154 protein-coding genes, 3 rRNA genes and 4 pseudogenes (2 of these 161 running past the window's edge) are annotated in these 230,686 nt (G+C 46.5%); 45 read left to right on the top strand and 116 right to left on the bottom strand.

Going from position 1 to position 230,686, the window contains the following annotated elements:
* The 5 genes from MKY75_RS11490 to MKY75_RS11470 all read right to left on the bottom strand — a co-directional run.
* Positions 1 to 2,368 carry the 5' portion of a response regulator gene (locus MKY75_RS11490; RefSeq protein WP_340885316.1) on the bottom strand. 197 nt of this gene lie to the left of the window's left edge, so the window shows 2,368 of its 2,565 coding nt (coding positions 1-2,368); its start codon is at positions 2,366 to 2,368; its stop codon lies beyond the left edge, outside the window.
* A gap of 143 nt (positions 2,369 to 2,511) precedes the next feature.
* The gene (locus MKY75_RS11485; RefSeq protein WP_340885314.1) at positions 2,512 to 4,512 is read right to left on the bottom strand and encodes a methyl-accepting chemotaxis protein; all 2,001 of its coding nucleotides are present in this window, start codon (positions 4,510 to 4,512) and stop codon (positions 2,512 to 2,514) included.
* 401 nt (positions 4,513 to 4,913) lie between these two features.
* Positions 4,914 to 6,980 (bottom strand): thioredoxin domain-containing protein, encoded by a 2,067-nt coding sequence (locus tag MKY75_RS11480; protein WP_039275054.1) that lies wholly within the window; start codon positions 6,978 to 6,980, stop codon positions 4,914 to 4,916.
* A gap of 97 nt (positions 6,981 to 7,077) precedes the next feature.
* Positions 7,078 to 8,076, bottom strand: a complete 999-nt coding sequence (locus tag MKY75_RS11475; RefSeq protein WP_069011149.1) for an alpha/beta hydrolase fold domain-containing protein — start codon at positions 8,074 to 8,076, stop codon at positions 7,078 to 7,080.
* A 303-nt stretch (positions 8,077 to 8,379) separates the two neighbouring features.
* The gene (locus tag MKY75_RS11470) at positions 8,380 to 8,649 is read right to left on the bottom strand and encodes a CD3324 family protein (RefSeq protein WP_039275052.1); all 270 of its coding nucleotides are present in this window, start codon (positions 8,647 to 8,649) and stop codon (positions 8,380 to 8,382) included.
* A 699-nt stretch (positions 8,650 to 9,348) separates the two neighbouring features.
* On the opposite strand from MKY75_RS11470, the gene MKY75_RS11465 reads away from it, so the two are divergent.
* Positions 9,349 to 9,867 carry a DUF4303 domain-containing protein gene (locus tag MKY75_RS11465; RefSeq protein WP_340885312.1) on the top strand — a complete coding sequence of 173 codons (519 nt, stop codon included), beginning with the start codon at positions 9,349 to 9,351 and terminating at the stop codon, positions 9,865 to 9,867.
* Positions 9,868 to 10,063: 196 nt separating this feature from the next.
* Here MKY75_RS11465 and MKY75_RS11460 read toward each other — a convergent pair whose 3' ends face one another.
* Positions 10,064 to 10,339, bottom strand: coding sequence for a hypothetical protein (locus MKY75_RS11460; protein ID WP_039275043.1), 276 nt, complete (start codon positions 10,337 to 10,339; stop codon positions 10,064 to 10,066).
* 153 nt (positions 10,340 to 10,492) lie between these two features.
* The gene (locus MKY75_RS11455) at positions 10,493 to 11,218 is read right to left on the bottom strand and encodes an RNA polymerase sigma factor (protein WP_165150168.1); all 726 of its coding nucleotides are present in this window, start codon (positions 11,216 to 11,218) and stop codon (positions 10,493 to 10,495) included.
* 198 nt (positions 11,219 to 11,416) lie between these two features.
* Between MKY75_RS11455 and clpP the strand changes: the two genes are divergently transcribed.
* The 3 genes and pseudogenes from clpP to MKY75_RS11440 form a co-directional block, all read left to right on the top strand.
* Positions 11,417 to 12,001 (top strand): ATP-dependent Clp endopeptidase proteolytic subunit ClpP, encoded by a 585-nt coding sequence (clpP, locus tag MKY75_RS11450; RefSeq protein ID WP_013310269.1) that lies wholly within the window; start codon positions 11,417 to 11,419, stop codon positions 11,999 to 12,001.
* Positions 12,002 to 12,058: 57 nt separating this feature from the next.
* Positions 12,059 to 12,265, top strand: coding sequence for a hypothetical protein (locus MKY75_RS11445; protein WP_039275041.1), 207 nt, complete (start codon positions 12,059 to 12,061; stop codon positions 12,263 to 12,265).
* An 88-nt stretch (positions 12,266 to 12,353) separates the two neighbouring features.
* Positions 12,354 to 12,885: pseudogene (locus tag MKY75_RS11440) on the top strand (MBL fold metallo-hydrolase); the annotation flags it as partial.
* A 53-nt stretch (positions 12,886 to 12,938) separates the two neighbouring features.
* Here the strand turns inward: MKY75_RS11440 and MKY75_RS11435 are convergent.
* From MKY75_RS11435 to MKY75_RS11425, 3 genes and pseudogenes are all read right to left on the bottom strand, one after another.
* Positions 12,939 to 13,718, bottom strand: a pseudogene (locus tag MKY75_RS11435) (glycoside hydrolase family 16 protein); the annotation flags it as partial.
* A gap of 428 nt (positions 13,719 to 14,146) precedes the next feature.
* A complete protein-coding gene (locus MKY75_RS11430; protein ID WP_013371081.1) occupies positions 14,147 to 14,287 on the bottom strand; it encodes a hypothetical protein in 141 nt (46 codons plus the stop codon).
* Positions 14,288 to 14,375: 88 nt separating this feature from the next.
* The gene (locus MKY75_RS11425; protein WP_340885308.1) at positions 14,376 to 15,878 is read right to left on the bottom strand and encodes an alpha/beta hydrolase family protein; all 1,503 of its coding nucleotides are present in this window, start codon (positions 15,876 to 15,878) and stop codon (positions 14,376 to 14,378) included.
* Between the two features lie 417 nt (positions 15,879 to 16,295).
* Here MKY75_RS11425 and MKY75_RS11420 point away from each other — a divergent pair.
* Positions 16,296 to 16,701: pseudogene (locus tag MKY75_RS11420) on the top strand (MBL fold metallo-hydrolase); the annotation flags it as partial.
* 169 nt (positions 16,702 to 16,870) lie between these two features.
* On the opposite strand, the gene MKY75_RS11415 reads toward MKY75_RS11420, so the two are convergent.
* Positions 16,871 to 17,446, bottom strand: coding sequence for a TetR/AcrR family transcriptional regulator (locus tag MKY75_RS11415; protein WP_069011159.1), 576 nt, complete (start codon positions 17,444 to 17,446; stop codon positions 16,871 to 16,873).
* A gap of 146 nt (positions 17,447 to 17,592) precedes the next feature.
* Here MKY75_RS11415 and MKY75_RS11410 point away from each other — a divergent pair, with 146 nt between their 5' ends.
* Positions 17,593 to 18,705 (top strand): alpha/beta fold hydrolase, encoded by a 1,113-nt coding sequence (locus MKY75_RS11410; RefSeq protein ID WP_340885305.1) that lies wholly within the window; start codon positions 17,593 to 17,595, stop codon positions 18,703 to 18,705.
* A gap of 336 nt (positions 18,706 to 19,041) precedes the next feature.
* Here MKY75_RS11410 and MKY75_RS11405 read toward each other — a convergent pair whose 3' ends face one another.
* Positions 19,042 to 21,069, bottom strand: coding sequence for a beta-xylosidase family glycoside hydrolase (locus MKY75_RS11405; protein WP_340885303.1), 2,028 nt, complete (start codon positions 21,067 to 21,069; stop codon positions 19,042 to 19,044).
* 67 nt (positions 21,070 to 21,136) lie between these two features.
* Positions 21,137 to 23,032: a carbohydrate-binding protein gene (locus MKY75_RS11400; RefSeq protein WP_340885301.1), complete on the bottom strand. Its 1,896-nt coding sequence runs from the start codon at positions 23,030 to 23,032 to the stop codon at positions 21,137 to 21,139.
* A 673-nt stretch (positions 23,033 to 23,705) separates the two neighbouring features.
* On the opposite strand from MKY75_RS11400, the gene MKY75_RS11395 reads away from it, so the two are divergent.
* Entirely contained in the window at positions 23,706 to 23,855 is a 150-nt protein-coding gene (locus MKY75_RS11395) for a hypothetical protein (protein WP_340885299.1), read from the top strand.
* A 578-nt stretch (positions 23,856 to 24,433) separates the two neighbouring features.
* Here the strand turns inward: MKY75_RS11395 and MKY75_RS11390 are convergent.
* The 5 genes from MKY75_RS11390 to MKY75_RS11370 form a co-directional block, all read right to left on the bottom strand.
* Positions 24,434 to 24,670 (bottom strand): hypothetical protein, encoded by a 237-nt coding sequence (locus MKY75_RS11390; RefSeq protein WP_340885297.1) that lies wholly within the window; start codon positions 24,668 to 24,670, stop codon positions 24,434 to 24,436.
* Positions 24,671 to 24,792: 122 nt separating this feature from the next.
* Positions 24,793 to 25,113 (bottom strand): hypothetical protein, encoded by a 321-nt coding sequence (locus MKY75_RS11385; protein ID WP_237449070.1) that lies wholly within the window; start codon positions 25,111 to 25,113, stop codon positions 24,793 to 24,795.
* A complete protein-coding gene (locus tag MKY75_RS11380; protein ID WP_340885295.1) occupies positions 25,100 to 26,332 on the bottom strand; it encodes a WXG100 family type VII secretion target in 1,233 nt (410 codons plus the stop codon). Before MKY75_RS11380 ends, MKY75_RS11385 begins: the two co-directional genes overlap by 14 nt.
* Before the next feature lie 210 nt (positions 26,333 to 26,542).
* Entirely contained in the window at positions 26,543 to 26,815 is a 273-nt protein-coding gene (locus MKY75_RS11375; RefSeq protein ID WP_340885293.1) for a DUF6809 family protein, read from the bottom strand.
* Between the two features lie 378 nt (positions 26,816 to 27,193).
* Complete coding sequence (locus MKY75_RS11370) at positions 27,194 to 28,399, bottom strand: MFS transporter (protein WP_340885291.1); 1,206 nt, start codon at positions 28,397 to 28,399, stop codon at positions 27,194 to 27,196.
* Between the two features lie 188 nt (positions 28,400 to 28,587).
* On the opposite strand from MKY75_RS11370, the gene MKY75_RS11365 reads away from it, so the two are divergent.
* Positions 28,588 to 29,190, top strand: coding sequence for a TetR/AcrR family transcriptional regulator (locus MKY75_RS11365; RefSeq protein WP_040101387.1), 603 nt, complete (start codon positions 28,588 to 28,590; stop codon positions 29,188 to 29,190).
* A gap of 139 nt (positions 29,191 to 29,329) precedes the next feature.
* Here MKY75_RS11365 and MKY75_RS11360 read toward each other — a convergent pair whose 3' ends face one another.
* The 3 genes and pseudogenes from MKY75_RS11360 to MKY75_RS11350 all read right to left on the bottom strand — a co-directional run.
* Positions 29,330 to 30,172 carry an alpha/beta fold hydrolase gene (locus MKY75_RS11360; RefSeq protein ID WP_069011176.1) on the bottom strand — a complete coding sequence of 281 codons (843 nt, stop codon included), beginning with the start codon at positions 30,170 to 30,172 and terminating at the stop codon, positions 29,330 to 29,332.
* Between the two features lie 125 nt (positions 30,173 to 30,297).
* Entirely contained in the window at positions 30,298 to 30,666 is a 369-nt protein-coding gene (locus tag MKY75_RS11355) for a hypothetical protein (protein ID WP_029515073.1), read from the bottom strand.
* 163 nt (positions 30,667 to 30,829) lie between these two features.
* A pseudogene (locus tag MKY75_RS11350) lies at positions 30,830 to 30,958 on the bottom strand (LysE family translocator); the annotation flags it as partial.
* A 270-nt stretch (positions 30,959 to 31,228) separates the two neighbouring features.
* Between MKY75_RS11350 and MKY75_RS11345 the strand changes: the two are divergent.
* The 4 genes from MKY75_RS11345 to MKY75_RS11330 are packed head-to-tail and all read left to right on the top strand — an operon-like array spanning position 31,229 to position 35,211.
* Entirely contained in the window at positions 31,229 to 32,656 is a 1,428-nt protein-coding gene (locus tag MKY75_RS11345) for a spore germination protein (protein ID WP_340885289.1), read from the top strand.
* A 14-nt stretch (positions 32,657 to 32,670) separates the two neighbouring features.
* Positions 32,671 to 33,879 (top strand): Ger(x)C family spore germination protein, encoded by a 1,209-nt coding sequence (locus MKY75_RS11340; RefSeq protein ID WP_318628355.1) that lies wholly within the window; start codon positions 32,671 to 32,673, stop codon positions 33,877 to 33,879.
* Between the two features lie 6 nt (positions 33,880 to 33,885).
* Positions 33,886 to 34,113 (top strand): hypothetical protein, encoded by a 228-nt coding sequence (locus MKY75_RS11335; protein WP_029515077.1) that lies wholly within the window; start codon positions 33,886 to 33,888, stop codon positions 34,111 to 34,113.
* Positions 34,114 to 34,125: 12 nt separating this feature from the next.
* Positions 34,126 to 35,211 (top strand): GerAB/ArcD/ProY family transporter, encoded by a 1,086-nt coding sequence (locus MKY75_RS11330; RefSeq protein ID WP_238437983.1) that lies wholly within the window; start codon positions 34,126 to 34,128, stop codon positions 35,209 to 35,211.
* Between the two features lie 72 nt (positions 35,212 to 35,283).
* On the opposite strand, the gene MKY75_RS11325 is transcribed toward MKY75_RS11330, so the two are convergent.
* Positions 35,284 to 35,976: a pseudouridine synthase gene (locus MKY75_RS11325; RefSeq protein WP_318628354.1), complete on the bottom strand. Its 693-nt coding sequence runs from the start codon at positions 35,974 to 35,976 to the stop codon at positions 35,284 to 35,286.
* 115 nt (positions 35,977 to 36,091) lie between these two features.
* Positions 36,092 to 36,289, bottom strand: a complete 198-nt coding sequence (locus MKY75_RS11320) for a DUF3934 family protein (protein ID WP_029515083.1) — start codon at positions 36,287 to 36,289, stop codon at positions 36,092 to 36,094.
* Between the two features lie 210 nt (positions 36,290 to 36,499).
* Here MKY75_RS11320 and MKY75_RS11315 point away from each other — a divergent pair, with 210 nt between their 5' ends.
* Complete coding sequence (locus MKY75_RS11315; protein ID WP_340885287.1) at positions 36,500 to 36,928, top strand: VOC family protein; 429 nt, start codon at positions 36,500 to 36,502, stop codon at positions 36,926 to 36,928.
* A gap of 91 nt (positions 36,929 to 37,019) precedes the next feature.
* Here the strand turns inward: MKY75_RS11315 and MKY75_RS11310 are convergent, their stop codons facing one another.
* On the bottom strand, positions 37,020 to 37,391 hold the full coding sequence (locus tag MKY75_RS11310; protein ID WP_029515086.1) for a winged helix-turn-helix transcriptional regulator: 372 nt from the start codon (positions 37,389 to 37,391) through the stop codon (positions 37,020 to 37,022).
* A 234-nt stretch (positions 37,392 to 37,625) separates the two neighbouring features.
* Here MKY75_RS11310 and MKY75_RS11305 point away from each other — a divergent pair, with 234 nt between their 5' ends.
* Positions 37,626 to 38,201, top strand: coding sequence for an NAD(P)H oxidoreductase (locus MKY75_RS11305; protein WP_340885285.1), 576 nt, complete (start codon positions 37,626 to 37,628; stop codon positions 38,199 to 38,201).
* A 162-nt stretch (positions 38,202 to 38,363) separates the two neighbouring features.
* Here MKY75_RS11305 and MKY75_RS11300 read toward each other — a convergent pair whose 3' ends face one another.
* The 4 genes from MKY75_RS11300 to MKY75_RS11285 form a co-directional block, all read right to left on the bottom strand.
* Entirely contained in the window at positions 38,364 to 39,371 is a 1,008-nt protein-coding gene (locus MKY75_RS11300; protein WP_340885283.1) for a FecCD family ABC transporter permease, read from the bottom strand.
* Positions 39,368 to 40,393 (bottom strand): FecCD family ABC transporter permease, encoded by a 1,026-nt coding sequence (locus MKY75_RS11295; protein ID WP_165150091.1) that lies wholly within the window; start codon positions 40,391 to 40,393, stop codon positions 39,368 to 39,370. The genes MKY75_RS11300 and MKY75_RS11295 overlap by 4 nt, the downstream gene beginning before the upstream one ends.
* A gap of 33 nt (positions 40,394 to 40,426) precedes the next feature.
* The gene (locus tag MKY75_RS11290) at positions 40,427 to 41,410 is read right to left on the bottom strand and encodes an ABC transporter substrate-binding protein (RefSeq protein ID WP_029515092.1); all 984 of its coding nucleotides are present in this window, start codon (positions 41,408 to 41,410) and stop codon (positions 40,427 to 40,429) included.
* Positions 41,411 to 41,544: 134 nt separating this feature from the next.
* Positions 41,545 to 41,994 (bottom strand): Imm63 family immunity protein, encoded by a 450-nt coding sequence (locus MKY75_RS11285; protein ID WP_029515094.1) that lies wholly within the window; start codon positions 41,992 to 41,994, stop codon positions 41,545 to 41,547.
* An 86-nt stretch (positions 41,995 to 42,080) separates the two neighbouring features.
* On the opposite strand from MKY75_RS11285, the gene MKY75_RS11280 reads away from it, so the two are divergent.
* Complete coding sequence (locus MKY75_RS11280) at positions 42,081 to 42,236, top strand: hypothetical protein (RefSeq protein ID WP_245231687.1); 156 nt, start codon at positions 42,081 to 42,083, stop codon at positions 42,234 to 42,236.
* A gap of 103 nt (positions 42,237 to 42,339) precedes the next feature.
* Here the strand turns inward: MKY75_RS11280 and MKY75_RS11275 are convergent, their stop codons facing one another.
* The 10 genes from MKY75_RS11275 to MKY75_RS11230 all read right to left on the bottom strand — a co-directional run bounded on the left by MKY75_RS11275 (position 42,340) and on the right by MKY75_RS11230 (position 53,189).
* On the bottom strand, positions 42,340 to 43,260 hold the full coding sequence (locus MKY75_RS11275; protein WP_029515095.1) for an aminoglycoside phosphotransferase family protein: 921 nt from the start codon (positions 43,258 to 43,260) through the stop codon (positions 42,340 to 42,342).
* Positions 43,261 to 43,456: 196 nt separating this feature from the next.
* The gene (locus MKY75_RS11270) at positions 43,457 to 45,478 is read right to left on the bottom strand and encodes an NAD(P)/FAD-dependent oxidoreductase (protein WP_340885282.1); all 2,022 of its coding nucleotides are present in this window, start codon (positions 45,476 to 45,478) and stop codon (positions 43,457 to 43,459) included.
* Positions 45,479 to 45,766: 288 nt separating this feature from the next.
* The gene (locus tag MKY75_RS11265; protein ID WP_029515099.1) at positions 45,767 to 46,297 is read right to left on the bottom strand and encodes a hypothetical protein; all 531 of its coding nucleotides are present in this window, start codon (positions 46,295 to 46,297) and stop codon (positions 45,767 to 45,769) included.
* Positions 46,298 to 46,438: 141 nt separating this feature from the next.
* The gene (aguB, locus tag MKY75_RS11260) at positions 46,439 to 47,314 is read right to left on the bottom strand and encodes an N-carbamoylputrescine amidase (RefSeq protein WP_029515101.1); all 876 of its coding nucleotides are present in this window, start codon (positions 47,312 to 47,314) and stop codon (positions 46,439 to 46,441) included.
* A 29-nt stretch (positions 47,315 to 47,343) separates the two neighbouring features.
* Entirely contained in the window at positions 47,344 to 48,375 is a 1,032-nt protein-coding gene (locus tag MKY75_RS11255; protein WP_340885280.1) for an agmatine deiminase family protein, read from the bottom strand.
* A gap of 118 nt (positions 48,376 to 48,493) precedes the next feature.
* On the bottom strand, positions 48,494 to 49,045 hold the full coding sequence (yfcE, locus tag MKY75_RS11250; RefSeq protein ID WP_029515104.1) for a phosphodiesterase: 552 nt from the start codon (positions 49,043 to 49,045) through the stop codon (positions 48,494 to 48,496).
* 352 nt (positions 49,046 to 49,397) lie between these two features.
* On the bottom strand, positions 49,398 to 49,778 hold the full coding sequence (locus tag MKY75_RS11245) for a VOC family protein (RefSeq protein ID WP_069011186.1): 381 nt from the start codon (positions 49,776 to 49,778) through the stop codon (positions 49,398 to 49,400).
* A gap of 231 nt (positions 49,779 to 50,009) precedes the next feature.
* A complete protein-coding gene (locus MKY75_RS11240; RefSeq protein WP_029515108.1) occupies positions 50,010 to 51,425 on the bottom strand; it encodes a glycoside hydrolase family 1 protein in 1,416 nt (471 codons plus the stop codon).
* A 211-nt stretch (positions 51,426 to 51,636) separates the two neighbouring features.
* Positions 51,637 to 52,245: a DUF1349 domain-containing protein gene (locus MKY75_RS11235; RefSeq protein ID WP_029515109.1), complete on the bottom strand. Its 609-nt coding sequence runs from the start codon at positions 52,243 to 52,245 to the stop codon at positions 51,637 to 51,639.
* 35 nt (positions 52,246 to 52,280) lie between these two features.
* Entirely contained in the window at positions 52,281 to 53,189 is a 909-nt protein-coding gene (locus MKY75_RS11230) for an ROK family protein (protein WP_080658555.1), read from the bottom strand.
* Positions 53,190 to 53,503: 314 nt separating this feature from the next.
* Here MKY75_RS11230 and MKY75_RS11225 point away from each other — a divergent pair, with 314 nt between their 5' ends.
* The 3 genes from MKY75_RS11225 (at position 53,504) to MKY75_RS11215 (ending at position 55,613) form a co-directional block, all read left to right on the top strand.
* Positions 53,504 to 53,839, top strand: a complete 336-nt coding sequence (locus MKY75_RS11225; protein WP_069011188.1) for a ribosomal protein L7/L12 — start codon at positions 53,504 to 53,506, stop codon at positions 53,837 to 53,839.
* Positions 53,840 to 53,856: 17 nt separating this feature from the next.
* Positions 53,857 to 54,336 (top strand): Cys-tRNA(Pro) deacylase, encoded by a 480-nt coding sequence (gene ybaK / locus MKY75_RS11220; RefSeq protein WP_069011189.1) that lies wholly within the window; start codon positions 53,857 to 53,859, stop codon positions 54,334 to 54,336.
* Positions 54,337 to 54,422: 86 nt separating this feature from the next.
* Positions 54,423 to 55,613 carry an oxalate decarboxylase family bicupin gene (locus MKY75_RS11215; RefSeq protein WP_069011190.1) on the top strand — a complete coding sequence of 397 codons (1,191 nt, stop codon included), beginning with the start codon at positions 54,423 to 54,425 and terminating at the stop codon, positions 55,611 to 55,613.
* A gap of 78 nt (positions 55,614 to 55,691) precedes the next feature.
* Here MKY75_RS11215 and MKY75_RS11210 read toward each other — a convergent pair whose 3' ends face one another.
* Entirely contained in the window at positions 55,692 to 56,411 is a 720-nt protein-coding gene (locus tag MKY75_RS11210; RefSeq protein ID WP_013310214.1) for a YebC/PmpR family DNA-binding transcriptional regulator, read from the bottom strand.
* A gap of 218 nt (positions 56,412 to 56,629) precedes the next feature.
* Between MKY75_RS11210 and MKY75_RS11205 the strand changes: the two genes are divergently transcribed.
* On the top strand, positions 56,630 to 57,394 hold the full coding sequence (locus MKY75_RS11205; RefSeq protein ID WP_340885277.1) for a spermidine synthase: 765 nt from the start codon (positions 56,630 to 56,632) through the stop codon (positions 57,392 to 57,394).
* On the opposite strand, the gene MKY75_RS11200 is transcribed toward MKY75_RS11205, so the two are convergent.
* The 4 genes from MKY75_RS11200 to MKY75_RS11185 all read right to left on the bottom strand — a co-directional run bounded on the left by MKY75_RS11200 (position 57,391) and on the right by MKY75_RS11185 (position 62,225).
* Positions 57,391 to 59,130: a proline--tRNA ligase gene (locus MKY75_RS11200; protein ID WP_340885275.1), complete on the bottom strand. Its 1,740-nt coding sequence runs from the start codon at positions 59,128 to 59,130 to the stop codon at positions 57,391 to 57,393. The two genes, MKY75_RS11205 and MKY75_RS11200, sit on opposite strands and share 4 nt — an antisense overlap.
* On the bottom strand, positions 59,106 to 59,288 hold the full coding sequence (locus tag MKY75_RS11195) for a hypothetical protein (RefSeq protein ID WP_340885274.1): 183 nt from the start codon (positions 59,286 to 59,288) through the stop codon (positions 59,106 to 59,108). The genes MKY75_RS11200 and MKY75_RS11195 overlap by 25 nt, the downstream gene beginning before the upstream one ends.
* Positions 59,289 to 59,635: 347 nt before the next feature.
* Entirely contained in the window at positions 59,636 to 60,679 is a 1,044-nt protein-coding gene (locus MKY75_RS11190) for a carbohydrate kinase family protein (protein WP_029514878.1), read from the bottom strand.
* Positions 60,680 to 60,935: 256 nt separating this feature from the next.
* Entirely contained in the window at positions 60,936 to 62,225 is a 1,290-nt protein-coding gene (locus MKY75_RS11185) for a glycoside hydrolase family 27 protein (protein WP_069011665.1), read from the bottom strand.
* 209 nt (positions 62,226 to 62,434) lie between these two features.
* On the opposite strand from MKY75_RS11185, the gene trhO reads away from it, so the two are divergent.
* Both trhO and MKY75_RS11175 read left to right on the top strand, forming a co-directional pair.
* Positions 62,435 to 63,328, top strand: a complete 894-nt coding sequence (gene trhO, locus MKY75_RS11180) for an oxygen-dependent tRNA uridine(34) hydroxylase TrhO (RefSeq protein WP_209950193.1) — start codon at positions 62,435 to 62,437, stop codon at positions 63,326 to 63,328.
* 209 nt (positions 63,329 to 63,537) lie between these two features.
* On the top strand, positions 63,538 to 64,464 hold the full coding sequence (locus tag MKY75_RS11175; protein ID WP_069011667.1) for an AEC family transporter: 927 nt from the start codon (positions 63,538 to 63,540) through the stop codon (positions 64,462 to 64,464).
* Between the two features lie 17 nt (positions 64,465 to 64,481).
* On the opposite strand, the gene MKY75_RS11170 is transcribed toward MKY75_RS11175, so the two are convergent.
* Together MKY75_RS11170 and MKY75_RS11165 are read right to left on the bottom strand one after the other, a co-directional pair.
* On the bottom strand, positions 64,482 to 65,261 hold the full coding sequence (locus tag MKY75_RS11170) for an ABC transporter ATP-binding protein (protein WP_029514871.1): 780 nt from the start codon (positions 65,259 to 65,261) through the stop codon (positions 64,482 to 64,484).
* Between the two features lie 180 nt (positions 65,262 to 65,441).
* On the bottom strand, positions 65,442 to 66,305 hold the full coding sequence (locus MKY75_RS11165) for a YheC/YheD family protein (RefSeq protein WP_340885272.1): 864 nt from the start codon (positions 66,303 to 66,305) through the stop codon (positions 65,442 to 65,444).
* A 208-nt stretch (positions 66,306 to 66,513) separates the two neighbouring features.
* On the opposite strand from MKY75_RS11165, the gene MKY75_RS11160 reads away from it, so the two are divergent.
* Both MKY75_RS11160 and MKY75_RS11155 read left to right on the top strand, forming a co-directional pair.
* A complete protein-coding gene (locus MKY75_RS11160) occupies positions 66,514 to 67,350 on the top strand; it encodes a DUF6492 family protein (protein ID WP_029514869.1) in 837 nt (278 codons plus the stop codon).
* 62 nt (positions 67,351 to 67,412) lie between these two features.
* Positions 67,413 to 68,756 (top strand): sugar phosphate nucleotidyltransferase, encoded by a 1,344-nt coding sequence (locus MKY75_RS11155; RefSeq protein ID WP_029514867.1) that lies wholly within the window; start codon positions 67,413 to 67,415, stop codon positions 68,754 to 68,756.
* A 229-nt stretch (positions 68,757 to 68,985) separates the two neighbouring features.
* Here the strand turns inward: MKY75_RS11155 and MKY75_RS11150 are convergent, their stop codons facing one another.
* Positions 68,986 to 69,681 carry a succinylglutamate desuccinylase/aspartoacylase family protein gene (locus tag MKY75_RS11150; RefSeq protein WP_165150067.1) on the bottom strand — a complete coding sequence of 232 codons (696 nt, stop codon included), beginning with the start codon at positions 69,679 to 69,681 and terminating at the stop codon, positions 68,986 to 68,988.
* 5 nt (positions 69,682 to 69,686) lie between these two features.
* A complete protein-coding gene (locus MKY75_RS11145) occupies positions 69,687 to 70,721 on the bottom strand; it encodes a glycosyltransferase family 4 protein (protein ID WP_029514864.1) in 1,035 nt (344 codons plus the stop codon).
* A 353-nt stretch (positions 70,722 to 71,074) separates the two neighbouring features.
* On the opposite strand from MKY75_RS11145, the gene MKY75_RS11140 reads away from it, so the two are divergent.
* On the top strand, positions 71,075 to 71,548 hold the full coding sequence (locus MKY75_RS11140) for a C40 family peptidase (protein ID WP_029514862.1): 474 nt from the start codon (positions 71,075 to 71,077) through the stop codon (positions 71,546 to 71,548).
* A gap of 81 nt (positions 71,549 to 71,629) precedes the next feature.
* On the opposite strand, the gene MKY75_RS11135 is transcribed toward MKY75_RS11140, so the two are convergent.
* Complete coding sequence (locus tag MKY75_RS11135; RefSeq protein ID WP_029514860.1) at positions 71,630 to 73,006, bottom strand: sensor histidine kinase; 1,377 nt, start codon at positions 73,004 to 73,006, stop codon at positions 71,630 to 71,632.
* Positions 73,003 to 73,716, bottom strand: a complete 714-nt coding sequence (locus MKY75_RS11130) for a response regulator transcription factor (protein ID WP_165150065.1) — start codon at positions 73,714 to 73,716, stop codon at positions 73,003 to 73,005. Before MKY75_RS11130 ends, MKY75_RS11135 begins: the two co-directional genes overlap by 4 nt.
* A gap of 146 nt (positions 73,717 to 73,862) precedes the next feature.
* Here MKY75_RS11130 and MKY75_RS11125 point away from each other — a divergent pair, with 146 nt between their 5' ends.
* Positions 73,863 to 74,513, top strand: a complete 651-nt coding sequence (locus MKY75_RS11125) for an undecaprenyl-diphosphatase (protein ID WP_029514856.1) — start codon at positions 73,863 to 73,865, stop codon at positions 74,511 to 74,513.
* 26 nt (positions 74,514 to 74,539) lie between these two features.
* Here the strand turns inward: MKY75_RS11125 and MKY75_RS11120 are convergent, their stop codons facing one another.
* The 4 genes from MKY75_RS11120 to nadA form a co-directional block, all read right to left on the bottom strand.
* Positions 74,540 to 75,229 (bottom strand): phosphatase PAP2 family protein, encoded by a 690-nt coding sequence (locus MKY75_RS11120; protein ID WP_165150063.1) that lies wholly within the window; start codon positions 75,227 to 75,229, stop codon positions 74,540 to 74,542.
* Positions 75,230 to 75,571: 342 nt separating this feature from the next.
* Positions 75,572 to 76,405, bottom strand: a complete 834-nt coding sequence (yidC, locus tag MKY75_RS11115; RefSeq protein WP_069011673.1) for a membrane protein insertase YidC — start codon at positions 76,403 to 76,405, stop codon at positions 75,572 to 75,574.
* Positions 76,371 to 76,700: a hypothetical protein gene (locus tag MKY75_RS11110; protein ID WP_223830783.1), complete on the bottom strand. Its 330-nt coding sequence runs from the start codon at positions 76,698 to 76,700 to the stop codon at positions 76,371 to 76,373. Before MKY75_RS11110 ends, yidC begins: the two co-directional genes overlap by 35 nt.
* 160 nt (positions 76,701 to 76,860) lie before the next feature.
* Complete coding sequence (nadA, locus tag MKY75_RS11105) at positions 76,861 to 77,967, bottom strand: quinolinate synthase NadA (protein WP_029514851.1); 1,107 nt, start codon at positions 77,965 to 77,967, stop codon at positions 76,861 to 76,863.
* Between the two features lie 166 nt (positions 77,968 to 78,133).
* Here nadA and MKY75_RS11100 point away from each other — a divergent pair, with 166 nt between their 5' ends.
* Together MKY75_RS11100 and MKY75_RS11095 are read left to right on the top strand one after the other, a co-directional pair.
* Complete coding sequence (locus tag MKY75_RS11100) at positions 78,134 to 79,288, top strand: IscS subfamily cysteine desulfurase (RefSeq protein ID WP_340885269.1); 1,155 nt, start codon at positions 78,134 to 78,136, stop codon at positions 79,286 to 79,288.
* Complete coding sequence (locus tag MKY75_RS11095) at positions 79,285 to 79,824, top strand: transcription repressor NadR (RefSeq protein ID WP_029514848.1); 540 nt, start codon at positions 79,285 to 79,287, stop codon at positions 79,822 to 79,824. Before MKY75_RS11100 ends, MKY75_RS11095 begins: the two co-directional genes overlap by 4 nt.
* 134 nt (positions 79,825 to 79,958) lie before the next feature.
* Here the strand turns inward: MKY75_RS11095 and greA are convergent, their stop codons facing one another.
* Complete coding sequence (gene greA, locus MKY75_RS11090) at positions 79,959 to 80,438, bottom strand: transcription elongation factor GreA (protein WP_013310174.1); 480 nt, start codon at positions 80,436 to 80,438, stop codon at positions 79,959 to 79,961.
* 365 nt (positions 80,439 to 80,803) lie between these two features.
* Between greA and MKY75_RS11085 the strand changes: the two genes are divergently transcribed.
* Positions 80,804 to 81,163: a hypothetical protein gene (locus MKY75_RS11085; RefSeq protein WP_029514846.1), complete on the top strand. Its 360-nt coding sequence runs from the start codon at positions 80,804 to 80,806 to the stop codon at positions 81,161 to 81,163.
* A 220-nt stretch (positions 81,164 to 81,383) separates the two neighbouring features.
* Here the strand turns inward: MKY75_RS11085 and MKY75_RS11080 are convergent, their stop codons facing one another.
* From MKY75_RS11080 to MKY75_RS11050, 7 genes are all read right to left on the bottom strand, one after another.
* A complete protein-coding gene (locus tag MKY75_RS11080; RefSeq protein ID WP_340885266.1) occupies positions 81,384 to 84,440 on the bottom strand; it encodes an endonuclease in 3,057 nt (1,018 codons plus the stop codon).
* Between the two features lie 99 nt (positions 84,441 to 84,539).
* Positions 84,540 to 86,441: a serine hydrolase domain-containing protein gene (locus MKY75_RS11075; protein WP_340885264.1), complete on the bottom strand. Its 1,902-nt coding sequence runs from the start codon at positions 86,439 to 86,441 to the stop codon at positions 84,540 to 84,542.
* Positions 86,442 to 86,707: 266 nt separating this feature from the next.
* Positions 86,708 to 97,927, bottom strand: coding sequence for an amino acid adenylation domain-containing protein (locus MKY75_RS11070; RefSeq protein ID WP_340885262.1), 11,220 nt, complete (start codon positions 97,925 to 97,927; stop codon positions 86,708 to 86,710).
* 164 nt (positions 97,928 to 98,091) lie between these two features.
* Positions 98,092 to 140,412, bottom strand: coding sequence for a non-ribosomal peptide synthase/polyketide synthase (locus MKY75_RS11065; protein WP_340885260.1), 42,321 nt, complete (start codon positions 140,410 to 140,412; stop codon positions 98,092 to 98,094).
* Between the two features lie 51 nt (positions 140,413 to 140,463).
* Positions 140,464 to 142,329 carry an ABC transporter ATP-binding protein gene (locus MKY75_RS11060; protein WP_069012585.1) on the bottom strand — a complete coding sequence of 622 codons (1,866 nt, stop codon included), beginning with the start codon at positions 142,327 to 142,329 and terminating at the stop codon, positions 140,464 to 140,466.
* Complete coding sequence (locus MKY75_RS11055; RefSeq protein ID WP_081317618.1) at positions 142,304 to 144,199, bottom strand: ABC transporter ATP-binding protein; 1,896 nt, start codon at positions 144,197 to 144,199, stop codon at positions 142,304 to 142,306. Before MKY75_RS11055 ends, MKY75_RS11060 begins: the two co-directional genes overlap by 26 nt.
* A gap of 215 nt (positions 144,200 to 144,414) precedes the next feature.
* Positions 144,415 to 145,239 carry a thioesterase II family protein gene (locus MKY75_RS11050; RefSeq protein ID WP_029517088.1) on the bottom strand — a complete coding sequence of 275 codons (825 nt, stop codon included), beginning with the start codon at positions 145,237 to 145,239 and terminating at the stop codon, positions 144,415 to 144,417.
* A 1,064-nt stretch (positions 145,240 to 146,303) separates the two neighbouring features.
* On the opposite strand from MKY75_RS11050, the gene MKY75_RS11045 reads away from it, so the two are divergent.
* Positions 146,304 to 147,664 (top strand): IS1182 family transposase gene (locus MKY75_RS11045; protein WP_340885258.1). Its coding sequence is split into 2 segments (ribosomal slippage): positions 146,304 to 146,871 and positions 146,871 to 147,664, totalling 1,362 coding nucleotides; the frame shifts between segments, so codons are not numbered across the junction.
* Between the two features lie 94 nt (positions 147,665 to 147,758).
* On the opposite strand, the gene rrf is transcribed toward MKY75_RS11045, so the two are convergent.
* The 10 genes from rrf to MKY75_RS10995 form a co-directional block, all read right to left on the bottom strand.
* Positions 147,759 to 147,875: ribosomal RNA gene (gene rrf, locus MKY75_RS11040) — 5S ribosomal RNA — on the bottom strand.
* Positions 147,876 to 148,024: 149 nt separating this feature from the next.
* A 23S ribosomal RNA gene (locus MKY75_RS11035) occupies positions 148,025 to 150,950 on the bottom strand.
* A gap of 395 nt (positions 150,951 to 151,345) precedes the next feature.
* A 16S ribosomal RNA gene (locus MKY75_RS11030) occupies positions 151,346 to 152,901 on the bottom strand.
* Together the 16S, 23S and 5S rRNA genes form the textbook arrangement of a ribosomal RNA operon.
* Positions 152,902 to 153,824: 923 nt before the next feature.
* Positions 153,825 to 154,802, bottom strand: a complete 978-nt coding sequence (gene glpX, locus MKY75_RS11025; protein ID WP_165150815.1) for a class II fructose-bisphosphatase — start codon at positions 154,800 to 154,802, stop codon at positions 153,825 to 153,827.
* Between the two features lie 147 nt (positions 154,803 to 154,949).
* Positions 154,950 to 155,753 carry a pyruvate, water dikinase regulatory protein gene (locus MKY75_RS11020; RefSeq protein WP_165150816.1) on the bottom strand — a complete coding sequence of 268 codons (804 nt, stop codon included), beginning with the start codon at positions 155,751 to 155,753 and terminating at the stop codon, positions 154,950 to 154,952.
* 13 nt (positions 155,754 to 155,766) lie between these two features.
* Positions 155,767 to 156,381: a helix-turn-helix transcriptional regulator gene (locus MKY75_RS11015; RefSeq protein ID WP_238794854.1), complete on the bottom strand. Its 615-nt coding sequence runs from the start codon at positions 156,379 to 156,381 to the stop codon at positions 155,767 to 155,769.
* Positions 156,382 to 156,620: 239 nt separating this feature from the next.
* Positions 156,621 to 157,832, bottom strand: coding sequence for an ABC transporter permease (locus MKY75_RS11010; RefSeq protein WP_029518436.1), 1,212 nt, complete (start codon positions 157,830 to 157,832; stop codon positions 156,621 to 156,623).
* Positions 157,829 to 158,548, bottom strand: coding sequence for an ABC transporter ATP-binding protein (locus MKY75_RS11005; protein WP_029518437.1), 720 nt, complete (start codon positions 158,546 to 158,548; stop codon positions 157,829 to 157,831). Before MKY75_RS11005 ends, MKY75_RS11010 begins: the two co-directional genes overlap by 4 nt.
* A gap of 6 nt (positions 158,549 to 158,554) precedes the next feature.
* A complete protein-coding gene (locus tag MKY75_RS11000) occupies positions 158,555 to 160,015 on the bottom strand; it encodes an efflux RND transporter periplasmic adaptor subunit (RefSeq protein WP_029518438.1) in 1,461 nt (486 codons plus the stop codon).
* Positions 160,016 to 160,028: 13 nt separating this feature from the next.
* Complete coding sequence (locus tag MKY75_RS10995; RefSeq protein WP_318628436.1) at positions 160,029 to 161,192, bottom strand: TolC family protein; 1,164 nt, start codon at positions 161,190 to 161,192, stop codon at positions 160,029 to 160,031.
* Positions 161,193 to 161,511: 319 nt separating this feature from the next.
* On the opposite strand from MKY75_RS10995, the gene MKY75_RS10990 reads away from it, so the two are divergent.
* Positions 161,512 to 161,700, top strand: coding sequence for a hypothetical protein (locus MKY75_RS10990; protein WP_013370989.1), 189 nt, complete (start codon positions 161,512 to 161,514; stop codon positions 161,698 to 161,700).
* Positions 161,701 to 161,855: 155 nt separating this feature from the next.
* Here the strand turns inward: MKY75_RS10990 and MKY75_RS10985 are convergent, their stop codons facing one another.
* The 3 genes from MKY75_RS10985 to MKY75_RS10975 form a co-directional block, all read right to left on the bottom strand.
* Complete coding sequence (locus MKY75_RS10985) at positions 161,856 to 162,179, bottom strand: MGMT family protein (protein WP_069012373.1); 324 nt, start codon at positions 162,177 to 162,179, stop codon at positions 161,856 to 161,858.
* 115 nt (positions 162,180 to 162,294) lie between these two features.
* Positions 162,295 to 163,455: a rhamnogalacturonan acetylesterase gene (locus MKY75_RS10980; protein ID WP_029518441.1), complete on the bottom strand. Its 1,161-nt coding sequence runs from the start codon at positions 163,453 to 163,455 to the stop codon at positions 162,295 to 162,297.
* Between the two features lie 227 nt (positions 163,456 to 163,682).
* Entirely contained in the window at positions 163,683 to 164,105 is a 423-nt protein-coding gene (locus MKY75_RS10975; RefSeq protein ID WP_029518442.1) for a hypothetical protein, read from the bottom strand.
* Between the two features lie 168 nt (positions 164,106 to 164,273).
* Here MKY75_RS10975 and MKY75_RS10970 point away from each other — a divergent pair, with 168 nt between their 5' ends.
* From MKY75_RS10970 to MKY75_RS10955, 4 genes are all read left to right on the top strand, one after another.
* Positions 164,274 to 164,699 carry a CHRD domain-containing protein gene (locus tag MKY75_RS10970; protein WP_023988435.1) on the top strand — a complete coding sequence of 142 codons (426 nt, stop codon included), beginning with the start codon at positions 164,274 to 164,276 and terminating at the stop codon, positions 164,697 to 164,699.
* 223 nt (positions 164,700 to 164,922) lie between these two features.
* Positions 164,923 to 166,113: an acyltransferase gene (locus tag MKY75_RS10965; RefSeq protein ID WP_069012374.1), complete on the top strand. Its 1,191-nt coding sequence runs from the start codon at positions 164,923 to 164,925 to the stop codon at positions 166,111 to 166,113.
* A 110-nt stretch (positions 166,114 to 166,223) separates the two neighbouring features.
* Complete coding sequence (locus MKY75_RS10960) at positions 166,224 to 166,925, top strand: response regulator transcription factor (protein WP_029518444.1); 702 nt, start codon at positions 166,224 to 166,226, stop codon at positions 166,923 to 166,925.
* Positions 166,926 to 166,940: 15 nt separating this feature from the next.
* Positions 166,941 to 168,047: a HAMP domain-containing sensor histidine kinase gene (locus tag MKY75_RS10955; RefSeq protein ID WP_165150818.1), complete on the top strand. Its 1,107-nt coding sequence runs from the start codon at positions 166,941 to 166,943 to the stop codon at positions 168,045 to 168,047.
* A 12-nt stretch (positions 168,048 to 168,059) separates the two neighbouring features.
* Here MKY75_RS10955 and MKY75_RS10950 read toward each other — a convergent pair whose 3' ends face one another.
* The 10 genes from MKY75_RS10950 to MKY75_RS10905 all read right to left on the bottom strand — a co-directional run bounded on the left by MKY75_RS10950 (position 168,060) and on the right by MKY75_RS10905 (position 180,055).
* A complete protein-coding gene (locus tag MKY75_RS10950) occupies positions 168,060 to 168,815 on the bottom strand; it encodes a LutC/YkgG family protein (RefSeq protein WP_340885256.1) in 756 nt (251 codons plus the stop codon).
* On the bottom strand, positions 168,808 to 170,328 hold the full coding sequence (locus tag MKY75_RS10945) for a LutB/LldF family L-lactate oxidation iron-sulfur protein (protein WP_340885254.1): 1,521 nt from the start codon (positions 170,326 to 170,328) through the stop codon (positions 168,808 to 168,810). Before MKY75_RS10945 ends, MKY75_RS10950 begins: the two co-directional genes overlap by 8 nt.
* Positions 170,325 to 171,053 (bottom strand): (Fe-S)-binding protein, encoded by a 729-nt coding sequence (locus tag MKY75_RS10940; protein WP_039275138.1) that lies wholly within the window; start codon positions 171,051 to 171,053, stop codon positions 170,325 to 170,327. The genes MKY75_RS10945 and MKY75_RS10940 overlap by 4 nt, the downstream gene beginning before the upstream one ends.
* A gap of 252 nt (positions 171,054 to 171,305) precedes the next feature.
* The gene (locus MKY75_RS10935) at positions 171,306 to 172,064 is read right to left on the bottom strand and encodes a DeoR/GlpR family DNA-binding transcription regulator (protein ID WP_029518449.1); all 759 of its coding nucleotides are present in this window, start codon (positions 172,062 to 172,064) and stop codon (positions 171,306 to 171,308) included.
* Between the two features lie 20 nt (positions 172,065 to 172,084).
* Positions 172,085 to 173,560: a rhamnulokinase gene (gene rhaB, locus MKY75_RS10930; protein ID WP_340885251.1), complete on the bottom strand. Its 1,476-nt coding sequence runs from the start codon at positions 173,558 to 173,560 to the stop codon at positions 172,085 to 172,087.
* Positions 173,557 to 174,777 carry an L-rhamnose isomerase gene (gene rhaI, locus MKY75_RS10925; protein WP_340885249.1) on the bottom strand — a complete coding sequence of 407 codons (1,221 nt, stop codon included), beginning with the start codon at positions 174,775 to 174,777 and terminating at the stop codon, positions 173,557 to 173,559. Before rhaI ends, rhaB begins: the two co-directional genes overlap by 4 nt.
* Before the next feature lie 241 nt (positions 174,778 to 175,018).
* Positions 175,019 to 177,088 carry a bifunctional aldolase/short-chain dehydrogenase gene (locus MKY75_RS10920; protein WP_340885246.1) on the bottom strand — a complete coding sequence of 690 codons (2,070 nt, stop codon included), beginning with the start codon at positions 177,086 to 177,088 and terminating at the stop codon, positions 175,019 to 175,021.
* Positions 177,089 to 177,376: 288 nt separating this feature from the next.
* A complete protein-coding gene (locus tag MKY75_RS10915) occupies positions 177,377 to 178,018 on the bottom strand; it encodes an acetyltransferase (protein WP_039275128.1) in 642 nt (213 codons plus the stop codon).
* The gene (locus MKY75_RS10910; protein ID WP_029518454.1) at positions 178,015 to 179,154 is read right to left on the bottom strand and encodes a DegT/DnrJ/EryC1/StrS family aminotransferase; all 1,140 of its coding nucleotides are present in this window, start codon (positions 179,152 to 179,154) and stop codon (positions 178,015 to 178,017) included. Before MKY75_RS10910 ends, MKY75_RS10915 begins: the two co-directional genes overlap by 4 nt.
* 34 nt (positions 179,155 to 179,188) lie before the next feature.
* The gene (locus MKY75_RS10905; protein WP_029518455.1) at positions 179,189 to 180,055 is read right to left on the bottom strand and encodes a glycosyltransferase family 2 protein; all 867 of its coding nucleotides are present in this window, start codon (positions 180,053 to 180,055) and stop codon (positions 179,189 to 179,191) included.
* A gap of 236 nt (positions 180,056 to 180,291) precedes the next feature.
* Here MKY75_RS10905 and MKY75_RS10900 point away from each other — a divergent pair, with 236 nt between their 5' ends.
* Entirely contained in the window at positions 180,292 to 181,821 is a 1,530-nt protein-coding gene (locus MKY75_RS10900) for a glycosyltransferase (RefSeq protein WP_340885245.1), read from the top strand.
* Positions 181,822 to 181,951: 130 nt separating this feature from the next.
* Here MKY75_RS10900 and MKY75_RS10895 read toward each other — a convergent pair whose 3' ends face one another.
* From MKY75_RS10895 to MKY75_RS10880, 4 genes are all read right to left on the bottom strand, one after another.
* Positions 181,952 to 185,671 carry a BspA family leucine-rich repeat surface protein gene (locus MKY75_RS10895; RefSeq protein WP_340885244.1) on the bottom strand — a complete coding sequence of 1,240 codons (3,720 nt, stop codon included), beginning with the start codon at positions 185,669 to 185,671 and terminating at the stop codon, positions 181,952 to 181,954.
* A 513-nt stretch (positions 185,672 to 186,184) separates the two neighbouring features.
* Positions 186,185 to 186,538, bottom strand: a complete 354-nt coding sequence (locus MKY75_RS10890; protein WP_029519178.1) for a hypothetical protein — start codon at positions 186,536 to 186,538, stop codon at positions 186,185 to 186,187.
* A gap of 517 nt (positions 186,539 to 187,055) precedes the next feature.
* Positions 187,056 to 188,132, bottom strand: a complete 1,077-nt coding sequence (locus tag MKY75_RS10885) for a glycosyltransferase (RefSeq protein ID WP_340885242.1) — start codon at positions 188,130 to 188,132, stop codon at positions 187,056 to 187,058.
* A gap of 1,000 nt (positions 188,133 to 189,132) precedes the next feature.
* Entirely contained in the window at positions 189,133 to 190,146 is a 1,014-nt protein-coding gene (locus tag MKY75_RS10880) for an LLM class flavin-dependent oxidoreductase (protein WP_029519174.1), read from the bottom strand.
* Positions 190,147 to 190,390: 244 nt separating this feature from the next.
* Between MKY75_RS10880 and MKY75_RS10875 the strand changes: the two genes are divergently transcribed.
* The 5 genes from MKY75_RS10875 (at position 190,391) to MKY75_RS10855 (ending at position 194,258) form a co-directional block, all read left to right on the top strand.
* The gene (locus MKY75_RS10875) at positions 190,391 to 190,867 is read left to right on the top strand and encodes an Rrf2 family transcriptional regulator (RefSeq protein ID WP_080658677.1); all 477 of its coding nucleotides are present in this window, start codon (positions 190,391 to 190,393) and stop codon (positions 190,865 to 190,867) included.
* Positions 190,868 to 190,898: 31 nt separating this feature from the next.
* Positions 190,899 to 191,780: an Hsp33 family molecular chaperone HslO gene (gene hslO / locus MKY75_RS10870; protein WP_165147207.1), complete on the top strand. Its 882-nt coding sequence runs from the start codon at positions 190,899 to 190,901 to the stop codon at positions 191,778 to 191,780.
* 155 nt (positions 191,781 to 191,935) lie between these two features.
* Positions 191,936 to 192,769: a class I SAM-dependent methyltransferase gene (locus MKY75_RS10865; RefSeq protein WP_165147210.1), complete on the top strand. Its 834-nt coding sequence runs from the start codon at positions 191,936 to 191,938 to the stop codon at positions 192,767 to 192,769.
* A gap of 37 nt (positions 192,770 to 192,806) precedes the next feature.
* Positions 192,807 to 193,037, top strand: coding sequence for a hypothetical protein (locus MKY75_RS10860; protein WP_029519170.1), 231 nt, complete (start codon positions 192,807 to 192,809; stop codon positions 193,035 to 193,037).
* A gap of 351 nt (positions 193,038 to 193,388) precedes the next feature.
* Positions 193,389 to 194,258 carry an aminoglycoside 6-adenylyltransferase gene (locus tag MKY75_RS10855; RefSeq protein ID WP_165147213.1) on the top strand — a complete coding sequence of 290 codons (870 nt, stop codon included), beginning with the start codon at positions 193,389 to 193,391 and terminating at the stop codon, positions 194,256 to 194,258.
* A 61-nt stretch (positions 194,259 to 194,319) separates the two neighbouring features.
* Here MKY75_RS10855 and MKY75_RS10850 read toward each other — a convergent pair whose 3' ends face one another.
* From MKY75_RS10850 to MKY75_RS10795, 12 genes are all read right to left on the bottom strand, one after another.
* Positions 194,320 to 194,661 carry a cupin domain-containing protein gene (locus MKY75_RS10850; protein WP_069010190.1) on the bottom strand — a complete coding sequence of 114 codons (342 nt, stop codon included), beginning with the start codon at positions 194,659 to 194,661 and terminating at the stop codon, positions 194,320 to 194,322.
* Positions 194,662 to 194,785: 124 nt separating this feature from the next.
* Positions 194,786 to 195,121, bottom strand: coding sequence for a YolD-like family protein (locus MKY75_RS10845; RefSeq protein WP_029519167.1), 336 nt, complete (start codon positions 195,119 to 195,121; stop codon positions 194,786 to 194,788).
* A gap of 12 nt (positions 195,122 to 195,133) precedes the next feature.
* A complete protein-coding gene (locus tag MKY75_RS10840) occupies positions 195,134 to 195,328 on the bottom strand; it encodes a hypothetical protein (RefSeq protein ID WP_013310131.1) in 195 nt (64 codons plus the stop codon).
* Between the two features lie 104 nt (positions 195,329 to 195,432).
* Positions 195,433 to 195,921 (bottom strand): hypothetical protein, encoded by a 489-nt coding sequence (locus MKY75_RS10835; RefSeq protein WP_029519166.1) that lies wholly within the window; start codon positions 195,919 to 195,921, stop codon positions 195,433 to 195,435.
* Positions 195,922 to 196,006: 85 nt separating this feature from the next.
* The gene (locus MKY75_RS10830; RefSeq protein WP_029519165.1) at positions 196,007 to 196,369 is read right to left on the bottom strand and encodes a response regulator; all 363 of its coding nucleotides are present in this window, start codon (positions 196,367 to 196,369) and stop codon (positions 196,007 to 196,009) included.
* Between the two features lie 332 nt (positions 196,370 to 196,701).
* On the bottom strand, positions 196,702 to 197,691 hold the full coding sequence (locus MKY75_RS10825; RefSeq protein ID WP_029519164.1) for a metal ABC transporter substrate-binding protein: 990 nt from the start codon (positions 197,689 to 197,691) through the stop codon (positions 196,702 to 196,704).
* Between the two features lie 54 nt (positions 197,692 to 197,745).
* The gene (locus tag MKY75_RS10820; protein WP_340885239.1) at positions 197,746 to 198,594 is read right to left on the bottom strand and encodes a metal ABC transporter permease; all 849 of its coding nucleotides are present in this window, start codon (positions 198,592 to 198,594) and stop codon (positions 197,746 to 197,748) included.
* Positions 198,540 to 199,247, bottom strand: coding sequence for a metal ABC transporter ATP-binding protein (locus MKY75_RS10815; protein ID WP_039273487.1), 708 nt, complete (start codon positions 199,245 to 199,247; stop codon positions 198,540 to 198,542). Before MKY75_RS10815 ends, MKY75_RS10820 begins: the two co-directional genes overlap by 55 nt.
* Before the next feature lie 217 nt (positions 199,248 to 199,464).
* On the bottom strand, positions 199,465 to 200,487 hold the full coding sequence (locus MKY75_RS10810) for an ABC transporter substrate-binding protein (protein WP_340885237.1): 1,023 nt from the start codon (positions 200,485 to 200,487) through the stop codon (positions 199,465 to 199,467).
* 64 nt (positions 200,488 to 200,551) lie between these two features.
* Positions 200,552 to 201,340, bottom strand: coding sequence for an ABC transporter ATP-binding protein (locus MKY75_RS10805; RefSeq protein WP_318626564.1), 789 nt, complete (start codon positions 201,338 to 201,340; stop codon positions 200,552 to 200,554).
* The gene (locus MKY75_RS10800; RefSeq protein ID WP_165147225.1) at positions 201,337 to 202,461 is read right to left on the bottom strand and encodes a FecCD family ABC transporter permease; all 1,125 of its coding nucleotides are present in this window, start codon (positions 202,459 to 202,461) and stop codon (positions 201,337 to 201,339) included. The genes MKY75_RS10805 and MKY75_RS10800 overlap by 4 nt, the downstream gene beginning before the upstream one ends.
* Entirely contained in the window at positions 202,458 to 203,528 is a 1,071-nt protein-coding gene (locus MKY75_RS10795) for a CobW family GTP-binding protein (protein WP_029519158.1), read from the bottom strand. Before MKY75_RS10795 ends, MKY75_RS10800 begins: the two co-directional genes overlap by 4 nt.
* A gap of 235 nt (positions 203,529 to 203,763) precedes the next feature.
* Between MKY75_RS10795 and MKY75_RS10790 the strand changes: the two genes are divergently transcribed.
* Genes MKY75_RS10790 through MKY75_RS10780 form a run of 3 tightly spaced genes read left to right on the top strand, consistent with a single transcriptional unit; the run spans position 203,764 to position 206,879 of the window.
* The gene (locus MKY75_RS10790) at positions 203,764 to 204,765 is read left to right on the top strand and encodes a permease (RefSeq protein ID WP_340885235.1); all 1,002 of its coding nucleotides are present in this window, start codon (positions 203,764 to 203,766) and stop codon (positions 204,763 to 204,765) included.
* A gap of 8 nt (positions 204,766 to 204,773) precedes the next feature.
* Entirely contained in the window at positions 204,774 to 205,751 is a 978-nt protein-coding gene (locus tag MKY75_RS10785) for a TIGR03943 family putative permease subunit (RefSeq protein ID WP_340885234.1), read from the top strand.
* Between the two features lie 18 nt (positions 205,752 to 205,769).
* Positions 205,770 to 206,879, top strand: a complete 1,110-nt coding sequence (locus MKY75_RS10780; RefSeq protein ID WP_340885232.1) for a CobW family GTP-binding protein — start codon at positions 205,770 to 205,772, stop codon at positions 206,877 to 206,879.
* Positions 206,880 to 206,992: 113 nt separating this feature from the next.
* On the opposite strand, the gene MKY75_RS10775 is transcribed toward MKY75_RS10780, so the two are convergent.
* The 13 genes from MKY75_RS10775 to MKY75_RS10715 form a co-directional block, all read right to left on the bottom strand.
* Entirely contained in the window at positions 206,993 to 207,238 is a 246-nt protein-coding gene (locus MKY75_RS10775) for a type B 50S ribosomal protein L31 (RefSeq protein WP_013310118.1), read from the bottom strand.
* A 17-nt stretch (positions 207,239 to 207,255) separates the two neighbouring features.
* Positions 207,256 to 207,543, bottom strand: a complete 288-nt coding sequence (locus tag MKY75_RS10770; protein WP_340885230.1) for a hypothetical protein — start codon at positions 207,541 to 207,543, stop codon at positions 207,256 to 207,258.
* Between the two features lie 204 nt (positions 207,544 to 207,747).
* Positions 207,748 to 207,897 (bottom strand): 50S ribosomal protein L33, encoded by a 150-nt coding sequence (rpmG, locus tag MKY75_RS10765; RefSeq protein ID WP_013310116.1) that lies wholly within the window; start codon positions 207,895 to 207,897, stop codon positions 207,748 to 207,750.
* A gap of 68 nt (positions 207,898 to 207,965) precedes the next feature.
* Positions 207,966 to 208,535 carry a hypothetical protein gene (locus MKY75_RS10760; protein ID WP_029519154.1) on the bottom strand — a complete coding sequence of 190 codons (570 nt, stop codon included), beginning with the start codon at positions 208,533 to 208,535 and terminating at the stop codon, positions 207,966 to 207,968.
* 80 nt (positions 208,536 to 208,615) lie between these two features.
* On the bottom strand, positions 208,616 to 209,998 hold the full coding sequence (locus tag MKY75_RS10755) for an MFS transporter (protein WP_069010194.1): 1,383 nt from the start codon (positions 209,996 to 209,998) through the stop codon (positions 208,616 to 208,618).
* 93 nt (positions 209,999 to 210,091) lie between these two features.
* Entirely contained in the window at positions 210,092 to 210,559 is a 468-nt protein-coding gene (locus tag MKY75_RS10750; RefSeq protein WP_340885226.1) for a MarR family winged helix-turn-helix transcriptional regulator, read from the bottom strand.
* A 230-nt stretch (positions 210,560 to 210,789) separates the two neighbouring features.
* Positions 210,790 to 213,807: a GAP1-N2 domain-containing protein gene (locus tag MKY75_RS10745; RefSeq protein ID WP_340885223.1), complete on the bottom strand. Its 3,018-nt coding sequence runs from the start codon at positions 213,805 to 213,807 to the stop codon at positions 210,790 to 210,792.
* Positions 213,804 to 215,069 carry a TRAFAC clade GTPase domain-containing protein gene (locus MKY75_RS10740; protein WP_029519150.1) on the bottom strand — a complete coding sequence of 422 codons (1,266 nt, stop codon included), beginning with the start codon at positions 215,067 to 215,069 and terminating at the stop codon, positions 213,804 to 213,806. Before MKY75_RS10740 ends, MKY75_RS10745 begins: the two co-directional genes overlap by 4 nt.
* Positions 215,070 to 215,085: 16 nt before the next feature.
* Positions 215,086 to 215,739, bottom strand: a complete 654-nt coding sequence (locus MKY75_RS10735; RefSeq protein ID WP_069010195.1) for a beta-mannanase — start codon at positions 215,737 to 215,739, stop codon at positions 215,086 to 215,088.
* 18 nt (positions 215,740 to 215,757) lie between these two features.
* Positions 215,758 to 217,047, bottom strand: a complete 1,290-nt coding sequence (locus tag MKY75_RS10730) for a vWA domain-containing protein (RefSeq protein WP_340885222.1) — start codon at positions 217,045 to 217,047, stop codon at positions 215,758 to 215,760.
* Positions 217,048 to 217,093: 46 nt separating this feature from the next.
* Positions 217,094 to 219,460, bottom strand: coding sequence for a transcription initiation factor TFIID (locus MKY75_RS10725; protein ID WP_340885219.1), 2,367 nt, complete (start codon positions 219,458 to 219,460; stop codon positions 217,094 to 217,096).
* Between the two features lie 3 nt (positions 219,461 to 219,463).
* Positions 219,464 to 222,853: a tubulin-like doman-containing protein gene (locus MKY75_RS10720; protein WP_322252067.1), complete on the bottom strand. Its 3,390-nt coding sequence runs from the start codon at positions 222,851 to 222,853 to the stop codon at positions 219,464 to 219,466.
* 24 nt (positions 222,854 to 222,877) lie between these two features.
* Entirely contained in the window at positions 222,878 to 224,680 is a 1,803-nt protein-coding gene (locus MKY75_RS10715) for a vWA domain-containing protein (protein ID WP_029519145.1), read from the bottom strand.
* A 300-nt stretch (positions 224,681 to 224,980) separates the two neighbouring features.
* Here MKY75_RS10715 and MKY75_RS10710 point away from each other — a divergent pair, with 300 nt between their 5' ends.
* A complete protein-coding gene (locus tag MKY75_RS10710; protein WP_165147246.1) occupies positions 224,981 to 225,133 on the top strand; it encodes a hypothetical protein in 153 nt (50 codons plus the stop codon).
* The gene (locus MKY75_RS10705) at positions 225,126 to 226,043 is read left to right on the top strand and encodes a hypothetical protein (RefSeq protein ID WP_340885217.1); all 918 of its coding nucleotides are present in this window, start codon (positions 225,126 to 225,128) and stop codon (positions 226,041 to 226,043) included. The genes MKY75_RS10710 and MKY75_RS10705 overlap by 8 nt, the downstream gene beginning before the upstream one ends.
* 145 nt (positions 226,044 to 226,188) lie before the next feature.
* Here MKY75_RS10705 and MKY75_RS10700 read toward each other — a convergent pair whose 3' ends face one another.
* The 3 genes from MKY75_RS10700 to MKY75_RS10690 all read right to left on the bottom strand — a co-directional run.
* The gene (locus MKY75_RS10700) at positions 226,189 to 228,945 is read right to left on the bottom strand and encodes a PHB depolymerase family esterase (RefSeq protein WP_340885214.1); all 2,757 of its coding nucleotides are present in this window, start codon (positions 228,943 to 228,945) and stop codon (positions 226,189 to 226,191) included.
* 195 nt (positions 228,946 to 229,140) lie between these two features.
* Positions 229,141 to 230,271, bottom strand: a complete 1,131-nt coding sequence (locus tag MKY75_RS10695) for a bifunctional cystathionine gamma-lyase/homocysteine desulfhydrase (protein ID WP_069291805.1) — start codon at positions 230,269 to 230,271, stop codon at positions 229,141 to 229,143.
* 1 nt (position 230,272) lies between these two features.
* Positions 230,273 to 230,686: the 3' portion of a PLP-dependent cysteine synthase family protein gene (locus MKY75_RS10690; protein ID WP_029519141.1), read on the bottom strand. Its footprint extends 510 nt past the window's final position; only the last 414 of its 924 coding nucleotides appear in the window; the start codon falls outside the window, past its right edge — the gene reads right to left on this strand; the stop codon is at positions 230,273 to 230,275.

The raw sequence follows: 230,686 nt of genomic DNA, 5'->3' as shown, positions 1-230,686 counted from the left end.
GAAGAGCAGAAGATAACTGTCCATTGTCCATTTTTCTCACAACTCTTTTATCGAGATACTGGTATTCCTGTATCCATTTGTAAAGGGCAAATTGAAAAATATACACCTTGCCATCCATACCTGCTATCGACTGCTCAGCGTGAATACCATGTAAATCTTGCAGCCACGCTAAATTAATCCAGCTAGTTAACACTCTAGCAGCGGTCAGTTCATGGACAGGCTTGAGCAACACGGCATTAATACCGGCACGAAGACAAACTTCCTGTTCATGCTGCACAGCATCAGCGGTAAAAGCGATAATGGGAAGCCTGTTAAAAGCTTTGTTTCTCCGAATATGTCTCGCCGTCTCAAAACCATCCATCTCTGGCATATGCAAATCAAGCAGCACCATATCCCAGTAACGCAGTTCAAGTAACGCTATTAGTTCCCTTCCGTTTGTGACCATCGTTACCTCAAAGTTACGCTCTGCTAAAAACTCGGTAATCACCACCTGGTTAATTTCGTTATCCTCTGCTATGAGAATTTGATACTTTTGTGTTGTATCCCCTATCTCATTGCGGGAACTCATCGTCGCATGAGTCTCCAGAGTATTACCATCTGCAGGCACTGAATCTTCCTTCTTCCAGCAGAGAACCTCCAGCAGAGCGTTCCGGGTAACGGGCTTGGACAAAAAGGCATCCACACTATGATCCATGTCCCCTGCAGCTATTTTTTCCATCTGAAACACGGTTGTAAGTCCAATGATCTGAGTTATCTGCTTATCCAGCATTTGAAGCCACTGCCTCCGGGAGTCCAGTTCTCTCAAACCTTCCATCCCCATATCAATGATAACATAATCAAAATGCTCACCCTTTTGAAAAGCATCCACACTTTCTTGGAAGGATGAAATAGTGAAAGGTTTTAATCCCAAGTCTTGCAGTAGTTCGTTCAAGCTGTATCTCACCAGTTCATGCTGCGCAACAATTAAGGCTTTGCCTTTGATTTGTTTTTCTATTCGTGTGCTTCCTGCATTCAATTCCCCAGTTTCCAGCTCGACATTAAAGTGAAATTGACTGTACTCTCCTAATCGGCTTTTCACCTCTACTTTCCCCCCCATAGCTTCAGCCAAATGCTTGCTAATGGCCAAACCCAGCCCAGAGCCCCCATATCTGCGGCTGGTTGCTGTACTCGCCTGGATAAAAGGGACGAATAGCTTGTCCATACACGTCTCGGAAATTCCTATGCCCGTATCTTCTACCATAAAAGAAACGCCTACTCGCCCTTCCTGCTGACTTAGCATTTTTACCTGTAACAATACATGTCCCTGATCCGTAAACTTGATGGCGTTGGTCAGAAGATTTGAAAGCACCTGCTCGATTCGAAGCGGGTCTCCCTTCAAGCTTTTCGGTAACGCCGGGTCCATTATAAATAGAACCTCTATTTCCTTATCTTCTAGCAAAGTTCCAACGGTATCTGCGAGATGCTGAAGCATTTTTTCCGGCTCGAATTCTACCTTTTCCAGTTCCAGACTGCCGGCTTCCATTTTGGAAAAGTCCAATACGTTACTGAGCATGGATGAAAGGGTACGAGAGGAAGCGAGAAGCTTGTGGAGGTAATCTCTTTGAACGGCAGTCAGTTCAGTCTTATTTAACAGCTTTGACAGACCGATGATTCCATTCAGCGGGGTGCGGATTTCGTGACTCATATGAGCCAAAAAAATGCTTTTCGCACGGTTAGCCTCGTCCACTTCCTTTCTCTTCTGCTCTGAGGCTTTACACTCCGTAATATCCAATGCGTGACCGATAACAGAGCTAGTAGTAACCCCGTCCTCCATAACCGGATGTAAGGTAATGAGAGCCGAATATTCCCAAAACTCCAATTCAAATACGGTCCGATCACCGAACCAGGCCTGTTTGTAGTATTGGCAAAGCTGCTCCATCGTTTCAGAGGAAAGCTCCAAAATGTCCCCAAGACGCTTCACATGCTCCCTTTTATTGTAGTTGACTTGCATATTCAGACCCACGCGCTCCAGCAATTCACCTTCAAGCAGCCTATAATAAAATTCATTACCGCTTTTCTCCAGCTTGAAGGTAAAGCCAGGTTGAACACCTAGTAAATTCAGCAGATCACGGTCTTTGTTTAACAAACGTTGTCCATATGTATACTTAGCGGTGGTTAAAGTGTGCACAAACAGAGTCATGAACATTAGACCCATCCCTAACTCTAGCACGCAGGTCAACGGTGTTTTATCGCTTATGCCAAAACATAAGAACAAAATTCCCGCTCCTCCATAAAATACACCTGTGATCGCCTGACGAACAAGTTGACGCTGAAAAACCAAAACTAACAATAAAATCACGATAGCACATAGCACTAAATCTCGAACCAAGTGTTCACCACTCCTATAATCTTCCATTTTTAGAATATATCAAAAATACAAAAAAACTCAGGACAGATTCCTTATGCCATAAGGCTTAAAGAACTGTCCCGAGCATTCATTGTACTATAGATTCCATAAGGTTCAAGCTCGTTTTAATATTTGAAACGACTGATCATCATCTTCAAATCAGCAGCCATCGTCGAAAGCAACTGTGCTGAAGCTGATATTTCCTCCATGGAAGCCAGTTGCTCTTGTGAGGAGGCAGCAACTTCCTCAGATGTGGCGGCATTACCGGTTGCAATCGTCGCCAGCTCGTTGGCTGTCGCTGCGATTTCTTGTACACTGGCTGATATTTGCTCTGCAATCGCAGCGACCTCCTCTACCTGAGGTGTTGTCTCTCGAATGCCTTCCATCGCATAACCCAGCTTGACAATGGTTGCTTTGGAAATCTGTAGTCCATCCTGCACCTCAGTCGTGACCCTGTCCATCGTCTTCACTGTTGTTTCGGTTTCATGCTGAATTTCGGCAATCAAGGTGGCAATCTGTGTGGCGGATGTCTGAGACTGCTCTGCCAGCTTACGCACCTCATCAGCAACGACGGCAAAGCCTTTTCCATGATCGCCCGCTCTGGCTGCCTCAATAGCTGCATTCAATGCCAGCAGGTTTGTCTGATTGGAGATATCGCCGATAACCTTCGTAATTTCACCGATTTCATGAGAGCGGGCTTGCAAGGTTTGAATCATCTGGTTGGAACGCTCTACTGATTGATGAATGGAGTTCATTTGCTCGCCTGTCTGCTCAACAGACTTTCGTCCTTCCTCGGCTTGCAAGGCAGATCGTTTGGCCAAATCAGCTACCGAAATCGATCGTTCAGCAATTTGGGTGATCCCTTGTGCAATTTCATTCAGGGCCACCGAATTACTTTCCAGCCCTGTAGTCTGCTTCTCTGCACCACTGGCAATTTCTTGTACAGCCTGAGACACCTGCTCACTTGCAGCACTGGTTTGTTCCGCGCTTATTGTCAGTTCATTGGAAGAAATTGCGACATGATCTGCACTGTTCCCTACGTTCTGAATGACAGATCGCAAGTTATTCTGCATATTTTGAAAAGCCACTCCTAATTCTCCGATCTCGTCCTCGCTCTTTACTTGAATGTCCTGTGTGAGATCTCCGGCGCTCACATTTACCGCTTGTTCTTTTAACTTTAAAATCGGTTTGATGATGGAACGGATCAGGAAATAAACAATGATAATACCAATCACAAGACAACCGACAATGGTTAGTAAAGTGCTGATCAAAATCGGTCCTGCTGCATCATCGACTTCAGACAAATACAGCGTTCCGCCTATCTTCCAGCCAGTCAGCTTGTTAGTCGCATAGTTCATATATTTGAGCTGGCCCTCATACTCATACTCGTATTCACCAGTATCACTCTGAAACATGCGTGATTCAATATCTGTAATTTTGGTACCTGGTTCCTTCGTCGGATGAACAATGTAAGTATGGTTGTTGTCCAGCAATATGGCATAACCCTCATGACCTACTTTAATATTGTTCAACGTCTCTTTAATACCACTCATTTTCAGGTCAATGCCAATAACACCCGATCCATCTGACGTTGCCTTGGACACAGTAACCGTCATTTGCTTCGAGCTTGCCGAAAGATAAGGAGAACTAATTGCTGCCTTCGCTTGTTCCTTTATCGCTTTATCGTACCAAGGTCTGACTCGTGGATCATAATTATCTGGTAATTGCTTTGGTGGATAGGTTGTAACTTTGCCGTCCTTCGTACCATAATAAATGGATTCTGTTTCAGGATGGAGTACAATATATTGCTTAAAGAATTCTTCCAAATTCGCCGCTTGTTCCTCCGTCTCTACCCGATTGCCTTTTAGTCTTTCTGCAAAATAGTCTGCGTCATGTACCTTGGGTTCAATAGTACTATCAATAATAAAATTAGTGCGGACAATAGCCTGCTCGGCACTTTCTTCAATCTGGTTTCGAATCTGCTGACTCGCGCTTATAAACGACAAAGCCCCCACGATCATGGACGGTAAAATCAAAAATGCAATAAAGGCGACCATTAGCTTCGTTTTAAAATTTTTGCTGAGCTTCCTTGCGACTAGCCACTTTTTCCCCGATAACTTCTTCATTAATAAACATCTCCATTTCATTACCTGTATTTCCCAACCTATAGCGAACCTCTTCGTCTTGCCGATGACGACAATCACCCGACAGACTCTCTTTCACATTTTTCACATCTGCTGCTAAAACGCTTGGACATAAAAGATATAAACACGCTAGTTAAATAGGTATATGTACTTATTTTCGAAAACAGCAAGGCTGGTCGGAACCGGTTCTTTGATATAATATACCTAAAAAATATTAAAAAAAATGCAGTATAGATGTTAAGAAAGTGTTAGTTTCATCTCACTATACCTACCACTTAACATGAAAATAATCCCCCTGAAGGTAGCAAACATAGGGTCATTTTTGAAAATCGCCATATATTTTCTACTCCCAAGGGGATTAGGTTCGATCGCTTTATTCAGTTCTAATCCAACAACACCTTCAGATCTTCGAGCCTGGTAACAGGTGCCTGACAGGTAAAATGCTCACACACATATACGGCTGATTTGCCTTCCACAAGATCATAATCACGGATATAAGGAGCCGTCTCTGCAATCTCCGACTGTCCTTCATCCTTCAAAATAACGACCGTATTCGGCCTGAACCCAGCTCGAACCGCCTGAATGAACTGTACGGTCTGCGGATCATCCCTGTGACCCACAATCACAATCTCCTTCGTCGTTCCCGTCGCATACAACAACGCGCTGAGCAACGCGGAGTGGCCTGACGGGTAATGAGCAACCATACCGCCAAAAGCCTTAAACTGCTTGGCTGCATAGTTCTCCAATCCAGATTCACCCGTTAGCCGCGCAAGCCGCACAAAATTATAGGCCGCAATGCTGTTACCTGACGGAATGGCTCCGTCATCAATTTCTTTAGGCTTGGCAATGAGCTGCTCACTATCTGACCCATAAAAGAATAATCCGTCCCGTTCCTCATCCCAGAACAAATCGATCATATTTTGATTGAGCGTCAATGCCCGTTGCAGATATTGTACATCGAAGGTCGCCTGATATAGCTCGATCAAGCCCCACACATAAAAAGCATAATCATCCACATAACCGGGATAAGCTGCCTCGCCGTCCCGATAACGCGCCAACAGCCGTCCGTCCTCCTGTCTCAAATGGTTCCACAAAAACGTCTCCGCTTTCTGAGCTTGCTCTGTATATCTCGTGTCTCCAAAAGCTTGTCCTGCCTTCGCCAGTGCAGCAATCATCAATCCGTTCCACGAGGTCAAAATCTTGTCATCTTTGTGAGGATGAACCCGTTGTTCTCTGGCAGCAAACAGCTTGGCCCGTAGCTCACTAACCCGCTGCTCCAGTTCCTGCTCAGTCAAGTCATGCTTGATCCTATAGGCTTCCAGATTGATATCAATCAGGTTTGGAATGTTGTGACCTTCAAAATTGCCGTAAGGTGTAATCCCATACAAATCGTTGAAAAAGGCGGCATCCTTATCGCCTAGTACAGCCTTTACCTCAGAGTCGTCCCAGACATAGAATCTCCCCTCTTCTCCTTCGGAATCCGCATCCTCCGCCGAATAAAAGGCACCACCTGCATCCGTCATGTCCCTTGCGATATATGTAAAGATTTGTTCTGTAATCCGTCGGTACAGTTCCTTGCCTGTCACCTGCCAAGCCTCTGTATACGCGATGGCCAACAGAGCATTGTCATATAGCATTTTTTCAAAATGCGGCACCAACCACTTCTCATCCACGGAGTATCGTGAGAACCCCATGCCTATATGGTCGTAGATTCCGCCCCGGGACATCGCATCCAGCGTCTTCTCTGCCATTTCCAGTGCCTGTTGATTCCCCGTATGCTGTGCATATCGCAGCAAAAAAGACAGGTTATGCGGAGAAGGAAACTTGGGTGCTTCCCCGAAGCCGCCATATTCCTTATCGAAGGTGTGGCTGTATTCATGGAAAGCTTTAGTCAAGCTCTGTTCATCCAGTTCACCCCGATAACCCGCAAGCAAGTCCTGCCGCTCATGCTCGATCAGTACCTGCTCACTCAACTCCACCAGCTCTTCCGGCTGTTCTTTCCACCGGGTACCCACCTTGCCAAGCAGCTCCAACAGTCCGACACGGCCAAACTTCTGCTCCTTGGGCAAATACGTCCCCGCAAAAAAAGGTTTCTGATCCGGTGTCATCAATATCGTCAGTGGCCAGCCTCCATGCCCCGTCATCGTCTGGCAGATGGACATATAGATATGATCCACATCTGGACGTTCTTCACGATCCACCTTAATGGATACATAATCCCGGTTTAATACCTCAGCCACTTCTTCATCCTCGAAAGATTCTCTCCCCATTACATGGCACCAATGGCAAGTGGAATAGCCAACAGATAGGAAAATAGGCTTGTTATCACGTTTAGCCATTTCAAAAGCCTCATCTGACCAAGGGAACCAATTTACCGGATTGTGAGCATGCTGTAGCAAATACGGTGATTTTTCCTTGGATAGTCTATTCGGTTTGCTGCTCGTTGTCATGGGACATCACCACTTCCGTAGTTGAATTTTATACTTGGTACTATTTTACCCTAAATGGGTGGTAAAAGTCGGAAGAGATGAAAAAAGATAATGACTCTCAAGCATTATACTCATTAGAATTTATATCAAAGATCTCGAGAGCTTTCAGTAAGGCGTATTCACTTGTTCTGGCCCCTTCTTTGGAAAAATGTGCATCCGGAAACGCGGGCGACATATGATGGTACCCGGGAAAGACATGTAATTCGACTAAGACTCCATCAAAGGCCAATTGTTTTGCAAAAAACAAGGATTCATCAATGAATAAATCAATGGTACCTATATTTATATAAGTCGGTGGTAATCCGGCCAATGACTTAGCACGAGCCGGCACATAATACTCACATACCTCCTCCTGACCCGGTTCATCCCCCAATACAGATTTCCAGCCAAAATAATTACTTTGTTTTGTCCAAATAAACTCTCCTGCGTATGGGTGCTCTGGTGCGGTACTTGTGCGATCATCTAGCATTGGCCTCATTAATCTTAGATGATGGATTTCGAATTCCTTCTGATCACGAATGTACAAGGCTAGGCCAGCCGCCAAACCGCCGCCAGCGCTGCTGCCCCCTACGGCAACTTTCTGAGTATCTATCCCTAACTCTTCCGCATGTTCAATGCACCATTTTAGGCCCGAATAACAATCCTGTAACTGACTTGGCTGTACATGCTCTGGTGCTAGGCGATAGTACACGGATACGCAACAGAAACCATGTTGTGCCGCAAGAGATGCATTAGCAGGACGATCCACGACTGGACTTCCTAATACCATCCCGCCTCCGTGTATCGAATAATATAGAGGCATCTTATGATGCTTTGATTGTTTGGGCTTAATGATTTCGATTTGAATATCTGGACCACTAAAATAACTTGGCACAGCCTTTTTTTCTAATGTAATAGGGAACATCTGCGTTACATCTATTTGTTGCATCATTTGAGATTGATTTTTACGTGCTTCCCTTAGTGTAGATTCGGTAAGATCGGTTGTTGGTATTAAATCAACTGCACTGATAATTTCTGGATCAATCAGATGTCTACTTCTACTTTTTTGCTCCCTCATAGTAATCTTTTCCTCACTTTCTTGTTTTAAAGACAATGAATCAATACATATTTCCCTTCAATTGTTGTTGTCGTTTATATTTATATTTTAAGTTTAAAATCAGCTTTATAAATGAAAACAACGAGTTAGAATCATTCTTGACATAAAAATTATAAAAAAATGGAATGCCAAAAAAGTATTTCGGAATCTGGCTGTGGGAATGCGAAGGCACATCAAACCTTTTACCAAACAAAAAGACGCGACCGGATTGGTCGTTCATAGCGATTATCCGGTCGCGTCTTAAGCTTATCACGTTATGTCCATCTACTTTTTATGTGAATAAACAATTTTCTTAATGGTTTCGGTAGAGAGGAAAAACTCATTAGCTAATTGCTCGATACTGCTTCTATTTTGAAAAGCATTTCTGATTGCGGCATTTCGCTGTTCTAGCAACCATCTCCCGCCACTCAAGCTTCCCCAATCCATATATTCCGTTTTTGGCTTAGGAATATACAGAGTCTCTCCTTGAACATATTTTTGGATTTCTATAATTAATTCTTGAGGTAAAACTTTGGAAGCATTCGTATATCTCAATTTTACTCGCCCCTTATTTTGATTTTTTAAAATAAGGTGCAAAGCCAAAAATATTAAAAAGCTTATTCAGCGTTAAAAATTGTTTCGCCCCATACAAAGTAACGCTTTCTTAATAATTGGCTTTGCATGAGTGTAAGAAGTCACAGACAATCCTAACAGATTCTCCATCAGTAGGCACCCCCTTTTACCTCGCAAGTATAGCATAACTTCTGCTCACCTGGGACCAGCTAAATGATATCAGCAAAAAGCAAGCGATTAAAAATTGAGCCGTTAGATAGCTGATTTTAAATACTAACCATGAATACGAACCACATAAATCCGTAGATTAAAGCAACTAGACCTACAATGCCCAACAAGCAAAAAAGTAAAAGCATAAAAACAAATTTTTTACCATCCATAACCGACTCCCCAATACTTTTTTCAGAGTGTGAGACACACTTTCTAACTTAGCTTCCGAATAAAAATTTGAAATTAAGTGCATTTATCCAGCTGAACAGGAGTCCTCGTTAGCCTAGGAGCGGCTTCTAGATGTTACGGATTTACACTTTCTGCTTGGCTAGCCTGTCTTGCGTTTATTTTTTTCATTGCAAATCTTGCTATTGGCTAAGCATGGTAGGCTACACGAGTCGTGCCAATATTGATAATGTATAATCAAGCATAAGACTCATAAAGGAGCATATGAACCAGATGAACAATTTTTTGAATGAATTTGAGGAAAGATTTAGGGCAGGATTTTTGGATGATCTTAAAAGCATACTGGAAGAAGTGAAGAATGAGAAGGTTTACGCCTGTGCTTTTGGCACAGACAGCGATTTTGTCACCTTGTTTCTAGCTGTTAATACAGAGGAATCCCTTGTTAGACATATCACAAACATGAAAGCCGAAGGCCTGTGCGACAGCAAGGAAGATGAAAATTATTATAGATGGGGATTTTGCGAATATCAATATGGCGATGCAACACACTTGAATCATATGAGCAAATTTCTATATGCAACCGAAAATGTGTTTGATTATAAAGATGAAATGATAAAAATTATGACCAAGGTAGTTAAGGAAACAGACGACGTGCTTTTCAATCAATTTGGTCAAGCCAAAGAAGATATTATTTTTTTCGTGTCCATGACGGATGATGATATGGCCGAGGAACTCGAAGATCGGTCTGTAATTCAGATGACAAACGCCAAACTAGTTGATGGCCTCTTGCATCGTTATCAATAGAAATACAGTTTGAAATATTACACTCATTTCGTTCAGGTAGTTGCTTTAATTCGCAATGTGCTTGTCCCATGCATCGATTGATTACGTATCCTTTTCATTTGGTTTATCCCCATTAGATACGAATAAACCTATTTCTCCTCATGGTTCGAGTTGAAATAAGTTTATTTAAAGCTTTCATCCAGATGAACAGGAATTCTTACCATTCAACTTCTTCAAATAATCGGAAAACCATCTTTTTTTCAAATTCATCTAAAGTTCTAAATCCAGATATTTCTTCTTTCTTTTCTCCAAGTTTTATCAAAGTCGCTATTGCTAGGTCTCCCACCTTATAATAACCTAATAGTTTATCTTGGGGTTCCCTTTTTAATGATAATTCACTTAATTTTTTTATCATTTTCTCTGTACGGAAGCCTTCTTTTCCTATCTGTGTCATTGCATGATATAAGACTATGGGGTTATTATCTTCTAACAAATTTTCTAATTCACCTATTTGAACCTTCCCCTTCCGCTATCTTCTTTAATATACTTCATTTTAATCCCAGCTAAGAGCTATAAATTGGAATGACCGGGAAAATGTTTTATCAGAAATAACCACTATGATGAGTTCCACATTTCTCTTCGCAAACTACGCCGCTATCATACTCATGGTATGGGAATCCGTTTGTTTTACTGAAGCGAGACTCCGGTGCAGCTTATGATTAACGATTCCGATTACCACGTCCGGCTCCATTACATCCTGATGGGAGAGCATAACCAATGTTGCAATATCCCCCCTATGATATGCCGCTGTCAACGTTCTCAGAAAAGTTTTCGAGTTTTCACTTTCCGGTAAGGATAACTCTCCTTTGAGGAGATCCTCCTTGACTGCTTCAAGCGATTTTCGTGCCCGGTGGAGTGCAACTTTTACCGCTCCCTCCGTTGTTTTGAGCATGTCGGATGTTTCACTAATCGAAAATGCGAACACATCTCGCAGCAAAAAGACAGTTCTCTGAAGCGGTGATAGATGATTCATTAAGGACTGCAACGCTATCTCAATTTCAAAAGTTCCATGATCCGGCACAGTTACTTTCGCTTGTTCTCTATTCAATACCCGACTGTAGACTGCTTTTCTCCGTATCTCGTCAATCCAGGTGTTCTTCGCAATCCGCAGCAAAAGCGCTTTGGGGTTTGTATGTTCGAAATTGTTTAACTTTCCTAATGCTTTTACCCAAGTATCCTGAGCCAATTCTTCCGCATCCCAATTTGATTTGGTAAGCGACAGACAGTAACGCTTCAGGACTGCCTGTAATTCCTCCAAGTTCTCGATGTTTATTGTATTATCTGTCATTTGTATAGAATCATCTATGCGCATAGGTCCTCTCCTCCACGGTCTTATTCTGCCCTTTCCTAGAGCAAAGCCTTTGTTACCTCCAATGTAAACGAACAAGTGGTTGTAAAAGTTACACCATTTACGCAAATCGTTTTCCCATTGAAACCTCCGTATCTTTTTACGGCCTCGGTTCGTTTACAAGGAGAAATCAACTGAACCAAGAAAATGGGGGTATCACAAATGAGTGTTTATGTTCCATATGTTGTTGAGCAAACTGCTCAAGGTGAAAGATCGTACGATATCTATTCCAGACTATTAAAGGATCGTATTGTGTTTGTCGGGGCAGCCATCGATGATCATTTGGCTAACAGTATTATTGCTCAATTATTGTTCCTGGCGGCAGAAGATCCGGAAAAAGAAATTTACATGTATATCAACAGCCCGGGTGGCTCTACTTCCGCAGGATTTGCCATTTATGATACGATGCAGTACATCAAACCTGATGTACACACGATATGTACGGGATTCGCTGCTTCGTTTGGCGCGATCCTGTTGCTAGCGGGCGCCAAAGGGAAACGTTCGGCGTTGCCGAACAGTGAAATCATGATCCATCAGCCGCACGGCGGCGCACAAGGTCAGGCCAGCGATATTGCGATCAGCGCAAAACGAATTTTATGGACTCGTGAAAAGGCAACCCGTATCACAGCTGAACGGACCGGACAATCTTTTGAAAAAGTCGAAAAAGATATGGACCGGGATTTTTACATGTCCGCTCAGGAGGCACTGGAATATGGTGTTATTGATCAGGTGATCACTTCTTTATAGAGTATGCTCAAACCCTAATGATCCGCAAGAAACTTTAAGAAAATATGAGGTGATATCATGTTAGCAAGTTTACAAGGTAAGGAAGTAACTATTCATTTTATAGATGGGGCAAATGTATGCGACGGGATATTGGATCAGATTGACGACAAGTTCGTTAAATATCTTACGCAATATCAAACGCTTGTTATTCCTATCACATCTATTCGCACCGTATCCATTGACATTAAGGAACGGCAACGCCATAGAGTTGGATTCGCCCCTTGAACCTATTTTAGTATGGGTGTCAATTACATTGTACGGAGGCCCTATATTATGTAAATTTTACATGGAGTAGAAATGCTTCAGCTAAGACGTGTCGTTCGACAAACTAAAAGCTGTGATTTTGATGCATCATGATGTCGATCATATAGGTTGTCTTCCTGAGATTTTGCAGGAGTGTGGCGATCATATTAAAGTCTATGCACACGAACTGGATAAGCCGTATATTCAAGGGGAGATCCCACTTTTAAAAGATAGTCACCTTGTGCATCGCCCGAAGGGCAAAGTGGACGATACCTTAATAGATGGTCAGGAACTGCCGTTTTGCGGCAGGATTCACGTCATCCATACGCCTGGGCATACACCTGGTCATATCATTAAGGCAAAGTAAGACTCTTATAGCCGGGGATTCGATGTACAGTGTAAGCGGGGTTCTCGGGGGAATTCATGTTCCGACCACACCGGATATGGATGCAGCTCGTCTTTCATTGAAAAAGTATTTAGATCTCGATATTGCATCCGTAGTTTGTTATCACGGGGGATTAAGTAATGTACATGTGAATGATCAGATATTAGGACTTAGTGGCGAGTTAATTTATAGCGAATTGAAGCAACCCCGTAAATGACCGGGGTTGCTTTTATAATGTTCATATGAATTGTATCTAATGCCCACACTTTATTGATAGACACGCACGTAATCGACTAGCATTTGGGACGGGAACTGCGTCGAGTTATTGGGAGCACCAGGCCAGTTTCCGCCGACCGCTAGGTTCAGGAGAATAAAGAACGGCTGCTGAAATTCTTCGGTGTTCCCGGTTCCGTTCTCTATATAAAATTCATTGAACTGCTGTCCGTCGACAAACCAGCGGATATACTTGGAGTCCCACTCGATGCTATACACATGGTATTGGGAAAAATCCAGATTGCCCGATACCCGCCCAAAGTCAGCGTGGCCTCCCGCATCCCAATGCACAGTACCGTTCACAGAAGGATTGTTGTTTACACGTTCCATAATGTCGATTTCTCCGCATTTCGGCCAACCTACCGAGCTGATGTTGCTGCCTAACATCCAGAAAGCTGGCCATATCCCTTGACCGGACGGTAACTTGATGCGCGCTTCTACTTTCCCATAAGTAAATTTTTTCAAGTCTTGAGTTTTGATCCGGGCAGAGGTGTAATTCATTCCGCCATAAGCTTCTTTTTGTGCCGTAATCACCAGATTGCCTCCGGTAACCTGCAAATTCTGCGTACGGTTGGTATAGTACTGCAGTTCATTGTTTCCCCATCCGCCGCTTCCGGTACCGATTTCAGGGGTCCAATTGGACCGGTTTAACGAAGTTCCATTAAATTCGTCGCTCCACACAAGATTCGAGTTCGGTGCTGCGCTTGTATGCATTTCTGGAAGCAGAACGATTAGGAGACTGAGCAGCGCAACCGCACATAATCCTTTTCTTAGCATTAGTTCCCTCCTCAATAATAATAATCCAGGTTCTTAGACACTTCAGAAAAATAAGCCTTCAAGCGGTATTGACCATTGAAACGGGGATCACCTCTCTTTATATTTTTCTTCTTGGACAGCTCATAAGTTAGAATCGTAGATAGACGATTGAAAAAATATACCGCTCAAGCAGGAGTATAATGGAAACAAAATCCATATTCAACCTATATTTAAGTTTTTTTCACAAAAATTACTTCCCCATCTAGATAAAGTCGGTCTTTATAAATCAATAAGAAATTTAACAGCCATTAAAACAAACGTAGTAGCACGTATCGCACCGGACACGGTGTAGCGCTGGCGGTCATCTACGATTACCAGAAGACACGTGGCGGCGAGCATCCACAAATCTTCTTATCCGGAGGAAACCTTCCCCCTCAATTCCGTACAACTCATAGCGATGTCGCCACTTCACTAAGGTGGTAACGCTGTGTTATGTTTTTTGCTACTCCCACACGGCTGCTCTGCCCTGCTTTTAACTCCTGTATGATGGCTAGTTTCTCAATCGCATTGTATTCGTTCTTCTTAGACAAAGGAAAACTCCCCTTCAAGTAGCGGTTTATTTATTAAACCTGTCTACTTGAAGGGGAGCATATCAAAATCGGTACTCTGTTCCGTAATTTATAATAGCGAGGTTACGAACTTCACCTCCGGAAAGCGGTTATCCGGTCCTTTCATTAAGATTCCGCCTTGATTTTTCAGATACATATCGAAGAAATCCAGCATATAGGCATTGATAACGGAGTTCGCTCTTTCGGGCGCAATCTTTCCTGTAATGCCCAACATTTTGAAAATCGGAGAAATGAACTGTACGTCGGCAAAATTCAAATGCTCCGTATTTTCGATATAGAGGACCTGTCCCCCTTCGTCGACCGTTTCGCGCATCCGTTTAAGCTCCAACTTTTTATCTTCCGTTACTTGGTCCTCCCACTCTCTTGTTGATCCCATACGGTTAAGCTCTGCATCCGTGTAGACCCGGTTATCCATCACCATTTTTAATTTTTCGAAATAGCTTTCCGAGTTGATGAACAAAAACGGCTTTCGCAGACCCTCTCTGTCACGCAGTCGATAAAGCCCTCCATCTAAGTCTATTCCAACCGCGATTCGCGGATCGTAAGAAGCGTCATATGCCGTCGCTCCGCCGATGGAATGACCGAACACCCCGACATGACCGAGATCAATCCTCCCTTTTAGATGGCTTGGAATCTGCCCCGATTGGATGAACTCGAATTGGTCCAACGCAAACGCCACATCGCCGGTTAAAACTTTTCCCAACTTGTCGCGATTTCCTCTACTCGTCTGGTAATCATGGTCGGGCGAGAATAAGTCGTTGGTTGTGCTGGTCGTGATTCGACCGTCCGGAAACTCGGTTGCAAATGTATTGTAGGTGTGGTCGATCACTGCCACGATATATCCATGACTCGCGAGATTTTCGGCTTGCGACGTGTGGAGGAACCTAGAAGAGCCGTTGCCGGGATTCGCAAGGATCAGCGGGTATGAAGTCTGTACCGAGGAGACTTCGGCCCCCGAATAAGCATGACTGGATACGTACTTCAGGTGTTGAAACGTAAACTCGGGAAGGCCATAGTCTGCGGCCATATAACGTAAAATCTGGGTATCGGGAATAAAGGGAGCGTACTTGCCGGTGCTAGCTTGAGCCGGATACCAGACCTGAACCATCAATTCTCTCTTACCCTCTCTGGCTTCGTCGAAAATCTCTTCCCTATTTGTATCCACGAAATGAAAAGTTTGTGTTCCTACCTTAAATTCGCCTGTCGGTTCAGGTAGTTTAAATACAGGAAAAGCATACATGAGGCCCGCTGTTGCGACCAGCATTATTGCTATAGCGGTATAAGCTGAACCCAACATGAATCGTGGAATTTTTTTGGGGCCGGTTTTTTTAAAAGAGCTATAACCTGAAATGGCTAAAAAAATGATCGTTATGCAATATGGGAAAAATAGCTGAACTCTGTATCCTTCCACCGTCCAATGAATGACCAGTAAAAGTGTGGCAACCCCGCTTGCAACGAATACTGGAATTCTACGCCGTCCTTTTTTTAATAGTACGGTTAATGCAAATAAGCCGATGTTTGACAATAAAAGCAACAGTTCAAACAGCCTCATCTCGATTCTCCTTTCAAAAAATTTCTATTTTCGTTTGTTCTAATCTTATCCTGCCAGGCTGGCCTAAGCTATCGATTTGCCTTACATCAACCTAACAATTTTGTAATTCGATCTTGCGGTATTGGAAGACTCGTAAAACCAAGGATGAATCAGGAAATACCAATAAGTATGTGGTTAATACATCACAGACTCATAACGACTATGGTAGTATCACAAGCGCTGTTGACGTGTTGGGTGTACCAACATGATGCAACGTCGCATTTACTTGTTGGTGGCTCGAAACCAATTTCTGCGACTCAAACACAATATACGGAATATGTACGTGATGCAGTTCACGGCAATGTGACAAAAATTCGTGTTCGTGAAGTCCGATATTATGGAAATTTCACAGGAAGTAGAAAATGCTTCAGCTAAGACGTGTCGTTCGACAAACTAAAAGCTGTGATTTTGACGCATCAAGATGTGGATCTTATAGGAAGTCTTCCTGAGATTTTGCAGGAGTGTGGCAATCATATCAAAGTCTATGCACACGAACTGGATAAGCCGTATATTCAAGGGGAGATCCCACTTTTAAAAGATAGTCACCTTGGGATCCCCCCGAAGGGCAAAGTAAGACTCTTATTGCCGGGGATTCGATGTACAGTGTAAACGGGATTCTGGGGGGGGGGGGATTCATGTCCCGACCACACCGGATGTGGGTGCAGCTCGTCTCTCATTGAAAAAGTATTTAGATCTCGACATTACATCCGTAGTTTGTTATCACGGGGGATTAAGTAATGTACATGTGAATGATCAGATATTAGGACTTACCCAAGGATTATAAAGTTAAAGTTCCAGCAAGCTACCTTTTCGTGAAACGATGTTGTTAGCGTAGAAGAATTGAACCAGTGCTTCAATTCTCCTACTGTTTCCTCCCTTCAACCCCTTCTTTAAAGTTTATTTCTACAACCCATTGATGATTTATCAGTCATAAAAACATCACTCCACGCGTGCTAACTTGTATATAGATCAGACTTTAACTGATTAAAAATGTATTCTTGCATTTGATCTAAAAGAAGAATGATGTTAGTATCTTTGCCATTTTTCAAAACCCACTGAATAGACGTCATTGAGTTAGCAGCATATAGTTCAGCTAAATACTCCAATGCGATCGAAGTTGAAGAATTCTGTTGCTTTAAATAATCTAAACAAGTCCGAAACAAAATTTGTTCAAATTCTTTACGTAAATCGGCGGATATTTCATGAACGGTTAACAATGTTGAAATTTCCATCTTATTTTTAATCATTTGATCGGTTACAAGTTCTATGGCGTTTGCCACCTTGCCATCTTCCATGGAATCAAAACGCTGCTCAATTTCAACTTTAAAATCAGAAGCATACTGTTTAACTATCTTTTCTAGCAAGTCGTACTTATCCAAATAATGACTATAAAACGTAGAACGTCCGATAAGGGATTGATCACAAATTTTTTTGATCGTAATATCTTTAAAATCATGTTGTTGGAGTAATTCAATGAAAGCTCGCTCAATAGCTATTTTTGTTTTATAAATTCTGATATCTTCATTCATTTAACCACTTGCTCCTTATGTGTAAGTTTTCGAACACTTCATATATACCGTGTAAGATATCTTACAGATTATGCGATACTAATTATTTTTTATGTAGTAACTATACTCTATAGTAAGCACATACCCAAATTGAAGGAGGACAATATATGTTTAAATCCTATGTCCATAACGAACAGTTCAATCTTCAAATTAATCGTTTTATCAATGATTATTATCAAGAAGATGATCGAGCACAAGCTGACTTAGAAAAAATGATTCCGAAATTAAAAGACACCCATAGCTGGTATGAAGCTTGGCTCAATTTTGCAAGGGAACGCGAAGACAGCAAGGACTATGACTTAGCCTCAGTCTACTATCAAGCTGCAGAATTTTATCTTGCAACCACAGACCCCAATAAAGAAAAAATGTATCGAAAATATAGAGATACCTTCTATAAAGGCTTTCATGATTTTGATTATGAATCCTACCAAATTCCATATGAAGATTCCTATCTTCCTGCTGTAAAATTGTTGACGCCTGGAGCTACGAAAACATTACTTGTCTTTGGTGGGTATGATTCTTACATGGAAGAGATGCTTAAAATGATGAAATTCATGAAGGGAATTAATTACAATATTATTGTATTTGATGGTCCAGGCCAAGGAACTGCATTAAAAAACGGCCTAAAATTCATTCACAACTGGGAAAAGCCCATATCAACGGTGATTGATTATTTCAAACTAGATCGTGCAAGTCTCGTAGGTGCTTCTTGGGGAGGATATTTAGCTATGCGTGCGACAGCCTTCGAAAAGAGAATCGATAAAGTAGTTGCTTTTAACATTTTCTATTGTGGTTTAGATGCCTTAAAAATGGGAATGCCAGAAGAAACTTACCAAAGCATAGTGCAGCTAGTCGAACGTAATGAAGTAGATCAAGTGAATTCATTATTCGAACAGATGATGACTCACAATATTGATTTGCATTGGAAGATTACCAAAGGGATGGAAAACACCGGTGAAGCAACGCCTTTTGATCTCATTAAAAATTTCGAAAAGCACACGATGCACGGCATTGGGGCATTCATTAATCAAGATGTTCTTTTACTAGCTGGAGAAGATGATCAATACGTACCTATTAGCCGACTCGCACAAATCCAACAAGAATTAATCAATGCTGCGTCCATTACAACCAAAGTATTTACTAAAGAAACAGGTGGCGAGCAACACTGCCAAGCAGGTCACAGGGAGTTAGCATTTAATGAAATGAAGAAGTTCCTATAACAACTGTAAATATATATTTTTTTTATACGCAACATGCCCATCAAAAAATCGTAGTTCCATAGCTTCAATCGTTGTTATCCCATTGGCAAGTAAAAACCGACTCCAATTATGGAGTCGGTTTAGTCCATTCATTTCCCCCTGTTATCTCAATGGAGAAGTCCGTAATTTCCTCTGAGCTTTTCAATTCATGCGGCCTAGCATGGTTAGATTTTCGAACCGAAGAACCTTGAAGGAGCGCAAGAAACGAACTTAGATGTCTATCAGCCCTTAATTTCCATTATTTAACATCTGATAGATCCAGGGAGTTAAGTCCACAGCTTCAAACCCTCTTGTTTGTCACTGCAAGTTTAAATAATCAAAATCAACAAAACCACCCGTTGATTTAGTAGCATAATTGAACAAAGCAAAACGGTATCCCATAAAGTGAGGGATTGTATATGACATCGGAAGTGTGTTGCCTATAGCCGTCCAATTTGTGCCGTTAAGACTGTAGTAGAAATATGCTTTATCCATCTGATTTGTAAAATCACATATAAGCTTAAGATATACTCTGTTCTGGGTGAAAGGGACACTTGCCACTTCAGTCATTGCTCCAGAGCTGGCATTCACCATAACAATGGATTTGGAGGTCCCGTTCATCTTTATGCCTACAAATCCATAATTAGCCTGAAAAGCTGCAAGACCGGAATAGTCTCCGTCCTTCATCCCGCTTGTTTCCATTGCAATGATTCCTGTACTTTTCGGTCCAAATGTCCTTTGGGTAAGCGTATTTCTGGCATCCAGAATACTTTTACTCACTTTCCCTGTAGTCATTCTCATAAATCCAGGACGCTGTGTAAGGGACCAATGAGTATTGTCAGGATTGTGGTTCCATTGCCACTCCTTTTTAAGAGTCGCTTCAGAAGACGAGGTTCCTGTAAACGAAACATCGTCCACATAGAAATTCATCAAATCACTTGTTGGGTCTGGGGTTGAACTGTAGGGTGTCTCAATGAAAATAAACGTTTGTGAGAGGTCGGCATCTGCCGGAAGTGTATATGTTCCTTGAATTGTGCCCCATTGGCCCTTGGTTAGCGTGGTGGACCCAAGAATCGATATACCTGTGTAACTTGGACCATTCTGAATACCAAAATTAAATTGCTTAGTGGCAGGACCTTCAGTGTATTTAACCTTTGCAGAAAAATTATACATTCCGCCGGCTGTTACTTTTCCGGTAATTACTTGTCTTGGACCAGCAGCTGTTTGTTGTCTACCGCTGACAAACAAGCTTTTTGAGCCGATGTAATAGTCTGTAGTGGTTGCTGCAACAAATGCAGTGTTATTATTCGTCCACGGGCTTATGGTGGCATTTTCAAATCCACCGTTTGCAATAAGCTGACTGGAGGCTTGAGAAGATGAAAACTCATCAGACGCATAGACCTTCTTTTCGGGATAACCTTCAACAGGAACATCCATCGTAAGAGGAACCTTACCGTTAACACCGAATACCGGCCAATTATTTAACCATGTAACCGGAACAAGATACGGCATACGTCCAATTGCTCCGCTGTCTTTAAACAGCATAGCATACCAGGAGCCAGAAGGAGTATCAACAATTCCCCCCTGTGCAATACCTGAATCATTCAATGACACCTGACCTGTATAGGGTCCTGTCAAGCTACTTGCACGATAGGTTAATTGTGTGCGGTTGCCTCCCGATGGCCAGCATATAAGAAATATATAGTACATTCCCTTGATCTTTTGTATGTGCGCGCCTTCAGCCTTGACTATGAAGCTGGAACCGGCAATATTACTGGCAGCGGAAATAATCACCTGATTAAGTCCCCCTGGCTTGATAGCCTTTGCATCTGCAGTAAGCTCAATAATGCTGATATTATCACTGCCATAAACCAAGAATACACGTCCATTATCAAACAGCAGCGATGCGTCATGATAATAATTGTCAAGCACTGATGATGTCCATGGACCAGTTTCTATATTGCTGGTTTGATAGATGTATGTTTTGCCGGTAGAATTGGAGCCAAAGGACACATAGTAGATGCCGTTATAATATCTAAGGCTGCTTGCCCACGAGCCTTTTCCATATTCGTTCTGCCCGTTGTTAAGATTTTGTGCGTCATTGTTGGCATACGTATCGTAAACATAATTTACGATTTCCCAATTGACGAGATCATAAGATTTCATGATCGGAACTCCAGGATTCATGTGCATGGTCGTGCTAGTCATATAAAAAGTATTACCTACCCTGATAACATCGTTGTCTGGAGAATCAGCATGTATAAACGGGTTTGTAAAAGTAGTAGCTGCAAATACAGAAGTATTGGACATCATACTCATGAATAATGGTAAAACTAATAAAAGCACACTTATCCTCCTATACATATTAGAATCGCCCCTAATCTTTGATAGGTTCAAAAGCTTTTAGTTTTAGTTAATTAAATTGTAAATAATCCACATAGGCATCCCAAGTCCCGTTATCGGTGGTTACGATCAGTCTGACCTCTTGATTTCCGGTTACATGGGTGATATTAGACAAGGTTTGGACCGTCGGCGTAGTTCCCGTAAAATAAAAGGAGCCAACTGTGGTTCCTCCTATTTGCAAGTCTACTCTGGCGGTACTGGAGTTATTCGAAGCACCCCTGACTGAAATACTATGAATAGAGTTGGCAAAATACTGAGTGTATGCACTATAATCATCATTGGCGTATAAAGCGACCCCATTGAAAGGAGAACTGATCTTCCCAGCGTAAGTACCACCGAGAGTCATATCCTCAGCTTCAACCCTTGTTCCAGTAGTATTGGGTGTAAACTGCCAGTAATCAATATTAAATAAGTTACCAGTCCCTGTTCCGGTAAACACTAAGAAAACCTTGTGGACTCCTGTTGCATTGCTTACAGTGGTTTCGACTTCCTTCCAGGTCTGTGTTCCTCCAGTAGAACTGACATTAAGAGTTCCAACCAGAGGACCCGTTGCACTGTCCAGACGTATTTCTATTTTACCGCCTGCATTGGACGCTATGTTTGCTTTAAACGTCTTGGCTCCACCGCTACCAAAGTCGGCATTTCCTACAGCGATCCAATCTCCATTGTGTACGTTTGTCACATTCAGATTACTAATGGGACCGCCGCTGGCTTGAGTAGGCTCGGTTGTGACTCCCGCTTGCCACGCCATGGACTCTGCTTCCACTCTGGTATACGGATTCAGATTGGAGAACTGAGCGATTCCTGTCATATTCCCCTGCACTTCAGCGATACTTCCATCTCCATTATGCGTCAGCTTATTAATATGCGGGGAGCGATAGCCTTTCCCAGCTCCAATTTGAGCCTTGCTGACCGTCTGGGCATGGTACACCACATACCATTCATTCTTAAAGTTAAATACAGCGTGATGGTTGTTGCCGCCCACACCGAAGAACGTATACGGATTTTTCAGGAAATGCCCTTTATAAGTAAAGGGACCCATCGGGCTGTCGCTGACCATGTAGCCAATTTCACCTGCAGGGTACTGTGGCGGGTGTGTCCCGGCAAAGTTGATACAGTAGGAATAGTAGTACTTTCCGTTATACTTATGAAGGCCCGAATCTTCAAACAGGTACGGGGCATCAATGGTGGTAGCGCTCCCAATAACGCTGGTCATATCTGCGCCCAATTTGATGACTCTGGCAGTTTTCGGATTCGCAATGGAGGCCGGATCGGATTCGTTCGGAATGCCGCCGCCGCTATACAAGTACCCTGTGCCATCATCATCCACCAGCACAGCCGGATCAAAAAGCCAGGTTGCACCAGCCATTCCCGGCGTATTATGTGTCACAAGAGCTCTGCCCAGGGGGTCTGTCCAAGGGCCGATCGGCGTGTCTGCGGTCAGAACGCCAATGCCGGCTCCACCATTGGCAAAATAGAGAAAGAATTTATCTTTGCCATTGATTTTTTTTTGCGCAATGGCCGGAGCCCAGGAGTTGCCGGCCCACTTGGCAATGCCTCTGCCGTTGTTCTTGTTGTTCGCACCGGCAACCGGAATGGCACCGTGATCCGTCCAGTTCACCATGTCAGCGGAAGAGATGACCTGGATGCGATCCAGTCCGCTGAAGTCATTGTCTTTAATCGAGCCGTCATTGTTATACACATACGTATCACTGGACATATAGATATAGACTCTTCCATCATAGACCAACGCATAGGGATCAGCGCCCAATTTATGGTCCATAAGAGGATTCGAATTCCCTGGAAGCTTTGCAATTGCATTGTTAGCAGCATATACAGGTACCATTGGTAAACAACTCAGCAATAATGTAAAAGCTAATAAAAACACCGAAAATTTTTTAATCATAAACATATTCCTCCATTTTTATATATTATGTCTATTAAAAGTTTACAAATTGCCTATACATAGATTTAATTAGTAATTTTGTATCCTATTTGAAGGTTGGTGCTCCGAAACTTGGACTTGTAACATTTTCAGCAGATATTATAGCCTCCCCTCTAAATTTGTAATCGCTTTCATTTTACGGTGGAGACTCGAATCAAGCCGAATTAGCCAGTTCATCATTTTTATTTTCGCCCAATAAATTTCAGTTAATAGCTTTTTATAATTACCTTGGTTACGATACATACAGCAAACTGCGTTGCACGGGTTCCAGGCATTCTTTTGGATATCAGCGCCTTAATTCACCGATGGCAAGCCATAACAGTCGTCTTCATGCAAGATGGTGCTCTTCGAGCTGTTTGTGCACAAATGTCAATCCCCAAAGTTCAAGGTGCTCAAATATAGTGTCTGGTTCATAGGCAACCCTGTATATTAACGAACTACCGATCGTATTCCCAAATTCCCCTCCCTTCTTTTTCATTACACGTACCGATTGAAAACTTTAACTTTAGAGTTGAACTTGAAAGCTTTTACACAATTACAAAGGAATATTATGTCGTTAGTAAGCGTTGAAGCGAATTTTAGGCTACACAGTCGGGAAAACGATACCCAGGAATATAATACCATAAACGCCACTTTGGAACAAGTGATCGATACTATTGGGCATCATTCCTGCATGGTTCGCCAAGGCTTTATCCTTCCGGGGAGAGCAAAGCATGCGATTCTAATCGTTGCCGGGGAGAAATGCCAAGATCGACAACAAGAAGTGTCGGCTTCTGTCCTTTAACAGACCGTTCAAATTGGGCGACAGCTTTGCAACTTGTGGAGTATGCTAATAATTCCAGGCTGTTGCGAAGCTTATATTCATGCCATTTTATGCGACTAGTTCTAACCAGAATAGCCATCAACCATGAGTTATCTTACAATTCAAACTTCAATCTATAAATAACATTTATCCCCTCTCATTAATGCCCGATCCTTTTCTTTTAGTCGCGGATATGCGTAACAGTAACCATATTCAACGATCCAAGCCAAACTGTTTTCACTAACATTTTTAGATCAAGGATATTTAGGTGTTCAATGAAATTGGGTTTAATATTAAACGGATTGTTACGGAGTCCAAGCGCACTAGCATCGATAACGATTGTCTTTACCTGTCTAAACCTACGATGTTTGCTTTTTGCCTTCTGGACCTCAACAACACACCTAAACTTTCAAAATGAATTGAATACAAACGCTCTACAGCTTGAATAAGTATTCTATTCATTTGGTCCACCTCCATTAGATATGAAAAAAACTTATTTCTCCTCATGGTTCGAGGTGAAATAAGTTTTGAATTAAGTGCATTCAGACGAACAGGAGGCATTACCATTCGATTTCTTCACATAAACGGAAAACCATCTTTTTTTCAAATTCGTCTAATATCTTAAACCCAGTCATCTCATCTTCTTTTTCTCCAAGTTTTATCATAGTAGCTATTGCTAAGTCTCCTACTTTATAATGACCTATCAGCTTATCTTGATGTTCCCTTTTTAAAGATAATCCATTTAATTTTTTAAATATTTCCTCTGTACGAATACCTTCTTTTCCGATATGTGTCATTGCATGATATAAAACTATGGGGTTCTTTTCTTCTAGCAAATTTTCTAACTCATCTATTGAACATTTTCCTTCTTCAATTTTTTAAATATATTCATTTTATTCCACCTTTAAACTGATATTAATTAATGTTCCAAACTGTAAATACTCGCCCCAACTTGAACAAGATCAGGAGATGCTAACTTGCCAATGCATATTCCAATATTTTTCCTTTCAGCCATTGAAGTTGAAATTTGAACAGAGCTAACGCTTAATACCGTCTCAATTTGATTTGCATTTTTAATAAGAATTTTATCACCTATGATTTTTTTTATTTCTGGGTAGGTTAAATGGTCTAATCCTTTGTTTGTTCCTACTATAATTGTACCTTCATCTTTTGACTCAAAAGTTAAACTAACATCCATTATTTTTTCCATTTTAAACGTTACCCCTTTATCGTTCTTCAATATAAAGTTCTCCCTTAACATCACCTATACGCAAATCAGCACTTTTTAATCGGGTTATGGCATCCCTCAGTAGCGTCATCCTTTCTATTGATGTTAAATCGGGAGCGAACCTTGCAGCTCTTATACTAGCTTGGGCTTCATCTAGAGCAAAATTTCTTTTAAATGCATCTGGAGCAACATCATATAATTCAAATGCTCTCCCTGCCTTATATGCCTCATAGTGTCCCACAATTTCATGTGCAATCGTTGCCTTGGCTGACACACGTGAGTTAGCACTTAAGGTTCCAACTCCTGTATGCTCTGCTGGTAATACATCTGTATTTATAATAAATCTATCGTACATCATACCTGTATTCCACTCATCATAAAAACCAGGTCTACTCATTATTATATTATCTTCGGGAAAATCCAACGATTTAGTATACTGAATAATCTCCGTTTTCTGGACATCTGTTAATGGCAATTCATTACGCAAACCGTCCGAAGAAATTTGTCGTAAGTCCACTGCGCCCTCATACTTAACCGATGATTTCAAACTAATCTTAGGTTTGATTACTGAACTAACTCCTCCAAATAATCCTGCTGTACCGATCATATTAGCCCAGTGTTCTTTTGACCATGCATTTGTGGGATTAAATGCTCCCTGAATCATGCCCGTTACACCAAATGTACCGAAATTGAGCATATCATTCCATGAATCGTTTTGTTTAGCTGCCCGTTCCATGTACCCTTGATACATTCCCTTCGGAATGCCGTACGACATATAATCTAGGAAGCTCCATACTGAATCAAATTTTTTCTCATATCGTTCTGAATTAGCTGCTACAAAATCCTGACCAAGCTCCGTTAAGCTATCCGCCGATTTCTGGAGCGCATTTCGTGTATCTGCAACAGGAACTGCGCAAGTATTCGGTGGAGGTGGCAAGCAACCTGGGTCTAGATTCCCATCCTCCATCATATCTGCTAATCTAAATTTATTTGCATGCTGCCGTAGTTCTCTAGCAATCGAATCTGTTAGTGTAACAAAGTCAGCCATATTCTTCTGAGATGTTTGGAAACTATAATAGAATTGCTCCTTTGTTATCCCCTCCCAAAATCGTTCCATAAACGAAATTTGCTGCGATAACTGACTATTCATTTGCATCGCCGTTTGCTGCGCAAGCTCAAATTTCTTAGAGACAGTTATAAGTTGTTCAGGTGTCACTTTAATTGTTGTCATAATTTACCTCGGTTGAGTTCATTAAGACATAATAACATTATTCAAATTTATGGAAAACCATCTTTATTACTAATTGTTATATGAATTAGAAGACTTAATCCCTATGACCTATGACTTATATTTATTAAACGTTGGTGCCTCTTAATCACAATAAAAAGCCTTTTAACTATACACTTTTTTTAAATTTAAAGTACTAGTATCTATCTTAATTTAAATGATTTTTCTATCAAATATTTCAACCATCGTCAGAGCTCCTGCTTTGTATCCAGAAATATAATCTGAGGAAGATAATATAGAAATCAGTACATCATTTAAATCAGATAGTTCTTCAATTAATTCGTAATCTTGTTCCGACAATCTTGTTTTTAATGCTTTCATAGAAGCGGATATTTTCTGATGGACTAGTTCAAGCTCAGGGTTTTTAGGTTTGGTTCGTTCGCTTGGGTACCATTTTCCGTAATATAAATCCTCCAAGATACTCATATTCATCTTCTCCTTCGTGATATAGATAGGGTTTTGAGTTCGAACACAGAGTGCATTTTGTTCCTCAAAAACAAGAATATCTCAGTAAAAAATCAATACTGATTTTTAGCGAATATTTCACTAAAGTAATTGAGGACTAATGCCGAGTATCTGAAATGTGACCAGAGGATTTACAGCGATTGTGAACGCGGTGAAAAAGAATCACGACACATAGTGGATAACACTGTATGGTCGCCAGATTCGATCCGGTTACCTATGGGCAAGTGCTGGACGAAGTCAGCCTTTCTTGGAAAATAAGCTGGACTTCATATCTTCTACTCATTAACGTTAGAAGTCATAACAAGAAAATTTTAAAAAAAATCTTCACTAATTACTAGGTTAGTTTGGAGGGAACGAATACTTTTTGCCACCCCAAGCCACGAGAAGCGCAAGGAATAAGAGTATGAATAACGCCCATGAAAATGATCCCGCACCAAAAGTTTCAAGTAAAATACCCCCAGCCATCCCACCGCCAGCGATAGCCAGATTCCATACGGTCGTGTTAATCGGCATAACCATATCCACTTTGCTCTCCCCTGCAGCCTGAGCAAGCGCCGTTTGCAACAGCGTTGCTGCGCCACCGAAAGTTAAACCCCATACCGTAACAATGATATAGATCATAAGGACATTGGAGTTGCTAAAGCTCATGGCAATAGAAATTAAGACGAAGGAAATAAGACTAATCAAAACAAGCTTACGCAGCCAACGGTCGATGAATACGCCAGTTATCCATATACCTACGAGAGCAGCAATGCCAAAGAAAGCCAGCGCCAGACCCACTCTCTCACCCATCCCATTGGAGGCAAGGAATGGAGCAATATAAGTATAGAGAATATTATGGGCTGTCATCCAGGTCAGAACAACTAATAGTATGGGCCGAATCCCCGGTGTAAGGAAGACTGCATAGATCGAAGTTTGCTTATCGGAGGACTGTCCCGGATAGTCCGGCACCTTCCAAAGCACCCACACAATCAGTATAACTGTCAGTAGTGACATAATTCCAAAAACAGAACGCCAACCCATAAGGTTCCCCAGAAACGTCCCCGCTGGGACACCAATAGCCAAGGCGATCGGCGTTCCAACCATGGCAACGGCCATCCCCCTCCCCTTCAATGTAGCAGATACCATGCGGAGAGCGTAACCGCCGATCATCCCCCATAGAACTCCAGCCGAAACTCCTGCCAGTAGACGGGCAGCCAGCGTCAGTATGTAGCTGGAAGAAATCGCGGTGACACTGTTAAAAACCAGGAACCCGCAAATAGCCAGAAGTAACAGCGGACGCCTCCGCCATTGGCGGGTAACTATAGCTACAGGGATGGCAGCCACTAGGGAACCGATGGCATAGACAGTGACCAGTTGACCCGCCATTGCCTCTGAAATATAAAGTCCCTTGCTTATTTGCGGAAGCAAACCAGCCGGAATCGTTTCCGTCATAATACAGATGAATCCTGTCATAGCCAAAGCAAGCAGACCAAGCCAGGGAAAGCGCTCAGAGGAGGCGGAAGAAGCAATCTTTACAGTAGTAGAAGAGTTATTGCTGGACATTAGCGCAGCTCCTTAAAATCGATTTCAAAACAAGTTCAAGCGAAAAATCAAGCATATATGCCAATGATTTGCTCTCCTTTTATTTTACTTATGGATCGATCAATCCACATTTTAAAGATACCTCTCTGTCTTGTCAATTACTTTTGGATCGATTAGTATATAAGTACAAGATATAAGGAGGCGACTCCATGGTTAGAACCGGAAGACCACGTAAATTCTGTCGCGACGAAGCGATCTCCCAAGCTATGATGTTGTTTTGGGAGCATGGATTTGAATCAACCTCTTTGGCTCAACTCAAAAAGGCGATGGGCGGCATCTCCTCAGCCAGCTTTTATGCAGCTTTTGAATCAAAAGACGCATTATTCAAAGAAGCGCTGGACCGGTATTTGGCTACATACGGACAAGTATCGACAAGCCTTACAAACTATTCACTTTCATCGCGCACAGCTATTGAATTAGCCTTAAGAAGTTCAGCAATCATGCAGACTGAGCAGACCCATCCCTTGGGTTGTTTAGTCATATTCTCTGCAAATACATGTTCCCCAGAAAACACTCATATTCGAGAACTATTGATCAGGCAAAGAGCAGTGACTAGGAACAAGTTCTATGCTCGTATTGAGCGAGCTACCAAGAATGGAGAACTTCAAGAATCCACAAATGTTAGCATGTTAACCACACTATTCGTTACCTTTCTGGAAGGTATATCTACGGAAGCCAGAGATGGTGTGTCCCTAGACAACATTGATGCAGCCATTACTAAATTGATGGAGCTTTGGGATACTTGTGCCTGAGACTTGCCCAGTCTTCATGAAAATAAGGGCATACAAATAGCAAAAGGCAATCCCCTTAAAAAAGGAGATTGCCTTTTTATTCAGGAAGATTGCTTCTCTCGTAAACGGCTTTATTCAGCTATCCTACACATCAGCTGACCTAATTGAGTATCGAAGTGTGTTTTGAGATAGAATCGATTATTAAATCCCAGTCGTCATAGTGAAGCTCATGCCCGGCACCTTCCAATGTCAGTAAAACCGCACGCGGAATTGCGTTAGCAAGATTTATTCCGTGTTCATAAGGGATAATCGAATCTTCAGTACCGTGTATAACCAGTGTAGGAACGTTTATTTCCCCTGTTCTAGCCAAATAGGATTCCCCGCCTGACAGCATAGCGTGATTATTCATACTGGCCATATTGTTGCTTCTTTTCCATTCTTCTTTTGCTAATTGATAAACCTTTTTCTCATTGAAAGGATGCTTTGAACCGACTAAAATTCTTGATCTACCCACCACAAAATCGACCACCGATTGTTCGTTCGACCAATCTATTGCTCCCATATTCGAGAAATAGTCCATAACCTTTTTCTCCATCGGTGGAAGATCGGAAGCAAAATTTGACGTTGCTAAAAGAGTCACGGTTAATACTCTGTCTGGATGTCGTAGAGCTATCAACTGAGTCAGCATACCGCCCATAGACATCCCTACGATATGCGCTTGCTCAATCTTATAAGCATCTAATACTCGAATCGCATCATCTGCCATGTCTTCGAAGGTATAGTCCGGTTGACCAGGTTCATAGGTTGTAGAACGTCCAACATCTCGGTTATCATAGCGAATGACAAAGCGACCTGTCTCAGCTAAACGCTGACAAAATTCTTGCTCCCACCAGACCAATGAGGATTGAGCCCCCATAATCAGTAATATTGCCGGGTTAACTTGCTCGCCGAAACTCTCACTACAGATTTCTATTCCATCGCTTTTTATGAGTTGTTCGTTCATGTAGAATTCCTCCCCTCAATGATATATAACAAAAAAACACCGAATATTACCTTCATCACTTATCCCCATAAAGTACTTACGGTGCCCCGCCTTAGGCAGACAGAAATTACCGATCTACTCGGTCGCTAGTTTAAATTATTTTGTTGCAAGAAATTCAGAAAATCTCTTTGCATAGAGCCAAGAGTAAGAATTTTTTTGATTATCCTAAACCTACAATGCTGGCCTTTGATTTTAAATGACCATATTGCAGAAGACAGGTGTCCAGAATGATATTTTTGTTCTTGTAAATCAGCAACTTCATATTCAACTTTTTGTACTACTTTTGTGGAAAATAGATTGAGGAAAAGGATAATAATCCTATCATTATTTAAGAGTAATATGGCTCGACTTGTATAAGCCGAAAAGCTCTGTGGAGTTGAATAGCAGACAAGCATGTCAGATTCTCTATAAGGTTCTGCTAGCTTATTGATTGTTTTTTTTGTAATAAATAGCATGATCAAATACCTCTCTATTTGGATGTTTAAATGAATTGATAGAAAAGAATATCCTTCAAAGATATTATACTACACAAGTAAACTATTCCAAAAAAGGATAGCCATCTGTAGCCTATTTAAACATACTCCCTCCTCCTCACTTTAGATGTGACATATACTCAAATGCTCCAAACGTATATTTCATTGCCTTTTTTGCTCCAAAATGATGCACTGTGGATAATATGACGATATTGGTAGGGCCTGGTGTGAAGGTAGCAATAAAACAATAAATTAAAACTGATGTAATATTCATAAGGAAAACTCCTTTTAGCGTATTCTCATGAAATATTACATCTGAAGATAAATAGCATATAGTATGTTATTGCAGGTATTGTATCCTTCGTAGTCACGTTCTCCCATCATTTTTGCTTTTCCTCATCATACCAAGCCTTCAAAGAAAGAGAATAGCCTTTATCCTCCACCGTTGAAGATGTCATTGACCTTACCGACAACAACGCAATTATGGATTATTGTGGTATTATTTTGGATTATTGTTAATACTACGTATCTGAGGAGGGTGAAAATGAAGTTACATACCAAATTTTCAAGACAATTATGCCAGAATATTGATCTCATTTGTGACTTCATGGGAAACAGTTCGGATTTTGTTGTTCGTGAGATCACGACTGGCCATAAACACGCTGCTCTTTTTTATTTGGACGGCATGACTGACATGCAAAAGGTACAGGATAACGTGATCCGTCCGTTGCATGATCGTGTCTCCTCTGACGAGATCACTTTACCGTTATTGAAAAACGCAATTTTGGACATTGGTGAAGCAAGCTTCACTCAAAACTTTGAAGATGCCTTGGAACAGATCCTCTCCGGTGGTCTTCTCCTACTCCTGAACGATATGGATGAAGGATTGGTCATTTCTTTGCCTGGATGGGAAGAACGCAGCATTTCGGACTCGAAGACACAGCCAGTGGTCAGAGGTCCGCAAGAAGCGTTTACAGAAACTTTACGTACGAATACGACTATGGTTCGTCGAAGGGTGAAGGATACAAGAGTACGTCTAACTACCCTAAAAGTTGGCAAAAAAACTAAGACCGATATATCGGTCATGTATTTACATGGGATCGCTGACCCAAAAAAGGTGCAGGACATGATATCCAAGTTAAAGAACATGCATGTGGAAGGCGTGCTTGAAAGCGAATATTTGGAAGAATGTCTCCATGAAGATAAACAATTCACGATATTTCCGCTCTTTTATAATTCTGATCGCCCAGACTCTATTGCAGCAGGAATTATGGAGGGGAAAATAGCGATATTTGTGGATGGATCTCCCTTCGCCATCCTTGCACCTGCGGTGTTTGCAGATTTCCTTCAATCCGCAGAAGACTATTATCAATCCTTTGTTTACAGTAGTATCATTCGAATATTAAGGTACATTTGCCTGGCAATCTGTATGTTGGCTCCGGCCATTTATGTCGCATTAACGACATTCCATCAGGATATGATTCCAACCGTTTTGTTATTAAGCTTATCCGCGCAACGTGAAGGAGTACCGTTTCCAGCATTTATTGAGGCGATGATCATGGAAGTGGTTTTTGAAATTCTGAGGGAGGCAGGTCTTCGTATGCCACGGACGGTCGGTCAAGCCGTTTCTATTGTCGGGTCAATAGTGATCGGCCAAGCAGCTGTAGAAGCAAACATCGTTTCGGCTGTTATGGTCATTGTTGTTGCAATAACTGCCATTTCGAGCTTTGTCATTCCCTCGTACACTTTTGCTATTCCAATCCGGATATTACGTTTCGCTTTCATAGGCATAGCCGCTATGTTTGGTGTGTACGGATTGACTGTTGGTATTCTCATGCTCTTTGTACATCTGAATGGGCTTCATTCATTCGGTGTACCGTATTTGAGCCCCTTTGCCAATTACAAATCGTCGGAGCAGAGGGACGCCATATTGCGTTTTCCATATAGAACTAAAAAACATCGTAAAAACTAAAGGAGTAAACCATCATGAACTCGTATCGATCCACCATTTTATTACTGTTTATGTGCATCTGGCTAATGGTGTTTCTTACGGGTTGCTGGAACAGTAAGGAATTGAGTGCAATTTCCGTCGTGATGGCTCTGGGCATTGATGCCGTTGATGACCAATATGAAGTCAGTTTACAAGTGGTTGACCCATCGAAAATGTCGCAGAATTCCCCCATGGAACGGACGCCAACGATCGTTTTTTCCAAGCGCGCCGATACCATATTTGAAGCTATTCGAAAATTAACAACGGAATCGTCCCGAAAAATGTATATGTCTCACTTAAAGTTTGTCATTTTTGATGAGAAAACGGCAAAAAAAGGAATCAAGGAGCCGCTGGACTTTCTGTTCCGTGATCATGAAGTTCGACCTGATTTCTATTTGGCCGTTGTCAGAGGAAACTCGGCAAAGGAGGCCGTTACTTTTGTAGCTCCAACCGAGATCTTGCCTGCAATGGATATGTATAAGGCATTAAGGCTTTCTGAAAAAGCATGGGCTCCAACTTCCGCGGTCAATGTGAAAGATATTTTAGAGAAATTTACAGAGGATGGCATTGAACCGGTTCTCACCGGTATTCGACTGACAAACGTAGAAAAAGGTCTAACTATTGATAATGTGACAAAGTCGCCCCAACATGTTAAATATTTTTTTACTGGAGTTGGTGTTTTCAAGGGCGACCGACTTATCAATTGGATGGATGATTCACAAAGTAAAGCCTTTACATATATATCCAACCGTGTTTCCAGCACCGTAGCTTCCATCGATTGTCCGAATTCCAAAGGGAAATTTGTTGTTGAAGTAATCCGTTCCAAAGTAAAGATGCGTCCAGAAATAATAGACCATGAGCCGCACATTTCTCTTATTGTGGATACAGAATCCAATATCGGAACGATCTCGTGCAATGCCAACCCTAAGAATGAAGAGACATTTAGAGATCTTCAAGAATCAGCTAAAGAGCATCTGCAACAGTCTTTGAAGAAAGGCATTTCGCACGCACAACAAATCGGTTCCGATATATTCGGGTTTGGAGAAGCTTTTCACCGCAAGTTCCCACGTGAATGGCATAGATGGAAAGAGGATTGGCCACAAAAATTTCAAACGCTTAAAGTGGATATTCAGCTCAACTATCGTTTAGTCCGGTTCGGAGACATTACCAGTCCAATTGATATGGGAATACACAATCAGGAGTGAATGCATATGCTTTATGTGATTCTCGTAACTTCCATTTTAACATCGTTGTATGAGTTTAAAAAATTTAAGGCGAAACAATATGTGCGTGAAATTGTATTCAGCTCGATATTGTTGATTATAGGCGTTATATTGATTATCCTACGGATCGCCAATATTAAACTGCCGACTCCACTGACGGGCATCCAAATCCTATTTCAACCGATAAGCCGGTTACTTACTGAAATATTATCTTAAGGAGGCATTGGGATGAATTCCAACCTGACCGTTCGACAAGCTATTATGTGGTTTGCATTATATCAAATAGGAAGCGCATATCTGGTACTCCCAGCGGCAATTACCGCTGTCGCTAAACAAGATGCCTGGCTCTCCATTCCAGTCTCCTTAGGTTTCCATCTGTTATTGATACCTTTATATGCCTCCATCGCTAGGCAAATACAGGGGAAATCTTTTGTAGAGCATCTCCGTTGCCTCTTCGGTCCCTTGGGCGGGACGATCAGCATCGTTTTCATTTTTTTCTTTCCCTTTCTTGTGTTCATTATGACACTTCGAAATCTGGGCGACTTTATCACGATAGCTATTATGCCGGAAACTCCCTCCGAAGCGATATATTTCATCATGCTAATAGTCATTTATTTCGCCGTTCGATCAGGCCCTGCTGTAATTGGCCGTTGCGCGGAAATCCTGTTTTTCTTCCTTCTTGCTCTGTATCTTTTGGTCAGGATTACCCTCCTTCCTGATACCAACATAGATAATGTGCTCCCTATTTTCGAGTATGGTTTGAACCCTATCGTTCTCGCTTCGTTCAATTTGTTTGCCTTTCCCTACCTTGAAGCAATTCTGTATCTTTTTTTTGCACAGTACATCCCCGATCCAAAAAAGTGGAGAAAGACAGTGATTACCTCTGCATTGATTAGCGGCGGCATGTATTTTTTCATGGTTTTACAAATAATTGCCGTGATGAGTGAAGGTGTTGTATCTAATTTGACATTTCCCACTTATTTTATTAGCCGAACAATCAGTAACGGGGAGTTTCTTCAACGGTTTGAAATTGTTGTTGCAGTGTTCTGGTTTGTCACCATATTTTTTCGACTCACACTACTTTTATATGTTTCAGCGCAGGGGCTTGCAGATGCTTTTCGTCTTCGAAGCGCTAACTCTCTCTTAGTTCCTCTGATCCTAATCGCATTGGCAATGGTTCACTCTATTTGGCCAAATATGCAATTTTTAATCAAGTTTTTTTCAGTATGGCCTTTTTACGCCATGATTTTCGGTATCGTGTTTCCTATTGTGCTATGGCTGGTGGGTAAGAGGCGGCTCGCTAAAATTTCGTAAAAAGTATCACTAAAGTTGCGTTGGCCGTATGAACATACTGTCCTTCAAATAAACTTTTGTTGTACTTACTCATTATTGCAATTTAGCAAGAAGCAACTCCAGTTCCTCCCTCTCAAGATGTCTCCATTGCCCACGCTCCAGATGATCTAAGCTAATATTCATAATTCGAACACGTTCCAACTTGAGCACCCTGTACCCCAAGGCCTTACACATTCTGCGAATTTGCAAGTTCAGACCCTGCGTCAAAATAATGCGGAACTCGTATTTGCTTGTACGATCAACCTTGCACGGTTTGGTAATAACGTTCAATATTTCAACGCCACAAGACATAGCCTGCGTAAACTCGTTTGTAACAGGTTTGTCTACAGTTACTACATATTCCTTTTCATGACCATGCTCGGAACGCATCATTTGATTGACAATGCTTCCATCGTTGGTTAATAGAATGAGTCCCTCTGACGCTTTGTCCAGCCTGCCAATGGCAAAAATCCGCGAAGGGTAGTTAACATAACTAATAATATTACCAGCAACCTGTTCTGCTGCGGTACAAACAATGCCTATAGGCTTATTCAGAGCCAAATATACAGGTTCACTGGAATTATACGGAATAACTTCCCCATCAATCAGCACGATATCCTGTGGCTCTACTTCCGCGCCCGCTTCACAGACAATGCCATTAATCGTAATTCGTCCTGCTGCAATCAGTCTGTTGGTTTCCCGACGTGAGCAGAATCCTGTCTCACTGATGTACTTGTTAATTCTCACGATTCACCTGCTTCTGATTATAATATGTGAGTTTAAATAAAATAATTAAAAAAACACCTGATTGTTCTTGCTTAATCAGATGTTCGCCGTTTACGACAACTTATACTTTCCCGGCTTATTTGCTACTGTTACCGCCGTTTTTATTCCTTGTTGGTTTGGCAGTGCCGCCTTTTGTGCCACCTGCCGCTTTGCTTCCCGGTGCGCTTGTAGAAGCGCTTTTTGTCCTTACTGGCTTCGCAGTTTTGTTCCAGCGTGTCCATCCCTTACTACCTGTGCCTCTGCCGGTCCCGCCGCCCTTGCTTTTTCCACCCATATGATCACTCCATTACTAGTCGTTCAGATTTAACTAAGCTATCATACCATTACTTTGAATATAATGCCCATTTGTTTTAAAAATTGAACATGTTAAGCCGCAAATACTTTCGCAAAACGGATCTTACTGTATTTTTGTTAGTTTGCAGGTTAATAATGAAATAAGGCCATATAGTATGGAAAAATAATGATCCTTAAAGGAGTAAAACACATGTCTGTTGATGTTTATCTTAACTTTAATGGAAACTGTCGTAAAGCAGCGGAGTTTTACGCAGAGGCATTTGGGACTGAGAAACCACAAATTATGACGTTCGGTGAAGCACCGCCCAATCCCGATTATCCTCTACCAGAAGAAGCCAAAAATCTGGTCATGCACACGCGGCTTCAAATTGATGGTAGTAATGTCATGTTTTCAGACGTTTTTCCTGGTATGCCATTCGTAGCCGGAAACAACATCAGCCTCGCCATCGTCAATAAGGACGAAGAGAAAATTCGATCGTACTTTCATAAATTAAAAGAAGGAGGAACCGTAAACATGGAACCTCAAGAAACATTCTGGAGCAAATGTTACGGTAGCCTTAAAGATAAGTATGGAATTGAGTGGCAATTGAGCTATGACAACGGAATGACCGATAGTTAGTCTGTTATATTACCCTGCGATAGTGAAGCCCTCGCAAGCTAATACTTTGTGAGGGCTTAATATCAGCTTAAAGTTACTCTATACAGCAGCCTTAGAATTCTTCCAAAACCTTGAATTTGTCTCCATGAATCTTATCCAGGTGATCCTCTCCCCAGTAGCATAAATGGTCTAGCGCGGGTTTTAATCCCCAGCCGTAGTCCGTTAACTCATACTCTACTTTAGGAGGGATTTCATTATAAACCTTTCGTGTAACGATCTCATCCTTTTCTAGGCCTCTGAGCTGAGTGGTCAGCATTTTTTGTGTAATGCCGGGTATTAACCGACGAAACTCAGACGTTCGTTTCCGTCCTGTCATCAGATGGTAGATAATTAAAGGCTTCCATTTCCCTCCCATCACCTCTAAAGCGGCTTCCACTCCAACTTGATACTTCTTTTGAACCCTATTTTTTGTCTGTTCAGTCATTTCTTAATCCTCCTTTAGAAGGCTTCGTTTGCTCAGAACAACCCATCACTTCAATTCATTACTCAGATCAGTTTCTAGGGAATCTACCTAGGGCACTTCCATGTTCCTATGGCACCTGTATCATCCTATAGAACTTAGAAGTGCGTACTTCCAGATTATTTTTCTACTGTATATAATAGCATCAAGCATTGAGCATTCCTAGAAGTAAGCTATTGAGAAAGGTAGTGAAGAAGCATGAAAGTATTAACCGTTGTTTCACACCCGAGAAAAGATTCCTTGACCTTTAAGGTTGCTGATCGTTTCGTACAGGGTCTTGCCGATGCAGGCCACGATTATGAGATATTAGATTTGCATGGGATTAGTTTTGATCCTATTTTAAAAGGAGTAGATGAACCGGATTTGACAGTTGCGGAACAGTCCTTTTCCCCTGAAGTAGAAATGGAAATAAGGCGGATGAAGGAGCATGATGCATTGGCATTTATTTTTCCACTTTGGTGGTGGAATTTGCCAGCTATGCTGAAGGGTTATATTGACCGTGTATGGAACAATGGGTTTGCGTACGGTTCGAATCACCTGCATCATCAGCATATCTTGTGGCTTGGCTTGGCCGGCGTTTCGAAAGAACAGTTGAAAAAGCGTAACTATGATGAAATGATTACTCATTTGCTGAATGTGGGAATTGCAGATTATTGCGGAGTTTCCAATTCCAAGGTTGAATTCTTAGATGAGACCCTGAGTTCAAATTCCGGTCATTTTGTAATGCTGCTGGACCAAGCTTATCACTTTGGTTTGAATTATGGCAAGGATTAGGCTTTATTTACAATCCCCTCCGACACGAAGGCCGGAAATCCTAACAGAATGCGAGAAAGAATTATCTTTCCGCAAGGAGACCTAAGTAGTAACGCGAAAAAAGACGTTAACCCAGCCATATTTTGCATGGACATGGGTTAGCGTCTTTTCATTATTCTGCATTTAACTAGCTTTCGACAGCAAGTAAAGGAAATAAGGGGTAACCAGTATGGTGATAATAATTCCGGTTGGAATATCTGCACCAAAGCTGATCGTCCGAGTAAGTGTGTCAGCAATCAAAATGACGAGTGCACCAACTAATGCTGTCGTAGGTAGCAATAGCTTATGATTGGGCCCTACTAGCTTGCGCGCTAGATGGGGACTGACCATGCCTACAAAAAAGAAATTCCCTCCAAGTGCCACGCTACCAGAAGCGAGCGCAACGGCAGCAATCGTCAAGCCGATAAACTCCCTTTTAATTGCTACACCGAGGCCCGATGCTGTCTGATTCCCCAAATTCAACGTATTGAGTGTGTTAGACCTGTAAAAAACGTAAAAACAGATGATAAACACCCACGGGAGCAGCACCATAATATAGCTCCAGTCGTCCCCCCACAGGTCTCCAGCCTGCCATCTCAGAGCAAAGTCATACTGTTGCTTGTCTAGCCGGAGTGTCAACATCAGAGATAATGCGCTGTAGCCACTCCCCATAGCGACACCGGTTAAAATTAGGCCTGTAGGCGAGATGTCTCTTCCCCGCCTGAAAGCAAACATAAAAATCAAGAAAGCTGCCGTGAGGCCGCCTGCAAAAGCTAACCCTGGAAGAAGAATCGGCGATAGCAATCCTTCACTAGCGAACAACGTAATATACATAAGTACAAATAGCCCCGAGCCTGAGCTGATGCCGAGTGTCCCGGGACTGGCCATGTCGTTTTTGAGCAAGCTTTGCATGATACAGCCTGATATCCCCATGCCAATACCTACCAATATAGAAAGCACAATACGTGGCAGTCGAAAGTCAAACACGATCAGGTTCTGTTTGCTCGTTCCTTCGCCCATGATGATCTTGAAAACTTCGAGTGGAGAAAGGTTCATTTTCCCAACGTTCATACTGAGTATAGCCACTAACAGCGTCAGCACTACTAACAGTAAAATAATGCTAATACCCCTGCTATTGCGGGACAGCTTCAACTAAACTCCCTCCTTTGCTTGCGCACAAGGTAGAGAAAATAGGGTACGCCCACCAAGGCAAAAATAATGCCAAGGGGTGTTTCATGAGGGCGATTGATCAGTCGTCCAAGTAAATCCGCCCCCAACAGAAAGACTGCTCCATACAAAGCTGAGGCCGGGATAATATACCGATAATCCGTTCCGACCAGATGGCGCATAATGTGTGGCACGATCAAACCCACGAAGCCAACAGGACCGACGACAATAACCGATAACCCCGTCAGAATTAATACAATTAGGGTTGAAAACAACTTAATCCTATTGGCACGAATACCCAAGCCTGATGCTACATCCTCCCCGAAGCTCAAAATCGTAATTGAGGGAGAAAGCGCGATGGCACAGACCAAACCCACTACAAACAGTGGCGCAATGAAAGCTAATTCACCCCACTTGGCACTGGCTGTACCACCAGCAGACCAGTAATCAAGGGCTTGGCCAATCTCATACTTAATAGCGATAAACGTACTAAATGCACCAAAAAGCATGGAGATGGACATTCCTGCCAGTACCAGTCGCTGAGGCGTCATGCCTCGCTTGCCTATAGATGCGATGTAATACGTAATGCCCGTAGTGATTGCTGCACCTAGGCAAGAATACAGCATGGTTTCTCCGTAGGTGCGACCAGGCAAAAAGGCCATACATAACGCAATAGCAAATGTCGAGCCTGAGCTTATGCCAATGAGTCCCGAATCCGCTAGTGGATTACGAGTGGTTCCCTGCATAATCGCCCCACACACAGCCAAGCTACACCCTACAATGATATCTGCCACGGTGCGTGGAAACCGCAAGGTGTGAATAATCTGATGTTCCGTAATGTTGGGATCAAACTGAAATATAGCCCCCCACGCCAGCTTCAAGCTCATTTCCGCAGCACCAAAGGTAATGGATGCTGCGGTAACCACCAGAAGCAGGAACACGCCCACGATCATGCAGCCTATAAAATGAAATATTCCTTTTTTATTTGGTTCTTTGTGAGTAGACATCGATTACACCCTTAGTTGGTCAATTATGCATCGTTACTTCGTCTGTTCCAGCAATTTGCTAATCATATAATCTAGCTGTCCCGTCATACTAGCAACGTCCGAATAATAGAACAGTCCTGCATATTTCGCTGGAATTTCGATGATATGTCCGTTTTTAACGGCTGGAATGCTGCTCCAGATTTTTGTCTTCGCATATTCGGATTCCTTGCCTTCCTGCTTAAACCAAAGGACATAATCTCCAAAGTATTCAGCAGCTACCTCGTAGGATAAAGAACCACGATTCTCTCCGGAGTTTTTAACCAATGTGTTGAGCTTTTCCGGTTTGTGAAGTCCAAGATAATTGTAAAGCAACGTTCCTCCGCGTGAGCCTGTTTCATAATAAATTCCGTAGGAGCCACTGCCCCAGTCCTCGAAAATGCTAAACGTTTTGTCCTTGAATATGTCGGAATTTAGTTTTTCTTTGGCCTGACTCAGCTTGCTTTCAAACAGTGAAATCACTTTGTCCGCTTCTGCTTCATGTCCTGTGGCCTGACCAAGAAATTTCAAACGTTCTAGGGAGGTCATTTTATCCTCAGGTATCACAAGAACAGGCGCAATTTTAGACAGCTTATCATAATCCTTTGTATCATATGTAATGATGAGATCAGGATCATACTTCATAATTTCCTCAGTTTCCCACTTTTCAATATTGGGGACGTCGTTAAACTTATCGTAAAAAGGCATCGTTTCTTGTTTCCACCCCATGACTGCGGCCGGCTTAATCCCTAGTGTAAATACATCGCCAACATACCAGTTCACGACTACCCGTTGAGGATTAGCGGGCACCTTCACATCTCCTTTTACCGTAGAGACTGTACGTGTATCAGAATCACTGCTTACCTCTTCCTTCGTGGACGACGCGGATTTAGCAGATGAATCAGAGGAGCTGCCAGCATTCCCACAACCTGAAATAACGAAAATCACTACGAATAGTGCACATAAAATCATGTGAAACTTCTTGTTCATCATACGATGCATGTTGTAAATCTCCTTTGAAATATGGTAAGTGCAAAGCATACTTAAAATTAATAATAATGATATTGATAATCATTATCACTAATATAAAATTGTAAATTTTACCTCACTGATTGTCAACTGTTTCTTGTTTTGTTTTACTTTAATGGGTTCTCCAGTGTGGCTCTTCTATTCGCTTCATGCCATTCCTGATAGATTCCTCCAATTTCATAAAATGCTTTGTTCATTGAAGTTGTCAGCTCCTTCATGATCTCCTTTGTATATTTTAAATGAGTATTTATGTTATCCACTTTATATTTGCGAAGCAGATTCAGATGGGCAATGATGTGAATTGTATCTTCGATGATCCAATAAATCACATCCTCTTCCTCTTTCGTAAGCTTGTTCAGCATCTGTATGCCTCTTTCATACATTTGGAGCGTATAACCCCGCTTGCTCACTTGCACATACGGACTCAGATCATCATAAAAATCCGTACAGAAAGGTCGTCTTACATATTGCTCATACTGCTCTTCATATATTGAAGTTTGTTCAAGCAGTTTAATCGTCATATCTATGAGTTCTTGTTCGCTATATATTTTTTTCATCAGATTTTCCCTTCCCTCTCTCTACTAAATAAATTCAAGTCATATGGACGAAAGCATCGGCTATTCTATGGGTAGTGGTATCCCTGATGTTCAATGGAACGTACGCGCTCGCAGCTTCAGCAACATCAACGTTTATCGTTACGTTTCAACAAGCAACCTTGGTATACAACGATCACGTAGGCACGATTAGGCCATTGCTGTCCAGGTGGCAGGTCAATCCATTAGTGAAGGTAACAGCGTAAAGGCCTCCTCCGTTTCTGCCAAAGGTTCTACCGTTAAGTTAAGAGTGACGATAATAGAATGCTAAAAATAGACCGTCACTCCCAGGAGCAGCGGTCTTCATATTTACAAGTCGCGGTAACTGGGCAGGTACCATTTCGGTATATAGGATTGAAAGTCATCATATGCCTCCAATACCTCTTCAGCTCGTTGCACCATATCGTCTACCTCTTCTTTGCCAAATGGAATGGCCCAGTGGATCGATGAAAGCTGATTGCTTGCAATATACAGAGCCATTAATCTAAAAAATAAATCAGGTACATTGTTATTAAAATAACCGTGGATTCGGCCCGAAGCGAATAAAGGACTTAATGCTGCACACCAGGTAATTCTATTGAATTCTTCCCAAGGATCACCATAGTCCATTCTATTAAAATCGATGATACCCAGTTCACCAGATGGGGTAACCACCATATTGCCCACATGATAATCCCCATGCTGAAATGTTTGAGGACGATTTTCTAATAGATGACGGTTTTGCTCAATAAAGCTTATGGCTTGATCTGCTCCCTTTAAGAAAATACCGCATGACTTATAGTTTGTAATATACCTGTTGATTTTGCCATTATAATGCTCAGCCCATGGGGCTCGATCTGGCTCTGCATGAATCTCATGCATTTTTTTCAATGCATCTCCCGCTTGAACTCCAAGTTGATACTGTTGTGCTGCAGCTAACGTGGGGATCATCTCTTCAGCATCTTTCCCTTCGATCCAGGTGAACAAGGAATATACAGATTGACCCTCATTACAAAACCCAAATTCAAGCGGCCGGGACATGAACAGATTCTCCACGTGATTCAGCTTTTTTACAGCTTCAAACTCGCGTTTCTTTTTATCATAATGAACCATATCCGCCATTCTTAGCAGCAAGTCTCTACCATCAGTGGTTCGAATATAATATTTTTTGTCACTGGACCAGCCTCTATGAATCTCTTCCACGTTGCTCCACTTGCTGGCACCCGGTATTTCACTAAAGAGTTGATTCACGCTCATCCCCCCACGTTAAAATAGCCTTACTTACTAACTTACTATATGCTTTCCATAGTTTACCTTTGAAATGACAGAGGAATCAATCTTCTTCCAGAAAAAACTCAAATAAAAAAGGCTGAAAAGACAAGCTGTCTCTTCAACCTCAATATTCACTGAGTTGCCATCGTGAACACCCATCACTTATATTATAAAATCAGTAAGAATACGAAAACTCATGTTTAAATTCGTCTACCCGTTGAATGGTTTTGAGAATATTGCGACCTTCACGTGTACCATCAATAATACGACGAGCTTGTTTACTATCCCCAATATTAATAACTTCTACTTGATGTTTTTTACCATATTCGAGCAAGCTGTCCATCAGCGGACTGTATGAACGCATACCCAAGCATACGAATCCAAGATCAAAAGGAATCTCAAACTCCTGTTCTCCATGCTTTACTTTGAAACGGTCGCTACACACTTCTGTCAAAGCTGTTTCCGTATGGACGTTCACTTCCCGCTCCTCTACCATTTTCATCATGGAGATTCGGGTAATCATATCCAGATCTTTACCGAGTAGCGGCATCATCTCAATAATGGAAACCTCTTGTGCTCCACGCTCTGCGTAATATTCGACGACATCCAGTCCCACAGCCCCGCCACCAACTACAGCAATGCGTTTACCTTCAAACTCCTGGAATTTCTCCATGTTGTGCAAAAGATCAAAGATGGAGAACACTTTTGTCCCCGGTTTGCCCAGTTGCTCATGCAAACCTGCAATAGGCGGAAGAAGTGGTATGGCCCCCGTCGCATTGACAATAATATCAGGATTCAGGGCACTAATCATCGCCAAATCGGCTCGGCTCCCTGTTACAATGTTCAGATTGGTTAACTGTTTGGTGCGTTGAATCAGATAATCAGGGAAATCATTGATGCGTGTTTTGTCTGGCAAGCGGGCAATATCACGGGCCAAACCGCCCAACTCTGGTTTCTCCTCAAAGAGGGTTACTTTGCAGCCTACTTCGGCTGCCGTACATGCTGCTTCCATCCCAGCGGTACCCCCACCGATCACAACAACCTGAACATTGTTTTTAACACGTTGTTTCCGGTATTCAGCTTCCTTGAACAGATCCGGATTTACCGTACAGCAAATCGGTTTACTTTTGGAGATACGATGATCGGCACAACCAATGTTGCAAGAGATACATTTTCTAAGCAAATGTTCGTAGCCGTTTTGCACTTTAAGCACCCAGTTCGGTTCTGCAATCAAGCCTCTACCCATTGCCAGAAGATCCGCGTCACCTCTCACCAAAATATCCTGCGCAGCCTGTGGGCTCCGAATATTACCTGAGGTCATCGTTACCTTCCCGAATTTTTCTTTTACCGCTTTGGCCATATATGAGCGCCAACCATCTGGCAGGTTCATCCCGTCAATCTGGAACTGGATGGAATCATTCAGAGCAGCAGAAACATTCAAAATATCTACCTCATCATTAAGATACTCCAATAACTCGAGTGTATCTTCCAGTGTGTTCCCACCTTCTGTGAACTCTTCCGCGCTAAAACGTAAGCAAATAGGGAAGAATGGGCCTACCACTGAACGAATTTCATCAATGACTAATCTGGCAAAACGGGTACGGTTTTCTGCACTGCCGCCAAATTCATCCGTGCGTTTATTATACATCGGCGAAAGAAACTGACTCAGCAAGTAGGAGTGTCCCGCATGAATTTCAACACAGTCAAATCCTGCTCGTTGCGCTCTTCCCGCTGCTTCTCCGTATTTGCGCACAACGGCGTAAATTTCTTCTTTTTGCAAAGGTCTTGGAATCGCTCCGCCCTTTTTAGAAGGAATATTGGAAGAAGATACAGGCTGAATTCCGTTCAGTCGTCCCGCATAAGCTGAAGCACCCGCATGGTTAATTTGTACAGAAACACAAGCTCCATAAGAGTGTAGGGCTTCTGTTAATCTAAACAGTCCGGGAATAAACTGATCGTTATCCATACGCAGCTGGGTTGTTCCGTTCGTACCCATTGGGAAATCCAGACAAACATTTTCTACTGTTATCAAGCCGGTACCACCTTTGGCCCGTTGCACGTAATAGTCAATATGATCCTGAACAAAGCTTCCGTCCATGGCAGCAAAGTTAGTTCCCATTGGGGGCATAACAATCCGATTTTTCAAGGTCATGCGTCGTATGGTTAGAGGTTCAAAGATAGCAGGATAGTGGTTCATTGTTCTTCCTCCTTGCGAGTGTACAAATTTCATGTTCAAGCTTCCATTAAAGTATTCTCATATGTGATTTATTTCACTTTTGGGAATATCGAGATGTTATTGAGTACGATCATTCCTTATGACTTGATTTTATATCATCTAATCCATAAATTCTAATGCTATTTTATGTACTAAATCATAGTTTCAATCTATAGATTAACTGGAGTTATAAATAAAATAAAAAAGGAACAATCCTGTGAGGAATGTCCCTTTGGTGTGGAAAAATCATGCTTATATTCTGGTATCCATCTACCGAGCTGTTCTTTTAAAACCGTTGGGTACACGTACCAAAATCCCTTCCCTAACGTATCTGTCCAGCAGTCCACACATTGTGGTATATCCATTTACTTCGAATAAAGGTGCGTAGGCTGAGGCTTTAGGAGAGGTATTCAGATATTTAAGGAAAAATCCTTCGTCGATGACCTGGGTATCGTAAATATAAGCCTCAATAGATGTATGCCGTTCTGGGTGATGCTCCCCAATATTCATAAACAGACAATGATCACCATGCAAATCAGCTGACCATATTCCATCAATAATCAAGTCTGTTTCTTTCTGTTCCAGCCATTCAAACTGAGTTGGGAACGGGTCGAACTCAGAAGGTCTGAATTGGTGGGTTTCGGTAGCCATTCGTTCACATAAACGCTGAGCAGATAGTGTGTATTCGTCCCACAAGCCCAGAATAGCCATATCTCTTTCATTCGAGTATTCCCACTCTTGATCCTCTTCTGTCGAAGTTGAGAACTGTGCGAGTGATTGGTCTATCCCCTTATGTCTCATTGCTGTTTTCTTTCCTCCTATCCATCACTAGAAGTGCTCCATTCAGAAACCAAAAATCCCCTGCCCGAAAAGCCGGGTGAGTCCAATGAAAGGAAACACCCCGGCTTGACGTCAAGGGAGACTTGTCTATCCGTATCAAGATTATACTTTTAAATCACCATCATAGGTGGCAATCATATTGTACAGTTCAGGACGACGGTCACGGAAAATGCCCCATTCAATCCGTCCTACTTCCAGCTCATCCAGGTCAAATTCAGCAGTAAGCACTTCTTCATCGGTACGACCCGCTTCTGCGATCTTGTTACCTTGATGTCCGGCAATAAAGGATGAACCGTAGAATGTAATACTGGAGTCTTCGTCCGTTTCAGTTCCGATCCGATTGGAAGCTATGACTGGAATCAGGTTGGAAGCCGCATGACCCAGCATGCAAGTCTGCCAGTGATCCTTGGAATCAATGGCAGAATCCTGCGGTTCCGAGCCAATAGCTGTCGGATAGAACAAAAGTTCTGCGCCCATGAGCGCCATACAGCGGGCCGCCTCAGGATACCATTGGTCCCAGCACACGCCTACCCCAATTTTGGCATAACGTGTATTCCATACTTTAAAACCGGTATCGCCCGGATTAAAATAAAATTTTTCCTCATACCCAGGACCGTCCGGGATGTGGCTTTTGCGGTATTTACCTAACACTTCACCGTCTGCGTCAATGACGGCAAGACTGTTGTAGCGCGCGTAGTTTTTCTTTTCATAGAAGCTGATTGGCAGCACAACCTGTAATTCTTTGGCGATTTTCCTAAAATGGTTAACCGCTTTGTTGTGCTCCAGCTCAGTGGCATATGAATAATAATCAGACTTTTCCTTCTGGCAGAAATATGGAGTCTCGAACAACTCCTGTAGCAAAATAATTTGTGCGCCCTGCGCAGCCGCTTCACGTACTAACTTTTCTGCTTTACTAATATTTTCTTCGATATTGGTAGAACAGCTCATTTGAGTTGCTGCAACTTTTACTTTTCTCACTTTAGTCCTCCTTTTAGATGTTGTATCGTTCAACGCTTTACAGCAGGCATCTGCTGGGTCGTACAGTGCACGTTACCGCCTTCACGGATGACCGCCATACCGTCTACAGTACGAATGGTGCGATCTGGAAATACATTTGCCAGCACTTGCTCAGCTGCAAGATCACTCTCAGCGGCAGTGCCGCCAAACACTGGCAAAATAATACCGCCATTCACAAAATAGAAGTTAATATAACTCAGTGTCAATCGGCTGTCTTCATAATCCACACGCGGCGGCTGACCGATTCGAATCACTTCCAGCTTACGGCCTTTGGCATCCGTTGCTTGCTCCAGAATACGCAGGTTTTCCTGCGTGATTTCGTAATTTTCATCCTCAGGATCATCACACACTTGCATAATGACCTTCCCAGGAGCTGCAAAACAAGCAATATTGTCCACATGACCGTCTGTTTCGTCGCCACTAAGACCACGTTTTAGCCATATTATCTTCTCGGCACCTGTATACTCACATACATGCCGTTCAATTTCTTCTCTGCTTAATTCCGGATTTCGGTTGGAATTGAGCAAACACTCTTCGGTTGTAATCAGTGTGCCTTCGCCATCTACGTGCAGTGAGCCGCCTTCCATCACAACCGGTGCATCAAACCGTGGAACTCCAAGTTTGTCCAAAATTTGCGGTGCAACCTGGTCATCCAGGTCCCATGGGGCGTATTTGCCACCCCAGGCGTTAAACTTCCAGTTAACACCTGCCAACTGACCATGCTCGTCTGTGAGAAAAGTAGGGCCGTTATCACGCAGCCACGCATCGCTGTGCTCAATCGACAGCAGTTCTACCCGTTCCCCAAGTTCAAGCACCTTAACGCTCTCCAGATCTTCCGGATTTACGACCACAGTAACTGGTTCAAATTCCGCCATGGCGCGTACAATTCCGGCATAGCCCTTGCATACATCAGCATGCATATCCGGGTAAACCATTGAAGATTTTACAGGCCAAGAAATATACGTGCGTTCATGTGGCGCCCATTCAGGCGGCATCTTATAATGTGAATCCTTAATTTGCATGTATTGAAGCTCTCTTTCTTTTTCATAATGTAGACTCCGCTCCTATCATACAATAATATGATCTTTGTCTCAATCGAAGCGGAAAACTTTCAATAATTTACATTCACATTGGAGTAAATTACTTTGAAAATGTGATTGCTTTCACTGTATTCCCATCAAAATCCTTCACAGTGAATTGTGCACCCTCCAACACACCGTAAGAGGATGGATAGTTTTCTTTTGGCAGCGAGATCGAACCGGGGTTCAGTATAAAGATCCCATTTTCCACATCTGCTACCGGAATATGAGTATGTCCCTGGATAAACACATCTCCCGCTTCTAGTGGTGGTAAATTTCCGATACTAAAGCCATGTCCGTGCGTGACATAGATTCTCCGTCCTTCATGGTATAGCAAAGCATAATCACCCATCATAGGAAACTCCAGTAGCATCTGATCCACCTCTGCATCGCAATTCCCACGCACAGAAACGGCAATGTGGGACTTGTGCTTATTTAACAGTGCGGCCACTTCTGCGGGATTATACCCTTCTGGTAACGGATTACGTGGTCCGTGGTACATATAATCTCCGAGCAGGACAAGACGATCGGCTTTCTCCTCCCTGAACTTTTCCAGTGCCAATTGCAACCAGTGCAGTGAGCCGTGAATATCTGATATAAACATCAATTTCATAATTATTCTTTCCTTTCTGAATAGGCTGAAAATATTCCACTTAAGCACATTATTGCATTATTCCCTAAACAAATCTGTGCAAAAATGTTCTTTCGTTTGGTCATACTCTTTTTAAGACAATAAACTACAGCTCCGAGTGAGCTGTAGTTTATTGTTATTCCTTTTATATTTGTACTTATCATCTTCGGTGATTTTACGGGTGACCTTGCAAGGGTTTTCAACCGCAATCACACCAGAAGGCACATTACCACCGATCCATCCTCGCTTCGCTTATTTAGATACAGAAGTCAGATTTCTTTTAAAGCTTCATTGTAGGATTCCACATGCTCACTCTTCAGAACTGAAAAGCTACTCACATTGAAATTTCCACTAAATTACCTTCTGGATCTTTAATTACGCTTTCATAATAGCCGTCACCTGTCAATCTTGGCTGACCCACTACTTCATATCCTGCAAGCATGAGCTGCTCTGTCTTTTCATTCACCAGTGCTTTACTTCCAACGGAAAATGCCACATGAGCCCAGCCCGTAATATTGATCTGTGGAGAATGATCTACTCCCGTTTTGCGCATAACTTCTAACCTTGCTCCATCCTCAAAGGTGATAAAATAGGACTCAAACCCTTTTGTCGCATTATAATATTTATCATTAGATTTCCCATCAAAGTATTGCTCGTAAAAACTCTTCATCTTTTCTAAGTCTCTCACCCAGATCGCTACATGCTCAATCTTCATTATTTTCCTCCTTCTGTAGCCCTCATCATTAAAAATCATTAATTTATACTGGACTCTATTTTCTGTATAGTTATTATTATCGTTTTAATAAGTCTTAATATATATTAGTAATTAATTTTTGTCCAATTCTAACACCCCTAAAAAATTAGCAACCGCTTCGTAAAAGAAAAAAAGCGGTCGCTATCTATAAGCCTTCATTTATATATAATTAATCACTGGATTATTTATAAATTAACGTTTCAAGCTTTCACCATTCGTAGCAATAACTTCTTTATACCAATGGAACGATTTCTTCGGATATCTTTCAAGTGTACCGCTGCCATCATCGTGACGATCTACGTAAATGTAGCCATAACGTTTCTTAAGCTGAGCGGTCGATGCGCTGACAAGGTCAATACATCCCCAAGACGTATAGCCCAAAACCTCTACTCCGTCCTCAATAGCTTCTCCAACTTGAACCAAATGATCATTCAGGTAGTTGATCCGGTAGTCATCTTCAACCGTTTTTTCGCCTTTTTCATTTGTAATCAGTTCATCAACGGCGCCCAGACCATTTTCAACGATGAATAGTGGTTTTTGGAAGCGATCATAGAACGTGTTCAGGACATAACGTAAACCTTGCGGATCAATTTGCCAGCCCCACTCACTTGCCTCAAGATGCGGATTGATGACACCACCAAGGATATTACCTTCACCTTTGACTTTTTTAGCTTCGTCAGCTGTCTCACAAGTACTCATATAATAGCTGAACGAGATAAAATCAACGGTATGTTTCAAATCTTCGGCATCACTTGGTTCAAAGTGAATAGTAATTCCGTTTTCTTTAAAGAAACGTTTCATGTAACCTGGGTATTGACCTCTTGCGTGAATATCGGCAAATGCCATGTTTCTGTGATCAAATTCCATCGCAGCAATGACATCGTCTGGATTTGGTGTCAGCGGATAAGTAGGCATACTCAGCACCATACAGCCAATTTTGAAATCAGGGTTGATCTGATGACCGATTTTTACCGCTCTTGCACTCGCTACAAGCTCATGGTGAATAGCTTGATAAAGATCTTGCTCACTAAGTTGATCTTTTGGTGTGCTAATTCCTCCACTCATGAATGGTGCTTCAAGAATGGAGTTGATTTCATTGAAAGTCAACCAGTATTTAACTTTATCTTTGTAGCGATTAAATACAGTTGTAGCATAGCGCTCATAAAAATCAACAAGCTTACGGTTTACCCAACCATCGTATTCTCTGGACAAATGTAAAGGTGTTTCATAGTGAGATAGTGTAACGAGTGGCTCAATTCCATATTTGTGAAGTTCATCAAACAAATCATCATAAAATTGCAAGCCTTTTTCGTTAGGCTCCAGTTCGTCACCTTTAGGGAAAATACGTGACCATGCGATAGAAGTACGGAATACTTTGAAACCCATTTCCGCGAAGAGTTTGATATCTTCTTTATAGTGATGATAAAAATCAATACCGATCAATTTCATGTTATCTTCTGTGGGTACATCCGTAACGGGCCCCCAACCACCACGAGGAGTTACATCCTGAATGGACCAGCCTTTTCCATCTTCTTGATAAGCGCCTTCGAGCTGATTAGCAGCAACTGCTCCGCCCCACAGGAAATCTTTTGGAAACTGTGTACTCATATTTTCTCCGCCTTTGCTGATGTTTTTTATTAACTAGGATAGAAACACGTTACCCTTATGCAAATGTGTTATAAAGTACTTCTAATTGAATCTTAAGGTTTGTAACGCGTTTCATGTCAAGTTTTATTTTAAAAACATCCAGAACTTATCACAGTATTATCTCCAATAATTACTCCCATATTTATAACTCTTCTATTATTGAGTAAAATGACTATTCTTCAAATGGCGGATCTACATGAATATCTCTATCTGGTTCAGTACTTACCCAGCGTGTAAAGATAACCTGAAAGCCGGCTCGAGTCGGCGCGCAGGCAAAAGGACCTGCCTGTTGTCCCGTTTCATAAGGAAAACGTGCTACACGTACAGTGCGCCAGCTTTGATTTTCGGTTCGGGCTCTAATGATAACCGCGTCCTGTAGTTGTGAAGCACGGATCGTGACATTTTTCCCTACCCAATCGGGTACAGGAGCTAATGACCAATCGGAATAGCCATCTGTGACTACGACTGCCAGTTGAGGAATTCCGTCATTTAATTCGATTCCGGCTTTAATCCACTTTTGTTGTCCTTGATACAGCATTATACCGGCCTGATCGTAAAGCTCCGTAAATGAGCCTAATTGAAACGTGACTTCGATGGCAGAGCCTTCTTCCCAGTCTGTAAGCAGGGAATGTCCGCTACTGCGTTCAAACCCATACAAAGTTTTTTCCCAGTAGTCGCTTCCTTCTCTGGTTTCAACTTTAAGGAACTGGTCTTCTTCTATGGATGATACAGGATGATTAGTCCATGTCCCTGTAGTCCATGCAATCGATTTTTGATTCATTAATCTCATCCTCTCATGCTTTATTGAACGATGCCCTATTTCCTTTTCTCCACCAATTGCAAATTGTACGTCAGACTTTCAAGGGTCACTGAAATCAACCCAAACATGTATTCATCATGAGTATCGTTTTTCACAAAAATTTCGGGCATATGTTCTTTGGGTACATCTTTTAGACAGCCGTTATAAATATCGTCCAACAGATTCGGCTTGGATAACTCTCCAGTCAAAGCGATAGATACAGGGTCTATAATCGCAATAATGGAAGTTATCGTTTGGATCGCCAGAGGAACAAATCCCTCTGTGCTATTTAACTGTTTAAGCTGTTCCTCTCTTGTTAAATCAAAAGGTAAGAAGGAAACTTCCCCCGCAAATTTGGTATTTCCTTTTAACAAATGTCCATCGACAATAAAACCCGCTCCGGGGAAATTGTCTTTTGGAAACGTAACAATAGCAAAGGTTTTATCCTCATCATAATTCTGCATGTTATAAAATCCGTAGACTGTTAAATGCATATCATTTTCAATGGTAACTTCTAATCCGTATTTATCTTGAAGCTGTGGACCTACAGGGACTCCTATGAGCAGGTCGAGATCACAAACATCGATAATTCCTTGATGAACAACCCCGGGGATGCCAATTCCAATGGCTTTGACGTTTCCATAGTTATTAATCAGCTCTCCAATTTTGGTTTCTATGACCTCATAATCAATATGAGGCACAATGGAAGTATTCTCGATGATGATATCACCAAGCAAATTAGCAACAGCATAAGTAAGAGAATGTATACCGCCTTCCGTTTTCACATTTAAACAGATAATATAAGAATAATCAGCGTTATATTTGTAACGTCTAGCCGGACGTCCGCCGTTCGACTCTTCCAATTCCGTCTCTAATACTTCCCCGGTTTGAAGAAGCTCATTCAGAATATTTCCGCAGGTTGCCACACTAAGACCTGTGATACTGGCTATCGATGACTTGGTTGCATATTCCTTGGATTTCAGTGTGTTTTTAACTAACTCTACATTAATTTGTTTAACCCGAATGGTGTTATTGGAGACTGGTTGTATTTGAATACACTCCTTTTCCAGTATTTATTAAAAGGTTTATAATAAGTTGTAATATAACGCTCTGCCTGTAAAAAGTCAATTTGTACGCCTTTTCCTCTTCTCCTCTATCATCATGCTATACTATAAATAAGAAATGAATTTTTAGTGCAGCATTTCTGCGTTGAAAGTCACTTAAATAGGGGGGAATTCTGTTGTCAGCTATTGAGTATATAGCAATCATCGCATTGCTCCTCTCCGTCATACTTTTAATTAAGGTCTACAGCCTTCAATCTCGGCTTAATGACTTGAAATCCGACGTGGAGCGTCTAGAAAATCGTTCAGGAATACAAGGAACATCGCTGTCAGGCACCATCCCTGCCTCTCCTCCACATATTCTAGATGCAGGAGCTTCAGAAGATATCAATGAAAGGTTGCTCCTGCTCATTAGGGAAGGAAAAAAGATTCAAGCCATAAAAGAACTGAGAACGGCTAAGGATCTTTCCCTTAAGGATGCAAAGGATTATGTGGATCACTTGGAAAAACTCTAAAGAAAGGAAGAAATAAGATGAGTGCCAGCAAAACAAACGCCATGCGCATATTGGACGGGCAACATATACAATACAATATTTTGAGTTATGATCATCAAGATGGAAAAATAGACGGTATGAATGTGGCTGAGAAAATCGATAGAGCCCCGGAGATAGTTTTCAAAACTTTGGTTGCACACAGCAAACAAAATCTGTTTGTTTTTGTAATTCCTGTACATAAAGAGCTTGATCTCAAAAAAGCAGCCAAATCCGCGGGAGAGAAAAAAATTGAAATGCTTCCAGTTAAGGATTTGCAAAAGTTTACGGGATATATTCGCGGTGGCTGCTCCCCCATTGGAATGAAAAAGCTCTACCCCACTTTTATCGACCAGCCTGCATTGGAACTGGAAGCCATCGTTGTAAGCGGTGGGAAAATTGGGACCCAACTGGAGTTAAGTCCGCACGATTTAGCTCAAATCATTCAGGCTCAGTTTACAGATCTAACGCATACAGCATAAAACTCACTACATGATCATAAAATCTTTATGCGTATTTTCTTATCCCATACTTCATCAAGCTTCAACCTGGAGAGGAAGATTTAATGATGCATAATGATTGCCCTAAAAATGCAAGAATCCCCCAACCCATCAGATGTGATGGTGCTGGGGGCATCGACAAGGGTCCACGTGATGTGATGAGGGATCTACAGAATCCCGATATGCTGGTTCCCCCCGTAACGGACAATGGTCTCATTCCAAATATGAGATTTTCTTTTTCTGATGCCCATATGCAGCTTAATCACGGTGGGTGGTCAAGAGAAGTAACGGTAAGGGAATTACCTATTGCTACAACCCTTGCCGGGGTGAATATGAGTTTGACACCGGGTGGTGTACGTGAGCTTCACTGGCATCAGCAAGCGGAATGGTCATATATGCTGTTGGGAAGTGCTCGCATTACGGCAGTAGACCAAAATGGACGTAATTTTATTGCTGATGTGGGTCCCGGAGATCTCTGGTATTTCCCTCCTGGCATTCCGCACTCTATACAGGGACTTGAGGATGGGTGCGAATTTTTGCTGGTTTTTGATGATGGTAGTTTCTCCGATCTGAACACCCTATCCATCTCCGATTGGTTCGCACATACTCCCAAAGACGTACTTTCTGCAAATTTTGGTGTACCAGAAGCTGATTTTGCAGCAATTCCTCAAGACCAAGTATATATCTATCAGGATTCCGTTCCCGGTTCTCTTCAAAGCCAAGCGGTTTCCTCTCCCTATGGTACGATACCTCAGTCCTTCAAGCATGAATTACTAGCCCAGCCCCCAATCAAAACGCCGGGCGGAAGCGTACGAATCGTCGACTCCTCCAATTTTCCGATTTCCAAAACCATTGCAGCTGCTCTTGTTGAGATTGAGCCCGGCGCCATGCGAGAAATGCACTGGCATCCTAATAATGACGAATGGCAATACTATCTTGCCGGGCAAGGACGGATGACTGTCTTTGGCGGTAATGGTGCAGCCCGTACGTTTGATTTTAGAGCCGGAGATGTTGGATATGTGCCTTTTGCTTACGGTCATTACATTCAAAATACAGGCTCCAGCACACTTTGGTTTCTTGAAATGTTTAAAAGTGACCGTTTTGCAGATGTTTCCTTGAATCAATGGATGGCCCTTACGCCTACAGAACTGATTCAGAGTAATTTACATGTAGGTACTGATGTGATCTCAAATTTACGAAAGGTAAAATGGCCCGTTGTCAAATATCCCAGTTATTCTTATGACCCTAAAAAGAAATAACCATAAGAGGTCCGATGATTACTATACAAAAAAACACCGTATCTAAATACGGTGTTCTTACAAACTAATTAACAAAGACTATTCCTCAGAGTCTACATTGTGGTAAACCTGCTGAACATCCTCCAAATCTTCTAATGCATCAATCAGTTTATCGAATTGAACCTGTGCATCTTCTGGAAGAGAAATATCATTTTGGGCAAGCATGGTGAGCTCCGCAACGGTAAACTCAGTTACTCCTGCTTGTTTGAAAGCTTCCTGCACAGCATGGAATTGATCAGGCTCTGCATATACGATGACGGCTTCATCTTCTTCAATGATGTCACGTACCTCTACATCTGCCTCCATCAGTAGCTCCAGCACTTCATCTGCGGTTTTACCCACCAGACCAATAACTGCTGTTGAATCAAACATGTAGGCTACAGATCCGCTCACACCCAGGCTACCACCATTTTTAGTAAAAGCAGAACGAACATCCGATGCTGTACGGTTAACGTTATTGGTCAGCGCATCTACAATGACCATGGAACCGTTCGGTCCGAAACCTTCATAACGAAGCTCTACGTAGTTTTCATCGCCAGCACCTTTTGCTTTTTCAATAGCACGGTCAATGATTGCTTTGGGTACATTGTACGTTTTTGCACGTTCTAGAACTACTCTTAGTACCCGATTGGATTCAGGATCAGGTTCGCCTTGTTTGGCTGCCACATAAATTTCCACGCCAAATTTAGCATATATACGACTCGTATTAGCATCCTTGGATGCCTTCTTTTCTTTAATGTTATTCCACTTACGTCCCATAATATCCCGCTCTCTTCCTATATGAATATACACAACGAACTTCATTATATCCTTGTATATTATATCTCCTAAAGGACATACGAACAAGTTTAAACAACTCTGTTATGGAAAAATAAACAATTCTACCTAATTAGGGATGCTTGAAAATGTGTACTTTCATTTCTCCTCATCTATGGACAATTCCCCTATCCATGTCTAAGATGAGGAGGAAGTCTGACTTGAAGGAGATCATTCACTTGGATGTCTTGTACAAAAAGTTGAGCCATAATCATGAAATCACAGTATACGAAACCACCGAGCTGTATGGTGAAAAGGGATTATTTCGGGTGATGCAGTTTTCAAATACAGCCGTCCAAGGCGCGGTGGACTTGAATCATCCACAACGCATTTTGTTCGAATATCCGAGAGCAATTATCCATCTTATGGAGCTGAACGATCCATCATTTGAAGATGTATTTGTTATCGGGCACGGTATAGGTACAATAGCGGGTCATTTTACAGATAAACGTTTTAAGATTGCCGAGCTGGATGCACAAGTTGTAGAGTTCAGCCGAACATTCTTTGGATACGATCAGGATAATGTGACTGTTGGCGATGGACGACGCCTTCTGGAGAAGGAAGCGCCGGATGCTTATGACTATGTTATTTTGGACGCCTTCACGGAGCTGGGTACGCCCTTGCATTTAGTATCCTGGGAATTTTTCAAGATGGCCAAAGAAAAGCTGGATTCCGAAGGCTCCCTGATCATGAATTTAATGGGCAAAAGTGAACACGACCATTTGATCCATGCCATTCATACAACGTTGCGTGAAGAATTTGCCTATGTCTCAACTTTCTCGCTCCCCTCGGAAGGCGCTGCCGACGTTCAAAATATCATTATGATAGGTCGGGACAAGCCAATCCGCTTTCAGGGACGTCAGATGGCGGACTTTCATGAGATTACACTCGGAGAAGGCCATATTCTACGGGATATAGATGCTTAGTGTAGTTCCAATATTCGTCTCTCTACATCTTCAATACGAATCGTCTCTTTGTTGCAGCTTTTTCGTTCCACTAACTCTACTTTCCCGTGTTCGGCATCTTTACCTACGATGATGCGCACGGGAATACCTACTAAATCGGAGTCTTTGAATTTAACCCCAGGCCGTTCCTCCCGATCATCCAGCAGCACCTCCACACCGCGATCCTGCAGCTGGTTGTATAATTTCTCGGCTATTTGCATCTGAAGCCTGTCTTTCACAGAAATCGGAATAATATGAACTTGAAACGGGGCTAGTGCATAAGGCCATATCATTCCGTTCTGATCGTGATTTTGCTCTACAATGGCAGAAAGGATCCGGGATAAGCCAATGCCATAGCAGCCCATAATCATCGCTTGCTCAGCTCCAGACGCATCCAGAAAGGTCGCACCCAGCTTCTCACTATATTTGGTGCCCAATTTAAATACGTGTCCGATCTCAATTCCACGATGAAGTTTCAATTCCCCTTCGTCACATCGAGGACATCTATCCCCTTCTATGACATTGCGCAAGTCAGCCACATGCCGAAGATCTATATCGCGCCTTGGGTTCACATGTCGATAATGGTAATCCAGCTCGTTCGCGCCTGCGATACCGCTGGACATTTGGACAACGGCGTAATCCACCCACACAGGGATTGTCAATCCGTATGGGCCTATGAACCCCGAGGGGGTTCCAGTCGCCTTTGACACGATGTCTGTACTTGCTATTTCGAATTTTTCACTACCTAAAATATGTTTAATTTTCACTTCGTTAACCTCATGATCCCCCCTAATAACTACAGCAATAGGTTGATCGTCAGCCATATAAATCAGTGTTTTGATGATTTCTTTGGGCTCTATGTGAAGCGATTCAACCAGTTGATCTATTGTACACAGGCCTGGAGTATGGAATTTTTCCATTTTAGCTGTATCAAAAGAAGGAGGGCTGACTTGTTCATTTTTATATGAGACAGGAGATATTTCTATTTTTCCCGTCGACCGCGCCACGGATTTTTCAAGATTAGCTGCATATTCACAGCAGGTACATGCTACAATGGTGTCCTCTCCAATATCAGCTAGAGCCATAAATTCATGGGTTTCACCTTCGCCACCAATGGCACCCGCATCTGCTTCTACTGCACGAAAGTTTAGACCACAGCGAGTGAAAATGCGATGATATGCCTGGAACATGGTCGAATAGGTATGATCTAGTCCTTCCCAATGTGCATCAAACGAATAGGCATCCTTCATCAAAAATTCTCTACTGCGAAGCAGGCCAAATCGCGGACGTCGTTCATCCCGAAATTTGGTTTGAATTTGATACAACGTTACAGGCAATTTGCGATAAGAATTCACTTCATTTCGTATTAAAGACGTAATGACCTCTTCATGTGTAGGCCCCAAAGCAAACTCCCGACCATGCCGATCTTGCAAACGCATCAACTCAGGACCATAAACATCGTATCTTCCTGATTCTTGCCACAGCTCCGTTGGCTGCAATACAGGCATCAGCAGCTCCCCCGCCCCTACGCGATCCATTTCATCCCGTACGATTTGCTCTACTTTTCTGAGCACCCGTCTGCCCAGGGGCATATAGGTGTACATTCCAGCCGCCAGTTGGCGGATAAATCCTCCCCGCAGCATAAGCTGATGACTGATCACTTCAGCTTCTGCGGGTGCTTCACGCAAGGTTGTCAGTAATAATTGGCTTTGGCGCATGTGTAGCTTCCTCCTTGTTGGACGATAAAATGTACGCAAAAAGACACATCCGTCAGGGACGAATGTGTCGTGGTACCACCCTTCATTTGACCGTAGCCATACACGGAACGGTCCTTCATTAGATTACGGCGTCTAGCCGGTAACGGTTTATCATACAAACCGCTACAGCTCGCAAGGCAGGGAAACGTTCATTCGCGGCGAGAAACCTTTCAGCCCATGAGTTTCTTCTCTGTACAGCGAGTATTGAACCTTTGATCCTTGGTCTACACTATTCCTATATATTACAATTTTCACCACTTTACACGAAATGTAATTTCTAGTCAAGGAGATAATCTTCTGCTACACAGCAAGAAACTCGTTACCCTGCTCTGCCTGTAAGGGCCGCATAGAATAGATCAGTCTGTCCATCATACAACATGCTCCTTTTACAAATTCAATAATTGAGGCCATTACATACGTGAAGCTCCAAATATGCGCTGTTGTAGGTTAGAGTTCTCTTGATTAATTATGTATCATTCTTTTTAAAATACACGCCCTTGAAAAACACAAAATTTTGCGTATGTGTGCCATACAGCTCCTGAAACCTAGAATGAAGTTTATTCATAGAAAGAGTCTCTGAGACCGTCCGATCCGTTTGCAGGGTCAAGTCGACACAGCTAATTCCAAATTGGCACACTTGCTCCATAGGATAACCTTGGGTAATTCCATATATCATCCCGGCAATAAAAGCATCATCTGCGCCTGTGACATCAATGACCTCTTGAACGGGATGAATGGGAATTTGGCCATGAGTTCCATCCTGAGAGGCGTACAAAACACGATCAGCACCGCAGATAAAAATGACATTCTGAACTCCAAGTTTGTGAAAAATTCGGGTGGCATCCAACATATGCTGATCATCTGTAAGTTCTAGCTCCAAATAGGCTTCAGCCTCCACCGGTTTACATACCAGCCACTCCACTCCATGCAAATTTCGGGGAAGCTTTCTCATCTTCGAGGCCGATACCGAAGAAACGACAATCGGAATCCGATGCTCATGACAGACATGTATGGTGGCTGCAATTACGTTCATAGAGAAATTAGTGTCCAGCAGAACGAGTCGGGATGAGGCAATTAAAGGAGCATTTTCAAAAATTACTGAAGGACGAATCTGATCATAAATCTCCATTTCTGCTGTCGCTACAATCAGTTCACCACGCTCGTTCAGCAAGGCAGTATAAACCCCAGTTGACGGTTCACCTTGGACTTGCAGAGGAACCACGTGCATGTAACGGCTGGACTGTTCGATAATAAATTCACCTTCCGCATCGTCCCCAACTGCGGTCAGCAAGCTGACCCGCTGGCTCAACCTCCCTAAATTTTCGGCTACATTTCGTGCTACCCCACCGCAAGATTGCAGTCTTGTACTGCTCGGATTGGAGGTATGAAGCTGAAATGTACCTTTAATCATGATTTTACGATCCAAATTGGCCCCCCCGATACATAGTATTGGTTTGCTAGAGGGCCAAGGCTCGTCCTGTTCATTTTGGTGGATTTTTTTTAATTTCATCATTTGACTCCTTTCTCGAGTCTATTCGTTAAAATGATTTAAATTTGTACAGAAATAGGCACTATATAAAATTAACACGTTCCAAATGTCATATTCCCAAGAATAATGTCGAGTTCGTTAAAATATCCTAAAGTTACACATGCAAAAAAACACCCTATTGTAAAGATATCTTTCACTTTTACGATAGGGTGATTGGGTTGGAACTACAGCATAGTTCTTCCTTACATTATGTTATTCAGGATTTTTGCAAAATCCTCTATTTCAAAATAAATAGAGCTGCTCCGTGAGGAGGTAAATCTGTGGACAGCTCTTGTGCTAAAACACCTAAATCTACATGGTTCCATAAATCTCTGGCATTTGCCTGACCTTCAATACCAAGGTCTTTTAAGGATACACGCACCTTTGAAGATTCATCCCCAGCATTAAACAAAGCTGCATATACATGCCCTTTCCCGTTATGTGAAGTCCAAACGATATGTTCATCCTTTCTATACACCTGCCGTGCATTCAAACCGTTGCGATGAGCATTTAACACTTCTTCATTAGTCAGCAAAGAAAGAGTCCATGCATCATTATCCCGCAGTTCGCCCCCGAACATCAGGGGAGACCGGAAAATGCTCCACAAGGTCATCATCGTTAGCTGCTCATCCTTAGTAAAGCGTGTCCATCTGTCATGGCTGCCGGAATCTACCGAATCTACCGAACGAATACCCAGATGACCCAGTGGTAGCATGTCGCAATCCGGCCAGTGACCCGGACCTACATGTTCCGCCCATTTCTCGCAGCGCTCAAACATACCATACAGTAAAGGCCATACATCCCAGAAGTCATCAGTCATACGCCACATATTCACGTTTGCGATTAAATCAGATGCATGCTCCAGCGGTGCAGGACCAGGCGATAGACTCAACACCATCGGACGTCCGCATTGGGCGATAGCCCGCCTAATCAATTCAATTTCCGCCAAATGAATACCATAGAGACGTGATGCAGCAATGTCATCTACTTTGACAAAATCCACACCCCATTCCGCATACAGATCAAACAACGAATTATAGTACTCCTGTGCGCCTTCCTTGGATGCATCTACCCCATACATATCTGTGTTCCAGGGACAAATAGAGTTGGGATGCGCAATTTGTCTCGCCGTGGCTGTGGTTCCCAAAATCGGGGTATCCTGATGCACCGCCTGACGGGAGATGCCTCTCATAATATGTATACCAAATTTCAATCCCAGACCGTGTACATATTCCGCAAGAGCTTGGAAGCCTCGTCCATCTGCTGCCGAAGGAAACCGATTCACTGCTGGAATAAGACGTGAAAATGAATCCATTTCCAATGGGACAAACGGGCGATACTGTGAAGATACTGCTCCTGACTCATACCACTGAATATCTACCACGACATATTCCCAACCATATTCCTTCAGATGCTCCGCCATATATTGAGCATTTCCCCGTACTTCCTCTTCCCGTACTGCTGCACCGTAGCAATCCCAGCTATTCCACCCCATAGGTGGTGTATGCGCTGTCAAATGATGCTTCATTTCATTCATCCTTTCATCCAGTAGATCTCATCCTGCTACCAAAAATCCCCTCATCAGTACGTAACTATTATAATGTAAACCCTTACTTTTGTCGCTCGTCTCCTTTTTCATTTCCACTTTTTATACATTTAAGTTGACTAACTAAAAGAATGTGGTACATTTAAAATTGCTTTTAAAAAACTTTGACTTGAATCAGAGGGTGATTTTACATGTGTGAACATACTTATCGAATTTTGTTGTTTTACAAATATGTCAACATTGAAGATCCTGCCACCTTTACGGCAGAGCATCTGGCTTACTGCAAGGAGCTGGGCGTCAAGGGAAGAATCTTGATTGCTGCGGAAGGAATCAACGGAACACTGTCTGGTACAGTAGAGCAAACGGAGCAATATATGCGTGATTTGCGCGCCAATCCGAAATTCCACGATATCGTTATTAAAATAGATGAGTCTGACGGTCATGCGTTCAAGAAAATATTTGTACGCCATCGTCAGGAGCTTGTTACGCTGCGTCATGAAGATGAGCTGGACCCTAATGAAATTAGCGGTAAGCGTCTGTCACCAAAGGAGTTTTATGAACAGCTTCAAGATGAAGATGTAGTTGTTCTGGACGGACGTAATGACTATGAATATGACATCGGTCATTTCCGCGGGGCTATTCGCCCCGAAGTCGAATCGTTCCGTGAATTTCCACAATGGATTCGCAACAATATGACTCAGTTCAAAGACAAGAAAATTCTGACGTACTGCACCGGAGGTATCCGTTGCGAAAAGTTATCGGGTCTTCTGATCAAAGAAGGATTTAACGATGTAGGCCAGTTGGATGGCGGCATTGTGACTTACAGCAAGGACCCAGAAGTACAAGGACGTTTGTTTGACGGTAAATGCTACGTATTTGACGAACGAATCTCGATTCCGATCAATCATACGGATGAGGACGTCATTGTCGGCAAGTGCTTCCATTGTGAAACGCCGAGCGATCATTATATCAACTGCCCAGTGTGCAATCTCCAGCATATTGCATGTCCAGATTGCGAAGAACAGCATCAGCACTATTGCTCTGACGATTGCCGAACCAAAGCGGAAACCGTAGCTACTGCATAAATTGGCAGTATCATTGGTTCATTATAATAAAAGGGATGCCCTATTAGCCGTTCATCATGGCTGTGGGCATCCCTTTTATTGTTTTCACAATAAGTGTCGTAGGCTTCATAGTATATACCTATGGCCTTGATTGTATTTTCATCTTGGACGGGCTCGAAAGTAGCGTCTTATAATGGAAAATGTCATTACAGAAAGGATGGGTGGAATTCATGATTCAAATCGTACTTTCAACTCTATTATCGGTTATCGTTCCGCTGTCCATTCCGGTGATCGCCGGATTTTTACTTGGAAAATTCATGAAGCTGGAAACGAAACCGCTCTCGACTTTGTATTTATATTTTTTAAGCCCCGCCATGATTCTGGACACGCTACTCAAAGCACAGCTTACCTGGCATGATGTGGCGCAGACTGCCGCTTTTTCAATATTAAACCTGCTGCTGTTGTGGGGAATTGCACAATTAGCAGGGAAAATCTTTAGACTGAGCACTCCGGAAACGGCTGGACTTACCTTAATCTCCACACTCACCAATAGTGCAAATTATGGCCTGCCCCTAATTTTACTTGCCTTTGGGCAGCTCGGTCTGGATAAAGCCTCCGTGTATGTCGTCATCCAGATAATTATAGTCAATACCATTGGCGTTTATTTTGCAGCCCGCTCTGAATTTTCTGTTCAAAGTGCTGTTAAGTCGGTGTTTTCACTTCCTGCGATCTATGCAGCTCTACTCGCCATGGGACTGCGGCTACTGGACTGGCATCTTCCCTCAGGGATTCAATCAGGCGTCTCGATGATTGCTGCTGCCTATTCTCCGGTCGTGCTGGCGATTCTGGGTACCCAGATGGCTTATGTAAAAATATTTAAGTTGGAGTCGTCTATTAAAAAAGCCAGCTACGCCGGACTAACAATTCGGCTTCTACTCTCCCCACTTGCGGCTTGTCTTGCTATGCTGATACTGGGAATTTCAGGTCTTTTGTTCTCCGTTCTCTTCATTCTGGCCTCAATGCCGGTTGCTGTAAATGCTGTCATTTTAGCAGAAAAATTTAATGCATCGCCAAAACTGGTTTCCACCTGCATCCTGTGGAGCACGCTTGCCTCATTCCTGATATTGCCTATTCTGATTATGTTGGTGGCAGGTTAGCGAGAAAAAAAGACTCTCTACACCATAGAGAGCCATGCGCGATTCTGTCTCCATTCTACTTGCACAGGCGTTTCAAAAAAAGCACTAAGCGTTTCACTGCTTAGAATATCAGTCGTTTTACCTTTAGCAAATACCGTGCCCCGGCGGATTAAAATCGTATGCGTGTACATCGGTAGAATTTCTTCGATATGATGTGTAACATACAGTAAATTCGGCGAAGCCGGCGACTCCGATAACTGGCGAATGCTATCCAGCAATGCTTCCCGGGAAAAAAAGTCCAAACCATTACACGCCTCGTCCAAAATCAGTAGCTTGGGCGAGGCCATTAATGCGCGGGCGATAAGCACTTTCTGCTTTTCTCCCTGTGAGCATCCCTGATACAACCGATCCACGAGATGAGCACACCCCAGTTGCGTCATAAGCTGAACGGCCTGTTCATAATCTGTATCCGTCGTCTGATCATAAAGTCCAATGGAGGCAAATTTGCCACTAATAACAACATCCTGCGTACGCTGACTCCCATTAATTCTTTCCTGTAAAGAGGAACTGACCCAACCAATAGATTTGCGCAGCTCCCTCAGATCCACATCCCCAAAGGTATGGCCCAATACACCAACACTACCTGTGGTTGGCCATATGTAACCGTTAATCATATTGAGCATCGTTGTTTTACCTGACCCATTCAAGCCGAGTACAGCCCAGTGCTCTCCCTCAGCTACCTGCCAATTGATTTGATCTAGTATGGTGCGGTTATCTCTCTTCCAGCTTACATTGTTAAGTTCAATGACAGAATTCATGGCTGTACATCCTTTCTATTCGTCGTATCATCAGATGTTTATACGCATAGTAAAGATCATCATTAGTACGTCTAGCTTCTCTTTCATGTAAGCATAGCACAGGGTCACAGGTTGTTCAATTTTAAATAACCCACTCCATTGTTCATATAGGAGTGGGCTGGCAATGTAGTAATCTACTGGTCAAGATATTTTTTCTTTTTTAGGATCTTTAACTACTTTCTTATCTTTATCTTTATTTTTATCTTTATTTTTATCTTTATTTTTATCTTTGCTTGGGACGGTGACTTTCCTTTTTTCATTAGCCAGCCGCCAATAGCTTAATACTTTACGGTACATGGACTTATCTGATAATTGGTTAAAAATATATGGGTCTGGCTTCGTATTCACCTCAATAATCCATGGGGTAAAGCGATGATCCAGTCCAATATCCACACCAATTTGCCGGAAATTTGGATATGTTTTTTGCAGTTGTTTGGCGATGGTAAGACCCAGTTCATTTAGTTTCTTGACCAGCTCCGCCTGTTTGCTTTGCGATAAATGGGATTTTAGTAACTGCTCCAAGGCCATCGGCTTGCCACCACTATGATAGTTAGTCACGATTTTACGGGGATGACCCAGACGTCCAATAATTCCAGTAGACTCCCATAGCCCTTTTTCATTACGCTGCACCATGACCCGAATATCAAAATAACGCATTTGATGGCGTAGTAAATGGATTCCCTTTTGAATAAGATAACTTTTCTTCCCCGTATGTTTCGATAGGCTGGTATATAGTGCATCCAAATGTTTAAATTCTTGACGCGCTTCCTCAAATTGATAGGCGAAACGCTGGCCAGCCTCCTGCTCTACTCTCATTACACCTTTACCAAAGGTACCTCGCTCGGGTTTTACATAGACCATACCGTACTTCTCCAGCATTGACTTCAAATTTGCTTTGTTATATTTCCGAGTTTCAGGTACATAAGGTTTGATGCTGCCATGCTGGAGCAACAATTGGGTTTTATGCCATTTGCTGCGCAACGCCTGCGCTTGTGAAGAATTCACTTGCCCCTCTCCTCTCTACTCTCAGGTAGAACGCTCCTGTTAAAAAAGATCAATCTATCGTATGCGCTAACTCCCCATTCGAAGCTTCATCAGCCCTGTCCTGCATAGAAATGGACGTTTGACCTTGCCCGGTCGAAAGCGCCTGTCCAAGCATACGATATTGGGAGACGCTGGGAGCGTATATTTGCACATATAGGGAGTGAATAACATGTCAGCGCAATCGGATGGTCCACGGAAGGGTTCCCTTACGATCGATGTTCTGATTCCCGCAATTGATAAAGATATTGCCACACTACCGCTGGTAATTGACAGTCTGCGCCGTCACGTGCAGCACCGAATTGGAAATATTTATATCGTTTCACCGCAAAGCACCGGGATTCGCCGTCTGTGCGTAAACAAGAAATGTACATTTATAGACGAAAAAACGGTGCTGCCCATTACCAAAAAACATATCCATTACGGAACAACGCGCTGGGACCGTTCAGGCTGGCTGTATCAACAATTGCTCAAAATGAATGGCGACAAAATCAGTAAAGCCTCTTTTTTCCTCGTCATTGACGCGGACACGGTTTTGATTCGTCCACATACGTTCCGTAAAGACGGAAAAACGATTTTTTACTACCGCAGCTGGAGCCAGCCTGAGTATTTTCGCACCCATCACAAGCTGATGGGCGTTAAAGCTCCCTCACCAAAGTCCTTTGTTACTCATTATATGCTTTTTGAAAAAGCGCGGCTTACCCAGCTCAAGCAAGTTATCGAGGCCCGTCATGGAAAACCTTGGTACAACGCAATTATCCACAGTATAGACCGGACAAAACAGTTTGGGTTTTCCGAATATGAAACGTATGCCAACTATTTATACAGTAATCAGCCCTCTCGGATGATTTTGCGCAAGTCATTGAATAAAGCGCTTCATCGTCGGGCTTCTTCCCTGTCGCAAAAACAATTGGATGTCTTGGCCAAGAGCTATCGCTCCTTATCTTTTCATCAACGCAAGGTGTACCAGCTTACTCCAAAAACAAAGATTGAATCATCGCTAAAATAGTTTTTAAAATCCTGCAAAATGATGCAGTCCAAAATAGATCTGCATTGAAGGAGGAAACGTCCGTGCGCATCGTATTATTATGCGGTGGTGCCGGAAAACGGCTATGGCCACTATCCAACGAAATCCGGTCGAAGCTGTTTCTCCGGTTGTTGTCCGCTCCTGACGGGCATAAGGAATCTATGCTCGGTCGGGTGTACCGTCAGCTTACCTTAACCGGGCTGGATTCCTCTGCCCTGCTTCTGGCTCATCGGAGTCAGGTAAATCTAGCCTTTCGCCATACAGAAGGTCGTCTGCCCGTTCTGGGCGAGCCTGCCAAACGTGGAACCTTCACCGCTGCTGCACTGGCAGCTGCTTATTTTCACACCAGAGGCACAGGGCTGGATGAAGTTCTCTGCATTGCCCCAGCGGACATGTTTGCAGGAGAGGATTTCTTCCATAGCATAGCAGCGCTCTCCGGCATATTGTTTGAGAGCGGAGCCGATCTGGCTATGCTTGGGACAAGGCCCACTCATCCCTCCGACCAATACGGCTACGTCGTTCCGGGTCTGCAAATGATACGGGAAGGGAAAACTTCCTATGCGCAAGTTGCTCGCTTCACAGAAAAGCCGGATCTCCCCGGAGCACAACAGCTTATTCATCAGGGCGCGCTCTGGAACTGTGGTGTTTACGCTTTTACATTACGGTATATGTTGTCCTGTATGGAGCGAAGTGATCTGCCGCTGAACGATAAAGCATTATGCGCGATGTATGATAGCCTCCCCGTTCGCAGTTTCGACGAAGAGATTGCAGAGCGTGCCGAACATGCCATCGTCCTGCCCTACGATGGCGAATGGCACGACATCGGCAACTGGCAGGCTCTAACAGAGCAGCTAAACAGTCAAGTAATCGGGCGTGGACAGATTAGTGGGCAGACTCACGGCACGCATATCGTTAATGAGCTGCCCTATCCACTTCATGTCATTGGTGTGGAAGATATTATTGCTGCCGCGAGTCCCGATGGCATTCTCATTGCGTCCAAGAGCCATGCCCACGTAATCAAGGAGCAGCTAGGTAAACTTCAACTTCACCCCATGCATGGTGAAACCTCTTGGGGCAGTTACCGAGTGCTGGACGAATTTGATCATCGGAGTCTGAGCGATATACTGGCCATACGGCTGACGGTACTGCCAGATCAACGTTTGAATGGCCGTATTCACGGCAGTGGACTTAAAGTATGGACGATCGTGTCCGGCCGGGGAGAGGTCATGCTGAACGGAGAACGTTTTGCTGCGGCAAGCGGTTCTGTATTTAGCATTCCGGTCGATACGCATCACACAATCCGTGCCGATCTGGATACACCACTGGAGCTAATTGAGGTACGTCTGGGAAACAGCTTGGTGAACGCCTTCTATAAATCCGAGTCCTGACAACACATAGATCAGGATTTTGCAAAATTTGATTCCAGTCGCTCCAAAGTGCAATATATAGACGAACTAGACCATTTCGATCTATATATTGTTCATTGGAAGTCGCTTATTGGATTTTTGCAAAATCCTCAGATATAATGCACGCTACGGATTCTGAACGAAGGTCGCAGGTCGCACATAAAAAATCGCTCCTGAGCAAGGTGAAAAAGTCCTTGCTCCAGAAGCGATTTTATTTTGTGATGCAGTTACCTTTGACTATTCCGGCTTCTTTTAAAAAATGCTGAACGATCTCCAACTGATAGTGTATGCGTACTTTCTTGGGCAGGCTCCAACCCGTTTCCACGGTAACCGCGCGTGCACCTAAAATACGGGCTACAGCGGTGCGGGAGGAACCTGGAAGCTCATGCAGCCGAATGTTGAAATGTCGGTCGCTCACCTGGATGGAGCGATTCATTCGCTTAATAATCCGACGAACCGTAGGAACCACCGGATTACCCTTGTTGGAGATCAGCGTTTGACCAAGCACCTTGGCATCCTTTTGTGACAATCCGTTAGCCTCATGCAAGTCGAGGTACCATTCAGGTTGATGCTTTTGTGTTAATTTGAATAGAGCAGCGGAAAGCGGTTGTGTTGCTAGCTGCTTTTTTTTGCGCGGAAAGGTTCGATTAAGATCAGGTATTCCTCTAATCCGTTTGCGGTAAGCCTCTTGATTTACAATCGGTACAATTATAAGCTTACCCTGGCTAATTCGCAGCTTTTGCTGATTCAAAAGCTTCACCAATTTCTCAGCAGCTCGTATGCTTGCTATTTCCTTACCATGTATCCCCGCGACCACCATCACACACGGACCTTTCTGCCCCCCTGTGACTATATAATAAGGAGTTGCCCAAGAGCCATTTCCGAGCATATATCGTTTGACCTGCATCCCCTTCACCTCCGTATAGGCTGTCGTTGTCCTCTCTTCTGTTCTCGCCGACGGATGATTTCACGGTATAGTCTTAAGTAGTTACTGGTCATCTGTTTGTTGGTAAATCTTTGGTTGACATATGAACGAAGCTGCGCTGGTGACGGATAATTTTTTTGCTGTGCCTTTCCTGCCATTTGGCTAACTGATTTGCAAATCAACTGTGGAAAGCCCAAGAGTACCTCGGGAACGGAGCCATTTTTTAATGCCAGCACCGGTGTTCCACAAGCCATGGCCTCGACCATTACGAGTCCAAATGGCTCTTCCCACAGTGTCGGAAACAGCAGACACTCTGCATGTTTCAGCAGCTTCTGTTTCTGAGCACCTCCAACTGCACCTACATAGCGTATATTCGGATTACGCTGAATTCGTTTCTGAATCTCTTTACGGAAAAATTCTGGAGCTTTGATAGGACCTGCAATAAGCAGTTTTTTTCCTGTTCGTTCTGCAACCTGAATGGCCTGCAATACACCTTTATCTCGTATGATTCTGCCCATAAACAGCAAGTAGCCACGCTTCTCACTGCTGAACTCGTATTCATGGGTGTTGATACCATTATAGATATAAAAACCTTTGCCCCTGCCCATCAGCTGACGCGCTCGTTTACTGACATATACCGGGTTTTTACCGTGTCTCTTCACTGGAAGATGAACGGTGCATACTGATGGACAAGGCAGCTTCCTACGTCCCACAGAAGAACGAAAAGTATGATCATGAATGATATGTGTGTTGGAAGGCATATGCCGGAGTACATATTGGGGGATCTGACTTTGTTTCAAACCCTTGGGGTAGGTAATCAACCGCGCACTGCTCCTGCTCCCACGGGCGGCAAACAGCGATACATGATGCCCTCGTCTCACCAATTCCTCAGTTAATTCATGCACGACCTTTTCCGTTCCGCCTTTGTTAGAGGGTACCGGCTGTGCATCGGGATAGTTGGAAATGACCTGAACAATGGTTAGACGCCGTTTTTTGAGTGCTTTATTCTGCCTTGAAGCCATACGAATTCCCCTTCCTGACCGGAAATACGGTGTGATCCTTACGATGTCAACGGGAATCAGAGCATACTCCCGTACAAGTTATAAATTGTAGTATATAGGTATGTATATTTTGCGTGATTGCTTGTGCCAATCGTCTGCAAGTCGTTTTTTGCCATACGAGCCTATCTATAAGGGGAGTCTATACAATTTGTCAAGCTAAAATTAAGGAGAAAATTCTCATCGTTTTCTAATAAATGAGGACAAAGCGTTGGGGTAACAGGTTTGTAACCATGAGTGGTAAATTCCGGACATTTTATTTGTGTTATTGTCATTTCAGGACATCAACACAATACGAATAACGGAGGAATTTATATATGAAACGTACTTCTAAAAAATTGTGGATGGGTATTTGCTTTACTATGACTTTGGCATTGAGCGCAGGGAGCTTCGTCGTTGGGCCAGCCACCACTCATGCCGCTTCGGCAAGTAAAGCTGATCAGATTATTTCTAAAGGTTCCCAGTTTATGGGTGTGCGTTATGAGCATGGAGCCCCAGCAGGCAATACAAGATCTTTTGACTGCTCTTCGTTCACTCAATATGTATTTGCACAAAATGGCATCAAGCTTCCACGTTCGTCCAGACAGCAATCAACTGTTGGCACTTTCGTACCGCGTAGTCAGCTGAAAAAAGGCGATTTGGTCTTTTTCTATGCGCCAATTCATCATGTAGCCATTTACATGGGGAACGGCAAAATTCTGCATACGTATGGTAAAGGCGGCGTAACGGTTACAGATCTAAATTCGGGCTGGTGGAGCCGCAATTACACAACAGCACGTCGTGTCCTCTAGGATAAATTTTAGTTGATTCCCATCCACCGAATGCTTAACTTACAAATAACAATAAAAGGGCTGTTCCGCGAGTAGATATTTCTACTGGAGGGACAGCCTTTCCTTTTGTCTTTGGGGCAGCGTGACGATGACTACCGTTCCTTCTCCTTCTACGCTCTCCATACGTATCGTACCCTGATGAGCATCTGTAATTGCCTTGGCAATCGGCAACCCCAGCCCGGTCCCTCCAGTTTTACGATGCCTGGAGCTATCTACCCGATAAAATCGTTCGAAGACCCGCTTGATCTCGCCCTCAGGTATTCCGATCCCATAATCCTTAACCCGGATATAGACATCCTTTTTATCTTTAGATAACCCTATTTCAATCTCATCCGAGCTGTATTTTAATGCATTATCCAGTAGGATCACTAGCAATTGCTTCATTTTTGTCAGGTTGGCATCCAGCCAAATTTCTTTCTCTTCGGTTAAAATAGAAATTTGACGATCATGTACAGGCTTGAGATGCGCTACTACCTGTTGACAACAACCGATCATTTCTATCCGCTCATGCGGCTCAGGGTCTTTCTGCTGTGAGGAGGCAAGAGTCAGCAACTGCTGTGTCATCGTACGCATTCGCTGAGTTTCTTCATAGATCGATTCAATGGATTCCTTATGAATGTCCTCATCACGCGTGCCCCACCGCCGCAGCATGTTGGCATAGCCCTCAATAATCATAAGTGTGGTATTCAGTTCATGTGAGGCATCTGAAACAAACTGCTGCTGGCTCTGAAAGCTTTCTTCTAATCTCTCCATCATTCGGTTAAAAGTAGCGGTCATTTGGGACAATTCATCTTGATTATGACTGCCAGCGGGGATTTTTTTAAATTTTAAGCTTCTCTCAATTTCCTGCATCGTTTGAATACTACTGGAAATCGGCAGCAATATGGCATTCGCCAAAATCGTGCTCCCTACCAAACTTAGCATCATTGCTCCTACAGTCGAAGTGATGAGAATCGTATTTAAAATATCGAGATTGGTTTCGAGTGCATCCCATTTTTCCACGATCTCCAGCGTTCCCTTCTGATTGCCCTCCGGAGAAAGCACGGGGAGATGGATTACCAGAATTTTATGACCCTGTACATCAGTCAATTGAGAGCTTTGAGAAGTGTTAAAACGAATATCGCCCAGCTTAAAGCGTGACTGGCGACTTACTTCATACAGAAGTCGGGATTGCTGATCAAACACCCTCAGAATAGTATCTCCGGAAAGCTCATCTTTCAATTTTGGACTCCATGCATTCTTCAGAATCATGGTATGTCCGGTTTCGGCAATGATTTCAGTCCACTTATTTTGCAGCACTTCTCTTTCATTTCGCGTAGCGATTTTGACGAACAACAAATGAACCGTGACATCCACAAACAGGAGTATTATCATCACTAAAATAGAACTGAGCAGGGTGATTTTGGTCCGCAGCTTCAATGTTCTTCCTCCCTGATGCAGTACCCCACACCACGTACGGTTTTAATTAATTTCTTTTTGTATCCATGATCAATTTTTTTGCGAACATACCGGATATACACATCTACGACATTCGTATCACCAACAAAATCAAACCCCCACACGTTCTGAATCAATTCATCCCGCTGCAATACCTGATTTTTGTGCTCCATCAGATAGAGAAGCAGATCATATTCTTTGGGCGTCAGTTCGATTCGGTTTCCTTCCCGCACCACTGACCTAGTCTTGCGTTCCAACACCAAGCTATCCACTTGGAGCCTGGACGACAACTTGTCCTCTTTTTGTGAAGCGGTAGCTGTTGACCCCATTTGATGCCTCATACTGGCCCGCATCCGCGCTAATAACTCCTCGATCTCAAAAGGCTTCGTAATGTAATCATTGGCACCTTCATCCAGACCTGAAACCTTATCAGGAGTCGTGTTACGTGCAGTGACCATAATTACTGGTGTATGATTGTCCACTTTTCGAATCTGCTTCAGCACCTCGACCCCGTTCATCTCCGGCAGCATGACATCCAGAATGATGATATCCCATTTACCAGTTAGAGCTTTTTCCAATCCTTCTCTGCCCGTTTGTGCGATTTCAACTGCATATCCTTCATGGGATAACTCTAACTGAAGCAATCTGGATATCTTCTCTTCATCATCAATGACCAGCACCGACTTTTCCATCGCAAAACCACCTATTTCTATAGAAAAAACAAATGAGTAACGGAAATGACATTCATTTTTTATTTGATTTTAAGCTTTTATCCGTGTAGTCGCTCTATAATATAACTTTGTTATTCAATTTTTTGATGTTAAGGAGTAATTTATTCATGTTAATTAATGTAGACTATGCTTTATTTCACTGGATCAATGAACTCGCTAATTCCCTCGCCTTTTTGAATGGAACCATGCGTTTCTTGGCGCAATATGCACCGTATTTATTCGGAGTGGCTTTGCTGATTTACTGGTTCACCTTTAAAATGCCGCATCGAATGATGGTTTTAGAAGCCGTTATAACGGTTTGTATCGGCTTTGTAATTAGTTGGGGTCTTGGACATTTGTTTTACAGAGATCGGCCTTTTGTCGGACATTCAGTCATTCAGCTTATTCATCATGATCCCAATGCTTCATTCCCGAGTAACCATGCACTTGGAGCGTTTTCTCTGGCTGCCATTTTATGGCTTCATCATCAAAAATTTCGTGTTCTCTGGGTTATTTTAGCTGTACTCATCGCAGTATCCCGCGTATGGACCGGAGTGCATTATCCCTCGGATATTTTGGCAGGTGCGCTTATTGGTGCAGGTTGTGCCATCGGCGTTCATCAATTCATTCGAAGTCGGAAGCTACCTGGCATCTTTATGCAGGCGGCTATTATATTTTATGAAAAATGGGAGCAGAAGCTGGGGCTCAAGCCTGGTGAACAGGCCAGAACCAAGATGACTGAACACACTTCCTCTGTCCAAATGAAAAGCAGACGCTAAAGCGTCTGCTTTATTTAGAAACTTCATTATTTATGCAACCCGTTATGCTGTGATTTAGAGCGAAGTGACAACATTCGTCGTTCTTCGTACCGCTGATAAAACCAAATACAAGCCGCCATCCAGCAGCCACTCATAAAATAGCCACCCACAACGTCGCTCGGATAATGTACGCCCAAATAAATGCGGCTCGTGCCGATTGCTACAATCAGCAGGCTGCTGAGTACAATAAGAAGGATACGCCCCAGCCTAGAAGGAACATGCTTCCACACTAAAAATGTCAGCGCCGCATACATGCTGAAAGCTGTCATGGAATGTCCGCTCGGAAAACTGTATCCATTCTCTTCAATAATACGGTTAATCTCCGGTCTCGCACGCTGAAAAAGCAATTTTAGTATCGTGTTCAGCATTACCGATCCCAATACACCCGCCGCCAAAAAAAGCAGTTCTCTGCGGTGTCCCAATACTCTATAGAGCACGAACATGGCAATTAAAATGATGATCACAACTGGAATACCACTGCCGATCATGGTAAAAAATTTCATTAGACGGGTCATGGCGGGCGACTCCAGTTGTCCAATAGCCGAAATAATTTCCTGGTCAAAATGCCGAACTTGATGGTCACTCACCCATAATGCGACTAAGCCAAAACCGAATGCACATACTATACATGTGAGCAGAGCCAAGGAAATGGGCAGCTTTGTTGATGTTTGCTTCATTTTCTGTAGTTCCTCCATAATATTCATTGCGTGATAAAACAAAGTGCAGCATTAGCTTAGATATAGGTCTTACTTTGCCCACTTTTCCCTTATCATTTCATTAAAAGAATTAGTTGCATCCTCCACATAATGAAACCCGTTTTCAAAAAATATCACTTTCAGAATCATTTTATAATATAAGAAATTCATATTGACTACAAAATCGCAAGCGGACTGTAGCGAAAAAAGCAACAACAAAAAAGGACGCCATTCAAGCCTTATAAACGGCTCGAATGACATCCTATGATTACACGTGGCATACTACAAACGTAATTCCCAAGTTAAACAAGCATCATCTACTAATTAGGTTGGTGTGACTTCTCCAAGTTTAACCTTACTCTCTGCTTCCTCTATTGGATAGCGTCTGCGGAACCACAGCGACTGAAGCAGCAAGAAGGTGCCGCTTACTGTCCAATATAATGGCATGGCAGCAGGGGCATTGAAGGAAAAGACCGCCATCATAATCGGTGAAAGATAGCCCATGATCGCAAATTGCTTGCGCTGGTCAGGCGTCATCTGAAACTGAGAAAGCTTGGCCTGTGCCAAGTATACAATTGCGACGACGATTGACAAAATCCAGTCCGGCTGTCCGAGCCGGAACCATAGGAAAGAGTGAGATGCGAGCTCCGGGGTTAAGCGGATTGCTGTATACATACCGCTCAAGATCGGGAGCTGAATGAGAATAGGCAGACAACCGATATTAAGCGGATTGAATTGATGTTCTTTGTAAAGCGACATCATTTCCTGCTGCATACTCTGCTGGCTGGTGGTATCTTTCTTGTTTTCATACTTCTTCTTAATTCGGTCCAAGTCGGGCTGCATAGCGCTCATCTTGCGCTTCATACCCTGCTGGGCACGCGTTTGACGCATCATAAGAGGCAGTAAGGCCAGACGGACAATGAATGTCAATGTCATAATCGCCAGCCCAAAGCTTCCACCAAACCATTGCGCCAATTGCTGAATAAGCCAAGAAAGCGGGAACACCACGTAATGATTAAAAAATCCGGGTGTCTGTGCATTTATCTCCGCAGCATTCGCACCACAACCAGACAGTAGCATGACCACCGCCAACGCTACCATTAATCCAAATATCCGTTCTTTTTTACCCCAAAAGGTGAATCCCTTGAATCGTTTCATATGTTCCTCCTCGTTGATTGGCTGTGCCATCGTTCAACGAGGGAGAACAATCGGATGCATCTTCATCCGGCGCTTCTTTACGCCGGATATGTCGGGCCAGCCGGACAGGCATGTCCTGTCCACGGGCAGACATCGGCATCTGCGGAGAGGCATGAGACCTCACGGGCCCACCTTCGACCCAGCATTCGGGTACATTGCCGTGCAAATGAGCGAGATACGTATAAGTCACTGTGCACAGCAAGCCGATTGTAAATAAATAAGGGAGTAGGTCTTGAAGCTCAAACAAGGGATTCACCTCCTTCGGTTTGTTGCTACAATTATAGCACGAAACCGGACAAGCGACTAATCTTTAATTAGAGATACGGGTTGGATCACAAGCAACTGAAATAATTATTTCTGCTCCTTCGGTCTAATGCTCAAATCCGGTGGAAGGACGCTCTATATTACGGTAAAACTTAACGGATAGCAAGCATACGATTCAATGCTAGTACAGCATCCTGTCTGATCTGAGCATCCACACGAATCACACCCACAGGCTCACCCCGGTCAAACTGTTCCATTGCCCACAGCAAATGGGGAAGATCGATCCGGTTCATGGTTAGGCAGGGACACATATCGGGATTGAGCGATTCAATCTGCTGTTCAGGGTACTGCTGCTTGATTCGTTGCACGAGATTCATTTCTGTGCCAACAGCCCATTGGGTCCCTGGCTCTGCCGCACGGATGGTATCGATGATGAATTTTGTGGAGCCCGCGCAATCTGCGAGCTGTACGACTTCATAAGAGCATTCGGGGTGAACGATGACCCGGACGTTCTTATCACGCTCGCGAACGTTGCGAATATGATCTACTGTAAACTTTTCATGAACAGAGCAATGCCCTTTCCATAAAATAATTTTTACGGTTGCTGGGTCCTGTTCAGTCTCAAGCTGATCTGCCAGCGGATTCCACACGGCCATTTCATTTAGCGGAATTCCAAGATCGTAAGCTGTATTGCGACCTAAGTGCTGATCCGGCAAAAACAAAATACGTTCCTTTTGCTTCAGCGCCCACTCCAGCACTTGCTTAGCATTCGAAGAAGTCACGGTAGCCCCACCATGCCGTCCTACAAAGGCTTTGATCTCTGCTGTGGAATTTACATATGTTAACGGAATGATCGTATCTCCTACCAACTCCTGTAAATGCTTCCATGCTCGTTCTGTCTGTTCCACATTCGCCATATCTGCCATCGAGCAACCTGCACGCATATCCGGCAGGACAACAGTCTGTCGATCGGTAGTTAGCATATCCGCTGTCTCCGCCATAAAATGGACCCCACAAAATACAATGAACTCCGCTTCCTGATTTTGTGCAGCCATTTGAGCAAGCTGTAGAGAATCTCCTGTTATATCAGCAAACTGAATAACCTCGTCCTTCTGATAGTGGTGGCCCGGTATAAGCAGCTTGGGTCCCCATTTTTGTTTCAGTTCGGCCACTCGCTGCTCCATTTCAGCAACCGTCAGTGTCTTATAATGCTCTGGCATAAGCCCTCGATTTCCTTGTAAAACGTCAAGCATAGACATTAGAATCCCTCCATATCGATGCGGCTGATCGTTCCGCTCTCAGCGAACAGATAACCGCTTTGTGTACATTCATATTTACAAGTGTCTTGACACTTATATTTACACATGCCTACAATAATCTCAAGAGTTTTTGAATGGAATTATTTTTAAGCAGGGAGGATTTGGTGTGATTTATCTCGACTATGCCGCTTCTACACCTATGTGTGGTGAAGCTTTAAATATGTTTAACGTATTAAATAAGGAAATGTTCGGAAATGCCAGCAGCCTTCATGATGCGGGCGGTCAAGCAGCCTACACGCTGGATTACAGCAGGCAACGAATAGCAAATATGATTGGCGGGCAAAAGGAAGGCATCTATTTTACAACAGGGGGAACAGAATCCAATATGTTGATTGTGCAATCGATCCTGAACGGGTTGCCGCAGCATAAAAAGCATTGGATCATGAGCGCTTTGGAGCATCACTCGATGTACAATCTTGCTACTTTGCTGGAACGTCAGGGCTATGAACTGACCATTGTGCAACCGGATCGGGAAGGACGAATGTCTCGCGAAGCTCTTTTACCTCACCTGAGAGAAAACACCGGACTTGTCTCCGTACAACACGCCAATTCGGAAACGGGACTAGTTCAGGACCTTGCTGCCTTATCTCCCCTGCTACGCGAACGGGGTATTTTGCTGCACAGTGATGCGGTACAGACATTTGGGAATATTCTCGTAGATGTAGAAGCCATGGGAGTAGATGCACTCTCTGTATCGAGCCATAAAGTGTATGGCCCCAAAGGCGTCGGTGCTGCATATCTCAAACCCGGAACCCCATGGCGTCCCGTGTACCTTGATACACTACATGAAAACGGATTTCGTCCTGGAACGGTTAATGTTCCCGGGATTGCAGCCTTTGTCGCGGCGGCAGAAATGATGACCGAACAGATGGAGTCGCATCAGGAGCGATATGCTACCCTGAGAAGACACTTTATTACAAAAATTCAGGAAAGATCCATTCCGTTACGTTGGGTGGTACAGGAAAGCGAGAATAAAGCAGCGCTTCATCATATAGTAGGCTGTTTTTTTCACGGTTACGAGGGACAATATGTTATGCTGGAATGTAATCGCAGAGGTGTCTGTATATCCACTGGAAGCGCATGTGCTGCCGGACACCACGATCCTTCGCCTGCCTTACAGGCGCTTGGAGCATCCGGCCGTGAAGCGTTACAATTTATCCGTGTTTCTTTCGGAAGAACGACCACCATCGAGGAATTGAATGTATTGGTAGATATTTTGACAGACCTGACGCATCGAAAAGAAAGGAGCTTATCCCGTTGACTGAATCTTTAAAACGGTCAGGTACGGATCGCCGCGAACAGCTACTATTGTGGCTCAAGAGCGAATCACCACTGACCGGGAGCGAACTGGCGCGCAGATCCTCCGTCTCCCGACAAGTAATTGTACAGGATATTTCCCTGTTAAAAGCAAGCCAAGAGCCTATCCTTGCAACGAGTCAAGGATACATTTATATGGAGCCTGCGGGTCAGGCAACTCCCTTAGCCTCACGTATTATTGTGTGTAAACATCGACCTGAACAGACAGAAGAGGAACTAAAGCTGATTGTGGACTACGGTGTAAGTGTGCAGGATGTTATTGTTGAGCATCCGGTATACGGGGATCTGACTGCTCCGATACGGGTTGGAACTCGCAAGGAAGTGGACGATTTTATCCGTAAAATCAGCTCCACCCAGGCCACTTATTTGTCCCAGCTGACGGGAGGCATCCACCTGCACACCTTGAATGCCTCGGATGAAGATAAAATTAATGATGCCTGCGCTGCATTGGAGCAAGCAGGCTTCCTAATGACGGACTAACTTAGTGCGCTTAGCGGAGTAAAGAAAATCCTGTCCAGTGTATGTGGAGTGCAACTGTGCTCCACATGGACGGTATGTAAGCAGCGAGAAATAAAAAAATCCCGGCCCCCTCATATAAGGGAATCGGGAATGAACTATGTGAGCTTAATTTCAAGCAGCTCATATTTAATTACAGCCATGGGTGCATCCACATGAATGATACTGCCCACTTCTTTTCCCAAAAGTGCCTTGCCTAAAGGACTCTCATAGGAAATTTTGTTATCAAGAACATCCGCCTCAGCAGGACTTACAATTTTGTATTCCATCTTCTCCGAAAATTCGATGTCATTCAGAATGACAGTCGATCCGATACTAACGGTTCTAAGGTCTAAATTACTCTCGTCCACGACCCGGGCTTTGGTCAGCATCTTCTCCAATATGAGAATGCGGGTTTCCATAAACGCTTGATCGTCCTTGGCTGAGTGATACTCACTATTTTCTTTCAAATCACCGTAGCTGATAGCCAACTTAAGGCGTTCGGCTAGCTCCTTGCGTTTTACGGTCTTCAGTTCCTTAAGTTCATCCTCCAGCTTGGCCAATCCCTCTTTAGTTAACAATACTTCTTCATTCGACATATTTTATCTACAACTCCTATTTCAGCATTTTGCTTAATTCCAATTCAACGCTCAAAAATACAATAAACGAACTAAACCGTTTCGGTCTAATCATTGCTGATTGGAAACGCTCTTGGGATGTATGCAAATGCTCATTTGGCTTGCTTTATTGTAGTTTACTCTAAATCGGACCAACATGCGAAATAAATTACTGGATAATAGTAGCCAACTAACCTCAGCCAACGTGATTCTTATAGTAACCAATGCTCTCTTATTCGCATATCGTATGATCATAACGTATATTGATGAGCACATGCAGTGCCGCTGCCCTTGTCCCAAATTTCAGGAAACCAGACAGGAGCAGTATATGGCGGGAGGAAGATTCAATGGCTTCCTTAGGAAAGAACGGCAATGGGAATGGCAATGGAAACGGGAATCGTAAATCCAAATCCCCACCTAACGGTCAAAAGAAAAATGGATTAAACAGTAATTCGGCTATCTTTTCCGCGCTTCAAGGAAAAAATGTGGAGGTCCTTGTGGCAGCCCTCCTACTAACAGGAAAACTAAACGTCGATTCGGTGACTTTATACAGACAAGCAACATTGTTTTTAGGACTCACAGGAAAATACAAAACACTAGCATCCACTCCATCCAATGTCGATAATATGGTGAAATTTTTAAATGATAACGGGAATATGACACTGGACCAGGTGATACAAGCCTTTTCACAGAAAATAAATAATTAACAAGTGGCGAAAGGAGAGTTATGTGGTGAGTGAGTTTGATGGAGAATATTTTGCAGAGGTTGTCATTATTGTGATTCTAGTTGCCATGTTCTTCTATGGCTCCTCAGATATAGAGGGACTTTCCGCTTCGCCAACCCAATCCTAAAATGATAATTCCCGCTTCGTAAAAAATAAAAAAGCATCTATAGACTCTCACGAGGTCAATAGATGCTCTTACTTTTTAACGGCCCATCATTTCTACTTCATGGCCCTTTACTTCTACACTTATCGTTTGACTAGAAACTTCTCCTGAAGCATTGACTAACTCGGCCCGGTACTCATATGTACCCGGCTTTTGATTTTGGATGCTGGTCACTGCACTTTGGGCCTGCGGGCTTTGGCTCAGCAGATCCTGCGCGTCGATCAGCTTTCCGTTTTCATACAAGTTGTATTTCGTCGCATTTGTGCCCCACCACATGTTCATAGCAAGAGTATAGGCACCATCACCATCCCAATTGTCATGAGACAGCACTGGAATGCCAGGAGAAGCATCGGTCACTTCGACAGTTAACGGGTCGCTGGTCGTTTTACCAGAAGCGTTGATCAGTTCTGCAGTATACGTGTAGGTACCGTTGGTCTTACCTGTAACAGGAATGACTGCATGCTGTGCTCCAGGAGAAGCCGCTTGCAACGATTGAGTGCCAATCAGCTTGTCATTTTCGTACAACTTGAGTTCATCACCATTCGTACCCCACCACAGATCCATAGTGATGTTGTAACTGCCATCCTTCAGCCCAGTGTCCTGCCCGTTATCATGCGACAGCACAGGTTTACTCGGCACTTCACCTACACTAGTCTTTTCGACTCTAACAGTTACAGGATTGGATACGACCGTTTTACCATCCAAGGTAACGCTGGCTGTAATCTCCGCGCTCCCCTCTTTTAGGGCCTTAAGTTCTCCATACGTATCCAGCGAAACGGATTCATGACTGCTGACATACTGAACAGAAGCGCGGTTTAAATCTGCTTCGCTGCCATCTGTCAGCGTACCCTTGAGATGTGTCACTGCCGTATCCCCAATGTTGAGGGTCGTTTGATCCAGTGAAAGCTCTACTTCTTGCAACTCTGCACCTGCCTGAGCTGAAAAATCATCCAGTCCACGCGGTTTCAACTGATAATTCCCTTTGAAAATCGCCGAAATTCCTTTTAGCTTCACGTGCTGTCCTTCTTGATATGGAAAAGTTGTCCGTGTTAAGCCTGTACGTGCATCGACACGCACATGGTGACTTACTTCACCTGATACTGCATCAAATTCAAACGAACCTACGGGAGTCGCGTCTATCACATTACGAATCATTGCCGTAGGAAGCTCAACCAACTGTCCTTGGCTCGCATCACTGAGTTGGGTGACTTGTACAGCTTCTGGAAGTTGTCCTTCTCCCGTTTTTTCAATTGCCACTGGATCGGTTAACTCTAGCTCACTATTAAACAGTGCCAAGCTTGCTGTAAGCTTTACTCGATCCCCTTGGTGAAAGCCGCTTTGGTTCTGATATACATAAATACCGCCACTTTCATCCTGCATGTAAAAGGCTTGACCACCGAATACACCTGGTTCTGTCGTCACAACACCCTCTAAGGTCACGACTTTACCAGCCGGGAGACTCCGTGCTTCTGCGACACTGATACGAGCTGGAACCGTATTGCCTTCCTCAGGCAACGGCTGGGCCGGGACATCAGCCAACACGACGGATTGAGTCAGCAGATTGCTGCCGTTTTGCCTCAGTCTAAGATTAGCTGAACCACTGGTTCCCGGCTTGATTCGCACCGTCAAGTCCTTATAGGCATGCCCTTTGCCGTTGGACTCCAGACTAAATGTTCCGCTATAGCCGTAAGAGGTTGGCCAGCTTCCATCCGGATTTTGAATCTGGGCTACTTGATTGCCGCCCTCTATATAAATACCTGTGCTGAATCCGCTAATCGTACTATTGGGAGCCAGCTGATCGGCAGTAACTCGAATTTGAAAAGGCTGTGCATTGGGCAGCTGCTCTTGACGAACGATGTTGTACACAGGCTGCGCACTGGCTGTAGGTCCGCCATAGGACCCTGCTTTGAAGGTTCGCTGATCCCACCATTTGTAGCCAGCTGCGGGAGCGGACCAAGGCTCGGCTTGTGGTTCCGTGGAAGCCTGTGGCTCTTCAAAAGGCAGTAATGCCGTCGGCTGGTCCAGCTGTAAGCTTTTCACTTCCGTCAGGCTGGTATACTCCTCCTTCTTGGACAACCAGTCTACGATATTGACCAGTAACTCGGCGTCATCCTGCTCCTTAAAGCCGTCATACGTTGTCTTCTTGGTTCCTGTCTCTTCGCGCAAATATTTTGGCGTTGCATCTTCGACAGGAGACGAGTCCCCAATGAAAGCAGCTTTGCCTAGTCCTACTTTCGATACAGCTGCATAAGGTCCTTCCGGAATGCCGCCTCCATTATACACGCCCTGATCTACCGCGTTGCCCCAAGCCTGATTGGTTTTAGGAAGATATACGATTCCCTTGGCTTTCGCTGGGTCGATAATTGCGAGTGTTGATCCTGCATGCATTGCCACATTACTCACTCCAGCTGTAATGCCGAACGCCTGTGCTGGCTCGACAATCTGATTGGCCGTGATATCGCCTAATGCATTGTAGCGAAAGCGCACACCAAACTGGCTGCCCAGCCAATCTGAGCTGACTACGCCCTGCATTGCTGCCGAGCTTTTTTCTTCCGCACTCATTCCCTTCGCAGGGTCTTCCCATGCACCACGACGATAGCCATTAATGCTCTCCGATCCGTCCCAGCGATTCTTGTTGCGGTCCGCGTTATAATGATCTCCAATGAAAAAAATACTATTGCCTGCTTTTACATACTGCTCCATTGCAGCCTGTTCGCTCTGTTTAAAAGGAATATTCGGCTCTGCTGTAACAAATACATCATAATTCTTTAGATCATTGTAAGTAATGGGCGTAGATTGGCGAAGCTCGTGTACATCATAGCCATTGCTCGCGAGGGCTTGGCCGAAGTCTGAAAATCCACCATCAATCACCCAATCTGCTGCGCCAGCTGTCTGTCCATGAGTATTATCAAACAGCACTTTTTTACCAGCGTTCTCATTGACCACTTTCGCTGCAATGAAGGGGGCTGGGTCCGCCGGACCTTCTGCCCGTACCGGTTGCATGCTGCCCGCAACACTAGCATACAACGATAAAGTGAAAACCATAGCAGTTGCATATTTGAAGCTACGGGATGTAAAACGACGAAAGATTCCCATTCTTTCCCTCCTGTTTGTTGGTTTAAAGCCCTTCTGGGGGGCATCAGATACAAATTTTAGCATTCATTTATGTTCGAATATGCATTGTTTTGTAAATCTTTAGGAATAATGGATAGGAAGGAAATTCCAATAAAAGAGATACACTGTATGCAGCAATGTGAGCGCCGCAAATAGGATTTTCCCGGCAGCCCGGGTTCTTCTTTCCCCTGTAATCAGCTTTGCGCCATTCACGATCAATACCCACACGGCAATGAGTGCTGAAATGAGTGGCAGTGTGCAAATTCCCCAGATATACCACGCGGAATAGCCATACACGATCTGATTGTTACCATAGACGACCTGCACTCCGAGAAAAATCGTGTTTAGTGACGCAATGAATGCAAGGTTGGACGAAATGTGATTATTCGTTTTACGGATAGCTTTGATCACATATCTTACGATCCAAATTAGCAAAGTTGTGATGAAAAATAAGGAGGCGGCTGCATAGCTGACAAGCAGAGTCCAGGTGCGGTGCCAAAGTGTCGTTTGCTTCATGGTTTTACTATCCGGGGCAACCATCATCCACGTACCGTTTTCCTGATACAGCAAAATTTTAAGCTGGCCCTCCTTTTCCACAAACAATCCATCGCCTGCTGCTTGAAAAACTTTGTCTGTTGCTTCATTCTCATTTGGGTATTTTCCTTTAACAATTAACGTATGATCATCTTGAATTCGCACGGTGTATGTAATGTTTCCCAGTATTCGAATCCATTTTCCCCACCCATGAACAGGATTAGAATCCACCTGATATACGCCCTCAATCTCTGGCGAAAGCTTCACTTGCGTGGTAGAACGAGCCAGTGACTGAGAAGCGGCCTGCGGATTTGCGGGCAGCATTTGGGCTATCGCATCGATGACTTTTCCATGAAGCAGAGTGTCCGTGTCAGCTGAATTAATGATCACAAAAATACCGATCTTTTGTGACGGAATCAGTACCATTTCGGAAATAAAATCATCAATTTCCCCGGTAGCCCACAGCATAGGTACTCCTGTCTCCAAATGACCACGAAAAAATCCGTAGCCCACGCCATCCAGGCGTGCATCGACTGCAAATTGCTGCGCATGCATCACTTTTACCGTATGTGGTTGGAGCACCACTTTGCCCTCATACTTGCCTTGGTTTAAATGAGTGATCAAGTAATGGGAAAACTCGTTGGGTGTGACGTTCAACGCTCCTGCTCCGGGCAGATTGATATACGACAAAGGCTGTTTCAAATACGCTCCATCCTTCCACTGATACGACTGGGCCTGTGCCGGATGATTTAACGGCAATTCCAGTGTTGCGCTGGGCATATTCATCGGCTGGAACAGATGTGTACGAAGGTAATCATTCAGTCCCTGACCGCTTACTTGCTCCACGATATTACCGATCAGACCGAAGGCGACATTACTGTATTCATACTGAATTCCAGGTTTGCGGATAGGTGGCTGATTTTGAAAATACGTGCTGAGATACTGTTCTGTGGGTAAAACGCCTGCCCGAGTCGAGCTGTTAATGTCGTACAGCGCTTCATCCAATCCTGAGGTATGTGTCAAAAGCTGATGCAAATTGAAAGGCTGATTCTGGTATTGCGTAGCTTTATAGCTGTGGAGATAGTTATTCACGTCTTCATTCAAATCAAGCTTGTTTTGCTCAACCAGCTGCATCGTGGCGCTTGCACTAAATGATTTGGTTAGAGAGCCGACACGAACAATGGTCTTTGCTGGATCGAATGCCATTTTCCGCTCCAGATCTGCATATCCGTAGCCTTTACTAAAAAGAATTTGGGTTCCCTGAGTCACGACGACCGCAGCCCCCGGAATATGAAATTTTTCCAATTTTGTAACCATGATATCGTCCACTTTTTTTTCCAATGAATTAGGTGTTATGCTGTCTATTGCCCATGCCGGAGCAATGAGCAGGTTCCAGAGAAACAACGCTGCTAAAAATGCGGATAGGTAGCAAATGCCTTTATTCTTCATATTGAAGTACCATCCTTACGTATGAAGTTGATTTAATGATTTGAACCGTGCGGTGATTGCATAGCGAGCAGATATTTATACTCCGTATGGAAGCCATCAGCATGGCGCTATGGAATCATCGCACTTCCCATCGCGGGAGTGCACATAATAAAGCGAATCCTGATCGAGTCGTGTAAGCAGACGGCATCTTACCTGTCGATCAGGATTCATGTGTTACAGATTAAAAAATTAGTGATTCAGTTCTTAAAATCATCAACCGTAGATTTTCAAGATTTATGATGTGCTAAATCTTGTGTCATGTCTTTGTCCGTGTTCCGAGTTATCTTTTGTATTGCGGCACGGATACTTTTTACATTTTTCTCGATAAATCCGGGTTCCAGTAGTTCATAATGATTACCAATCAAGCTATGCTCTTCATAGCTACCTTGTGTAGCGTCTTTCCATAAAAGTCGATTATCTCCTGTACCCCTCACCGTTTCCGTTCCAACGGCGACAAAGCCGTGAATATTCGCCTGAACGCTCTCTGTATTCACAAGCTGGTTGCCATACACCGCGTAAGCGATCATTTTACGTTGGTACGTTTCATTCAACAGCTCACGGTAGGAGTCGGGAACCTGTTCCAGCATGTCATGAATTTCATGCTCTGTTTCTTCAGCAGTGAAGGGCAGGGCTTCCGCCCTTTTGACCGAATCGAGCATAAAAATATCGGATACGGTATGACCTTGACGTTCCAGTGTGTCAGCAACCTTATGCGCCAGATTACCACCTATGGAATAACCAAGCAGTACATACGGACCTTGCGCTTGCGTGCTGACGATCAAATCAACGTAACGTGCCAGCATGGCCTGCTCATCGGCAGCATCATCCACGAACTCCAATCCATACACGACTGCGTCCTGATCCAGTTGTTTGGCCAGCTCCGCGAACGACAGCCCGTATCCAAGCATAGGAGGAAAGCAGAAGATGGAGATCGGACCGTGTTCATTCAACCGTATGATTGGACTATCGGCCTTGTATTCCAGATCCGCTTTCAATAATGTGAGCGCCTGCTCTTCTATAGTCGGGAAGTCCATAACACTACGGATGGGGAGCTCAATGTCTGTGGCAAGGTGAACTTTGCGTATAAGCTCCAGTACTTTCAAGGAATGTCCACCCAACGTGAAAAAGTCATCATGGATACCCACTTGTGGAATTTCAAGCACTTCCTGCCAAATGGATGCCAGCAACTGCTCCACATCGGTTCGCGGGGCGACATATTCTATACCCGTGTGCAGCCCTTTGTCCGGCACAGGTAAAGCTTTGCGATCGATTTTGCCGTTTGTCGTCAGCGGAAGCCGATCCAGTTGTACAAATGCGGATGGAATCATATAGCTCGGCAGACTGGCCGACATCGCAGCTCGAATCTCACGGACGGTCAGCTGTTCATCGGCAGTGAAGTAAGCACATAATTGCTGTTGACCCGTTCCATCCCGCAAAGCGATAACGACGCTATCCCGCACGGACGGTACACTTGCCAGCCGCGCCTCCACTTCGCCCAGCTCAATCCGGTAACCGCGAATTTTAACCTGTTGATCAATCCGTCCGGCGTATTCCAATATGCCGTCTTCACGCCAGCGAACAAGATCTCCTGTACAGTACAGGCGATCTCCGTCCACCCACGGGTTAGCAAGAAATCTCTCAGCCGTCAGCTCAGAACGATTTAAATAACCACGTGCAACTCCGTCTCCGCCGACAACCAGCTCACCCCAGGCTCCGACCGGTTGCAGGTTAAATGACGAATCCACAACATACGCCGTCGAATTGCAGATGGGACGTCCGATCGGCACAGAATCCAGCTGTTCTTCCGTAATGTGATACGTCGTCGAAAAGGTTGTATTTTCCGTTGGTCCATAGCCGTTAATGATGTTCATGTCCGGATTATCACGCAGAACCCGGTTAATATGGGGTGCAGACAAAACATCACCACCAACCAGCAAATACTTCACATCGCCGAAAAGTTTACTATCCTGCTGTGAAAGCTGATTAAATAACGGTGTGGTCAGCCACATCATGGTGATGCTATGATCCCGTATCGTCTCTTTAAGCTTGGCCGCGTCCAATAGATCATCCTTATGCACAAGAACAAGCTGACCGCCGTTCAGCAGCGCGCCCCAAATTTCAAACGTAGATACATCAAATACAAACGCGCAAGTCTGCAGCATTCGAGTCGATTCATCAAATGGCACATAATCGGTATTGCGGACAAGGCGCACGACACTTTGATGCTCAACAACGACACCCTTAGGCTTACCTGTTGAGCCTGAGGTATAAATAACATAAGCAGCATGATTACCCGCTCCATCTATACCCAGATTGGAAGCATCTGCACTGTAGGACGTATCCTCATTCAGATTAACAATCTGTCCGTCAAAATAGCAACGATCCAGCAAATCTTGTTGAGCCAGCAGCAGTTTGGCTCCCGAGTCCTCCAGCATATAACGGATACGGTCCTCCGGATATTGTGGATCTACCGGCACATACGCGCCACCAGCCTTCAAAATAGCGAGTGTTCCCGTAATCATATCCAGCGAGCGCTCCGTCAAAATGCCAACAGGTTCATCGGGTTTCACCCCTGCATCACACAGCGTATGCGCTAATCGGTTGGCTGTCTCATTGAGCTCCCGGTAGGTCAATGATTGATGACCCAAAGCGACGGCAATATGATCCGGCGTACGCTCTGCCTGCTCCTCAAACAATTTTTGGATCGTGTGATTGCTTGGATATGCAGAGGCAGTGTTATTAAACTCTCCTGTAATTTGTTGTTTTTCCGCCGCTGTAACCAGTTCCAGCTCTTCTATGCAAACATTCGGGTTAAGCAAAACTTGCTCCAACAGATTCACAAAATGTCCATGCAGACGCTTAATGCCTGTTTGATCATAACTTAACGCATTATACATAAAACGAATCTTGATGCATTCTCCTGGCATAACGACTAAGCTCAGATCATAGTTAGTCTGCTCTGCAGCCACCACGTTGGAGATCGGGAATAGTTCCTGCCCGTCACTTCCCAGTTCTTCGACCTGCTCATCTACCGGATAATTTTCAAATACCATAATATGGTTAATTAAATCCTGTTTCTGATCGGTCAATGCCTGAATCTCAAACAGTGGATACGTATCATACGCATGAGAAGCCAGAGCCTGCTCCTGCGTTTTCTTCATAACTTCTGCAAAAGATTCCCCTGCCTCACTAAGGATGCGAACAGGAATGGTATTAATGAACAAGCCGATAATATCCTCTACCCCGATAATATCCGATGGACGGCCTGAGACGACACTGCCAAATACGACGTCACTGTGGTTGTTATATTTTTGCAGCACAATCCCCCAGACGGTTTGTAATAACGTATTCATGGTCACTTGATATCGCTTAGCCGTCTCCTCCACCCGGAGGGTCAACTCACGTTCCAAAACCGTCACCCAATCACTAGCCGTGTTGCCTCCACTCTTGCGACCGGATTTTACAGCTGGTAATGCTGTTTGCTGCTCATATCCGGATAAATAGCTGCTCCAGTAGTCGGTTGCCGCCTTGCGATCCTGTGCTTCGAGCCATTCAATAAAGCGGCTGTACGGCACTGCGGGTGCTAGCTCTGGTACTCTGCCCTCCTGAAGTGCTGCATAGCTTTCAAACACTTCTTTATTTATAAGGGACAGACACCAGCCGTCCATGACGATATGATGGAAGCTCCATACAAAATGATAGCTGTCTTCTCCGGTACGTAAAATCGCTACACGCAGCAGAACATCCCTACGCAGATCAAAGCCTCGTGCTTTATCTTGTAGCTTGAAATTTTTCACCCGGGTATCTATTTCATCCTTCTCCAGATGGTGTAAATCTTCATATTGAAAGCCGCAATCCTGATTTCGATACACCACCTGCAACGGTTCCGTATCTCTGCCAAAATAAAAATGTGTACGCAGCGCCTCATGTCGCCGAACCAGAATATTCAGGCTTTCTGCAAAAGCCCGAATGTCCATCTGACCTCGCATATCATAAGAAACCTGCTCAAAATACGCGTCATTCGCGGCTGCTTGACTATCTAGCTGGCTGTGAAACAGCATCCCTTTCTGCATCGGGGTCAGTGCATATACATTGTCGATCTCACCTGCAGCACCCATTTCAGATAAGAGGCTGTCCAAGCCCTCCACACTCATTCCTTTATAGGAAATATCACTTGGGGTAAGCTCCGGGTGTTCTTTATGGATGCAATGCACCAAAATTTCGCGCAGGCTCGATTCCAGTAATTTCGCCAATCGCTCGATCGTCTCCGGTCTATAGCTGGTACGGCTATAGCTAATCGTCAGACCCAGTTGACCTCCCGAAATGATGCCACCAAAATCCAGCGTATACGTTCGAGCCATGGTCGGGCTCAGCGGCATCCCACCCTCATATGAGGATGATTGCAAGTCGTTCCCTTTCATATCCTGATCGAACTGTCCCAAATAGTTAAAGCTGATTTCGGGGTCTGTCGTAAATAGGGCTGGAGATGCCTCCGGTGCCTGTGTCTGATGATCGGCTAAGTATTTCAGTACACCGTAGCCAATCCCTTTTTGCGGGATGCCGCGCAGTCCTTCCTTCACCCGCTTAATCCGTTGCGAAAGTGCCAGTTCTTCAGGCATATCGAGCAAAACAGGATATTGGCTTGTAAACCACCCTATCGTCCGGGTAATGTCCACCTCTGGTAAAATGGCTTCACGTCCATGTCCCTCCAGATTAATCAGGAACCGATCATTTCCACTCCATGCTTGCAATGCCATTCCTACCGCCGTTAGCAACAGGTCATTAATTTCTGTACGGTAGGCACGATTGGCCTGTTTGAGCAGCTGCTCTGTCTCTGCGTGTGTCCACAAAGCAGTAACCGATTCACTATCGCCAATCAATGGCTTTTCGTGCTCATTATACCCGTAATCCTGCGGCAAAGGAGTCCGTTCCGCTTGTGCAAGTTTCCCCCAATACGCTTGCTCACGTTCCATAGCTGGGCTGTTGGCATAAGCGTGCAGCTGCTCGGCCCATGTTTGGAACGAATCTGTTTTATGAGGCAGCTGAATCACCTGTTCACCCTTGGAAGCTTGATCATAGGCAGTCGCCAAATCCTCGAATAAAATGCGCCAAGATACCCCGTCCACCGCCAAATGATGAATCACGACCAGCAGATGATCTCCATCCGGGCAACGGAACAGCCCCAGTCTCATCAGCGGACCTTCACTTAGAGAAATACCAGATTGAATTTCATTGCACTTCGCTTCAATTATCTTCGCCAAATCTTGCTTGTTTACATCGCTGTCATTATAATCAAAGCACTCTAGATGGTACGGTTCGCCTTCCTCTACACTGCGGTTCCATGCTGTACATCCGTTCTCCGACAAACTAAAAACCATACGCAGTGCATCATGGTGCGATGTAATCTGATGGAGCGCCCGCCGTAGTGCCTGTTCGTCATAGCCTTCCTGACGATAGAGCATGACAGATTGGTTAAAATAGTGCGGTTCTCCCGTTGGCTGTTCAAAAAACCAGCGCTGAATCGGTGTAAGCACTACATTTCCTGTAACCTCGCCCTGCTCGGCTATTCGGTTAACAGGCTGAATATATGTGCTTAGTCCTGCAATTGTCGGGTATTTGAACAAGTCCTTCATTTCCAGCTTGTATCCAGCCTGAAATAAGCGGGACGATACTTGAATGGCCTTGATGGAGTCACCACCCAAATGGAAAAAGTTATCCTGTATTCCGACTTTCGGGATACCAAGAATGGCTCCCCAAGCCGTAGCCAGTGCCTGTTGGACATCCGTCTCGGGTGCCACATAGTCCATACCTGTATCGAGATTGTGCTCAGGTGCGGGCAGTGCCCTGCGGTCTACTTTGCCATTCAGCGTCAAAGGCAGTCTGGAGAGCTGCACAAAGTAGGACGGCACCATATAGCCAGGCAGATCCTGCGACAAAATGTTACGTAAGTCGCTGGCGCTCAGTTCGCTATCTGTTACAAAATAGGCACATAGCTGTTTTTGTCCGTGATCGTCCTGCCGCACGGTAACAACTGATTCCTTCACACCTGGAATCGCGGACAAACGGGTTTCAATTTCACCCAGTTCAATGCGGTAGCCGCGAATTTTGACCTGTTCATCCATTCTTCCCTTGTACTCCAGTACACCATCAGTACGCCAACGCACTAAGTCCCCTGTACGATAGCAATATTCTCCAGACCGGAATGGACTTTCAATAAATTTTTCCGCCGTAAGCTCGGGCCGATTCAGATATCCACGCCCAACACCATCACCACCGACGATCAGTTCCCCCCAGGCCCCGATAGGTTGCAGCTTCAACGAACGATTGACCACATAAGCGGTCGAGTGATCAATTGGACGTCCAATGGGAATAGCCTGGGTTTGCGGTTCTGTAATGTCATAGATGGTGGAAAAGGTGGTGTTCTCAGTCGGCCCATAAATATTGGCTAGGCGAAGCTGCGAGTACTCCTTCAACACACGATTGACGTGCGGTACAGACAACACATCACCACCCACGAGCAACTCCTTCAAGGACGCAAACACTCCGATTTCTTGCTGCGAATACTGATTGAATAAAGCCGTGGTCATGAACATCGTGTTAACACGATACTTGTCAATTGCCTGTTTGAGCTTGGAGGCATCCAGAATAGTGTCATGACTTACCACATACAGTTGTCCCCCGTTCAGCAGCGTTCCCCAGATTTCAAATGTGGAGGCATCGAACACAACTGCGCCCAATTGCAGCATACGTGTATTTTCATCAAGCGTGGCATAGCTTTTGTTTTTCACTAGGCGCACGACATTACGGTGCTCAATCATCACGCCCTTCGGCTTGCCTGTCGTACCAGAGGTGTAGATCACATACGCAAGATCCGAGGAAGATCTCCCTGTTGTAATCGGAATTGTTCCATCCGTATGAGCGTCAAATTCAAATTTGGTACTCCATCGTTGTTCATCACTCAAATCGATGACCGGAATGCCGGGTTCAAAAGGCATCTGCTCACGTCGTTGTAACAGTAACAGCCCCGCACCGGAATCCTCCAGTAAATAACGAATACGCTCCTCAGGATAATCGGGATCAATGGGAACGTAAGCCCCTCCGGCCTTCAAAATCGCCAGCATACCGACGACCATTTCAATGGAGCGTTCAGCCATAATTGCTACTCGCTGTGTCTCTGGCTCGGACCCGCGCCGTATCCCATGGGAAGCAAGAATGCGTGCCAGACGGTCGGCACGTTCATTCAGCTCACGGTAGGTAAGCTGCATGTCCGCAAAGGTGATGGCCAGCCGATCAGGTGATTGCGCTACCTGTTCCTCGAACAGCACATGCAGTGCTTGATCTCGTGGATACGGATAGTCTGCTACCGTATCATTGAATCTCTGCACAAGCAGCTCTTTTTCTTCGACCGAAACCATTTCTATAGCCGAAAGAGCGATATCCGGCTGTTGAATAACCGCATTGATAAGCTGCTGCAAATGTTCAGTCAGTCGTTCAATGGTTTCTCGTTTGTACAGCCGAGTTCCGTATTGAAGAGCACAGGAAATTTGTTCTCCATCCTCCACTGCGAACAGACTCAAATCAAATTTGGCCGTCGTTTGCTCACTTGGATAAGATGCCAATTGCAGCCCCGCCAGCTGCTGCTCTTTTTGCTCTATGTTTTGTAGTGCAAACATGGTATCAAATAACGGATTACGGCTTAAATCTCGATCCACGCCCAGCTTCTCCACCAGCTCTTCAAACGGATAATCCTGATGTTCAAAAGCCTTTAACGCGTTTTCCTTGACCTCCAACACATAATCGCGGAACGTTTTCCCGCCTTCTGGATAATTACGGATTGCCAGTGTATTCACGAACATCCCGATCAGACTGCCAAGATCCGCATGGGGCCGCCCTGCAATTGGCGAACCGACAATAATATCCTCCTGCCCGCTATAGTGGCTAAGCAAAGCCGAATAGGCAGCCAACAACACCATATATAATGTCGATTCCGTCTGCACCGCAATGCTTTTTAAGCCTTCGCTTTGTCGTTGGTCAAGCGTAAATTCCAGCACATCTCCTTCAAAGCTTCTCACCGCTGGGCGTGGATAATCAGTCGGTAGATCAAGCACTGGTAGCTCTCCTGCGAAGGTATTGAGCCAGTAGTTTTCCTGTTCCCGGTAGCGTTCACTTTGCTGCTGCTTCTGTTGCCAAGCGGCGTAGTCTTTATACTGAATGCGTAACGAGGGCAGCGTGTCGCCTGCATATAAATGAATGAAGTCCTGAATTAGTACATTTATAGAGGTGCCGTCCGAAATGATATGATGCATATCCATGAGCAAAATATGATGCTCTGGGTCTGTTTCAATCAAACCAACTCGGAATAACGGAGCCTGCCCCAAATCGAATGGTTGGACAAAGTTACGTACCAGCTCATCCGTTTCCTTTGGGGTAGCTCCGTGAGCATTAGTCAATTCCATGCAAAAAGGAACCTCGTCATGTACTCGCTGGACAGGTTCACCGTTCATGGTCTCAAAACTTGTGCGCAATGTTTCATGACGGTCAATAAGCTGACGGAACGCGCTATCCAGTGCCTTGTGATTAAGTGAACCGGTCAGAGTCAGGACACCAGGTATGTTATAGCTAATTCCCGCTCCATCAAGCTGATTGAGGATATACATCCGTTTTTGAGCCGAAGAGACCGCATAAAATGGCTTATTCTCCGTAACAGGGATGGATTCATAAGTGGTTTGCTCCAGTGCTTCAATAACTTGCGCCAGCTGTTCAATGGTCGGATGCTGGAACAGATCCTTTAGCTGCACATTTCTATGCAATTCTTTATAGATGAGTGATATGACATGTGTCGCCCGCAGGGAATGTCCTCCTGCCTCAAAAAAGTTATCCTTAATGCCAATCCGCTCAAGCTCAAGCACATCTTTCCAGATGCTAGCCAGTTGTGTTTGTAATTGATTTTGAGGAGGTACATATTCTGCGCCTGAGCCTACACCTCCCTCTGGCTGTGGCAACGCTCGGCGATCCACCTTGCCGTTGGGCGTCAGTGGCAATTGCTCTAGCTGTACAAAATACGACGGTACCATGTAGCCCGGCAGCTCCTGACTCAAAGCGCTACGCAGCTCACTTGTCGCTACTTCCGCATGGGTGACCACATATGCGCAGAGCAGCTTTTGCCCCTGTTCATCTTCATGTGCAATTACAACAGCTTCTCGGACTGCCTCCAGCTTCAACAGCTGTGCTTCCACCTCGCCCAGCTCGATCCGGTAGCCCCGGATTTTTACCTGCGCGTCGATCCGTCCCTTATATTCCAGCGTCCCGTCCGCATTCCAACGCACCAGGTCCCCTGTTCGATAGCAGCGTTCGCCGCCACGGAACGGGCTGTCAATGAACTTTTCGGTCGTCAGGTCTGGGCGGTTGCGGTATCCACGAGCCACCCCGTCACCGCCGACAATCAGTTCCCCCCACGCTCCAACAGGCTGGAGCTGCATCGAACCGTCCACGACATATGCCGTCGAGTTATAGATCGGGCTACCAATGGACACAGATCCCGATTGAACGCCAGTAATGGCTTGTGTGGTAGAAAAAGTCGTATTTTCCGTCGGACCGTAGCCGTTAATAATATGTAGATTCGGATGGGCCTCCAATACCCGATTAATATGCGGTACGGACAGCACATCACCACCGACCAATAGCTCCCGCATCCCCTCAAATAGTTCCAAGTCCTGCTGGGATAGCTGATTAAAGAGTGGTGCGGTCAGCCACATCGTGGTAATGCCGTGATTGCGGACAACTTCCTTGAGCTTGGGCGCGTCCAAAATAACATCCTGACTCACCAGCACCAGCTGTCCACCGTTCAATAGCGCACCCCAAACTTCGAAGGTGGACGCGTCAAAGACAACAGACCCGGTCTGCAAAATGCGTGTGTCGGCATTCAAGCGTGCATAGTTTGTGTTTGTCACCAAACGCACGACATTACGGTGCTCCACCATAACCCCTTTGGGCTGGCCTGTAGTCCCTGAGGTGTACATAATATAGGCCAAGCGACCAGCTGCGCTCGCCTGTGGTTGTTCTTTAGCTGCATAAGTCTGCTGTATTTGTTCTGGTTCTGCTTGTTCTGATTGCGTAGCTTTTGGTTGCATGATTTCTGGTTGTATGGTTGTCGTAGAAGCAAGTTCGGGACTGGCGGAAATGGAGTAGAACGGATCTAGGCAGTCCACGTATCCCGAATCAGTATTCGTCCCGTGCTCATTCGACAAAATGGGATCGTAACGATCAGCATCATCCGTTCCATAAATTGCGGCATCGCTAAGGTCAAGCACCATTCCCTTAAAATCAGTGGGCCGATGTTCCATTCGCTGCACGAGCAGTATGTCCGCACCGGAATCCTTCAGCAAATAGCGTACACGCTCATCCGGGTAATCAGAATCAATGGGGACATACGCTCCACCTGCTTTGAGAATTCCGAGCATACCGACAATCATCTCAATCGAGCGTTCAGCTACAATGCCGACCGTCTGCTCGGTGCGGATTCCCTGCTTACGTAAAGAATGAGCCAGTCGGTTGGCCTTTTCATTCAATTCTGCATAGGTTAGGCTATCTTGCCCACACACTACCGCCACCTGCTGTGGTGTCTGCTTCGCCTGTTTCTCGAACAATTCATGAATAGACGCATGACGTGGATAATCCACATTTGTATCGTTGAAGGTATGGAGCAGCTGCTCTATTTCTTGCTCTGACAGCACTTGTGCTGTGGAAATCGCCAACTCTGGCTGCTGCAAAACAATAGTGTACAGCCGCAGAAGCTGCTCAACAAAGTGCTCAATCGTCGTCTCGCTATAACGGTCGCTACTATACTTTACGTTTAGGGAAACCGCTTCATGTTCCCATTGAAACTGGAAATCTAGTTCAGATTGTACGTGATCCAAAAAATCAGAAATATGAATATTTCGCAAGGATACTGTGGTGTGAATAAGAGGCTTTCCATCCTCATTACGTTGAATGTCAAGTAATTCAGAATAGTTCCAAAAAGGAATGTTTTGATGTTCAATAGCTTCGCCGACAGAGGCTTTGATTTGAGACAGCAAGGCTTTGAAGGTTGTGCTGGAATCCAGCGTATTTTTCAATAAAAGTAGATGGTTGATCGGCTTTGTAGCACCGTTGCTAGACTTGGCTACCGGAATGCCCAGCAGCACACGTTCCTCAGCTGTGTATTTATGCAATAAGCTCTCTACTCCAGCAAGCAGGACCATAAACACGGCCCATGGAGCGCCACCTGTTATAGATGATATTCTTTGGGAAATTTCAGTTGGAAATGTGAGCGTGTACGTATGGGAATTTAAACTCGTTACAGTTGTACTTCTGGACACATGGTTAGTGTATGGTAGGCAGATGGTATGATCCTCAGATTCCAGTTTATGACTCCAGTAATTTTTTTCCTTCTCAAATAAGGCTTTCAATGACATCCCTCCTGCTTCTCGGGGCCTGTTCCCCGGTTGGATGGTGCTTTGTTACGTACATGAGCGTTGTGTCAGAAAAAGAATACTTTGCAGGCAAGGGCAGTCGGACAAGCCGCCGCCCTCTGCACACGCAAAGTGAATTCATTGCATTTTAGAAAACGGATTTAAAAAACAAAGTCGATGGAATCCGGTGAGAAGCCTTCCGGCTGCTCGTCCGAGTTCACCTGGATATCGCCTAACAGCAAATCTGGATCGATTCCAATCTGGGACAGGATCGCTATCAAATCTCTGGTTAATCTCTCAATAGCGTCGGCTCCAAACAGCTTCGTGCAATATTCAAACGAACCCTTGATTTCCCCGTCTTCATCACTCATAGACAAGGTCAAATCGAATTTGGAGATGCTGTGCTCCTGAACATATGGACTGAAGGACAGCGTTTCTAGCTTCGTTTCCTGCGACTCTGTATTTTGCAGTACAAACATGGTGTCAAACAACGGGTTACGGCTTGCATCCCGTGCTACATCCAGCTTTTCCACCAACTCTTCCAGTGGATAATCCTGATGCTCAAAGGCTTGCAGCGTACGATCTCTGGCTTCCTGCAAGTAGCTGTGGAACGTTTGGTTGCCCTTCGGCTGATGCCGGATGGCTAGCGTATTGACGAACATTCCGATCAGTGGCTCCAGCTCAGGCAACAAGCGGCCTGCTACTGGCGTACCGATGATCAAATCGTCCTGACCGCTGTATTTGGACAGCAGAACGGTGTAGGCGCTCAACAGCACCATGTACAGTGTACTTCCGGTTTGTGTCGCAATTCGGTGCAGTTGCTCGGATACATTCGCGTCCACTGTAAATTCATACATCGCACCTTCGAAGCTGCGAACAGCAGGTCTAGGATAAGCAATTGGCAAATTCAGTACCGGCAACTCTCCAGCTAAATGCTCCAGCCAGAAGTGTTCCCGGCGTTGGTATGATTCACGCTGCATCTCCTGCTGCTGCCACACGGCGTAGTCTTTGTACTGAATTTGCAGCGGCTCCAATGCCTGTCCTTCGTACAGTTGTACCAACTCCTGCACGATATTGTTCGACGATACACCGTCTGAAATAATATGGTGCATGTCGTACATCAGGAGATGGCGCTCTGGTCCGGTTTGAATAAGACGGACACGCAGCAGTGGTGCCTGGCGAAGGTCAAAGCTGCGTACAAAGGACTCGATATAGGCATCGGCTTCGGACTCCCTGGCTTGCAGGTGCTCTACTGCAAACTCCACTTGATCGTACACCCGCTGTACGACCTCGCCTTCCAGCATTTCAAAGGAAGTCCGCAGCGTTTCATGGCGAGCTATTAACTGACGGAACGCATCCTCCAGCCGATCGGCCTGAAGCGGTCCCTCCACGGTTAATACACCCGGCATATTGTAGCTGAGATCCCCACCTTCCAGATGGCTCAAAATGTACAGTCTTTTTTGAGCCGAGGAAACCGGGTAGTATGCCTGTTGCGCCGCCGCAGGAATCACCGTATAGGTGTCTGTGCCGTGCGTTGCGATGAGCTGGGCTTGCTGCTCAATCGTAAAGTGTTGGAACACCTCACGCAGCGTAATCCGGCTGTCCAGTTCCTGATGGATTTTGGCCACCAGCGTCGTTGCCCGCAGGGAGTGCCCACCCACGTCAAAGAATGAGTCGGTGACTCCTACGCTGGACAGCTTCAAGACATCCTGCCAGATTTGGGCTAGCTTGGCTTCCAGCGGCGTCCGCGGTGCAACGTACTCCAGGCCTCCTTCGAGGCGTGCTTCCGGCGCCGGCAGCGCCTTACGGTCGATTTTCCCGTTCGGTGTCAGCGGGAAACGATCCAGTTGTACCACATACGTCGGGATCATGTAATCGGGCAGCTTCGGCTGCAGCGCATTCCGTAGCTCCGGCAAACTCAGGGACGCTGAAGCTATGATGTAGGCACACAGGTCCTTGTGTCCGTCTTCGTTTTCCCATGCTGTGACCACGGCTTTCTGAATGCCATCCACGGTCAGCAGCTGCGCCTCCACCTCACCCAGCTCGATCCGGTAACCCCGGATTTTCACCTGGTGGTCGATCCGGCCCAAATACTCAATACTGCCGTCTGGCATCCACCGTGCCAAGTCGCCCGTGCGGTACATCCGGTTTGCGTGAGTGCTGTCCGCTGGATCGGTTGCTGCCGCATCAGCGAACGGATTCAGGACGAACTTCTCTGCCGTCAGCTCCGGCAGGTTCAGGTATCCTCGTCCCACACCTGCACCCCCGATATAAAGTTCACCTGCGATACCGATCGGCACCAGCTGTTGCTGGCTGTTCAAGATGTACACAGACTGGTTCGCGATCGGCGTTCCGATGGATACCGTATGCTCCCCTTTTTCCAGCAATGCGTTCAGGGACTCCACATCTTCAATCGTATAAGCGGTCGCATCTACCGTCGTTTCGGTCGGACCGTACACGTTCGTAATCACCGGACGATACCCGGACCACTTGTGCAGGAACACTTGTACCAGCTGCACGGATAAGGCTTCGCCTCCGATCAGGTAATGCTTCACATCCGGCGCTTCGGTCACGCTGACGCTTTCGTTTAAAATATGCAGATGCGCAGGTGTGCCGTCCGACAGGTCGATCCGGTGCATACGGTAGTAGGCGATCAAATGCTCTCCGCTCAGGCTGACGTCACGGGACACCACATGCAGAGTGTGGCCTAACAGCAAGCTGGCAAAGATTTGCTTCACCGAAGCATCAAATACAAATGCTGACAGCCATGCGACATGAAGCGGCTGTTCGTAACGGCTGTATACTCGTTTCCATAAAGCATCTACCAGATTGCTAACACTGCCCTGCTCGATCATGACCCCTTTCGGCTGACCGGTGGTGCCTGACGTGTAAATCATATAGGCCAGGTTATGCGGGCCGGCGATAGGGATCAGGTTGCTCGCATCCTGTGCTCCCAATTGAGCTTGAATGTCCTCGTCATCCAAGACTACAGCTCGAACTGTGGATGGCAAGCTGAGTGACAGATGGGCAACTCTGCTTGTAATCACGACCTTGGCCCCACTGTCTTGGAGCATGTAGTCGATGCGCTCCTGTGGATACATCGTATCCATCGGCACATACGCGCCTCCGGCCTTCAGTACCCCCAGAATGCTCACCAGAATATCCGCAGAACGTTCCAGCAATACGCCAACCGGTTGATCTGCTTCGACCCCTTCCGCTCGTAACACACGAGCCAATTGGTTCGCACGCTCATTCAGCTCAGTGTAGGTCAGCGCGGTGGCCCCAGACACAACGGCTATCCGCTCAGGGTTGCGCTCAGCTTGCTCTTCAAAGCGTTCGCTGAGCGAACGGCCTTGTAATGCTCCAAGCACGCTATGCGCATTCGGATCATTGAATACCTTCAGAATCTGCTCGGTTTCTTCTGTTGTAATCAACTCCAGCTCACCCAGCTTCGCATCCGGGTTCACCGCCACGGCTTCGACCAAGCGAACAAAGTGACGCGTCATCCGTTCTACCGTTTCGCGCTCGTACAACGCAGTTGCATACTGCAATCCGAGCTGGATACCTGCCTCGTCCTCTCTGGCTTCCAGCGTCAAATCAAACTTCGCTGGCGTTTGTTCCAAGCCGTATGGACGGAAGCTCAGATCTGCCAGTTGCAGTTCGCCTTCCTCAGTGGTTTGCAGGGTAAACATCGTATCGAACAGCGGATGGCGGCTCATATCCCGCTTCACATTCAGCTTTTCCACCAGCTCCTCAAATGGGTAGTCCTGATGTTCATAGGCTTGCAGTGCACAAACTTTCACTTCTTCCACGTAACTGCGGAAGGTATGTTCCGCTGTCGGATAGTTTCGCAATGCCAACGTACCGACGAACATCCCGATCATCGGCTCCAGATCGGCATGTGGTCGTCCGGCAATCGGTGTGCCGACTACAATATCTTCTTGCCCGCTGTATTGGTGTAAGAGCGCGGTGTACGCCGCCAGCAGCACCATATACAGCGTAGAGCCTGTGTACGCCGCCAGTTCCTTCAGGCGTTCGCTAGCTTCGCGCTCCAGCCCGAACACCACCGTATCGCCTGCCGTACTTCGTACCGACGGACGGGCAAAGTCTGTCGGTAGATCCAATACAGGCAGTTCACCCCGGAAGGTGCCCAGCCAGTACGCTTCCTGACGTTGCATCCACTCTTGATGGGCTTCGCTTTGCTGCCATACCGCATAATCCTTGTATTGTATCCGCAATGGCGAAAGCTCTTCACCGTCGTATAAGCGGACAAATTCATCGGTCAGTACTCCCATGGACACGCCATCCGAGACGATGTGGTGCATATCGAGCATGAGTAAATGCTGCGATTCCTGCTCGGTTCCTTGTACGCCCAAATCTACCAAGCCTACCCGCAGCAGCGGAGCAGCTTGCAGATCGAACGGACGGACAAAGCGGCGTACCAATGCCTGCGTTTCTGGGCTGACTACCATATCTGCGGCCATGTCTGTATGCGCAGTCCTATCTTCGGCCTGTACCTTCGTATATTCCACCACAAATGGTACAGTATCCTCGATCCACTGCATCGGCTCACCGTCCACCAGCTCAAAGCGAGTGCGCAAGGTCGCATGGCGGGCGACCAGTTGACGGAACACGTCCTCCACTCGCTTCACGTCCAGCGGACCACTCACTTGCAGCACTGACGGCATGTTGTAGTTCACATCATTCGGGTCGAACTGATGCAGTACATACAATCGTTTTTGCGCCGAGGAAAGCGGGTAGAAGCTGCGTTCTTCCGTTACCGGAATGGACGCATACGCCACTTGATCCAGACCTTCCATGACCGTTGCCAGTTGTTCAATCGTTGGCGCTTCAAAAATACTGCGCAGTGGAAGCGGCTTGTTCAGCTCCTTGTGAATTTTCGAGGCCAGCGTCGTCGCCCGCAGCGAGTGTCCGCCAATCTCGAAGAAGTTTTCCTTCACACCGACCTGCGCCAGACCCAGCACATCCTGCCAAATTTGCGCCAGCTTCACTTCTACCCACGTCCGCGGTGCGACATAATCAGCTCCGCTTTGCAGGTTGCCTTCCGGTGTTGGCAGTGCCTTGCGGTCGATTTTACCGTTCGGTGTCAACGGCATCTGCTCCAGCTGTACCAAATACGAAGGCACCATGTAGTTTGGAAGCTCCTCGCCCAGTAAGCTGCGCAGCTCACCAGCGCTCACTTCCCTTTCAGCAACATAGTACGCCACCAATTGGTTTTGCCCCTGTTCGTCCGCCTGGGCCAGTACGATGACCTCTTGTACATCCTCCACTTTCAAAATTTGTGCCTCGACTTCGCCCAGCTCGATCCGGTAACCCCGGATTTTCACCTGATGGTCGATCCGGCCCAAATATTCAATGTTGCCGTCTGGCATCCATCTGGCCAAGTCACCCGTACGGTACATTCGTTCGTAGCCGGCTTCACCAGCTGCAAACGGATTTGGTATAAATTTCTCAGCCGTCAGCTCTGGGCGATCCAGATAACCACGGGCCAGACCCGGACCGGACACGCACAGTTCACCCGCTACGCCTACCGGAGCCAAATGTCCATGCACATCCACCATGTACACCCGATGATTCGGTATAGGGCGTCCGATGGAAATGAGTTGTCCTGCTCTCTCGTCCTCGGATACCGGCCAGACGGACGTCGCCACCGAGTTTTCGGTTGGACCGTAGCCGTTGTAGTACGCCACCTGATCCTTCCACTTGTATACCAATTCTGTTGAGGATGCTGAACCCGCAGTGAACAGAACACGCAGGTATGGCATCCGCTCCGGCTCCAGATACACCGCATAGGTCGGTGGTAACGTCGCCACCGTAATCTGATGTTCTGTCATATAATGTTCGAATCTCTCATAGTCCAAAATCGTCTCTGACGTTGGTACATACAACGTGGCTCCGCAGAACAGCGCCTGGAAGATTTCCCAGCAAGCCGCATCAAACGAATAGCTAGCAAACAGCAACGTATGATCCGACGTGCGGATCTTGAGCGTCTGATCAAAATACGTTTTCAGATTGCATAGACCGCGATGCTCCAACATAACACCCTTCGGCTGCCCCGTCGTACCTGACGTATAAATGACATAGGCCAGATCGTTCGGACCAGACAACGGCTCCAGATTGGAACCATCCTCGTGATACACACCCTGTGCCCCATTCAGCACCAGCACGCTACCGTCGAAAGCCACTTTATCAACCAGATGGTTTTGCGTTAACAACAGCTTCGCACCCGAGTCGTCCAGCATGTAGCGGATACGCTCCTCTGGATAGGTCGGATCGATGGGCACATATGCGCCCCCGGCTTTTAAAATCCCGAAGATGCCCACGATCATATCCACCGACCGCTCGGTCATCAGACCCACCAAACGATCCTTCGTCACGCCTTGACTACGCAAGGTGCGCGCCAGACGATTCGCACGTTCATTCAGCTCGCGATAGGTCAGCTGCTCTCCTTCAAAGAACAACGCTGGCTGTTCCGGTGTCTGCGCCGTTTGTGTCTCGAACAAGCCATGAATCGTTTGCTCGCTTGGATACTCAGCAGCTGTATTGCCCCATACGGTGAGAATTTGCTCACGCTCCTGCTCACTTACCATATCCAGCTCCTGCACCCGAATGTCCGGCTTCGCTACCACCTGCTCCAATAGCTGTATCAGATGGCCCTGAGTCCGCTTCACGGCTTCACGATCATATAACTTCGCATTGTATTCAAATCGGATTTTCATCGCTTCCTGCGGCATGACAACCAGATTGAAATCATAGTTGGTTTGTTCAATCATGCCGGCATTGCGAATTTCAAAATCCGACGCTGCACCTTCCCCAAGTTGCTCGACCTGCTCCTCCACCGGATAGTTTTCAAACACGATAATGTGGTTGATCAGGTCTTGCTTTTGCTCGGTCAAGGCTTGAATTTCATACAGCGGATACGTTTCATAATCTTGAGAAGTCAGCGCCTGTTTCTGATTCGTTCTGATCAGGTCGGCAAAGGTATCGTCAGCCCCACTGCGGATACGTATTGGAATGGTGTTAATGAACAAGCCCACCATGTTTTCGATCCCCGAAATCTCCGCTGGACGACCCGACACTACACCGCCAAAAACAGCGTCGTCACTACCGTTGTACTTTTGGAGCAGCAATCCCCAAGCTGTTTGCAGCAATGTATTCGGGGTCACGTGATGCTGCTTGGCCACCATCTCCATACGCCCGGTCAAGTCTTTGCCCAGATCGCACAGCACATGCTCAAATTGTGCACCGTCCGCTTTCACGCCGACTTTTCCGGTCGGAATCGAAGTTTGCTGCTCATAGCCGAGCAAATAATCCTTCCAGTAGGAAGCTGCTGCTTCTTCATCCTGTGCTTCAAGCCACTCAATATACTGACTGTATGGAGTCACGGGGGCAAGCTTCGGCTGTCTATGCTCCACGGCTGCAAAATAAGCCTCAAACACCTCATCCGTGACTAAAGCCACACACCAGCCATCCATCAAGATGTGATGAGAGCTCCACACAAAATAATAATCCTCATCACCTGTTCGTAAAATCGCCACGCGCATCAACGCATCCCGGGACAAATCAAATCCGGCTGCCTTGTCCTTGCGAATAAATTCCTTCACATACGCGTCACGTTCCTGCTCATCCAAATGACGCAAATCTTCATATCTGAAACCAACCTCCTTGCGGCGGAAAATCACCTGCACAGGCTCATCCTGCCAACCGCTGATGAAATTAGCTCTAAAGATCTCATGCCGCTGCGCCAAATGATTCAAGCTATCTTGGAAAATATCCGCTTGGAAGCGTCCGTGCAAATCAAAGGTCGTTTGTTCAAAATAAGCCCCGGATTCTGCATCCATCAGACTATGGAACAACATGCCTTTTTGCATCGGCGTCAACGCATAGACATTTTCCAGTTCCCCGATGTCACGAGTCCGTTCTACCAATTGATCCAGCTCGGCCATCGTTACATGTTTAAGCATGACATCGCTTGGCGTCAGTTCTTGCTGTTTGCGGCCTACGCAATGCGTAATGATTTCCTGCAAGCTGGTTCTGAACTGTTCAGCTAACTGCTCCATCGTTTCATGGCGATATTCCTGCTTGCTGTAGCTGATTGTCAATTGCAGCTTGCCTTCCGAAATCAGTCCGTTCATATCCAGCGTGTGCGATCTGGCTGCATGGGCGCTAAGCTCTACACCGCTAGAGTAAGAAGAGTAAGGAGATACATCCATGGACTGGCTTTGCATATCTTGATCAAATTGTCCCAAATAGTTAAAACTGATTTCAGGTTCGGTCACAAAACGCTCTGGCTCACGTGCTGCGGACAGGTATCTCAACATCCCGTAGCCAATGCCCTTTTGCGGAATGCGGCGGAGTCCTTCTTTCACCTGTTTGATGCGCTGTGAAAGGTCTTGCCCCACGCTCATATCCAGCACCACCGGGAATTGGGTCGTAAACCAGCCCACGGTGCGCGTAATATCCAGTTCTGGCAAAATGGATTCCCGTCCATGGCCTTCCAGGCTCACGAGTACTCGTTCCAGGCCCGCCCAGCGATGAATCGTCAGTCCTAAGGCGGTAAGCAGTAAATCATTCATCTCCGTGTTGTAGGCACGATGCGCCTGTTTTAACAACTGCTCCGTTTCCTGAGCTGTCCACGTAACTGTCATGTTCTCGCTGTCCCTATTCAAGGAATGAGAAGGGGACTCGTCTTTTGGAAGCGGCTGATATACGCCATGTTCCATTTCCTTCCAGAATTCAAGTTCTGCTGCCATAGCCGGACTATTCGCATATCGAGACTGCCCATCCGCCCAGGTGCGGAACGAATCCGTTTTGTGCGGAAGGCGAGCCGTTTGTCCGTTCAATGCCTGCTCGTAGGCGGTTGTAATATCCTCGAACAAAATGCGCCAAGATACGGTATCCACCACCAAGTGATGAATCGCCATCAGCAAATGATCACCATCTGGGCAATGGAACAGCCCCAGTTTCACCAGCGGTCCTTCGCTTAACTGAATACCCGCCTGAATTTCATTCACTTTAGCCTCGATCGCCGCTGACACCTCAGTCTCATGGCTGAGGTCTATACGTTCCAGCGTATACAGCTCGCCCTCCCCAATTGCGCGATTCCAGGCTTCATATCCGTGCTCCGTAGGACGGAAAACGATCCGCAGTGCGTCGTGATGGCTAACGATTTGATCCATCGCCGTGCGCAGGGCCGGTTCATCAAAACCATCCTTGCTATGCAGCATGATGGACTGGTTATGATGATGAGCATCCGTCAGGTTTTGCTCAAAGAACCAGTGTTGAACAGGTGTCAGCTTCACAGCGCCCACCACTTCGCTTTGATCCGCCAATCGGGTCACCGATTGAACTTTCAGTGCCAATGCAGACACGGTTGGATGACTGAACAGGTCTTTCATCTCCAGTCGATAACCTGCTTGCAGCAATCGGGAGGATACTTGCAAGGCCTTAATCGAATCGCCACCCAGCTCAAAGAAGTTATCCTGCGCACCTACCGCTTCCACGCCGAGCACCCCGGCCCATACCGCAGCCAGTACTTGCTCCACCGTGGTACGCGGTGCCACATAGGCTGCACCCGTATGGATGCTTCCTTCCGGTTCCGGCAAGGCCTTACGGTCGATTTTACCGTTGCTGGTCAGCGGGATCGTCTCCAGTCGCATCAAACGTGCAGGCACCATGTGCGCTGGCAGTCCGGCTTCCAGTTCGGCCTGTACCTCCTCGATCCGCAGCTCAGCTTCTCCTGTGATGTATCCGCACAAGTACTTGTGTCCACGCTCATCCGTCCGGTCGATGACTACCGCTTGACGTACACCCGGCACCCGCTGGATCGCCGTTTCGATCTCGCCCAGCTCGATCCGATAGCCCCGGATTTTCACTTGATAGTCCATCCGGCCGATAAAGTCCACATTGCCGTCCGGCATCCATCGCGCCAAGTCACCTGTGCGGTATAATCGTTCACCTGGCACGAACGGATTGGCTACGAATTTCTCGGCCGTCAGGTCCGCACGGTTCAGGTATCCCCGTGCTACCCCAATTCCACCGATGCACAACTCGCCCAGTACGCCGATCGGCACCGGATTCAGCTGGCTGTCCACGATGTAGAAGCGTGCGTTCAGCCATGCCTGTCCAATCGGTACACTGCCACTGTCCGGCAGCTTCAACAGTTCTTCGTCGTAGAAGCTGGAGTCGATCGCCGCTTCCGTGACGCCGTAGCTGTTCATAATGCGGATATCCGCACCAAATCGTTCTTGCAGCACCCGATAATCCGTCACGCTGCAGCTATCCGAGCTGGTAATCAGCAGTTCCAGACTGCTCATGTCCAGTCCCTGCTCATATACATGCTGCATAAACGGTACGATCAAGGCCGGTGTCGATTCGAACACCGTAATCTGATAGTCGTGAATCCAGCCATACAGACGGCTTGGGTCAATCCGGTCGTCTTTCGGACAGATGACCATCGTTCCGCCGTTATAGAGCGTCCGGGCAATATCGCCGACGAACACGTCGAAGGAGAAGCTTGCCAGCTGCAGCAAACGTACCGGGAACTGGTTCAGGCGATAATCCCGACGATACGCCGCGGCGGTATTCACCAAGCTGCGATGCTCGATCATGACGCCCTTCGGACGTCCTGTTGTCCCCGACGTGTAGATCACATACGCCAGATCCTGCGGTTCGTTGATGTGATTGACGTCTGAGGTATCTCCGGTGTACAGCGACTCATCGTCCAGTGCCAGTACGGTGTGCAGACGCAGCCCTGTTGCGGGTTCGGATGTAGGTTGGCTTTCCTCGAGCCATGCCTGTGCACGCTCCTGCAAGCCGATTTGGGTCAACAGTACCGTCGCACCACTGTCCTCCAGCATGAAACGAATACGTTCGGACGGATAATCTGCATCCAGCGGCACATAGGCGCCTCCTGCCTTCCACACCGCCAGTACGCCAACCAGCATGTCGACCGAACGTTCACTCAAAATGCCAACAATCGACTCGCGTCCAATGCCTTCATTTCGCAGTCTACGGGCTAATTGGTTCGCACGCTCGTTCAGTGTGCGGTACGTCAGTTGTTGTTCCTCGTACACCACCGCCACATGATCTGGTATAAGCTGGGTCTGTTCTTCTACATAAGTATGGAATAAGCCTCCTGCTTCAGCAGTAACATCCGATACTCCCACATCTCCAAAGCCGTAGATGATTTGTGCCTTCTCCTCGACAGTTACCATATCCAAAGCTGCCAGTGGCTGCTGCGGATGAAGAGTAATCGCACGTACAAGTTCGGTAAAATGCTGTGCCAATCGCGCGATGGTCTCAGGCTTGTACAGCGCCGTGCTGTATTCCAGACTGCACAGAATGCCTTCCGGCTGCTCCACGGCATCCAAGGTCAGATCAAATTTGGCCGTATGATTGTCTGTCGGATACGTTTTAAAGGTCAGACCTTCCAGCTCGAACTCCTGCTGCTCAAATGTTTTCAACTCAAACATCGTGTCAAACAGCGCATTCCGGCTCGTATCCCGCGTTAAATTCAGCTTTTCAACCAGCTCTTCAAAAGGATATTCCTGATGTTCGTAAGCACTGAGCGCATGCTCTTTGACCTCTTGCAAGTAATCTAGGAACGTTTTGTCACCAGCCGGATAATTGCGGATCGCCAGCGTGTTGAGGAATACGCCTACCAAGCCCTCCAGCTCCGCATGCGGTCTTCCGGCAATCGGCGTGCCGACGATAATGTCTTCCTGTCCCGAATATTTATGCAAAAGCGTGCTATACGCGGCCAGCAATACCATGTACAAGGTGGAGCCGGTTTGCGCGGACAGCTGTTTCAACTGTTCGCTGTCCTCCAGGCTGATCGCAAATTCCAATCGCGCTCCTTCCAGACGCTGTACGACTGGTCTTGCAAAATCCGTTGGCATATCCAGCGCTGGAATGTCACCAGCCATCGTGTTTAGCCAATAGCTTTCCTGCTCACGAAGCCGCTCACTTTGCATATCTGCATGCTGCCAAACCGCATAGTCCTTGTACTGAATACGGAGTGGCGGCAGTTCCTTGCCTTCATACAATTGAGAGAACTCCTGCACGATAATTCCTTCCGTGACGCCATCCGAAATAATATGGTGCATGTCATAGAGCATGACGTGACGCTCCGGTCCGGTTTCCACCAGCTGAACCCGCAGCAATGGTGCTTGTGCGAGATCAAATGCGCGTACAAAGTCTTGGGCATACTGCTGGGTCTCTTCTTCGCTTGCCTGCACATGCTCCACGCTGAATGCGACGCCCGATTCAATCCGTTGAATCACCTCACCATCCACCATCTCGAATCGGGTTCGCAGGGCTTCATGACGGGCAATCAGCTGGCGGAAGGCTTGTTCCAGTCGCATTTTATCCAAGGAACCTTCGATAATCAACGCTCCTGGCATGTTGTAGCTAACCTCTCCACCTTCCAGGTGACTCAGCACGTACATCCGTTTTTGCGCCGAGGAAACAGGATAATATTCACGCTCCTCCACCACAGGAATAGATACATACGTTTGCTGGGTCTGATCTTCACCCATCAACTGCACCAGTTGCTCAATCGTCGGATATTGGAAAATATCTCGCAACGCCAGCTTGTGATTCAGCTCCTGATGGATTTTCGCCATCAGGGTGGTAGCGCGCAGAGAATGTCCTCCCACTTCAAAGAAGTTATCCTGGATGCCTATTTGATGATGATTCAGAACGCTTTGCCAAATACGTACCAACTGCTCTTCCAGCGGTGTGCGCGGTGCCACGTACGCCGTGCCTCCTTCGAGGCGCGCTTCTGGCGCAGGCAACGCTTTGCGGTCAATTTTTCCGTTCGGTGTCAGCGGGAAACGATCCAGTTGTACGACATAGGTCGGGATCATATAGCCCGGCAGTTTGGGCTGGAGTGTGCTGCGCAGATCCGGCAAATTCAGCGCCTCCGAGGCTACGACATACGCACACAGATCCTTGTCTCCGTCTTCGTTTTCCCAGGCGGTGACGATGGCTTTCTGAATGCCGTCCACGGTCAGCAGCTGCGCTTCCACCTCGCCCAGTTCAATCCGGAAGCCCCGGATTTTGACTTGATCATCCATCCGGCCGATAAAGTCTACATTGCCGTCCGGCATCCATCGCGCCAAATCGCCTGTACGGTACAACCGTTCACCTGGTACATACGGATTCGCTACGAATTTCTCGGCTGTCAGGTCTGCACGATTCAGGTAGCCTCGTGCCACCCCGGCTCCGCCAATGCACAGCTCACCCAGTACGCCGATCGGCACCGGATTCAGCTGGCTGTCCACAATGTAGAAGCGTGCGTTCAGCCACGCCTGACCAATCGGCACATGGCCGCTGCTTGGCAGCTTCGACAGCTCTTCGTCGTAGAAGCTGGAGTCAATCGCCGCTTCGGTGACGCCGTAGCTGTTCATAATGCGGATATCCGCACCAAACCGCTCTTGCAGCACTCGGTAGTCCGTCACGCTGCAACTATCCGAGCTCGTGATCAGCAGCTCCAGACTGCTCATGTCCAGCCCCTGTTCATGCACATGCTGCATAAACGGTACGATCAGGGCCGGAGTCGATTCGAACACGGTAATCTGGACATCGCGAATCCATCCGTGCAGACGGCTAAAATCAATCCGGTCGTCTTTCGGACAAATGACCATCGTGCCGCCGTTATAGAGCGTCCGCGCGATATCCCCGACGAATACGTCGAAAGAGAAGCTCGCCAGTTGCAGCAGTCGGACTGGGAATTGGTTCAGGCGATAATCCCTGCGATACGCCGCAGCCGTATTCACCAAGCTGTGATGCTCGATCATGACGCCCTTCGGCCGTCCGGTTGTCCCGGATGTATAGATCACATACGCCAAATCGTGCGGTTCGTTGATGTGATCGACGTCTGTCGTATCTCCGGTGTACAGTGACTCATCGTCCAATGCCAATACGGTATGCAGACGCAGCCCTGTTGCCGGTTCGGATGCTGCTTCGCTGTCAGACTTCGAATCTGATTTTGAGCCTAAGTTTTCATTTAGGCTGTCTCTTTCCATCGTTTCAGCACCAGCCGCTGTTTCCAACTCACCCTCAGTCTGCCCTCCGGCCAAGGCCTGTCGGCTTTCCCCAAGCCATATCTGTGCTTGCTCCTGTAAGCCGATTTGGGTCAACAATACCGTCGCACCACTGTCCTCCAGCATGAAACGAATCCGTTCAGACGGATAGTCTGCATCCAGCGGCACATAGGCGCCTCCCGCTTTCCACACCGCCAGTACGCCGACCAGCATGTCTACCGAGCGTTCACTCAAAATGCCGACAATCGACTCGCGTCCAACGCCTTCATTCCGCAATCTCCGCGCCAATTGGTTCGCGCGCTCGTTCAGTTTCCGGTAAGTGAGCTGCTCCTCCTCGTACACCACCGCCACATGATCTGGTACAAGCTGTGCCTGTTCTTCCACATAGGTATGGAACAGGGCTCCTGCTTCAACTGCGGCACCGCCCGTTACTCCCACTTCTCCAAAACCGTAGATGAGTTGCTCCTTTTCCTCAACGGTTACCATATTCAAAGTTGCCAGGGGCTGTTGTGGATGGTATGCAATAGCTCGAACGATTTCCGCAAAATGCTGTGCCAATCGCGTCATGGTCTCAGGCTTGTACAACGCCGTGCTATATTCTAGACTGCACAGAATGCCTTCTGGCTGCTCCACTGCATCTAAAGTCAGATCAAACTTGGCCGTATGATTTTCCAGTGGATAGGAGCTCAAGGTCAAACCTTCCAGCAGTAACTCCTGTTGCTCCAAGGTTTTCAACTCAAACATCGTGTCAAACAGCGCATTTCGGCTCGTATCTCTTGTCAAATTCAGCTGTTCAACCAGTTCTTCAAAAGGATAGTCCTGATGCTCATAAGCACTGAGCGCATGCTCCTTCACCTCTTGCAGATAATCCAGGAACGTTTTGTCGCTGGACGGATAATTGCGAATCGCCAGCGTGTTAATGAAGATACCCACCAGATTACTGAGCTCCGCATGCGGTCGTCCTGCAATCGGCGTGCCGACAACAATGTCCTCTTGGCCTGTATATTTGTGCAAGAGCGTAGTGTACGCCGCCAGCAGCACCATATACAGGGTAGCGCCTGTTTGCGAAGCCAGTTCTTTCAGGCGTTCACTAACCTCACGCCCCAGTGCAAACTCGATCGTATCCCCTGCCGTACTCTGCACCGCCGGACGGGCAAAGTCGGTTGACAGATCCAGTACAGGCACTCCGCCCCGGAAGGTGCCCAGCCAGTACGCTTCCTGACGCTGCATCCACTCCTGATGGGTTTCGCTTTGCTGCCATACGGCATAATCCTTGTACTGAATCCGCAATGGCGACAGTTCTTCACCGCCATACAAGCGGACAAACTCATCGGTCAGTACCTCCATCGACACGCCATCCGAAACGATATGGTGCATGTCGAGCATGAGTAAATGCTGGGATTCTTGCTCTACTCCTTGGACACCCAGATCCACCAAGCCTACCCGCAGCAGCGGTGCAGCTTTTAGATCAAACGGACGGATAAACTGCCGTACCCGTTCTTGTGCTTCCTGGCTAATCCTCGTGTACGTAGCTGTAGTTGTATCCATTCCTGTAGCTGTGTCCTGATCCGTATCCGTAATCACACTCTCTACCTGTACCTTCGTATATTCCACCTCGAATGGCACGGTATCCTCAATCCATTGCATCGGCTCATTGTCTACCAGCTCAAAGCGGGTACGCAAGGTTGCATGACGATCGATTAGTTGACGGAACACGTCTTCTACTCGTTTCACATCCAGCGGACCGCTCACTTGCAGCACTGACGGCATGTTGTAGTTCACATCACTTGGATCAAACTGATGCAGTACATACAGTCGTTTTTGTGCTGAAGATAACGGGTAGAAGCTGCGTTCTTCTGTTACCGGAATGGACGCGTACACCACTTGATCCAGACCTTCCAGAACGGCTGCCAGTTGTTCAATCGTGGGTGCTTCAAAAATACTGCGCAGGGGAAGCGGCTTGTTCAACTCCTTGTGAATCTTCGAGGCCAGTGTCGTCGCCCGCAGCGAGTGTCCACCAATCTCAAAGAAATTTTCCTTCACGCCGACCTGCGCCAGGCCCAGCACATCCTGCCAAATTTGCGCCAGCTTCACTTCCACCCACGTCCGCGGTGCGACATAATCGGCTCCGCTTTGCAGGCTGCCTTCCGGTGCTGGTAGGGCCTTGCGGTCAATTTTTCCATTTGGACTCAGCGGCATTTGTTCCAGTTGTACAAAGTAGGACGGCACCATGTAGCTTGGCAGTTCCCGGCCCAGCTCACTTCTCAGCTCGCTGGCACCGATCTCTTGTCCAGCAACATAGTAGGCCACCATTTGTTTTTGTCCCGTTTCGTCTGCACGAGCCATGACAACCGCTTCTCGCACGGACGCTACTTGGAGCAGCTGCGTTTCGACCTCGCCCAGCTCAATCCGGTAACCGCGGATCTTCACCTGATGGTCGATCCGGCCCAAATATTCAATGTTGCCGTCCGGCATCCATCTCGCCAAATCGCCGGTGCGGTACATCCGCTCATACCCGGCTTCCCCGCCGGCAAACGGATCTTTCACAAATTTCTCGGCCGTCAGCTCCGGACGGTTCAGATACCCACGTGCCACACCGACACCACCGATGCACAACTCCCCTGCAACCCCAATCGGCTGCAATTGCTCCGTGCCTTCCTTCACGATGTACAGGCGAATGTTTTGAATCGGTTTTCCGATCGGAATGACTGCATATTCTTCCGTCGGCTCGCAATCAAAGTACGATACGTCCACCGTCGCTTCGGTTGGACCGTACAGGTTGATCAGCTTCGCTCCGGTCAGGCTCGACACGAGCCGTTGGAAGCGAGCCACATGCTGTGGCGGCAAGGCTTCACCACTGGCAAAGACATGGCGCAGCGTTGCCAGTTTCGCTTGCATCACTTCCCGTGGCTGCTGCTCCACATACTCCAGGAACGCATGCAGCATGGCAGGTACAAAGTGCATCGTGCTCACTCCATCGCGGGCAATCGTGTCCACGATGTCTTCCGGGTTCTTTTCCCCGCCTACCGACAGCAAGCTCACCTTCGAGCCGACCAGCGACCACCAGAACAGCTCCCACACCGACACGTCGAACGTGAAGGCGGTCTTTTGCAGGATCGTATCTTCCGCACTCAAGCCGTACCGATCATGCATCCACAAAATCCGATTCAGCACAGAATGGTGCTCCACCATCACGCCCTTCGGTTTTCCCGTGGAGCCAGAGGTATAAATGACATAGGCGACATGGTGCGGTCCGGCCAGTGGCTCCAGATTCGAGCCGTCTTCGTGGTAAATGTCTTGGCCAGTCTGCTCCTGACGATCCAGCACCAGCACCTGGCCGTCGAAACTCAGCGATGCTTGCTCCGCCAGATGCGATTGCGTCAGCACCAGCTTCGCTCCCGAATCCTCCAGCATGAAGCGGATGCGGTCGGCCGGATATTCTGGATCAATTGGCACGTAGGCTCCGCCTGCTTTGAGGATCGCATAAATACCTACGATCATGTCCAGAGAACGGTGAGCCAGTATGCCTACAGGCTGATCCGGCTCGACGCCTTCCGCACGCAAAGTGCGTGCGAGTCGGTTCGCGCGCTCATTCAACTCCGCGTAGGTCAACGATTCCGATCCGCACAACACTGCTGCCTGATCCGGTGTATTCGCTGCCTGCTGCTCGAACAGTGCGCTTAGCGTTTGATCCTGCGGATAAGCTGCCGCCGTATCCCCCCAGACCTGAACGATCTGCGCCTGCTCTTCCGGTGTCACCAATTCCAGCTCATTCACACGGATATGCGGATTATTCACGATTTGCTCGATGACATGCAGTACATGTCCCTGCATCCGCTCGATCGTAGACCGATCGTATACATTGGCGTTATATCTGAACATAATGCGGAAGGTTTCATCGGGCATCACAATCAAGTCCAGATCATAGTTTGTTTGCTCGACAACCTCTACATTCGTAATTTCAAAAGCGGATGGACGAACTTCCCCAAGCTGCTCGACTTGCTCCTCTACCGGATAATTCTCAAATACCATAATGTGGTTAATCAGATGCTGCTTCTGCTCGGTCAATGCCTGAATTTCATACAGCGGGAAGCTGTCATAGGCTCCTGAGGCCAGTGCCTGCTCCTGCGTTTTCCGCATGATGTCCACAAACGTGGCATTCTGTTCACTTTGAATCCGCACTGGGATCGTATTAATGAACAGACCGATCATATGCTCTACACCCGCAATATCCGTCGGACGTCCAGATACCACACTGCCGAATACAACATCCTCATTGTTGTTATATTGCTGCAAAATAAGGCCCCACACGCTCTGCATCAGCGTATTAATCGTGACCTGCTGCTGCTTTGCAATCCGGTACATGGCTTCGCTCCACGTTGGATCCAGATCTACCGTTATTTTTTCAGAAACATATTCGCTGGTTTCGCTTGCTGTATTGGACACCGTATGATCCCTGCTGTCCGCCACGTGGTCTTTCGATGAAGTATCCAATCCAGGTAACAAGGTTTGCTGTTCAAAGCCTGCCAAATAGCTGCTCCAATACTCTTTTGCCGCACGTTCATCCTGACGCTCTAGCCATTCGATATATTGGCCGTACGGTGTGATATGAGCAAGCTCCGGCTGCTTCTGCTCCAGCAGCGCAAAGTACGTACCAAACACTTCGCCTGTAACGAGCGATAAGCACCAGCCATCCATGACAATGTGATGGAAGCTCCAGACCAAATGATACGTTTCTTCATCGGTTTGCAATACCTGTACGCGCATAAGTGCATCCGTACCGAGATCAAAGCCTCTAGCCTGGTCTTCCTGCTTAAACGTCTGGATATACGCCTGTTGCTCCGCTTCCTGCATTTCGCGTATATCCTTGAAGGACAGATCGCTATCTTTGTGACGGAACACGATTTGCAATGGCTCCGGACCATGTCCTGTTTCAAATCGATGGAAATTCGTCCGCAGTGCTTCATGACGCTGTGTCAGTACATCTAGACTCTTGCGGAAAATTTCAACATCAAAGCTGCCTTTTTGATCAAACGACGCTTGCTGGAAGTATGCAGCTGAGTCCGGCTCCATCAGACTATGGAACAGCATCCCCTTCTGCATCGGCGAAAGAGCATACACATTTTCCAGTTCGCCCACAGAAGCCGTTTGCTCCGTCAATTGCTCCAGTTGTTCCAACGACAAGCCTTTGAACAAGACATCGCTTGGGGTTAGTTCGCTCCGCTCTTGGGAGGCACAATGCGCGATCACTTCCTGCAAGCTTTCCTGCAGCAACTGCGCAAAGTTCTCTACATTTTGCTGTTGATATACCTTACTGTCATAGCGAATGTCCAGTGTCAGCGCGCCCGCTGTAATCATGCCGTTCACATTCAAAGGATGCTCCAGTACAGTATGGTCACTCATCGGCTCTCCACCTGGATGCGAAGACAGCGTGATATCCCCATTTTCTAAGTCCTGATCAAACTGTCCCAAATAGTTAAAGCTAATTTCAGGCTGCAAGGTCAAGGAAGGATGGACATCATGCTGAGACATATACTTCAAAATACCGTAGCCAATACCCTTATGCGGCACATGACGCAGATCTTCCTTCACCCGCTTGATTCGCTGCCCTACTTCTGCCTTCCCATCCACACCCAGCAGTACTGGATACTGACTCGTAAACCAGCCCACGGTACGGGTGATATCGATATCTGGAACAATGGCTTCCCGGCCATGGCCCTCCAGATTGACCAGCACACGCTCCTGACCGCTCCAGTTATATAACGCGGTGCCGAGTGCGGTTAACAGCAGATCATTGACCTCTGTGTTATACGCCCGATGCGATTCCAGCAGCAGCAGCCGTGTTTCCTGTTCGCTCCATGCTACGCTCACCGTCGCAGTGTCTCTGATTAGAGAATGTTGTCCCTCCGCTCTTTCTTGATCCTTAGGCAACGATGCAATTTCCATTTGAGCGAGATGCTGCCAATATTCGCGTTCATTTTCGATCGCCGGGCTATTCGCATATTGAGACAAACGTTCTGCCCAGTCGGAGAAAGAGTCCGTTTTATATGGCAGGCGAATCGCTTCTCTCCGCACGGCCTGCTCATACCCCGTGGCAAAATCCTCAAACACAATCCGCCACGAAATCCCGTCTACGACCAAATGGTGGATCGCAATCAGTAAATGATCTCCATCCATGCAGCGGAAAAGTCCCAGCTTCACCAGCGGTCCTTCATCTAGACGAATAGAGCTTTGGATGGCATTGGCTTTCATTTCAATCGCCACCGTCACATCTGCCGCGTCTTCGACACCCGTCAAATCAACAACGTCCAGACTGTACAGCTGACCTTCGTTCAAACCACGATTCCACGCTTCATAGCCCTGTTCGGTCTGACGGAAGACCATACGCAATGCATCATGATGCTCCGTCACTTGGGTCACCGTTTGATGCAATGCGGCTTCATCGAATCCTTGTGCTCTATACAGCATCACCGATTGGTTGAAATAATGTGGCTCTGCTGAGGATTGTCCAAAGAACCATTGCTGTATTGGGCTCAATTTAACTGCTCCCGAGACCACCCGCTGATCGGCTGTACGGCTGACCTTGTGTACATGACCGCTCAGCAACGAAATGGACGGATATTGGAACAAATCCTTCATCTCCAGCTTGTAGCCCGCTTGCAGCAAGCGGGACGATACCTGGATTGCCTTGATCGAATCGCCGCCCAGATCAAAGAAATTATCCAAAATGCCGATTCTCTTCGTTCCTAATACAGCCTGCCAAATGGACACTAACGTCTGCTCCAGCGCTGTGCGCGGCTCTACATAATCCGCTCCGCTTTGCAGGCTACCCTCCGATGCCAGCAGTGCCTTGCGGTCGATTTTGCCGTTGGGTGTCAGTGGCATCTGCTCCAGCTGGATGAAATACGAAGGTACCATATAGTTGGGCAGCTCCTCACCCAGCAAGCTGCGCAGTTCACCCGCGCTTACGTCTCTTTCAGCGACATAGTACGCCACCAGTTGGTTTTGCCCCTGCTCGTCCACCTGGGCCAGTACGATGACCTCTTGCACGTCTTCCACTTTCAAGATTTGTGCCTCGACTTCGCCCAGCTCGATCCGGTAGCCCCGGATTTTTACTTGATGGTCGATCCGGCCCAAATATTCGATGTTGCCGTCCGTCATCCATCTCGCCAAGTCCCCCGTACGGTACATTCGTTCATAGCCGGCTTTGCCAGCCGCAAACGGGTTCGCTACAAATTTCTCCCCCGTCAGCTCTGGACGATCCAGATAACCGCGGGCCAGACCCGGACCGGACACGCACAGCTCACCCGCTACGCCGACCGGAGCCAAATGTCCATGCCCATCCACCATGTATACCCGATGATTCGGCACAGGACGTCCAATGGAAATGAGTTGTCCTGCCCTTGCATCCTCGGACACCGGCCAGATGGACGTTGCAACTGAGTTTTCAGTTGGACCGTAGCCGTTGTAGTACGCCACTTGATCCTTCCACTTGTATACCAGTTCGGTGGAAGATGCTGAACCCGCAGTGAACAGAATACGCAGGTGTGGCATCCGCTCTGGCTCCAGATACACCGCATAGGTCGGCGGCAAAGCTGCCACCGTGATGTGGTGATCCGCCATATATTGCTCAAACCGCTCGTAATTCAAAATCGTCTCTGTCGTTGGCACATATAACGTGGCTCCGCAGAACAGCGCTTGGAAGATTTCCCAGCAAGCCGCATCAAACGAATAGCTAGCGAACAGCAACGCATGATCCGACGTGCGGATTCGAAGCGTCTGATCAAAATACGTTTTCAGATTGCACAGCCCGTGATGCTCCAGCATAACGCCCTTCGGCTGCCCTGTTGTACCCGATGTATAAATCACATACGCCAAATCATCTGGACCGGACCACGGCTCCAGGTTGGAACCATCCTCGTGATACACCGTTTGCGTTCCATCCAGCACCAGCACTTGGCCATCGATAACTGCTTTGTCCACCAGATGACTTTGTGTCAACAGTAGCTTCGCACCCGAGTCGTCCAGCATATAGCGGATACGTTCCTCCGGATAGGTTGGATCGATGGGGACATATGCGCCTCCGGCTTTTAAAATCCCGAAGATGCCCACGATCATATCCACCGACCGCTCGGTCATCAGACCCACCAAACGATCTTTCGTCACGCCTTGACTGCGCAAGGTACGAGCTAATCGATTGGCGCGTTCATTCAACTCGCGATAAGTCAGCGCTTCTCCTTCAAAGAACAAGGCTGTCTGCTCCGGTGTCTGCGCGGTTTGCACCTCGAACAAACCATGAATCGTTTGCTCGCTTGGATACTCGGTCGCCGTATCTCCCCATGCGCTGAGAATTTGCTCGCGCTCCTGCTCGCTTAACATATCCAGCTCATGTACACGGATGTCCGGATTCGCTGTCACCTGCTCCAGCAGTTGCACCAGATGGCCTCGGACTTGCTCTACACTTTCCCGTTCAAAGGCCAGGGCATTATAGCCAAAGCTCATGTGAATGGTGTTCCCGGGCAGTACCACCAGGTTAAAGTCATAGTTGGTCTGCTCGACAGACTCGGCTCCGGTGATCGTGAAGCTGGACTCATCACCGCTGCCTAATTGCTCGATTTGTTCCTCGACCGGATAGTTCTCAAAAATAAGAATATGATTGATCAAATCCTGCTTAAGCTCCGACAGTCCCTGAATTTCATACAACGGATACGTATCATAGGTATGGGAAGCAATCGATTGCTCCTGGGTTTGCTTCATCACATCGGAGAATAAACTGTCCACTTGACTGCGGATACGCACCGGAATGGTGTTGATAAACAGACCAATGATGTGCTCCACATTTGGAATGTCTGCCGGACGTCCAGATACCACGCTGCCAAACACGACATCATCGGTGCCATTATATTTTTGCAGCAAAAGGCCCCAAACGGTCTGCATCAACGTATTGATCGTCACCTGATAACGCTTGGCTATGCGCTGAATACCAGCTGTGAGATCCGCGCCCAAATCAAAATCTAAACGCTCCGACTGATACCCCGTTTTGCCCTGAATTTTAGCCTGTGGCAAACGAGACTGCTCCTCATATCCTTCCAGAACCTTGCTCCAGTAGCTTGATGCGGCCTGACGATCCTGCTGCTCCAGCCATTCGATATATTGACTGTACGGCGTTACAGGGGCCAGTTCCGGTTGTTTATGGGCCAGGATCGCAAAATAGCTCGCAAACACTTCGTTGGTCACCAGCGACAAGCACCAGCCATCCATCACGATATGATGGAAGCTCCATACAAAACGGTACGTCTCCTCACCTGTGCGCAACACAGCGACACGCATCAAGGCGTCTTGTGCTAGGTCAAAGCCTCTTTGCTTGTCTTTACGCGTAAATTCGAGCATGTATTCGTTTTGCTGCTCGTCCTTCATATCCCGCAAATCTTCCACATACAGTTCACTGCGCTTATTGCGGTACACAACCTGAAGCGGTTCATCCTGCCAGCCGCTGTAGAAGTTCGTGCGCAGTACCGTATGCCGCTGCATTAAAACATCCAAACTGGCCGCAAATGCAGCGATATTAAAATGTCCTCGCAGATCAAAGGAGGCCTGTTCAAAATAAGCTCCCGATTGCGAATCCATCAGATTATAAAAGAGCATCCCCTTTTGCATCGGCGTCAGTGCGTATACATTTTCCAAATCACCGGTATGTGCCGCCTGTTTCGCAATTTGTTCCAGTTCTCTAGTCGTCAGACCTTTGAAGGATACATCACTCGGGGTCAGTTCCGGCTGTTCCTGAGCGACGCAATGCGTAATCACCTCTTGCAAAGCGGATTGCAGCAGTCCTGCCACACGTTCCAGCGTTTCTTTACGATACTGCTTACGGCTGTAAGCAATCGTCAAGCGCAGCGTGCCTTCCGAGATCATCGCGTTTAAATCCAGCGTATATTGCAGCGGTGAATGTGCATCCTCTGTCTCCCCTGCACTATAGGGTGACAATGCGATTCCACTGTTTTGTAGATCCTGATCGACCTGACCCAAATAGTTAAAGCTGATTTCCGGTTCTGCTGCAATCGTATGCGCTTCATCCGATGCAGACGCAGGAGACAAGTAGCGCCAAGTTCCATAGGTCAGCCCTTTATGTGGAATCCGGCGCAGACCTTCCTTCGTTTCTTTAATCCGCTGAGCCAGTGTCATTTCCTTGCCGGTCTCCAGCAGCACTGGATACAAGCTCGTAAACCAACCTACGGTACGTGTAATATCCACCTCTTGCAGGATCGCTTCCCGGCCATGGCCCTCCAGATTCACCAGTACCTGTCCTGCGCCTGTCCAATTGTGCACCGCCAGTCCCAGCGCGGTCAGCAGCAAATCATTGACCTCGGTGTTGTAGGCGCGATGGACCTGCTTTAACAGTTGCTGCGTTTCAGCTTCGGTCCACTCTACCGTCAGCACTTCGCTGTCTGCGTTTAAGGAGCCCTCGTAGGTAAAATCCTTAGGCAGCGGTGCGGCTTCCGCTTTGGCCTGTTCCAGCTGCTTCCAATAAACTTCATCCGAGGCAGCCTCAGGACGGTTGGCGTAAGACGACAACTCCAATGCCCATGCTTGGAAGGAATCCGTTTTATAGGGCAATCGTACAGCCTCACCCTTGCTCGCCTGCTCGTAGCCTGTCGAGAAATCTTCGAACAGAATCCGCCACGACACTCCGTCCACCACCAAGTGGTGAATGGCGATTAGCAGATGGTCGCCTTCGGCTGTGCGGAACACTCCCAGCTTCACCAGCGGTCCTTCGGACAGGTGAATGCTGCTTTGAATTTCATTTACCTTCGCTTCCAGCGCTTCCGCATAGACTACTTGTTCACGGTAGTCTGCGGTTTCCAGCGTATACAACGCGCCTTCATCTACACCGCGTGTCCAAGCCTCGTAACCGGATGAAGTCTGACGGAATACCGTACGCAGCGCATCATGATGCTTCACGATGTGATCCATGACTTGGCGAATCGCCGTCTCATCAAAGCCCTCGGCACGATAGAGCATGACCGCTTGATTAAAATGCTGCGGACGCTCGCGCTCCTGCGCAAAGAACCACTGCTGGATCGGAAGCAACGCGGTTTCCCCGCTTACTTCTCCTTGATCTGCCATACGGCTGACCTCATGCATATGCGGTGCCAGTGTTGCAACCGTTGGATACTGGAACAAATCCTTCATGTCCAGCTTATAGCCGGCCTGGAACGCACGCGATGCGATTTGGATGGCCTTGATGGAATCGCCGCCTAGATCAAAGAAATTGTCCAAAATACCGACTGTCTGCAGCCCCAGTACCGACTGCCAGACCGCTACCAGTGCGCGTTCTTGCGCCGTACGCGGCTCTGCATAATCAGCTCCAGTTTGCAGGCTGCCTTCCGGTGCTGGCAGGGCCTTGCGGTCAATTTTGCCATTTGGACTCAGCGGCATCTGCTCCAGCTGTACAAAGTACGATGGCACCATGTAGCTTGGCAGCTCCCGGCCTAGCTCACTTCTCAGCTCGCTGGCACCGATCTCTTGCCCAGCGACATAGTACGCCACCATTTGTTTTTGGCCCGTTTCAGCCGCACGAGCCATGACGACGGCTTCGCGTACCGATTCCACTTGGAGCAGCTGCGATTCCACCTCGCCCAGCTCAATCCGGTAGCCCCGGATTTTCACCTGATGGTCGATCCGGCCCAGATATTCAATGTTGCCGTCCGGCATCCATCTCGCCAAATCGCCGGTGCGATACATCCGTTCATAGCCTGCTTCACCACCCGAAAACGGATCAGTTACAAATTTCTCGGTCGTCAACTCCGGACGGTTCAGATAACCTCGTGCCACACCGACACCACCGATGCACAGCTCCCCTGCAACCCCGATCGGTTGCAATTGCTCCGTGCCTTCCTTCACGATGTACAGACGAATGTTTTGAATCGGTTTCCCGATGGGAATGACTGTATATTCCCCATCCGGCTCGCAATCAAAGTACGATACGTCCACCGTCGCTTCGGTTGGGCCGTACAGGTTGATCAGCTTCGCTCCCGCAAGGCTCGATACAAGCTGTTGGAACCGGGCCACATGCTGTGGTGGCAATGCTTCACCACTGGCAAAGACATGGCGCAGCGTTGCCAGTTTCGCTTGCATCACTTCCCGTGGCTGCTGCTCCACGTACTCCAGAAACGCATGCAGCATAGCGGGTACAAAGTGCATCGTGGTTACGCCATCGCGGGCAATCGTGTCGACGATCTCTTCCGAGTTCTTTTCCCCGCCCACGGACAACAGGCTTACCTTCGAGCCGACCATCGACCACCAGAACAGCTCCCACACTGACACGTCGAAGGTGAAAGCGGTCTTTTGTAGGATCGTATCTTCCGCACTCAAGCCGTATCGATCATGCATCCACAAAATCCGGTTCAGCACAGAATGATGCTCCACCATCACGCCCTTCGGTTTTCCTGTGGAGCCGGAGGTATAGATGACATAGGCTACATGATGCGGACCGGCCAGTGGCTCCAAATTCGAACCGTCTTTGTGGTAAATGTCTTGGCCATCCTGCTCCTGACGATCCAGCACCAGCACCTGGCCGTTGAAACTCAGCGATGCTTGCTCCGCCAGATGCGCTTGCGTCAGCACCAGCTTCGCGCCCGAGTCCTCCAGCATAAAGCGGATGCGGTCGGCCGGATATTCCGGATCGATTGGCACATAGGCTCCGCCTGCCTTGAGGATCGCGTAGATGCCTACGATCATCTCCAGCGAACGGCGGACCAGAATACCGACTGGTTGATCCGGTTCAACACCTTCCGCACGCAGCGTCCGAGCCAAACGGTTCGCTCGCTCATTCAACTCCGCGTAGGTCAACGATTCCGATCCGCACAACACTGCCACCTGATCCGGCGTGTTCGTGGCCTGCTGCTCGAACAGTGCACTTAGCGTCTGATCCTGTGGATAGGCTACCGCCGTATCCCCCCAAACCTGAACGATCTGTGCCTGTTCTTCTGGTGTTACCAATTCCAGCTCATTCACACGGATATTCGGATTGTCCACAATTTGCCTGATGACATGGTCGATATGGCCCTGGATACGCTCCATAGCAGACCGGTTATACACCAGAGCATTGTATTCAAGCAGGATAGAGATATCCTCGTCAGGCACGACAATCAGGTTAAAATCGTAGTTGGTTTGCTCGGCAAGTGCCACATTGGCAATCGAGAAGCCTGTTTGTGCCTTTGTCTCGCCGGAACCGCCCATCTGCTTCATCTGCTGCCCAATCGGGTAGTTTTCAAAGACCATGATGTGATGAATCAGGTCTTGTTTTTGTTCAGTCCGTGCCTGAATATCGTAGAGCGGAAACGTATCATAGACACTGGAGGCCAAAGCCTGTTCCTGTGTGCGCTGCAATACTTCAGCAAATGTAGCATTCCGTTCACTTTGAATCCGAACCGGTATGGTATTGATAAACAATCCAATCATGTTCTCCACACCTGGAATGTCTGCCGGACGACCGGATACCACACCACCAAACACAACATCCTGATTATTATTGTATTGCTGTAAAATAACGCCCCACACACTTTGCAGCAAGGTGTTAATCGTGACATGTTGTTGCTTGGCCATTTGGTTTAATGCGGCACTCCGTTCTTTACCCAACATAAATGGCAGCTTTTCCGAAACATAGCCAGAATTTGAACTTCCACCACTTCCGTCTGGTTCTTCATCCCGTGCGGCTACAGAAGCTTGCGCATTCTCACCAGGCAACAAGGTTTGCTGCTCAAAGCCTGCCAAATAGTCACTCCAATAACGGGTCGCTTCCTGTGCATCCTGATCTTGCAACCATTCGATATAGTCACTATACGGCTTGACAGGTGCGAGCTCTGGCTGCTTATTCTCCAGCAAGGCAGCATAGGCACCAAACACTTCGTCTGTCATCAGCGACAGGCACCAGCCGTCCATCACAATATGATGGAAGCTCCATACAAAACGGTATGAGCTTTCACCCGTGCGGAAGACGGATACTCGCATAAGCGCATCCTTGCTTAAATCAAAGCCTCGAGCTTTGTCCTGGGCCACAAATTCAGCTACAGCCTGTTCACGCCCTCTAACGTCCTCATAAAAGAAGCTCGGACTTTTATGGCGATAGACGATTTGCAAGGGTTGACCATGCCAGCCGCTGTAGAAATTCGTCCGTAATATCGCATGTCGACTAACCAGCAGCTTCAGACTTTCCTCGAATGTGGACGGTGCAAAATGGCCCTCCAGATCAAAGGTCGCCTGTTCAAAATACACGCCTGTTTCAGCATTCATTAGACTGTGGAACAGCATGCCCTTTTGCATGGGCGTTAGCGGGTACACATTTTCCAATTCCCCAACCGTCTGGGTCTGCTCCTTAATCGTATCTAATTGCTCCAGGGTCAGACCTTTGAACAGTACATCACTTGGAGTTAATTCGATCCGATCTCGTGTGACACAATGCTCGATAATCTCAAGCAGATTGGATTTCAACAGATTAGCCAACATTTGGACCGTATCTTTACGGAAGGCTTTGCCGTTATATCGAATGTCCAGTTCCAGGATGCCGTTCGTTACGATTCCGCTCACATCGAGCGCAAATTTCATCTTCGTCCGGTCACTAACGACCGATCCCATCGAGTAAGGAGACATACGAATATCGCTGTTTTGCAAGTCCTGATCCAGCTGTCCGAGGTATTTGAAGCTCACTTGCGGCTCGGCAAAAGCTTGATGTTGACCAAGATGCAGTGCATCTGCTTGCTGACCCATGGCTTGGCCAGATTCACTCAAATATCTCCAGATTCCGTAGCCCATTCCTTGATTCGGAATATCACGCAGACTCTCTTTGACCTGTTTGATGCGTTCCGACAAAGCCTGATCACGACCGATGTCCAGCCATATCGGATATGGACTCGTAAACCAGCCTATGGTACGAGAAATGTCCGTATCCGGCAAAATGTTCTCACGTCCGTGTCCCTCTAAATGAATCAGACTGCGTTCATGGCCGGTCCATGTGTACAGCATCATGCCCAAAGCCGTCAGCAACAGATCGTTCACTTCCGTGTTATACGCACGGTGTGCTTGCTTCAATAATCTTTCTGTCTCTTCTTCCGTAAGCTGGAAGGCCACTGTATCCGTGTCAGCTAAGGTAAATGTTTCGGCCTGCGCTTGATCCTCAGGCAAACGTACTTGGTCAGCCAAAGCAGCTGCGTTCCATTGTTCCCAGTAGGCGTGTTCACTGTCCATGGCTGCGCTATTCGCATACTCGGAAAGTTTTTGTGACCAGGAACGGAATGAATCCGTTTTGTCCGGCAGCTGAAGCACTTTCTGATGAACGGCCTGTTCATAGGCAGTAGCCAAATCCTCAAACAAAATACGCCAGGATACCCCGTCCACGACCAAATGGTGAATCGCCATCAGGAGATGATCGCCATCTACACAGTGGAACAAACCTGCTTTAAACAGCGGCCCTTCATGCAGTTGGATACTCCTTTGAATTTCACTGGCTTTCGCCTCAATGGCTGCGCTGAGCGTGGCTTTATCCGTCAAGTTCGTAAAGTCCACCACATCCAGATGATACAGCTCACCTTCCTGTATTCCGCGACTCCATGCTTGATAGCCTTGTTCTGTCTTGCTGAACACCATCCGCAAAGCATCATGATGCTTTGTCAGCTTGCCAAGCGCCTGACGCAGAGCCGACTCGTCAAACCCCTGCTCCCGGTGCAGCATAACCGCCTGATTAAAATGATACGCATCCACTTGCTCCTGCGCAAAGAACTCGTGCTGGATCGGAAGCAACGCCGTTTCTCCGCTTACTTCTCCCTGATCTGCCATACGACTGACCTCATGCATATGCGATGCCAGGGTTGCGACGATGGGATAGCGGAACAAATCCTTCATGTCCAGCTTGTAGCCGGCCTGGAATGCACGCGATACGATTTGAATCGCCTTGATCGAATCGCCACCCAGATCAAAGAAATTGTCCAACATACCGACGGTTGGCACACCCAGGACGGACTGCCAGACCGCTACAAGCGCTCGTTCCGGTGCAGTGCGTGGCGCTACATAATCCGCACCGCTGTGCAGATTGCCTTCCGGTGCTGGCAGGGACTTGCGGTCGATTTTACCGTTCGGTGTCAGCGGCATCTGCTCCAACCAGATGAAATACGACGGCATCATATAGCTTGGCAGTTCTTGTCCCAGCTCCTGTCTCAGCTCACCGGCTCCCAGTTCTTGACTCGCCACATAGTACGCCACGAGCTGTGTTTGACCCGTTTCGTCCGTGCGTGCCATGATGACCGCTTCTTGTACCGACTCCACCTGCAACAGCTGCGATTCGATCTCGCCCAGTTCGATTCGGTAGCCCCGAATTTTCACCTGATGGTCCATCCGCCCCAAATATTCAATGTTGCCGTCCGGCGTCCATCTCGCCAAATCGCCTGTATGGTACATCCGCTCATGGCCTGCCTTACCCCCAGCAAACGGATTAATCACAAATTTCTCGGCCGTCAGTTCTTCACGTTTCCAATACCCACGGGCCAATCCTTCCCCGGCAATACATAACTCGCCCGGCACACCGACGGGCTGCAATTCTCCACTCGCATTCATGATATAGATTTGGGTATTCGCAATAGGACGTCCAATATTAATATGCTGAGCATGGGTCAGTTCCTGCACGGCCGACCACACCGTCGTTTCTGTAGGTCCGTACATGTTATAAATACGGGGACCGTCTATCTCTTGCAGTGCTGCGAGCAGCTTGGACGGAAGAGCTTCGCCCCCAACCATAATTGCCTTCACGCTTTGCAGCACGCGCGAGCCTGCTTCATGACCCAACAGCATTTGTAACCGGGATGGGGTCATTTGCAACATCTCAATCGAATGTTGAGTAATCAACTCACCCAGCGCCTGAGGATTCACCTGATGCTGGCTGTCGCCAAGCACAACCGTCATTCCACCCAACAGGGGGAGAATGGTTTCCAATACGAAAATATCGAATGAAATGGTCGTCAGTGACAACATGGTTTGGCTCGCTTCAAAATCAATGACTTCGCGCATCCCAGTAATAAAGTTGAGGACCGAGCGATGCTGGAGCATAACTCCTTTCGGATTTCCAGTCGAACCCGACGTATAGATGACATAAGCCAAATGCTCTGGGCGGGCAATCGTCTCCAGGTTGCTACTTTCTCCCTGATACAATGCGGCATCCTCAAGAAACAGGGTATTGGCATGGCAATGGTGTTCTTCTGCCAGTTCACGACGGGTCAGAAGCACTGCGGCCTCGCTGTCTTCCAGCATGTATGCAATACGAGAGGATGGAAATTCGGGATCAATCGGCACATAAGCACCGCCTGCTTTTAGCACAGCCAGCAGACCTACGATCATTTCCACGGAACGCTGCACCATCAGACCGACCAGTTTGTCAGGTCCTACTCCCTGGGCTTGAAGCATTCGAGCCAATGAATTGGCACGTTCATTCAGCTCCCGATATGTCAGACGCTGATGTCCAAACACCAATGCTACCTGATCCGGCGTACACTCCACCTGATCCTCGAACAGCTGATGAATCGTCTGATGGGACGGAAATGCACAAGCGGTGTCATTAAAGGCCGCTGTAATCTGTTGTTTTTCTGCTGCTGTGAGTAGTTCCAGCTCTTCCACCCGAACATGCGGGTTGAGCGAAATTTGCTCCAGCAAACGTGCAAAATGTCCATACAAGCGCTCAATACCTGCTTGATCAAAGCTGAGCGTGTTATACATAAAACGAATCTTGATACCTTCTCCTGGCATCACGACGACGTTTAGATCGTAGTTCGTTTGCTCTGTAGCCACCACATTCGAAATTGTAAATGGTTCCTGTCCTTCACTGCCCAGCTGCTCTACCTGCTGCTCCACCGGATAATTTTCAAATATCATAATATGATTGATCAAATCCTGCTTCTGCTCGGTCAGTGCTTGAATTTCATACAGCGGGAACGCATCATAACCATTGGAAGCCAGCGCCTGCCGCTGTGTTCGTCTCATCAGCTCGACAAAACTTTCACCTGGTTCAGACTGCACACGCACTGGAATTGTATTAATAAATAGCCCGATCATGTGCTCCACACCTGGAATATCCCCTGGACGACCGGACACAACGCTGCCAAACACGATATCCGTACTGTTGTTATATTTTTGCAACAGAACGCCCCATACGGTCTGAATCAGCGTATTGATCGTGACCTGATTTTGCTTCGCTACCCGTTCGATCTGAGCAACCAGCTCTGGCTGGAAGTCACATTCCAGATCTTCAGCGACATATAGCCCGGCTTGCATCGATTTAGGCTGTGTTTTTTGCTGAGGAAGCGTAATTTGCTGCTCATAGTCCGCCAGATACCCACGCCAATATTGCAAAGCTGCCTCACGGTCCTGACGTTCCAGCCATTCGATAAATCGACTGAACGGCGTGACAGGCTCCAGCGCTGGCTCATGACCGGCGCGCAGTGTCAGATAGCTGCCAAATACCTCCTGTGTCATAAAGGACAAGCACCAGCCATCCATCAAAATGTGATGGAAGCTCCAAACAAAGTGATACGTTTCATCCCCCGTTTGCAAAATGGAGACACGAATGAGTGCATCCTCTGCGAGATTGAATCCTTTCGCTTTGTCCTCGATGGCAAAAGCTTCAACACGAGCTTCTCGTTCCTCTTTTTCTAGTCCGCGCAAGTCTTCATAATATATTTGTCCGCTACGGTTGCGGAAGACGACCTGTACAGGCTCATCCTTCCATGAACTGATAAAGTTCGTCCGCAATGCCTCATGACGCTGCACGAGCAGATCAAAGCTTTTACCAAAAGCAACCACATCAAAACGACCGTTCAACTCAAAGGTGGCCTGTTCAAAATAAGCTGCCGAATTTTCATCCATCAGACTGAAGAAGAGCATGCCCTTTTGCATCGGCGTCAAAGCATACACATTTTCCAGCTCACCCATATCTTGCGTATCCTTCACCAATTGCTCCAGCTCATCCAGTGTTACATGGTTTAACAGGACATCACTTGGGGTCAGCACCGTTCTTTCTTGAGCGACACAATGATGAATCACCTCACGCAAGCCGGATGCCAGCAGCTCTCCAAGTCGTGCAATCGTCTCATGACGGAATTGCGTTGTACCGTAGCGAATCGTGAAAATCAGTTCTCCATCCTCGATGACTCCATTGATATCCAGTGCAAAATCCATAGCCGCATTCGTGCTGACAGGCACACCGATGGAATAGGAGGAAGGCTCCAGATCATTGCCTTTATAATCCTGATCGAATTGTCCCAAATAGTTAAAACTGATCTCAGGCTGAGCCTTTAACTGCACGCCTGCTTTCTCCAGAACATTCGTATCCGACAGGTATCGTAAAATACCATAGCCGATGCCTTTCTGCGGAATATGACGCAGCCCTTCCTTGACCCGTTTGATCAGACGAGCCGTATTCCCCCCTTGTCCCAGACTTCCATCCAGTACAACCGGGAACTGGCTCGTAAACCAACCGACTGTCCGCGTAATATCCACATCCGGTACAATAGCTTCCCGTCCATGGCCCTCCAGGTTGACCAGCACCCGTTCAGAACCAGACCAGTCATATACGGCTTTTCCGAGCGCAGCCAGCAGCAGGTCATTCATTTCCGTGTTGTATGCGCGATGAGCTTGTTTGAGCAACTGCTCGGTTTCCTGCTTCGTCCAGCGGACCGTCACAACCTCACTGTCCCCAAGCAGTGCATTGTCATTCGCAAAATCCTTTGGCAAAGGCTTCGCAAGACTGGCTTCTGCTTGTTCGATATGCTGCCAGTAAGCAAGCTCCCGCTCCATCGTCGCGCTATTCGCATAGGCCGACAGCTGCTCGGCCCAAGTCTGGAACGAATCTGTTTTATGCGGTAGTCGGATAGCTGTGCCTGTTTTGCCTGCAATAGCCTGCTCATAACCGGATGCCAAATCCTCCAGCAAAATACGCCACGATACACCGTCCACAACCAAATGATGAATGACGATTAGCAAATGGTCGCCCTCAGCGCAGTGGAACAGACCGAGCTTCACCAGCGGCCCCTCGCTCAAATGAATGCTCGCTTGAATTTCACTCGCCTTAGCTTCTACAGCGGTGGATTCGTCTTCAACTCCACTAAAATCTACAATGTCCAGCGTGTATAGCTCGCCTTCCTCTACACTGCGGTTCCAAGCGGCATAGCCTTGCTCCGTCTCACGGAATACCGTGCGCAATGCGTCATGATGCTGGACAATACGGTCCATCGTACGGCGTAGCGCGTCGACGTCAAAGCGCCCAGCTCGGTACAGCATCATCGCCTGATTGCTGTGGTGCAGGTCAGCCGGCTGCTGCTCGAAGAACCATCGCTGAATGGGTGTCAGTTCCACCTGGCCTACGACCTCTTCCTGACTGGCCATCTTGCCATCTGTACGAAGCAAAGGACTGAGTGCCGCTACTGTCGGATTGCTGAACAGGTCTTTCATGTTCATTCGGTAGCCTGCTTGCAGCAAGCGGGACGATACTTGCAGCGCTTTGATCGAATCGCCGCCCAGTTCAAAGAAGTTATCCTGCGTGCCTACCGTTTCGACACCAAGTACCCCGGCCCATACCGAAGTTAATACCTGTTCTACGATAGTACGAGGGGCCACATAGGCTGTACCCGCATGGATGCTGCCTTCCGGTTCCGGCAAAGCCTTACGGTCGATTTTGCCGTTGCTGGTCAGTGGGATCGTCTCCAGACGCATCAACCGTGCTGGCACCATGTGCGCTGGTAACCCGGATTCCAGTTCTGCTTGTACTTCCTCGATCCGCAGCTCAGCTTCTCCCGTGATGTACCCGCACAAGTACTTGTGTCCACGCTCATCCGTCCGGTCGATGACTACGGCTTGACGCACACCCGGTACCCGCTGGATCGCCGTTTCAATCTCGCCCAGCTCAATCCGGTAGCCCCGGATTTTGACCTGGTAGTCCATCCGACCGATAAAGTCCACATTGCCGTCTGGCATCCACCGCGCCAGGTCACCTGTGCGGTACAATCGTTCACCGGCTACATACGGATTCGCCACGAATTTCTCGGCCGTCAGGTCTGGGCGGTTCAGGTATCCACGTGCCACTCCAGCACCGCCAATGCACAGCTCGCCCAGTACGCCGATCGGCACCGGATTCAGCTGGCTGTCCACGATGTAGAAGCGTGCGTTCAGCCATGCCTGACCAATCGGCACACTGCCGCTACTTGGCAGCTTTGACAGTTCTTCGTCGTAGAAGCTGGAGTCAATCGCCGCTTCCGTGACGCCATAGCTGTTCATAATGCGAATATCTGCGCCAAACCGTTCTTGCAGCACCCGATAATCCGTCACGCTGCAGCTATCCGAGCTGGTGATCAGCAGTTCCAGACTGCTCATGTCAAGGCCCTGTTCATGCACATGCTGCATAAACGGTACGATTAAAGCCGGTGTGGATTCGAACACCGTAATCTGATAATCGTGAATCCAGCCATACAGACGGCTTGGATCAATGCGGTCGTCTTTCGGGCAGATGACCATCGTGCCACCGTTATAGAGCGCCCGTGCGATATCGCCGACGAACACGTCGAAGGAGAAACTTGCCAGTTGTAACAGGCGTACTGGGAACTGGTTCAGACGGTAATCCCGGCGGTATGCCGCAGCTGTGTTTACCAAACTGTGATGCTCGATCATGACACCCTTCGGACGTCCCGTTGTACCGGACGTGTAGATCACATATGCCAGATCCTGCGGCTCGTTGATATGTTCCACATCCGTGGCATCTCCGGTGTACAACGACTCATCGTCCAGCGCCAATACAGTACGCAGACGCAGCCCTGTTGCCGGTTCGGATGCTTCTTCGTTGTCAGAACTCGAATCTAATTTAAAACTTACGCCTTCACTCAGGCTGCCTCTTTCCATCGTTTCAGCGCCAGCCGCTATTTCCAACTCGCCCTCAGACTGCCCACCGGCCAAGACCTGTCGGCTCTCCTCCAGCCATGCTTGCGCGCGTTCCTGCAAACCTGTTTGCGTAAGCAGCACCGTAGCGCCGCTGTCCTCGAGCATAAAGCGGATACGTTCGGATGGATAATCTGCATCCAGTGGCACGTATGCACCGCCGGCCTTCCATACCGCCAGTACGCCGACCATCATGTCCACCGATCGCTCGCTCAAAATACCAACAATGGATTCACGCCCAATGCCTTCATTCCGCAATCTACGAGCAAGTTGATTCCCACGCTCGTTCAGCTCGCGGTACGTAAGCTGCCGCTCCTCGTATACCACTGCCACATGATCCGGCACAAGCTGCGCTTGTTCTTCCACATAGACGTGGAACAACCCTTCTGATTGCTTTTCATCACTCCATGCAGCTACGCCCACGGATCCAAAACCATCGATGATTTTTGCTTTTTCCGCAGCAGTCACCAGCTCAAGTTCATCTACCAGCGCATCTGGTCGGTTAATCGCTTCTTCAATCATATGCAGCAAATGCTCGCGGATTTGCTCTACAGCCGTGCGTTCCAATACTTGCGCGTTGTACTCCAAATGGACATGAATTTCATCGCCCGGCACAACCGTAATGTTGAAATCATAGTTCGTTTGCTCCGACACGGAAGCATTTGCAATCGTAAAGCCATTCGTGCCACGACTGCCCATTTGCTCCATGCGCTGTTCCACCGGGTAGTTTTCAAACACCATAATATGGTTCACCAGGTCCTGTTTCTGCTCTGTTAGGGCCTGAATTTCATACAACGGATAGGTTTCATAGGCACGGGAAGCCAGTGCCTGCTCCTGTATCTGCTTCATTAACGCAGCAAACGTCATATCTTTCTCACTGTGAACTCGTACAGGAACCGTATTAATGAACAAACCAATCATTTTATCGATGCCCGGAATATCCGCTGATCTGCCGGATACGACACTGCCAAATACAACATCCCGACTGTTGTTATACCGTTGCAGCACAACGCCCCACGCTGCTTGCAGAAGGGTATTGACCGTTACTTGCTTCTGCTTAACCAGCTTGTTCATCCGTTCCGTCACTTCGTGGCCCAGTGTAAACGAAAGCTTGTCCGCTTCATATTCTTTAGCGTGACTGTCCAGCTGTTTTACCTGCGGTAATACGGTCTGCTGCTCAAAGCCAGCAAAATAATCACTCCAGAACCGTTCAGCCTCCACGTTGTCCTGCCGATCCAGCCATTCAATGTATTCGCTGTATGATGTTACCGGGGCGAGCTCCGGCTTGCGGTCTTCGAGTATGGCAAAGTACGTATTAAATGCTTCCCCTACAACAAGGAACAAGCACCAACCGTCCATCAAAATATGATGGAAGCTCCACACAAAACGATACGACTCCTCGCCTGTACGTAAAATAGACACCCGCATCAGCTCGCCTGAGCTGAAATGAAAGCCTTCGGCTTTGTCGCGCTCAGCAAAATCAGCAATATATGCGTCCTGCTCACCTTGTTCCATCGAACGTACATCTTCAAAACGGAACCCGGCGTGCTTGTGACGGTACACCACCTGTAAAGGCTGCTCATTCCATCCGCTATAAAAATTCGTTCTGAATATTTGATGGCGATCCACCAGCTGATTTAGGCTTTCGGCAAAAGCCTCCACTTGAAAGCTGCCTTGCAGATCAAATGTCGCCTGCTCAAAGTACGCCCCAGATTGCGGCTCCATTAAGCCGTGGAACAGAATGCCTTTTTGCATGGGTGTGAGCGAATAAATGTTTTCCAGTTCTCCCGCATTAGCCGTCTGCTCTACAATATGATCCAGCTCTCCAGCCGTCAGTCCTTGGAAGGACAAGTCGCTTGGTGTCAGCTCCGGCAACTCTTTACCCACACAGTGAGCCAATATCTCACGTAAGCCCTCCTGCAACAGATCAGCCAGCTTTTTGATTGATTTTTTCATAAACATTTTGTTGCTGTAGCTGATCGTCAGTTCCAGTGCACCGTCCGTGATCATGCCGTTGATATCCAGAGCATACCGCTTGGTCAACGTGTCACTCATGGAAGCTCCGATGGAATAAGGAGACATGCGGAAGGCATTATTCTTTAAATCCTGATCGAATTGTCCGAGATAGTTAAAGCTGATTTCTGGCTCGGCAACAAAAGCTGCTTCTCCTTCACCGCTAGCAAGATATCTCAAAATCCCATATCCAATCCCTTTATGCGGCAAACGGCGCAGCCCTTCTTTGACGTTCTTGACACGCCGTCCTACATTCCGATCCTCGCCCATATTGAGTACAACCGGGAATTGACTGGTAAACCAACCGACCGTGCGCGTAATATCCATATCCGGCAAAATGGCTTCCCGTCCATGACCCTCCAGATTTACAAGCACCTGACGGATGCCCGCCCACTCCTGAATTGCAGTGCCCAGAGCTGTCAGCAGCAGATCATTTGCTTCCGTATTGTAGGCCCGATGAGCTTGTTTCAAGAATTGTTCTGTTTCTTCTACCGTCCACGCTACGGTCAGCGTCCGATCATCGCGAAGCTGTGGCTTGGCCTGAGATTTACGATTGTAATCCTTAGGCAAGGATGCCTGGCTTTTCCCTGCTTCCTCAATTTGCTCCCAATACGCACGCTCCTTCTCCAATGCTGTGCTGTTCGCATAAGCTGACAGCTGATTAGCCCAAAGGCGGAAGGAATCCGTTTTATTCGGCAAACGGACAGACTCGCCCCGTAAAGCCTGTTCATAGCCGGTTGCCAAATCCTCCAACAAAATACGCCAAGACACACCGTCAACCACCAAATGATGGATTGCTACCAACAAATGGTCTCCATCGTTGCAACGGAACAGACCCAGCTTTACCAGCGGTCCTTCATCTAGAAGGATGCTGCTTTGGATTTCGTTGGCGTTGTTCTCCAGCAAATGAGCAAAGTCAGACTCCCTTGTGTAATCCACCACTTCGAGGCTATACAGCTCTCCTTCTTGCACGCCTCGGTTCCATGCTTCATACCCACCGTCTGCATTCTGGCGGAATACGATGCGCAAAGCGTCATGATGCTCGACAATGCTTTGCAGTGCCTGACGAAGCGCCGTTTCGTCCAGTCGATCCTCACGATACAGCATCAGAGCCTGGTTATAGTGCTCAGGATTGGATGGCTGCTGTTCAATGAACCAGTGTTGAATCGGTGTCAATGCCACGGTTCCACTAACTTCTCCTTGATCGGAAACGCGGGTCACCCGCTGCACCCGTCCATTCAGCTCAGCAATCGTCGGATACTGGAACAACTCCCTCATTTCCAGCTTGTAACCATTTTGCAGCAGTCTTGAAGACACTTGGATGGCCTTGATCGAGTCGCCGCCCAAATGGAAAAAGTTATCCAGAACACCAATCTGTTCGATTCCCAGTACAGATTGCCATACCGATACCAATGTCCGCTCTACCTCATTACGGGCTGCTACATAATCCTCGCCGGAATCCACGCTTCCCTCCGGTTGCGGCAACGCCCGACGATCCACTTTGCCATTTGGTGTTAACGGCAATTGATCCATCTGCACAAAATACGACGGCACCATATAACCCGGCAATTCTTGGCTCAAGGTGCTTCGCAACTCACTAGCCGCGATATCCACAAGGGTGACTACATATGCGCAGAGTTGTTTCTGTCCCTGCTCATCCTCACGTGCAATGACGACAGCTTCTTGTACCGCATCTAGCTTCAAGAGCTGCGCTTCCACCTCGCCCAGCTCAATCCGGTAGCCCCGGATTTTCACCTGTGCGTCGATCCGTCCTTTGTATTCCAGCGTTCCATCCTCATTCCAGCGAACCAAATCGCCTGTACGGTAGCAGCGCTCTCCGCTACGGAACGGACTATCTACGAACTTTTCAGCCGTTAAATCAGGACGGTTCCGGTAGCCACGTGCCACCCCATCACCGCCGACGATCAGCTCACCCCATGCTCCAACAGGCTGAAGCTGCATGGAACGGTCTACGACATACGCTGTGGAGTTGTGGATCGGACGCCCAATCGGCACCGATTCCAATTGCACGCTGGCAATCGTATGAGTTGTAGAAAAAGTTGTATTTTCCGTCGGACCATAACCGTTAATAATCCGCAGGGACGGATGAGCCTCCAGTACCCGGTTAATATGCGGTACGGACAGCACATCACCACCGACCAGCAGTTCTTCTACCCCCTCGAACAGCTCCAAGTCCTGCTGAGATAGCTGGTTAAAGAGCGGCGCAGTCAGCCACATTGTCGTGATACCATGGTTGCGCACGGCTTCCTTGAGCTTGGGAGCGTCCAAAATAACATCCTGACTCACCAGCACGAGCTGTCCACCATTCAATAGCGCACCCCAAATTTCGAAGGTGGACGCGTCAAAGACAACGGCGCCAGTTTGCAAAATGCGCGTGTCAGCACCCAGTTGCGCATAGTTTGTATGCTTTACCAAACGCACGACATTGCGATGTTCTACCATAACTCCTTTGGGCTGTCCCGTCGTGCCCGAAGTGTACATCAAATAAGCTAGTCGGTTTCCAAATTTACGTTCTTGTGTCCCAGCAGTGCTGTCTACGACAGACGAGGACGATTCCTTTAAAATCTCATTTTTCGGATTTGTATAATCGGCATAATCCACATGATAAGCCTCGTTTTGCTCCCCATGTACGGTATTCAAGCATTGGTCATCCTCTGCCGCGTACACCTTAGCATCGCTTAGATCCAGCACGATTCCGGTGTATTCCTCCGGTTGCTGTTCTGCACGCTGCACCAGCAACAACTTCGCTCCCGAATCTTCCAACAGGTAACGTACACGTTCAGCGGGATAATCAGGGTCAATGGGTACATATGCACCGCCCGCTTTGAGAATCGCCAACATGCCGACGATCATATCCGTGGAACGCTCAGCAACGATACCTACAGTTTGCTCGGCGGTAACACCGTGTCCGCGCAACGTGTGAGCCAGTTGATTTGCTTTTACATTCAGTTCGCCATAAGTTAAACGGGCATTTCCAAACACAACTGCTGTCTGATTCGGTGTATGTTCAGCCTGTTCCTCAAACAACTCATGAATGCCTGCTTCGTGTGGATATTCCACCGCTGTAGCATTGAATACGTCGACGATTTGCGCCCGTTCTTCCTCACTGATCAGCGACAATTCCTGTATCCGCTTGTGTGGGCCCTGCACCATATGCTCCGCCACACTCAAAAATTGCCGAATAATTCGAGCAATTTCCTGTTCACTAAACAGCTCGGTACGATAATCCAGATACAGCACGAGTCTATCATCATCCAGCATTTCAACCATGTGAATATCGAAGTCGTTCACCGTATCTCCGCAGAAATCGTTATCCACCTGCTGAATCGCTTCATCAAACCGGGAGAAACTCAAGGTGCGGTACTGAATGGAAGCACCAAACAGACGCTGAATGTCCAGGCTGCTTTGCTGTTCACGCAAATCCTGAATAATTTTGTTGTACGGGTAACGCTGATGCCGCAAAATGGACGCCTGCTCCTTCCCTACACCTTGCAGAAAGGTCAGCAGTTCGGATTCTGGTTCGACCAACAGACGCGTAGCCACGGTGCTGACGAACATACCGATGGTATCCTTTTCCTTCTTAGACGTACGGTTGGCATAGAGTGTCCCCACGGTTAAGTCCTGCTCCCCCGTCACTTTATGCAAATAAATATACAGAGCCGCCAGGAAGAACGTGAAAATACTAATTTTATGCTCTTCGCAAAAAGCCGTAACACCACGATACAACTCATGTTCCAGTATAAAGCTCTCCCGGCGTGCAGCTGTACTCAGTGTCAGCGGGTTATATGATTTCAAACCTGTAGTCTCAGGCAAATCGGCAAACTTTTCCGTCCAGTACGTTTTGTCCTTTTGATAACGGTCTGATTGCTCATAACTTTGCTCTACCTGGATAAAATCCAGATAGGGATTGCCTTTGGTCGGCGCATCTTGGCCTGTACCATGCACAATATCCATATAATGTCCTGTGATTTCATTAATGGCCTGATTCATGGACACGCCGTCTGAAATAATATGATGCATTTTAAAATTAAACCAGGTTTCTTCTGTTCCGAGCTGCAAGATAACAAATCGGTACAGCTGCGAATCCAACAATGAGAACGGCTGTGGATTATGATGCTTTAACCATACATTCGCTTCTTCCGGGGTAACTTGGATCGTTTCTATACTTTCTGCCGTAAATGGCTCTACATATTGATATGGAATCCCATCCTGAGCAGTAATTTTGATACGAAAAGAATCATTTTGGGCAATTACCCGATTCATTGCTTGCTGCAAGGCATCTATGCGAACAGTTCCCCTGATCTTTACAGTAGCAATAATTGTTGAAGTGTTCCGATGAGGATACAAAAGCTCCGTATACCAAATACGTTGCTGTGGCTGGCTTAAGGAAAACAATTGAACATCTTGCTGTGTCATCCGTCTCTCTCCTCACAAAATAGATATTTGGTAAAAAGGAAATTCGCATATTCATGCGGTTTGTTCCTCGGGATGCTTTCGAAATTGAAGCTCATACAGCTCTGCATAATGGCCGCCCTCGGCAAGGAGCTGATCATGGGTACCTTGCTCTTTCAGTTCGCCATCGGCAAGGACACAGATCGTATCCGCCCGTTCAATCGTAGACAATCGATGGGCAATAACTAATGTCGTACGATCCTTCATCAACTCATTTAAGCCCTGCTGGACTTCATATTCCGATTCTGCATCCAAAGCCGAGGTCGCTTCATCCAATAGCAAAATCGGTGCATTTTTGAGCAAAGCACGGGCAATTGCAATCCGCTGTCTTTGACCGCCGGACAAATTGGCTCCGCGTTCACCGACAATCGTGTCGTACCCCTCTGGCAACTCGGCTATGAAGCCGCTGGCATAGGCTGTTTTGGCTGCAGCCTCCACTTCCTCATCCGTGGCAGTCGGTGAGCCAAAACGGATATTATCCGCTACTGTACCGTGGAACAGCGTAGCCTCCTGTGGTACATAGGCCATCAAATCCCTGACCTCATCCAACGGAAATTCTTCTGCCAAACGACCACGAACCCGCAGCACACCTTCATCCGGTGGGTAAAATCCCAGCAACAACTTCATGACTGTGCTTTTGCCACCACCACTCGGACCGACAAGTGCAGTGACCTGCCCTTCCGGCACGACCAAGTTTAACCTTTGCAGCGTTGGATGGTCAGGCTGATAGCCAAAGGTGATGTCGTGCAGCTCCAGCGCAGCCGGAGTCTGTTCAATGGCGTGGTCTGAACCTAAGGTTTCAACATCGCCATAGAATTCCCCAGATTCACGGGCTGATAAAGCTGCCGTCTCGGGATCGCTAAGCCTAGTCAGCGGTCCCTTCTTTTTAGCCGCGGGGAACTGTTCCTCTTCCTTCGACTCATCCAGAATTTCGCGGATACGCGCCAAGCCTGCCAAGGAGTTTTGTAACAGTGTTACAGCCGCCCCTAGCTCCAAAAATACCGTTGAAATACCGGTTTGCAGTTGTACAATCTGTCCCAATACTCCCAGTTCCATTTGCTTCTGCGATACCAGAATCAATCCGGCGACAAGCACACCGCCCAGCGTAATGAACTCTATGACAAAATTGCACATATCCTGCAAGCCCATATGACGTCCCTGCCGGATGCTGATGCGATTGATGTCCTCGCTTGCATCGTTACATAGTCCACCTACCTTTGTCCTCAACCCAAACAACTTCACCGTCTGCAAACCGGAAAGCAAATCACTCAATCGTTCCGTGAACCTGCTCATCCGTCCCTGTAACTCTTCACTCGTCTTTCGCATTTTCTTCGCGAAATGAGCATTTATCCAGGCTGAAGCCAGCCCAAGTACAACCGCCATAATCCCAAATCGCCAATCCAAAGCCATCAAAATGACCAACGAGCCCAAGAAAAGCGAAATTTCCAGTATAATCGAGCGAATATGAACGGTGTAAGCCTGCTCTAGCGCCTGTACATCGTTCGTCATACGGGATACAAGATCACCCGAATGGTGTTTTTCGGCTTTTTCGTACGATAGCTTGACAATGTGGCCAAATAGTTTCATTCGTACATCAGCAATCGCCAGCTTTACACACCGTTTATACATATAGCTGCACAGGGGGGAGATAAGACTTAATGCCAAAAATGTACCACTGACCAAATAGACCGCTCGGTATAGCTCCTGTACATTGCCATTAACCGCGAAATTCAGCAAATAATGCACCACAAAAGAAAGTAAAATCGTGATGCTGGCATTGGTCAGACTATTGCCAACCAGCCCGGTAAAATACCATTTTTGGTGCGGCTTCATCAGGGACATCAACTGCTTAAATTCATAAAACCCCTGCTTGAAGGTCACGACGCTCACCCCTTTCCTCAGGCAACGAATTACCGTTTTCCGCCGTATGCTGTTCTTCTTCAAAATTTTTCAAATACAGCTTTCGGTACACACCATCACGACCCAGTAATTCCTCATGAGAACCCGATTCCACAATGCTCCCCTGATCGAGTACAATAATGCGGTTCGCCTGACGTACGGTTGACAGTCGATGAGCAATGACCAGTACCGTCCGGTTTTGCATTACCGCATTCATCGCATTCTGCACCTGAGCCTCCGACTGACTATCGAGTGCTGAAGTCGGCTCGTCCAATAGAAGTAGCGGAGCATTTTTCAATAATGCTCTTGCTATGGAAATACGCTGTTTTTGACCGCCAGACAATCCGCCTCCCCGCTCGCTCAACAGGGTTTCATAGCCCTCGGGAAGTTGAACAATAAAATCATGCGCATGTGCCGCTTTCGCCGCCTCGACAATTTCTTCTCGAGTCGCCTCCAAACGTCCATATCCGATATTTTCTGCAATGGTGGCCGGAAAAAGCGACGGCTCCTGAGATACCATCGAAATATGACTGCGCAGGCTTGTTAAATTCCAATCTGTCAAACTCTTTCCAAATAGTTGAATGGTTCCAGCATGCTCTCCAGGTTCATTAAATCCGCAAAGCAGCTTGAAAATCGTGCTTTTACCCCCACCGCTGGCACCGACAATCGCGACCATATCCCCTTGCCCTGCCTGGAAGCTGATATCCTTCAGCACTGTGTTCCCTTCATCGTAGCCAAAGGTCAAATGCTCAAAGCTGACTACAGCAACACTATCAACGTCATCATCACTTTCTGCTCCGCCTTCACTCATTCGGTTGGCTTCCCCATCTGCATCGTCTTTCAAATGAGGCGCCCTATTCTCTCGCTTCTGATCTACCAAGGTCATTTCGCCGTCCTGACGTTCATTCTGCCAATCCAGCACCTCAAACAAATGCTTTGCGGCTCCACCCGCTTCCTTCATTTGCGAAATGATCGTCGGCAGCATGGCAATCGGCTGCAATATGAACGAAATCAGGTATAAAAAAAGTACAATGCCTCCAGCATTCAACTCTCCATGTTGTATCAGGTATCCTCCGTATACAATGACCAAAATAATCGGTGTTGCTAGCATCATCACACCTACCGGAGTAATGGCTGCATAGCGCTTTTCTAGCCGTAAGCCGCGCTTGACGACCTCCTCCATAATCACCATATACTTCTTCAACAGCACAGCTTGCATATTGAATGCCTTGACGATAGGGATTCCTCCGATTGCATCTTGCCCCACAGCGTTCAAATGAGCAATTTTCTCCTGAAGATCCGCGGAGTATTTTTCAATTGGCTTGCTCATTAGTGATGTTATGATCATTCCTATTGGCATGAGCGCAAGACTTGCCAATATCAGTTTCCAGCTTGTCAGTAAAAGCAATATGAGTGATGCCGTAAACACGAGCGGTAAATAGAACAGATTGGCAAACTGCTGGATAAAAAAGTTCTGTAATACTGCCGTATTATTGGTTAGACGGGATACCAAATCTCCGGTAAATTTCCTTTCCACGCTGGAAACCGGTAAATCGCAAAACTTATGTACGAGATCGCCTCTCAAGTCGCGCAGAGCACTAACACTAAATCGCGCTGAAGCGTACCTCATCACAAACTTACAGGGCATTCCAATTAGCGTCATACCAACAACCAGATAGATCATGTTCTGGGTAGAGGAGAATGTCCCCTGTGCCATTTGCTCAATGGCCTTACCCAAAATAATGTCAATAGCTGCCAAACACAAGGAGGTGATCACCGTTATGAAAACCCATAGATTATACGGCCTTACATAACGTGCGAGTCTCCGAAAAGCAGAATTTAATCGAAACAAGGGCATCCCTCTTTTCGCTGCCCACACTTTTTCAGTGCGAACTTTTTATATTGGCTGTGGACGTCGTTGAGATAAACTCTGGGTTTGGATGCATGAGTATCCGTACAGAATAAAATGCGATTTTGAACTATGCTGGAATTTGCATCTTGGTGTGGGTTGGTTGCTGATTGTTGCTGAGATGGTAATAACGAAGTGTATCGTGATGTGTGGGACATTTAACTCTGTCTGAATCGTGGTTGTAGGGTGCTTGTGTTGTAAGCTGTATGAGCTCCCGCCGCGTGGGCCATCGGCGAGGATGTAGAAAGAATGTTCTCGACTGTGCTCATAACCTCTTGTTCTTGTTCATGGATGAAAAAGTGATTACCTTCGAACATTCGAACATCCATAGGTGATGTCGTATGCTGTTGCCAGGCATGGAGTGAATCTGTGCTAACCTCAAAATCCTTCATTCCGCCTAAAACAGTCATCGGACATATCAATGGATTTCCCGGCTGATAAACATAAGTTTCACATACCTTAAAATCTGCACGCAGACGAGGCATAATAATTTGCATCAATTCTGCATTTTGCAGCACCTCTTCAGGTGTTCCCTGCATCAAACGAAGCTCTTCGGTGAAAGAATCGTCTGCTAAATCATGGAGTCGTTTTTTGGAATATGGAATATGTGGTGCGGATTTACCGGATATGATGATATGCTCAGGTAGCTTTCCAGTTTTGCTGTACAATTGCCGTGCTGTTTCAAATGCAATCAGTGCCCCCATACTGTGTCCAAAAAAAGCGAACGGCTTATGTATGTATGGAGCCATAGCTGGAACCAACGATTGAACGATGTCTTGAAGAGTATCCATTGGAGCTTCTGTTGAGCGGCTTTCACGTCCTGGAAGTTGTATAGGCAACACGGTAATGTCAGGCGCAAACCTGGACTTCCAAGAGTTAAATATATAAGCACCACCACCGGCGTAGGGAAAGCAAAATAGTTGGAGCTTCGTAGTCGGTTGGACCTCTGTTTTCGCGAACCAAGATTGTGATCGAGTTGTCATAAGAATTCCTCCATCCTCTATGCAGTTCATAATTTTACAGTAAATCCTTATATCTCTTTTTTTCTTCCAACACTTTCTAACTGTTTTTAAATATACAAACTTTAAAACCACTTGGCATGGGACAAAAGGGCTAAATTGATAGAGCTCATAAAAATAAAATAAAATCCATATTATGTTATTTGTTTCCAAACTTCAAAAGCAACAATTTCACTTTTTGTATGAGTTATCTGTCAATCATGATCTGTTAATTTAGTTTAAAACAAGATTTCAGGTTTTCACGAATTTTGTAAAACTGAACTCATTTTGATTTACATTGAGGTCCCAACCCCTTATCCTACAACAATTTTATCTTTACTTGCCATTAACATAAATGTAACAAATTCAACCTGATATCATCCGACAAATTCCGACTTTTTCCGCAGCTCTCTTCAATCACCTAAATATTGGATTGGATTTGTATCAAGCTCACATAAGACAAAATTAATAACTCTTTATTTTTGTAATAAATATTGTTATTCCATAGTCATAAAGGACCATTTTTTTCATATTTTTTTCTGACTCTTCGTCTAAAAAATCCAGTTCGAATTGAATTTTTCTCTCCTAAATCTATGAATTTTCTTTTCAAACTCTAATAAAAACGTTTCTATCTCGCTTCAAAAGTACCTATTCTCTAGAAATTTATAGCCTTACTTTTAATCTTTCACCCTCTCAAAGAACAGTAACGGCAAACAGCAAGGCTCCCCGTTGTTGGAGACTTGCTGCTTTATAAATTTCATTATGTTTGACTTCACTATCGGTCGATATGCAGAGTGTTGTAAGCTTTATTGTAGTTATCCCCCAATCTTATTAATTTAGTGGAATGGAGTATATGTATGGGTTCATGTATATATAATTTCCAAAATGCGAAAGCCTTATGGTATACAAAAAGAGCACAGCCCATTAAGGCTGTGCTCTCAGGCTGTCGAGAAAGTCTCGACAGCCTATTTTATGTTAATTTTGTTTAAGACGACACCGCGTTAATGTTGTATAATATAGGTAACTATTGTAGAAGGGATGGTGTTGATATGCTACGTTCCAACCGCGAAAAACAACAATCCTACGAATTTGTTTCCATCGAAGATCTGGTTCCTCAAGATCACTTGCTCCGCAGAGTAGATAAGTATATCGATTTTTCGTTTATCGATGATAAAGTTCGGCCACTGTATTGTGCAGACAACGGGCGTCCTGCCATTGATCCTACCGTATTGTTTAAAATGATCTTTCTCGGTTATTTCTATGGCATTCGCTCAGAACGGCAACTCGAGCGAGAAATTCAGACGAACCTAGCTTATCGTTGGTTTCTGAGGTTGGGCTTAACGGATAAAGTTCCGGACCATACGACGATTAGCTGGAATCGTCGTACTCGCTTTAAAGACACCACGATCTTTCAAGATATCTTCGATGAAATTGTGCTGCAGGCGATCTCTCACCGAATGGTGGGTGGGCGTGTTCTCGTCACCGATTCCACACACGTCAAAGCCAATGCTAACAGGCACCAGTACACCAAAGAACAAGTGTTGCAGAATACTAAAGACTATATGGACGAGCTGAACGAAGCGGTGAAGGATGACCGGAGAAACCACGGAAAAAAGCCTTAAAATCCCGAGAGGAAGTGAACGAAGAAAAAGAAATTAAAGTGAGCAAAACAGACCCGGACAGCGGCTATATGATCCGTGATGGCAAGCCCGAAGGCTTCTTCTATCTGGACCACCGCACGGTGGATATGAAGTACAATCTGATTACGGACGTGCATGTGACACCAGGGAATGTACATGATTCTGTCCCCTATTTGTCCCGTTTGGATCGCCAAAGAGAACGTTTTGGTTTTCAAGTAGAAGCTGTTGCACTAGATTCAGGTTATTTAACAACGCCGATTTGCCGAGGTTTGCAGAACCGAAAGATTTTTGCCGTGATTGCTCACCGAAGATTCCATCCCAGACAAGGACTGTTTCCGAAATGGAAGTTTGAATACGATGCCAAACGCAATGCGTATAGATGCCCAGCCCAACAGGAACTGCCCTACCGAACGACGGACCGTAAGGGATACCGGCAGTATGCCTCTGACCCAGCTCAGTGCCAGCATTGCCCACTGCTAAGTCAGTGTACCCAGTCTCGAAACCACCGCAAAGTGGTGACTCGGCATGTCTGGGAAGACAGCAAAGAGTGGGTACGGAGCAACCGGCTGAGCCCATCTGGTAAAAAGCTGTACCGCAAACGAAAAGAGACGATTGAGCGAAGCTTCGCGGATGCCAAAGAGCTCCATGGGTTTCGCTATTGCCGTTTGCGCGGTCTTCCAAACGTCAGGGAACAAGCCCTTATGACGGCAGCCGTGCAGAACATGAAGAAGATGGCGATCCACCTAGATCGCCTGGAGAAACAGGGGTAACCCCCCTGCTTCTCCAGAGACCAGAGCATTATGATGTAAAAAAGAAACCCACGTCTCAAAATGACGGGGTTTCTCGACAATCTGCTTTTATCGTGCTTGGCGACGTCCTACTCTCCCAGGACCCTGCGGTCCAAGTACCATCGGCGCTGGAGGGCTTAACGGTCGTGTTCGGGATGGGTACGTGTGGAACCCCTCCGCTATCGCCACCAAACATGAATTTTCTATGCAAATTCTACCGTATTGAAACTCGGTTCATCACAGCTGTGTGAATGAATTTCAATGCGTATTTCGTATGTATTTCTACATACCTTCAAGGTTACACCCTGAAAACTGGATCCGAAACTCATTTGCGTTTTATTTTAGGATAAGCCCTCGACCGATTAGTATTGGTCAGCTCCATGCATTACTGCACTTCCACCCCCAACCTATCTACCTCGTCGTCTTCAAGGGGTCTTACATACTGGGAAATCTCATCTTGAGGGGGGCTTCACGCTTAGATGCTTTCAGCGCTTATCCCTTCCGTACATAGCTACCCAGCGGTGCTCCTGGCGGAACAACTGGTACACCAGCGGTACGTCCATCCCGGTCCTCTCGTACTAAGGACAGCTCCTCTCAAATTTCCTACGCCCACGACAGATAGGGACCGAACTGTCTCACGACGTTCTGAACCCAGCTCGCGTACCGCTTTAATGGGCGAACAGCCCAACCCTTGGGACCTACTTCAGCCCCAGGATGCGATGAGCCGACATCGAGGTGCCAAACCTCCCCGTCGATGTGGACTCTTGGGGGAGATAAGCCTGTTATCCCCAGGGTAGCTTTTATCCGTTGAGCGATGGCCCTTCCATGCGGTACCACCGGATCACTAAGCCCGACTTTCGTCCCTGCTCGACTTGTAGGTCTCGCAGTCAAGCTCCCTTCTGCCTTTGCACTCTTCGAATGATTTCCAACCATTCTGAGGGAACCTTGGGGCGCCTCCGTTACTCTTTAGGAGGCGACCGCCCCAGTCAAACTGCCCACCTGACACTGTCCTCGCACCGGTTCACGGTACCAAGTTAGAACCTAGATACGATCAGGGTGGTATCCCAAGGATGCCTCCCTTCAAGCTGGCGCTCAAAGTTCTACGGCTCCCACCTATCCTGTACAGATCGTACCCAAATTCAATATCAAGCTGCAGTAAAGCTCCATGGGGTCTTTCCGTCTTGTCGCGGGTAACCTGCATCTTCACAGGTATTAAAATTTCACCGGATCTCTCGTTGAGACAGCGCCCAAGTCGTTACGCCATTCGTGCGGGTCAGAATTTACCTGACAAGGAATTTCGCTACCTTAGGACCGTTATAGTTACGGCCGCCGTTTACTGGGGCTTCGGTTCATAGCTTCGCCCGAAGGCTTACCACTCCCCTTAACCTTCCAGCACCGGGCAGGCGTCAGCCCGTATACTTCGCCTTGCGGCTTCGCACAGACCTGTGTTTTTGCTAAACAGTCGCTTGGGCCTTTTCACTGCGGCCCCCTCGGGCTATTCACCCTACCGAGGCACCCCTTCTCCCGAAGTTACGGGGTCATTTTGCCGAGTTCCTTAACGAGAGTTCTTCCGCGCGCCTTAGAATTCTCTTCTCGCCTACCTGTGTCGGTTTGCGGTACGGGCACCTTCTCCTGGCTAGAGGCTTTTCTTGGCAGTCTGAGATCATGACCTTCGCTACTACAATTTTCGCTCCCCATCACAGCCCAGCCTTAACGATGTGCGGATTTGCCTACACATCAGCCTCACTGCTTAGACGGACATCCATCCGTCCGCGTCACTACCCTACTGCGTCACCCCATTGCTCATAACGGATTACGGTGGTACAGGAATTTCGACCTGTTGTCCTTCGACTACGCCTATCGGCCTCGCCTTAGGTCCCGACTTACCCTGAGCGGACGAACCTTCCTCAGGAACCCTTAGGCTTTCGGCGGATCTGATTCTCACAGATCTTTTCGTTACTCATACCGGCATTCTCACTTGAATGCAGTCCAGCGCTCCTTACGGTACACCTTCAACCCGCATTCAACGCTCCCCTACCCCTGATGCAAGCATCAAGCCATAGCTTCGGTGGTGTGTTTAGCCCCGTTACATTTTCGGCGCAGAGTCACTCGACCAGTGAGCTATTACGCACTCTTTCAATGGTGGCTGCTTCTAAGCCAACATCCTGGTTGTCTGTGCAACTCCACATCCTTTCCCACTTAACACACACTTGGGGACCTTAGCTGATGGTCTGGGCTGTTTCCCTTTCGACAATGGATCTTAGCACTCACTGTCTGACTCCCGGAACTAAATCTATGGCATTCGGAGTTTGACTGAGCTTGGTAACCCTTGCGGGCCCCGCACCCAATCAGTGCTCTACCTCCACGATTCTATTTTCCGAGGCTAGCCCTAAAGCTATTTCGGGGAGAACCAGCTATCTCCGGGTTCGATTGGAATTTCTCCGCTACCCCCACCTCATCCCCGCATTTTTCAACATGCGTGGGTTCGGGCCTCCAGTGCGTGTTACCGCACCTTCACCCTGGACAGGGGTAGATCACCCGGTTTCGGGTCTACGTCCACGTACTCATTCGCCCTATTCAGACTCGCTTTCGCTGCGGCTTCAGCTCTTCACCTTAACCTTGCACGGGAACGTAACTCGCCGGTTCATTCTACAAAAGGCACGCCATCACCCATAAATAGGGCTCTGACTTCTTGTAAGCACACGGTTTCAGGATCTATTTCACTCCCCTTCCGGGGTGCTTTTCACCTTTCCCTCACGGTACTGCTTCACTATCGGTCGCCAGGGAGTATTTAGCCTTGGCAGATGGTCCTGCCGGATTCATACGGGGTTTCACGTGCCCCGCACTACTCGGGATCCGTCTCGGAGAGAACAAGTTTTGAACTACAGGGCTTTTACCTTCTCTGGCGGGCCTTTCCAAACCTCTTCATCTAACTGGTTCCTTTGTAACTCCATGTGAGACGTCCCACAACCCCAAGGAGCAAGCTCCTTGGTTTGGGCTAATCCGCGTTCGCTCGCCGCTACTGACGGAATCACTATTGTTTTCTCTTCCTCAGGGTACTTAGATGTTTCAGTTCCCCTGGTCTGCCTCTCACTCACCTATGAATTCAGTGAGTAGTGACTGTCGATGAAGACAGCCGGGTTTCCCCATTCGGACATCCCCGGATCAAAGCTTGCTTACAGCTCCCCGAGGCCTTATCGTTGTTCGCCACGTCCTTCGTCGGCTCCTGGCGCCTAGGCATCCTCCGTGTGCTCTTTGTAGCTTAACCTAGTATTTACATCGTAAATACGATTTGCTTTGAATTTCGGTTCAACACTTACGTGTGAATGAAATTCAAGGCAGCTACCTTTATTTCACTTGTTTACACAAGATCAGCTTAAAGGAATATTCTAAAACGCAATTTCGTTTCGGTATCCAGTTTTCAAGGTGCAATTCGCTTCATCGAAGCGAAACCCGATGAATATTTCGGTTCCACACGAACGTGTGAATGAAGTATTCGTCGAAGCTTGAGAGTTTGAACTCTCAAAACTGAGCAACGAGTGAGTAAGTTCAGGATATTCATTTCATTCACACGAATGTGATGAACCGAATTGAATATCCGGTCGCAGGTACGTTATACCTGCTAATTTGAATGTTTCCATCGCAGGAAACGATTCTCCATAGAAAGGAGGTGATCCAGCCGCACCTTCCGATACGGCTACCTTGTTACGACTTCACCCCAATCATCTACCCCACCTTCGGCGGCTGGCTCCCTTGCGGGTTACCCCACCGACTTCGGGTGTTGTAAACTCTCGTGGTGTGACGGGCGGTGTGTACAAGACCCGGGAACGTATTCACCGCGGCATGCTGATCCGCGATTACTAGCAATTCCGACTTCATGTAGGCGAGTTGCAGCCTACAATCCGAACTGAGACCGGCTTTTCTAGGATTGGCTCCACCTCGCGATTTCGCTTCCCGTTGTACCGGCCATTGTAGTACGTGTGTAGCCCAGGTCATAAGGGGCATGATGATTTGACGTCATCCCCACCTTCCTCCGGTTTGTCACCGGCAGTCTGCTTAGAGTGCCCAGCTTGACCTGCTGGCAACTAAGCATAAGGGTTGCGCTCGTTGCGGGACTTAACCCAACATCTCACGACACGAGCTGACGACAACCATGCACCACCTGTCTCCTCTGTCCCGAAGGAAAGCCATATCTCTACAGCGGTCAGAGGGATGTCAAGACCTGGTAAGGTTCTTCGCGTTGCTTCGAATTAAACCACATACTCCACTGCTTGTGCGGGTCCCCGTCAATTCCTTTGAGTTTCAGTCTTGCGACCGTACTCCCCAGGCGGAATGCTTAATGTGTTAACTTCGGCACCAAGGGTATCGAAACCCCTAACACCTAGCATTCATCGTTTACGGCGTGGACTACCAGGGTATCTAATCCTGTTTGCTCCCCACGCTTTCGCGCCTCAGCGTCAGTTACAGCCCAGAGAGTCGCCTTCGCCACTGGTGTTCCTCCACATCTCTACGCATTTCACCGCTACACGTGGAATTCCACTCTCCTCTTCTGCACTCAAGCTCCCCAGTTTCCAGTGCGACCCGAAGTTGAGCCTCGGGATTAAACACCAGACTTAAAGAGCCGCCTGCGCGCGCTTTACGCCCAATAATTCCGGACAACGCTTGCCCCCTACGTATTACCGCGGCTGCTGGCACGTAGTTAGCCGGGGCTTTCTTCTCAGGTACCGTCACTCTTGTAGCAGTTACTCTACAAGACGTTCTTCCCTGGCAACAGAGCTTTACGATCCGAAAACCTTCATCACTCACGCGGCGTTGCTCCGTCAGGCTTTCGCCCATTGCGGAAGATTCCCTACTGCTGCCTCCCGTAGGAGTCTGGGCCGTGTCTCAGTCCCAGTGTGGCCGATCACCCTCTCAGGTCGGCTACGCATCGTCGCCTTGGTAGGCCATTACCCCACCAACTAGCTAATGCGCCGCAGGCCCATCCACAAGTGACAGATTGCTCCGTCTTTCCTCCTTCGCCCATGCAGGAAAAGGATGTATCGGGTATTAGCTACCGTTTCCGGTAGTTATCCCTGTCTTGTGGGCAGGTTGCCTACGTGTTACTCACCCGTCCGCCGCTAGGTTGTGTAGAAGCAAGCTTCTAAATAACCCCGCTCGACTTGCATGTATTAGGCACGCCGCCAGCGTTCGTCCTGAGCCAGGATCAAACTCTCCATTAAAGACCAACCGAAGTTGGTTATAGAAAGAGCGATATGCTCATTTTGAAACTGACGAGATAAAAAATATCTCTTGTTTGCTTCCATTTTATACAGCCTGGAAGGCATGTACCAAAATTTCAGCGTTGGATTTTGTGAACAAAATCCGTACTCACTCGTTGTTCAGTTTTCAAAGATCAAATTATCATTCGGCTTCGTTTGAGCCAGAACAATAATATAACATTTTCAACTAATTCAATCAACCTGTAAATAATTCCAGGCGAGTCATCCACCCCATATTATTGAATAATCATTTTCGGGCTAGACTAACAATATATCAATTTAAAGCAATTAAGTCTATCTGTAAAAGTTCCCAGCTTGTTCAAACTTATTAAAAATCTTTGATCTTGTTTTATTGGCTGGACTAGTAATTTAACACGTATACCAAATTAATTCTACTTGCAATTAATTCCTTTTGATAGATAACTATAGATATTAGACCAAAGTAATTCATAATCCCAATAGACAGAAGTATTACTTAAATGTGTTATTCTAATTTTACATAAGGATTTGCTTTTCCAAATTAGTTCTCGGATGATTTCGAAGGCTGATCTATTCTAGCAGAGAAATTTATCAAACTTTTAGGGCCAAGGTACTTCATACCTTAAACAATAATCAGATAGACGTATATTGTTGGATATACATTTAGTAGATCATTTAGAGGGTTAAGAAATTACGAAGTAGACTAAAGAGAGATGCATGACAAAGATAATTATGTTTACGTCACTCAATAAAAGTGAGGTATACTCGATTCTTATTCCATGGAGTTGATAACTTCATCTGTTCTATGACAGTTAGATTGACCCTAAAATATGAAAAACAGCGGTATCCTTGGATAAGTCCTAGATACCGCTGTTTTATTGAACTATAAGCCATGACTTCAATGTTCAAGAAGATGCCGCTACCGCAAGCGTACCGGAAGAATCAGCTGTATGATGGATACTCCGCACGAAGCGAATCGTTTTTGTATCCGAGTGCATTACGACTGAATGAGTTTCCGCTCTGTGGCCGGGAAGAGAACGAACCCCCTGCAACCACTCTCCAGGTGTTACACCTGTAGCCACAAACATCACGCCTTGCCGTCCGACCATATCATCCATAGATAGCAACGCGCCAGGATCAGTAATGCCCATACGTTTGCAACGCTCAATCTCTTCTTCACCATGAGGCAACAAACGGCCCTGTATTTCTCCGCCCATGCATTTCAGCGCTGCAGCGGCCAATACACCCTCAGGAGCGCCACCAGAACCGATATGCAAGTCTACACCGCTATCCAGGCATGTTTCAATCGCGCCCATCACATCCCCATGGCCTAGCAATTTGATACGAACTCCGCTTTCCCGCAGAAGCTTGATAATCCCGGCGTGCCGTGTACGATCCAGAATGGACACGGTAAGATCAGACAAGGATTTACCGAGTGCTCGTGCAGCTTTTGACAATGTGGTCGGGATTGGGTCCTCAAGTGACAGCTTTCCAGCCAGCGCCGGGCCAACGGCCATTTTTTGCATGTACATATCCGGAGCGTGGAGTAGACTACCACGAGGTGCAGCAGCAATGACCGACAGAGCGTTATTCAAACCATTTGCCACCGTTTCGGTTCCTTCCAGTGGATCGACAGCGATGTCCATAGCCGGTCCTCTGCGATTGCCTACTCTTTCCCCGATATACAGCATGGGAGCCTCATCCATTTCGCCTTCGCCAATGACGACCGTGCCGTCCATGGATACCGCATTAAAATGAGTGCGGATGGCTACCGTAGCCGCCTCGTCTGCGCTATTCTTATCTCCACGCCCTGTCCATTGTGCTGATTGCAGTGCCGCTGCCTCTGTTACCCGAACGAATTCCAATGCCATTTGACTCTCCATACCTATCCCTCCACCTCTCCTAAAATAATTATTACCCTTAAGCAAATGAATATATTTAGGGCAGCTTTGCTGCAATCTTTCTATTTATCTATTAAACTCCTGTATCCTACGTTTTTAATTTTTAGTTATATGAGCAGCTACTAGGCTCTATAACATTCTGATAATTAAACCTGCCGTCTCTTCAATCGCCTTATCTGTAACATCAATAACCGGACAATTCAGCTCTTTAAACAAAGACTGCGCATACGCTATTTCCTCTTCCACTCTCGTCGCTGTAGCATACTGCACATTATTAGGAAGCCCCATAACCTTTAGTCGCTCACTGCGTATTTTCAACAGTAACTCTGGCTCGATCGTTAATCCGAACACTCGACCATGCTGAACATCCTTTAACTGAACAGGCGGTGTCAGCTCCGGTACAACCGGTATGTTGACCGTTTTATAACCTTTATGCGCGAGAAACATGGATAAAGGGGTTTTGGAAATACGGGATACTCCAAGCAATACAATATCCGCTTTGAGAATGGCGCTCACATCTTTGCCATCATCGTATTGAACCGCAAAATCCAAGGCCTCTACACGCCGAAAATAGTTGTCGTCCAGTCGGTGCAGCAGACCAGGCTTCTCTTTGGGATCGTTATGGAACGTATCGGCAAACGCCTGCATCATTGGTCCCATAATGTCGACAGCCCGCACATTCAGCCGGACAGCCTCTTCTTTCATCGCCTCTCTCAATTCCGGCTGTACCAGCGTATAAGCTACAAAGCCTCTACGCTCGGCAACTTCCTCCATCACCCGGCTCAGTTCGTCTTCATCCCTCACGTTCATAAATCTTTTGATCTCTGTGTCCGGTAACTCAAACTGGCGCATGGTCGCCTGTACGACAGCTTCTGCCGTCTCGCCAATCGAGTCTGAACAGATCGCTATAAAATGACTGCTCGCCTGAACCATTCGATTCCTCCCATTAATCCTCTGCTACCATATCGAGCAACATTTTAATAATATTTGTTTTTGTAATACGTCCCACGACTTTCCAGTGCTCTCCTTGCTTGTCGGAGTCGGAAGGGACGACGACAGGCAGACTGTCGATTTGACGGGCAATAATTTTGCGCGCTGCCTCTAATACCGTATCCTCTGGGGAAACGGTGACAACATTCGCCTGTCGGGTCATCACTAGGCTGACAGGAATGGTTGCTGCATTGGGATTCCCTAACGTTACCTTAAGTAAATCCTTGCGGGAAGCTACCCCTGCCAAATCTCCGTCTTCATCGGTAACGATCAAATTGCTCACATTTTCCAAAAAGAGAGCTACAACAGCTTCCTGAATCGTTGTTGTTTCACGTACGATGACTGGAACCCCGTGAAGATCGCCCACCTTCATTTGCAATAGCCGGAATTTTTCCTCCCGGTTCGGCGTGCCCCGCTTTCCAACAAAATATCCGACCTTGGGCTTTGCATCTATGTAATTCAGAATACCCAATTTGGATAGGTCGGTCCGAATGGTCGCCTTACTGAGATTAAGCATTTCCGCAATCTGATCCCCGGTAATTGGGGCATGCTTTTGTACGATGTTTAAAATTTCTACTTGTCTTGCCGTAAGGTCGATGATGAACGTCCCTCCTTTTTTTCTTGCGATCTAATATTGAATATAATACGTCATATATAACAATAAATCAACCTTAAAAAGCATATAAAACATCACATATATAAAATTAAAGTGGTTATTCATGTCTTTTTATCATTTAAAACACTTATTCAACACAAAAAAACGGGCACTTTACACCCTGCTCTTTCGAGTAAGGCGAAGTACCCGCTCTCTTATTCGTATCTTAAAGCATCAATTGGACGCAGCTTAGACGCCTTCCGCGCCGGATATACTCCGAACAACACTCCGACTGCCATACAGCACAGAAAAGAGTAAAGCACGGGCTCTATCGAATACACAATCGGCATTTGGACGAATTTCTCAAGCAGTTTTGCACCTCCGAGACCCACCATTACGCCAACTAGTCCACCCATCAGACTGAGAAAAACAGCCTCAGCCACAAACTGCAGCATAATATCACTACGTTGCGCACCAATCGCTTTACGAATCCCGATCTCCCTCGTACGTTCCGTGACGGACACCAGCATAATATTCATAATGCCGACACCTCCAACGCCAAGCGCAATTGCAGCTACACCGGCCAGCAGCATATTCATAATCCGATCAACCCCGGACACTGTTTTTAAGATTTCCGTCTGGGTCATGATCTGAAAGTCATCGCCCTCTGATGGCTTTAGCTCATGTCTGACACGAAGCACCTGCCGAATTTCTGCACTTGCCTGATCAATCTTCTCCTCTGATGTTGCAGAGGCGTTCACCTGCTGAATACTCATATTGCCTAGCCGTTCCATCCCCGTTGTAATCGGTACATATACCTGCTGACCGCTGTTACTCATATTGGAATTGGAATTTGCCAGCACACCGACCACCTTAAAAGGAAGCTGTTTGATCATGATCGTCTCACCGACCGCTCTGGAGGCATCCGGACCAAAAATATTACGGGCCGCATCACTCCCAAGCACGGCCACATTCATTTGTTTATCCACTTCATAGTGGGTAAACGACCTGCCTTGAGCTAGTGACAGCTTTCTCACATGAACGAATGCCAGTGAAGTCCCCTCAATTTGTCCGCTGACCTTATTGCGACTCCACGTAATATCTGCATTGGTCATAGCACTTGGTGCTACCTCTGCTACTGCTTTTTGCTGCTCTAGCGCATCGATATCTTTTAGAGATATTCCTTTCGTCTGATTGAACGACATGGAACTAGAGCCATCATATGGAGCATAAGGATAGATCATCAGCAGATTATTTCCCATACTGTTGATCTGAGATGTAATCGTAGCCGTTGATCCTTTACCGATGGCTACAATCATAATCACAGCGGCCACTCCGATAATAATGCCCACCATGGTCAGCAAAGATCGCAGCATATTGGTTCGCAAACTGTTGAGTGATACACGGATAATTTCCTTAAACTTCATGCCTTCACTTCCTCTGCCGCCATTCTTCGTTTCCCAACAGGCTGATCCTCTTCAATCCGCCCATCTCGAAAATGAATCAGACGCTTGGCGTATTCCGCAACCTCTTGATCATGAGTAACCAATACAACCGTTTTCCCCTGATCATTCAGACGCTGAAAAATCCCCATTATTTCAACACTTGTTTTGGAGTCCAATGCGCCTGTAGGTTCATCCGCCAAGAGAATGACCGGATTGTTCACAAGTGCGCGGGCAATGGATACCCGCTGCTGCTGACCGCCTGACAATTCGTTCGGCCTATTGTTCATCCGATCGCCTAGACCTACGCTAGTGAGGGCTTCCATTGCCCGCAAACGACGCTCCTTGACAGGAATACCTGCATAAATCATAGGCAGTTCCACATTCTCCAGAGCCGTTGATCGCGGGAGCAAATGAAATTTTTGAAATACAAATCCGATTTTCTGATTACGTATAATAGCCAGTTCATCCTCACGGGCATCTAAGATCGAATAGCCGTCCAAATAAAATTGTCCTGACGTAGGTAAATCCAGACAGCCGATAACATTCATCATCGTGGACTTGCCTGATCCAGACGGTCCCATAATCGCAACAAAATCACCGTCAGCAATATCAAGTTGAACCTCACGCAGAGCATGAATTTCCTGATCTCCGACATGGTACACTTTTTTCAAATCCTCAATCTGAATGACGTATCTCATACCCGTTTAAAAGCCTCCCTGCATGCCGCCCATAGCGGAAGGGTCCGGCGGAGGTTCAGGAGCAGGCACAATAAGCGTGTCACCCTCCTTTACACCTGACTTGAGTTCGACTCGATCTGGCGTATAAAATCCGAGTTCTACGGGCTTGAAAGTGCGCGCCCCTGGATTTGCAGCATTATTAGCGGAAACATACACGCCATCCTGTCCCCCTTCGGATCTCAGCGCAGTCGCAGGTACGAACAGTACATTTTTGTGTACTCCCAAAATAACGGCCACATTCATAATCATGCCCGTTTTGAGCTTGCCTTTCGGGTCATGAACAGACAGTTCCATCAGATACGTCGTCATCCCTTCATCCGTAGAGGCTTCCGGTGACACGAATTGCACCTTCCCTGGAAATGATTCACCCGGATAGGCATTGGTAGTCAACACGGCTGAAAGACCCTTCTTTACTTTGACAATGTCGGTCTGACTTACCTTCACAACCACCTTAAGGTCGTTGGAATCCGAGTTATTCATGACAATGAATGGAGCTGTCGGACTGGTCCCTACATCCCCGTTCACCTTCAAGATTACCCCGTCCCAAGGTGCTGTAACCTGAAGCTTGTTCAATTCATTTTTCTTCTGCTCCAGTTCCGTCGCCTGTCTTCGAACCTCTATCCGTGAGGCTTGAATATTGGATGCATCAGCCGGAACCTGAATTTTGCGAAGCTCTGCCATTGCCGTACGATATCCGATTTCAGCCTCTGAAATGGTGCGACGTTTTTGTGACATGATTTTGCGGAACTGCAGATCCAGACCATCATAGTCCGTCTGTGCTTTATCCAGTGCTTGCTCTGCCTGCTCCAATTCACTGTTGGACACCGCCCCGGCATCATGTAAAAACTTTTGGTCTTCATATGCCTTTCGCGCCTGTTCCAACTGCTTTTGGGAAGTTTTCTTCTGACTTTCGGCTTCTTCCAGCTCAAATGATTCTTGCGCTGTATCGATAGCCATTTTGGCCCGAAGTACATTTGTTTTCTGAATTTCAATGTCCTCAGCCTTCGGACCTTTCTCCAATTCAGCCAGCTTGGCTTTAGATATTTCCAAAGTATCAGACGCACTCTGAATTTGCATTTTAATTTCAGAACTGTCCAGAAGAGCCAGGACTTGTCCTTTCTTCACTTTGTCTCCGGCCTTCACGTTCACCGCTGCCAGCTTATTTTCGCCTGCGCTTGTAAAATTCAACTTCACTTCCTTGGAAGCCTGTACGGTACCGGACGTATCCAGCTTCTCGCTCACATCGCCGCGTTCTACTTTAAGCTTCTCATCCTGAACCAACGGTGCCGCCTGTTCTTTGGGCAAATTTAGGTATACTGCTGCTCCGCCTCCACCGACAACCAGTAGAACAATTGCAGTCCAGATCCACTTTTTTCTCCGTTTTCTCCGTAACTTGATTAAAGCGTCATTTAAAACCGTTTCTGCCAATGCCGTTTCCTCCCTATGTGCTCCATGGCTTGTTCAACGTATACTCATTTTGATCCAACTCGATCGCAAGCTCTTCCATTTGCCGTTCAATCTGGTTCACTTTCAACTGATTATTTTTCAATTCCATCTCAATAATTAGACCTCTGGCCCACTTTTTGCGTGATAATTCCAAGGCCTCTTTTGCTGTACGCAAGCTTTCTTCCAGTTGTACGTATTTCTTTTGATTTTCCTTAACTGTGGCATACAAATTACGGAGAGATTCGGCAAAATCCTTTTGACCTTTGTCGAGTTCCTCCTTAGCCGTATCGACATCCATTTTAGCTAGATCATAAGCACCAGCACCATTGTTAAAATCGAAATATCTCACATTAAGCTCCGAAGTTTTGATGCTATCCTCCAGCTTCCATAAATTTGGATTCATGTCTGTCAGCTGTTGTATATGTAATTCGATATCCAGCTTCTTCGGTTCCTTGTACACGGGTCGATCGACCAATTCATAAGCTGTTCCATTAGGCTGTCCCATGAGGAAGTTCAGGGCATCCCTGGATTTTTGCAACGCAATTTTCCCCTGCTCTACGGTTTGCTGAGCTTGGCTTCTGGCCTGTGTACTCTCGTTTTTCGCATACTCAGACAGCTTTCCGCGCGCAAATTTGGCAAGTGCAATCTTTTCCTCCGCTTGGGCGATTTCAAGCGCTTCTAGATCATTTTTCACCTGATTCTCTGCCACGAACACACTTTGATAGCTTTTCATCACATTAAAATAAATCTGGTCTTTGGCGAACTGCGCCTGCTTTTTGCTGGCTAAATAAGATAGCGTCGAGGAACTGTAATTTCTCCATGACGTTTCATCATCAACATACTCATTGTCTATAAAATCGACAGGTGAATTGCCCAGGTCCTTTTCTGCATTTTTCAGTTCCATTCTGCGACGCTCTACGTCCCGTTCGGCGGTACGTGTATTGTAACTGTTCGTCTGTGCCCATTCCGCGGCCTGCTTGAGTGTCAATGTAGGTAAAGCCTGACCCGTTATGGATGATGTCTTCGATGGAGCCGCAGCAGAAGGTTTAACTGACGTACTTGATGCTACATTTCCTGATAAACTCTCAGCCTGTACTGTGGAGGCCAAGCCTGATGATAATGACAATACAAGCAGCACGGCAGCCGCTTTTTGCTTCATAGATGAATCTCTCCCCTTTCGGTGCATTCTTCGAATCTTTTCCGTTTTTTTCGACATAAATTTCCACAAACTCTTTGCATTCTAATTGTACTTTCAGGTTTGTGTTGGTACAAGGTGTCAAAACAATACATTTTTGTAACCTTTACTTCCAGATTACTCGCTTTATACTACTTTTCGTCCAATCAGATATGGATTCAACCTATTTTTACCTTAACTTTACCTAATTTTCAGCTAATTTTAAGGAAACCAACAGCATCTATTAAGGTTTGGAACATATACTAGAGAAAGAATAACAGCCGCTCACTGGGAGGGTTAATAGATGATAAAAGAATCTCGTATGACAACCACTAACGAACCGTCTGATTTGTGGATGACCCGCTTTTTACGTGAATCAGAACAAAAAAAGAAACAACTCATCCGGGAAGCCCGGAAAAATAACGATATACCACTGATGAACAGCATTTCTTTTCACCTTGCCCAACGGGATCAGCAGCATCTTATCGGATAAAATGACAAATGAATCTTATGCTATAAATAACAGATTACCTCTAGTTATCTGCTTCGTATGCTAGATGAAAAAGACCGGGACAAATCGTTAATTGACTTGTCCCGGTTCTTTATGATGATCAAATTTAATATAAAACCGCATAGCTTGTTCCGCGCCTATTCTTCCATCTCTGCCTGCGGATCATAGAGATATTGATCCAGTGGAATGCGCCCGTTTTCATTAAACCGTATGCCTTCCTCCTCCAAATACAGACGCTGCAGGGATGCGGACTCATCCTCCTGCAAAGCAATCTCCCCCAAACGGTTGACTACTCTATGCCAAGGAAGCTGGTGTTTTTGGCTCAATGTATGCAAAATCCGCACCACCTGTCTGGCACCTCTTGGGCTTCCGGCCTCTGCCGCAATTTGACCGTAAGTCATTACTTTTCCCTCAGGGATCAACAGTATAATTTGAAGCACACGGGCAGTGAAAGGCTGCATGTTCTAATTCCTCCGTATTACTATTGCTTTTTCAATAATTATAGCACCCTGAACAGATGCTAAAAACCCCTGCTCCTACAAATGTAAGAAACAGGGGAAAACCCATCGTTTAAATTTAGAATCCGCTCAGACCCTGCCTTTTTAAATCCTGTGCTACCAATCGTGCCAGTTCCCTTGCACCTTCATAGTTTGGATGGAGTGTATCACCGTTCATGTACAAAGCCAGTGTAGCGACTTTACCAATAGAAGTAAAATAAGCTGAGCTAAGAACATTCAGGTCGACTAAAGGCGTTTGTTCCTCTTGAGCCAGCGCCAAAATAGCACTTCTATACCATCTATTTTCTGCGTTGTGTACATTGTTAGCATTAAAGTCAGTGGCTCGTCCTTGCGGAGTTGACAGGATTACCGTCGCCCCCTTAGCCTTCGCCTGCCGGATCATATCCCGCATCCAGTCCTTAAACTCTGCTTCGCTTTCGTTATGCTTTGGATTGGTGTCATTAATGCCCAATTGGAGAATAAAATAATCCCCCGGCTTAATATATTGGACGATGGCCTCCAACTGACCGTCCTGATGGAAGCCTCTAGCAATTTGGCCTCCTGACGCCATATTGCGAATTTGAAAAGTATTCGTGTTCACAAACTCTGGCAGCAGTTGACCCCATCCCGCCTGCACGCTGCTATCCAGCGGATAATAGTTACATACCGTAGAATCCCCACCGATATAAATTGTTCGATTCGTAACCGGATTGCTAGATAATTGCCTGATTTCCATTGCACTGAGTGTGAAGACCGCCCCCTCTTTGCCTTCAGTAACCAGCAGATTTAGTTGTCCGTCTGTTACTGGAATTTGAAAGCGATCCTTGGCCCCATTCCCTGTCATATTTATGACCTGATACACCCCTTCAGCTGCAATACTCGAACGAGAGGTATCTCCTAAAGTAACCGACACCTCATACAAACCAGGAGGAAGATCAACATCAAAAGTATTCTCGCTTTTCGTACCTGTAACCAGGAAACGTACCGCATCACTTGCCACTCCAGTCCCCGAAGCACTGACATTACGCATATTCTCAGGGGTACGAAAGCCATAGCCACGTGCTAAGTCATAAGACAGCGAAGCGCTCACTCCGGTATAACCCGTTTCGACCGTACCTCCGCCAAAATCAAACTTGTACTCGCCAGCGGATGCCTGGGCCGGGAGAGCTATGCCCACACCTGTTGCACCACATAAAAAAGCTGCTAAAAGCATATGAGTCAATCCTTTTTTCCACACCATTCTTCATTCCTCCTCCAGATTTTTAATTGTACGAAGCAATGGATATTTACTGTAAGCGCATACATAAAATTCTACCCATTGTTGCAGGGTTATGCCTGTGTAATTCTTATGCAAAAGAAAAGTAGTTTAATCGTTAAGCTTGAAACTTGTCTTGTACACAAAAAAGCTTCGCAGTTACATCTGCGAAGCCTCATGAAGCGATATTTCGTCATATCAAAATTACTACATTAATCCGCAACCAAAATTCCGTCAAAGCTCTCTGGACCTACACGTATTGTACCCAGCAGGTTAGCTGAAACAAAAGCAGTGTACACCAATTGTTCCGTAATCGGCGGGTTAAAGTCATCGGCTGAGAATGCAATAACCTGTGGAGCCAACAAACTCAAACTAAAAGTTGACGTGGCCGAATAAACAACAGGGTCAGTAACCAGGGTACCTCTTACAATAGTGATCGTTATTCCGACTAAAGCAAGCGGAAGTTGAAGCGATATAGTTCCTTTAAGCAAAACCCGTGGCGTACCTGTAGCTCCCAGTGTGTTTAACCCGATCTGCCCGAACAATTGAGGCGTATTTATAAGAGTGATCGGAATGGCAATAGAGTTGGCTGTCGAAGCATTCTGGGATGTTCTCCCATCAATAAATGTTCCCATGGTTTCTCCTCCTCTCTCTTTCAGATACTCATAGACTATGAAAAAGTTTGTTTTGTGCTTGGACTGAATAACTTGTAAAACACACAACTTCTGATGAATAGGCTAATGTGCAGCCCCTTCTCTAGCCCTGTGAATACACTAAACCAACACTGAGAAAGGAGGGATGTCATGTCTAATAAGTTTAGAGCCACCTTAAGGGGGGCTAATGAAGTGCCTCCTGTCAGAACAAATGCGACAGGAACAGCCGAATTTCGTTACCGTCCAACGAGCCAACAATTAAGCTTTGAACTGACTGTACGCAATATCTCACGGGTAACCGAAGCGCATATTCATCTGGGACGAAGAGGTGAAAATGGCCCTGTTGTTGCTACACTGTTTGGTCCTTCGAAGTTTGGAATAACCGTTAGAAGAGGCGTCGTTAGCGGCGTGCTCCGTGCATGTGATCTTACCGGTCCACTCAGAGGCAGAACCATTTATGATTTGGTGTGCCAAATTAGAGAGGGTAATGCCTACGTCAATGTCCACACGATCCGTCATCCGAATGGTGCTATTCGTGGACAAATTAGACGCGCACCTATCAAACGTTGCAAATAACGAATAATCATGAGTATAAAAAAGAACTTCCATACCACTCATTTTGAGGCTATGGAAGTTCTTTTCTTAATTCAGGATTTTTGCAAAATCCTCAATTCTTAACAAAAGTTAAGAAGTTCATAAGCGTTTCTTAAGCCGTTCCCTTTAGGGTTGTTAAGAACTTTATCTTTTAATAGAAAGAGTTCAACAAGATACAGTTCACTCCTGAAAGGAAATGAAGCTTATGAAGCCTACGACCAAAGAAAAAATTCCCGAATTGCAGTTGGTCAGAGCCATGGCGATTTTAGCCGTCTTGATGGTACATGCCACTTCTTATGCAACGGTTCAGCTTACAAATTCCAGCCTATATGTTGTATACAATGCGCTCAATGTGTTGATGAAGTATGGAACCCCCGTATTTATCGCGCTTAGCAGCATGGTACTGTTCTACAACTACAAGGATCGTCCAATGGGACGACAGTTCTTAAGTCGCTTTTATAAGCAGAGATTGCTGTATATTCTCTTACCTTACGTCATGTTCTCCCTATTTTATTTCTTCCTGTCTCTTATGGCTAGCAGCTCCGAACCATGGAATATAGCCACACTTGCGAAAAGCTTTGCTCTGAAGCTGGCGACAGGCAAAGCGTATACCCATTTATATTATATTTTTATCATGATGCAATTCTATCTTGCATTTCCATTCGTACTGTGGCTGTTCCAGCGATATCGGCAACTTCCACAATGGTCTATTGTCCTTGGGCTGTTGCTACAGTGGTCATTTGTAATTGGCAATAAATTTCTATTTCAGGTGCAAAATAAGGGCAGTTGGGCACTGTCTTATGTAGCCTGTTACATGCTGGGTGCTGCTCTAGGTTATTACTACCCACAGCTGAAAACGTGGTTTCTGATGCGTAAGGGGCAACGAAGTGTTGCCGGAGTGCTGACATGGATCACAATTTGGGCTTTATGGCTGATTTCAGCCACCATGCATGTCTATATGTGGTGCGAAAATAGAATGTACGGAATCTCGTATAATTCGCTAGTTTTCGAACTTATGTATAATATGTACAGCCTGTCCAGCACGCTGGTAATACTACAGATTTCCTTTTTAATGTATAGACGACAACATTCCTTTGTCACTCGCAAGCTGGAACGTCTGGGCACACTGTCCTTTGGTGTGTATCTGATTCATCCGTTTTTCCTGCTTCTGTATCGGCAGTTTTCACCACATATCGGTTCTCCGCAGCTTATTCATGTGTGGTACGCTGGAGGTTTTTTCTTTGCACTTCTTTGCTCTTGGCTCGTCGTGTCTACCATCTCCCGTTTCCTACCATTTGCTTGGATCCTGTTCGGTCAACTACCGGGAATAGAAAAAAGACAATTCAAGCAAGAAAACCGTATTTCTTCAACTGAAACAGCACTATCCAAAGGCTGACGTCCCCAAGCAAGCGAACTGAGAAGAGTGTCCATAGCCTCCATCTTTAAAAAAGTATATAATACGCCATATTGTATACTGCTGGAAAGAACAGAAAGGGTGCACGGGCCATGCATAACGGAACCATTTTATTAGTAGACGATGAGCCTGAAATTATTAAGCTGATGCAAATTTATTTGGAAAATGAAGGATATCGACTGCTTATGGCACGAGACGGACTGGAAGCTCTGGAGCAAATCAGTCGGGAATCGATAGATGTGATGGTGCTTGATGTGATGATGCCCAATATGGACGGGGTTGAAGCTTGCATGAAGATCAGGGAAACCGAGCATTTTCCGATTATTATGTTGTCTGCGAAGGGACAAGATATGGACAAAATCACAGGACTCAGCGTTGGGGCCGATGATTACGTCACTAAGCCGTTCAGCCCGTTGGAACTGGTGGCACGCATTAAATCCCAGCTGCGTAGAGTACGGAAATATACCCATTCCTCCCCTGTATCGGAGCATGAAATGATACTGGATGAACTCTCCATTAATTCTGCTACGCATGAGGTCACTCTCGCCGGAGAATCCATTAAGCTGACCCCACGAGAATTTGCCATTGTCGAGCTGTTGGCCCGTAATCGTGGTCAAGTGCTGAGCATGGAGCAGATCTATGAAAAAGTGTGGAAGGAGCAATATCTGGAATCCAACAACACGCTGATGGTTCATGTGCGTAAAATTCGCGAGAAAATTGAGGCTGATCCGAGAAAACCCAAATATCTAAAAACGGTGTGGGGCATCGGCTACAAAATGGAAAAATTCGATTAATGGAGGATTCACGTCTTGAAGGCAAAACGATATGATACGTTGGGATGGAAGCTGGCAGCCCTTAGCCTTGCCGCTTTCGCTCTAACCGGACTGATTTTGATGGTGTCTTATTATGGAGCATCTTTGCTACTATGGCTGAATCCTTCCCGTTCATTTTTTGGCACCCGTCTGGTTCGCTGGACCGTAAATCACATTGGGTCCCCACTGATCATGCTGGTAGGCGGGCTACCTACATATATTTATTTCTTTTTCCTTTTTACCAAAAATACGATTGGTTACCTTCGCGAAATTACGACGGGGATGCAAGAGTTTGCTGACGGAGACCTGTCCTATACGATTCCTGTTTCTTCAGCGGACGAGCTGGGTACCTTGGCGAAAAATATGAACACCATGGCGGACAAGCTCCGTCTCTTGCTGGAAGAAGAACGGGCTTCTGCCAAGGCCAAAAACGACCTGATCACTGGCGTATCCCATGATCTTCGTACCCCGCTAACATCCGTGATCGGTTTTTTGGAATATATTGAAACCGACCGCTATCGGGATGAAATTGAGCTGCGCTATTATGTGAACATTGCTTATGAAAAGTCATTGACGCTTAAGAAGCTGATCGACGAGCTGTTTGAATACACGCGTGTGAGCGGTGGCAGCCTGCCACTGGAGCTGGAGCCTGTAGATCTCGGCAAATTGCTCACTCAGCTTGCTGAGGAATTTGTACCCTCTCTGGAACAGGCAGACATGTCCTACCGTGTCCGAATCGTCGAGCCTGTTCGGATTCTAGCCGATACCGACGAGATGGTACGCCTGTATGAAAATTTGTTTTCCAACGCTATTCGATACGGAAAAGACGGCAAACGCCTTGATATCACCATAGGACGCGAAGACGACGAGGCGGTGGTAATCTGCACCAACTACGGCACCCCAATTCCTGCGGAAGATGTCCCGTACTTGTTTGAACGGTTTTACCGGGTGGACAAATCACGTTCCAAGGAAACTGGAGGCACCGGGCTGGGCCTTGCGATTACAAAAAGTATTACCGAGCTGCACAATGGCCGCATTTCGGTTAGGAGTAATCGCAGACAAACAGATTTTGAAACCCGTTTTCCCCTCTATCATGCTCGTTAGGCGGTCTACACGCTAGCCCACTAACAACGTATAGACGATACCTGGCCCGTGTACACCGATCGTCAAATCATTTTCAATATCCGACGAGCGGCTTGGTCCAGTAATAAAATGAATGCCTGCAGGCAGTTGCTCACGCCCGACTTCGTCAAAGCGGCTTAGAATCTCGCCCAGTCGTGTTCGCAAGCGCTCTACTGGCAGAAGAATGATCAGTGCGGTTGGCAAAAGGCTGACCGCACGGCCTTTCTCCGGCGAGGATAGCACCGCTACCGAGCCGGTGTAAGCAGCCGCTTCGTCGGCGATGACGATGCCGATATCCGCCTCAGCGGCGCGGGCCTTCCAATCCTCGACTGGATCGGTGTTCCACACCGATAAACGGACTTGCGGCAGTGCCGATTCCAGCTGGAGCGCATCCAGGTCCGGCTCATTCTGCCGGACGATATAGGCCGCTCCCAGCTCTCTCGCTTTGCACGCGATCCAGTCTGCGGTCTGCTCCAAATTCGGCAGACGCACGACATGCCCGCCAACACTTGTAAAGTTAGCGGTGAACTCCTCGATGCGCCGCTCCGCACTCCATTCGAATTCGTACCAAAATGCAGGTGCCCCGCGAAACGGCTGAACTGGCGGCTCCGTCTGTCGTGGACGCTTGAGCCGCGTCGCGATGCCGTCCATAAAGCGTACCTGCTTGGCACGGGATTCTTCTTCCATTTGATGAAGCCACGCTTCATGGGCCGCTTTTGCTTGCGCAGAAGGATTACTATGCTCACTCATGCTGCGTCCCTCCTTTACTTCTATCTGCCAAAATCTTCTCCATTCGGCTGAGAACATCCGGCTGCATCACGTTGCGTTCCTGCTCCAGCTTATGCTCCAGCGTGTTCCATTGCTGACGGAAGGATTTTTTCGCCAGAGAGGGAGCCACACGGTACGTATTCCAGCCTTTTAACGGACCCAGTTTCAAGGTAATTTCACCTTTACGGACGATCGCTTTCTGGGCGATCTGCCCTAGCCGAATCGCCACTGCGAATCGCTTCGAGTTGGAAACCACGGTCGCAAAACCTTTCATCCCTGCCGTTTCCAGCTTATCTCCTTGTCCCGCCTCAACCTTGCGTCTGCGCAAATATACCAGCATATCATGCAGCGGTATTTTGACCGGACAGGCTTCATAGCACGCACCACACAGACTGGACGCACTCGCAATATCGTTCCACTCTTCAATGTTGCTATGAAGGGCAGGCGTAAGCACCGCACCGATAGGGCCACTATATGTCCCGCCATACGCGTGCCCGCCAATGTGTCGGTACACCGGACAGGCATTCAGGCAAGCACCACAGCGAATGCAATTCAGCAACTCTTGAAACTCGGGATTGCCCAGCTGTAGTGAACGTCCGTTATCTACGATGATGATGTGCATTTCGTCAGGCCCATCGGCATCTTGGCTGCGCCGAGGGCCTGAAATACCAGACATATACATGGTCAGCTTCTGCCCCGTAGCGGATCGTGGCAATAATGTAGCCATCACCTCCAAATCCGTCCAGGATGGAATAATCCGCTCCATGCCCATCAGCGTAATTTGGGTTTTGGGCAGAGTGGATACCATCCGTGCGTTCCCTTCATTTTCAAACAGGACCATGGAGCCTGTCTCGGCGATGGCAAAATTACAGCCCGTCATGCCAATATCCGCTTCTAGAAACTTCTCACGCAGCTTTTTGCGGACAAAGCCCGCCAAAATCGTCGTATCCGCGGACAGTTTCTCACCTGCTTCTTGGGATAACAGTTCGGCAATCTGAAAGCGGTTTTTGTGAATCGCCGGAATGACGATATGAGACGGGGGCTCTCCTGCCAGTTGAATAATATATTCACCGAGGTCACTTTCAATCGTCTCGATATCCGCACCCTCTAGCGCCTGATTCAAATGTAACTCCTCCGACACCATCGACTTGGATTTGACGACGGAACGGGCTTGGCTATGTGCAGCAATATCCAGGGTAATACGTACGGCATCGGCTGCTGTATCGGCAAAATGGATTTGCACCCCGTTGGCACGGGCATTTTCTACAAATAGATTTAAGTAATAGTCCAGATGGGCAATGGTATGCAGACGAATTTGACGGCCCCGTTCACGCCATTCTTCCCAATTTCCGTGTTGCTCTAAAGCCACCTGCTTTCCGTTACGCAAACGCTCTGTAGTGAAACGAACTGCATTCCGCAGAAAATCATCATTTAGGGCCAGCTCTGCACGTTTTTTGACCTTTTGGTTCATGGAATGTGTGTGTACGACGGTCATGCGTGCTTCACCCCTTCGTACAGCAGCTCAGCCAGATGCATGACCCGAACTGGCTCCTCCCGATACCGAAGATTTCCGGCAATGTTCATCAAGCAGGCCATATCTAGTCCGACCAGTACCTCGGCTTCGGTCTCCCTGATATGGTCCACTTTTTCAGTCACCATCGCTCCCGAAATATCTGGCATTTTCACCGCGAAAGTCCCACCAAAGCCACAGCAGTCCTCAGCAAAGGGAAGTGGTACTAATTGCAGTCCCTTTACACTGCCAAGCATCTTCATCGGTTCCTCCTTCACGCCGAGCAAACGTGTGCCATGGCAAGACGGATGATAGGTTACTGTATGCGGAAAAGACGCGCCCACATCGGTCACGCCAAGCACCTGTACCATAAATTGCGTAAACTCATACGTCTTTTGTTCCAGCCTCCGTGCTGAATCGAGCCATTCGGGCTCATCCTTAAACAACTCCGGGTAATGATGAATCATATATGTACAGGAACCGGAAGGAGATACGACAAAATCGCTGTCGTTAAACGCTTTCAGAATTGTTTTGGCAGCAACCCTCGTTTCATCCCAATAGCCGCTGTTATAGGACGGCTGTCCGCAGCATGTCTGTACCTTCGGAAAATCCAGCTGAACACCATATCTGGAAAGCAAGCGTGCCATCGCTTCCCCCACCTTGGGATAAATCGCATCACTCAGGCAAGTAATAAATAAGGATACCTTCATACGGAACACCCCTTACGTCTATGGAATAGCTATTACTTTATAGAGGATACCAGCGGATCGGTTCATTTGAATCTGGAGAAGCGTCAGCGTTTGCCTAAAAGCTTTCCAAAGGAAAGCTCTCTACGTAAGCATAAGCTTGCAGTGGGATTCTCACCTAAACGTGTTTTACATCATCAAAGAATCCCACTGCAACAGCGAGCGTAAGAGCAAATGAAACGCGGAGCGACACTCTCCACCTCGACATTTTTAAATTCACACAACCGTAACTGGAATAGCCTGCTCCGCAAGTTGACTGCGAATCGGATCCGACAACCTCGAATCCGTAATAATCTCGGATACCTGCGACAGGTTCACGACATGCGTAAACGCCTGTTGCCCAAATTTGCTCGCATCGGCCAGTAAAATCACACGGTCTGCAATGCTGACCATTTTCTGCTTCAAACGAGCTTGCAGTTCATTCGATTCACTAATACCGCGATCCAGATGAACCCCCTGGCTGGAGAAAAACAATTTATCCACATAATAGGTTTCCAGGGAGCGCTCTGCGAGCGGGCCTACAAATGACAGCGAGCGTTGAAGCAACTGCCCCCCCGTCGAAATGACCTCGATTTTTTCTTTACCCGCCAGCTCTGTAGCTACCCGAATCGAATTCGTTAATATCGTCAAAGGAATATCCGGTAAACTTGAGGCCATATACCAGGCGGTTGTGCTGGCATCCAGCAAAATACGATCATTCGGCTGAATCTGCTTAACCGCTTCTTCGGCAATTCTGCGCTTTTCCTCTGCGTTCATAATTTCCCGTACCGCATAGGGCGTTTCAGGCTGCTCGTTTTTGACACTTACCGCTCCCCCATGCGAACGGCGCAGTCGTCCCGCCTGCTCCAGACGGTCCAGATCACGACGAATCGTTTCCTCCGTTACTTTGCACAACTCACTCAATTCGGACACTCGTATGCTTCCTTTTTCATTCACGAGCTGCACAATCATCTCATATCTTTCTGCGACCAGCATGGCAATCTCACTCCACATCTTTAATGTACAAAAAGTCCCGCTACCCGCCGGAATTGCCCATAGGCATCCTCCCACGCTTCTGACTCGGCAGGCTCATATTCCTCCACGGAAATAGAATTCGCGATGACCCGGCGGGCTTCCCATATATCGGCGAACTTTCCCTGTGTCATCCATTGTACCGCAAGATTGCCGATTGCGCTCGCTTCTGCAGGTCCCGCCCACACTGGTTTTTGAATCGAATTGGCCGTCCATTGGCACAACAAGCGATTTTGAATCCCTCCTCCGACCATATGTAAACCATTAAACCGTTGTCCTGACACCTGTTCTGTAAGCTCCAAAATGTAACGGTACTTTAACGCCAGACTCTCCAAAATACAACGCGTGATTTCTCCCGGCGTCTCGGGCAATGGCTGTCGGGTATTGCGGCAATATTGGCGAATTCGTGTTTTCATATCCCCGGCGTGCAGAAATAATTCATCGTCCGGATCAATCAAAGAAGTGAATGCTGGAGCCTGTTCTGCCATATGAACCAGTTCAGGGAAGGAATAGGAGTACCCCTGCCGTTCCCACTCCCTACGCGCCTCCTGTAAAATCCATAAGCCCATGATGTTTTTAAGCAGCCTGTAAGTTCGACTGACCCCACCTTCGTTCGTAAAATTAAAACGAAGCGTATCGTCATTGATTACAGGCTGTGCCGTTTCCGTTCCCATCAGGGACCATGTTCCACAGCTCAAGTACGCAAACGAGCGCTCCAGCGCAGGCACGGCAGCCACAGCAGATCCCGTATCGTGCTCTGCTACTGCAATCACAGGAATCGCTCCAATGCCCAAATCGTTCATAACCGACGAGCGGATCGTTCCTGCAACATTTCCTGGCTCCAGCACCTCACCAAACCAGGAATGAGGAATGTTGATTCCAGACAAAAGCTCATCATCCCATTTTTGCTGCATCGGATTATATAATTGCGTGCTGGTCGCATTGGAAAACTCATTGTACATTTCACCTGTCAGAAAATACCGTAGCAGATCTGGAGTCATCAAGAAATGCTTTGCCTGCTCCAGCAACGGTGAACTCGCATTTCGCATAGCAGCCAGCTGATAAATGGTATTAAACGTCAAAAACTGAATGCCTGTGCGCTGGAAAATAAACTCTTTTCCCAGCCGTTCCTGTACTTCTTCCATTACCCCATGGGTGTGCCAATCCCGATAATGATAAGGGTTGCCCAGCAGTTCTCCGGTTTCTCCGATCAGTCCAAAATCGACCGCCCAGGAGTCAATCGCCAGGCTGGATGGATTCATTCCCCTATGCTTGGCTTTGATCAATCCTTGCTGAACCTCGTGATACAGACGCAACAGATCCCAGTGCAGATGTTCCCCAACCTTGACCGGATCATTCGAAAAGCGATGGATTTCCTCCACCACTATACGTGAATCCGTCAATTCTCCGAGTAGAACCCTGCCACTGCTTGCCCCCAAATCATAAGCGAGGATACTCACCAGCTTGCACCACCCTTGCCTCTTTGCAAAATCTGCGTGCCATACTCAGACGCTAAGTAAGCTTTCATCGGGTCTGCTGGTAAGCCTTGCTCTTCACGGATCGCTCTGAGCAATGGTGCCACATCAAACTCAAACGCTTGTCGCACAGCATCCTCCGCACCCAGCACATTCTGGCGGCTCGATGCTTCCTCCACTTCTGCATGATTAATTAGGAGCGCTTTCGCATATTGAGTCTGCACATTCAGCACCGAACGAATCATCGCCGGAATTTTTTGCTCAATATTGTGCGACTGATCGATCAAATAAGCAATTTTGTCCACCGTATGCCGAATATCTTTATCCACATCCTGAGCCGCATTTAAAATTTGATAAAAAATCAAGAACAGTTCATACGGATTCGCGGAGCCCACGATCAGATCATCATCCGCATATTTGTAGCTATTAAAATGAAAACCACCTAATCGCTTCTCATCAATTAGAAACGCCACAATATGCTCCACGTTGGCTCCCGGCAGATGATGCCCAGTATCCACCAGCACCTGTGCCTGCGGCCCCAGCTTGGTTGCGTAATTATACGCCATGCCCCAATCGGCAATATCCGTATGATAAAAGGCTGGCTCGAACGCCTTGTATTCAATCAGCATGCGCATGTCAGATGTGAGCGCCTTATACATTTCACTGAGCGCTTCCAGCATCCAATTTTTCCGTTTGCGAATGTCCCCCTGACCGGGATAATTCGTTCCGTCTGCGAACCATAAGCTAAAGTCGTTCGAGCCCGTTTCCTTCGCAATATCTACGCATTCTAGCAAATGGTTGATGGCCTTGCGGCGGATGGCCGGGTCTACATTGGTGACACTGCCGAGCATGTAGTCCTCGTCTTGAAACAGATTAGGATTCACGGCCCCAATCCGCAGACCGAGGCTTTCCGCATGACTGCGAAGCTTGCCGTAATTGTCTACTTTATCCCACGGAATGTGAATGGCAACGGATGGACATAAGCCTGTCACGGCATGAACCTGCGCCGCATCCTCTAACTTTTCGAACGGATCACGCGGCACGCCCGTTTTCTGAAAGACTTTAAATCGTGTACCTGAGTCGCCATATCCCCAGGATGGTGTTTCTATGCTAAGCGATTTCAGCTTTGCCTTTACTCGCTCCAGGTCAATGCCTCGTTGTTGCTGTTGTTCCTCGAATAAGGCGTACGCTTTGTCACTCATCATGGTTCCTCCTTGGAAAAATGAAGTGAGTTATGGGAGATCGCTTCGCGTACGGATTGTTCTTCCGATCGCTCCGCTGCTGACCACCCATAAAGTCACTTCTATTTTTAAAGTGTTAGTGTGTGTATAACATGTGGCTTGGATTAGTGAAATAGATTAGTACATTAAATTAGTTCGTTATAATCCTAGTGTTGAGCCGTTGAAATGAGTCTATCGCTTACCCAGGTTCATTTTAATTCGGCTAGCGTGTAAAGGCAGCGGGGACGCCGCCGTCGATGGTCAGCATACAACCTGTCGTTTTCTCTGCCTTGGATGAGGCGAAAAAGGCAATGCCCTCAGCGATATCCTGCGGGTAAATATTGACCAGCAGCGTCGTCCGTTTGCGGTAATGCTCCTCCAGCTGGTCGGGCTCAATGCCGTAGGCAGTGGCGCGTTCATTACGCCAGTTGGAGTTCCAGATTGCCGAGCCTTGCAGAATGGCATCCGGCAAAATGGTGTTCACACGGATACCATATTCACCACCTTCTGCGGCAATACAACGGGCTAAGTGCGCTTCCAGCGCCTTGACCGAGCTGTAGGCCGTTACATTTTTACCTGCGTAGACCGAGTTTTTGGAGCCGACGAACACCATGCTGCCGCCAAGTGTCTGCTCCTTCATGAGCTTGAACGCTTCTCGTGCAACCAGAAAATAACCCGTTCCCAGCACATTCACATTTAAATTCCATTCCTTTAACGATGTTTCATCGAACGGACTGGATGTAGCAAGGCCTGCATTGTTGACGATGATATCTACACCGCCATAGGTCAATGCCGTTTCTGCATAGGCAGCCTGAATTTGCTCCTCCTGCGTCACATCCATTTTTACGGCAATGGTACAGTTTTCTCCGTAGCTACTATTGATCTCTGCGGCTACCTTTTGCGCGCCTTCCAGATTCAGGTCTGCCAGTACGACATGTGCGCCTTCATCCACCAAACGACGTGCGGTTGCACTGCCAATTCCGCCTGCACCACCTGTAATGAACGCAATTTTACGGGAAAATTCAACTTCTGCTGGCGCGAGTGACAGCTTATAAAGCTCCAGCGGCCAATATTCCACGTTATATGACTCGTTCTCACTGAGTGAAACAAACTCTCCTAACGTCGTTGCCCCTCGCATAACAGCGATAGCCCGATGATACAAGGCGCCGCTTACCTGCGCATTGCTCCAGCTTTTACCTGTGTTGATCATACCAACACCCGGAACCAAAATTACACGTGGCGCAGCCTCAAACATAACATCCCCTTCAAGCCGATTGCGCTCGAAATAAGCTTGATACTGCTCCTTATAAGCTGCTATACCCTCGGCAAGCTTAACTTTCAAGCCCTCTACATCCTCCACATCCGGTGTCCAATCTACATAGAGTGGCTTCATCTTGGTATGGACCAGATGATCCGGGCACGCAGCCCCGACCTGGGATAAAGCAGCAGAATCCCGGCCGTTCACAAACTCCAACACATCTTCCGCGTCATCAAAGGTTAAAATCATCTTTTTCTCATCACTGACCGCTCCCCGAATCGACGGCATAACTTGAGATGCAATGCTTCGGCGTTCCCAAAAAGTAAGCGCTTTATATTTTGTTCCTCCAAACGCCTGATTTTCCTCTTGACGGGCTTTAATATAGCTTTCTGCTTCTTGGATGATTTCGATCGTTTTGGCATAAGCCGCTTCGGATGTGTCTCCCCACGTAACCAGACCATGCTTTTCCATCAATACCAATTCAGCTTGTGGATGATCGAGTACACCTTGGGCAATCATTTTCGACAGCTTAAATCCAGGACGGATATAAGGCACCCATACAAAACGGTCACCGAAAATTTCCTTAGCGATTTCCTTACCGTTGTGCGCACAGCACAAGCTAATAATCGCGTCCGGGTGCGTATGATCGACATGTCTAAAAGGCAGAAAAGCATGTAATAGCGTCTCAATTGAAGCCCGTGGATGCTTGGCATCTATCATACAGTTCGCCAAATATGCGACCATATCCTCGTCAGACATATCTTCTCTTTCAAATAAAGGACGAATATCCTCCATACGAAGTCCTGTGAAGTTATGCGTTTTTATTGTTGCGAGATCGGAACCGCTGCCCTTGACGTACATCACTTCTACTTCACGCCCGCGAAAATCTGGTATCGTCGTTTTGGCCGAAGTATTACCGCCTCCCCAATTGCACACACTCCTCTCTGTACCAATCAGGTTAGAACGGTATACGAGCTGTTCCAGCATGCTTTTCTGCTCAGACGCTTGTGAAGAAATCCACAGACTTTGTACCATAGGAAAAAGACCTCCAAGTTTAGTTTTAGTTTTGAAAGGCTTTATTACAGTGGTTATTCTTTGTTTATGGAGACTATAACACCTTTGTTTTAATTTGAAAATAAGTAATACAAAAATAATCAAAAATAAATTTTAATTTTCATCCATCTGTAATCTGTGTACATTAATCAAAAGCCGCGCCGGGATCAGGTTATGAGAACCTTTTCCGGCACGGCCTTTTGGTAGGTAAATCACTTCATTCAAGCATATTACTACAAATCGAATACGCTCCGTCCAAAGAAAGACTACTCAGGGAATATCAAGTCGTTTTTTAACGACTGCTGGTACCCCTGCAGCCATGGTAAAGCTGGGTATATCATCTTTAACAAAGGCACCTCCACCTATCATAGACCAACAACCAATGTGACATCTCTCCCGTACCGAGACACCGACGCCGATATAGGCCCCCTCATCTATGGTTACGTTACCTGCCAGATTCACGCCAGGGGCTATGGTTATATAATCGCCAATAACCGCATCATGACTCACGTTAACACTCCGATTGATAATCACATGCTGTCCGATCTTAATATTGTCCGACAGGACAGCCCCTTCAAAGATCATACTTCCCTCTCCAATGGTGTTTCTTCGAGACAAACGAACACGCGGATGTATTAGCGGGGCTGCGATACGAAATCCCGATTGAATTGTATGATAAGCGAATCGTTTCTTTAATGCTGGGTCACCCACTCCCGCACATATCAGTTCCACCTCATATTTTAACGCTTTAATGTCGGTCAACGTCCCCAGTACAGGAACCCCATTTACGATCTGCCCTTTCGTCTCAGGCCGTTCGTCTAAGAATCCTATCACTCGAACTCCTAACTCTTCACATAACCAGTTAATTTCCCTGGCATGTCCGCCCGATCCCCAAATCACGAGTTTCCTCATCTGGCTGTCTCTCTTCCCAAGCTTCTTAGAACATTTACAATTCTTCGAACGATAATCTCATCCAGTTCCTCCCACAAGGGCAGGCTGACAATATGTTTGGTAATATGCTCGGTAACATGAAGAGTAGACCGGGGATAACTTTGGAACTGCTTCTGCTGATGGCACGCCGGAGAAAAATAGGTTCTGGCTTCTATTGAATTAGAGGCTAATAACTTAACGACCTCTTGATTCGTGTGTGAATCCGGACTAAGAATAGGGATAAATTGATGGACAACCGATCCTTGTGTTTTTTGTACAGACCATCCTCGTTCTAATAAGTCTGCTTGGAGCAGTTCTTGAAGATAATATTCGTAGATCGTCCTTCTATTCTCCCGTACAGTTTTGAAGTGATCGAGAGTAGCTAAAGCGATAGCAGCGGTATACTCGGATATCTTACTGTTAAGACCTTGGGTGACAGACTCCCTGCTGCTGGAGAAACCGAAATTCCCCGCCTGACGAATTCGCTTAATGAGATCCTGGTCCAAACTGTATACCAATCCACCCTCTCCGATACCAAAAGATTTGGTGGCATGAAAGCTGAATACTACGGCCCCTCCAAAGCCTTTACCAAAATGGGTGGCTTCCTCGGGAGATATAGTCCCAAAACTGGCAGCAGCATCAATGACTACCGGAATTCCTTGCTCCTGCAGCTTATTGTATACAGACAAATCAATGGCTGTACCGAAAGTGGCATAAGGAACGATTACCGCAATCTCATCTCCCAGCAGCTTGACTGCCTGCTCTAACTGCTCCCTATTCATTTGCCAATTCTCCGGTTCAATGTCAAGGAAATAGGGTTCTAACCCGCACCACTCAGCAGCAAGTGGGGTGGCAGCAAAAGTAAAACTTGGCATAACTGCATATTTGCCCTGTGGTCGCTTGCTGTGAGCGATAGCCAAAATCAAGCCGATGGTAGCGTTACTAACAGTCACAGCCGAACCGATTCCATTAAACACTTGCGCAATGACCCGCTCTTCAAACAGGTTATTTAAGGGGCCATAATTGGAGTAAATTCGCGTCTCTTCTATTTTCTCAAAATTAGCAATAAATCGTTCCTTTTTTACTAAACTAGGTCGTAAGAAGGGAATTTCAAACATAAGCCAAGCCTCCTTTGCACATGGGATGAGCAAGTTAGGATTCCAATGTTTTTAATATCATTTCAATTCGCTTGATATCTGCAACAAATTGTGGACGGCCTTTTATACGTTCATGATAAGAATGAAGTGCAGTTTTAAACAAATCGTTGGTATCAAGAAATCCATCATCTCTCGAGGCAATCATAATATCTAACCATTCCGTGAACGCATTTTGACCAAGCGTTTGATTATTTTGATTGGGATGTATTCGAAAATAGCTTAGCGCTTCAGGAATATAAACTGCTTTTCCTTTGGATAGTAAGTTCAACCAGGAAGCTAAATCATTAAGAAGAGAATACTGTTTCCCTTTATAAACTCCAAACCGTTCGATAAGATCTGTTTTTTTGAAAAACACTGTTGTAGGTTCACCAATCACATTTAAACAACGAGTTAATGCAACGTTTGCCAACATTCTTCCGTCCATTATCCTTGTTTCTTCGTATAACTTTTCCGTTGCATAGAGCGGTGGGAGAATAGCCCCTAATTCATTCATGGTTTGCCGATACGAGGTAACCAGTGTGATGTTTTCAAAATTTTCAAAAAAATAGAGCATCCTTGCTATTTTTTCTTTATGAAACATATCGTCATCCATCAAGTAATTGATATATTCACCTGATGCCAAATCAAAACATTTATGCCAATTTCCAAGAAAAAGATTTTTATCATTTTTATAATATTTAACTTGGGGAAAAGAATCTAAATAAGAATCAATCATTTCTTGTACTTCATTCGTTGTACTGTCATCACAGATAATAATTTCGATGTTCGGGTAAGTTTGTTCCAATACACTGTCGATGGCGATTTTTAGTGTATGCGGCCGGTTATATGCAGGTATAACTACACTTACTAATGGGCATTCCACACTTACTCCACCTTTCTTTAATGCTTCGGTGTTTACGACGGAGGTTTCAAACGGTTTATTCGCTATGTTCATATGGGCTGGTATTTTTCTCACATCCCCGAACACATACACATACATATATACTACTGGGAAATAAAATGATGCCAGGAAAATGGTTGTTTCAATAAAAACAATAGCTTACGTCTGAACGGCACCTCCCTCTCGTTGATGTTCGAAACTGGTAAAGGGGAATGATCATGTCATTGAATTTCACTCCGCTACTGACAACTCATTTATTTGTATCGAAGAAGGTTTTAAAGGATCATGTAAAAGAATTGATAGATAGATTGGAAGAAAATAACATTACAATAAACTTGTATGAGGCTGATCAGCCACTTATAGACAATAGCCTCCAAAAACCTCGGGTTTACGTCTCGATCGGAGAAGAGTGGGGAGAATTTTCAGCACTAAAAGCATTGCCTGGTCACGAAAAAAAACGCTGGTTACACTTCCAATCACCTGACGAAATTCAACCTATGCATTTATTTTTCTGCTGGCTTAAGGCAACAGATCCTCTTCCGGAGAATAGAACGATTCCTCCTACACATTTTTCTTCAAACACACCTTTAATATCCGTCTTTACTGCCAGCTACAGATCAAAGGAAAAAATTCAACGACCTTATCAATCTTTATTGAAGCAGACCTACAAGAACTGGGAATGGGTAATCGTGGATGATTCCGGTGATGAAGATGAAACGTACAAGGAGTATTTACTCCCTTTAGAGGATCACCGTGTGCGGAGATATCGCCAGGATTCCCGCAATGGTTATATAGGGGCTATCAAAAGGTTTGCAGCAGGTCTATGTACAGGGGAAATTTTGGTAGAAGTCGATCATGATGATGAGCTAACTCCTGACTGCCTGGAGAAAATCGTCAAAGCATTTCAACAAAACCCTGACTGTGGCTTTGTTTATGGGGATTGTGCTGAAGTGTATGCAGGGAGCAATCATGCACATTGGTATGGCTGGGATTGTGGCTTTGGCTACAGTGTTCATTATCGAGTCTGGCTGCATGAAATGAACAGATGGCAAAATGTACAAAAACATACGACCATTAATGGCAAAACCATTCGACATTTGGTCGGTTTACCCAATCATCCCCGTGCGTGGACAAGGGACTGTTATCATCTGATCGGGGGACATCGCAATGAACTACTGGTTGCAGATGATTACGATATGCTGGTCCGGACGTTTCTTTGCACTAAATTTGCAAACATCCCCGATTTGATATATATCCAATATCGTAACGAACATGGGAATAACACTACATTCCTAAGAAATAAGCAGATTCAGGTTCTTGTAGGGGAACTAAATAGATGCTATTTTCAAAGGATACAAATGAGACTGAAAGAACTCGATTTACCACAGCAATTGCCTTATCGTCGTATATGGGAGACTTCTACGGATGATCCTGCCCGGAAATCTGCTCACGTTATTCAAGAAGATACTTCTAAATTCTCGATATTGTTCCCTATCCCCCATTCCTGTCCTGAAATAGAGCACACCCAATTAATTAAAACGCTCCAAAAGGGCATTGAAAACAACTTTAGGAAGATCGAAATTGTGGTTGTAGGTCGAATTCCATCAGAAATCGAAACCTATGCCTCCAAAGCTCCCAGGGGAGCCATACGATGGTGGCCTATGGAGCCAAATGATTCATTAGAAACTTGTATTCAATATGGAAAATTTATTGCGTCCTGCAAAGAGAAAGTGGTTGTGTTGCCGTAAATTACAACAAGGCTGATTAGAATATTAGCCAACAATTATTTTCCAATACCTTTGTCGAAGTCTCTCTGAATCATTTCCATGAGACTTCGACAAAGGTTTTTTTTGTTACAGCAGGACTGCAAACATGAACTTAAGACAAAAAAAGAACCCAAAAGTTATAAATAACTTTTGAGTCCTCTAAATATACCTTGACCTTAAGCTGGTCCTTGGTCACCTTGCGGTCCTTGAACACCCTGAGGGCCTTGGTCGCCTTGCACGCCTTGAACTCCTTGAGGTCCTTGGTCGCCTTGGACGCCTTGAACTCCCTGAGGGCCTTGGTCGCCTTGCGGTCCTTGAACACCCTGAGGGCCTTGGTCACCTTGCACGCCTTGAACTCCTTGAGGTCCTTGGTCGCCTTGCACGCCTTGAACTCCTTGAGGTCCTTGGTCGCCTTGTACGCCCTGAGGGCCTTGATCGCCTTGAACACCCTGAGGGCCTTGATCGCCTTGGACTCCTTGAGGTCCTTGGTCTCCTTGTACGCCTTGAACTCCCTGAGGGCCTTGATCGCCTTGGACTCCTTGAGGTCCCTGATCGCCTTGGACTCCTTGAGGTCCTTGGTCTCCTTGTACGCCCTGAACACCCTGAGGTCCTTGGTCACCTTGGACGCCTTGAACACCTTGAGGTCCTTGGTCACCTTGCACGCCTTGAACTCCTTGAGGTCCTTGGTCACCTTGTGGTCCTTGAGGTCCTTGGTCGCCTTGCACGCCTTGAACACCCTGAGGTCCTTGGTCGCCTTGGGCTCCTTGAACACCCTGAGGTCCTTGGTCACCTTGGACGCCTTGAACACCTTGAGGTCCTTGGTCGCCTTGCACGCCTTGAACGCCTTGAGGTCCTTGGTCACCTTGGTCGCCCTGAACACCCTGAGGTCCTTGGTCACCTTGTACGCCCTGAACACCCTGAGGTCCTTGGTCGCCTTGCACGCCTTGAACTCCTTGAGGTCCTTGGTCACCTTGAACGCCCTGAACACCCTGAGGTCCTTGGTCGCCTTGCACGCCTTGAACTCCTTGAGGTCCTTGGTCTCCTTGTGGTCCTTGAACTCCTTGAGGTCCTTGGTCGCCTTGCACGCCTTGAACACCCTGAGGTCCTTGGTCGCCTTGGGCTCCTTGAACACCCTGAGGTCCTTGGTCACCTTGGACGCCTTGAACACCTTGAGGTCCTTGGTCGCCTTGCACGCCTTGAACGCCTTGAGGTCCTTGGTCACCTTGGGCTCCCTGAACACCCTGAGGTCCTTGGTCACCTTGAACTCCCTGAGGTCCTTGGTCGCCCTGAACACCCTGAGGTCCTTGGTCGCCTTGTACGCCCTGAACACCCTGAGGTCCTTGATCGCCTTGGACTCCTTGAGGTCCTTGTTCGCCTTGGACTCCTTGAACTCCCTGAGGTCCTTGGTCACCTTGTACGCCCTGAGGTCCTTGGTCGCCTTGAACTCCTTGAACTCCCTGAGGGCCTTGGTCACCTTGCACGCCTTGAACTCCTTGAGGTCCTTGGTCGCCTTGCACGCCTTGAACTCCTTGAGGTCCTTGGTCGCCTTGTACGCCCTGAGGGCCTTGATCGCCTTGAACACCCTGAGGTCCTTGGTCACCTTGGACGCCTTGAACACCTTGAGGTCCTTGGTCGCCTTGCACGCCTTGAACGCCTTGAGGTCCTTGGTCGCCTTGAGCGCCCTGAGGTCCTTGGTCGCCCTGAACACCCTGAGGTCCTTGGTCACCTTGTACGCCCTGAACACCCTGAGGTCCTTGGTCGCCTTGCACGCCTTGAACTCCTTGAGGTCCTTGGTCACCTTGAACGCCCTGAACACCCTGAGGTCCTTGGTCGCCTTGCACGCCTTGAACTCCTTGAGGTCCTTGGTCTCCTTGTGGTCCTTGAACTCCTTGAGGTCCTTGGTCGCCTTGCACGCCTTGAACACCCTGAGGTCCTTGGTCGCCTTGGGCTCCTTGAACACCCTGAGGTCCTTGGTCACCTTGGACGCCTTGAACACCTTGAGGTCCTTGGTCGCCTTGCACGCCTTGAACGCCTTGAGGTCCTTGGTCACCTTGGGCTCCCTGAACACCCTGAGGTCCTTGGTCACCTTGAACTCCCTGAGGTCCTTGGTCGCCCTGAACACCCTGAGGTCCTTGGTCGCCTTGTACGCCCTGAACACCCTGAGGTCCTTGATCGCCTTGGACTCCTTGAGGTCCTTGTTCGCCTTGGACTCCTTGAACTCCCTGAGGTCCTTGGTCACCTTGTACGCCCTGAGGTCCTTGGTCGCCTTGAACTCCTTGAACACCCTGTGGTCCTTGGTCGCCTTGAACACCTTGAACTCCTTGAGGTCCTTGGTCGCCTTGCACGCCTTGAACTCCTTGAGGTCCTTGATCGCCTTGGACTCCTTGAGGTCCTTGATCACCTTGGGCTCCTTGAACTCCTTGAGGTCCTTGATCGCCTTGGGCTCCTTGAACTCCTTGAGGTCCTTGGTCACCTTGAACGCCCTGAACACCCTGAGGTCCTTGGTCGCCTTGAACGCCCTGAGGTCCTTGGTCGCCTTGAACGCCCTGAGGTCCTTGGTCGCCTTGGGCTCCTTGAACACCCTGAGGTCCTTGGTCACCTTGGACGCCTTGAACACCCTGAGGTCCTTGGTCGCCTTGGACTCCTTGAACACCCTGAGGTCCTTGGTCGCCTTGGACTCCTTGTACGCCCTGAGGTCCTTGGTCGCCTTGAACGCCCTGAGGTCCTTGATCGCCTTGGACTCCCTGAGGTCCTTGGTCACCTTGGTCGCCTTGAACACCCTGTGGTCCTTGGTCGCCTTGGGCTCCCTGAACTCCCTGTGGTCCTTGGTCACCTTGGTCGCCTTGAACACCCTGAGGTCCTTGGTCGCCTTGAGCGCCCTGAGGTCCTTGGACGCCTTGAACTCCTTGAGGTCCTTGGTCACCTTGGACGCCTTGAACTCCCTGAGGTCCTTGGTCACCTTGGACGCCTTGAACACCCTGAGGTCCTTGGTCGCCTTGGACTCCTTGAACTCCCTGAGGTCCTTGGTCACCTTGAACTCCCTGAGGTCCTTGGTCGCCTTGAACTCCCTGAGGTCCTTGGTCGCCTTGAGCGCCCTGAGGTCCTTGGTCACCTTGGACTCCTTGAGGGCCTTGATCACCTTGAACTCCCTGAGGTCCTTGGTCACCTTGAACACCCTGAGGTCCTTGGTCACCTTGGGCTCCTTGATCGCCTTGGGCTCCTTGAACACCCTGAGGTCCTTGGTCGCCTTGCACGCCTTGAACTCCCTGAGGTCCTTGATCGCCTTGCACGCCTTGAACTCCTTGAGGTCCTTGATCGCCTTGGGCTCCTTGAGGTCCTTGGTCGCCTTGCACGCCTTGAACTCCTTGAGGTCCTTGGTCGCCTTGCACGCCTTGAACACCCTGAGGTCCTTGGTCGCCTTGAACTCCCTGAGGTCCTTGATCGCCTTGGGCTCCTTGAACTCCTTGAGGTCCTTGATCACCTTGGGCTCCTTGGGCTCCTTGAGGTCCTTGGTCACCTTGAGCACCCTGAACACCCTGAGGTCCTTGGTCGCCTTGCACGCCTTGAACTCCCTGAGGTCCTTGGTCGCCTTGAACTCCCTGAGGTCCTTGGTCGCCTTGGGCTCCCTGAACTCCCTGTGGTCCTTGGTCACCTTGGTCGCCTTGAACACCCTGTGGTCCTTGGTCGCCTTGGACGCCTTGAGGTCCTTGATCACCTTGGGCTCCTTGAACTCCTTGAGGTCCTTGATCGCCTTGGGCTCCTTGAACTCCTTGAGGTCCTTGGTCGCCTTGGACTCCTTGAACTCCCTGTGGTCCTTGGTCGCCTTGAACACCCTGAGGTCCTTGGACGCCTTGATCGGTTCCTAAAAGTTCATCAGATACTAACCGATGCGCAGGTACTAATTGCCCCAATGCATCTTTACCCCAAACAGAAATTTGAGTTTCATTCACTGCTGGTCCGCTTGTGGTAAACACGAATTCAAATGCGTCTAAATTTGCAAAGAAATTCCTAGTTATAACCGCATTTGGTCCCACTACAACTAGTTGTTGTACATATACTGTTCTACTGCCGTTTAAAATAAAACCCTCGATCAAAACAGTAGAAGAATTTACAGAATCTCGGTTATCTATTTTTACTGTGACCAGTTGGGTGGGTCTGACTCCTAGAACAGGATCGTTTGCAATGGGTCCAGTAGATAATACTGCCATTTAGATATTCCCTCCTTTCTAGTAAAAGCAAGCTTTTCTTGTAAACAATGAGGTCTTTCTCAAGATCATGTTCCCTCTATTTTATTTCTAAAACATGTGATATGATTGTGGCTTTACCTCTGTGCATTTGTTGAGTTTTAAGACTCTAACTGCTCATCCGCAACAATACGCTGAGCACCAATGATTGTACCACTCCCGTTTTTTCCCCAAACAGAAATATCAGTACTTTCTTCTGCCAAACCGCTTGTGGTAAAAACGAATTCATATGCGTCGAAGTTCGCTAGATAATTTCTCGTAACAACTGCATTGGGGGCTAAAGCTATTTGTTCTAGTACATGTAATGTTCGTAAACCATTTAAAATGAATCCCTGAATTAATATTGTTGAAGAATTGACTAAGTCACGGTTTACCATTTTAACAGTGACCTGTTGGATCGGCCTGACCCCACCAACAGGACTGTTCTCAATAGGACCAGTTGTTAATATTGCCATTAAGTTAACGCCTCCTTTACTGGTTATTAACAATAACTCCATGCAATCAAGTAAAATACTAGGACGAAAATAGAAAAGGAACCTGGAGTTCCCATGTATTATATTAATAATTTGTTAGATATGATTGTTTGTTTACCCATTAAAAAACAAGATATTATTTATTCTGTCATTCGGTCCGATCGAGCCTCAAACTACTCGTTGTTCTCAAGTTTTGGAAATCTCCTAATTCTCTCTCAAGGAAAGGAAATGAAAGATTTGCCCCTTCCTATATCATTCCAAACCATAAAAAAAGCACCCTAAGAGAAAGGGGTGCCCTCATCCTTGTTACAAATACCACTTGCGTCATGCTACAACACTCTTACAGATTTGTTTTTTAAATCCTCAAATTGTTCCTGCTTTTGTTTCTCATTCCATAAATAATGAAACCCCCATCGATTTGCGGTATCCCCTTCTCGCAGCTCTTGCTTCAAAGCTGAAAACCGTGAGTTAATATAGTCAAAACCCAAATATTTATAAATTACTTAAATATGTTAGCAAGCTTTGATTTCACTATTTGACTAGCATCAAATTTACTTTTTATCTTATTGGAACCATTTTTTCCAACAATCAACGCTTCTTCAAAGTGATCCTGGATCCAAAACAACCTCTCAGAAATTGCGTACCCGTTAGGTTCAACTTCAAAATAATCCTTTCCTTCCTCAAGAATAAATCTATCATTTCGGGGGTTTGTCGTAACAAGTACACATCCTGTCGATATCGCATCAACGGCAGCCGTAGTTGGAAAACCATCTAAAGCAAATCGATCCGGAACACTGCAATTTAGAAATATATGAGTTCTTTCGTACACTGACTTTAACTCTTCAGGGGAAAGTAGGCCATAGAATGTATAATTCTTATTTTTCAATAGAAGTAATTGATCTTCCCAATCACCAATTAGATTAAGATGAAAATCATCCGTAAGTCGATTAAATGCATCTGCCATAATGGGGAAACCTTTTCTAATGGCATTAAAAGCACAGAATGTTAACTGTATAGGCACTTCAACTTTCTTCTGTTTGAATGTATATAAGTCGGTATTAATCACAACGGGATAATAAATACTTCCAACAATCGATTCCATAACTTCATTGATGTTTGTAAATACGGTCGAACAATGCTGTCCTGCAATGGAAAGAAACTCTTTTTTTGTCCATGGATCCAGTCCGCCACCAGGGTACAAGGTAGCATGAAGATTAATATTTCGGTCATCTAAGAATGGCTTAATATTTAGATTAGGATTTGCTCCTGGCAAATAACTTCCATCCGGAAGAAAGCCATGCCCAAGCAAACTAAGTGTTAAATTTAAGAAAACACAATATACATCTGTAACCCCCTCAGACACTGCAACTTTCATAAAATCAGAAAAAGGATAAACTTTAGAAGGAAAATAATCATCATTAGGTTCAGTTGCAAAGAACAAAGTATCAGGCCTTTGCTCGAATATATTAAAGTTCTCCCAATATCGAAAACCACTTAGCTTCCATGGAAACTTCGTATCAATTACTGCAAGACGTCGGTTAGTATGCGATTGAATTTGCTGACTAAATATTTCCATACTTTCACCCTTTCTTAAGTTGCTGCTCCCTAAAGCTGTACACCACAGGCGTTTCCCGTATACATATGTGGCTACAATGGCCGATGTTCTAGTACAGGATAGCTGAATCATTCCTACGGTTAGAAAAGCTTCTTAAATTTGTAAGGCTTCCGCTGGTTCGCAAGCAGGTGATCCTGTGGCAGGAACGGCGGGTTCGTCAGGCTGGGAGTGTTTGGACTTCCGGCTGCCACTCTCACCATTCATCATATAATTCTTTAGCTCAATTCATCCCACCAAACTTTTGAACAATAATTTTTTGTGATGAACAACGGCAGCGAATACACGAATTCCAAGCACCGTCATATCCGCTGATTAGGTTGAGGTTTGATCGGACCGATTGACTGAATAAATGTCTAAATTTTGTGGGTAAACAAACAATCATATCTAACAAATTATTAACTCAACTTTCGCACCTAGAAAATCAGCCTAACCCCTTGAGTGAGTAAGGAAAAATCGAATAAATTTTTCCGTATTGACAAAAAACACCTTACTTGTTTGGTATCATGGAAGTGTCAAATCAACCATGCCAACAAGAAAGGTGCGTAACTTTATGTTACAACAACATTCCATGTCTGAATAGACTCGCTTTTCCAACATTTTCGCAACCCTCCAAATGGAGAAATTCTTACAAATTGTGGGGATTTCTAAGTCTTTTAGCTTACCTAGTCCCGCAGTTTTCCAAATCGTCTTCTCACTGGTTTTTGAAGGGTGGCTTTATAACATCCCTGCAGGTAAAGCAGTATGCCTCCCATCAGAATGGAGCGGACACGTTCTGAGAGTTGTACGATCCCCATAACAAAGCCTTTTCACCCTACGGCAGCTATCTAATCAACAGCTACTGTCACGCGTGGAGCTGGACCCCAACCTATTTGATTCGTAAATATAAGCTTTAAAATATAATAAGGCCATGCCAGATCAGGTTATGAGAACCTTTTTCAGCACGGCCTTATGGTTTGACCAACTAATCGTCTGTTCGCATTACTTTGGCTAGCAGCTCATACGAGCGCAGGCGCGCTTGATGGTCATATACCTGAGAGGTTGTAATCAGCTCATTGGCTCTAGTCTGGTCTATAATCCAATCTATCTTTTGCTTGACGGTGTCAGGACTGCCAATGGCTGAATACCCCAGCATATTACCACGAACCGCCTCCTTTTCCTGCTCACTCCAGAGTTTCTCCATGTCATCAACTGGTGGCTTCAGTCCTCCGCTGTGCCCGCGCAGCACATTTAGAAACTGTTGTTCTTGTGATGTAAAGAGCCTTTTCGCTTCCTCATCAGAATCTGCAACAAGCACATTAACACCGACCATCACATAGGGCTTATCCAGTGCTTTAGATGGTCGAAAATTGCGATGATACAACTCTAAAGCCTGTAGCAAATGAGCCGGGGCAAAGTGGCTGGCGAACGCGAACGGCAACCCAAGCTGACCTGCCAGCTGTGCGCTGAATCCGCTTGATCCCAGTAACCAGATGGGAATGTCCAGCCCTTCTCCAGGAACCGCTCTTACTCCCGGAACTGCTCCGCTTAGCGCTGGATTCAGGTAAGAACGCAGCTCATTCAATTGCTCGGGGAAATCTTCCCCAGTACTATGAAGCCCTCGCCGCAGTGCCCTCATCGCGGGTTGATCCGTGCCTGGAGCACGGCCAAGTCCCAGATCAATTCGTCCCGGATAGAGCGACTCTAATGTTCCAAACTGCTCCGCAATCATGAGTGGAGCATGGTTCGCCAGCATAATACCGCCTGAACCGACCCGAATCTTGTTTGTATGTGCAGCTACATGCCCGATGATCACGGACGTAGCTGCACTAGCAACTGCCTGCATGTTATGATGCTCCGTTAGCCAGTACCGATGGTACCCCCATTGTTCTGCATGCTGGGCAAGATCCACCGTGTCGCGGAAGGAATCGGCAGGAGTGCCGCCTTCAATGACAGGTGCAAGATCTAATATAGATAGTGCAACGTTCCGCGTAGTCATTATATATAAACCCCCTGTCAATATATTATTATACGTATTTCCCTCAACGCCTTAATTCTTTGACCTATCAATTGATACGTCAATTATAATAATGTGTCCCGTTATGAATTGCAAATGATTTAAATTTTTAGTTTTTATCAAAAATCAGTTTACTTTTATGATAAGCTCATCTATTATGCAAATATGTGGATAATGGTTATCCACATTAGCCTGGTTATAAATATTGAGGTGATTGCTAGTGCATATGAAAACAGGTGTCGAACAATCTGTCTACGCTCTTCTTCTACTCACGATGCTGCCGGACAAAGCTGTTTTACCTGGGGAGGCCATTAGCCAGCAGTTAGGTGCTTCACCTACTTATTTTCATAAACTGTTACGAAAATTGGTTAGCTCCGATTTGATTACTTCTGTACCTGGTGTCAAGGGCGGGTTCAAATTAAAGAAAAAACCTGAGGATATACGGGTATTTGATATTTACCTAGCGATTGAGGGACAACAAACCCTTTATTCTTCCAGTGGTATATACAACGAAATGCTTGAATTAAAGAAAGACGATCAGTGTTGTTTACTGACAAATTTGATGGAAGAAGCGGAAGCCTCCTGGAAGGCCGTTCTGAAAAGGGAAACCATCGCGTCACTATCCGCTGACTTTTTTAAAGAAGGATATGATGCCAAAATTACTTCTTTGGAGAACTGGATTCAGGAAAAAATGGTCTTGTAAAGAACACTAATTATCAGAGAGGAACATGAACATGAACGATTACTTAGTAAAAGCTCTTGCCTACAATAATCAGGTACGGGCTTATGCCGTGAGAACAACGGAAACGGTAAGTGAAGCCCAACGGCGTCATTATACCTGGCCCACAGCATCGGCTGCATTGGGACGTTCTATGACGGTCGGCGTCATGCTGGGAGCCATGCTTAAAGATGAGGATAAACTGACGATCAGAATCAACGGTGGCGGGCCTATCGGCACTATTCTTGTCGATACCAACTCCAAAGGTGAAGTTAGGGGTTATGTAAAAAATCCACAAACCCATTATGAGCTTAATCAGATAGGGAAATTAGATGTCGCCAGAGCTGTAGGAACAGATGGAGCGCTCATTGTATCCAAAGATATCGGCTTAAAACACCCGTTTGTTGGACAAATCCCTCTCATATCGGGTGAGTTGGGCGAGGATTTCACATCTTATCTCGTCCAATCCGAACAAATCCCCTCTTCTGTAGGAGCGGGAGTTATTGTTAACCCGGATAACTCTATTCAGGCGGCTGGAGGTTTCATTATTCAGCTGATGCCAGATACGCAGGAGGAAGTTATCAGTTTTATCGAGAGACGCATTGAGAGCATTCCAAGCATCTCCGCAATGGTCATGGAAGGTCTTACGCCAGAGCAGATTCTGGGTCAGATTTTGGGAGAAAGCAACCTGAACATACTGGAAACCATGCCTGTACAATTTCATTGTCCCTGCTCAGAAGAGCGTGTTACCAATGCCATTATCAGCTTAGGGAATAAGGAAATAGAAGATATGATCCATACCGATGGACAAGCTGAAGCTCATTGCCACTTTTGTAATGCACACTACCATCTCACCAAAGAAGATCTCGAAGGGATGCTGGAAACAAACATCATTTAAATATGGGTTGTTCCCAAAAAGTAGGTCTAGCTACTGGGGAACAGCTTTTTCTTTCCCAATGCTTCCGACGATTTCTTTATCCTAAATACGGTAGACTTGTTCATGATGTAAGTGATAATGTTATATTATTCCAATCACCTGAGATGAGGTGCGCTATGCTTGAAAATGATACGCATGAAATTCTGGCTTATTATGATGGCGGTGCAGAAATAGGCAGGTTAGAGCGAGGCATAGGAAAAATAGAACTGGAAAGATCAAAAGAAATCATTTCACGTTATCTCAGCGAGTCTACTCATGTTATTTACGATATCGGCGGCGGTGTAGGGGTCTATTCTTCGTGGCTGGCGGAGCTGGGATACGAAGTTCATCTATTTGATCTATCTTCCCAAGCCATTGAATTCGCTCGTCAGCAGCAACTGAATAACCCCATCATCAGTAAGCTGGAAACCGCGGATGCCAGAAATCTTCATCGTAAAGATGAAAGCGCGGACATCGTGCTATTGATGGGACCTTTATATCATTTAACGGAACAGAAGGAACGAGTAAAAGCACTACAAGAAGCGGCGCGTGTCTTAAAGAAGGGCGGAACGCTGATTACTTCAGCTATTTCCAGGTTTGGCTCGCTACTGTGGGGACTATCGGTGTACGACGAGCGCAATACCATTGTGGAGGAAGATGAGTTCATGAATATGGTTAGACAGGAGCTGACAGATGGTCAGCATGTACGACCGGCGGCCTATCCCTCTTTTATCACACGGTCCTACTTTCATACATCGGATGCCTTGCGTGCAGACTGGCAGGCGGCTGGATTGCCGAAGCCTCGTGTACTGGGCGTGGAAGGACCCGGCTGGATTGCACCCGGATTTGAAAAGAAGTGGGCGATCCCTTCCCATCGTAGCCGTTTGCTGGATATAGCACAGCAGGTTGAAGAGCAGGAATCTGTGATCGGTATGAGCCCGCATATGCTTGCAGTCGGTATCAAGCCTTGAAGCTCATCAACTCTACAACTATGGAGAGATATAGCCTATGAGAAGACGTAATCGTTACATCGTTAAGTCTGCAATCATTCTGATCGCAGCTATAATCGGAATGGTTTATATCGTAAATCTGGATACCTCTTTTAGAAAAGTCGTTTTGGATCGCATGGATACAGCCAAGATTAATACTATTCTCATTAGTAAATCGCCAGACTATACAGACCAATTGGTAAAAGACAAAAATGAAATTCAAAGTACCTCAATGCTCTTGCTGAAATGAAATTAAGAAAATCCAGTGTATTAGATAAAGGTCTTAATTCTGTATACATGCTCAGTATTTTCGTAGATCGCGAAAATGAAAGGGACTTATTTGGAATCACCCCTATATGACCAAAACTATATAGAAATATATGATGAAACCAAAACGAAAAATAAAGTTACTTCAGGGCCTTGGCAGTACAGTTGAGTAGCTTCTGTGTATAGGCTATTGTAAGTACAGGAGACTTTTTCCAGATAAACTGAACTACAGGAGGTCGTTTTTCTTGATGATCATTGAACTGGTGGCCATTATTTCTACTGCTGTCTTATCTACGTTTTTTTCCTTTCGATACCGCTTGTGGAGACAACTATAGTGAGAAGTGAACAAGAGATGCTGCATACCATTCTCCAATTTTCTCAAGAGGACGAACGGGTGCGTGCCGTGATTATGAATGGTTCACGCGCTAATCCACATGCTCCACGAGACGTTTTTCAGGATTTTGATATCGTCTTTCTCGTATCTTCCATGGACAGCTTTATTCAGGAACGTCGCTGGATCAACCATTTTGGTGAATTGATCATTATGCAGACGCCCGATGAGCATATGGAACCTACTTCGACGCCCCATGATCGCTTTGTTTTTCTCATGTTATTTACGGACGGCAATCGCATAGATCTTACACTCTACCCTGCGAATAACATCGCCAATTGGACCCGAGACAGCTTAAGTGTACTGCTGCTGGATAAAGATGGACTGGTGGAGCCTTTCCTACCGCCAAGTCTTCAAGATTATAAGACGATACCTCCAACTGCCCAAGTCTATGCGAATTCCTGCAACGAGTTCTGGTGGGTCAGTACTTATGTAGCTAAAGGATTATGGCGACAGGAGCTGCCCTATGCCAAATTTATGCTAGATCGGCCTGTAAGGGATGCGCTTCACTTGATGCTGGAATGGCATATTGGTATACGAACAGACTTCACTGCAGATCCGGGTAAACAGGGAAAATATTTCGAGAACCATCTTGAGCCTGAACTTTGGACGCTCTACATCCAAACGTTTGCGGATGCAGATTATGAACATATGTGGCAGTCTCTTTTGATCATGGGAAATTTATTTAGAGAAGTTGCCTTGGAAGTAGCGAACCATTATGGTTACGAATATCCGACTCTGGACGATCAACGTGTTACGAACTATCTCCATCGCGTAAAAGCTCTCCCAGCAGATGCTAAGGACATTTATTGATAAAAAACCAGTCGGCACTTAATTTATATGTGCTAGGCTGGTTTTATTTTTATACTCTAAGTTATTCGGTCAGAACCCGGTCACCTCTGCTCGCAGGCTGAGAGATAACCAAAAATTCAACATCCTCATTCGTTTCATTAAACATTTGATGAGGTACCATAGGAGGAACCTCACACCCTTCCTGAGATCCTAATTGGATTTGTTCACCATCCACTTCAAGTACCGCTGTACCTGATAAAATAAAGAAAAATTGGCGTGCATGATGATGATAATGTCTGACCTCATGAGTATTTCCGGGCATCCGCTCATGAATAATACTCAAATCCTTATTTTTCACTAAGCGCCAACCATCACATTGATCTCCCCATATATAATGTTCAGCATTATTTTTACTTATTTTCATATTGAACTCCTCCTTTTTGCAATTACAGTTTTATTTTAAATATGAATTCATAGAGCTACAATCTTATTTTTAAAAAAACGGCGGGACAAATGTAAAAAGCACTCCGACTTAGTCAGACTGTTTTTTATATATCCGCCTCGATAATTTCCTCCAACTTAATCCAGCTAAAATCCTCTTCCCCACGGGACAGCTTCACTTCTCGCCGACTTGTATTAATCACCGTGACCAGTCCACGCAGCTCCTCATCATCAAATGGATTGAACACTTTTAGCGTAATAGGCTTACGTTCGTTATAGGATACGATGATGGCCTGTTCAATCTGCTGCATTTCCTGATCGTCCAGTGTCGGTTTGCCGCGCCTTCCTTGCTCCTTCATCAGTCTTAAATATGCCTCCCGATGCTCAGGCAAAATCATGCGCGAGCTTTCCCATATGCCATTTCCTTCAAGCTTTTTCCCCATCGTAAGCCCCTCCTATGCTGTTCTGGTTACCGGATGCCATGCCAATACATGATCTAATCGAAAAACACGTGGCTGGCCTGTCTGTAAACAGGTGGCTCGTATCAAGCCATTCTGCACACGATGCACCTCGATACGCCGATGAGACAGTTTGCCCTTCCGATCCAAATACACGATTTCCACGATCTGCCCCACGTATTTTTCCAACATGATCCTTCACTCCTTATCAGAACGTTTGTTTGTATTATATGCGAACATGCGTTTGATTATCAATGTAAAAAAATCCCCTGAGGGATTTGACTCTCTCAAGGGAATTAAAATTCATAAGTGGATAGCTTAATATCTTCTTTATTCAAATCTTTCAGAGGATGGACAGGGCCATTCCAATAAGTGAGAATATCAAGCGGCTCATTAGTACCATGTTCTTTTAAAGAAAGAGATAATTCAAGTAATAAATGGGGAAGTTGATAAGAGCTTGTTAAAAACTGATATTCCTCTGGGCTTTCACAGTCTTCTGCTCGATAGAACACAAAGTATCCCTCGGTATGATCCCCAATGAGTACAATATAGCGAGCAAGAAACATAATTTCGCCATTGGCAAAAGGAATGGAATATGTCGAAGCAGAGATCAAATCTGTCTCTAATCCCTCAATTCGAAGGGTGAGTTCATTGTTAAGAGCATCCATTCTTTCTCTTTGTTCGCTGACGAGTTGTTCATAATTTACAGGGACAAGCCCTCCTTTCTTGATCGTAGCGATCAGTTCGTCTATAAATACTTTTTGAGACAACACTCGATTGCTCATTCTATTCATCTCCATATTCGTGAAAATAAGCATGGAATTCCTGCTTCTACATGTTCAATAATTATGTATTAAAAATCTTGATTCATTAACTATCAAGCAATTTTGTGACTGCATTCACGACCCTTTCCATCTCAAATGGCTTAACAATAAAGTCTTTTGCACCTGCCTGAAATGCTTTTATAATCGCTTCCTGCTGCCCCAAAGCAGAACACATCAAAATGTTGGCTTGGGGATCAAGTTCTATGATCTTTTTAACAGCCTCAAGCCCGTCCATCTTAGGCATATTAATATCCATGGTGATTAAATCGGGACGAAAGTGTGCGTATTTCAAAACAGCATCATACCCGTTTTCTGCTTCCGCAATAACAGCGTGACCTAAATCCAAAAGAATATCTTTAAGTACAGAACGCATAAACAAAGAATCATCCACTACTATAACTGCTGCCAAATTAATCTCTCCAATCCGTTGTCAAATGATATGCACGCCCAAACTTCAATATCGGTGAAAAAACTGGTAAAATTAATAGAAAGAATCTGTAAAAATAAAAACGCTACCAATGAATTATAAAAGAAATTTGAAACTAGCTACTACAGAATTAGTTTTCAAAAAAACGTTTCACAATGACGTAAATCATTTCTGAAAAGCAAATTACAAAGGACTATATATCTACTGTATCTTGAGCACTAGCCATAAAAGCACAATCTTCTTGGATAGTTATAAAAAAACTGACGTCGGTATCATTCCGACGTCAGTTTATAAACTTATTCGTTTAGCATTTCTTATTCATTCAGAGCTTTTTTCAAAGCCTCCAGATTGTTTTTCATCACACCAAGGTAATCCAGGTTCTTCTGTTTGTCTTCATCCGTCAATCCTTCGAGCGGATTCAGTACATCGGTTTTTGAACCGATTTCAGTAGCTACGGTCTCAGCGACCTTCGGATCAACAAGAGTTTCGAAGAAAATCGTTTTAACATTATTTTCTTTAGCGAATTTGATAATACCCGCCAGCTTGTCCGGTGTAGGCTCTTGCTCTGGAGATAATCCGGCAATGGGTACTTGGGTCAGACCATATTGCTTAGCTAAATAACCAAAAGCAGCATGCTGCGTAATAAAGTCTTTACGTTTTACATCTTTCAGACCTGTTTTGAACTCGGTATCCAGCTCTTTCAGCTTGGCGATATAAGCATCAGCGTTTTTCTCATAATCAGCTTTGTTTGCTGGATCGGCTGCTACAAGCCCTGCTTCAATGGACTCCACTTCTTTTTGGGCCAAGACTGGATTAAGCCATACATGAGGGTCCATCACATGATCGTGATCATGGCCTTCCTCTGCATGTGCTTCTTCTCCTTCTTCCTCCTCAGCGGTGCCTTCCATCAGGTTTAACCCTTTGCTCGCTTCAACTACAACACGCTTATCGTTGGACGCGCTACTCAAAGCCTGTTCTGCCCAGCCTTCGACGATACCGTTATAAACAAACACGTCAGCATCCTTTACCTGTGCCATATCTTTGGCGCTCGGTTCCCAGTCATGCGGCTCGGCACCAGCTGGAATCAACGCGGTTACGTTAGCATGGTCTCCAGCAACTTGCTTGGTAAATTCATACATTGGATAAAAAGTGGTGACCACATTCAGCTTGTCTGCTGTTTGTGCCGCATTCGGCTCGGTTTGGGAAGCGTTTGTAGCTGTATTATCAGATTTGGCTCCGCAGCCAGACAAAATAAGTGCTAGTCCCGCAGACAATACAAATGATTTTTTGAACCATGTATTCATATTCATTACTCCTTTATCCATTAGATTTTTTAGTTATTCTCACTGTAATTACACTCACTGACCTGCCGCATTCTGCCGTCGCGAAGCCTGTTGCTTGCCCAGCTTGCGGACCAGCTTTTGTATACCAGCTCCTACAATCAGGAATAATAACAGCACCATGGCAATTGTCCCCCCTGGGGGTGTACTAAGTTCATACGATGCCGTTAAACCCATAAATACGCCGATCAATGCAGTGACCATAGATATCCAGATGGCTGCCGCGAAGCTCGGTGCAATTCGAATCGCCAGCGCTGCAGGGAGCACGATGAGTGAGGAGACAAGCAGCACACCGACAATCGGCATTGCAGCAGCTACAATCATCCCTGTTAAAATACTAAATGCAAATGAGATGGACTTGACAGGAAGACCGTTGGTCTTCGCCGTTTCTTCATCAAAAGTAATCTGATACAAAGGGCGCCGAAACACGAAAAAGAAAATACCTCCGATGACAGCCACAAAGATCATCAACATCAGCTCTGTCTGATTGACAGCTACTACCGAACCAAATAAATAAGCGGAAAATCCTTTGTTGATGCTCTGATTCAGATTCATTAAAATAACGGCCGTCGAGAGGCCACCTACCATAATAATAGCCACAGATATCTCACTATATGTTTTATAAGACCTGCGGACGTACTCAACGATAATCGCGCCGATTACGGCAACAATAAATCCGGTTATCGTCGGGTTAATGCCTAAATAGGCACCTGCTGCCACCCCTGCCAGCGATACATGCGATAGCATGTCCGCCATGAGAGCCTGACGCCGTAGCATCAAGTATACTCCAAGCACCGAGGCCAGCAGTGCAATTACCCCACCGGCACAAAATGCCCGCTGCATGAAGTCGTAGTGCAACATTTCCATCCGCCATCTTCCTTCCTCTCAAGCTCAATAATTCGATCCAGATAATGTTGCACTTCCGATAGTCCATGGGTCACCATGACCACGGTTCTTCCATATTCCTTAACCTGTTGATTCATCAGATCGTAGAAGTGGTAGCGGCTTTCCTGATCCATTCCGGTCGTAGGCTCATCCAAAATGAGCAAATCCGATTCCTGAGCGAGCGCTCTTGCCACACAAATACGCTGCTTCTGTCCACCGGACAATTCGCCGATTTTACGGTGACGCAAATCCCACATGCCTACCTGACGCAGCGCCTGCTCCGTCAGATCATGATCCTCAGACCGCATACGGCGTAACCAAGAGCCATGAGTATATCTTCCTGAACGGACAAATTCCAAAATCGTACTTGGAAATCCGCCATTGAAGGCGGCAATTTGTTGGGATACAAATCCAACAACGAGCTTTTTGCCTTCACCTGTACGATTAGACATGAATACCTTGCCCTTCCAAGGCTGAAGCAAGCCGAGCAACAGTTTGAGCATGGTTGACTTGGAAGCACCATTCGGTCCGGTAATGGCTACAAATTCTCCCGAAAAAATTTCAACATTGGCATCCACCAAGTTAGGAACATCTCCGTAGCCAAATGTGACCTGTTCCAATGAGGCCAATAACATGACGCAAATCTCCTTTTCCTTTAAAAAGCCTGGAGCCATCTGAGCAATCATCCTTTGCGCAGATTCTCCAGGTCGTTTATGATCATTAAACCATCTATCGTAATTATTACGATTTGGTAATAAAAAAATAGGCGTTTGATAAACGTAACCTTTACGCATTAGCAAGTTTAACAGTTTAGGCAAGGTTCGTCAATGTTTTGGCAACTCTTTTGTTTGTTTACTTCACTTTGTCCGGGTACAAGCCTGCAGCCAAGGTTTTCAACGCGATCGGAGCGCGCACGCCTTCAGCCGCTGCGGATAATGGCAGGACTATAAACCGTTTGTTTTTGATCGCTTCCACACCAGCCAGCGCAGGCTTGTTCAGAAGCAGTTTCTCTTTATCCGCCAGTGAAGTATCTCCATAGTCGAGAATGACAATGACGTCAGGATTACGATTTACGACCTCTTCCCAGCTTACCTCAGTAAAACTTTTGTCGATATCATCAAAAATATTTTTCGCCTTCACACTTTCAATCAAAGACGTTAGATAATTGTTGGCAGCCGTAAAGGGCTTGTCTTCTCCGCTGTCATAAACAAACACCTTGGGTGCCTGTTCAACAACACCAATTTGAGTCTGAATGGACTGCACTTGTTCACGCATTTCATTTACCAGCTTTTCTGCACGCTCCTCAACCCTAAAAATACGCCCAATATTTAGTATATCCTGATATACATCTTCTAATGTGGGGCCCGACTTATTTGAGGACTCCTGTATATAGGTCAGCACCCCTTGTTTGGCTAGCTCCTCACGGGAACCCAGATTTTTATCATTAAAGGCACTCTTCCAGCCCGCATAGGCAAAATCCGGTGCAGCGGCCATAAACACCTCTTTGGACGGATATTGTTCGGCCAGTACCGGGATTTTGTCATATTGAGCCTTATATTTTGGCAAAATCTGATCATCCAAATACGCAGTTCCTACCATAGAGGATTCCAGTCCAAGAGCCAGCATAACCTCAGTCGCGTGCTGGTTCAGTGTAACCGCGCGTTTAGGCGCCTCGGGAAATGCCATTTTAACGCCCATGTTCTCAAGCTCTACCGACGTCTCCTTGGTTGCTGATTGGGATGCGGCAGGTTGCTGCCCGTTTGCGGATGGATCGCTTGTTTGGGCCGTGTTTCCTGCTGCACAGGCTGATAACAACAGCATCATTGCCAAAGCGAGCATAACCAGCGGTAACGCGGGCCTGCTATATCTTTTCATATGTACCGTCTCCTCTTTTATTTGTAGTTAATCTTACCTCATCGTATCGCCTTTTCTGTTAACATCATGGATGGCCTCCTCTCCTGAGAGAATCCGGTAAGAAGGTAATATTCGGCTTTCCGGTTTTTGGATGAATGCAGATTTCTGTCTCGACCCCGAATACACTCCACAGCAGGTCTGGCTGAAGCACATCCTCTGTTATGCCGGAGGCTACCACTTTGCCTTCTTTTAATACATACATTCGATCGCAATAAAATGCCGCTAAATTCAAATCATGCAGTGCAGCTAGCGTAGTTATCCGAAGTGTTTTGACCAAATCCAGAATTTGCAGCTGATACCGGATGTCCAGATGATTCGTCGGCTCATCCAAAACAAGAAATTTCGCCTGCCCGGCCAAAGCTCTGGCGATCAATACCCGTTGCTTTTCGCCGCCGGATAAGGTGGCAAAGCCCTGATCTGCCTGAGCATTCATGCCTACCCGCTCCAGCGCCTGCTCGACCAGTTCATGATCGACGACAGTATCTGCTTCCAACAGTTTCTTATGCGGATGGCGACCCATCAGGACGATGTCCCGTACTGAAAAATCAAACGTTTGCGGCGTATCCTGACTCACCACTGCCATTTGTCGGGCTGTCTCTTTATACTTCATCCGTAGCATATCCTGGCCATCCAACGTAACCACACCACTGTCAGGCTTTAGCACACGATACATATTTTTGAGCAACGTCGACTTCCCGCTACCATTCGGACCGATCAATCCGACTAGTTCCCCTGCTTTTACCTGGAGACAGATGTCGTCGATCAGCCGTTTGTCGTGAATACTGAAGGTCACACATTCGACTTCTATATTCATTTTTCGCCTCCAAACGAGTAGGAACTACGACGCAGCAGCCACACAAAAAAAGGTCCTCCGCACACAGCCGTCACAATACCAATCGGCAGCTCCTGTGGAGCCAGCACAAGCCGGGCACATACATCAGCCCACACGACAAAAATAGCTCCTGCTAACAGACTGACGGGCAGTACACGCCGATGATCTGATCCCACTACCAGCCTAACGATGTGCGGAATCATTAGTCCGACAAAGCCAATCGAGCCACTAACGGATACGACTGCCCCGGTTAAAAGAGACGCCACCACAACCAGTAATACGCGGAACGCCTGTACGTTCACACCAAGCGTTACTGCGGTCTCTTCACCCGTTAGCAAAGCATTCAGCGACCGGTATCGGGTCAGAAGCACAGCCGTTCCAACGACTACAATAAGGCTTGGAATGAAAAGCGTGTCCCATTGAGCACCTGCCAGACTTCCCATCATCCAATACATCGCGTCACGAATGCCTTTTTCATTCGGGGCCGTCGTCACGATAAAGCTAGTCACAGCCGACAGCATCATAGACACCGCCACCCCTGCCAGCAATAAGCGGGTCGTCGATATGCTCCCAGCTACACGGGCTAACGCGAACACCATAAGCATTGCAGCTAACGATCCTATAAAAGCAGATAAAGGCAGCGCAAGTCGTCCTAAAAACCCGAAAGCTCCGAACACAATTACCAATGTGGCTGTCACCGAAGCCCCAGACGAGACACCTAAAATATAGGGATCCGCTAACGAATTACGAATTAATGCCTGTATAGTCGCCCCTGTAACAGCTAGTCCTGCTCCTACGATGACACCTAACAACACGCGTGGAAAGCGGATTTCCCAAACGATATATTGCTCAGGCTTGGTCCATGTCACGGGTATCCACTGGTCCAGCCAGGGAAGATGGGACAGTGCAATTCGCCATATCGTCCCCGGTGCGACAGCTACAGGGCCCAGCATGACCGCGAGTGTGACCGAAAGCAACAGCCCAGCAGTCAGCAGCAGAATTGTTGTAAATCCCCAAGTAGGCTTGCCCGCTAGGTGTGCACGAGAATGATGTTGTGATGGATTAGGTCTTGATGGATTAAGGTGACTCGTTCTCGAAGTCATGAATTACTCAATGGCTTTTCGGCCGCTTCCAGCTTTCTCAATTGTTCCTCGATCTCGGAAGCAGAGAAATTCTCACCCATGACAACCGCTACATCGTTCACTGGCTTTTGCGGGCGGATCGGAATGATTTCCAGCTCCCGATAGGCAAATTGAAACATCATCTGACCCTCTGATTCCAGAAACCGCACAATTCCTTTGGCCCGATAAATTTCAGCTGGCAAACTGCGGAACAACTGTTCAAACTCGTAGCGTGGCACAGGTTGTCCAAAAAAATGCGTGTGAACAACTACATGGTCGTAGGAATGATAATGCTCCCCATGTTCGTGTTCGTGGTCATGGTCATGAGACTGATGATCTGTATGGTCATCATGGTCATACGTGTGCAGATGATTTTCCAAATGAGGATGTTCACTCTCAATATCAACTGCGGATTCCTTATGTCGCGAAACATCCATACGCTCCTCTCCTTGAGTGGAGAAAAAAATTCCAGCGTCCACGTCACTTCGTTGCGTGCTCACAGTCAAAACATATGGATTTAACTCTTTTACGAGGGCCTGTACTTTCTGTAACTCGCCCGCAGCCAATAAATCGGTCTTGTTAATAATCAGTTTGGAAGCGCATCGAAGCTGATCCTGCATCAAACGAAGCGATTTGCTTCTCTCGTTCCCCGAGGCAAAATCCAAAAATTGACGCGCGTCTATGACCGTGATAACGGATTGTAATATCATAGTAGAATAAATTGAGGCGTCTGTCACTGCATCTACAATCTCCATCGGGTTAGCCACTCCGGTACATTCTACAATAATCACGTCCGGCTTATATTCCTCAGCAAGATTCATGAGCTCGACGCCCAAGTCCCCGCGAATGGTACAGCATATACAGCCACTGAGCATTTCCTTCATGGGTGCTTGTCCATTCACCAAACTACCGTCCAGATTAACATCACCCAACTCATTCATCAAAATGGCTGGCTTGAGACCCTTTTCCTTGTAGTAAGCCAGCGCATGCTGAAGAAGAGTGGTTTTACCGCTACCCAAAAAACCGGATAAAACAACAATCGGTATCATATAACCCCTCCTTGTCTTTGCAACATTTAATATGGATCGTACCTTAAAAATTTCCTTCTTGCAATCATTTATCGGATTTTAATCGTAATAATTACTATTAATGAGTATAAATATATATGAGCATGCTCAGATTTGTCAATATAGGGAGGTGATTCACACACAATCCGGCGGGCATGATTGTCCCCTTACAGGCATAGGCTGTAGATAAGAACCCTTATTCCCAAGGAGACGTGGAATGAAAAACAGTACGCTGTTGAAGATGCTGCCTTTTATGATTCCGTTTGCCTTTCTCATCCCTGTGCTTGTCACGCTATCTCCCCAGTGGCTTCGTTTGTTAGATGTGGGGCAGCTGCAGCCATTAAAAACGGTATTTATGGGTATTTTTCTGGAAGCTGTTCCGTTTCTCCTTATCGGTGTGCTCGTCTCATCCCTTTTGCAGTGGCTTGTACCGGAGACATGGATTCGCAAAATAGCGCCTGCACATCCTGTACCGGGTGTCCTGCTGGCCTCCTTACTAGGTATACTGTTTCCCATCTGTGAATGCGGCATGATCCCTGTCGTTCGCCAATTAATGCTCAAGGGAATGCCTGCCTATATGGGTATCACTTTTATTTTAAGCGGGCCCATTATCAATCCCGTGGTACTGGCTGCGACGATGATGGCTTTCCCTTCCCATCCCGAGGTCACTGCCGTTCGAACGGGTTTGGCTTTTACCGTTTCCGCGATCATCGGACTGATCGTGTATGCCTTTGTGCGAGTACATCCGCTCAAACGGTCGTTACTCTCTTTTAACCAGCAAAAGCAGAACAATCAGACTCATCGGCATAATCGCACATGGCGGGGATTTTTTGTACATGCTGGGGACGAGTTTTTGGACATGAGTAAATATCTCATTATCGGCGCATTATTGACAGCCTGCATCCAAACCTTCATCCCACGTAATGAGATGCTTTCGTTAAGTGAAGGAACGGTCGAATCGTACGCCTTTATGATGGGTTTTGCCTACATACTGTCGCTGTGTTCCACCTCTGATGCCTTTGTAGCCACTGCTTTTTCACATACCTTTACACTGGGTCCACTGGCGGCCTTTCTTGTACTTGGTCCGATGCTAGATTTCAAAGGCACGCTCATGCTACTAAGCACCTTCCGCACCAAATTTGTCGCCATCCTGGCCTTGCTCATTGTTTCACTTGTTCTAGTGGGTTCTATAGCTGCTGAATGGTTATTGGGGAGGTGAATACAAACGTGAATTCAACCTTTAGCATCCGCTGGCAATATGGCATTCGCTCCTTGCTCATGATCGGATTGGCTGTATACATCATCTCATTAAGCCGCACGAATGCACTTCATTACTACCTAGCTCCCCATATGCAAAAGCTACTCCTACTCTGTCCTGTACCCCTCTTGTTCATCGCATTGGCGATGGCATGGCACGGAATCGTTGGGGGGCGGGACGGTGAGGATGTATGTGATTGTGAGCACCCGTTGCCGCAAAGCTGGTTCAAAAAAACACTCGTATATGGAATGCTGCTCATTCCGCTCCTATTCGGTTCTTTGCTGCCCAATCAGGCACTTGGTAGTGATATGGCCGCCAAAAAAGGCATGTCCTTCACGTATCCCAACCCGGACATCCGACGGAAAACAGATACACAGACCACGAAAGCATCCACCTCCTCCCTTTTATCAACTGCATCTTCTGTCCCCACTTCGCCCCCTCCAGAGGGGAAATGGAGTCAGGAAACGCTGGATAAGCTGTTCGTTCCGCCTGATAAGTACAATGTGGAATTCGCCGAACTGGCGAAACGCCTGTATCAGCAACCTATCATACAGATCAAGCCAGAGATTTTTTCCGAAACTATTGGAGCCATTGAATTATATAAACAAGCTTTTGAAGGAAAAAAAGTACAGGTGACTGGCTTTGTGTATAAAGACGACAATCTGCCGGGTAAAGGGCTTTTTGCAGTAGGAAGATTCCTCGTCATGTGCTGTACTGCCGATGCCATGCCCTTCGGGATCATCGTCCAATCCCAGAAAGCCCCGTCCTTTGACAAGGATACCTGGGTGACCATTGAAGGAACACTGCATACCGTACAAAAGGGAAACGCTCCCGTACTTGAAATTCGATCCGAAAAAATAACCGCTGTCGAGCAGCCAGAATCCCCTTATGTCTATACCCAAGCAGACTCGGTAGCTACCTTTGATCGCTTGAACACAACACACTAACCCCGCCAAGGAGGAAAAATGATGAACAAAGTTCCTGTTATTTTAATCAGTGGTTTTCTTGGAAGCGGCAAAACAACACTGCTTTTGCGCCTGTTAGCCCATACCCGCCAAATTCCCCTTCGTGCTGTTGTTTTAATGAACGAAATGGGTGAATATAATGTAGACAGCGCTATAATTTCAGAGGAAATGCCTGACGTAACAGTAGAAGGATTGCTAGAAGGCTGCATTTGTTGCAGCAAAAGAAATGAACTGGCAGGGGCTTTGCATACCCTGCTCAGCCAGGAGCCAGATCTGATCTTCATGGAGACCACCGGGGTAGCCAACCCCGAACAAGTACTGGAGGAGCTTCGCTCCCCTCTACTGGCAGATCAGCTTTATCTGGTTCACAGCATCAGTGTTGTGGATGCTGAGCTGTTCCATGAATACAATAGTCGTTTTACGGCTGATAAAGAACTGGTTCGCACCCTGCACGGACAACTGCGCACCGCAGACTTCATTGTGGTGAACAAGACGGATGCAGCAAGCAGCCGTGAAGTGACGAAGGTCGTCAAAAGCATCCGCAAGCTCAACGATACGGCCAAGCTGCAAACTACTGAATATAGCCGGGTTGACCTTGAACCACTGCTAGAGCCTGTTCTAGCCTCCACATCCGTTGCCGAGAAACCTGTACAGACACCTCAACCAGCACCTGCACAGATCCAGCCCACTGATGCAGGCGCATTGTCCGTCGCACCCCCCACCAAAATCATTGGACAACCCAGTATTACCTCTAGAAGTACGCCGTTCAAAGTTATTTCTGCACAAAGTCATAGCCACAGCCACGATCCCAACCAGACCCACTCGTTTTCCCGTCTGGAAAGCTTAACGTTGCATCAATATTCTCCTCAGCCACTCGAAAAACAACGATTAGAAAACTTTCTGACCGGGTTAGGTTCGTCACTGCTTCGAGCGAAAGGTTATTGCGTGCTTCCTCAGGAAGGTACAATGCTTTTGCAATTTGCAGGAAATCACTTGGAGTGGCAGCCGACTGCACTTCCCGTGAGTCAGGGATATGTCACGCTCATTGGGGAGCAACTCGACAAAGCATCCATTACCCACCAATGGGAACAGTGCTTCATTTCGCTATAAATGACAGGTCTAGATTAAGGGCAAAAAAAACCTCCTGCATCTGCAGGAGGTTTTTTAAAAAGCGATGTCCACGAATTATTGACATAATCCATGAACATAACGCACGAATGTTCTTACTTAAGGTTATATTTTTTGTTAAAGCGATCCACACGGCCACCGATATCCACGTTTCTTTGTTTACCAGTGAAGAACGGGTGGGAAGCGGAGCTAGTATCTACACGGATAACTGGGTATGTGTTACCATCTTCCCATTCCATCGTTTCTTGCGAATATTTAGTGGAAGCACTCAGGAAAGTAAATCCACAGCTAGGGTCCAAAAAGATAACTTTGTTCAATGTTGGATGAATATCTTTTTTCATTAGTTTCACCTAATCTTTCATGTAGTTTTAGTTTCAAACTCAAACGTACTGGCGCAATACTCCATCAGTTGGCAAAAGGAACGGTTATGTCCCAGAAAAAAAGACGACAGATCATAACGGTTGCGCTCAAGCTCGTAAACGACAAGCAAACGATGCCGCATATATCGCATCGCCCATTGCACGAACGCTCCGGATCTTTCGTCAGCCTTCATCGTTATATAAGCATATAGTGAATGGTCCTCCGGCTCGTCCCAAATGCTGACACCAGCACAGGAGAAGTCGGTAGCCACGTGCTTTCGATTCAAAAGGCAAAGCGTGCCATGTAGCTCAGCATCTATCATTCAGCCGTAAAAAAAAGCCGTTCTCTTAGATGCAAGCTTTAACTTTAGACGCTCTGTCCACTGGACTAATTCAAGTTTTCGCCGGTTCCATAACGCAGGCTTTTGCAAACTTAACAGGCTTCGCTCAGGAAGCAGGATAATTCAGGTTGCTATACAGCAGGCCTCAAATTATCTAGTTTCACGATGGATCGTGTACTTTTTAAGACGCGGAGAGTATTTTTTCATTTCAAGACGGTCCGGATGATTTCTTTTGTTCTTAGTTGTTGTATAGTTGCGGTCACCGGATTCGGTGCATGCCAAGGTAACAATTACGCGCATTTCTCTTCCTCCTTAATTGGAATACATGGTATACAATTACAATAGTAATTTTTACGATTAGTTTTATTCTATAATTCATGCTCCGCTTTGTCAACCTTAGAGTCACGGTTTATCGCTTCTTCTACCGTGTTCCAGCGATTACGGTACTGTGCAAGCTTCGGATGAAGTTGTAGTGGTTCGCTCGAAAGCACCAATCTGACATTTCTAATCCATTCTCCAAACGATGCATAGGAAGCGCACAAATTTGCCATTTCAGGACTCATGTACAAAAAAAGTGGGGTCGTATACTTTTCCGCCAAAAAACGAATAGCTGCTTCAATCGGCGTATACTTTTTACGCTTACCTTCCCAGCTCTCAATGACAACAGCACTCAAAGCCTGCTCCCGCTGCCACTCTCCCAGCTCGTCCACCCGCTTGTAATACGAACGTACCGGCTGCTTCCACATTCTTCTGACGGTTTCTTCATGCAGCGGATACAGCACCAGCTTTGTAAAAGATAATGCAGCCCCCGTTTCAGCAAAAAGCTCCAGCTCTCTGGCTGTAATCTGCTCGAACGTATCATAGTAGACCATGGTCCCTTTATGCGTCTCGATCGGAGGCTCATAACCATAGGGTACATATTGAAGGTTTCTTGTCATGCCGGACACTCCGTCCTTCCATAGATGAACTTTTCCTTCTATATTATACCCTTGTTTTGGCATGAGGTTACATCAAATGTTTATCCTTGTTCAACAGCAGGCGTATTACCGCGTGGACCCCTTCGGAATTGCAACGCATAAAGTCCCATCGTCACAAGCGCAATCAGTGCAAGCACCGTAAAAATATTGCTAAAGTTGAACACCTGCACATTAGATACGACAGGATTCAGATGAAAGGACGACGAACTATCTAGCGTTTTGCCCAAGATACTTGTCGTAATCGCTCCGGCAATGAAATTCAGCAGAGATAGCAGCCCCATTCCAACACCAATCTGGTCTTTCGACAAGGTACGAGAAATCGTGTTGGACATGGCAATTTGCATGAAGGTCTGACCTACGTTTCCGAAAATAAGCAAAAACAAAATCAGATACGGAGACGCACCCACAAACGTAGACAAGCTGATAAAACAAATAAACAAAAGCGATACAGCTGTATAGACGAGAAACGAATTTCCTTTGCTATCCGCCAAACGCCCCCCTCTTTTACCCAATAGAGCCGAAGCAATAGCAGCCGGAAACATAACCAGTCCAATTATTGCGGGCGTAAGCTGATTGAGACTGTTCAGAAACTGCGGTGCCAAGTACGGCAATCCAAAGCTAATCCCCGTCCCTAAAAAAGCGATAAGGAGCCCGTATGAATATTGTTTGTTACGGAACAGCTTCGGCTGGATGAATGGGTCATGTGCAGTGTTAATGCGCCATATAAACAGTGCAAACAGCACCATACCGACCAGAAAAAACATCATATTGGTTTGCGAAATCGAAAGTAATAAGAAGGCTACTGTTCCACCCAGCAATAATCCACCAAGAAAATCGAACTTCTGATCCTCTCCACGCTGATCGTCCAAATATTTACGAAAGAACGGCAATGCGATCAGTGGCAGCATGGAAATGACGAACAAAAAACGCCAGCTTGCAAAGCCTGTGATCAAACCGGAAATAATCGGAGCCAGTGCAGTACCTAACGCCAAGCCGATTGCTGTGACGCCCAAAGCACGTCCTCTTTTTTCAGCCGAGAAATAACGGACTGGGACGATCATAGCAGTGGCCGGAATAACAGCAGCCCCTGCAGCCTGAAGCAAACGAGCTACAATGAGCATCCAAAATTGATTGGCCAACAGTCCAATAAGCGAACCCAGTGCAAAAAAGATAATCCCAAACGTCAGCAAATCCTTAAGACGATATTTATCTGCCAATTTGCCGTAGGTCACCGAGCCAACCGCATACACGATCATATAGCCAGTCAGCAACCAACTTACATCGGAAGCACTAATATGAAACTCCTCTCGAATCACAGGCATAACGACATTAAACATAAAAGCGTTCATCACTGAAAAAACAAGTGTGAAAGCTAGCACACGCATAAGCTTGTCCGCATTCGGATAAGTTTGTTCATTTATCATTTGGTTGTCTCCCTCTCCTGTAAACCTCTTATCTATGATGGTATTTCACAGCTTTTGAATACCCCTATCCGGGTAAAATCTCTATATATCCGCTCATGCACGGGCGTCCGCAAGGCGGTAGTCGCGGAGAATTTTTTTAAGCAGGCCGCGCAGCGTCTCCGATTCTCCGACAGATAATGTTTGACCTACCGAGCTTTTAATTGCCTCAATAGTACGTTCAGCTACCTTGTGAATCTTCAAGCCTTCCTCCGTTAAATAGATTTGCTTCATGCGTGCATCTTCCGGGTGACTTTTGCGTACTGCCCAGTTTTTCTTAACGATCCCGTTAACCAGGCTAGTAACGCTTGATTTATCAATAAGCAATAGCTTTTCCAAATCCGTATTGGTGACTCCAGGCGACATCGCCAGTATATAGAGCGTCTGCGATTGTGGGGAGGTGAGCCCCAAAGGGCGCAGTGCTATTTCAATTTCGCGCCGGACGGTAGTGAAAATCCATTTAATTAAATACATCGTGCTCTCTTCCTCCCAAGGAAGACAAACGGGATACACCTCGCTTCCCATCTCACTACGAACCTCCATATCTATCTAATTTTAATAGTTTGAATTCCAACTAATTTTAATCAGCTGTCTACTTAGTGTCAATACTTTCGTAACATGATGCTTTATTAGATAGGGTTAATTTTGAATTACAAATTCATCCTTTATGGAAATATAGGCACAATAAAAGACGAGTCCTTTGAAGGAAACCCGTCTTTTACTTCATTCATCATTCATTTCTGTTTTATAGTTACTTAGTCCGCAGTTTTCACTTGAACTAGCGGATATTCTTCTCCATCAACGGTAACCGTGCTAGCATCATTCAGTTCCAACCGCTGCCAAAGGGTCAATAGCGTACGATAAGGATACTTCTTCAGATCATACTCCGATGGTGTGTCAGTGTCTGTGTCTGTATTTGCTCCATTGCCACTACCCTCAGTAGTAATCTCCGAAGTCAAGCCTCCGTCCGTGTTGCCAGTCACTGCTCCAGATTGATCATCACTTTTTCCACTGGATGTACCCCCACGAGCTGTGGAACCATTGTCCGTGGATTGTCCATCTGCTGTCGTGCTTTTTGTAGTGGCGCTCCCAGTGTTTACATCACCGGATGGATCATTGTTCGCCTTACTGGCTGCTTCCTTGTCGTTCTGTTCAGCAAGTGTAAAATTTTCGTATAAGTGCTCCTGCTGATCCGCACCGACAATGACGAGCTTCTTCGGCTTAAATTCTGCCTGCTCTGTCGATGTCTGAAACGCAAACAACAGCTTGACCATTTTCGTAGTGGACTTGGTATTAGGCACATGTGTCACTATCGCCGTAGGCTCCTTTTTTACGGGCACTGTAGGCTCTACAGGCTGTTGTTGTACAGGCTTCGGAGTGGCAACAGGCGCAGGTGTGTCAGCAGATCCGATCACCCCGGTTGCTTTCAGGCCGCCTAGCGTACCTGCAATGACAATCAGCACGATCCCGGAAATCACCCCACCTTTACGGAAACGACGAAGCGTTTTGACCAGAGGCGTGTCCGTCTCACGCTTTGCTGCCAAATAGAAATTTTTAAAGGCAGGCTTCGCAGGTTCAAAATATTGACGCCACAGCGTTTTTTTATGCAGTCCCTCTCGTCCTTCCTTTTGGAAGAATAGAAGTAGCGCACGTCTGTAGGATGGTTCAAAACCGCCGCGTGGAGTAGCAAACTCAGGGTGTTCCTCCGACCATCGGATAAAGCGGTACATCGTATCGTTATCCTTTGCCCATTTGCGAATCGAACTGACCAGGCGAGCGAAATCCAATATTCCCTCTCCCGGCCCGTCAGAACGATAAAAGGCAGGCAACAGACGGGCAAAATGGCCTTCCGCAAGCTGCTGGGGCAGCCAGCTGTAAGCCCAATCCTGTACCTTTTCTACTTCGCCGGGCTCCAGACCGTCCAGCACCGACGGTTCCGGGTCCTCCGTGTTAAACCAATCATAAGCCGCAACTAATCGCACAGCTTGTCCCTTAAGAGGAGCAGGCAGCTTTCCAACCCACTGCACCAAATCAGGCCGTGTGAAAAAAGGAATCTGTACGACCTGATCGGGTGATATTTCCTTTAGCTCTACTTCGGTAAGTAAATACCGATCCGACGCTTCCTGCAAGCGTTCTGTCAATCCAGATTGCTCCAGCGGGGACAGTTTGCCTACGGCAGAGTTGCTGTCCCATTGACGCAAGCGTTGGTGAATGGCAGCCACAGCCTCTACTGGTTTTCTTTCCGCACGCAGTCGGCCCATCAGTGCAGATTCTGCCAAAAGCTGAAAATCGGCATTCGCCGACACTTCGATATACCTACTGCCCCATTCGTGCACAACAGCCAGCAGCCCCTTGGCATCCGGTGTTCTTTTCATCTGACTGTCCATGTAGGGAATGAACAGCATTTTTGTCAGTGCCGGATTACCCAACACTTTCGTAAAATATGCCTTGCCTAATGATGGATTCTCTTCAATTGTATGATAAATATACGTGACTGCTTCCGTATTTCTGGCAGTATAAGCATTGTTTAGCGAACGGATTAAATATTCCACCAACCGATTTTCGCTGCTGCGTGCATGAACTTTATAATAGTCCTTGAAACTATCTACCAGGCCTACATCCGGAATATATCCATCCTTCACCCGATCAAATTCATGATCAAAGAACGACAGAAACAGATCATTCAGCCTCATTTTACGTGGCAGCGCATCGGGTGGCGATAAATAATCAGTCAGGCTTCGTAACACAGTGATTCGTTGTTCGTTGTATAATGCCCGCTCTCCCTGCTCAATTCTGTACAACGTAATTAGCTCATGATAGCTGGATGGCGTCAAATCACGCCCGGCCTCCATACCTGTCAGCATTTGCTCGGCAAATTTGAAGAAATCGTCCGGCGTCTCACCATTCAACAACGTACGGACGATCCAGTCAAAATACGGCTGTCTCACCTGCTCTGCATCCACATTAAGTATTCGACTATGATTAGACAGGTCAAATACAAAGTCCTTTTCTACATTCCGATCACCGGGACGCAAACTAAAAGGCTCAACAAACATCAAGTGAATGCCTTTTCTGCTGTTTGGTTCCTGTGCATATGTAAGAAATCCGAGTCTGTTGCGAAATGCATAAGGCAGTGCTGCATATAACACACCCAGCAGTTGCTTGGCTGAAGATCCGACCGCTTCTACAGGAACATTCAGCGCTACGTATACCTTTTTGCGACCCGCTGCGGACATCATGACTGCGTATAAAAGCTGTTTGAACACTTCTTCGCTCAGCTGCAATTGAGCCAGCACTGTAGACGGGTCAACAGCCGGAAATACACTTCCACCTGGTAGACGCTCCAATTCCGGCAAATCCGTTCCCTGCTCAATATCATAAGTATCAACAAAGGAGGTGTTCAGCCACTGCTTATAATCAGACGGAGATTCACCATGTCCGGCTGGAATCACATAGTTGTGCGTGAAAAGGGCGCTTCGTAGCCCAGTAAAATCCGCAGCCTTATAAATACTGCGGCCAAGTACTACATCCCCGGACTCCGTCCGTACCAGATGTATGGCTTCCGGATAGACACTTTCCTGTTTCTCGCCGCGCGCCGTCAAAGCAGCAGGCGCATCATATACACATAAGGGATGCAGCACCTTTTTAATAAAAGAAGCATCCAATCCTTTGGAATTAGCCACTGTATCGAAGCCTTCCGTAGAACGGAAAATACCACGCCGTTCCCGTGTGTACATCTGCTGTTGTATCAAATGAGAGGTAGCATAACTCACTGTGATTCTCTCCCCTCAATGTACTTCAACTTATAAAGCAGCCAAATAAATGGCTCATCCACACGGATCGGACTAACCAACCCTTGCAGCTTTTGCTCCACCGGATTGCTACCCAGCGCGGAAACCGCGAAATAGGCCGTATCCGTAAAATATACATCCATCGTGCCCTTGAACGGTTTATCCACCTTTTCGATGAAGCGCCGAACTTCGCCATCAATGTTCGCAAACTCATCCAAATCCATATATTTGCGATGCTCCATCGGATTAAAAATATTGCTGTTCGTCTTGATGTATGTGCCTTCTTCATCTGCCAACGCAGTAAGCATATCACTTTTGGTCAGGACGACAGCGGTCGGAATGTCCGTTTTCCCTTTTTCCTGATAGGCGATAAAATCACCGAACATCGTAAGTACAACGTCACGCGGTTCATCATATTGTGAGACCCACTCACCCGGCTTATCGCCAAGGTTAATCTTAATGCGCTCCCGAATAGAGCGGATTTGTAGTGGATCGACCATAAAGAGAATACCTGCAGAATTCTTAATATGCTGTCCATGCAGTCCCAGATAGTCCTGATCTACCATTCCCTCACCGGCGACATCAAAAAACACTAGCGTCAGTGGCGGCTTTTCCTCATCCTTAAATACGAACTGGAAGATAAAAGGCTCCTGCATCTTTTCTTTTTGTGTCGATGTAAGCAGATCGCCTCTTTCAAATAAGGGTTCCTCATACATAGTGCGGAACTTTCGGCTGATCTCTGCATTGAGTGGCATGCAAGCCGCGTCAAAATGATCGGCCGTAACATGTTGCAGCGTGTGAATCAGGGAGGTCATATAAACAGATTTCCCTGCCTGCGAAGCTCCAATAATCGAAATGATATTGCTAGGCACCTTACCCGCAGTCACGGGCAACTCGTTATGGCAGTGCGGGCACAGTCGGTGACGCGTCAGCTCGCCATAACGGTCGGTCAGTCCTGTCAGTACATGATCAGAATACAATCGATGTTCCTCAGGAACATCAAGGGGATGTAAAATCGCCTCCATATCATGCACACTGTCCAAGCCAAAACGCTCCCGATATTTGTTCAACAGCTCATCTTCACCCAAAGCGTAGTCCTCGTCATCTTCACGGTGATGAGAAGCACGGAATACTACTTCCTCCGGGGAGAATTTACTAAAGCAATAAGGGCACACAATATCATAAAATAACGGCCTTGGCGCTGCCTGTGGCTTTCTTCTGAATAAATTGCTAAGAAAACTCATCGGTTGCGGCCTCCTTTCATTCAGGAACTAATTCATATACCGTGCCATATTTCTGGCCGTCCGTAAAAAACAGCCGCACATATTCATCTCCCCCCACTTCAACAGCGGGTAAAACATTCCGTCCCGCAACAAAAGGTGCTGTGAACGGATACAAGGTTCCATCGTCCCGATCTGCGGGATAGCCCCCACGCTTCTTCACGTAGCAAAGCGCCTCCTGCGGGACAGGAACTTCGGCTGTCACCTGAATTTGGACGGTTTTGCGGCTGCGAAACCAGCCTTTTTTATGGTGAACCGCATATCTGATTTTAGCCCTTCCGGTGCTCAACTCCAGTTGGTTGGCTCCGTCTTGCTGACGGATCACGTAAGTGTCTCCATCCTCCCGAACAGCCGGATACACGGTATACCGCACGCGTCCAATGCCTTCAATTCGGTCACGATAGCTGCCAGCAGCCTTATACTCCTCGCGTGTAAAAAGTTTTAGGCTTGAAAAAGGCGGTAAAACTTCACCTTTATTTTGCCCATTCACACCTGCATCGGCTGATTGTTTCGCAATATATACCACGGCTGCGCCCTCAGGCCACTGCCAGCGTAACACAACCCGGTTGTCATCAATTTTGTGGCTCAGCTCCGAAATAATAGGATCACCGGGCTGTGCTTCCCTATACTGCATAAGTTCCAGCCTCCCGTTCTAAAATCCACTGCTGCGTCGATTGAGCGTCGGGGCTTCCGCTGCCCCTCTCCGGCGTCCTGACGACTCACCCTGACTTCCTCCACCGGAAGATCGGCGAGTATTTTCCGCAATCGGCAGAACAAGCGAAAAGATAGCAATAAGGGCTGCCAGTACGAGCGCTGCCAACAAACGAATCATCAAGTCTCCTATAGGCGATCCAGATAATCCTTTTTCCAAAATAAAGCCAGCGAGCAAGCCTGCCGGGACTCCACCAATGGCGAAGTTCCGTGCAAGAAAACGGTTATCGAACATCAGCCCAAGAGCTAATCCCAATAGAGCGCCGATAATGACCAGAGCCGTTACACGATAAATGGCAAAATACAGACTGTCGGCATATTCACCTGTCCGCTCCGTTACTAGTGTGCGATCACCGATTTTGTTATATATTTTACCGAACGCCTGAGTAAGTCCTTGGGCATTGGCTACATTAGAATAAGTTCCACCTGTCAGGTTAGCAATATTTTGCAATAAGGCTATACCATCCGACTCTGCCAGTTTCAGCCCAATTGTATTGACCGGAATCTGGCGCGCGATATAAGGAGCCAATGCTGTCTGGGTATCCAACTCGCTAAAGCCATCAGAGAGCATAATAACGAGAGAACCTTTTTCCGCATTGCCTTGGGTTTCAATCTCCTTGATCGTCTCGTCCAAAGCAAGCCCGATCTCTGTACCGCCTGACATTATAGTTTGCATACTATCGATTTTAGAATATACCGCTTGCTTCTCTGCATCTGTGCCAATGGGAGTAAATGGCTGAACCAACTGCGCAGCAGATTCAAATGAAACAATGGCTACCCGCTTGTCTCCATCCATTTGGGCAATCAGACTCTTGGCAGCCGTTAGGCGTTCATTATCAGGATCTGTTTGTTGCATACTTCCGGAATTATCAATCACAAGTACGAGGTCCTGTACGCTCTTGCGCCCTTCAGGGTTAACCTGATAGCCCAACTCCAATAGCAGACCTGCCACGAACAACATCACCAACGTAGCAGGCACCAGTAACTTCCAGGATAACCCGGAGTAGCGCTGCCGCCATGAATGTCCATTTAACTGTGGCGAAATCAGTTCGCCAATCAGACAGCCTAGGCCAATGCACAGGGCCATGATGCCAAAATACAGCCCGATCACGACGATATGCGGCCAGTGCCCTATCAATTTGTGAAGAATAAGCTCTCCCAAGATGAAGCCTACTACAGCGCCCAGCAAGCCGAACAGTAATAGGAGAACGTTAAATTTACGCTGCTTCATAAGAATCGTTGCTTCCTTCCATCAATAAAGTAGGATGAATATGTGGCTACCGCAATTCCGGCAACCGGTCCACGTCGATTCCGTGAAACACGAAACCATTCGCAGTATATGTCTCATAATACGTTTTTCCGTTGCGGTAAACCATCAGATCCTCCAGATGGAAGCCGCCCATCAAATGCAGTTTTTCCACCCCGCTACTGCGACGCTCATGCACAAAACCCAGTTTGTAAATACGCGAAGTAATGTCCACATCCATCGCATAAGGAAGAAATTCGCCTTCGTAGTCACCAAAGAAGTACTTTTCTTCATACCGATGCTCATGGGTATAGTCGAGCAAACGTACGTTAATTCCGCCATGTTCCTCTAACGTTTGATACAGTTTTCTAAACAGCTCATCCTTCGGAACGACCAGCCGATTTTCATATGCAGCAGCTACATTCGCACGCCGCAATAATTCTTCTTCGAAGGTCTGATTAAACGGCTGTGAACTGAGAATCAAGGTACGACAGGTCTGCGTAAGTCGATCCACCAATGCGGACAGACCCCCGTCCAGCAATCCGGATACAGGCCCCATATGCCGGGTATCAAAGAATATAGATTTTCCCCGCTTGCTTTCCAGCTCACGCATGACATCCTCTGTCACACGCTCGTAATACTCGAACAGGTTTTGACCTGTGTAACTGTCGGCCTGCCGAATACTGTCCGTTGCAGCTTGATGCAGTTCACGCTCCAGGCTGGCAAGCTGTACTGTAATATGCTTCGCTTGTGCATGCCATTTCTCTAGTGCCAGTTCATAGCGGCGAAGTAACTCCAAATCCGCTTGAATCCGCAGCATGTGCAGCTTGTGCCCGTAAACTGTCTCGGTCAGGTAACGGATCAAGCTGCGCACATTATGCTTATCCATGAGTGGTAGTCGTTGAAAAGGCTGGTCCTCCACCCGCCCGTTATACAGGGTATCCAGTTCAGCGGCACTAATCTGCAAGTCATTGGACGTATCCCGAATCAGCCCCCGAACAGCCGTAAGCACATTCCCTGTTTTATTTTCATCCGTCCAGTCTGTCAGCTCGAAAAATCCGATTTCAGGATATTCCTTGGCAGCTGCATTCACAGCCAACTGCAGACCTGATTCCGCCTGAAAATCTCCCAACCGTTTGTGCACAATCCGTTCACAATTATCACGGAAAAAGGCTTCGCAGCCCTGACCAAACAAGGCTTCCTCCGCCTCACGTAATGTCATTCGCTTCAACGAGCCGTAGCTGGCTCCGCTGGTCATCAGTGCACTCATGTCCGTGATCGCTTCATTACCAGGAACTAGATCATTTCGCGTGCGACCGCGCTCAGCAGCATCTAAACCAAAATAATTCAGCTTATCGCGTATGTCCCACTCCTGCTCTGTTCTCATACGCTCTAACAGCTTCACATAAAAGTGATACAGCACCGTAAGTGCGATTGACTGGTTAGGGCGGTTGACTCGGGAAAATCCAGCCGACACATAACCCTGCCGCCCGGATTCCGTCATGATGTTGTTTTTAAACGATGTATTGTTGTATCCCCCATCCTGTGACCGATAGGAATCTCCTGCCTGATAACGGTTTTTAAGAAGCTGAATGTGGCAAATGATGTCACAGCTTTCTCGCAGACTATTTGGCACCGTTACGCCGCGTTCGTTCTTGTCGGACAGCACATAGACGAGATCGAACAACGGCGATGGAGCATGGGATACCGGAATGCTCAATTTGTCCTCGGTCATATGAAGCGGTGCCGTAAACGTATACTCCGGACTCTGGATATAGTCCAGCTCTCTCATGAAAGCAACGGACGTTGCACTACTGTAGCCAAATTGGGCAGTCTGATCGCTTTCATTCACCAACACATACAGATCCATTTGTACCGATTTAAAAGACTGTGCAAAAATATACTCCGCCAACAATGTAACTTCAGGGATTAATACGTTCATGGGGTCATCCGCTGTCGTCAAAATCGACAAATGGACACGCTCGAACGAAGAATACAACCGACCGTAATCTGCCAGATGTCCACTAGCCCGGCGCAACGCGGTGTTAAGCTCAATTAGCTGCGATTCATGTGTATAAAAAGCTTGGTGTAAGTCACGGCGTATCGTTTGGTGGCCACTTTCCTCCGGTACCGCTATCGTATGAATAATAGCATCCACCGAACGATCTACAGCCGCATGTTCCTCCTGCGAGCGGATCTGAATATACGTTACTCCCGTGCTGTTATCCCACTTGGTCCGGTTGATATCTGCAATGGTGTTCATCACCGGATTCATGCGATCACCGATAAAAAGAAACACGGACGGGAAATGGATGCTGCTGCGTCCATCCCCGCTTCCGATTAATTGGTCCTCTGCGGCTGCATAGTCAGCCGCATAACGTAACAGCTGCTCTCTCATACTTTACTTCAACTTTCTGCGGATGTCGTTTAATTTTCCAGCCATTTGAGCATAGAATGCATAAAGTTCCGCTCCGTTAGCCAGCTCCACCTTTTCATATTCCAATTGATTACGGGCCTCTGTATAAGTCGCAGCCAGTTCATCCAGCTTTGCCAGCAATGGTGTAATATCCTCAGATGAAGTCAATACAGCATCACGGCGATCCGCCTTGCGCATTAGAGCTGCAAATTTCTTTTCTTCCAAACCACGGAAGTTTGTAAACACTTCAAACTCCACATAATTGCGACTCTTCATGACGTTGGCAAACGGCTCCCAAGCCTCTTCCTCTTCGTCACGATCATAGACATACAAAGCGCCTTTTTTCGTAATCGTGTCCGTATAGAGAGCCTGAATGAACTGATCAAGCCATTTTTCTTCATCCTGATATTTACCCAGCAAAGCTTCCAGTTCAGCGGCTTTCGCTTCAATTTGTGTATATTTCACCAGTTCTTCACGAACCACCTGTGTTAACTCTGGTGAACGGATCAGGTTTTCCTTCGCCATCTCTTCATTGATGCTGCCAAAGATGTCCTTGCTTCCGGCCTGCTCCAGCCCTTCAGCCAGCAGACGTTTCAACTCAGACCATGCTCTTTTCACCTCACCCAAATTCGGCTTGGATTCATGCAAGCGCATATCGTAGCCTGCCAGCATCGCATTCAGATCTAGCGCATGTGAACGGATTACAGTGAAGCGGCTGCTCGTATTCTGATCGACATCCTTTTCTCGAATCACACCAAGTGACTTGGCACGGTCAAAATCATTACGAATGCGTGCATTATATGCTTGCACACGCGAATTGACGTAAGTTTCGCCCCATGACTTTTCAGGAATCGGCGACGGCAGATTAGTCCAGTTGTTCTGGCCTGTTTGCACCAGATGGCGGCCAATACCTTCGCGGTCAAGAATCGTTTTTTCATAGCTTTCTTCATACACTTTGAGCGGCGTATATACAAACAGAGGAACACCATTACGCGTATTGAGCCAGAAAATCCGGTTACGAACTTCACTTTCTTTAATAGTAAAGTGTGATTTTCCAATTGCATTATTTTGATAATTGCGAACGCCTTTTAGGATATTAGGCGACTGTACAGGTACCGAAACGAATCCCCAAGACGGGAAGTACAAGTTGCCAGAGCTATTGCTCAGATGGAACACAGGTACAGCTTCCTCATCCAGTTTGCTCGCAATGTAGCGCTCCACAAATTTTTCAATGGCTTCATCTTGCCCGTATTTCATGACGAGGAAATCCTCCATGGAACGGGTAATGAGATCACCGAACTTATCAGTCAAGAAATTGGAGATTGAGCTGATGATGTCCATATCCTGATCCTTCACCCATTGATCTGAATTTTCGAGCAATTCTTGGGCAAAATCACGAATCAAATCGTCACCGTTGCGGTTATCCAGCAGCTTGGTCACAACTTCAGAAATATCCGGTACACTTACCAGATTCCAATAGTACGTTTTGTTACCTTTGTGATCGGACTGTTCCTCGCCGTTAATCAGCAGATCACCATTCTTCTCGAATATTGCGCTCAATGCGTTCAAAATTTCAGTAAATACATTATAAATGCGGCTATTTTCCTTATTCAACAGGTCATACAGGTCTTCATAAAATTCAATGAGCTGCTCTGTACGTTCCACATCAGCACGCAGCCAATATTCATTAATTTTCGCTTCAATGTACGCATTTTTCTTTTTATCCTTGGATACAAACGCGCTCTTGGCATCGCCCAACTTTTCGTTCGCCTGCTCACGCGCCCATTCAATGTCCGTTGGAATACGGTGCAGTGATTCACGCAACGTCTCCACATATGAAAGCAGCATTTTCAGCAAGCTAAATCCTTTTTCAGTATAAATCATGCGGGATACATAAAACGGTCCTTGCTCAGGATGCAGAAACATACGGCGAATTTGATCCGTAAACTGTCCTGTAATTTCACCAGGAAGCTGCTTCTTCGCTTTGATATACTCTTCGCGAGCACGCGTCAGGAACGTTTGCTCCAGCTCGGTGTCCATATTGACAACTTGCATTTTAACGACATTGCTATAACTTAACCGTTCACTGTTTTCAAAGCCCGGAAGCGGCTCAGGTACACGGGATTCAAAGTTTTTGATCATGCTATCCAGATCCACGCCCAGCTTGCGGGCAAACTTCTCTACATCCTCTTGATTTGGCGATTGCTCGAACATTTTGGACATTTTGCCAAACATTCGATAAGCCAGATACGTCGTCATTTCCTCCATTGGCAGCACCGCCGAGGAAGCCCCGATAATATTGTAATCGTAGTTTGCTGGATACGCCTTATTCATTTGTGCGATGTTGGTACGGATATTGCTGATATAGTCATGAATGGCAAATTCTTCGCCGGATTGTTTTTCCTCACTCGCCATAAAGTTGGTGATGTTTTCGGCGGTGACATTCATGCAGTAATCATAAGCATTTTCCAACAGCTTGCCTTCCGTATTCGTGGCCGAAATGAGATGGCACAGATTAAACGGCGGAAGCGGCGAGTTCACGGTCAAAATATTTCCGTACTGCTGCTTAAAGCGTTCACCACGGCTGTCTACATTCATCCAGTAGTCCAGCTCTTTCAGTGCAGCATAGCCGTTCTTTTTAATATATTCACGTGTATGCTCACTCAGGCTTTTGTTCGCCAAATTGATATCCGGTGTAAACAGATACCCTAATGTATTTACACGGTCTACACCTGCAGAGCCATAATCGCGCTCAATAATTCCTCGGACGATATATGAGATATCGAGGAAAGTACCGCTTCCTGTACCGCCGGACAAACCAGACAGCAGGAACACCATAAGCTTCTTATTGGTGCCCTCAGACAAGGTTTTGATTTTTTTGTCAATGCTTTGAACGACCTGATTAATTTTGGTGAACAGCAGTAATCGTCCTGCCTGACGTACCCCTGCCGCCCCGTTCATACCATCGGTAATGCTCAGCTCTGGAGACAGCCAATCGGTAATGTACGGCTCTAGAATGCTACGGTTTTGCAGCAATCCGCCGATTTCCGCATTGGACAGCAATACAAACTCATTGATGGGGTCCAAACCAATCCCCTTGTATTTTTTGTTGCGGTCTTGTTCATTCGTTTCAAAAGCGAGAAATTCCACATTGTCCGGTTTATCGCTCTTTTTCTTGGAGATCGGATCTGCTGGAAGCTTGAATCTGCGGTTAATTTGATATTTCAAGCGGAGAAGGGCATCAATTCCCGTACCTCCGAGTCCGATAATTAAAATAGGATTATCAATAGTATCCACTCTGATCTTATCGCTTACGATCCCCCCGCCGAGTGATACGTCTAATTGTTGGATATGCTCTCTAACTACTGGTTTCATAGATATGACCTCCTAAGGGTTCGTTTAGCTGTTTACTGAAATAAATTCCAGCAAAATGGTTTTGTCCACACTGGCTAACGGGATGGTCAGACGATCACCGTTTTTGAGTTCAAGACCGTTGCCTGTGTCTACAGCCCGCCCGGATTTTTCAATCGTAATCTCGGAGGTACTGCGCACAATGATACGATCCTGATTGGCTGGTGTGAACACAACCTTGTCGGTTCCAGCAAATTCCGGTGCCAGTTGCAGCAACTGGTGCAGATTAAATTTGCCCCGGAAGGTGTTCAGCTTCTTGTACTGCGGATACGTTTTTTCGCCAGTGTTCTCATCCCGGATTTCCAGTACGATTTGACCGACAAAACCACGGTTGGCCTTTTTCATAGCCTTCCAGATGAAATATGCGGCAACCAGCAGAACGAGCAGTCCCAGCCCTAAAAGAATGAGTGGCATTAGCTTGGACTTTTCAGCAGGTGTTGTTGGCTGAGTCGTGCCCGTATTTGTACCGCTCGTCGCCCCTGCTTTAGCACTAATGGTTACAGGCTGTGTTTCACGGTAGAAGCTCTTCTCCTCTGCTCTAACGGTTAGTTCGTAGTCATGCTCATCTGGAATCGTATAGGAACCGGTAAAAGAATCCCCTGCGTTGGTTAACGGCACCTCATTCGTTGTACCGGAATCCAGATCCTTGACCTTCAGAACAGCATTCATATTCGCATACAATTCCTGATCCTGAAGATGCTGGCTATTGCTCGTCAGGTAAGAACGAATTTGAACTGCATCGCCTTTTTTGTATGATTTGGCGGGCGGTGCGTCCATTTTCAGCTCCAGATCATAGTTAAATACCAGATTAATATCAATCTGATCCTGCTGGACTCCCTTGACTTGGAGCTTCCAGTCACCAGCCGCAGGCTTGAGCAGTTTAATCAGTGAGTAGCTTTTGGACTTGGACAGCAGCACATCGCTCGAAGGAATCGGCTTGCTGTTGCCCGACGGGTCTATCAGTCTCGCATCCACCGGTTTCGAGGACATGATCGAAATGTTAGCCTCCAGCACACTATCGTTCGGTACGGTTACCGTTACGTCCTGATAGTCGCCGTTTGCCGTAATGGACTGCAAAGGCACCACTTTCAACTTCAAATTGCTGGCGAAAATTTCACTCAGAATGTTCGGCAGGTCATCCGCTGAGCTTGTAATAAAGGACTTGCCGCCCGTTTGCTGCGCTATGTCGGCGAGCTTGTTTTTATTCAGCTTCCCATCTGCATTCAAGCCGATGGTGTAGATCGGAACGCCGCTATTTTTAGCCTCGGCTACAGCCTGTGCCATATCCTGATCGGATTGGCTTTCGGTTCTACCTGTCGTCTTATTAAAATCGTTGTTACCGTCGGCCAGCATGACGATCATAGGCGCATGTCCAGCTGTTTTACCATCTTGCAAAATGCGGATTGCTTCCTTGACACCCACGGAGGTGTCAGTATACGCCCCCCGGTTCAGTCCGTCAATAAACGTCTTCAGTTCCTGCTTATCCGCTTCGGATGTAATATTAAGCAAGGCTTTCTCACGCTGTACGACATCCGTATACGCTACAATCCCGACCTTGTCATTTTGCGTCGACAGCATATCAATGAACATTTTCATAGCTTCATTGCCAATTTTCCCAGGATCACTGGTGTTCATTGAATTACTTACATCGACGACCAGCACCGCATCCACCTTAGAAGCAGAGGGTGAAGCGGCATTCGCCATCTGTGGCTGCCATGCCAAAATCGAGGTCATGATCATTGTACATATGATTCCGATGACCAAAAACCATTTTCTGTCTCTACTAAACATCGCTTGTACCCCTTTGCCGGTTAATTCTCATTCTAAATTACAGTTGTACTCCCCTACTATTAAATTATAATGAGTTTTACATGAGCGCCAGCTGAAAATACTGCCCGAATGGTCTGAATCCAACCCAAAAGCCTGTTATACCGCGAGATTTTACCAATATCCTGCAGTAATGATATAATTATACCCCAACAAGGGCAATCGGGCACCAGCCTTCTCCTTTATACGACAAAAATAACAATAGCGAAACCCGCCCATGTAAAATATTGAAGTAAAAATCCAAGTAGAAAGAGGAAATACACTATGATCTCATACGGATGTCTGGCGATTATGTTTCTTTTTGTCGCCATCAAATCACTAATTTACTATATACATAAAAAACGCGCCCCGTCGATTACACAAATCGACACCGAGCTTCTAGCGCTGCTGAACCGGAGAAGTGAGCACAATGAATAGTTCCAAACAAGCTGTACAATTTCGCCCATTTACCCGCACAGAGTACGCCTTCCAAAAGCTAAGAGTCTGTAAGCGTTGTGGACAATTTACCGCCCTTTGGGAAGAAGAGTGCACATCATGTGGTCGGGATACACTAGTCCCTGTAGAGCAATATGCCAGACTCAGAGCCAAACGTTATTTTCGTAAAGACCTTGCCGTTAGTGTCATATTGCTGGCTGCTACTGTCTTTTTCGGCCACTCGCCGCAACAAATGCTTCTGTGCGGTATCGTCGGTGCGCTTCTTCTGCTGCCCTTGGTGCTTCTACAGCAGGGTATTTATCCTTATGAACAGCGTAGGCAGCTTATACGTCTGTTCAGAGGCCGTATAGGGCAGATCCAGGAAGGACTAAACGTTAATCATAAAAACGCAGTTGCCCTGCGGCAGCTTAGTGAGCGTGTCTCCTATGAAATGCTACGTGAGATGGCTGTACTCCTTCACAATGATCGGATAAGGCTCCAGCAGGTCGCTCTGCTGCAATCTTTTGTTCTCCGCAAAGACATGGAATTAACGCTCGATCCTCTCCTGATCAAGAGCTTTGAGCCGCTTATGGTCAGATATATCGGAGAGATTGCCAGACTCAATCGTGAGCTGATCAAGGACCGGACATTCCGATACGTAATCTTTTATGAGCGCCGTATTCTGGAATTAGCAGGGGGCGAAGATATTCTCGTCCGCGTAGCCAGTGCAGCTGTCCGTAAAAAGCGCTACGTAGTCACCCATTCTGCTTTCATTTCCAGATATGTACGCAAACTGCCAAAGGAACGAGTCCAGCGTTTATATCATATCATTCAAGAGAATCCGTTAGAACCCTTTGGAGATTTGGCCGATGAAGTAAAGATTATGTACCTGATGGAGCAATATAAAAGCTAAGCTGCCATAATGCCCTTCTTTATATGACGTCATCCCGATCACAAATCACTGCAATGAACCAGCAAAAAACCGTCAGGATCGCCAATGTGCCTCCAGACGGTTTTTTAAATTATGGATTATTATAACATTGTTACTTTTTTATTGGCTATTGGCCTTGCAGTTTTTGCTGCGTATGTCTAATGGAAGTAAAGTTAAAAGCACGCACTCCCTGGCTATCATACACAATAATCTCTTTATTCAAATACGGGTGTAGACCATTAAAGTATCCGGGCATAATCAGTCTGCGCATAAATAGGTTTTTACCCAGCATACGGGGAGAATTGGTCGCTACGACAAGCATTTGCTGAGTTGCAGACCATGGACTAGGTTGAATATATGACAGACAATACTCGCCTGCCGTAAAATCGCCGCCCAATGTATAACCTTCCTCCGTACATGTAATTTGCAGATCGGCTTGATGCTTGTGAAGCAGCTCATGTCTGGACAAGCCCGAAGTGACACAAATCACGTTGCTATCAGCCAGTGCTTCCTCCGTAATATCAGTGGAAGACACCACCGGATAATGAACACCGATATACGGATTCCAAGTCGCTGTTCGTGGGCTAGCCAAGGCGTTCGCCGTCCGTCTCACCGCCTGCTCTTCCTCCGGTGTAGCGTAGCTGGACGGAAGGACAATGTGAAGACGATCCATATAAACGTCAAGCACACCCATACCATGGCTCAAAACGTTTCTTCCCACGCTTTTCGAATCCACAATTTTCTTTTTGGCATCCGATTCTTTTGTAAAGCATCCACTGCTTTCTTCCTCCCGTTCAGCAATCAAACGGTATTCAGGGGAGGGACGTTTATGTGACTGTGTCTTAACAAAGCGAAAGCGACTGTATTCCCGCAAATCCAACACGAAAATACGGGCTCCGATACGAACTTGAGCCAACTCCAAGGGCATGACCTCTTGAGAAAGATGAATGATAAATTCTTCGGCGTGAACTGCCTCGATATCCACCTCACCTGTGGCACTCATTTCACCGTACAACTCGGCATATTCCTCATTTACATCCATTCGCGTCAGTTCCAGCCAGTAAGCCCGGTTATGTCTGCCCCGTTCCGTCCGGTAGGCAATACGCTGAGGTACGACATCTCTTTTCCATTGCATAAGCCAGCCCAGTACACCGTCCAGAAGTCTCAGCTCATGCGTGTCCCAGTGATTAGAATGACGTTCTACGACACCTTTAAAATGATCAGATGGAAGCGCTGTCACAGGGGCTGTAAATGCTTGTGCAAATAAGTAATCCTGATCTCCGCATACATTCAATATTGGCATATTCAACAAATTTATCAGATGCTTAGGATGTGGCGCTCCAGAGATAACCGCAATAGCCGCAAAACGAGAAGGATAAGCCTGTGCCATCGCCCAAGCAGCGTATGCTCCGTTCGAATAACCCGTCAAATAGACCCGATCTTCGTCCACTCGATACGCTTGCAGTATGACATCCAGCCCCTCCAAAAAAGCAGCTTCTCCAATATAACTGCCCAACGTTACACCACGGCACGAAAAAGTAACGAATATAGCTTCCTCTTCCCAGCCTCGCCCAAAACCTCGATTCTGAAAATCCGGCAAACCCAGCTCATATCGCTTGCCTGGCATCAGAACGATCAGAGGATACTGTCGGTCAGCCGAATAGCTTCTAGGAAGCTGAATGGTATAGCGTTGCAAACTATTGTCCAAACGGGAGACAAAAAATCCTTCCCCAATTCCGTCATTACACAAAAAGATGTGTTCTTCTTGAAGTAAGGATGGGCAATGTGACTGCTCGGTATGTCCATTTGTGAAGATCTGTTTTAATAGCTTGATATATTCACGCACAATCCGGTAATCCCAGATTTCAAAAGGATCTTCCGGCAAATCCGTTAACCTTTTTAATTCTTCAAGCAGGCCCTCTATTTGTATTTTCTGCGCAGAATGAAGAATATCTATAGCGCGGGCTTGAATGTATCGGTCATACTCTTTCTGCAAGCCCTCCACGACGACTGACAAAGGCCGCACAAGTACCGAATACACAAAATGATGCTCCACAGCCTCATGATCCTGATATGTAACAGTGAAGTGCAGCATTCCCGTATTCCTGGCCTTTTCCTCATCCCAGTCATAGCTTTGCTCCTGCTCCCAATGTGCTGGAAAGCAATCCAGCTTCATGCCCTCATCATCCGTTACCTCGACCCATAACGTTTGATCTAAGGGAAGATCTATCCGATCCTTACGCAGTAAATAAAATAAGATCGGGCTGTCTTCGCCCTCCCTGCCAGCACTTTCTTCAACCTCTAGCCATGCCATATGAAAACGTATATTACGCTCTACAAATTCTCGATGCAGTTCTGTCACATCTGATTCGTCGCATACCTGATTTCCACTGATACGAATAGAGCGGGCCTCCTCGGGAATAAACGCAGCAATGATAACTACCGTGTGATCGCCTTCCTCCAGATACAAGCGAAAAGGACCGGATTCCGCATATACCAGTGTGCCATCTATCCATATTTGTCCCGTTCCTTCAAAGGGTCTGAAAATCACTTCCTGTGCAGCCATACAACGAAGATTTGAAACCAGCAAAAGCCTTTCTTGTTCGGCCAAAGGCGGAAAAACACCTAGATTCAGTTCCGCAGTCCGAGGGTCCAGCTCGGTCAATAATCGGCACGCTGCTTTTCCTCCGGCTGAAAGCTCTACTCCTTCTTCACCACAAGCCTTTTCCAAATTCCAATCCTCATGGGCAAAATAACTTGACCATTCCCTCCCCACACCGCAATTTTCCGGAAGCTCGACTGGACCGACTGCATAAGCAGACGCCAGACGTACCGGATGATCCGACAGCACAGTAGTTGCTTTTTCCAGATGTGTGAACCTCATAACATTCCCCCTCCAGGTTTTTGTTTCCTCAGAGACGTAGTCGCGGTTATATTCCGTTTAACATTCAATTGAACTATATAAAACTATTCGTTATTACCTCTACGTACTCCTCTGTGCTTTTCAAAAAAGAAGCTATTCTCACAACAAAAAAAGAGGCAGCTTCTGCCACCTCTCTTGATCATTACACTTATTTTCTTACAATGCTGCCTGCAAGTCTTCGATCAAATCTTCCAGATCTTCAATCCCAACCGAAATCCGCACCAAACCTTCGGTAATGCCTAGCTCTGCACGACGTTCTACCGGAATAGAGGCGTGCGTCATACGTGCCGGAACGCTAATCAGACTTTCAACCGCTCCCAAGCTTTCAGCCAGTGTAAAATATTTCACCTTTTTCAGAAGTGCAACCGCGTTAGCGTCACTACCTACATCAAAGGAAATGATGCCGCCAAATCCTTCAGCCTGGGTTTTGGACAGTTCATGTTGTGCATGGCTTTCCAGTCCAGGGTAGTACACTTTGCTAACCTTCGGATGTTTTTCCAAAAAGGCTGCAATTTCCTTCGCATTTTGCTCAATCGCTTCCATACGCAGACCCAATGTTTTAATACCGCGGATCAATAACCAAGAATCCTGCGGGCCGAGAATAGCACCAATGGCGTTTTGCAGAAAATGGAGTTGTTCTCCCAGCTCGTCGCTGTTCACAACAGCCAGACCAGCTACAACATCGCTGTGGCCGCCCAAATATTTGGTAGCAGAGTGAATGACAATATCAGCCCCGAGTGTAATTGGCGTCTGCCAATAAGGGGTAGCAAATGTGTTGTCGACGATCAGTAAAAGATCATGTTTTTTTACAAGCTCCGAAACAGCGCGGATATCAGTAACCTTCAAAAGCGGGTTCGTTGGCGTTTCGACATACAATGCCTTCGTATTCGGACGAATTGCTTTGGAGATGGCTTCCAGGTCAGTCGTATCCACAAATGTGGACTCAATTCCGATACGGCTGAGCACTTTGCTTACAATGCGATAGGTGCCTCCGTATACATCATCGGTCAGCAAAATATGATCCCCTGCATTAAACAGTGAAAATACCGCATGAATTGCAGCCATACCCGAACCGAAAGCAAAACCACGCTTTCCTTCCTCCAGATCCTTGATCAGCTCCTCCAAAGCAAACCGGGTCGGATTGCCTGTACGCGAATACTCGTATCCCTTATGGACGCCAATTTCCTCTTGCTCATAAGTGCTTACCTGATAAATAGGAACGTTAACCGCGCCTGTATGGGGATCGGTAGGAAGCCCGCCGTGAATCAGTTTTGTTTTGCGTTTCATTTTATATCCCGCCTTCATATATTTTTTTACTCAGATAACGTTCGCTGCTATCCGGGAAAATGGTAACAATATGTGCACCATCCGGTGCATTTTCTGCTTCCAGTAAAGCGGCATGTAAAGCAGACCCTGAAGAACTGCCAACGAGAAGACCCTCACGTGCAGCCAGTTCCTTGACACGGCCAAAAGCATCGACATCACTAATGGTGTGGATGGCATTAAAATATCCTTTATCCACAAATTCAGGAATTAATTCCATGCCAATTCCTTCCGTTTTATGTGGACCTGACTCGCCGCCATTCAAAATGGATCCTTCCGGCTCCACGATGACTGTTTTAAGGGCTGCATTTTGTTCCTTAAGATAACGCGAGGTTCCCATAAACGTTCCCCCCGAGCCTGCACCTGCCACAAATACGTC

It is taken from the genome of Paenibacillus sp. FSL L8-0663 (genome assembly GCF_038008125.1).
GTDB classification, from domain to species: Bacteria; Bacillota; Bacilli; order Paenibacillales; family Paenibacillaceae; genus Paenibacillus; species Paenibacillus polymyxa_D.
The sequence above is the reverse complement of the archived record's forward strand: the minus strand, read 5'-3'. Positions and strand labels throughout refer to the sequence as shown.

Excerpts from the sequence above, each read along its gene's own strand:
- ybaK (WP_069011189.1), top strand. The coding sequence starts at position 53,857 with ATGAGTGCCAGCAAAACAAACGCCATGCGCATATTGGACGGGCAACAT.
- MKY75_RS11190 (WP_029514878.1), bottom strand. The coding sequence starts at position 60,679 with ATGAAATTAAAAAAAATCCACCAAAATGAACAGGACGAGCCTTGGCCC.
- MKY75_RS11330 (WP_238437983.1), top strand. The coding sequence starts at position 34,126 with ATGAATTCCAACCTGACCGTTCGACAAGCTATTATGTGGTTTGCATTA.
- MKY75_RS11365 (WP_040101387.1), top strand. The coding sequence starts at position 28,588 with ATGGTTAGAACCGGAAGACCACGTAAATTCTGTCGCGACGAAGCGATC.
- MKY75_RS11140 (WP_029514862.1), top strand. The coding sequence starts at position 71,075 with ATGAAACGTACTTCTAAAAAATTGTGGATGGGTATTTGCTTTACTATG.
- rhaI (WP_340885249.1), bottom strand. The coding sequence starts at position 174,777 with ATGAGTGACAAAGCGTACGCCTTATTCGAGGAACAACAGCAACAACGA.
- MKY75_RS10815 (WP_039273487.1), bottom strand. The coding sequence starts at position 199,247 with ATGTTATTGGCCTCATTGGAACAGGTCACATTTGGCTACGGAGATGTT.
- MKY75_RS10960 (WP_029518444.1), top strand. The coding sequence starts at position 166,224 with ATGCATAACGGAACCATTTTATTAGTAGACGATGAGCCTGAAATTATT.
- MKY75_RS10860 (WP_029519170.1), top strand. The coding sequence starts at position 192,807 with ATGAGAAGACGTAATCGTTACATCGTTAAGTCTGCAATCATTCTGATC.
- MKY75_RS10965 (WP_069012374.1), top strand. The coding sequence starts at position 164,923 with ATGAAGCCTACGACCAAAGAAAAAATTCCCGAATTGCAGTTGGTCAGA.
- MKY75_RS10970 (WP_023988435.1), top strand. The coding sequence starts at position 164,274 with ATGTCTAATAAGTTTAGAGCCACCTTAAGGGGGGCTAATGAAGTGCCT.
- MKY75_RS10865 (WP_165147210.1), top strand. The coding sequence starts at position 191,936 with ATGCTTGAAAATGATACGCATGAAATTCTGGCTTATTATGATGGCGGT.
- MKY75_RS11295 (WP_165150091.1), bottom strand. The coding sequence starts at position 40,393 with ATGTCTACTCACAAAGAACCAAATAAAAAAGGAATATTTCATTTTATA.
- MKY75_RS10975 (WP_029518442.1), bottom strand. The coding sequence starts at position 164,105 with ATGGGAACATTTATTGATGGGAGAACATCCCAGAATGCTTCGACAGCC.
- MKY75_RS11375 (WP_340885293.1), bottom strand. The coding sequence starts at position 26,815 with ATGAGTATCTTGGAGGATTTATATTACGGAAAATGGTACCCAAGCGAA.
- MKY75_RS11080 (WP_340885266.1), bottom strand. The coding sequence starts at position 84,440 with ATGGGAATCTTTCGTCGTTTTACATCCCGTAGCTTCAAATATGCAACT.
- MKY75_RS10880 (WP_029519174.1), bottom strand. The coding sequence starts at position 190,146 with ATGACTACGCGGAACGTTGCACTATCTATATTAGATCTTGCACCTGTC.
- yidC (WP_069011673.1), bottom strand. The coding sequence starts at position 76,405 with ATGAAACGATTCAAGGGATTCACCTTTTGGGGTAAAAAAGAACGGATA.
- MKY75_RS11215 (WP_069011190.1), top strand. The coding sequence starts at position 54,423 with ATGCATAATGATTGCCCTAAAAATGCAAGAATCCCCCAACCCATCAGA.
- MKY75_RS11270 (WP_340885282.1), bottom strand. The coding sequence starts at position 45,478 with ATGAACCACTATCCTGCTATCTTTGAACCTCTAACCATACGACGCATG.
- MKY75_RS11075 (WP_340885264.1), bottom strand. The coding sequence starts at position 86,441 with ATGAAGAATAAAGGCATTTGCTACCTATCCGCATTTTTAGCAGCGTTG.
- MKY75_RS10700 (WP_340885214.1), bottom strand. The coding sequence starts at position 228,945 with ATGAGGTTCACACATCTGGAAAAAGCAACTACTGTGCTGTCGGATCAT.
- MKY75_RS10915 (WP_039275128.1), bottom strand. The coding sequence starts at position 178,018 with ATGAGGAAACTCGTGATTTGGGGATCGGGCGGACATGCCAGGGAAATT.
- MKY75_RS11235 (WP_029515109.1), bottom strand. The coding sequence starts at position 52,245 with ATGAATCAAAAATCGATTGCATGGACTACAGGGACATGGACTAATCAT.
- yfcE (WP_029515104.1), bottom strand. The coding sequence starts at position 49,045 with ATGAAATTGATGTTTATATCAGATATTCACGGCTCACTGCACTGGTTG.
- MKY75_RS11050 (WP_029517088.1), bottom strand. The coding sequence starts at position 145,239 with ATGACAACTCGATCACAATCTTGGTTCGCGAAAACAGAGGTCCAACCG.
- MKY75_RS10725 (WP_340885219.1), bottom strand. The coding sequence starts at position 219,460 with ATGAGAGAGCAGCTGTTACGTTATGCGGCTGACTATGCAGCCGCAGAG.
- MKY75_RS11145 (WP_029514864.1), bottom strand. The coding sequence starts at position 70,721 with ATGGCTTCAAGGCAGAATAAAGCACTCAAAAAACGGCGTCTAACCATT.
- MKY75_RS11200 (WP_340885275.1), bottom strand. The coding sequence starts at position 59,130 with ATGCGCCAAAGCCAATTATTACTGACAACCTTGCGTGAAGCACCCGCA.
- MKY75_RS10780 (WP_340885232.1), top strand. The coding sequence starts at position 205,770 with ATGATGAACAAAGTTCCTGTTATTTTAATCAGTGGTTTTCTTGGAAGC.
- MKY75_RS10940 (WP_039275138.1), bottom strand. The coding sequence starts at position 171,053 with ATGAAGGTATCCTTATTTATTACTTGCCTGAGTGATGCGATTTATCCC.
- MKY75_RS10825 (WP_029519164.1), bottom strand. The coding sequence starts at position 197,691 with ATGAATACATGGTTCAAAAAATCATTTGTATTGTCTGCGGGACTAGCA.
- MKY75_RS11380 (WP_340885295.1), bottom strand. The coding sequence starts at position 26,332 with ATGACAACAATTAAAGTGACACCTGAACAACTTATAACTGTCTCTAAG.
- MKY75_RS11285 (WP_029515094.1), bottom strand. The coding sequence starts at position 41,994 with ATGAAAAAAATATATAGCGAACAAGAACTCATAGATATGACGATTAAA.
- hslO (WP_165147207.1), top strand. The coding sequence starts at position 190,899 with ATGAACGATTACTTAGTAAAAGCTCTTGCCTACAATAATCAGGTACGG.
- MKY75_RS11390 (WP_340885297.1), bottom strand. The coding sequence starts at position 24,670 with ATGACACATATCGGAAAAGAAGGTATTCGTACAGAGGAAATATTTAAA.
- MKY75_RS11445 (WP_039275041.1), top strand. The coding sequence starts at position 12,059 with ATGTTAGCAAGTTTACAAGGTAAGGAAGTAACTATTCATTTTATAGAT.
- MKY75_RS10740 (WP_029519150.1), bottom strand. The coding sequence starts at position 215,069 with ATGAGTTTTCTTAGCAATTTATTCAGAAGAAAGCCACAGGCAGCGCCA.
- glpX (WP_165150815.1), bottom strand. The coding sequence starts at position 154,802 with ATGGAGAGTCAAATGGCATTGGAATTCGTTCGGGTAACAGAGGCAGCG.
- MKY75_RS11005 (WP_029518437.1), bottom strand. The coding sequence starts at position 158,548 with ATGAGATACGTCATTCAGATTGAGGATTTGAAAAAAGTGTACCATGTC.
- MKY75_RS10730 (WP_340885222.1), bottom strand. The coding sequence starts at position 217,047 with ATGAAGCAGCGTAAATTTAACGTTCTCCTATTACTGTTCGGCTTGCTG.
- MKY75_RS10990 (WP_013370989.1), top strand. The coding sequence starts at position 161,512 with ATGATAAAAGAATCTCGTATGACAACCACTAACGAACCGTCTGATTTG.
- MKY75_RS11355 (WP_029515073.1), bottom strand. The coding sequence starts at position 30,666 with ATGCTATTTATTACAAAAAAAACAATCAATAAGCTAGCAGAACCTTAT.
- MKY75_RS11255 (WP_340885280.1), bottom strand. The coding sequence starts at position 48,375 with ATGCAAATTAAGGATTCACATTATAAGATGCCGCCTGAATGGGCGCCA.
- MKY75_RS11290 (WP_029515092.1), bottom strand. The coding sequence starts at position 41,410 with ATGCATCGTATGATGAACAAGAAGTTTCACATGATTTTATGTGCACTA.
- MKY75_RS11340 (WP_318628355.1), top strand. The coding sequence starts at position 32,671 with ATGAACTCGTATCGATCCACCATTTTATTACTGTTTATGTGCATCTGG.
- MKY75_RS10835 (WP_029519166.1), bottom strand. The coding sequence starts at position 195,921 with ATGAGCAATCGAGTGTTGTCTCAAAAAGTATTTATAGACGAACTGATC.
- rpmG (WP_013310116.1), bottom strand. The coding sequence starts at position 207,897 with ATGCGCGTAATTGTTACCTTGGCATGCACCGAATCCGGTGACCGCAAC.
- MKY75_RS10980 (WP_029518441.1), bottom strand. The coding sequence starts at position 163,455 with ATGGTGTGGAAAAAAGGATTGACTCATATGCTTTTAGCAGCTTTTTTA.
- MKY75_RS11125 (WP_029514856.1), top strand. The coding sequence starts at position 73,863 with ATGTTAATTAATGTAGACTATGCTTTATTTCACTGGATCAATGAACTC.
- MKY75_RS11345 (WP_340885289.1), top strand. The coding sequence starts at position 31,229 with ATGAAGTTACATACCAAATTTTCAAGACAATTATGCCAGAATATTGAT.
- MKY75_RS10795 (WP_029519158.1), bottom strand. The coding sequence starts at position 203,528 with ATGATACCGATTGTTGTTTTATCCGGTTTTTTGGGTAGCGGTAAAACC.
- nadA (WP_029514851.1), bottom strand. The coding sequence starts at position 77,967 with ATGTCTATGCTTGACGTTTTACAAGGAAATCGAGGGCTTATGCCAGAG.
- MKY75_RS11120 (WP_165150063.1), bottom strand. The coding sequence starts at position 75,229 with ATGAAGCAAACATCAACAAAGCTGCCCATTTCCTTGGCTCTGCTCACA.
- MKY75_RS10810 (WP_340885237.1), bottom strand. The coding sequence starts at position 200,487 with ATGAAAAGATATAGCAGGCCCGCGTTACCGCTGGTTATGCTCGCTTTG.
- clpP (WP_013310269.1), top strand. The coding sequence starts at position 11,417 with ATGAGTGTTTATGTTCCATATGTTGTTGAGCAAACTGCTCAAGGTGAA.
- MKY75_RS10750 (WP_340885226.1), bottom strand. The coding sequence starts at position 210,559 with ATGGGAAGCGAGGTGTATCCCGTTTGTCTTCCTTGGGAGGAAGAGAGC.
- MKY75_RS10820 (WP_340885239.1), bottom strand. The coding sequence starts at position 198,594 with ATGGAAATGTTGCACTACGACTTCATGCAGCGGGCATTTTGTGCCGGT.
- MKY75_RS10755 (WP_069010194.1), bottom strand. The coding sequence starts at position 209,998 with ATGATAAATGAACAAACTTATCCGAATGCGGACAAGCTTATGCGTGTG.
- MKY75_RS10695 (WP_069291805.1), bottom strand. The coding sequence starts at position 230,271 with ATGAAACGCAAAACAAAACTGATTCACGGCGGGCTTCCTACCGATCCC.
- MKY75_RS10710 (WP_165147246.1), top strand. The coding sequence starts at position 224,981 with ATGATCTCATACGGATGTCTGGCGATTATGTTTCTTTTTGTCGCCATC.
- MKY75_RS11065 (WP_340885260.1), bottom strand. The coding sequence starts at position 140,412 with ATGACACAGCAAGATGTTCAATTGTTTTCCTTAAGCCAGCCACAGCAA.
- MKY75_RS11305 (WP_340885285.1), top strand. The coding sequence starts at position 37,626 with ATGAAAGTATTAACCGTTGTTTCACACCCGAGAAAAGATTCCTTGACC.
- MKY75_RS10845 (WP_029519167.1), bottom strand. The coding sequence starts at position 195,121 with ATGGGGAAAAAGCTTGAAGGAAATGGCATATGGGAAAGCTCGCGCATG.
- MKY75_RS10910 (WP_029518454.1), bottom strand. The coding sequence starts at position 179,154 with ATGTTTGAAATTCCCTTCTTACGACCTAGTTTAGTAAAAAAGGAACGA.
- MKY75_RS11410 (WP_340885305.1), top strand. The coding sequence starts at position 17,593 with ATGTTTAAATCCTATGTCCATAACGAACAGTTCAATCTTCAAATTAAT.
- MKY75_RS10850 (WP_069010190.1), bottom strand. The coding sequence starts at position 194,661 with ATGAAAATAAGTAAAAATAATGCTGAACATTATATATGGGGAGATCAA.
- MKY75_RS11415 (WP_069011159.1), bottom strand. The coding sequence starts at position 17,446 with ATGAATGAAGATATCAGAATTTATAAAACAAAAATAGCTATTGAGCGA.
- MKY75_RS10985 (WP_069012373.1), bottom strand. The coding sequence starts at position 162,179 with ATGCAGCCTTTCACTGCCCGTGTGCTTCAAATTATACTGTTGATCCCT.
- MKY75_RS11315 (WP_340885287.1), top strand. The coding sequence starts at position 36,500 with ATGTCTGTTGATGTTTATCTTAACTTTAATGGAAACTGTCGTAAAGCA.
- MKY75_RS10760 (WP_029519154.1), bottom strand. The coding sequence starts at position 208,535 with ATGACAAGAAACCTTCAATATGTACCCTATGGTTATGAGCCTCCGATC.
- MKY75_RS11010 (WP_029518436.1), bottom strand. The coding sequence starts at position 157,832 with ATGAAGTTTAAGGAAATTATCCGTGTATCACTCAACAGTTTGCGAACC.
- MKY75_RS11360 (WP_069011176.1), bottom strand. The coding sequence starts at position 30,172 with ATGAACGAACAACTCATAAAAAGCGATGGAATAGAAATCTGTAGTGAG.
- MKY75_RS11455 (WP_165150168.1), bottom strand. The coding sequence starts at position 11,218 with ATGCGCATAGATGATTCTATACAAATGACAGATAATACAATAAACATC.
- MKY75_RS11175 (WP_069011667.1), top strand. The coding sequence starts at position 63,538 with ATGATTCAAATCGTACTTTCAACTCTATTATCGGTTATCGTTCCGCTG.
- MKY75_RS11400 (WP_340885301.1), bottom strand. The coding sequence starts at position 23,032 with ATGATTAAAAAATTTTCGGTGTTTTTATTAGCTTTTACATTATTGCTG.
- MKY75_RS10735 (WP_069010195.1), bottom strand. The coding sequence starts at position 215,739 with ATGCAGTATAGGGAAGCACAGCCCGGTGATCCTATTATTTCGGAGCTG.
- MKY75_RS11185 (WP_069011665.1), bottom strand. The coding sequence starts at position 62,225 with ATGAAGCATCATTTGACAGCGCATACACCACCTATGGGGTGGAATAGC.
- MKY75_RS11425 (WP_340885308.1), bottom strand. The coding sequence starts at position 15,878 with ATGAGGCTGTTTGAACTGTTGCTTTTATTGTCAAACATCGGCTTATTT.
- MKY75_RS11320 (WP_029515083.1), bottom strand. The coding sequence starts at position 36,289 with ATGGGTGGAAAAAGCAAGGGCGGCGGGACCGGCAGAGGCACAGGTAGT.
- MKY75_RS11475 (WP_069011149.1), bottom strand. The coding sequence starts at position 8,076 with ATGAGGGAGCAAAAAAGTAGAAGTAGACATCTGATTGATCCAGAAATT.
- MKY75_RS10935 (WP_029518449.1), bottom strand. The coding sequence starts at position 172,064 with ATGCTGGTCGCAGAAAGATATGAGATGATTGTGCAGCTCGTGAATGAA.
- MKY75_RS10805 (WP_318626564.1), bottom strand. The coding sequence starts at position 201,340 with ATGAATATAGAAGTCGAATGTGTGACCTTCAGTATTCACGACAAACGG.
- MKY75_RS10840 (WP_013310131.1), bottom strand. The coding sequence starts at position 195,328 with ATGTTGGAAAAATACGTGGGGCAGATCGTGGAAATCGTGTATTTGGAT.
- MKY75_RS11485 (WP_340885314.1), bottom strand. The coding sequence starts at position 4,512 with ATGAAGAAGTTATCGGGGAAAAAGTGGCTAGTCGCAAGGAAGCTCAGC.
- MKY75_RS11370 (WP_340885291.1), bottom strand. The coding sequence starts at position 28,399 with ATGTCCAGCAATAACTCTTCTACTACTGTAAAGATTGCTTCTTCCGCC.
- MKY75_RS10920 (WP_340885246.1), bottom strand. The coding sequence starts at position 177,088 with ATGGTACAAAGTCTGTGGATTTCTTCACAAGCGTCTGAGCAGAAAAGC.
- MKY75_RS10945 (WP_340885254.1), bottom strand. The coding sequence starts at position 170,328 with ATGACCGTCGTACACACACATTCCATGAACCAAAAGGTCAAAAAACGT.
- MKY75_RS11240 (WP_029515108.1), bottom strand. The coding sequence starts at position 51,425 with ATGAGTACACAGTTTCCAAAAGATTTCCTGTGGGGCGGAGCAGTTGCT.
- greA (WP_013310174.1), bottom strand. The coding sequence starts at position 80,438 with ATGTCGAATGAAGAAGTATTGTTAACTAAAGAGGGATTGGCCAAGCTG.
- MKY75_RS11335 (WP_029515077.1), top strand. The coding sequence starts at position 33,886 with ATGCTTTATGTGATTCTCGTAACTTCCATTTTAACATCGTTGTATGAG.
- MKY75_RS10890 (WP_029519178.1), bottom strand. The coding sequence starts at position 186,538 with ATGGCAATATTAACAACTGGTCCTATTGAGAACAGTCCTGTTGGTGGG.
- MKY75_RS11020 (WP_165150816.1), bottom strand. The coding sequence starts at position 155,753 with ATGGTTCAGGCGAGCAGTCATTTTATAGCGATCTGTTCAGACTCGATT.
- MKY75_RS10900 (WP_340885245.1), top strand. The coding sequence starts at position 180,292 with ATGTCATTGAATTTCACTCCGCTACTGACAACTCATTTATTTGTATCG.
- MKY75_RS10950 (WP_340885256.1), bottom strand. The coding sequence starts at position 168,815 with ATGAGTGAGCATAGTAATCCTTCTGCGCAAGCAAAAGCGGCCCATGAA.
- MKY75_RS11150 (WP_165150067.1), bottom strand. The coding sequence starts at position 69,681 with ATGCAGGTCAAACGATATATGCTCGGAAATGGCTCTTGGGCAACTCCT.
- MKY75_RS10720 (WP_322252067.1), bottom strand. The coding sequence starts at position 222,853 with ATGAAACCAGTAGTTAGAGAGCATATCCAACAATTAGACGTATCACTC.
- MKY75_RS10775 (WP_013310118.1), bottom strand. The coding sequence starts at position 207,238 with ATGAAAAAAGATATTCATCCAACATTGAACAAAGTTATCTTTTTGGAC.
- trhO (WP_209950193.1), top strand. The coding sequence starts at position 62,435 with ATGTGTGAACATACTTATCGAATTTTGTTGTTTTACAAATATGTCAAC.
- MKY75_RS11210 (WP_013310214.1), bottom strand. The coding sequence starts at position 56,411 with ATGGGACGTAAGTGGAATAACATTAAAGAAAAGAAGGCATCCAAGGAT.
- MKY75_RS10995 (WP_318628436.1), bottom strand. The coding sequence starts at position 161,192 with ATGAAGCAAAAAGCGGCTGCCGTGCTGCTTGTATTGTCATTATCATCA.
- MKY75_RS11170 (WP_029514871.1), bottom strand. The coding sequence starts at position 65,261 with ATGAATTCTGTCATTGAACTTAACAATGTAAGCTGGAAGAGAGATAAC.
- MKY75_RS11160 (WP_029514869.1), top strand. The coding sequence starts at position 66,514 with ATGTCAGCGCAATCGGATGGTCCACGGAAGGGTTCCCTTACGATCGAT.
- MKY75_RS11480 (WP_039275054.1), bottom strand. The coding sequence starts at position 6,980 with ATGACAACGAGCAGCAAACCGAATAGACTATCCAAGGAAAAATCACCG.
- MKY75_RS10790 (WP_340885235.1), top strand. The coding sequence starts at position 203,764 with ATGAAAAACAGTACGCTGTTGAAGATGCTGCCTTTTATGATTCCGTTT.
- MKY75_RS10715 (WP_029519145.1), bottom strand. The coding sequence starts at position 224,680 with ATGTTTAGTAGAGACAGAAAATGGTTTTTGGTCATCGGAATCATATGT.
- MKY75_RS11265 (WP_029515099.1), bottom strand. The coding sequence starts at position 46,297 with ATGAGACATAAGGGGATAGACCAATCACTCGCACAGTTCTCAACTTCG.
- MKY75_RS11245 (WP_069011186.1), bottom strand. The coding sequence starts at position 49,778 with ATGAAGATTGAGCATGTAGCGATCTGGGTGAGAGACTTAGAAAAGATG.
- MKY75_RS10705 (WP_340885217.1), top strand. The coding sequence starts at position 225,126 with ATGAATAGTTCCAAACAAGCTGTACAATTTCGCCCATTTACCCGCACA.
- MKY75_RS11130 (WP_165150065.1), bottom strand. The coding sequence starts at position 73,716 with ATGGAAAAGTCGGTGCTGGTCATTGATGATGAAGAGAAGATATCCAGA.
- MKY75_RS11310 (WP_029515086.1), bottom strand. The coding sequence starts at position 37,391 with ATGACTGAACAGACAAAAAATAGGGTTCAAAAGAAGTATCAAGTTGGA.
- MKY75_RS11085 (WP_029514846.1), top strand. The coding sequence starts at position 80,804 with ATGGCTTCCTTAGGAAAGAACGGCAATGGGAATGGCAATGGAAACGGG.
- MKY75_RS10875 (WP_080658677.1), top strand. The coding sequence starts at position 190,391 with ATGAAAACAGGTGTCGAACAATCTGTCTACGCTCTTCTTCTACTCACG.
- MKY75_RS10800 (WP_165147225.1), bottom strand. The coding sequence starts at position 202,461 with ATGACTTCGAGAACGAGTCACCTTAATCCATCAAGACCTAATCCATCA.
- MKY75_RS10885 (WP_340885242.1), bottom strand. The coding sequence starts at position 188,132 with ATGGAAATATTTAGTCAGCAAATTCAATCGCATACTAACCGACGTCTT.
- MKY75_RS11280 (WP_245231687.1), top strand. The coding sequence starts at position 42,081 with ATGTTCAATGGAACGTACGCGCTCGCAGCTTCAGCAACATCAACGTTT.